Origin of the sequence: Marinobacter sp. AC-23, from assembly GCF_001858325.1 — a bacterium.
GTDB lineage: Bacteria > Pseudomonadota > Gammaproteobacteria > Pseudomonadales > Oleiphilaceae > Marinobacter.
Genome location: NZ_MBPP01000067.1, coordinates 1 through 184,224, shown reverse-complemented (window position 1 = coordinate 184,224; position 184,224 = coordinate 1). Strand labels below are relative to the sequence as shown.

General features: G+C 54.4%; 154 protein-coding genes, 2 tRNA genes and 30 pseudogenes. 54 read left to right on the top strand and 132 right to left on the bottom strand.

Features of this window, described 5'->3' with window-relative positions; all coding sequences use genetic code 11:
* The first annotated feature begins 59 nt into the window (after positions 1–59).
* Positions 60–1,499 carry a sodium:solute symporter gene (locus BCA33_RS17585; protein ID WP_071267873.1) on the top strand — a complete coding sequence of 480 codons (1,440 nt, stop codon included), beginning with the start codon at positions 60–62 and terminating at the stop codon, positions 1,497–1,499.
* Between the two features lie 238 nt (positions 1,500–1,737).
* Here the strand turns inward: BCA33_RS17585 and BCA33_RS17580 are convergent, their stop codons facing one another.
* On the bottom strand, positions 1,738–2,508 hold the full coding sequence (locus BCA33_RS17580) for a ferredoxin--NADP reductase (protein ID WP_071267871.1): 771 nt from the start codon (positions 2,506–2,508) through the stop codon (positions 1,738–1,740).
* Positions 2,509–2,646: 138 nt separating this feature from the next.
* Here BCA33_RS17580 and BCA33_RS17575 point away from each other — a divergent pair.
* Positions 2,647–3,530, top strand: a pseudogene (locus BCA33_RS17575) (LysR substrate-binding domain-containing protein).
* A 12-nt stretch (positions 3,531–3,542) separates the two neighbouring features.
* Here the strand turns inward: BCA33_RS17575 and BCA33_RS17570 are convergent.
* Entirely contained in the window at positions 3,543–4,148 is a 606-nt protein-coding gene (locus BCA33_RS17570) for a tRNA-(ms[2]io[6]A)-hydroxylase (RefSeq protein ID WP_071267901.1), read from the bottom strand.
* Positions 4,149–4,361: 213 nt separating this feature from the next.
* Between BCA33_RS17570 and BCA33_RS17565 the strand changes: the two genes are divergently transcribed.
* Complete coding sequence (locus BCA33_RS17565) at positions 4,362–6,956, top strand: bifunctional aconitate hydratase 2/2-methylisocitrate dehydratase (protein WP_071267899.1); 2,595 nt, start codon at positions 4,362–4,364, stop codon at positions 6,954–6,956.
* Between the two features lie 58 nt (positions 6,957–7,014).
* On the opposite strand, the gene BCA33_RS17560 is transcribed toward BCA33_RS17565, so the two are convergent.
* From BCA33_RS17560 to BCA33_RS17485, 18 genes and pseudogenes are all read right to left on the bottom strand, one after another.
* Positions 7,015–8,025, bottom strand: a complete 1,011-nt coding sequence (locus tag BCA33_RS17560) for a zinc-dependent alcohol dehydrogenase family protein (RefSeq protein WP_254774561.1) — start codon at positions 8,023–8,025, stop codon at positions 7,015–7,017.
* A gap of 23 nt (positions 8,026–8,048) precedes the next feature.
* Positions 8,049–8,713: pseudogene (locus tag BCA33_RS17555) on the bottom strand (sulfite exporter TauE/SafE family protein).
* Between the two features lie 77 nt (positions 8,714–8,790).
* Positions 8,791–10,052: pseudogene (locus tag BCA33_RS17550) on the bottom strand (TRAP transporter permease).
* 74 nt (positions 10,053–10,126) lie between these two features.
* Positions 10,127–10,489 (bottom strand): annotated as a pseudogene (locus tag BCA33_RS22925) (TRAP transporter large permease subunit); the annotation flags it as partial.
* 5 nt (positions 10,490–10,494) lie between these two features.
* The gene (locus tag BCA33_RS22300) at positions 10,495–10,965 is read right to left on the bottom strand and encodes a hypothetical protein (protein ID WP_254774559.1); all 471 of its coding nucleotides are present in this window, start codon (positions 10,963–10,965) and stop codon (positions 10,495–10,497) included.
* Positions 10,965–11,971: pseudogene (locus BCA33_RS17545) on the bottom strand (TAXI family TRAP transporter solute-binding subunit). Before BCA33_RS17545 ends, BCA33_RS22300 begins: the two are co-directional and overlap by 1 nt.
* A gap of 165 nt (positions 11,972–12,136) precedes the next feature.
* Positions 12,137–13,629, bottom strand: a pseudogene (gene putP / locus BCA33_RS17540) (sodium/proline symporter PutP).
* Between the two features lie 303 nt (positions 13,630–13,932).
* A complete protein-coding gene (locus BCA33_RS17535; protein ID WP_071267869.1) occupies positions 13,933–14,712 on the bottom strand; it encodes an AraC family transcriptional regulator in 780 nt (259 codons plus the stop codon).
* Positions 14,713–14,750: 38 nt separating this feature from the next.
* Positions 14,751–15,386, bottom strand: coding sequence for a dTMP kinase (gene tmk / locus BCA33_RS17530; RefSeq protein ID WP_071267867.1), 636 nt, complete (start codon positions 15,384–15,386; stop codon positions 14,751–14,753).
* Entirely contained in the window at positions 15,383–16,432 is a 1,050-nt protein-coding gene (gene mltG / locus BCA33_RS17525; protein WP_071267865.1) for an endolytic transglycosylase MltG, read from the bottom strand. The genes tmk and mltG overlap by 4 nt, the downstream gene beginning before the upstream one ends.
* 5 nt (positions 16,433–16,437) lie before the next feature.
* A complete protein-coding gene (locus BCA33_RS17520) occupies positions 16,438–17,268 on the bottom strand; it encodes an aminotransferase class IV (protein ID WP_071267863.1) in 831 nt (276 codons plus the stop codon).
* 6 nt (positions 17,269–17,274) lie between these two features.
* Positions 17,275–18,522, bottom strand: a complete 1,248-nt coding sequence (fabF, locus tag BCA33_RS17515) for a beta-ketoacyl-ACP synthase II (RefSeq protein WP_071267897.1) — start codon at positions 18,520–18,522, stop codon at positions 17,275–17,277.
* A 138-nt stretch (positions 18,523–18,660) separates the two neighbouring features.
* On the bottom strand, positions 18,661–18,894 hold the full coding sequence (gene acpP / locus BCA33_RS17510; RefSeq protein ID WP_012136033.1) for an acyl carrier protein: 234 nt from the start codon (positions 18,892–18,894) through the stop codon (positions 18,661–18,663).
* Positions 18,895–19,028: 134 nt separating this feature from the next.
* On the bottom strand, positions 19,029–19,772 hold the full coding sequence (fabG, locus tag BCA33_RS17505) for a 3-oxoacyl-ACP reductase FabG (protein ID WP_071267861.1): 744 nt from the start codon (positions 19,770–19,772) through the stop codon (positions 19,029–19,031).
* 16 nt (positions 19,773–19,788) lie between these two features.
* Positions 19,789–20,727, bottom strand: coding sequence for an ACP S-malonyltransferase (fabD, locus tag BCA33_RS17500; RefSeq protein ID WP_071267859.1), 939 nt, complete (start codon positions 20,725–20,727; stop codon positions 19,789–19,791).
* 111 nt (positions 20,728–20,838) lie between these two features.
* Entirely contained in the window at positions 20,839–21,840 is a 1,002-nt protein-coding gene (plsX, locus tag BCA33_RS17495) for a phosphate acyltransferase PlsX (RefSeq protein WP_071267857.1), read from the bottom strand.
* 43 nt (positions 21,841–21,883) lie between these two features.
* On the bottom strand, positions 21,884–22,063 hold the full coding sequence (gene rpmF / locus BCA33_RS17490) for a 50S ribosomal protein L32 (RefSeq protein ID WP_071267855.1): 180 nt from the start codon (positions 22,061–22,063) through the stop codon (positions 21,884–21,886).
* A gap of 104 nt (positions 22,064–22,167) precedes the next feature.
* Positions 22,168–22,722: a YceD family protein gene (locus BCA33_RS17485; RefSeq protein ID WP_071267853.1), complete on the bottom strand. Its 555-nt coding sequence runs from the start codon at positions 22,720–22,722 to the stop codon at positions 22,168–22,170.
* A 136-nt stretch (positions 22,723–22,858) separates the two neighbouring features.
* On the opposite strand from BCA33_RS17485, the gene BCA33_RS17480 reads away from it, so the two are divergent.
* The gene (locus tag BCA33_RS17480; protein ID WP_071267851.1) at positions 22,859–23,455 is read left to right on the top strand and encodes a nucleoside triphosphate pyrophosphatase; all 597 of its coding nucleotides are present in this window, start codon (positions 22,859–22,861) and stop codon (positions 23,453–23,455) included.
* A 20-nt stretch (positions 23,456–23,475) separates the two neighbouring features.
* Here the strand turns inward: BCA33_RS17480 and BCA33_RS17475 are convergent, their stop codons facing one another.
* From BCA33_RS17475 to rluC, 3 genes and pseudogenes are all read right to left on the bottom strand, one after another.
* A complete protein-coding gene (locus tag BCA33_RS17475; protein ID WP_071267849.1) occupies positions 23,476–24,501 on the bottom strand; it encodes a S49 family peptidase in 1,026 nt (341 codons plus the stop codon).
* A gap of 38 nt (positions 24,502–24,539) precedes the next feature.
* Positions 24,540–25,187: an HAD family hydrolase gene (locus tag BCA33_RS17470; RefSeq protein ID WP_071267847.1), complete on the bottom strand. Its 648-nt coding sequence runs from the start codon at positions 25,185–25,187 to the stop codon at positions 24,540–24,542.
* Positions 25,187–26,250: pseudogene (gene rluC / locus BCA33_RS17465) on the bottom strand (23S rRNA pseudouridine(955/2504/2580) synthase RluC). The gene BCA33_RS17470 and the pseudogene rluC overlap by 1 nt, the downstream one beginning before the upstream one ends.
* A gap of 613 nt (positions 26,251–26,863) precedes the next feature.
* Here rluC and rne point away from each other — a divergent pair.
* From rne to BCA33_RS17455, 3 genes are all read left to right on the top strand, one after another.
* Complete coding sequence (rne, locus tag BCA33_RS17460) at positions 26,864–29,413, top strand: ribonuclease E (RefSeq protein ID WP_139173047.1); 2,550 nt, start codon at positions 26,864–26,866, stop codon at positions 29,411–29,413.
* 367 nt (positions 29,414–29,780) lie between these two features.
* Entirely contained in the window at positions 29,781–30,026 is a 246-nt protein-coding gene (locus BCA33_RS20325; protein WP_139173046.1) for a hypothetical protein, read from the top strand.
* A 3-nt stretch (positions 30,027–30,029) separates the two neighbouring features.
* Positions 30,030–30,572, top strand: coding sequence for a YecA family protein (locus BCA33_RS17455; protein WP_071267845.1), 543 nt, complete (start codon positions 30,030–30,032; stop codon positions 30,570–30,572).
* Here BCA33_RS17455 and BCA33_RS17450 read toward each other — a convergent pair.
* Positions 30,569–31,447 (bottom strand): PHP domain-containing protein, encoded by an 879-nt coding sequence (locus BCA33_RS17450; RefSeq protein WP_071267895.1) that lies wholly within the window; start codon positions 31,445–31,447, stop codon positions 30,569–30,571. The two genes, BCA33_RS17455 and BCA33_RS17450, sit on opposite strands and share 4 nt — an antisense overlap.
* A gap of 139 nt (positions 31,448–31,586) precedes the next feature.
* Between BCA33_RS17450 and BCA33_RS17445 the strand changes: the two genes are divergently transcribed.
* From BCA33_RS17445 to BCA33_RS17435, 3 genes are all read left to right on the top strand, one after another.
* The gene (locus BCA33_RS17445; RefSeq protein ID WP_071267843.1) at positions 31,587–31,886 is read left to right on the top strand and encodes a YciI family protein; all 300 of its coding nucleotides are present in this window, start codon (positions 31,587–31,589) and stop codon (positions 31,884–31,886) included.
* 124 nt (positions 31,887–32,010) lie between these two features.
* On the top strand, positions 32,011–32,682 hold the full coding sequence (locus BCA33_RS17440; protein WP_071267841.1) for a TIGR04211 family SH3 domain-containing protein: 672 nt from the start codon (positions 32,011–32,013) through the stop codon (positions 32,680–32,682).
* A gap of 5 nt (positions 32,683–32,687) precedes the next feature.
* Positions 32,688–32,978: a PilZ domain-containing protein gene (locus BCA33_RS17435; protein WP_071267839.1), complete on the top strand. Its 291-nt coding sequence runs from the start codon at positions 32,688–32,690 to the stop codon at positions 32,976–32,978.
* 15 nt (positions 32,979–32,993) lie between these two features.
* On the opposite strand, the pseudogene rraA reads toward BCA33_RS17435, so the two are convergent.
* Positions 32,994–33,471, bottom strand: a pseudogene (rraA, locus tag BCA33_RS17430) (ribonuclease E activity regulator RraA).
* A gap of 32 nt (positions 33,472–33,503) precedes the next feature.
* The gene (gene ppsA, locus BCA33_RS17425; RefSeq protein ID WP_071267837.1) at positions 33,504–35,876 is read right to left on the bottom strand and encodes a phosphoenolpyruvate synthase; all 2,373 of its coding nucleotides are present in this window, start codon (positions 35,874–35,876) and stop codon (positions 33,504–33,506) included.
* A 151-nt stretch (positions 35,877–36,027) separates the two neighbouring features.
* Between ppsA and BCA33_RS17420 the strand changes: the two genes are divergently transcribed.
* Positions 36,028–36,843 (top strand): pyruvate, water dikinase regulatory protein, encoded by an 816-nt coding sequence (locus BCA33_RS17420; protein WP_071267835.1) that lies wholly within the window; start codon positions 36,028–36,030, stop codon positions 36,841–36,843.
* A 54-nt stretch (positions 36,844–36,897) separates the two neighbouring features.
* Here the strand turns inward: BCA33_RS17420 and BCA33_RS17415 are convergent.
* Positions 36,898–39,821, bottom strand: a pseudogene (locus BCA33_RS17415) (insulinase family protein).
* 306 nt (positions 39,822–40,127) lie between these two features.
* Here BCA33_RS17415 and BCA33_RS22285 point away from each other — a divergent pair.
* The 3 genes from BCA33_RS22285 (at position 40,128) to BCA33_RS17400 (ending at position 42,994) form a co-directional block, all read left to right on the top strand.
* The gene (locus BCA33_RS22285; RefSeq protein ID WP_254774554.1) at positions 40,128–40,382 is read left to right on the top strand and encodes a hypothetical protein; all 255 of its coding nucleotides are present in this window, start codon (positions 40,128–40,130) and stop codon (positions 40,380–40,382) included.
* Between the two features lie 113 nt (positions 40,383–40,495).
* Entirely contained in the window at positions 40,496–41,740 is a 1,245-nt protein-coding gene (locus BCA33_RS17405) for an MORN repeat-containing protein (protein ID WP_254774553.1), read from the top strand.
* A 156-nt stretch (positions 41,741–41,896) separates the two neighbouring features.
* The gene (locus tag BCA33_RS17400; protein ID WP_071267833.1) at positions 41,897–42,994 is read left to right on the top strand and encodes a response regulator; all 1,098 of its coding nucleotides are present in this window, start codon (positions 41,897–41,899) and stop codon (positions 42,992–42,994) included.
* Here the strand turns inward: BCA33_RS17400 and BCA33_RS19995 are convergent.
* Entirely contained in the window at positions 42,954–43,559 is a 606-nt protein-coding gene (locus BCA33_RS19995) for a nucleotidyltransferase family protein (RefSeq protein WP_292272905.1), read from the bottom strand. The two genes, BCA33_RS17400 and BCA33_RS19995, sit on opposite strands and share 41 nt — an antisense overlap.
* Before the next feature lie 180 nt (positions 43,560–43,739).
* On the opposite strand from BCA33_RS19995, the gene BCA33_RS17390 reads away from it, so the two are divergent.
* Positions 43,740–44,591: a 6-carboxytetrahydropterin synthase gene (locus BCA33_RS17390; RefSeq protein ID WP_071267829.1), complete on the top strand. Its 852-nt coding sequence runs from the start codon at positions 43,740–43,742 to the stop codon at positions 44,589–44,591.
* Between the two features lie 73 nt (positions 44,592–44,664).
* On the opposite strand, the gene BCA33_RS17385 is transcribed toward BCA33_RS17390, so the two are convergent.
* From BCA33_RS17385 to gltX, 3 genes and pseudogenes are all read right to left on the bottom strand, one after another.
* Positions 44,665–44,740, bottom strand: a tRNA-Glu gene (locus tag BCA33_RS17385).
* Positions 44,741–44,747: 7 nt separating this feature from the next.
* Positions 44,748–44,823, bottom strand: a tRNA-Ala gene (locus BCA33_RS17380).
* A gap of 111 nt (positions 44,824–44,934) precedes the next feature.
* Positions 44,935–46,418 (bottom strand): annotated as a pseudogene (gene gltX, locus BCA33_RS17375) (glutamate--tRNA ligase).
* 159 nt (positions 46,419–46,577) lie between these two features.
* On the opposite strand from gltX, the pseudogene BCA33_RS17370 reads away from it, so the two are divergent.
* Positions 46,578–47,533: pseudogene (locus BCA33_RS17370) on the top strand (zinc ABC transporter substrate-binding protein).
* Here BCA33_RS17370 and BCA33_RS17365 read toward each other — a convergent pair.
* A complete protein-coding gene (locus BCA33_RS17365; RefSeq protein WP_071267827.1) occupies positions 47,510–48,424 on the bottom strand; it encodes an AEC family transporter in 915 nt (304 codons plus the stop codon). The pseudogene BCA33_RS17370 and the gene BCA33_RS17365 overlap by 24 nt on opposite strands.
* 233 nt (positions 48,425–48,657) lie before the next feature.
* On the opposite strand from BCA33_RS17365, the gene BCA33_RS17360 reads away from it, so the two are divergent.
* Entirely contained in the window at positions 48,658–49,884 is a 1,227-nt protein-coding gene (locus BCA33_RS17360; protein ID WP_083394810.1) for a PLP-dependent aspartate aminotransferase family protein, read from the top strand.
* On the opposite strand, the gene BCA33_RS17355 is transcribed toward BCA33_RS17360, so the two are convergent.
* Positions 49,879–50,244 carry a DUF488 domain-containing protein gene (locus BCA33_RS17355; RefSeq protein ID WP_368087266.1) on the bottom strand — a complete coding sequence of 122 codons (366 nt, stop codon included), beginning with the start codon at positions 50,242–50,244 and terminating at the stop codon, positions 49,879–49,881. The genes BCA33_RS17360 and BCA33_RS17355 overlap by 6 nt on opposite strands.
* A 38-nt stretch (positions 50,245–50,282) precedes the next feature.
* Positions 50,283–51,425, bottom strand: a complete 1,143-nt coding sequence (locus BCA33_RS17350; RefSeq protein WP_071267889.1) for an L-lactate dehydrogenase — start codon at positions 51,423–51,425, stop codon at positions 50,283–50,285.
* Positions 51,426–51,816: 391 nt separating this feature from the next.
* Between BCA33_RS17350 and BCA33_RS17345 the strand changes: the two genes are divergently transcribed.
* Positions 51,817–52,218: a PA2779 family protein gene (locus BCA33_RS17345; RefSeq protein WP_071267825.1), complete on the top strand. Its 402-nt coding sequence runs from the start codon at positions 51,817–51,819 to the stop codon at positions 52,216–52,218.
* Positions 52,219–52,381: 163 nt separating this feature from the next.
* Entirely contained in the window at positions 52,382–53,131 is a 750-nt protein-coding gene (locus BCA33_RS17340; RefSeq protein WP_254774552.1) for a PA2778 family cysteine peptidase, read from the top strand.
* On the opposite strand, the gene BCA33_RS17335 is transcribed toward BCA33_RS17340, so the two are convergent.
* The 5 genes from BCA33_RS17335 to BCA33_RS19985 all read right to left on the bottom strand — a co-directional run bounded on the left by BCA33_RS17335 (position 53,128) and on the right by BCA33_RS19985 (position 57,119).
* Entirely contained in the window at positions 53,128–53,673 is a 546-nt protein-coding gene (locus tag BCA33_RS17335) for a DUF5610 domain-containing protein (protein ID WP_071267823.1), read from the bottom strand. The genes BCA33_RS17340 and BCA33_RS17335 overlap by 4 nt on opposite strands.
* Positions 53,674–53,779: 106 nt before the next feature.
* Entirely contained in the window at positions 53,780–54,124 is a 345-nt protein-coding gene (locus tag BCA33_RS17330; RefSeq protein ID WP_071267821.1) for a YdbL family protein, read from the bottom strand.
* Between the two features lie 44 nt (positions 54,125–54,168).
* On the bottom strand, positions 54,169–54,384 hold the full coding sequence (locus BCA33_RS17325) for a YnbE family lipoprotein (protein ID WP_071267819.1): 216 nt from the start codon (positions 54,382–54,384) through the stop codon (positions 54,169–54,171).
* Positions 54,385–54,408: 24 nt separating this feature from the next.
* Positions 54,409–56,136: a YdbH domain-containing protein gene (locus tag BCA33_RS19990; RefSeq protein WP_083394809.1), complete on the bottom strand. Its 1,728-nt coding sequence runs from the start codon at positions 56,134–56,136 to the stop codon at positions 54,409–54,411.
* Positions 56,133–57,119 (bottom strand): hypothetical protein, encoded by a 987-nt coding sequence (locus BCA33_RS19985; protein ID WP_083394808.1) that lies wholly within the window; start codon positions 57,117–57,119, stop codon positions 56,133–56,135. Before BCA33_RS19985 ends, BCA33_RS19990 begins: the two co-directional genes overlap by 4 nt.
* 172 nt (positions 57,120–57,291) lie before the next feature.
* Between BCA33_RS19985 and BCA33_RS17315 the strand changes: the two genes are divergently transcribed.
* The 4 genes and pseudogenes from BCA33_RS17315 (at position 57,292) to BCA33_RS20320 (ending at position 58,632) form a co-directional block, all read left to right on the top strand.
* Entirely contained in the window at positions 57,292–57,783 is a 492-nt protein-coding gene (locus BCA33_RS17315; protein ID WP_139173045.1) for an AraC family transcriptional regulator ligand-binding domain-containing protein, read from the top strand.
* A 57-nt stretch (positions 57,784–57,840) separates the two neighbouring features.
* Positions 57,841–57,921 (top strand): annotated as a pseudogene (locus BCA33_RS22280) (hypothetical protein); the annotation flags it as partial.
* A 25-nt stretch (positions 57,922–57,946) separates the two neighbouring features.
* Positions 57,947–58,375, top strand: coding sequence for a 2,4'-dihydroxyacetophenone dioxygenase family protein (locus tag BCA33_RS17310; RefSeq protein WP_071267815.1), 429 nt, complete (start codon positions 57,947–57,949; stop codon positions 58,373–58,375).
* Between the two features lie 59 nt (positions 58,376–58,434).
* Positions 58,435–58,632 carry a hypothetical protein gene (locus BCA33_RS20320; protein ID WP_139173044.1) on the top strand — a complete coding sequence of 66 codons (198 nt, stop codon included), beginning with the start codon at positions 58,435–58,437 and terminating at the stop codon, positions 58,630–58,632.
* Here the strand turns inward: BCA33_RS20320 and BCA33_RS17305 are convergent.
* The 3 genes from BCA33_RS17305 to BCA33_RS17295 form a co-directional block, all read right to left on the bottom strand.
* Entirely contained in the window at positions 58,622–58,915 is a 294-nt protein-coding gene (locus BCA33_RS17305; RefSeq protein WP_071267813.1) for a PRC-barrel domain-containing protein, read from the bottom strand. The genes BCA33_RS20320 and BCA33_RS17305 overlap by 11 nt on opposite strands.
* A 166-nt stretch (positions 58,916–59,081) precedes the next feature.
* Complete coding sequence (locus BCA33_RS17300; protein WP_071267811.1) at positions 59,082–60,425, bottom strand: sigma-54 dependent transcriptional regulator; 1,344 nt, start codon at positions 60,423–60,425, stop codon at positions 59,082–59,084.
* A 543-nt stretch (positions 60,426–60,968) separates the two neighbouring features.
* Complete coding sequence (locus BCA33_RS17295; protein WP_071267809.1) at positions 60,969–61,487, bottom strand: hypothetical protein; 519 nt, start codon at positions 61,485–61,487, stop codon at positions 60,969–60,971.
* Positions 61,488–61,678: 191 nt separating this feature from the next.
* Here BCA33_RS17295 and BCA33_RS17290 point away from each other — a divergent pair, with 191 nt between their 5' ends.
* Entirely contained in the window at positions 61,679–62,083 is a 405-nt protein-coding gene (locus tag BCA33_RS17290) for a PRC-barrel domain-containing protein (protein ID WP_071267807.1), read from the top strand.
* 163 nt (positions 62,084–62,246) lie between these two features.
* Positions 62,247–62,915, top strand: a complete 669-nt coding sequence (locus BCA33_RS17285) for an SDR family NAD(P)-dependent oxidoreductase (RefSeq protein WP_071267805.1) — start codon at positions 62,247–62,249, stop codon at positions 62,913–62,915.
* On the opposite strand, the gene BCA33_RS17280 is transcribed toward BCA33_RS17285, so the two are convergent.
* The 4 genes from BCA33_RS17280 to BCA33_RS17270 form a co-directional block, all read right to left on the bottom strand.
* Positions 62,848–63,900: a sodium-dependent transporter gene (locus BCA33_RS17280; RefSeq protein ID WP_368087265.1), complete on the bottom strand. Its 1,053-nt coding sequence runs from the start codon at positions 63,898–63,900 to the stop codon at positions 62,848–62,850. The genes BCA33_RS17285 and BCA33_RS17280 overlap by 68 nt on opposite strands.
* On the bottom strand, positions 63,879–64,229 hold the full coding sequence (locus BCA33_RS22920; protein ID WP_368087264.1) for a hypothetical protein: 351 nt from the start codon (positions 64,227–64,229) through the stop codon (positions 63,879–63,881). The genes BCA33_RS17280 and BCA33_RS22920 overlap by 22 nt, the downstream gene beginning before the upstream one ends.
* 96 nt (positions 64,230–64,325) lie before the next feature.
* Positions 64,326–65,507 (bottom strand): amino acid aminotransferase, encoded by a 1,182-nt coding sequence (locus BCA33_RS17275; protein ID WP_071267803.1) that lies wholly within the window; start codon positions 65,505–65,507, stop codon positions 64,326–64,328.
* Complete coding sequence (locus BCA33_RS17270) at positions 65,500–69,021, bottom strand: indolepyruvate ferredoxin oxidoreductase family protein (RefSeq protein ID WP_071267801.1); 3,522 nt, start codon at positions 69,019–69,021, stop codon at positions 65,500–65,502. The genes BCA33_RS17275 and BCA33_RS17270 overlap by 8 nt, the downstream gene beginning before the upstream one ends.
* 157 nt (positions 69,022–69,178) lie before the next feature.
* Here BCA33_RS17270 and BCA33_RS22275 point away from each other — a divergent pair, with 157 nt between their 5' ends.
* Together BCA33_RS22275 and BCA33_RS22270 are read left to right on the top strand one after the other, a co-directional pair.
* On the top strand, positions 69,179–69,421 hold the full coding sequence (locus BCA33_RS22275; protein ID WP_254774548.1) for an Lrp/AsnC family transcriptional regulator: 243 nt from the start codon (positions 69,179–69,181) through the stop codon (positions 69,419–69,421).
* Positions 69,331–69,657 carry an Lrp/AsnC family transcriptional regulator gene (locus tag BCA33_RS22270; protein WP_368087267.1) on the top strand — a complete coding sequence of 109 codons (327 nt, stop codon included), beginning with the start codon at positions 69,331–69,333 and terminating at the stop codon, positions 69,655–69,657. The genes BCA33_RS22275 and BCA33_RS22270 overlap by 91 nt, the downstream gene beginning before the upstream one ends.
* A gap of 56 nt (positions 69,658–69,713) precedes the next feature.
* Here BCA33_RS22270 and BCA33_RS17260 read toward each other — a convergent pair whose 3' ends face one another.
* The 4 genes from BCA33_RS17260 to BCA33_RS22260 all read right to left on the bottom strand — a co-directional run bounded on the left by BCA33_RS17260 (position 69,714) and on the right by BCA33_RS22260 (position 71,919).
* Complete coding sequence (locus BCA33_RS17260; RefSeq protein WP_254774546.1) at positions 69,714–70,874, bottom strand: MFS transporter; 1,161 nt, start codon at positions 70,872–70,874, stop codon at positions 69,714–69,716.
* A gap of 120 nt (positions 70,875–70,994) precedes the next feature.
* A complete protein-coding gene (locus tag BCA33_RS22585) occupies positions 70,995–71,126 on the bottom strand; it encodes a hypothetical protein (RefSeq protein WP_302848231.1) in 132 nt (43 codons plus the stop codon).
* A 26-nt stretch (positions 71,127–71,152) separates the two neighbouring features.
* The gene (locus BCA33_RS22265) at positions 71,153–71,428 is read right to left on the bottom strand and encodes a hypothetical protein (protein WP_254774545.1); all 276 of its coding nucleotides are present in this window, start codon (positions 71,426–71,428) and stop codon (positions 71,153–71,155) included.
* Positions 71,425–71,919: a DMT family transporter gene (locus BCA33_RS22260; RefSeq protein ID WP_254774544.1), complete on the bottom strand. Its 495-nt coding sequence runs from the start codon at positions 71,917–71,919 to the stop codon at positions 71,425–71,427. The genes BCA33_RS22265 and BCA33_RS22260 overlap by 4 nt, the downstream gene beginning before the upstream one ends.
* A gap of 114 nt (positions 71,920–72,033) precedes the next feature.
* Here BCA33_RS22260 and BCA33_RS22255 point away from each other — a divergent pair, with 114 nt between their 5' ends.
* Positions 72,034–72,321 (top strand): LysR family transcriptional regulator, encoded by a 288-nt coding sequence (locus tag BCA33_RS22255; RefSeq protein ID WP_254774543.1) that lies wholly within the window; start codon positions 72,034–72,036, stop codon positions 72,319–72,321.
* Positions 72,258–72,896 carry a LysR substrate-binding domain-containing protein gene (locus tag BCA33_RS17250; protein WP_254774542.1) on the top strand — a complete coding sequence of 213 codons (639 nt, stop codon included), beginning with the start codon at positions 72,258–72,260 and terminating at the stop codon, positions 72,894–72,896. Before BCA33_RS22255 ends, BCA33_RS17250 begins: the two co-directional genes overlap by 64 nt.
* Positions 72,897–72,979: 83 nt before the next feature.
* On the opposite strand, the gene BCA33_RS17245 is transcribed toward BCA33_RS17250, so the two are convergent.
* The 14 genes and pseudogenes from BCA33_RS17245 to ndhC form a co-directional block, all read right to left on the bottom strand.
* A complete protein-coding gene (locus tag BCA33_RS17245) occupies positions 72,980–73,531 on the bottom strand; it encodes a hemerythrin domain-containing protein (RefSeq protein WP_071267797.1) in 552 nt (183 codons plus the stop codon).
* A gap of 99 nt (positions 73,532–73,630) precedes the next feature.
* Positions 73,631–75,081 (bottom strand): annotated as a pseudogene (nuoN, locus tag BCA33_RS17240) (NADH-quinone oxidoreductase subunit NuoN).
* Positions 75,081–76,618 (bottom strand): annotated as a pseudogene (nuoM, locus tag BCA33_RS17235) (NADH-quinone oxidoreductase subunit M). Before nuoM ends, nuoN begins: the two co-directional pseudogenes overlap by 1 nt.
* 37 nt (positions 76,619–76,655) lie before the next feature.
* Positions 76,656–78,521, bottom strand: a pseudogene (gene nuoL / locus BCA33_RS17230) (NADH-quinone oxidoreductase subunit L).
* A 29-nt stretch (positions 78,522–78,550) separates the two neighbouring features.
* Positions 78,551–78,858 (bottom strand): annotated as a pseudogene (gene nuoK, locus BCA33_RS17225) (NADH-quinone oxidoreductase subunit NuoK).
* The gene (gene nuoJ, locus BCA33_RS17220; RefSeq protein WP_071267795.1) at positions 78,855–79,379 is read right to left on the bottom strand and encodes an NADH-quinone oxidoreductase subunit J; all 525 of its coding nucleotides are present in this window, start codon (positions 79,377–79,379) and stop codon (positions 78,855–78,857) included. The pseudogene nuoK and the gene nuoJ overlap by 4 nt, the downstream one beginning before the upstream one ends.
* 50 nt (positions 79,380–79,429) lie before the next feature.
* Complete coding sequence (gene nuoI, locus BCA33_RS17215) at positions 79,430–79,969, bottom strand: NADH-quinone oxidoreductase subunit NuoI (protein ID WP_071267793.1); 540 nt, start codon at positions 79,967–79,969, stop codon at positions 79,430–79,432.
* Between the two features lie 37 nt (positions 79,970–80,006).
* Positions 80,007–81,014, bottom strand: a complete 1,008-nt coding sequence (nuoH, locus tag BCA33_RS17210; RefSeq protein ID WP_071267791.1) for an NADH-quinone oxidoreductase subunit NuoH — start codon at positions 81,012–81,014, stop codon at positions 80,007–80,009.
* Positions 81,011–83,802 (bottom strand): annotated as a pseudogene (gene nuoG, locus BCA33_RS17205) (NADH-quinone oxidoreductase subunit NuoG). Before nuoG ends, nuoH begins: the two are co-directional and overlap by 4 nt.
* Positions 83,802–85,153, bottom strand: a pseudogene (gene nuoF / locus BCA33_RS17200) (NADH-quinone oxidoreductase subunit NuoF). The pseudogenes nuoG and nuoF overlap by 1 nt, the downstream one beginning before the upstream one ends.
* Complete coding sequence (gene nuoE, locus BCA33_RS17195) at positions 85,150–85,677, bottom strand: NADH-quinone oxidoreductase subunit NuoE (protein WP_071267887.1); 528 nt, start codon at positions 85,675–85,677, stop codon at positions 85,150–85,152. The pseudogene nuoF and the gene nuoE overlap by 4 nt, the downstream one beginning before the upstream one ends.
* 17 nt (positions 85,678–85,694) lie before the next feature.
* A pseudogene (gene nuoC / locus BCA33_RS17190) lies at positions 85,695–87,411 on the bottom strand (NADH-quinone oxidoreductase subunit C/D).
* A 68-nt stretch (positions 87,412–87,479) separates the two neighbouring features.
* Positions 87,480–88,160, bottom strand: coding sequence for an NADH-quinone oxidoreductase subunit B family protein (locus BCA33_RS17185; protein ID WP_071267789.1), 681 nt, complete (start codon positions 88,158–88,160; stop codon positions 87,480–87,482).
* Between the two features lie 46 nt (positions 88,161–88,206).
* Positions 88,207–88,596: an NADH-quinone oxidoreductase subunit A gene (gene ndhC, locus BCA33_RS17180; RefSeq protein WP_071267787.1), complete on the bottom strand. Its 390-nt coding sequence runs from the start codon at positions 88,594–88,596 to the stop codon at positions 88,207–88,209.
* 330 nt (positions 88,597–88,926) lie between these two features.
* Between ndhC and cfa the strand changes: the two are divergent.
* From cfa to BCA33_RS17160, 4 genes and pseudogenes are all read left to right on the top strand, one after another.
* A pseudogene (gene cfa / locus BCA33_RS17175) lies at positions 88,927–90,005 on the top strand (cyclopropane fatty acyl phospholipid synthase).
* A gap of 160 nt (positions 90,006–90,165) precedes the next feature.
* On the top strand, positions 90,166–91,062 hold the full coding sequence (locus BCA33_RS17170) for an alpha/beta hydrolase (RefSeq protein WP_071267785.1): 897 nt from the start codon (positions 90,166–90,168) through the stop codon (positions 91,060–91,062).
* A gap of 27 nt (positions 91,063–91,089) precedes the next feature.
* Entirely contained in the window at positions 91,090–92,022 is a 933-nt protein-coding gene (locus tag BCA33_RS17165) for a 5'-nucleotidase (RefSeq protein WP_071267783.1), read from the top strand.
* A 223-nt stretch (positions 92,023–92,245) separates the two neighbouring features.
* Positions 92,246–94,294, top strand: coding sequence for a TonB-dependent receptor (locus BCA33_RS17160; RefSeq protein ID WP_071267781.1), 2,049 nt, complete (start codon positions 92,246–92,248; stop codon positions 94,292–94,294).
* A gap of 35 nt (positions 94,295–94,329) precedes the next feature.
* Here BCA33_RS17160 and BCA33_RS17155 read toward each other — a convergent pair whose 3' ends face one another.
* On the bottom strand, positions 94,330–95,226 hold the full coding sequence (locus BCA33_RS17155; protein WP_071267779.1) for a DMT family transporter: 897 nt from the start codon (positions 95,224–95,226) through the stop codon (positions 94,330–94,332).
* A 299-nt stretch (positions 95,227–95,525) separates the two neighbouring features.
* Between BCA33_RS17155 and dusA the strand changes: the two genes are divergently transcribed.
* From dusA to BCA33_RS17130, 5 genes are all read left to right on the top strand, one after another.
* The gene (gene dusA / locus BCA33_RS17150; protein ID WP_083394805.1) at positions 95,526–96,596 is read left to right on the top strand and encodes a tRNA dihydrouridine(20/20a) synthase DusA; all 1,071 of its coding nucleotides are present in this window, start codon (positions 95,526–95,528) and stop codon (positions 96,594–96,596) included.
* Between the two features lie 140 nt (positions 96,597–96,736).
* Complete coding sequence (tal, locus tag BCA33_RS17145) at positions 96,737–97,705, top strand: transaldolase (RefSeq protein ID WP_071267777.1); 969 nt, start codon at positions 96,737–96,739, stop codon at positions 97,703–97,705.
* A gap of 32 nt (positions 97,706–97,737) precedes the next feature.
* The gene (locus BCA33_RS17140; protein ID WP_071267775.1) at positions 97,738–98,187 is read left to right on the top strand and encodes a TerB family tellurite resistance protein; all 450 of its coding nucleotides are present in this window, start codon (positions 97,738–97,740) and stop codon (positions 98,185–98,187) included.
* A gap of 24 nt (positions 98,188–98,211) precedes the next feature.
* Positions 98,212–99,339 (top strand): 3-deoxy-7-phosphoheptulonate synthase, encoded by a 1,128-nt coding sequence (locus BCA33_RS17135; RefSeq protein ID WP_071267773.1) that lies wholly within the window; start codon positions 98,212–98,214, stop codon positions 99,337–99,339.
* The gene (locus BCA33_RS17130; RefSeq protein ID WP_071267771.1) at positions 99,336–100,130 is read left to right on the top strand and encodes a glycerophosphodiester phosphodiesterase; all 795 of its coding nucleotides are present in this window, start codon (positions 99,336–99,338) and stop codon (positions 100,128–100,130) included. Before BCA33_RS17135 ends, BCA33_RS17130 begins: the two co-directional genes overlap by 4 nt.
* A 13-nt stretch (positions 100,131–100,143) precedes the next feature.
* Here BCA33_RS17130 and sthA read toward each other — a convergent pair whose 3' ends face one another.
* From sthA to BCA33_RS17080, 10 genes are all read right to left on the bottom strand, one after another.
* Complete coding sequence (gene sthA, locus BCA33_RS17125) at positions 100,144–101,535, bottom strand: Si-specific NAD(P)(+) transhydrogenase (RefSeq protein ID WP_071267769.1); 1,392 nt, start codon at positions 101,533–101,535, stop codon at positions 100,144–100,146.
* Positions 101,536–101,600: 65 nt separating this feature from the next.
* Positions 101,601–101,852 carry a (Na+)-NQR maturation NqrM gene (gene nqrM / locus BCA33_RS17120; RefSeq protein ID WP_071267767.1) on the bottom strand — a complete coding sequence of 84 codons (252 nt, stop codon included), beginning with the start codon at positions 101,850–101,852 and terminating at the stop codon, positions 101,601–101,603.
* A 12-nt stretch (positions 101,853–101,864) separates the two neighbouring features.
* Positions 101,865–102,917 carry an FAD:protein FMN transferase gene (locus BCA33_RS17115; protein WP_071267765.1) on the bottom strand — a complete coding sequence of 351 codons (1,053 nt, stop codon included), beginning with the start codon at positions 102,915–102,917 and terminating at the stop codon, positions 101,865–101,867.
* A 9-nt stretch (positions 102,918–102,926) separates the two neighbouring features.
* Complete coding sequence (gene nqrF / locus BCA33_RS17110; protein ID WP_071267763.1) at positions 102,927–104,153, bottom strand: NADH:ubiquinone reductase (Na(+)-transporting) subunit F; 1,227 nt, start codon at positions 104,151–104,153, stop codon at positions 102,927–102,929.
* A 37-nt stretch (positions 104,154–104,190) separates the two neighbouring features.
* Positions 104,191–104,799, bottom strand: a complete 609-nt coding sequence (gene nqrE, locus BCA33_RS17105) for an NADH:ubiquinone reductase (Na(+)-transporting) subunit E (protein WP_071267883.1) — start codon at positions 104,797–104,799, stop codon at positions 104,191–104,193.
* 2 nt (positions 104,800–104,801) lie between these two features.
* On the bottom strand, positions 104,802–105,467 hold the full coding sequence (locus tag BCA33_RS17100) for an NADH:ubiquinone reductase (Na(+)-transporting) subunit D (RefSeq protein ID WP_071267761.1): 666 nt from the start codon (positions 105,465–105,467) through the stop codon (positions 104,802–104,804).
* Positions 105,468–105,469: 2 nt separating this feature from the next.
* A complete protein-coding gene (locus BCA33_RS17095; RefSeq protein WP_071267759.1) occupies positions 105,470–106,276 on the bottom strand; it encodes a Na(+)-translocating NADH-quinone reductase subunit C in 807 nt (268 codons plus the stop codon).
* A complete protein-coding gene (locus BCA33_RS17090; protein WP_071267757.1) occupies positions 106,269–107,477 on the bottom strand; it encodes an NADH:ubiquinone reductase (Na(+)-transporting) subunit B in 1,209 nt (402 codons plus the stop codon). Before BCA33_RS17090 ends, BCA33_RS17095 begins: the two co-directional genes overlap by 8 nt.
* A 4-nt stretch (positions 107,478–107,481) precedes the next feature.
* Positions 107,482–108,828: a Na(+)-translocating NADH-quinone reductase subunit A gene (locus BCA33_RS17085; protein WP_071267755.1), complete on the bottom strand. Its 1,347-nt coding sequence runs from the start codon at positions 108,826–108,828 to the stop codon at positions 107,482–107,484.
* Between the two features lie 264 nt (positions 108,829–109,092).
* A complete protein-coding gene (locus BCA33_RS17080; protein ID WP_254774541.1) occupies positions 109,093–110,607 on the bottom strand; it encodes a glyceraldehyde-3-phosphate dehydrogenase in 1,515 nt (504 codons plus the stop codon).
* A gap of 141 nt (positions 110,608–110,748) precedes the next feature.
* Between BCA33_RS17080 and mfd the strand changes: the two are divergent.
* Together mfd and BCA33_RS17070 are read left to right on the top strand one after the other, a co-directional pair.
* Positions 110,749–114,277: pseudogene (mfd, locus tag BCA33_RS17075) on the top strand (transcription-repair coupling factor).
* Positions 114,278–114,306: 29 nt separating this feature from the next.
* Positions 114,307–115,056 (top strand): CsiV family protein, encoded by a 750-nt coding sequence (locus tag BCA33_RS17070; protein ID WP_071267751.1) that lies wholly within the window; start codon positions 114,307–114,309, stop codon positions 115,054–115,056.
* Here BCA33_RS17070 and BCA33_RS17065 read toward each other — a convergent pair.
* From BCA33_RS17065 to BCA33_RS17045, 5 genes are all read right to left on the bottom strand, one after another.
* Entirely contained in the window at positions 115,031–115,813 is a 783-nt protein-coding gene (locus BCA33_RS17065; RefSeq protein WP_071267749.1) for an S-methyl-5'-thioinosine phosphorylase, read from the bottom strand. The two genes, BCA33_RS17070 and BCA33_RS17065, sit on opposite strands and share 26 nt — an antisense overlap.
* Positions 115,813–117,084, bottom strand: a complete 1,272-nt coding sequence (locus BCA33_RS17060; protein WP_071267747.1) for a mechanosensitive ion channel family protein — start codon at positions 117,082–117,084, stop codon at positions 115,813–115,815. The genes BCA33_RS17065 and BCA33_RS17060 overlap by 1 nt, the downstream gene beginning before the upstream one ends.
* Before the next feature lie 33 nt (positions 117,085–117,117).
* Positions 117,118–117,582 (bottom strand): L,D-transpeptidase, encoded by a 465-nt coding sequence (locus BCA33_RS17055; RefSeq protein WP_302848232.1) that lies wholly within the window; start codon positions 117,580–117,582, stop codon positions 117,118–117,120.
* A gap of 91 nt (positions 117,583–117,673) precedes the next feature.
* Positions 117,674–118,351, bottom strand: coding sequence for a TetR/AcrR family transcriptional regulator (locus BCA33_RS17050; RefSeq protein ID WP_071267743.1), 678 nt, complete (start codon positions 118,349–118,351; stop codon positions 117,674–117,676).
* Between the two features lie 60 nt (positions 118,352–118,411).
* Positions 118,412–119,287, bottom strand: coding sequence for a hypothetical protein (locus tag BCA33_RS17045; RefSeq protein ID WP_071267741.1), 876 nt, complete (start codon positions 119,285–119,287; stop codon positions 118,412–118,414).
* A gap of 191 nt (positions 119,288–119,478) precedes the next feature.
* On the opposite strand from BCA33_RS17045, the gene BCA33_RS17040 reads away from it, so the two are divergent.
* Entirely contained in the window at positions 119,479–120,099 is a 621-nt protein-coding gene (locus BCA33_RS17040) for a riboflavin synthase (protein WP_071267739.1), read from the top strand.
* A 13-nt stretch (positions 120,100–120,112) separates the two neighbouring features.
* Here BCA33_RS17040 and BCA33_RS17035 read toward each other — a convergent pair whose 3' ends face one another.
* The 4 genes from BCA33_RS17035 to BCA33_RS17020 all read right to left on the bottom strand — a co-directional run bounded on the left by BCA33_RS17035 (position 120,113) and on the right by BCA33_RS17020 (position 128,205).
* Positions 120,113–121,255 (bottom strand): class I SAM-dependent methyltransferase, encoded by a 1,143-nt coding sequence (locus BCA33_RS17035; RefSeq protein ID WP_071267737.1) that lies wholly within the window; start codon positions 121,253–121,255, stop codon positions 120,113–120,115.
* Between the two features lie 177 nt (positions 121,256–121,432).
* A complete protein-coding gene (locus BCA33_RS17030; protein WP_254774540.1) occupies positions 121,433–122,521 on the bottom strand; it encodes a class I SAM-dependent methyltransferase in 1,089 nt (362 codons plus the stop codon).
* Positions 122,522–122,551: 30 nt separating this feature from the next.
* Complete coding sequence (gene can / locus BCA33_RS17025) at positions 122,552–123,232, bottom strand: carbonate dehydratase (RefSeq protein ID WP_071267735.1); 681 nt, start codon at positions 123,230–123,232, stop codon at positions 122,552–122,554.
* A gap of 101 nt (positions 123,233–123,333) precedes the next feature.
* Positions 123,334–128,205, bottom strand: coding sequence for an NAD-glutamate dehydrogenase (locus BCA33_RS17020; RefSeq protein WP_071267733.1), 4,872 nt, complete (start codon positions 128,203–128,205; stop codon positions 123,334–123,336).
* 130 nt (positions 128,206–128,335) lie between these two features.
* Here BCA33_RS17020 and BCA33_RS17015 point away from each other — a divergent pair, with 130 nt between their 5' ends.
* The 8 genes from BCA33_RS17015 to BCA33_RS16990 all read left to right on the top strand — a co-directional run bounded on the left by BCA33_RS17015 (position 128,336) and on the right by BCA33_RS16990 (position 135,214).
* Positions 128,336–129,298: a MoxR family ATPase gene (locus BCA33_RS17015; RefSeq protein ID WP_071267731.1), complete on the top strand. Its 963-nt coding sequence runs from the start codon at positions 128,336–128,338 to the stop codon at positions 129,296–129,298.
* An 8-nt stretch (positions 129,299–129,306) separates the two neighbouring features.
* Positions 129,307–130,239, top strand: coding sequence for a DUF58 domain-containing protein (locus BCA33_RS17010; RefSeq protein WP_071267729.1), 933 nt, complete (start codon positions 129,307–129,309; stop codon positions 130,237–130,239).
* Positions 130,236–130,448, top strand: coding sequence for a DUF4381 domain-containing protein (locus tag BCA33_RS22250; protein WP_139173042.1), 213 nt, complete (start codon positions 130,236–130,238; stop codon positions 130,446–130,448). Before BCA33_RS17010 ends, BCA33_RS22250 begins: the two co-directional genes overlap by 4 nt.
* Positions 130,421–130,705, top strand: coding sequence for a DUF4381 domain-containing protein (locus tag BCA33_RS22245; protein WP_139173048.1), 285 nt, complete (start codon positions 130,421–130,423; stop codon positions 130,703–130,705). The genes BCA33_RS22250 and BCA33_RS22245 overlap by 28 nt, the downstream gene beginning before the upstream one ends.
* Positions 130,699–131,727 carry a VWA domain-containing protein gene (locus BCA33_RS17000; RefSeq protein WP_071267727.1) on the top strand — a complete coding sequence of 343 codons (1,029 nt, stop codon included), beginning with the start codon at positions 130,699–130,701 and terminating at the stop codon, positions 131,725–131,727. The genes BCA33_RS22245 and BCA33_RS17000 overlap by 7 nt, the downstream gene beginning before the upstream one ends.
* Positions 131,720–133,426, top strand: coding sequence for a VWA domain-containing protein (locus tag BCA33_RS16995; protein ID WP_368087263.1), 1,707 nt, complete (start codon positions 131,720–131,722; stop codon positions 133,424–133,426). Before BCA33_RS17000 ends, BCA33_RS16995 begins: the two co-directional genes overlap by 8 nt.
* Positions 133,427–133,544: 118 nt before the next feature.
* The gene (locus BCA33_RS22240; RefSeq protein WP_254774538.1) at positions 133,545–133,943 is read left to right on the top strand and encodes a BatD family protein; all 399 of its coding nucleotides are present in this window, start codon (positions 133,545–133,547) and stop codon (positions 133,941–133,943) included.
* Positions 133,940–135,214 carry a BatD family protein gene (locus BCA33_RS16990; protein WP_254774537.1) on the top strand — a complete coding sequence of 425 codons (1,275 nt, stop codon included), beginning with the start codon at positions 133,940–133,942 and terminating at the stop codon, positions 135,212–135,214. Before BCA33_RS22240 ends, BCA33_RS16990 begins: the two co-directional genes overlap by 4 nt.
* Before the next feature lie 147 nt (positions 135,215–135,361).
* On the opposite strand, the gene ccmI is transcribed toward BCA33_RS16990, so the two are convergent.
* The 9 genes from ccmI to ccmA form a co-directional block, all read right to left on the bottom strand.
* Positions 135,362–136,645 carry a c-type cytochrome biogenesis protein CcmI gene (gene ccmI, locus BCA33_RS16985; RefSeq protein ID WP_071267725.1) on the bottom strand — a complete coding sequence of 428 codons (1,284 nt, stop codon included), beginning with the start codon at positions 136,643–136,645 and terminating at the stop codon, positions 135,362–135,364.
* Positions 136,646–136,723: 78 nt separating this feature from the next.
* A complete protein-coding gene (locus BCA33_RS16980; RefSeq protein WP_071267723.1) occupies positions 136,724–137,203 on the bottom strand; it encodes a cytochrome c-type biogenesis protein in 480 nt (159 codons plus the stop codon).
* Complete coding sequence (locus BCA33_RS16975; protein ID WP_071267721.1) at positions 137,203–137,739, bottom strand: DsbE family thiol:disulfide interchange protein; 537 nt, start codon at positions 137,737–137,739, stop codon at positions 137,203–137,205. The genes BCA33_RS16980 and BCA33_RS16975 overlap by 1 nt, the downstream gene beginning before the upstream one ends.
* A complete protein-coding gene (locus tag BCA33_RS16970) occupies positions 137,736–139,748 on the bottom strand; it encodes a heme lyase CcmF/NrfE family subunit (RefSeq protein WP_071267719.1) in 2,013 nt (670 codons plus the stop codon). Before BCA33_RS16970 ends, BCA33_RS16975 begins: the two co-directional genes overlap by 4 nt.
* 39 nt (positions 139,749–139,787) lie before the next feature.
* Positions 139,788–140,261, bottom strand: a complete 474-nt coding sequence (gene ccmE, locus BCA33_RS16965) for a cytochrome c maturation protein CcmE (protein WP_071267717.1) — start codon at positions 140,259–140,261, stop codon at positions 139,788–139,790.
* 15 nt (positions 140,262–140,276) lie between these two features.
* Positions 140,277–140,513 (bottom strand): heme exporter protein CcmD, encoded by a 237-nt coding sequence (gene ccmD / locus BCA33_RS16960; RefSeq protein WP_071267715.1) that lies wholly within the window; start codon positions 140,511–140,513, stop codon positions 140,277–140,279.
* Between the two features lie 3 nt (positions 140,514–140,516).
* Positions 140,517–141,260 (bottom strand): heme ABC transporter permease CcmC, encoded by a 744-nt coding sequence (gene ccmC / locus BCA33_RS16955; protein ID WP_071267713.1) that lies wholly within the window; start codon positions 141,258–141,260, stop codon positions 140,517–140,519.
* A gap of 24 nt (positions 141,261–141,284) precedes the next feature.
* Positions 141,285–142,010, bottom strand: a complete 726-nt coding sequence (gene ccmB / locus BCA33_RS16950; RefSeq protein ID WP_071267711.1) for a heme exporter protein CcmB — start codon at positions 142,008–142,010, stop codon at positions 141,285–141,287.
* Positions 142,000–142,641 carry a cytochrome c biogenesis heme-transporting ATPase CcmA gene (gene ccmA, locus BCA33_RS16945; RefSeq protein WP_071267879.1) on the bottom strand — a complete coding sequence of 214 codons (642 nt, stop codon included), beginning with the start codon at positions 142,639–142,641 and terminating at the stop codon, positions 142,000–142,002. The genes ccmB and ccmA overlap by 11 nt, the downstream gene beginning before the upstream one ends.
* 145 nt (positions 142,642–142,786) lie before the next feature.
* Between ccmA and BCA33_RS16940 the strand changes: the two genes are divergently transcribed.
* Together BCA33_RS16940 and BCA33_RS16935 are read left to right on the top strand one after the other, a co-directional pair.
* Entirely contained in the window at positions 142,787–144,145 is a 1,359-nt protein-coding gene (locus tag BCA33_RS16940; protein WP_083394804.1) for a flagellar hook-length control protein FliK, read from the top strand.
* Positions 144,142–144,447, top strand: a complete 306-nt coding sequence (locus tag BCA33_RS16935) for an EscU/YscU/HrcU family type III secretion system export apparatus switch protein (protein WP_071267709.1) — start codon at positions 144,142–144,144, stop codon at positions 144,445–144,447. The genes BCA33_RS16940 and BCA33_RS16935 overlap by 4 nt, the downstream gene beginning before the upstream one ends.
* Positions 144,448–144,464: 17 nt before the next feature.
* Here the strand turns inward: BCA33_RS16935 and BCA33_RS16930 are convergent, their stop codons facing one another.
* The 14 genes and pseudogenes from BCA33_RS16930 to flhA all read right to left on the bottom strand — a co-directional run bounded on the left by BCA33_RS16930 (position 144,465) and on the right by flhA (position 158,680).
* Entirely contained in the window at positions 144,465–144,857 is a 393-nt protein-coding gene (locus BCA33_RS16930) for a DUF2802 domain-containing protein (RefSeq protein WP_071267707.1), read from the bottom strand.
* Positions 144,858–144,925: 68 nt separating this feature from the next.
* The gene (locus BCA33_RS16925; RefSeq protein ID WP_071267705.1) at positions 144,926–145,414 is read right to left on the bottom strand and encodes a chemotaxis protein CheW; all 489 of its coding nucleotides are present in this window, start codon (positions 145,412–145,414) and stop codon (positions 144,926–144,928) included.
* Between the two features lie 134 nt (positions 145,415–145,548).
* Positions 145,549–146,331 (bottom strand): chemotaxis protein CheW, encoded by a 783-nt coding sequence (locus BCA33_RS16920; RefSeq protein WP_071267703.1) that lies wholly within the window; start codon positions 146,329–146,331, stop codon positions 145,549–145,551.
* The gene (locus BCA33_RS16915) at positions 146,324–147,121 is read right to left on the bottom strand and encodes a ParA family protein (protein ID WP_071267701.1); all 798 of its coding nucleotides are present in this window, start codon (positions 147,119–147,121) and stop codon (positions 146,324–146,326) included. Before BCA33_RS16915 ends, BCA33_RS16920 begins: the two co-directional genes overlap by 8 nt.
* Positions 147,122–147,302: 181 nt before the next feature.
* The gene (gene motD / locus BCA33_RS16910; protein WP_071267697.1) at positions 147,303–148,085 is read right to left on the bottom strand and encodes a flagellar motor protein MotD; all 783 of its coding nucleotides are present in this window, start codon (positions 148,083–148,085) and stop codon (positions 147,303–147,305) included.
* 18 nt (positions 148,086–148,103) lie between these two features.
* Entirely contained in the window at positions 148,104–148,844 is a 741-nt protein-coding gene (locus BCA33_RS16905; protein ID WP_071267695.1) for a flagellar motor protein, read from the bottom strand.
* On the bottom strand, positions 148,844–149,989 hold the full coding sequence (locus BCA33_RS16900) for a chemotaxis response regulator protein-glutamate methylesterase (RefSeq protein WP_071267694.1): 1,146 nt from the start codon (positions 149,987–149,989) through the stop codon (positions 148,844–148,846). The genes BCA33_RS16905 and BCA33_RS16900 overlap by 1 nt, the downstream gene beginning before the upstream one ends.
* 12 nt (positions 149,990–150,001) lie before the next feature.
* A pseudogene (locus tag BCA33_RS16895) lies at positions 150,002–152,096 on the bottom strand (chemotaxis protein CheA).
* Between the two features lie 17 nt (positions 152,097–152,113).
* On the bottom strand, positions 152,114–152,899 hold the full coding sequence (locus tag BCA33_RS16890; protein ID WP_071267692.1) for a protein phosphatase CheZ: 786 nt from the start codon (positions 152,897–152,899) through the stop codon (positions 152,114–152,116).
* Positions 152,900–152,919: 20 nt separating this feature from the next.
* Positions 152,920–153,303, bottom strand: a complete 384-nt coding sequence (cheY, locus tag BCA33_RS16885; protein ID WP_008173086.1) for a chemotaxis response regulator CheY — start codon at positions 153,301–153,303, stop codon at positions 152,920–152,922.
* Positions 153,304–153,463: 160 nt separating this feature from the next.
* Positions 153,464–154,207 (bottom strand): RNA polymerase sigma factor FliA, encoded by a 744-nt coding sequence (locus tag BCA33_RS16880; protein ID WP_071267689.1) that lies wholly within the window; start codon positions 154,205–154,207, stop codon positions 153,464–153,466.
* 29 nt (positions 154,208–154,236) lie between these two features.
* A pseudogene (locus BCA33_RS16875) lies at positions 154,237–155,048 on the bottom strand (MinD/ParA family protein).
* Positions 155,049–155,120: 72 nt separating this feature from the next.
* Positions 155,121–156,439: pseudogene (gene flhF, locus BCA33_RS16870) on the bottom strand (flagellar biosynthesis protein FlhF).
* Between the two features lie 60 nt (positions 156,440–156,499).
* Positions 156,500–158,680: a flagellar biosynthesis protein FlhA gene (gene flhA / locus BCA33_RS16865; protein ID WP_071267687.1), complete on the bottom strand. Its 2,181-nt coding sequence runs from the start codon at positions 158,678–158,680 to the stop codon at positions 156,500–156,502.
* 233 nt (positions 158,681–158,913) lie between these two features.
* Between flhA and upp the strand changes: the two genes are divergently transcribed.
* A complete protein-coding gene (upp, locus tag BCA33_RS16860; protein WP_071267685.1) occupies positions 158,914–159,552 on the top strand; it encodes a uracil phosphoribosyltransferase in 639 nt (212 codons plus the stop codon).
* 2 nt (positions 159,553–159,554) lie between these two features.
* The gene (locus BCA33_RS16855; RefSeq protein ID WP_071267682.1) at positions 159,555–160,811 is read left to right on the top strand and encodes a uracil-xanthine permease family protein; all 1,257 of its coding nucleotides are present in this window, start codon (positions 159,555–159,557) and stop codon (positions 160,809–160,811) included.
* Between the two features lie 234 nt (positions 160,812–161,045).
* Here BCA33_RS16855 and flhB read toward each other — a convergent pair whose 3' ends face one another.
* The 23 genes and pseudogenes from flhB to BCA33_RS16740 all read right to left on the bottom strand — a co-directional run bounded on the left by flhB (position 161,046) and on the right by BCA33_RS16740 (position 182,998).
* A complete protein-coding gene (flhB, locus tag BCA33_RS16850) occupies positions 161,046–162,182 on the bottom strand; it encodes a flagellar biosynthesis protein FlhB (protein ID WP_071267681.1) in 1,137 nt (378 codons plus the stop codon).
* A 22-nt stretch (positions 162,183–162,204) separates the two neighbouring features.
* Positions 162,205–162,990, bottom strand: a complete 786-nt coding sequence (gene fliR / locus BCA33_RS16845; RefSeq protein WP_071267680.1) for a flagellar biosynthetic protein FliR — start codon at positions 162,988–162,990, stop codon at positions 162,205–162,207.
* Between the two features lie 3 nt (positions 162,991–162,993).
* Positions 162,994–163,263: a flagellar biosynthesis protein FliQ gene (gene fliQ, locus BCA33_RS16840; protein WP_071267679.1), complete on the bottom strand. Its 270-nt coding sequence runs from the start codon at positions 163,261–163,263 to the stop codon at positions 162,994–162,996.
* Between the two features lie 27 nt (positions 163,264–163,290).
* On the bottom strand, positions 163,291–164,055 hold the full coding sequence (gene fliP, locus BCA33_RS16835) for a flagellar type III secretion system pore protein FliP (RefSeq protein WP_071267677.1): 765 nt from the start codon (positions 164,053–164,055) through the stop codon (positions 163,291–163,293).
* Positions 164,056–164,063: 8 nt separating this feature from the next.
* Positions 164,064–164,519, bottom strand: coding sequence for a flagellar biosynthetic protein FliO (fliO, locus tag BCA33_RS16830; RefSeq protein ID WP_071267673.1), 456 nt, complete (start codon positions 164,517–164,519; stop codon positions 164,064–164,066).
* Position 164,520: 1 nt separating this feature from the next.
* Positions 164,521–165,032 (bottom strand): annotated as a pseudogene (gene fliN, locus BCA33_RS22235) (flagellar motor switch protein FliN).
* Positions 165,025–166,022 (bottom strand): annotated as a pseudogene (gene fliM, locus BCA33_RS16820) (flagellar motor switch protein FliM). Before fliM ends, fliN begins: the two co-directional pseudogenes overlap by 8 nt.
* A 77-nt stretch (positions 166,023–166,099) precedes the next feature.
* Entirely contained in the window at positions 166,100–166,609 is a 510-nt protein-coding gene (locus BCA33_RS16815; RefSeq protein WP_071267669.1) for a flagellar basal body-associated FliL family protein, read from the bottom strand.
* A 172-nt stretch (positions 166,610–166,781) separates the two neighbouring features.
* Complete coding sequence (locus tag BCA33_RS16810) at positions 166,782–167,837, bottom strand: flagellar hook-length control protein FliK (protein ID WP_071267667.1); 1,056 nt, start codon at positions 167,835–167,837, stop codon at positions 166,782–166,784.
* 124 nt (positions 167,838–167,961) lie between these two features.
* Entirely contained in the window at positions 167,962–168,318 is a 357-nt protein-coding gene (locus BCA33_RS16805) for an Hpt domain-containing protein (RefSeq protein WP_071267664.1), read from the bottom strand.
* A 33-nt stretch (positions 168,319–168,351) separates the two neighbouring features.
* On the bottom strand, positions 168,352–170,079 hold the full coding sequence (locus tag BCA33_RS16800; RefSeq protein ID WP_071267662.1) for a fused response regulator/phosphatase: 1,728 nt from the start codon (positions 170,077–170,079) through the stop codon (positions 168,352–168,354).
* Between the two features lie 24 nt (positions 170,080–170,103).
* Positions 170,104–170,409, bottom strand: coding sequence for an STAS domain-containing protein (locus BCA33_RS16795; protein WP_071267661.1), 306 nt, complete (start codon positions 170,407–170,409; stop codon positions 170,104–170,106).
* Positions 170,410–170,533: 124 nt separating this feature from the next.
* Positions 170,534–170,977, bottom strand: a complete 444-nt coding sequence (gene fliJ, locus BCA33_RS16790; RefSeq protein WP_071267659.1) for a flagellar export protein FliJ — start codon at positions 170,975–170,977, stop codon at positions 170,534–170,536.
* A gap of 65 nt (positions 170,978–171,042) precedes the next feature.
* A pseudogene (fliI, locus tag BCA33_RS16785) lies at positions 171,043–172,374 on the bottom strand (flagellar protein export ATPase FliI); the annotation flags it as partial.
* Between the two features lie 99 nt (positions 172,375–172,473).
* On the bottom strand, positions 172,474–173,247 hold the full coding sequence (locus BCA33_RS16780) for a flagellar assembly protein FliH (RefSeq protein WP_254774535.1): 774 nt from the start codon (positions 173,245–173,247) through the stop codon (positions 172,474–172,476).
* Complete coding sequence (fliG, locus tag BCA33_RS16775) at positions 173,247–174,290, bottom strand: flagellar motor switch protein FliG (protein ID WP_071267875.1); 1,044 nt, start codon at positions 174,288–174,290, stop codon at positions 173,247–173,249. Before fliG ends, BCA33_RS16780 begins: the two co-directional genes overlap by 1 nt.
* Positions 174,283–175,988 (bottom strand): annotated as a pseudogene (fliF, locus tag BCA33_RS16770) (flagellar basal-body MS-ring/collar protein FliF). Before fliF ends, fliG begins: the two are co-directional and overlap by 8 nt.
* 15 nt (positions 175,989–176,003) lie before the next feature.
* On the bottom strand, positions 176,004–176,372 hold the full coding sequence (gene fliE, locus BCA33_RS16765; RefSeq protein ID WP_071267658.1) for a flagellar hook-basal body complex protein FliE: 369 nt from the start codon (positions 176,370–176,372) through the stop codon (positions 176,004–176,006).
* Positions 176,373–176,720: 348 nt separating this feature from the next.
* Positions 176,721–178,205: a sigma-54 dependent transcriptional regulator gene (locus BCA33_RS16760; RefSeq protein WP_071267657.1), complete on the bottom strand. Its 1,485-nt coding sequence runs from the start codon at positions 178,203–178,205 to the stop codon at positions 176,721–176,723.
* Between the two features lie 12 nt (positions 178,206–178,217).
* Positions 178,218–179,455: pseudogene (locus tag BCA33_RS16755) on the bottom strand (PAS domain-containing sensor histidine kinase).
* A gap of 220 nt (positions 179,456–179,675) precedes the next feature.
* Entirely contained in the window at positions 179,676–181,127 is a 1,452-nt protein-coding gene (locus tag BCA33_RS16750; RefSeq protein ID WP_071267656.1) for a sigma-54 dependent transcriptional regulator, read from the bottom strand.
* Between the two features lie 69 nt (positions 181,128–181,196).
* Positions 181,197–181,550 (bottom strand): SOS cell division inhibitor, encoded by a 354-nt coding sequence (locus tag BCA33_RS16745; RefSeq protein WP_071267652.1) that lies wholly within the window; start codon positions 181,548–181,550, stop codon positions 181,197–181,199.
* 89 nt (positions 181,551–181,639) lie between these two features.
* Entirely contained in the window at positions 181,640–182,998 is a 1,359-nt protein-coding gene (locus BCA33_RS16740; RefSeq protein WP_071267650.1) for a DUF1329 domain-containing protein, read from the bottom strand.
* A gap of 254 nt (positions 182,999–183,252) precedes the next feature.
* Between BCA33_RS16740 and BCA33_RS16735 the strand changes: the two genes are divergently transcribed.
* Positions 183,253–183,513: a hypothetical protein gene (locus BCA33_RS16735; RefSeq protein ID WP_071267648.1), complete on the top strand. Its 261-nt coding sequence runs from the start codon at positions 183,253–183,255 to the stop codon at positions 183,511–183,513.
* An 8-nt stretch (positions 183,514–183,521) separates the two neighbouring features.
* On the opposite strand, the gene BCA33_RS16730 is transcribed toward BCA33_RS16735, so the two are convergent.
* Positions 183,522–184,013, bottom strand: coding sequence for a cell division inhibitor SulA (locus tag BCA33_RS16730; RefSeq protein WP_071267646.1), 492 nt, complete (start codon positions 184,011–184,013; stop codon positions 183,522–183,524).
* 43 nt (positions 184,014–184,056) lie between these two features.
* Positions 184,057–184,209: pseudogene (locus BCA33_RS19980) on the bottom strand (S24 family peptidase); the annotation flags it as partial.
* Positions 184,210–184,224 lie beyond the last annotated feature (15 nt).

The following is a 184,224-nucleotide window of genomic DNA, read 5'->3' as shown; positions in this document are numbered from 1 at the left end:
GTCGYGATACGCCACTTTGGCGATTTCGCTACCGCCTGCCACGGCAAGGAAGATTACCGATGTTAACCTCCTCTACCGCCCTTGTGTGGCTGGTTTTGTTCGCAGCTCTGTTCGCCATACCCGGCCTGATTTACGCCCGCCACAAGCAAGACAAGCTGGACGATTTTCTGGTGGCTCGTAACAGCCAGAACAGCTCCGCCACCCTGTTAACGTTGCTGGCCACCACCATGGGCACCTGGATTCTGTTCGGCCCGGCACAAGCGGCTACTTGGGGCGGTATTGGTGCGGTTACCGGCTACGCTCTGGGCGCACTGGCGCCGCGGCTCATAATGATTCCCCTGGGCCATCGCATTCGCACACTGATGCCCGAAGGCCATACCCTGACCGAGTTTGTTCTAGGCCGCTATGGCCGGGTGATGTACGGTTTCGTGCTGGTGATCATGATTTTCTATCTGTTTATCAGTCTGACGGCGGGCCTGACTGCCATCGCCAAAATGGTGTCACTGCTGGCGCCGATTCCCCTGTGGCTAACCGCCACCATCGTGATGTCGGCCACCCTGCTGTACACCCTTTACGGCGGGCTGCGGGTCACCATTTTTACCGACCGGGTACAGATGCTGGTGATTTTGCCATTTCTGGCACTGCTGATTGGTTTTGGCTGGCAAGCCACTGGCGGCCTGACCCCTGCGCTGCAGGGCCTGCAGGAAAAAGCGCCACACCTGCTGAATCCGTTGGATGTTAACGGCCTGAAATCCGGCCTGACTTTCTTTATTGCAGTGGTACTGACCGGCCTGTTTTACCAGGGCACTTGGCAGCGCATCTTCGCCGCTCGCGATAACAAGGTCATTCGCAACGGTTTTATCATCAGTGGCCTGCTGAGCTTCCCCATCATTTTCATCATGGGCCTGTTCGGGCTGGCGTTTGTGGGGCTTGGCTTGCCAGGCGATGGTTCGGTGGCGCTGTTCAGTGTGCTATTGGCAGATGTGCCACTGTGGTTTGCCATCGGCCTGCTGCCGTTCGGTCTGGCGCTAATTATGAGCAGCGCCGACTCCACCATCAGTGGGTTATCAAGCATCATGGTGGTGGATTTGCGCCGGCTGCTACCAAAGCTGAGCAATCATAGCCTGCTGTCACTGTCGCGCTGGCTGATTGTGTTGCTGTCGGTGCCGGTGCTGTTCGTTGCCGCCCAAGGTTACAGCGTGCTTTATCTGTTCCTACTGGCCGATCTACTCTGCTGCGCCGCTGCTTTCCCGGTGTTTTTTGGCTTCTACAACGCCCGCTACCAAAGCTATAACGCCGCACTCAGCACCTTTGCCGGGCTGGTTGCCGGGCTGATGGTGTTCCCGGCACCGGGCGCACCCACTACCTACCTGCTGGAATCCTTCCTGTTGGCATCGCTGGTGCCCATTGCGGTGTCTTTGCTACTGCTACTTCTACCCAAAGGAAAGCTCTTTGATTTTTCCATACTGGCGCAGCGGGTGCGGAATTTGGAGGGGTAAAAGGTCAGGCAAAATGGCCGAATTTCAGCTTCGAATCAGTTGCAAGGAAAACCACGCCCAAGGTGTACGACAAGCCGCCCACAAGCAACCACAGTAGGCCCATCAACAAATAGAGACATGTAGGTGCCAGCGATGAGCAGGAATATTGCAGAATGGTCGATAACCCGAAACCTTAGCTTCGGGTTTCCGGTCTCAGAAAATTCGGGGCACCCCAACGACGCGCCCGCAAATCCCCGAGCTACTTCTCGACAAAGGCCCGCTCGATCACATAATGCCCCATATCGCCACCCCTGGCCTCTTTGAAGCCCATGCCGTCAAGGATAGAGCAGGTGTCCTTAAGCATGCTCGGGCTGCCACAGATCATGAATCGATCATCTTCAGGATTTAAGTCGGGCAAGCCAAAATCACCGGTTATCTTGCCGCTCTGCATGGCGCGGGTAAGCCTGCCCTCATTACGGAAAGGCTCACGTGTGACCGTGGGGTAGTATTCAAGCTTGCCTTTAACCATCTCACCAAAAAACTCGTTTTCAGGCAGCGCCTCAATCTCGTGCTGGTAAGCAAGTTCTGAGGCATACCTTACGCCGTGAGTCAGGATAACCTTATCAAAGGCATCGTATACCTCCGGATCCTTGATAATGCTCATAAACGGTGCCAGACCGGTACCGGTGCTGATCAGCCACAGGTTCTTGCCGGGCAGAAGGTTGTCCAAAATGAGAGTTCCGGTAGGCTTGCGACTCACCAGAATCTCATCGCCCACCTGTATTTTCTGCAACCGAGAAGTAAGAGGGCCGTTCTGTACCTTGATAGAAAAAAACTCCAGCTCCTCTTCGTAATTTGCACTGGCAATGCTGTAGGCACGCATTAAAGGCTTGCCCTCAGTTTCTAGGCCGATCATCACGAAATGGCCATTCTTGAACCGAAACCCTGGATCACGGCTAGTTTTGAAACTAAACAAAGTATCGTTCCAGTGGTGTACGCTGGTGACGGTTTCTTTTATCAAGTTACTCATGTAAACCTCTTACCTGTCCGATTCGGCGGCGAACGTTTAAAATATGAATTGCGTAGAGTCTACCGCACCACTAACCTATCGATGAAATGGGATATTCCCATAACCTTATTCGAATACGTCGATTTAGAGCGTTTTGTTATGAAGTACAGTTTCAGGCAACTCGAAGTCTTTCTAGCCGCCGCACGCTTCCAAAACATTACTCGCGCTGCAGAATCGCTGGCTATGTCTCAGTCTGCTGCAAGCAGCGCTCTCAAGGAACTGGAAAACCAATTCGACATTCAATTATTCGACCGTGTTGGCAAGCGCCTGCAACTGAATGAACTTGGTCGGCTTTATCGCCCAAAAGTAGAAGCCGTACTCGCCCAAGCAACAGAGCTGGAGCGGGCTTTTAGCAAACACTCTGAAGTAGGCGCTCTAAAAGTTGGAGCCACCTTAACTATAGGTAACTATCTAGCTGTTGGCGTGATGGCCCAATACATGAATACCCCTACCCAGCCTCGAGTGTCACTGGAAGTGGCCAACACCAGCACCATCGCACGCAGAGTCAAAGATTTCGAACTCGATATCGGCCTCATTGAAGGCGAACTGCAATCTTCGGAGCTGGATGTCTTGCCCTGGCGCGGCGATCAGCTGGTTATCTTCTGCTCACCTGCACACCCGTTGGCAGCCAAGAAAAAACTGTCAGACGCAGATCTTCGGAACGCCACCTGGATCATGAGGGAAGAGGGCTCCGGCACCAGGCAAAGCTTTGATCGGGGCATGCAAGGCCTACTCCCGGATTTGAACGTGTTGCTGGAACTGGAACATACGGAAGCGATCAAGCGGGCGGTAGAAACGGGCTTGGGCATCGGGTGCCTGTCAGAAGTGGCGCTCGCCGACGCTTCAACCGTGGCAGCCTGATTCGCCTTGAGCCCCCCGAACATCGAAATTTCGAGCGACAGTTCTATTTTATTTTGCACAAACAAAAATATCGAAGCGCAGGAATAGACGCTTGGATAGGTCTGTGCCGCGCCCTTACCTGAGCCGGGCGCGCTCTATTCAACTGGCCCACTGTGAAACCGGAACTCACTATCCGGCTCCAGAATCAGCTGCTTTTCAATAGCTATGAACTCAGCAACCCTCTCATCCACAGCCCCCCCGTTGGCCTGCTCAGCCAGAGCAAGATAGTCACGGTAATGGCGGGCCTCAGACTTCAGCAAGCTACTGTAGAAGTCCGCTAACTCCTCATCCAGAAACGGGACCAGGGCGGCAAACCGTTCGCATGAACGGGCTTCAATAATGGCGCCCACTACCATCACATCCACCAAGCGGCCCGGATCATCCGTGCGCACGTTCTTGCGCAAGCCTGCCGCGTAGCGCGCGGGAGTCAGGTGGCAATAGGACACCCCTCGCTTATTGATAATGGCCAACACTTGCTCGAAGTGACGCAGCTCTTCCCTTGCCAGCCGAGACATTTTGTTTAGCAGGTTTGTATTTTCTACATAACGATACATCAGGCTAAGCGCCGTTGATGCTGCTTTTTTCTCACAATGGGCGTGGTCAATAAGCATCAAATCCTGGTTGGCCAGCGCGTTATCAATCCACTGTTGCGGCGTAGCGCAAGGCAGAAATTCGTGGATCTCTTGCAGGGCCTGAGCCATGGAGTCGGTTTTGTGGGGCATGATAAGCAACAACGTCAATTCAATGGGCCGACGATTATAACGCACTATCAGGTGCCTCCGACCACTGTCCAACTTAACTTTATAAGTGCTTTCCTATAGAATGCAGCGCCAACTTACCGTCTTTCCGCCATAAATCTCCCGCCAGGCGTGTTGCCAAGGTGCGGGACATACCAACTGATGAGGGTTCAAATCGTGTTAGAAGCTTATCGTGAACACGTTGCAGAACGTGCGGCTCTGGATATTCCCCCCAAGCCGCTGAATGCTGAACAAACGGCTGCTCTGGTTGAGCTGCTGAAAAACCCGCCCGCAGGCGAAGAAAACACTCTGGTTGAATTACTGGAAAACCGCATTCCACCGGGCGTGGATGAAGCCGCCTACGTGAAAGCGGCCTTCCTCACCGCGATCGTTAAAGACGAAGCAACGTCTCCGCTGCTGGACAAGCCCAAAGCAGTACAGCTGCTGGGCATGATGCAGGGCGGCTACAACATTGAAACTCTGGTGGATTTGCTCGACCACAGCGACCTGGCAGAACTGGCCGGTGAGCAGCTCAAGCGCACCCTGCTTATGTTTGACGCCTTCAACGATGTGAAGGACAAAATGGACGCTGGCAACGCCATCGCCAAGTCTGTTGTTGAATCCTGGGCCAATGGCGAGTGGTTCACCAACAAGAACAAGGTGCCCGAGAGCACCAAGATGGTTGTTTTCAAAGTAACCGGCGAAACCAACACCGACGACCTGTCCCCTGCTCCCGATGCCTGGTCCCGTCCAGACATCCCGCTGCACGCCCGCGCTGCCTATAAAATGGAACGCGACGGCCTGAAGCCAGAAGAGCAAGGCGTAACTGGCCCAATGAGCCAGATTGACGAAATTAAAGCCAAGGGTCTGCCCGTGGTCTTTGTAGGCGACGTTGTAGGTACGGGCTCTTCACGTAAGTCTGCCACCAACTCGGTACTGTGGTTCTTCGGTGACGATATTCCTGGTGTGCCGAACAAGCGTGCCGGCGGCGTGTGTATCGGTAACAAGGTTGCCCCCATCTTCTTCAACACCATGGAAGATGCTGGTGCCCTGGTATTCGAAGCACCCGTAGACGACCTGAACATGGGCGACGTGATTGAAATCCGCCCATACGATGGCAAAATCCTGAACGAAGCTGGAGAAACCATCTCCGAGTTCGGGTTTAAGTCTGAAGTTATTCTGGACGAAGTTCAGGCTGGCGGTCGTATTCCGCTAATCATCGGCCGTGGCCTGACCGCTAAGGCACGTGTCGCACTGGGTCTGGGCGCAACCGATTTGTTCCGCCTGCCGAACGACCCGGAAGCTGGCACCAAGGGCTTCACCTTGGGCCAGAAAATGGTTGGTAAGGCTTGTGGTCTGGAAGAAGGCCAAGGCGTTCGCCCTGGCACCTACTGCGAGCCACACATGACGACTGTGGGCTCCCAGGACACCACCGGCCCGATGACTCGTGACGAGCTGAAAGACCTGGCTTGCTTGGGCTTCCAGGCTGATCTGGTTATGCAGTCTTTCTGCCACACTGCAGCGTATCCGAAGCCGGTTGACGTTGAAATGCAGCACACCATGCCAGATTTCATCAAGACCCGTGGCGGTGTTTCCCTGCGCCCTGGTGACGGCATCATCCACTCCTGGCTGAACCGTATGCTGCTGCCAGATACTGTTGGCACCGGTGGCGACTCCCACACCCGTTTCCCAATGGGTATCTCGTTCCCAGCTGGCTCTGGCCTGGTAGCGTTTGCTGCCGCCACTGGCGTTATGCCATTGGACATGCCTGAATCTGTGTTGGTTCGTTTCAAAGGCGAAATGCAGCCAGGCATCACCTTGCGCGATCTGGTACACGCCATTCCGCTGTACGGCATCAAGCAAGGTATGCTGACCGTTGAGAAGAAGGGCAAGATTAACGAATTCTCCGGCCGTATTCTGGAGATCGAAGGTCTTGAGCACCTGACCGCTGAGCAAGCATTCGAGCTTTCTGACGCTTCTGCCGAGCGCTCTGCCGCGGGTTGTACTATTAACCTGTCTGAAGAGTCGGTAGCCGAGTACCTGCGTTCGAACATCACCATGTTGCGCTGGATGATTGCCGAAGGTTATGGCGATCCGCGCACGCTGGAACGTCGCGCCAAGCAAATGGAAGAGTGGATTGCCAATCCGAAGCTGATGCGGGCTGATAAAGACGCTGAGTATTCGCATGTTGTCGAGATCGATCTGGCCGACATCAAAGAGCCTATCGTGTGCTGCCCGAACGATCCAGACGACGCTCGGACCCTGTCCGAAGTGGCTGGTGACAAGGTGGACGAAGTATTCATTGGCTCCTGCATGACCAACATCGGCCACTTCCGCGCTGCTGGCAAACTGCTTGAGGCGAACAAAGAGCCGCTGAAAACCCGGCTCTGGATGTCTCCGCCAACCAAGATGGACCAGGCGCAGTTGATGGAAGAAGGTTACTTCAACATCTATGGCACAGCCGGTGTGCGCACTGAAATGCCAGGCTGTTCACTGTGCATGGGCAACCAGGCACGGGTCGCCGCCAAGAGCACGGTGTTGTCTACCTCTACCCGTAACTTCCCGAACCGTCTGGGCGACGGCGCCAACGTGTACCTGACCTCTGCGGAACTGGCATCGGTAGGCGCGATTCTGGGTAAACTGCCCTCTACCGAGGAGTACATGGAGTACGCCAAGGACCTGAACAGCATGTCGAAGGAGATTTACAAGTACCTGAACTTCGACCAAATGGAGAACTACACCACGAAGGCGGCTGAAGCGAACATCGCTTAAGCACTAACCTTTAAGGTTTAGCTCCACGAAAAACGCCAGCCGGAAGGCTGGCGTTTTTTTATGACCGTAAATCACCCCTATCGTTGCAACAGGATTTTACCAACGGCGAGACCGGATTCGAGGCGGCGGTGAGCTCGGCAATCCGGGCAAAGGTGAAACGTTCATGATCCAGTAATGGCCGGATCGCTCCCTGCTCCAGCATCTCGCTCATTGCGGATATCAGGCGTGGCTGATCATCCATACCGATACCGTGGAGCAGCGGAATTGAGCGGAAAATCACATGAAGCGTCAGACCTTTGGCATGCATCAAACTAAGATCATGAGTAGAACGGGTATTGATGGAGCAAAGTCGCCCTGAAATGACTGTTGCCTCAATGGCTCGATCCACATTTTCACTTCCTACCGTATCAAACACCAGGCTAAAGCCTTTTCCGCCGGTTAGCCTCTGCTTGTATGCATCAACCGATTCTTCACGGTAAAAAACAATATCATCCGCCCCAAGTTTCCTTGCCAACTCTGCTTTTTCGCGCGTAGATACCGTGGTGGCCACGCGCGCACCCAGATACTTTGCTATCTGAATAGCGACATGTCCCACCCCTCCCGTGCCGGCATGAATCAGAACATGCTCACCGGCCTGAATTTCTGCCCGCTCTACGAGAGCCGACCAGGCCGTTAGAAACACCAGAGGTAGTGCCGCGCACTCTACCAGCGGCAACGTCATAGACGATGTGCGTTTAGCCAGCAACCGAGCATCTGCAACCATGAAGTCTGCAAGAGCCCCCTGCCAGCCTTTAGTGCCGCCGGCGCACCCGAACACCTCATCGCCCACTGAAAAAGAGGTCACTCCCGGGCCAACCTTATCTACTATTCCCGCCACATCACCATTCAAGATCGCCGGCATGTCAGGGCCGGCCTTCACAAGCCCCGAGCGGATCTTGGTCTCAATGGGGTTAACACTGGAAGCAACTACTTTGATTCGAACCTGACCAGCAGCTGGCTCCGGTGTCTTTACCTCCCTCTCCACGAAGACCTCAGGGCCTCCATACGCTTCGATAACCATGGCTTTCATTGCAGCTCCTCCCGAGTTTCTGATCAGTAGGCAATAAGCCGTATCAGTATAGCGCCCGCCATCACGAGGGTAGTCCACTTTACCCATTGTGCGCCCGTCTCGCTCAGATTCACTTTGACGGCGACGAACGCGCCCATAATATTACCAGCGGCGAGGATCAGGCCCATGCTCCAGCGAACTTGCCCGTTAACGGCAAAAATCAGTAGCGCAGGCAGGGTGTACAACAAAATGATCGATACTTTGAACACATTTACCTGGCGCAAATCGATACGCAGCATCCGGTACAAAACCACCAGAAACAGCGCACCTACACCAACCTGAATAAATCCACCGTATACACCGATCAGAAACAGAGCGACATAAATAACCGGGCCAAGCCGATCTGGAGTTAACGGGTTAGTATCCAACTTAGGCTGGGGCAGAAGCATGAATACCGACGCTCCGATCATGGCAACAACCAGCACCCCCTCGAATACCCAGTCCGCAACCCTGGTGGCTATCCAGCGCCCAGTAGTGCCCCGAAAACAGCCGGCACCGCCAAGTGCAGGGTCACCCTAAAGTTGCCGTGCCCCAAGCGTCTGAAGCCTGCTACAGCAGTAGTACTCTGCAGCACTATTGCCACTCGGTTCGTACCGTTTGCAACCTGGGGCGGCAGCCCAAGAAACATCAAAAGAGGCAGGGTCAACATTGAGCCGCCCGCGGAAAGCACATTAATGAACCCGGCAAGGCCGCCCAGCGCAAGCAAGGCTAAGACTTCCATCACAGTCATGTATCGCCCGCAACCTTCTCTTCCCTGCCCGGTGCACCGGGGCTTATATTACGCCCACAACGACTGCTCCACACCAAAACACAGAGGAAAATCACCAGTCCGGCCCCATCTACGAGTATTTGGCCATGGGGCCAAAGCATCAATGCACCAATTGGAAACATCAACAGCCGTACCAAGAGATTAAGCTTGTGTTCAAGATAGCCTTCAAGGCCTGCAATGATTGCGTAAAGACCAAACAGAGCAAAACAGAATACCCGGATCATTTCAGTGAAGTCGCCAGTAATCAGAGGCGAATACGCAAATAGAAGCGGTACGATATACAGGCCCTTGGCAAGCTTCCAGGCGGTAAAACCGGTGCGCATCTGTGGCGTTCCCGCAATGGCGGCAGCAGCAAAGGCAGTCAAGCACACCGGTGGCGTCACGTTTGAATCCTGGGATAACCAGAAGATAACCATGTGCGCAGCCACCAACAGCATCGATAGGGCTGCTGGCGACAACGCTTGCTCTAAAAGCTGGCTGCTAAAGGTATCCGGCACCAGAGAAAGTAACTGCTGAGCAGTTGCCGCATCCATGGGCGCATCAAGCAACGACAGCTTATCGGGCGCCGCCAGCATGAAAATGGCCTTGGCCTGCTCTGGCAAGTTGCCATTCACCATCAACTCCACCAATTGGCTCTGAGCAATCAGGTTATAAATTGCAGGCGCTGAAAGCGTGGCAAGCACTATGTAAGCTGCCGTTACGGGCAAACCCATCCCCAGAATCAGAGAGGCCAGAGCGACCAATAGAATCGTGATCAGCAGACTTCCTCCCGCCCAGTCGGTAATCATCAGGGAGAACGTATTGCCGATACCTGTAGTGATACCACCATCACAATCAGGCCAACCGTAATCAGCAAAATCGCGGTGGTCGTTATGTTTCGTGTGCCCATAACCAGTGCGTCAAGAATGTCCCGAAATCCCATAGGATGCTTCGAAAGCCAAGACGCCACAACAACCGACAAAATGGCGATCCCAGCGGCATAGGTAGGCGTAAATCCATGCACAAGCGCTGCGACAAGAACAATCAGAGGCAACAAAAAGTGCCAACCTCCTTTGAGGACGTCCTTAAGTGAAGGCGCCGCATCGTCTTCCAGTTTAACGGCGTGGCTGCGCTTGGCCTCGATACGCACAAACATGGCCACCGAAATAAAATAAAGGAGCGCCGGCAAAGCGGCAACGCCAATGATGGTGAGGTATGAAACTTGAGTATAGGAGGCCATGATAAACGCCCCTGCCCCATCACTGGCGGCATCAATTGGCCACCCGTGGAGGCGGCCGCTTCAACGCCAGCTGCAAAACGTGCCGGAAAGCCCGCCTTTCGCATCAGAGGGATGGTGATAACACCGGTAGACACCGTATTTGCAACGCTGGAGCCTGAGACCGACCCCATAAGGCCGGAGGCGAACACCGCGACAAACCCTGGGCCACCCACAAACCTGCCGGCGGCACAACGGGCCAGTTCGATAATAAAGTCCCCTGCCCCGGACTTTACCAGGAAGGCCCCGAACAGAATAAACATGAACACGTAAGTCCAGGATATCCGGGCAATAGACCCGAGCATGCCCTGGCCACCGATATAAGAGCGATAAAGAACCGTCTCCCAGGACAGGCCCGGGAAATTAAACAGGCCATCTACATACTGGCCCCACCAGGCCACATACGTCAGTGCAACGACACACAGAACGGGAATAAACCAACCAACTGTTCGGCGAGCAACTCCAGCACAAGCACCACCGAAACAATGGAGACAACCCAGTCACCGGTGTCAAAATTAAACCCCCGCTGATACAGATCATCTTCAAAGATAATCAGGTAAAACGCACAGCCTAGCGCGGTTAGCCCCAACATCACATCAACACCCAGAACCATCCGCTGCCCTCCTATCGAGCGAGCCTTGAACATGGGTGTGGTAAGCGTACAAAGAAGACCAAAAAGGCCGAAGTGCAAGGCGGAACTCCACAGCTCCGACAATGTAGAGACGGTATTAAAATAGAGGTGCACGAGCGCTGTGCCGATAGCGAGCCAGAAAATCACCGGCCCAAGCAACCGGTGACTCAATCGTTCGCTTGCCTCACTGACACTCTCGTCGCGAACTGCAATGGCCGGCTCGCTATCTGTATTGTCAGCCACCATTATTGCGCAATCAGTCGCTCAGGAATCTTTAGCCCCTGCTCCTGATAAAACCGCACGGCCCCGGGGTGGAGCGGCAAAGGTAAGCCGGCAATCGCTTTTTCAAGCGCCATCGCTTTGGTTGCCGGGTGAATGTTGTTCAAAAACGGCAAGTTGTTATAGATGGTTTTCGTTATTTCATAAACATCATTCTCGGGAACATCCGCACGGACGGCGAGGATATTAGGCTGTGCAATCGTATTGATATCCTCATCCTGCTTCGGGTACGTGCCCGCAGGAATGGTATATGGTGTCCACAGCTCAAAGTCACTATTAACCTGTGCAACCTGCTCCGGCGTGAAGTTCAGGGTGGTAATTTCACTCCCCATGTTGGCATAGGCCTGGTTACCGCAGCGGCGGGCACACCGGCGGGTATGTTCATACCATCAATATTGCCATTTTGCAGGGCGTCTGCACTGGGACCGTAGCCCAGATAGGCAAGATTTATCTTTTCCAGATCAATGCCGACTTTGCCAAGAATAAAACGGCCAGAACCTTCGGTGCCTGAATTCCTGGCGCCAATGGAGAAGCTCTCGCCATAAAGGTTGGTCATATCCTCGATAGTGCCGGTTTTCGTAACGTCTTTGGTCACAACAAAGTGCTCTACATTTTGCCAAAGCATGGAAACCGAACGCAGGTTTTTATAAGCCTTGGGAACCGGTCCTGTGCCATTCCAGGCGTAGGCACCATAAAGCCCCTGAAGAATACCGAACTGGATCTGGTCTTCGTCCATAAGCTTCAGGTTTTCACCAGAGCCAGCCGAACTGATCGCAGAAACTGATATGTTAGTTGTAGGCTCAAGCTTGACCTTGATAAGAGTTGAAATAGCGACACCGACGGGATAATAGGTTCCCCCGGTTGTTGCCGTACCCATCACATAATTCCCTTCCGCCTGAACGCCTGTCGAGAGAGAAACCACGGCAGCGGCCAACAGCCCCGACGCGCACTTGAGGATTCTATCCGTACTCATAAAGCGGCTCCTTGTTATCTTTATTTTGGCTCACACTTGAAAGTGTAACTTTATAAAGGTAGCTGCACTGCATGAGATCTACCAGCTAAGCACCAAACTTTGGCTACAAAAAAAGGGCTCCCGCAGGAGCCCCTTTCTTACCTCAAGCGTCTTTCGCGCTATCGGTTATTCTTGAGTAGCTGCCTGATATTCATTTGCATCGGAAGTGGCAAGACTCACCACCACGATAGCAATGAAGGAAGCCACAAAGCCTGGCATGATTTTATAGACGCCAGGGCCACCCATGAACTCACTGTTCCAGCCCAAGGATACCCAGATCATAGCGGTACCGGCACCAGCAATCAGACCCGCGAGTGCACCAGCGCCATTCGTGCGCGGCCACATGAGTGCGAGAATGATCAGCGGACCAAACGCAGAGCCAAAGCCAGCCCAGGCGTTACCGACCAGACTTAGAACATTTGAGGTGGGGTCAGAGGCGATAACCGCTGCAACAAGACCAACAAGCACTACGCATACACGGCCAACATTTACACACTCCCGGTCACCTGCTTCTTTGCGCAGGAACAAGCGGTAAAAATCCTCTGTCAGGGAAGACGACGCCACCAGAAGCTGGCTGGAAATGGTGCTCATTACCGCGGCCAGCAAGGCTGCATACAGGAAGCCTGTGATCAGCGGATGGAACAGCAAGTCTGCGAGAATAATAAAGATAGTTTCGGGATCGTCAATTTGAATGCCATTACGCACTGCGTAGGCACGGCCGAAAATACCCAGACCAATCGCACCAATCAGAGAGATAGCCATCCAGGACATGCCGATGTTACGAGCAGTCGGAACTTCTTTCACTGAACGGATTGCCATGAAGCGAACGATGATGTGCGGCTGACCAAAGTAACCCAAGCCCCAGGTCACTGCTGAGAGCCATCCCACGAGCGTAAGCCCTTCTGTCCAGGAGAGCAGAGTGGGATCCACCTCATTCAGCGTAGCTGTCGCCTGGGCGAAACCGCCACCGCCTTCACCAAACAGCACAACAGCCGGCATAAGAACCAACGCCACCATCATGATGCAACCTTGAACAAAGTCGGTCATGCTCACAGCCAAGAACCCGCCAACCACTGTGTAGGCAAGTACCACACCCAGTGTTATGACGATACCCACGCCGTAGTCACCCATGCCACCGAGGTTGAAAATTCCGGCGAATGCACTTTCAAACAGCTTGCCGCCTGCTACCAGACCTGACGCTGTATAAACCGAGAAGAACACAACAATGACGATTGCTGATACGGTTCGCAGTGGCAATGCCTGAGTAGGAAAACGATTGGCCAAAAAGGCTGGAATAGTCAGGCGTTGCCGTAAGAAACTGTTTGAGCACGCAGCCTGGGAGCAACAATAACCCAGTTAATGAACGCACCTACAAACAGACCAATGCCGATCCACGCTGAAGCAAGACCTGACACATACATCGCCCCTGGGAGACCCAGAAGCAACCATCCGCTCATGTCGGAGGCGCCAGCAGACAAAGCCGCTACCTTGGGACTTAGCCCCCTACCGCCAAGCATGTAATCCTCGGATGAAGAGGTGGATGTGCGCATGGCAAAAATGCCGATGCCTATCATCACCGCAAAATAAGCAAATAGACTGATCCAAACACCAATAGCCATGGGACTCCTCCGGTTTAATGAGTCGGATTATAACCGATCTCAAAGCACAGACCTGACACGAGTGCCAGCTTACTGTGTCGTTCTTCTTGTTAACTCGAATTCCTTCCGAACTTGAGCAAGGTCACGTATCGCACATTCGACCTTAACTATAGTTAAGTATCCACAATTTGCGACCGAAACTGTCACCAAGTTGGCAGGTTGGGTTTTAACATGATCAGACTAGTATCACTACGTATATCCGGCTTACAAAATCCTACGATTCTTTTGCAGAATTCTACGGGAGTAGGTTGATATCAGGCCAAATCAAGCAACATTATCATTAACTTGCAGCCTAGCGGGGGTTGTTCCCTTATATTTACGCAATGAATTGGTCAGCGCACTCTGAGACGAAAAGCCAACTCGATAACTGATTTCCGATACGGACAGGGACGTCGAGGCCAACAAGGTGATGGCCTGATTGAGACGAGTCTGCAAAAGAAACTGATGCGGGGTCGTCCCAACCACCTCACGAAATACTTCATGGAAGCGACTGACGCTCAGGCAGGCTTCACTGGCTAACTCCTGCACCGTCACCTTCCGATGCAGGTTAGCTCGGATATAGCGGTGCATGGCTTCCGGGCTTAGGCTATGTCGGTTAGGCGCAGCAACCTTGCTGTCAACAATTCGATCCGCCATACAATACAAAATACTGGCTGCGAGATGGCCATGCATTGCACGATTATCGGGCGACCGATCAAATTCGCCAGCGGCAAACTGAACCAACCCCTGCAAGCGGCTATCCATTTGGACCGTACGGGTTTTTTCGAACACTCGTACCATACGCTCATAGTCAGCGTGGGCAGGGCTAGTGATTGCAGGGGTTGAAGGATCAACATTGATGACTAAAACGTGATTCTGATGATCACCACAGTAATCGTGCCGAGCATCCGTGGGCACGAGACAAGCTTTCCACGTATCCAGGTGAGAACCAGTTCCGTCTACGCTCAAATCTGCTTCGCCATGAACACCCACCACTATCTGATGATGCTCATGGCGATGCTGGTGAGATGCGGTTGGTAGCTTAAGCAATCGGGCATCCAGCATAGACGCAACCGGAACCTTTGAGTGAGAATATTAATCGATTAAAGCAGATCTGACCGGAACTTGCACATAAGTTCGCTGACTCTGGCGCTTACCTGCTCCAACGATGCGGCCGCGTTCACAATATTGTAACGAGCAGGCTCGGCTTGCGCGCGAGCCAGATACGTGTCGCGAATGCGTTGAAAAAAAGACACAGTCTCCTGTTCAAACCGGTCTAATTGCCCACGCTGTCTTGCCCGGGACATGCCGGTTTCAACCGGCGCATCCAGCAAAACCACGTGATCTGGGCGCATTTCACCCTGAACCAGGTTTTCCAACAACGCAATCCGCTCACTTGGAACCCCACGCCCTCCCCCCTGGTAGGCAAAGGTCGCATCGGTAAAGCGATCACACAGCACCCACTGCCCTTTTTCAAGAGCGGGGAAAATATAGGTATGCAGATGTTGCGCCCGGGCGGCAAACATCAGGAGCAGTTCAGTGAGTTCGTTTACCGGCTCATCCCGCGGTGCCAAAAGCACCTCACGAATTGCCTCAGCCATGGGGGTGCCGCCAGGCTCACGGGTAACAATACAATCGACACCAAGATGTTTCAGGGCTTCAGCAGCATTGGCGATTTGGGTGGACTTACCCACCCCTTCGGTGCCTTCAAAGGTAATAAACCGGCCACGAACCGTCATTCTTTATCGTCCTTAACCGCTGGCGACGACCGGTAGTCCGATCGACGATTCAACTGAAACGCGCGAACCGCCTTCTGGTGCTCCGCCAGTGTATCGGAAAACTTATGAGTGCCGTCACCGCGCGCCACAAAGTACAGGGCGCTTCCAGAATCCGGGTGCAGCGAAGCATGGATGGCCTCACGGCCAGGCAAAGCGATGGGCGTAGGTGGCAATCCGTTGATGCGGTAAGTGTTATACGGCGTGTGGGTACGAAGATCCCGGGTGCCTATACGGCCCTTATACTTGTCTCCCATACCGTAAATTACGGTAGGGTCCGTCTGTAACCGCATGCCTTTTTGCAGGCGCCGAACAAACACACCGGCTACCTGACCCCGCTCATGGGGGGCGCCAGTTTCCCGCTCTACAATAGATGCCATAATCAACGCCTCATAGGCGCTATCATAGGGTAGACCTTCTTCCCTGCCTTCCCACTCCTCGGCAAGAACATTTTCCATGCGTTGGAACGAGCGCTGAAGCAGGTCAAGATCCGATTCGCTGCTGGTAAAAAGATAAGTATCTGGAAAGAAACGTCCTTCCGGATGCTCGCCTGCAGCACCAACCGCCTCCATGATTTGCGCATCCGACCACTGGGCGGTGAGCTTCTCGAGACGCTCTGTAGACGCGAGCGCAGCGCGCATGTCACTGAAAGCCCAGCCTTCAATAAACTGAACAGACCAGTGCTTTGTGTCGCCCTCAACCATCTTTTCAAGCATGACTTCAGCGGTCATACCGTCGGTGAACTCATATTCGCCGGCTTTAATTTTGGCCTGATCAGGGTACAAACGGCCATAAATCCGCACCCACAGGCTCTTCTCAACCAGTCCACGAGTCTCTAGTTGTCTGGCGACACCACTGAATGCAGTCCCGGAAGACACATCAAAAAGCACCGGTTCGGTCATGAAAACCGGCTTTGACAGCGAGCCCAGCCCCTGCCAAACCCACAAACCTGTACCCGCACCAACCAGTACGGCAGCACAAATAACCGCAACCAATAGTTTTTTGAACAAACGAATTATTCCAGTAGCTCGAGAGGATTGAAGATTGTCGCAAGTCCGTCACCCACAGGCAAATCCTGGCCAGCCAGACAACGCACGGGAACAACACCCATAACACTATTCAGAAGATAAACCCCCAGGCATTGCGAGCCCATTACATCCCCGATATCTAAAGATCGCTCAACCACCACCTCGCCCCGGGATCTGAGCTTTTCCAGCACCCACTGGCGCATTATGCCAGTGACAGCCAGGCTCTTGGCCGGCGGTGTTACCCATCCTTCAAGCTCTTTGATGAGGATATTTGTGCGGGTTCCCTCAACCAGGTTGCCGCCAGCGTCTGACATAAGAACTTCAAACAAATCACCGTGAATCTCTCTGGAGGCCATAACCTGCTCCAGCCGGTTGAGAGATTTAATGCCCGCAAGTAAGGGGTTCACCGTGAGTGGCACTCGTGAAAAGTCTGCGGCCACACCAGAGCCCGCCGGAGCTATAGGCATAGAGCTGGAAGATACTAGCAGGTTTGGCCGAACCCCCATCCCTGGCTGGTAGCCGCGACCACCCTCTCCACGAGTAAGTGTCAGCTTGAGCACCCAGCCGCCTTCAGCTTGCTGATTCGTATATCGGCCAGCGTAACGAGTAACCGCTGCGGTGCAGGCTTTGCGAAGGTCGGTAAGGGCAATGGGAATCCCCAACCTGCCAGCATCACGCACCATTCGATCCAGATGCCGAGACAAAAGCACACCACGGTCGCCATGCATTCTTATGGTTTCGAACAGGCCATCACCATAAGCCGCGCCCCGATCACCGGGTGGAAAGCCGCGTTCGTCGGCCCAGTACAGGTTAAACATGAAGTTTCAGCCTTCGTAACGGCGCACAATCAATGTGCCGTTGGTACCACCAAAGCCGAACGAATTAGACAAGGCGACGCGAACATCGCTTTTGCGACTCGTATGGGGGACAAGATCCAAATCGCAGCCTTCATCAGGGTTATCAAGATTAATAGTGGGCGGCAGCACGCCGTCCCTTATGGCAAGCAGCGAAAAAATCGCTTCAACTGCGCCCGCAGCACCCAACAAGTGCCCGGTCATCGACTTGGTACTGCTCATGGCCAACTTGTTCGCGTGATCACCAAAGACTCGCTTAACGGCCGCAATTTCTGCCACATCGCCAACCTGTGTTGAGGTTCCATGGGCGTTGATATAATCAACCTCTTCGGGCTCCAGCCCGGCATCACGCAGCGCATTTATCATCGCGCGCGCTGCGCCTTCGCCATTTTCAGGTGGCGCAGTAATATGGTGAGCATCATCACTCATCCCAAAGCCGACCAGCTCACCATAGATGGTTGCACCGCGCTTTTTGGCATGCTCCAGCTCTTCGAGCACCACCACCCCGGCACCGTCACTGAGTACAAAGCCATCCCTGTCTTTATCCCAGGGGCGGCTGGCTTTTTCTGGCTCATCGTTGCGGGTGGACAGAGCCCGGGCCGAGGAAAACGCTGCAATACCTGTGCGCGTTGTGGCCATTTCGGATCCGCCGGCCAGCATGACGTCTGCATCGCCGTATGCAATGGTACGCGCCGCGTACCCAATATTATGGGTCCCTGTGGTGCAGGCTGTGACTATCGCAATATTTGGCCCCTGATAACCAAACCGAATAGCAGCATTGCCGGAAATCATGTTTATCACCGACGCTGGAACAAAAAACGGTGATACTTTGCGCGGGCCGGATTTCTCCATTATCAACACGTTTTTTTCGATGTACTCCAGACCACCAATGCCGGACCCGATGGCGATACCGGCACGTTCGCGGTCCAGTTCGCTGTATTCCCCAAGGCCACTGTGATCTACCGCTTGTTGAGCAGCGATCAAGCCATAATGAATAAACGCATCCAGTTTTCTAGCTTCTTTGGAAGAAAGGTAGGGCTCCAGATCAAGGTCTTTAATCGCACCACCAATTCGGGCGCTGTAATCGGTGGCATCGAAGCGGTCGATCATACCAATTCCGCTACGGCCGGCGAGTATGCCCTCCCAGGAAGACGCCACGTCGTTTCCCAGTGGAGACAACATTCCCATACCCGTGATAACAACCCGTCGTTTACCCATAACCCTGCTCACCTGATCTTTTTCATCTGTCGGTTTCTTGAATAAACCCTGAGTAGGGGCCATTCACAGGCAATAAAAAAGCCGTCCCTCACTGAATGACAAGGACGGCTTTTGCCTGGCTAACTTAACTGCAGAGTATCAGGTATGCGCGACGATGTAGTCGATCGCGTCCTGAACACTGGCCAGTTTTTCGGCTTCTTCATCTGGAATTTCAGTTTCAAATTCCTCTTCCAGCGCCATGACCAGCTCAACGGTGTCCAGTGAGTCAGCGCCAAGATCCTCTACAAAAGAAGATGAGTTCTGAACCTCGGACTCTTTAACGCCCAACTGTTCACAAACGATCTTCTTAACGCGCTCTTCAACTGTACTCATAATGTCCTCACTTTGTGTATCAACCAAGCAACTCAAGTGCTGCCAGTTAGTGTAAACCCTACCTGCAAACAAGCAGGGATTCGGTTAAACATGTTGTGCGACAAGGGGTTGCGCACGAGCTCCGAAACCGGAGCTTATCCCATGTACATTCCGCCATTCACGTGGATGGTTTCTCCAGTCACGTAACCAGCAACATCCGATGCCAAAAAAGCAACCAAGGCTGCGACTTCTTCCGGCTGCCCCAGACGACCCGCGGGTATAATTTCCAGCATAGCCTCGCGTTGCTTGTCGTCCAGTTTTTTTGTCATATCTGTGTCGATAAATCCGGGCGCAACGCAGTTCGCTGTGATGCCACGATTCGACATTTCCTTCGCCAGACTACGGGTAAAACCCTCTACACCCGCCTTTGCAGCGCAGTAATTAGCCTGCCCGGCGTTACCCATGCTGGCAACCACGGAGCTTACGTTTATAACGCGCCCCCAACGTGCCTTCGCCATACCTCGTAAAACAGCTTTACTGGTACGGTACACGCTTGAGAGGTTGGTTTCGAGCACCGACGCCCAGTCGTCGTCTTTTAATCGCATTAGCAGATTATCACGGGTTATTCCCGCGTTATTAACTAAAATCAAAGGCGCACCGGATTTTTCGGCTATCTCTTTCAAGCCAGCATCAATGCTTTCCGGATCGGCAACGTTCATCACAATGCCGTAGCCCTTCACGCCTGCAGCCTGAAGGGTGTCCGTAATGGTCGCTGCCCCCTCTGCACTGGTGGCCGTACCCACAACCTCAGCACCTTGTTTAGCAAGGGCTAAGGCGATCGCTTTTCCAATTCCCCGGGTAGCACCGGTTATCAGTGCTGTTTTGCCTTCCAGAGACATGCACAACTCCCTTTCTTCAAGACGATTCAAATGCCGCAAGCGCTGCGCTTAGCGCTTGCGGATCTTCAAGCCCATGAACGGCCAACCCCCGATCAATACGCTTGGCTAATCCGGCGAGTACCTTGCCAGTACCGCACTCCAGAGCAACATTCACATCGCTCTTAACCAGAGTACGCACCGAATCCGCCCACAACACAGGCGAATATAGCTGTTTGAGTAGATTAGACTTCAGTGTAGCCGAATCTGACTCAGCTGCAGCGTTAACATTCTGTATAACCGGGATAAGTGCATCGCTAAAACGAACCTCATCCAATGCCTGGGCCAGCTCTTCAGCAGCGCCTCGCATCAACGCACAATGGGATGGGACACTGACCGGGAGCGGCATAGCTTTGCGCGCACCCTTTGCCTTACAAACTTCAATAGCACGATCAACAGCGGCAACCGACCCTGCAATAACTACCTGACCTGGTGCATTGAAATTCACGGCAGCCACCACATCGCCGTTGGCAGCCTCTTCACAGGCTGCGACAACGTCGGCGTCTTCCAAACCAAGAATAGCTGCCATTTTGCCTTCACCAGCAGGAACGGCTTCTTGCATCAATTCGCCGCGCAGGCGCACCAATTTGACGGCCTCTACAAAATCAAGGCTTTCAGCGGCCACTAATGCGCTGTACTCGCCCAAGCTGTGGCCTGCCAGGAAGTCGGGCTTCGATCCTCCAGATACAAACCACTGCCGCCAGAGCGCGATACTTGCGGTTAACATTGCCGGCTGGGTGACCGCCGTCCGATTAAGCTCTTCTACCGGGCCCTTCTGGCAAAGGTGCCAAAGGTCATAGCCAAGCACATTGGAAGCTTCCGCAAAGGTTTTGTTGATCATGGGCCAAGACTCGGCAGCAACGGAAAGCATGCCAACCGATTGGGAACCCTGTCCGGGAAATATAAAGGCTGATTTCATAAGCGGGATCTTATCGTCATTGGAGGTTTCAGGAGATTAGCCAATAGTACAAGCTCGACGGATTTTGCGCGAGTTAGCTGTAAAACCGGAACCTACTTTAGTCGCAGATGCTCAAAGCATAAGATCGTCAAGACGTTCGTTGATACGCTGAGGCACTTCCAGTTCAACCTCACGAACTGCCTGACGAATGGCAGAAAGCATGGCGCGCTCATTGGCATTGCCGTGGCTTTTTATAACCACACCCTGAAGACCAAGAAGACTGGCACCATTGTGACGGGAGGGGTCCATCAGACGAAGAAGTCGCCCGACAATAGGGCGAGCAAGAAAACCCACAAAACGACCATAAAAACTGCGAGTAAATGCCTGCTCCAGAAGCTCAATCAGCAACCCGGCCACGCCTTCGCCGGTTTTCAGCGCAATATTGCCCACAAAACCATCACACACCACCACATCTGCAACATCGCGGAACAGGTCACTGCCTTCGACGTATCCAATGTAGTTAATCGAATCGCACTGGGCGAGCATGTGGGAGGCTAAACGAACCTGCTCGTTGCCTTTTATCTCTTCTTCGCCCACATTCAACAAAGCAACCCTCGGCTCACCTTGACTACAGATTGCAGAGGCCATGAGCGAACCCATCAGAGCATACTGATAAAGATTCTCAGCACTGGAATCTACGTTGGCACCCAAATCCAGAACATGGCACCGGCCGCGGAGGGAGGGTATAAGCTTGGCAATTGCGGGACGCTCTATGCCCGGATACATCCGGATAATGGAGCGGCCAAATGCCATCAACGCGCCGGTGTTACCCGCACTCACGCACCCCTGAGCTTCGCCGTCACGAACCAGCGCCAGGGCGATGGCCATGGAGGAGTTTTTTTTGTGGCGCAGTGCATGAGAGGGGCGCTCATTCATGCGGACGACATCTGCAGCCTCCTCAATGCGGATTCGCGGATGCCCGTCACACAAAAAAGCCTCAAGCTCACTCCGGATTCCCACCAGAATGAAGCTCAAGGCTTTGTTTTCACGCACCGCTTCCAGAGCCGCGGCAGCTACTACTGCCGGGCCCCGATCGCCACTCATGGCGTCAATCGCTATGGTGACCGGCTTCATCGTTCGCCCACTCGATTTGAGTTGGTGCAGCTATGCAACGAAATTACTCGTCGCTAGCTTCGATTACCTGCTTACCACGATAGAATCCGTCCGGAGACACGTGGTGACGACGATGAACTTCACCAGTCGTTGAATCAGTGCTCAGAGCTGCAGGGCTCAAAGCATCGTGGGCACGGCGCATGCCACGCTTGGAACGGGTCTTGCGGTTCTTCTGTACAGCCATGGTTCTACTCCTGACCTGTTAACGTAAACTTTGCTTGAATATGGTTACGAGTAACGTGTGTTCGTTTGATTACGCCGGCTTCCATGAGGACGCCCACGCCCGAATTAATGCTTTGTACTTTTGAGTCCCGCCAGCACACTGAACGGGTTATCGCCTGGCTTCTTTTCCGGTTTTGCAGAAGACCCGTCTGGCTCGTAGGCTTTCAGATCTTCGTTAGCCGGGCACTCGTCCCGATCGTGAAGTGGGTACGGAGCCAAAACCAACAGCAACTCGTCCTCCGCCATCGACCAGAGATTCGCACTGAAATCATCAGTCAGAAACGGCTCAAGGTCTTTTGGCAACCCTTGTGCCTGCTCGTCGCTGGTCACCAGCCCCAGTATAAACTGAGAAACCAACACAGACCTCATGGACCCCATGCAACGTTGACACTCCAGGTCTACCGGAGCCTTCAACTCGCCAGAGACGATGCGACGGCGCTGGCCGTCCTTATAAAAGGACAGCTTTACGTGACAGACGGCTCCATCATCAAACCCCAAAACAGCCTCGCGGAAACGAGACAATGCACTGAGAGGAATTTCTCCCTCCAGCACACTGTTGTGCTCCGCCAACTTGTAGGGGTCGACTATTTTCGGTAATTCGGCACTAGACGCATTTGACATAGGCGCGCAATTCTAGGGGCGAAGCTTGCTGCTGTCAAAGACTTCGTCGGGTTTTGGCCGGGGGTTCCGGTTTCAGTAGGTGTATTCTACGATACCGGCACAAAAAATGGCGAGAATTCTCAAAGGATCAGAACTTATGCCCCAACAACACCTGCTACTGGCATCATCATCCCCATACCGCCGAGAGCTTCTAGCAAGGCTTGGGGTGCCCTTCTCCTGGGCCAGCCCAAACATAGATGAATCGCCTTTCCCGGGAGAAGCCCCGAATGATCTGGCCGTGCGCTTAGCGGAAGCCAAAGCCCGGGCCCTGGCAGCCACGCACCCCGGCCACTGGATTATTGGGTCGGATCAGGTAGCAGCTTTACCCGACGGCACCCTGCTGAGCAAACCCGGAACCTACTCAAAAGCCTACCAGCAACTTGAACGAAGCAGCGGCCAGAGCGTTAACTTCCTGACCGGGCTTGCCCTTCTGGAAACCAATTCCGGAAAACTGCAAACCTGCTGTGAGCATTTCTCTGTTCACTTCCGGAACCTGACTGCCCGGGAAATCGATGCATACCTCCACAAAGAGCAGCCCTACGACTGCGCTGGCAGTTTCAAAATGGAAGGCCTGGGCATAACCCTGTTCCGGGAACTGCAAGGCCGAGACCCCAACAGCCTCATTGGCCTGCCCTTAATTGCCCTTAACACCATGCTGACAACCTGGGGCAGAAACCCACTTCTAGAACCTTAGCATTGCCTGCAGCCACACTATTACCGCAGCTCGAGGCGCGACTCAACCAGTTGACTGGCTACGCCCTGACCAAAAGACAGACCGAGTTGGTCAACGAAGTCGAGCAGCGGGCCTTTACGCCGACTGTAATCAACCAAATCTTCCTGACCGATGATCTGCCTGGCAACATGAGAAGTACTACCAAGGCCGTCAATAAGCCCCAACTCCAGAGCCTGCTCTCCACTCCAGACCAGCCCACTAAACAGGCGCTCATCATCCGCCAGGCGATCACCACGCCCTTTCTTTACCGCCTCTATAAACTGACGATGGGTGTTTTCAAGCACACTTTGCCAAAACGCCACCTCTTGCTCCTGCTGGGGAGAGAACGGATCCAGGAAGGCCTTGTTATCTCCCGCCGTGTATAGACGGCGTTCGACGCCCAGCTTATCCATAACGCCGGTAAACCCAAACCCCCCAGCAACAACTCCGATCGACCCCACAAGGCTGGCACGATTTGCATAGATCTCATCCGCCGCAGCGGCAATATAGTAGGCACCGGAGGCGCCAATATCCGAGATCACCGCATACACTTTCTTTTCCGGGTACTCCTCTCTTAGCCGAGTGATTTCATCGTAGATATAACCAGACTGCACTGGGCTCCCGCCTGGGCTGTTAATGCGCAAAATCACCGCCACGGCGTTCTCTTCCTCAAACGCCGAGCGTATGGACCCGGCGATGTTATCCGCACTGGCAAGCTCATCAGCGGCGATTGGCCCATTTATCTCCACCAAGGCCGTGTGCTTGCCAGTCGCGGCCTCCAAACTGTCACCAAACGGCGACCAAACAATAACCAGCAAAGCAAACAGATAAACAAACGTGAGGAGCTTGAAGAAAATCCCCCAACGCCGACTGCGGCGCTGCTCGGACTGTAGAGACATCACCAATTTTTCTATCAACTTCCAGTCTCGGCCTGTCTCCGGCGGAACTTTCGGCTGATTGCGCCCTGAGCGAGGCTCAGCAGGCTTGTCACCCCACTCTGGAGTCTTATCGGAATCCCAGTCACTCATGTACTTATCCTGTTAAAAATGAAAACACCTAAACCTGCTTACAACCCAAGCACACTGCGAAGATCCGTTACAGAGTCAACGATGGCGTGGGGAGCATACCCTCCAAGCACATCTCGCTTGTGGACCCCCCACTCAACACCAATAGAGGGCATACCTATACGCTGGGCCATTTCCAGATCATAACGGGTATCGCCGATCATAACGGCCTCTGAAGGCTCAAGTCCGTAAAAAAGCAGGATCTCTTCAAGCATGCGCGGATCCGGCTTGGATCGAGTTTCGTCGGCACAACGAGTAATATCAAAATGCGCCCCAAGGCCACTGGAAACCAGCGCTGGCTCAAGGCCTTTACGACTTTTACCGGTTGCCACAGAGCACCCACGACCAGATCTCTGGAGATCCAGTACAACATCTGCCATGCCCTCAAAAAGATTCTGCGGTGTGGTCACTTTACGAAAGAAATAATTAGCGTAACCCTCTCGTATGGTCGTCATTTCCTCATGACTGATACCGGGATACAGCCTTCCCAAGGCCTCAACCATACCCAAACCAATAATGTCGCGGTAGGCATCCCTCTCAAGCGCCGGGTACCCAAGATCTGTAGCAGCCTGGTGCAGGCTGTCTGCAATATGGTCTACGGAATCCACCAGAGTTCCATCCCAGTCAAAAATAACAACTTTAACGTCCATTAATTTACTCCTGCTGCACGCACTTCAAGCCTGTTCAGCACGTGGCTAAATACATCGTCATAAGGGGCCTCAAACCTAACCGATTCCCCGGTAACTGGCAGGGCAAGCTCGAGAGCCCGAGCGTGCAGCATTAAGCGCTGACCGCCAACAGCTCGAAAGGCTTTGAGGCTCACATCATCCATATACTTGTCATCCCCAGCTATCGGGTGACCGGCAAAAACACTGTGCACGCGAATCTGATGGGTTCGGCCAGTAACCGGAGAAGCCTCTACCAAACTGTAGCCTTTATAACGCGCAAGACAGCGAAACATTGTGAGGGAGGGCTTGCCAGCCTCATCCACCCGAACCCTGCGCTCTCCGTTAGGCATTTCATAGCGCAGCAAAGGTTCATCCACGCGCCCAAGCTTGCCCGGCCAATCACCCGTCACCAACGCATGGTACTGTTTACGAATGCGCCTTTGCCGGAGCTCATCCTGCAAATAACGAAGTGAGGACCGCTTCTTGGCAATCATCACCAACCCGGATGTATCTCTGTCCAATCGGTGCACCAACTCAAGAAACCGAGCCTCTGGGCGCGCGGAACGCAACACTTCAATCAACCCAAAACTCAGACCGCTACCCCCGTGCACGGCAATGCCCGACGGCTTGTTCACAACCAGCATCTGGTCATTCTCAAACACAACGGCGGCCTCCACCACACCCTGAACACGGCTACCAGGGGCGGCTTGCGGCGCTTTTTCCTTACGGATAACGGGCGGAATGCGCACCAGATCACCTGTTACCAAGCGTGTATCTGGCTTCACCCTACCCTTATTAATCCGCACTTCGCCCTTGCGCACAATGCGATAAATGATGCTTCTGGCACACCTCGAAGCTGGGCCAGCAGAAAATTATCCAGCCTTTGCCCATGGTTATCTTCGTCAACCGTAACCCACACAACCTCTTGCTGCACTGCCCCCCGGCCTGAATCAGCCTGCTTGGCACCTACCCCACGTGCCGGATGAGGCGCCGGTTTTTTAACCCGTGCTTTAGCGGGCTTTCCGGTAGCAGTTTTGCGGGACATAAGGTTCCTTTAATTAGGTGGTATAACTGGCGATACGAGCAGGATTGAACGGTTTCCTGAATACTGTTATATTCCGGCGTGATCTGTCGTTTGTCTACGGCCTGACCAACTCTAGTCAGAAGCCGGAGCGGCAGAAGAGTATACCGACACTATTCAAGAGTTTGAACGCCGAGCGCCTAATCACTATTAGGCACGGCGTAAGAAATGCTTCCGGAGTGTCAGAGCAGACCCGTAAAAAGCAACGGCGAGCTGACACCGGGAAAACTATAACCGTGCGGAAAACCGCCGGGCGATATCGCGAAGAATCACTGCCACGCAAGGCCGGGCCGTCCAGCTTACGAATACGACGTGAGACCCAGGCACTTGTGTGAACTTGAAAACGGATTATATGCGCCAACAGACACGAACCCTACAAGACACCTCCTTGCCAGCAGGCAGGCGGGACGTCGGCGGTGGTCTCAGATCAACAGGATCATACCCCGGGAGGGAGTGATTCGTCTGTCCGCCGCTCAGCCTCTGATATAACAGGGCCAGCGGCACGCATACCCTGCTTCGCAGATGCGACGCCCTTCGGTTTTCTGTCAATATTAAACGACAGGAATACCCACTTTCCATGAAAAGAATGCTCATAAATGCAACTCACCCAGAAGAGTTGCGCGTCGCCCTGGTTGACGGCCAGCGCCTGTTTGACCTAGATATCGAATCCAGCTCCCGCGAGCAGAAAAAAGCTAACATCTACAAAGGGCGTATTACCCGGGTAGAGCCAAGCTTGGAAGCTGCATTTGTTGATTTTGGCGCGGATCGCCACGGGTTTCTTCCTCTAAAGGAAATCTCCAGAGACTACTTCAAAAAGTCACCAGGCCAGATCGAAGGCAAGGTTGCCATCAAGGAAGTTGTTTCCGAAGGTCAGGAAGTTATTGTTCAAGTAGACAAGGAAGAGCGTGGCAACAAAGGCGCAGCCTTAACAACGTTTGTTTCCCTTGCTGGCCGCTATCTTGTCTTGATGCCCAACAACCCCCGCGCTGGTGGTATCTCACGCCGCATAGAAGGCGAAGAGCGGGCACAATTGAAAGAAGCCATGAACAGCGTACTGGTGCCCAAGTCCATGGGCATTATTGTGCGCACTGCCGGCATTGGCCGCACCTCTGAAGAGCTTCAGTGGGATCTCGACTACCTGGTGCAATTTTGGGAAGCCATTACCCAGGCCGCAGGCGAACGCAAAGCCCCCTTCCTTATTCACCAGGAAAGCAACGTCATTATTCGCGCTGTTCGCGACTACCTGCGGCAGGATATTGGTGAAGTACTGATCGATTCGGAGAGCGTTTACGAGGACGTACTTAACTTCGTTCGTGCCGTAATGCCAACCTTTGAAAACAAGATCAAGCTGTACAAGGACGAAATCCCCCTGTTCAGCCGTTACCAGATTGAAGGCCAGATCGAGACAGCATTTCAGCGTGAAGTAAAGCTCCCCTCTGGCGGCTCCATTGTTATAGACCCTACCGAGGCGCTGGTGTCCATCGACATCAACTCATCCCGCGCCACAAAGGGACAAGATATTGAAGAAACCGCCTTCCAGACCAATCTGGAAGCGGCTGAAGAAATTGCGCGCCAACTTCGCTTGCGAGACATGGGCGGCCTGATTGTGATCGATTTCATCGACATGACACCGGCCAGGCATCAGCGCGAAGTAGAGCAAAAGATGCGCGAAGCGCTCGAAATCGACCGGGCACGGGTTCAGGTAGGCAAGATCTCACGATTTGGCCTGCTGGAAATGTCTCGCCAACGCCTACGTCCATCCCTGGGCGAAACCCGCAGCGAAGTCTGCCCACGCTGTGAAGGCCAAGGAACCATTCGTGGTATCGAATCCTTGGCGCTGAGCATCATGCGCTTAATCTACGAAGAGTCATCGAAGGAAAAGACCGGCGAAGTTCGGGCGATTGTGCCGGTATCTGTAGCCACGTTCCTGCTCAACGAAAAACGTAAGCAGCTGGCCGATATTGAAGCTCGCCAGGAAGTCAGTGTTGTGGTTGTACCCGTTCCCCATATGGAAACACCACACTTCGAAATCCTGCGCATGCGCGATGACGAAACCACGCCCGAGCACGTATCAAGCCACCAGGTAGCGCAGGAATACAGTGAGCGCGAAGAGGAAGTGCTTGAAGTGCCGACGGCAGAAAAGCCGGTTCGCGAGCAGGCGGCTGTAAAAGCCGTGCGCACAAGTGCACCAACGCCAAGCCCTAAAGCCGCAGAAACTCAGCAAACGGAAGAGCAGGACGACAGCTTACTCCGCCGGATTGGACGCAAGATTTCTTGTTTCTTCAGCGGCGAGGAAGATCAGCCAACGGAAACTCACGACAAATCAAAGGCAACGGCCAACCGCGAAGATCAGCGGAACCAGGCACGCCAAGATCGCCGAAAATCCCGCGTGGCACGGGATGACCAAAACACCGGTAACACGAACAACCGCGGCGGTAGCGAGCGCCGTCAAAGCAATAACCAGCAGAACCGAAACGACGACAGCCGTTCACGGGGCCGCAATCGCAACGATGATCAAAACCGGCCCAACCAGAACCGCCAGTCAGCGGCCAAAACCTCTGCCAGTGAAGGTTCTGAGAACAAGGCTGCAGACAGCCGCGGCGATAGTCGCCGGGAAAATCGCAAAGATGGTCAGGGTCGTGGCCAAGGCCGTAACCGGCCACAGCGCGAAACCAAGAACAACGGCGATCAAAAGGACACGGTCCAGCAGGATGCCCCTCAAAAGGCAACCACTGACAAGCCTGGCACCGACGACAGTCGTCGCAAGCCGCGCCGCCCTCGCAGCCGGGATGGTTCATCGTCTGAGGCTCCAGCCTCTACGCCGGCCGCTCGCAAGAGTGCCCGCAACGAGAAGCACCAAAAGGACACCCAGCCGGAAGCTGGTAACGGCAACACTGACGTAAAAGCAACGGCTGCAGCAACCAAGAATGTAGACCAAGCTGCGCCGAAAGCACCGACAACTCAGCAAGGCGAACAGAAACAACCGGAGCAGAAAACAACCTCCGAAACCAAGGCTGCCCCAAAACCGGACACAGCTCCTGCTGCCACCTCGGCAGTGACAGAGCCTTCCGAAGCGGCGGATAAAAAGCCTCAGCTCCGAAGGAAAAGGAACCTGCAGCATCGGTAGAAAAGCAGCATCAGCTCCGGAAAAGAAAGACGCCTCCGCCGATAAGCAGCAAGAGCCATCCGCGGAGAAATTGCCAACAGCTGAAAAGACGCTTCTGCAGATAAACTGCCAGAAACGGGTAAGCAACCCTCAGCCGACAAAGCGAGGATACTTCAGAGGCAAAGCCGCAAGAGCGTAAAGCTCCCCAGGTCAAAAATCCGATGCCCAGGCCAAGGATGAGACAACTACCAAAGTAGAAGCGCCAGCAGCCCAGCCAGCACCTGAAGCGCCGGTAGAGACCGAGAAGAAGCCCTCAGCCACACAGGATGAGAAACCAGCTGCTACCCCAGAGGCAACGTCTGCGGAAGACGAGAGTAAGGCCGCCCCTGTGAAAAAGCAGAGAGCGACGCCTGCCAGAAGCAGAAGCAAAGCCCCGGCGGCGGAAAAGCCTGCAGAAGAAGCGCCGGCCCCAAAGCCCGAAGCTGAACAGGATAACCCAGCGCCCAAAGCTGCAGATGCACCGACCAGTGCGCCAAGCGTTCCGGTAACACCCGGGCGTGCCTACAACGACCCCCGCGAAGTGCGCAAACGTCAGCGGGCGGCCGAAGCAGCTAAAAAGTCTGAGGATAATTAAAGCATGCTATCCAACTCCGACATCGAAGCGCTGGAAGACATACTGTTCGCCGAACCTTGGGGTGACGAAGCCCTGGACTTTTTTGGCTTCCATGGCGTTGTCTGCGCCAGCGTTGTCGGGCCGGCCACACTGAGTGTGGAAGCCATCTTCAACCTGGTAACAGGTACTGAGGATACACCCGGCGGTGGCATTCCGGACATCTTCCGCCAGTGCGTTACGCGCCTGGCGGGAGGCATGACTCAGGCCCTTGATATGGGCCAGGACCTGGAGCTACCCGAGCCGGAAGACGGCGATCCGATGAACGCGCTGGAAAACTGGTGCGCGGGCTTTGTAGACACGTTCATGGAGCATGAAGATGAGTGGCTGGATGCTGCAAGCGAGGAAGACACCGCTGACTTAATGGTGCCCATGTTGACGCTCTCGGGCCTGTTCGACGACGAAGACTTTCAAAACGTTCGCAACAGTGAAAAGCTGTCGAGCCAGATGGCTGACGCTATCCCAGACTCCCTGACAGATCTGTACCTGCTGTTCCACGCACCGGCCTAAGCCGGTGCACTAACACTAGGTACTTGCTTGAAATGATGCCAGACCGGCTCCAGCCCGTCTGGCATTTTTGCAATCCGGCCAAGCTCACACCAAGGTGCGCCGGGAAAGTGAAAATCACTCCCCTGGGAAGCGAGCAGCTTCTCCCGCATACATAGCTCGGTCAGAAACCCCAGATCTCCACTGGACTGCCCGGATGTAGATACCTCAATGGCACGACCGCCGGCCCTGCGAAAATCCGCAGTGAGCTCCCGAAGCTTTGTTGCCGTAAGCTGATATTTTCTGGGGTGGGCCAACACGGCCAGCCCGCCCGCAGAATTGATCCACTGAACCACCTCTTCAAGCTCCGGCCAAAAGGCCTTTACATCGCCCACCTTCCCGGCACCCAGATAACGTTTGAATGCCTGGGCTGCATTCTTCACGGTACCCTCCTCAATCATCACTCGTGCAAAGTGCGGCCGTCCGGGTACATCGCCCCCAGCCTCAGTGGTCGCACGCTCAAGCAAGTCTGGAATGGCAAGCTTACTTAAACGATCAGTGATCATAGCTGCCCTTGCCCAGCGGTTTCGGTTCTGTTGCTCCAGCGCAGCACGAAAATCACCGTCGTTGATATCAAAGTCCAAACCAACAATATGTATGGTGCGGCTTCGCCACAAACAAGAAAGCTCAATACCCGGAATCAACACGACACCGTTAGCCTTTGCAGCGATTTGCGCTTCCGCCAGGCCGTTCACGGTGTCGTGATCTGTAAGGGCGAGGTGCGTGACCTTTTTGTCTGCCGCACGATTCAAAAGCTCCGTGGGCGTAAGCGCCCCGTCAGACGTGGTGCTATGACAGTGCAGATCAATGCACAAAACAGGCTCTTGCGGTATAGTCACAAAAATTCCCAACTGGAGTGAATGGCGGCGTGAACAGCGATACGAGCCAAGGCCCGCTACACTGAACCCAAGACACAGTGTACCAGCCAATGAACTCCATGCATTATTTTACAAAGCACACCACGACACCGGAGCCCCTATGTATTACGCCATTATCAGTGAAGATGTCGATAACAGTCTGTCTTTGCGCCAAACAGCAAAGGCTGCTCACATTGAACGTTTGCAAACCTTGAAGGCAGAAGGCCGGCTTCTGCTGGCAGGCCCCCATCCGATTATCGATACGCCCGACCCGGGCGATGCCGGCTTTTCTGGCAGCCTTGTGGTGGCAGAGTTCGACTCCCTGGTCGAGGCTCAAGCTTGGGCAGACAACGACCCCTATGTGGATGCGGGCGTTTATCGTAAAGTGGTCGTTAAACCGTTTAAAGTCGTTCTACCCTGAAACAACCAATAGACTTCCATGAGCTTATTGTAATGACAGAGCGCTTGAACGACTGCATATCTGTGACAAAATTGCGGTTTTGATAACAACGTGTTTTTAATCGAATCTTTTGGGAACCTTGCCAGTGACGCTTTTTCGCCTTGCCATCAGTGCGCTTTTTATATTGTCCTCTATCGCAGCGGCTCAGGCGAAAACCGTCTGGGTTGATGATCAACTCTACCTTCCTGTCCGCTCAGGTGCAGGCTCCCAGTATCGAATCATCGAGAATGCTGTTCCCAGCGGAACAGCCATGGAAGTGATCGAAACCTCAGACTCCGGTTATACCCGTGTACGCACGCCAAAGGGCAACGACGGATGGGTTTCAAGCCAGTACCTCAGTGACACACCTATTGCGGCAGACAGGCTAAAAACTGTAAGCAGACAGCTTGAACAAGCGAAAACCGAGCTGTCTTCACTCAAAGATCAGCTTAATGATGTCTCCAGCGAGCGAGACACCCTCAGCAATGCAGAATCATCACTCTCAACCCGCTCCGAGGAGCTGCAGCAAGAACTCAGGCGCATCAAGAACATTGCTTCAAACTCAATTAATCTGGAGCGACGAAATGGTGAACTACTGGAAGAGAACCAGAAGCTGCGCAATGACCTGGAAGTGCTAACAGCTGAAAACGAACGACTGGAAGCCGGCAAGGAATCTGATTTCATGCTGGTAGGAGCTGGTCTCGTACTTGGCGGAGTCTTTCTTGCACTGATTATTCCGATGCTCAAACCCACAAGAAAAACCGATAACTGGGCGTAAACCTTATGAAGGACTATTCGGAAAAACGCGATTTTCATCGCATGCAGGTTGAATCGGAAATCGAGATCACTGACAGCAAAGGCGACACCTTCGCAGGTACTTGCAGGGATCTCAGTGCCACGGGCATGCAGCTGTTTGTAAGCAAGCCTGTAGCCGTTGGGGAGGAACTGACCACGATACTACATCCAAGTAGTGATCAGTTCCCTCCGCTGGAGACTATCTGTGAGGTCATCCGGTGTGAACCGGAGGGCGACGGCTTTCTGCTGGGAGCCAATATCAGCGAAGTCACCCGCTAGCCTTCTGCCCTGGCTTTAAACCAAGGGCTTTTCTGACACAACAATTCCGTTGTTGTCGGCATATACGTAGTGGCCTGGCTGGAAGGTTACGCCGTGAAACGTCACGGGTACATCCAGATCACCCAGGCCGCGCTTCTCACTTTTCCGGGGATACGTAGCTAAAGCCTGTACCCAAGATCTGTCTTGCCAATCTCGTCAACATCCCGCACACAACCATAAATAATTAGTCCGGCCCAGCCGTTACTGGCAGCCTTCTCCGCCAGCATATCGCCAAGCAGTGCGTGACGCATTGAACCGCCACCGTCTACAACCATGACTCGACCTTGCCGGGCAAGCCCACCTGCTCTTTAACAACAGAATTGTCTTCAAAGCACTTTACGGTAACGATTTCGCCACCGAAGGCCTTAATTCCGCCATAGTTATTAAAGCCGGGTGCAACGACGCTCACTTCTGGAAATTCGTCACACAGGTCTGGGGTAATAATTGTTGCCACGTTACCTTTCTCCTTTACGCGCAGGATTGGTTTCAGTCGATTTTCTCATCCGCCAGGAAGATCCAGGTATCCAGCACCGAATCCGGGTTCAGGGATACCGAATCAATTCCCTGATCCATCAACCATTTTGCAAGATCCGGGTGATCAGACGGGCCCTGACCGCAGATACCTATGTACTTACCGGCCTTTCTACACGCCTGAATGGCGTTGGAGAGAAGCGCCTTAACAGCGTCGTTACGCTCATCAAACAGATGCGCGATAATGCCCGAATCACGATCCAGGCCGAGCGTCAGCTGAGTTAAATCGTTGGAGCCAATTGAGAAGCCATCGAAATGCTCAAGGAACTGGTCTGCAAGTATGGCGTTGGCTGGCAGCTCGCACATCATGATCAAGCGCAGGCCATTTTCACCACGCTTCAGGCCATTCTCCGCCAGCAGACTAACCACCTGCTCCGCCTCGCCCACGGTACGCACGAACGGAACCATAACTTCTACGTTGGTGAAGCCCATTTCATTGCGTACTCGTTTGAGCGCACGGCACTCCAGCTCAAAGCAGTCGCGAAACGTTTCCGAGATATAGCGCGAGGCGCCACGGAAACCAAGCATTGGGTTTTCTTCGTCTGGCTCATACAAAGTGCCGCCAATCAGGTTGGCGTACTCATTGGACTTAAAGTCGGACAAACGCACAATCACCTTCTTGGGTGAGAACGCTGCTGCCAGGGTAGAAATCCCCTCTACCAGTTTGTCGACATAGAAGTCCACTGGAGAGCTATAACCGGAAATGCGCTTTTCCACGGTCTGCTTGATATCTCCGGGCAGGCCGTCAAAGTTGAGAAGCGCCTTCGGGTGTACACCGATCATACGGTTAATAATGAACTCAAGGCGAGCCAGGCCCACCCCTTCGTTGGGCAGCGACTGAAAATCAAAGGCTCGATCCGGGTTACCCACGTTCATCATGATCTTGAACGGAATAGCAGGCATGGAATCTACGGTATTTTCACGCAGCTCAAAGTCCAAGGCGCCTTCATAAATCAGGCCGGTGTCACCTTCAGCACAGGATACAGTCACCTCTTGGCCGTCTCTCAACTGTTCAGTGGCATCGCCACAACCTACAACAGCGGGAATACCTAATTCGCGGGCAATGATAGCTGCGTGGCAGGTACGACCACCGCGATCCGTAATAATCGCAGAAGCGCGCTTCATGACCGGTTCCCAATCCGGGTCTGTCATGTCGGTAACCAGCACATCGCCGGCCTGCACGCGATCCATTTCCTTTATGCTGGTAATGATCTTGACCGGACCTGCACCAATCTTGTGGCCAATGCTGCGCCCTTCCACCAGCACTGTGCCGGTTTCATTCAGCAGATAGCGCTCCATCACATTGGCAGACGCCCGGCTTTTAACCGTTTCCGGGCGCGCCTGAACGATATAAATTTTGCCGTCATCGCCGTCTTTGGCCCACTCGATGTCCATGGGGCGCTGATAGTGCTTCTCAATGATCATGGCCTGCCTGGCCAACTCTTCGACTTCGGCATCTGTAATACAGAACCGGCCGCGCTCTTCCGGGTTCACTTTAACGGTTTCCACCAGCTGCCCGCTGGCTGGATCGGGGTGATAGATCATTTTGATGGCTTTGCTGCCGAGGTTGCGGCGCAACACGGCTGGCCTACCTGCATCAAGAGTAGGCTTGTGGACGTAAAACTCGTCCGGGTTAACTGCGCCCTGAACCACTGTTTCACCAAGGCCATAAGAGCCGGTAATAAACACAACGTCCCGGAAGCCTGATTCCGTATCCAGCGTAAACATAACACCACTGGAGGCTGTTTCACTGCGCACCATTTTCTGGATGCCGGCTGACAAGGCCACAAGCTTGTGATCAAAACCATGATGAACACGATAGGAAATAGCACGATCGTTAAACAGTGAGGCGAACACTTCCTTTACAGATGTGCGGACCTGTTCAAGGCCAACCACGTTCAGAAAGGTTTCTTGCTGCCCGGCAAAGGAGGCATCGGGCAAGTCTTCCGCCGTAGCAGACGAACGCACGGCAACGGCCATCTTGTCGTTGCCATTCAATATCGCGTTATAGGCTTCTTTGAGCGCGCTTTCCAATGCATCTGGAAAGGGCGTGTCAATAACCCATTGGCGGATCTTCGCACCAACACGTGCCAGTTCGTTCACGTCGTTAATATCGAGCTTATCGAGGACGTTGTCGATCTTGTCTTTCAGGCCATCTTTGGCCAGAAACTCACGGTATGCATGCGAGGTTGTGGCGAAACCTCCGGGAACAGTCACACCGGCATTGGCGAGATTACTGATCATTTCACCGAGGGAAGCGTTTTTGCCACCTACCCGGTCAACATCGGTCATTCCTAGGTGATCAAACCAGATTATGTAATCTTCCAAAGCGTGTCTCCCTCGAATCTGTATAACAAAGAATAAAACCGGGCCAGCGGTATCAAGCGTAAAAAGCGGATAACAACCACTGCGGAGTCTCTAACTTGGCGTGTATGATACTGTAACCTTCGGATTTTACCTAGGGAGCCGGAACAACACCATGAAACGTACAGCCTTCTTTATTTCCGATGGCACCGGCCTGACCGCCGAGGCTCTCGGCCATAGCCTATTGGCCCAATTCGAAAAAATTGAATTTGAGCGCATAACCGTACCCTATATCGACGACGTTGAAAAAGCCCGGGACATGGTTAAACGCATAAACACAGCCACAGAAATCGATGGCGCCCGACCGCTGATCTTCGACACCATTGTAGACAGCGCTATCCGTGACATTATCTCAGATGCGCAAGGTTTTATGGTGGACATATTCGGGACTTTCCTGAGCCCACTGGAAACCGAGTTGCAGTCGTCCTCATCCTACTCCGTTGGCAAATCCCACGCGATCAACAACGAAGGCGTCTATGAGCGCCGTATTCACGCTGTGAACTTCGCACTGGACAACGATGATGGAGCCCGCACACGGCATTATGATGAGGCGGATCTGATTCTTGTAGGCGCATCGCGCAGCGGCAAAACCCCCACCTGTTTGTATCTCGCGCTGCAGTATGGTGTCAAAGCCGCCAACTACCCAATTACTGAAGAGGATCTGTCAGACCAACAGTTGCCCAAGGCACTGCGACCCCACAAGGAAAAGATCTTCGGCCTGACGATTGAACCTGAGAGACTGGCCACCATTCGCAATGAGCGGCGCCCTAATTCTCGTTACTCGTCCATCAAGCAGTGCATGCTCGAAATTGAAGAAATTGAACTGATTTACCGAAGGGAGCGCATTCCGTTTCTGAACACCACATCCTATTCTGTGGAAGAAATCTCGACGCGCATCATGGTGACCACGGGCTTGAAGCGGAATCGCTAAAGGCTCATTGCAGAAGTAAGTAGGCAGACCGCGACCGGCCTGCCTACTGTTTACTTACAGTTCCTGAATGCTCAAGCCAAGCCCTTCAACCAAACTGCGGTTTTCAGGGCCTGTTACCACGGCCGTGCTTGCCTTTTCCGGCACCAGCCAAGTGGTTGCAACCCGCTTGAGATCCTCAAGGGTTACCGATAATACTCGCTCTCTAAAGCGTGCCCGCTGCTCTGGGCTGCGCCCGAACAGTTTATTGTGGAAGGCATGGCGTGCAGCACCCGCTGGGGAACGCGGACGATCCAACTGCCCAATCACCCCAAGAATAGACTCTTCCAGTTCCTGATATTCATGGTCAGTTTCCTGAAGCCATAGCAACGCGTTGTCGAAGTCCTCAAGGGTTTCCGCCAACCGTGGGTCGCGATAGGAGAAAAAGCGGAAGTTACCATTCACGCTATCTTGAGCCGCGCCGCCACCGTATGCGCCCCCTTTTTCACGAATGGCTCTGTGCAGATAGCCGTTACGCAGGAAGCCGCCCAGCACGGTTAGCGCAGCCGCATCCGGATGATCAATTGGCACCGTACTGTATGCGCGAGCGCAGAAGTTAACCTGGGTAGAGGTTAGCCAGGCTTCGCGAGTCTCAAAGCTAACGGGCTCCATGCTCCAGCGCGACGATTCAACGCCTTCTTCATCCTGCCAGCAGGATTTAAGGTCGTCGATCAGAGCCGGAAGGTGCTCTTCCTCGCCAATGACCAGGAACTCCCGCGCCTGCTTGCGAATTCGGCTGTGCAGCTTGGCAAGGCTCTGGCAAAACGCATCAAGCGCAGCCGGATCCTTCAAGGACTGATCCAATTCTTTGGTGCCCCGAATACCTGCCAGGCCTCCAAGACGGAACGCCAACCAGGAGCCAGTACTTAGGCCTTGTGCTGCGGCACCCATGGCCAGCGCGTGACCACTGCCTGTGACCGCCTGTTCACGACGAGCACGAATCTGGGCAATGATTTCCCGAATGCGATCTGTCTCATCAAAGCGGGCGCTGGTATATACGTCCCGAAGCAGCTTAGTCAGTGCCATTCGATTGCGAGCCAACGCCTTACCGCTGAAAATCATATAACCCGACAGAGCCTGAACGTCATCAATACGGCCTTTGGCGGTGAAGGAGGCACCAATACCTCCAGATTCGGCTGAAATTCTATCCTGCATCTGCAGGTAGTCCAGATCGCCACAACCAACTTCCGAAATCAGGGCACTGTAATACGGCAGCAACAGCAACTCTTCTTCGGTCAGATCCGGCAGAGGAAGTACCACCTGCTCGTAAATCAGGCCGTTGGTGCCCCGCGCAAAAACAGTTGCAGAAATTTCACCATCAAACCGACCCTCGGGTTCCGGCATTTGCAGCGGCACATCGGTGAGATCCACTTTCGGCAAAATGGAGTCGTCATCCTTGCGCATCTGGCGCTCTTCCAGCGCTTGCGCGCGCTCAACGATCTGGGTGACTTCTTCGCTGGAAAGCTCTGCCTTGCGCTTGGCGAGAGCTTCACGGATCGCTTGCTGGCGACGTGCATCCAGCTGGTCATCCGGGCGCAGCGTGAGCGTTACCCTATGCGGGTTATTCAGCAGCTTGTTGCGAATAAGCCCGGGAATGTACTGGGGATCACGAATTTTTTCCCGCAAGGTTGCAAGCACAGGCTCCAAATCAAGCAACTCAACGGGATCGCCCCCGTGAACCATGGGCGAAATCGCGCTCATAATTAGCTGCAGACCATAGGGGAAGCTGTCCCCGGCAATTTCACGCTGGTGCAATTCCAGCTGATGAAGAATGGCTTCCAAGCGCTCCTCGCTGACGCCATCATCAACAACTTTCTGAAGCGTGCTTTCGAGTAGGCCTTCCAGATCTTTTTGCTTCTCGGGCTCACTGCCTTCAATGCCACAGACAAACGTCATTTCCCGGTTGGAATCTTCCAGCCCGCACATAGGAGAAGGCGCAAGACCAATATCCGTTGTTTCCAGCGCTCGCATCAGTGGGGAGCGCTGTTTTCCAGCAATACAGCAGACAACAACTGCCCTTCCAGGTTTTCCTGCAGATCAAAGCTGTGACCCAGCAACCAGCCCACAACAATGTGAGTTTTGTTATCCGTGTCTTCACCTTCACTTACGCCGTAGCCCTGTTCCACACGAACCGGTGCGTACATGCGCTTCTCATCGCGCACTGGCAATTCGATATCCAGTTTGTCGAAACGCTTGAGCGCAAGCTCTTCAAACCGTTCGTGGTGCTCATGGGCCGGAATGTTGCCATAGGTGGCAAAAATCGCATTGCTCGGGTGGTAATGATGCCGATAAAAACGGATCAGGTCGTCGTAACTCAAATCAACGATATGATCCGGTTCCCCGCCGCTGTTGTAATGGTAAGTAGTGGTCGGGAACAGGTGGCTACTCAGGTTCTGCCAAAGTTGTGAGGTGGGCGCGCTCATGGCACCTTTCATCTCGTTATACACAACACCCCGGTACACTAGGTCTGTGCTTGGGTCATCTGGCTTCTCAAATTCCAGCCGGTGACCTTCCTGGGCGAAGTCCAGGGGATCCAACTTGGAGAAAAACACCGAGTCCATATAAACCGACAAAAGATTGTCAAAATCTTTGCGGTTCATGCTCGCGAACGGATAAGCCGTCCAATCGCTGCTGGTGAACGCGTTCATAAACGTATTGAGCGAGCGGCGAATCATCATGAAAAACGGATCGCGAACCGGGTAGCGTTCACTGCCGCACAGCGCCGTGTGCTCAAGCACATGAGCAACGCCGGTCGAATCCATCGGAAAGGTTCTCAGCGCCACAAAAAATACGTTTTCGTCGTTATCCGCCGCAAGATGGAGGTGGCGGGCACCGGTTTTTTTGTGGCGATACTCTTCAACATCAAGATTGAGCGTATCTATCCGGTGACTGCGAAGCTTCTCAAAAGCCGGATGGGTTGCGTTATCGATCACTGCAGCCATTCAAACTATCCTGTCGTTAAACAATTGGAGAATGACAGGGTAACACGTAGTATCAATTATCATGTACGCGTCCCACAGAGATAAGGCAGCACCCAGACCCATGAACACACCCTCAGGCCTCAAAACCGCCGCGCAGGCTCCCGAAGTGGCCGCCTATTGGGCAGAACGTCGACAATATCTTGAGCGCATCCAAAAATCTCCGGAGGTCAGACAGCGCTTCTGGCGCGAGGTTTTCATCTATCTGGCACGCCGCCTGCTCTGGTCGTTTGGCTTCTTCCCCGTCTTTATGGTTTTCTGGGTACCTTCGTGCTCGCAAGCTTCAACCCGGTTGTTATGGCGTCGGATTTAATCCCTCTGCTGCAAGATTTCGTGAGCGCCAACCCCGAAGTTCAGGCTACAACACTCAGCACTCTGGCTATTGCGTGGGCCTCTGTTGGCTTTTTCTTTCTGATCTTTGATTTTGTTCTCACCCCGTTCCGGTCGCCCTACGAATACGAGGCCGATGTTTACATGCGGGCATGGGAGCAACTCAACCATGATCAACTTCCGGCCAAAGTGTGATTTAGCCAGCATTCTCGTCAAGTTCAGACACTTTCTGTTACATATCCTGGCATTCGCTGGTTAAGATGAAACGGCTACCGAATTTGTAGAATGCTGGATTAAGAGGTTCCGCCATGGTCGATTTCAGACCACTTCTATTTTTGAATGCTCTGGCTCTTATGCTTTTGGTTACGGCTGGCTTTGCGTCGGTTCGTGATGAGTTACCCACTGAAGAAACTACTCAGCAAACTGTGCAAAACAGCCAATCGCCAAAGGCGGTCCGCAAACCAGCGGCGGAGCTCCCACCACCAGCCATTGCCGAGGCTCCGATCGCTGATCCCGCGCCTGCAGTTGAGACTGTAGCCGAGACCGCGATCAAACCTGAAGCTGAACCGGAACAACCAGCAGTTAGCATTGAGCCTTTCCGCATGCCCCAGTTCCCGGAAGAACCCCTTCAAGTTGCTTCAGCTGAGCCCCTAGCCGCCATGGGCGACTACACGGCGGTTGCACAAAAACCCGCTCCCGAGGAGGCTCAGGCCCCAACCCCAACCCCAACTACCGGCGCTCTTATTCTGCGCTCGAACGTAGTGGGAGATCATGTTGACATAAATGGCAAAGCTTATGGCCAAACTCGCCTCGATCTTGAGCTGGCCCCCGGGAAATATGACATTACGATAAGTAAGGCTGGCTTCAAACCCTGGCAACAAACTGTCGCATTAGGTGCCGGCAATGAGCTTACGCTGGTAGGCAAACTGGAAGCCTACACCACCGTCAACTACCAGAACGGCTCTTGGGTAGGTGGTGTAAAAACCGGTGACGGAACCTATGAAGACAGCGACGGCCTAAGATACGAAGGTCATTTTATAGACGGCGCCTTTCACGGCGCAGGGGCAGCGTGGTACCCCGATGGCAGCCGTTATGAAGGCGACTGGGAGGACGGCAAGCGCACCGGCGAAGGCGTGTGGCGCGAAGCAGACGGCTCTAATTATACCGGCCAGTTTAAGGAAAATGCGTTTCATGGCCAGGGTACGCTCACGCTTACCAATGGTGATATCCTGACCGGACAATGGTCACAGGGGCGGCTGAACGGCCATGGGTCCCAGGCCACCGCCGAGGGCATGCTATACGTAGGAAACTTCCGCAACAGCGACTTCCACGGACGCGGCACTCTCACCTACCCCGATGGCCGCCATTATGAAGGCGACTTTTCCAATGGCACCTTCCATGGCAGCGGCTCGGAAGTTTTTGCCAACGGCAAGAAATACGAAGGCGAATACATCGAAGGCAAGTTCCACGGAAATGGTTTACTAAGCAACCCGAATGGCAGCTCTATCGAGGCAACTTTCCGCCACGGTGAACCCTATGGCAGGTACGCCTGACCACAGCGGCCGGTGAGTTGTTCACCGCCCGTACGTCAGAGCCCGGCGTGTGTTATCGGGACAAAAGCTACAGGGCAACACAGTGCCCGAAATTGGAAGGCTGGTAACTCTAGCCCGATATCCAACGCGATTGAAGTAACAGCTTGAGGTAGTGAGATGGCGATCAAAAATGCTCTTTTGGTAGACGACTCCAAGGTGGCCAGGTTTGCACTAAGCAAATTGCTGGAACACCGTGACATGCAGGTGAACATGGCCTGCTCTGCCGAAGAGGCTCTGGACTTTCTCAGTAGCAATGAGCATCCGGATGTCATTTTTATGGATCATCTGATGCCTGGAATGAACGGCGTGGAAGCCACCAAGGCTATCAAGAGCAACCCGAACACCGCTGGCATACCGATCATTATGTGTACCTCTCAAAAGTCGTCTTCGTTCACAAAAGAAGCGAGAAATTTTGGGGTCTACAACATTCTGACCAAACCAACACAACCTGACGGGCTAGGCTTGGTGCTCGAGCAGTTGGCAATCGACGTAACCGAGGGGGCGTTACCCACCGCACCCCTGATTGATTCAGAGCCCGAAGTGGACAACTACTTCACAGGGATCCCAGAAGACGCGTCGCTGGACATGTCACCACGCCAAACGGAAGACGAGCCAGTGCTCAATGGCAGCAGCTCATCTGGCACCGTGCCCCTCACAAGCGACCTGATCGAGCAAATTTCCCGCTCTGCTGTCAAAACTCACGTCAATAACCGCCTTCACGAACTACTTAGCTCTTTGTTTGATGAGCAGTTCGATCACCTGAAGCGGGCCCTGGATGAATCCCGCAGCAAGCAAGAAAGCATGATTGAAGAGCGCCTGAATGCCATGAGCTCAATGGTAGAGCAGCGCACCCAAAATCTGCGTGATGAAGTAGCAGCCGAGGTAAACCTCAATCTGGGCCGGGAACTTGCGGATCTCAAAAAGGAGCTCTCGCGAAACTCTGGCTTCACCGGCAACCACATGGCTGAGCTGAAAGACCACATAACCAGCGTTCAGACCATCGATACTGAGTTCTGGCAGACACTGCAATCTGAAGCCATACAGCAAGCCCACGAAATCTCCCGCGAGACAGCTGAAGACATTGCGCAGCGCACGATTGACTTATTTGTGGCGCAGCAGCGCTCCGCATCCTCCAGAATTTACACCGTAGGGCTAGCCGTTAGTCTTGGCGTGTTTAGTCTGGGAATTGCCTGGCTTGCAGGCCTATTCGGCTAAGCGCCTCGCGAATCCTTGCCCAATCTTCTGGCGTGTCTATGTCTTCATGGACACCCGGAATATTCAGCCGGGTAGCCTTAGCTTTAGCCAGCACGCTGCCAGCCCCCCTATCTCCCTCCAGTGCCAGTACCTCAGGCCATAGCCACCTAGGCAAATAAGCGGGAACACCCGGGCGCCGCCCATAATCCGCCGCAGCCGGTAACCCAGGGAAGCATCTCGCTGCCTCGCCAAAAGCCCTGAGGGCCTCTTTGTCAAGCAGTGGTTGATCTGCAACCAACACAAACACACCCTTTGCTCGCGGCCCTACGCTGCGAATACCCGCCGCCAATGAGGTGGCCACCCCCTCATTCCAATCAGCTACGGGCACCCACCGAGAAGGCTGCATACGACAGCGAAAGCGAACCAACGGATACCATGCACCGCACACAACGCGTACATCCCGGCTGAGCAACCTGCCCTGGCCAATCGCACAATCCAGCAGCGTACGCTTGCGCCCATCGCCTTCACTCAGAGCAAGCAGCGCCTTGGGGCGCCCAAAACGCCGGGAAGCACCAGCTGCGAGAATAAGTGCCGGAAATTCCTGATCGATGTCATGGCGAGAGGCAGTTATGATGTCGCTCCTGATTAACAGATGAAAATGAAAACAGTGGCAAAAATCGACTCAGACCAAAAGCCTGATCGGCCACTCATTGGGGATTTTTGCTAGAATCCTCACATCATTCAACCATACCTGCCCGGAAATTTGATGAACCACCTGTTTGTAGACAACCTCACCGTTATTGATTTCGCTTATCTAGACGCCACCCGTGGGCTGGTAGGCGAGAGCTGGATTGCCGACGTTGTACTAGGAGGTGAGCTTGATGACCAGGGCATGGTATTCGATTTCAGCAATGTGAAGCGCACTATAAAGCGCATTATCGACGAGCGTGTGGATCACCGATTGGTGATCCCCCGAGGCTATGAAGGCCTCTCTTGGGATCAGGACACACCCGACATTTTCACTTGGGCCCTTACCGACGGCAGCCACATTGTGCATCGTTCACCGGATGAAGCCATCGTATGGCTCTGCGCAGAACGAGTTGATAAAGCTGAAGTGGCTGCATTGCTTGAGCGTGAGTTGATGGCCGTGCTACCAGCGAACGTAACCTCCGTGGCGATCAATCTTCGGGAGGACGCCATTGAAGGCGCTTACTATCACTATGTTCATGGCTTGAAAAAGCACTTGGGAAATTGCCAGCGCATAGCCCACGGCCACCGCTCACCTATTCGCGTTGACCGCAATGGAAAACGCGATGAAGAGCTGGAACACTCTTGGGCCAAGCTATGGCAAGACATCTATGTGGGCTCTGAGGAAGATGTCGTACGCCGCCATGTTGAAGAAGACGGCGTGGCTTACATAACCTTTGAATATGAAGCCAACCAGGGCGAGTTTGCCCTGACCCTGCCTGAAAAGCGCGTTTACATGATGAACACAGATACCACAGTCGAGTTCATTGCCGCACACATTGCTGATCAGCTAAAAGCAGATTTCCCATCAGACACTATTCTGGTGAAAGCCTACGAAGGCGTTGGCAAAGGCGCCATAGCCTCACGTTAATACAGGCACAAAAAAACCGCCCGAAGGCGGTTTTTTTGATGGCTATCCGGTGGACTAAACCGTCAAGCCGTATTGGCGTCCCCTAGGGGGTTCGAACCCCTGTTGCCGCCGTGAAAGGGCGGAGTCCTAGGCCACTAGACGAAGGGGACTAGAAATTGGTGGAGCCAGACGGGATCGAACCGTCGACCTCAACACTGCCAGTGTTGCGCTCTCCCAGCTGAGCTATGGCCCCCAACGGATGCGTATACTAAGGATCCGCCCTACGGGCGTCAACCTTTAGCCCCACTTTTTTTCAGTTTTCTGAACTTCCCTGCCCATACCGTTCATTTCTTCACCAAAATGCCTACGAAGCACCCAGCGCTGCGTACTCTTTTTCCACCTTCTTGGTTTCTTTCTTGGAAAAACCACCCAGCAATTCCAAAGCTTTACGCAAACGGGCACGGGTCATGTCCGGGCCCAGCATGTCCATCGAATCCATAACAGACCAGGAATTTGGAGTGCCTGCAATGGCAACAAACACAGAAAACATGAAGTCACCCATTTTCAAATCCATGGCTTTGGCCAGGAATTTGATATCGGCAAAGATAGTGTCCTTGCTCCAATGGCGCTGCGCTTCCAACTTCCACAAGGTGAACTGGAGTACCCGCTTGATCTGACTTTCCTCCAGTTTATGGTGAGCAAAGTCTTCCGACTTCAGGTCCAGCATGCCAGAGAACATAAACCCGGCCATGGGCGCCACATCAGAGAACACTTCTGCCCTGCCCTTGATATGCGGCACCAAAGCTTTAAGCGCGTCGTCATTGAACCACCACTGGCGCATGCGCTCGACAAACTGATCTTCTGTTAGTTCGTCGCGCAACCACTGGCCGTTGAGCCAACGCAGTTTCTCCACATCGAAAACCGGACCACCGAGGGACACTCGTTGAATGTCGAAGTTTGCGATCATTTCATCCAGAGTGAACTTTTCGCGCTCATCCGGCATGGACCAGCCCATGCGTCCCAGGTAGTTGGTAACGGCTTCTGGCAAAAAGCCCATACGCTCGTAAAAGTTAATGCTGGTGGGGTTTTTGCGTTTGGACAGTTTGCTCTTATCCGGGTTACGCAGCAGCGGAAGATGGCAAAGCACTGGCATTTCCCAGCCAAAATACTCATACAAAAGTTTGTGCTTGGGAGCAGAGTTAATCCACTCCTCACCACGCAGCACGTGGGTGATTTCCATCAAATGGTCGTCAACCACGTTAGCCAGGTGGTAAGTCGGCATGCCATCGGATTTCAACAGAATCTGACAATCCACCTGTGCCCAATCGATTTCAATGGTGCCCCGGAGCATGTCATCTATTTCGCAGGTGCCTCATCGGGTACTTTCATGCGAATGACGTAGGATTCACCGGCATCCAGGCGGCGCTTGACCTCTTCTTGAGAGATTTCAAGATTCCCTTTAATACCAGGGTTCAGGCCTTGTGCCTTGCGCTCCTCACGAATGGTATCCAGCTCTTCTGGGGTGCGGAAACAATAAAATGCATGGCCAGCCGTAACCAGGTCTTCCGCGTACTGGGCGTACGAATGTTTGCGTTCAGATTGGCGATACGGCCCATGAGGCCCGCCTACATCGGGGCCTTCATCCCAGTTCAGGCCAAGCCAGCGTAATGCACTGAGGATATCCTGTTCGGATTCCGCCGTGCTGCGTGCTTGATCCGTATCTTCTATACGCAGAATGAATTGTCCGCCATGCTGCCGAGCAAAACACAGGTTGAACAGGGCCACGTAAGCGGTACCAACGTGTGGATCACCGGTGGGTGATGGGGCAATTCGGGTACGTACAGTCATGAAACCTTCCTGAAGATCGGTGGCCGTTTGATAAGCCAAGCATTATACCGGCCCCGGCAATATTTCGCATGACCACCAAGGGTATCATTGCACTGATCCTTTGCGGCACTTGAAATTTTGTAGCCTCACCATCAATATTGTTATATTATAACATTCCAAATGAATCAGACTCCCGCCACCATGCGCTTCGCCAAAACAGTAACCTCTTTAGCCCTGAGCGCCAGCGCGCTTCTCTATTGCAATAGCGCTCTTGCAGAGCCCCACATACTGACCTCCATAAAGCCACTGGAGCTTTTAGTGCGCGCTATAGCTACAGACGACATGCACACAAGCACCTTGGTACCAGCAGGTTCGAGCCCTCACAATTACTCCATGACACCCTCGAAGCGCCGGGCACTGGAAAACGCAGATATTATTTTCTGGGTAGGCCCGGAAATGGAAACCTTCTTAAGCCGCCTGCTAACCGGCAGCGAATTTGGTGATCGTTCAATCACACTTATGGGGCCTGGCTCCGACGCTGGACACGTGGACGCTGCCGACCTACCACGCGACCATGAAGGCGAAAGCCATGAGCATGGCCACGGGGGCGATGAAGATCCGCACATCTGGGTAGATCCGCAAATGGCACTTACCATGCAGAAGCCATCCGCGATGCCCTGGCGCAACTGGAAGGAGCAAACAAACTGGCCCTGGATAACAACCTGGAAACATTCCGGGCATCCATTGCAGCCAAAGAAGAGCAGATCCGTACGCAGCTGAAACCCCTACAGAATGCCAGCCTGTTTGCGTACCACAGTGCTTTCACCCGGTTTGCGGGGCATTACAATTTGAACGTTGAGGGCGTACTGACACTCAACCCGGAGCTGTCGCCGGGAGCCCGGCACATTGCCGGTGTTCAAAACAAGTTGCGCAGTGCAGATCATCCCTGCCTGCTCACTGAGCCACAATTCAATCGGCAATGGTGGCACTCCATAACCGAAGGGCTGGACGTGACATTCAGTACCTGGGACCCGCTGGCCACAGATATTGATGCAACCGCGAACGGTTACACAGCTTTCCAACAAAGCATCGCCGATGCTGTATTCAAATGTTTACCAGAGAATACTGAGCATTAATGGAATGGACACGATGGCCAGAAGCGTCTGGCCACTGATTATGCCCGCCATTAGCGGCGCATCGCCGCCTAGTTGCCGAGCTAGGATATAAGCCGAGGTTGCCGTTGGAAGCGTGGCTAGAAGCACCGCAACCTGCACTAATGTGCCCTCAAGGCCCAGTAGAAGAGCAAGGCCTGCAGCCATCAATGGAAACAACACCAACTTCAATACGGAAGACACCACAAACGGCACCGACCCGCCTCGCAGGGCCTTAAGCTGAAGCCCTGCACCCACCGTCATCAGCCCCATGGGCAGGGCCAGATTACTCAGGGGCTCAAGTGTGCCAGCAAGAAGCGGGTGAAAACCAATCTCGAAAAAGCTCCAGATAACACCAAGAACCGATCCGATTATCAGCGGGTTTGATGCGATAGCGCGCAATACGGGCGCAAGCCGAACCGAGCCCTGAGTTGCCACCAGCGAGAACATTACAATACACAGCAGGTTCAGCAGTGGCACCATGATGGCAACCGCAACGGCGGTGAGTGACAGCCCGTCATCACCCAGCAGCATTCCCCCTGCAGCAAGGCCCACGTAGGAATTAAACCGAATAGCACCTTGGTATACCGAAGAAAACACCGGCCCCTGCCAGCGCCAGAAAAACTGCGCAGCAACCAACACCAGAGTCATCACCAGCAGCATGGAGCCAATAAGCAAGAGGGTATCGCCATAGGCTGAAGCTGGCAGCCGGGCCTGTCCCAGCTTATAAACCAACATGGCGGGGAATAGAACGTAGTAGGTAAAGCGCTCCGCCTGAGGCCAGAACTCAATCGACGGGAATGCCCAGCGCCTGAATAGGTGCCCTAGTACAATCAGCGCAAAAATAGGCACAAGCGCCTGAACCATAACCGGCATACCGAATACTCCAGCCTCAGCAACTCATAATGAATGTCTATCCCAAACGATAAACCGAGAAGTCCCGGAGCATAACAGATGGCCAATAACCCGTCCCGGGGCAGCTGTTCGTGCAAAGCCATATGCCCACAGTCATCTCCGCTAGTGGTCAGCACGCGCCATGCCTGCCAGAATAATTCCCACTGTGCCGCCACACTTTATTTAAATTCTATCGCCAGCTTCAGGGAGCACCCATGCAATCCGATTCCGAGACACAACCAACGCCGGAACCCAACATTAAATCAGAGCCCACCCAAGAACAGGGCAAGGCAACCCAAATCATTCATAACCGCCGTCACAAGGATAATTTTGGCAGCCCTTACTCGCCGGTTTACAACACCACTACGTACCGCTTCCCGGATACAGCCTCCCTGCAAGAGGTCATCGAAGGCCGTGCGCCAGGTAATTTATATACACGCTGGGGGACTAATCCGTCCATTCAGGAATTAGAACAGGGGCTGGCAGGCCTTGAGGGTGCAGAAGATGGACTTGCCTTTGCCTCAGGCATGGCGGCCATCTCGGCATCCTTATTTGCCCATGGCCGTAATGGTATTGTTTGCGTTGGTGATCTTTACGGCGGTACACAGGAGCTACTGACCAAGCACCTGGAACCCCTGGGCATTCCCGTTACCTTCCTACTTCGGCATGAACCCGCCCAGCTTGCCAGCGCCCTGAACAAACCCGGCATGCTGGTATACTGCGAATCGCCGGCCAACCCGACTTTGAGCATACTGAACATTCGGGCGCTCGCACAGCAATCCCATGCCAAAGGCGCCCTTCTCGCAGTGGACAACACCTTTGCCTCACCCGTGAACCAACGGCCGTTATCGCTAGGTGCGGATCTGAGTCTCCATAGCGCCAGCAAATTCCTTGGTGGGCACAGCGACATCACTGCCGGCGCAGTCATGGCCTCTGCAGAGCGCATTAAACCCATCGCCTTGTGGCGGAAAAACCTCGGCCAGATTCTGGCTCCGGAAACCGCTGCCTTGCTTTCGCGTAGCTTGAGAACCTTGCCTGTGCGGGTAAGGCAGCACAACGAGAATGCCCTGGCCGTTGCCCGTGCGATGGAAAGCCACCCGGCGATCAAACGAGTACTCTACCCGGGGCTGCCTGAGTTTCCCGGCCACAGCTTAGCCGCGCAGCAAATGGATGGGTTCGGGGGCGTGTTGACCATAGAGATCAAGGGGGGGCGGGAACAGGCCATCAAAGTCGCGGACAGCCTGCAGGTCTTCCTGCTAGCCACCAGTTTGGGTGGGGTAGAAAGCCTGGTTTCTCAGCCGTGCGCTACAAGCCACCACGGCATCAGCCGCGAGGAGCGGGAACGTCGTGGCATAACCGACAGTATGCTGCGCCTGTCTGTTGGGCTGGAAGATGCAAAAGACCTGATAGCAGATCTTCAACAGGCACTTAGCCAGCTATAAGTCACCGTTATTCAGAAAGTCGCGAAGGGCCACAGCGTTGTTGTGCTCTGTGTCCTTGGCGGCGAACACCAACGTGATGCGTTTGTGCTCTTTTACAATTGACTGCAGTTTTTTCAGGTCGTCTGCAGCCTCTGCGTTCTTCAACTCTTTCAAGTACCGCTGCCGAAACTCTTCCCATTTCTCAGGGTCATGATCAAACCACTTTCGCAGCTCAGTAGACGGCGACAGCCCTTTCAGCCAAGCCTCAAGTTCTGCATCCTCCTTGGCAACACCACGGGGCCATATTCGATCGACCAGAATACGTGGGCCATCAGAACGCGCGGCGTCTTCGTAAGCTCTTTTGATTCGAATTTCCATCATCAAACCTCCGTTTTACCCGTCAGAAACACCGACACCGGTTAGACAAGATCATCCGGATTTAACTGTTCTACCGAAGTTTTACCCAGCAGTGCAAGGGTCAGCTCCACCTCATAGCGGAAGTTTTCCAGCATACGGGAAACACCCATTTCGCCCCCGGCTGCCAACGCATAGGCCCATGCACGGCCCACCAGACAGGCGTTCGCACCAAGACAAAGCGCCCGCACAACATCTTGGCCAGACCGCACTCCACCGTCGAACAGAATCTCGGTTTTTCCGGACACGGCTTCTACGATGGCTGGCAACGCCGAGATGGTTGAGGGTGCGCCATCGAGCTGCCTGCCTCCATGGTTAGAAACAACAATGCCATCCGCTCCCACGTCCACCGCAGAACGGGCGTCGTCGGGATCCATAATCCCCTTGATAACAAGCTTGCCTGGCCAGTGCTGCCGCACCCATTCCAGATCTTTCCAGGTAACAGACGCATCAAATTGTTGATCCACCCAGGCTTTAAAATCCTCAGGATTACGGCCCGAAGGTACGGCATCGGAGAGATTGCCGAAGGTAAGAGGCTTGCCTTTGATGGCAACATCCCAAAGCCAAAGGGGGTGCGAAAGCAGATCAGACAGCTTTTGGACTTTGCCCCACGCAGAAAGGCCGCCATTCATACCGTTACGCACATCCCGGTAGCGCACGCCAAGCTTGGGAAGGTCCACGGTAAACACCAGCGTGGTGTATCCGGCTTTGTGTGCGCGATCGAGCAGCGCTTCGGAATAGCCTCTGTCTTTCAGAACGTAAAGCTGAAACCAATTAGCCGAGCGGGTCGCCGCAGCAACTTCCTCCAGCGAACAGATCGATACCGTGCTCAGGCAAAACGGTACACCGCCCCTCTGCGCTGCCCGAGCCACCTGAACTTCTCCCCGCCGTGCGAGCATGCCGGCCAAACCCACAGGCGCAAGTACTAACGGCTGTGCAACATCTTGACCCAGTATTCGCGTGGTTACTGAAGCGCTGGAAACGTCCCGCATTACCCGCTGGCGAAAGTGCAGACGCTGGAAATCCTCCGTGTTCTCTCTAAGAGTCTGTTCCGAAAAAGCGCCGCCATCAAAGTAGTCGAACATCATCTGGGGCAAGCGAGCTTGGGCAAGCTTGCGGTTATCCGTTGTATTTGCGGGTGTAATCATGGCGCTGTGCATTCTCCGTTTTTGCTAGCAATTCCAGATCTACAAAGAGGAACCAGATTTATGGACTCAATCATCGTACAACTCTACCGCTATAACCCGGAAACAGACAACGCTCCCTATGTGCAGGACGTGGAAGTGGATTCCAGTTAACGTATGGTTCTGGATCTTATGGAGCATGTGATAACTCGAGACACTGCACCGCCTATTGCCCTAAAGGTCTTAACCCCATGAAGCAAATTGGCCGGATCAAAGCTATGCTTGTCCGACACCAAATCTAAACTGGGGGTTAATGCATAGTAATCTGATTTTGTCGGCAAATGGCGCGCAAGTGTTTACACTTCTTTGCTGACTGATCCAAAAACACAAACAGATCCCTAACAGGAGCAGCCCAATGCAAGCAATCCGATCCTACACCCAGTCCGTTTCAGCAATCATGGCGTTGGTAATGGTATTGAGTTCCATGTGGGCAATTCCTGCCTCTGCCAACATTGTCGGCACCGGCGAACTCCTGACTGAACAGCGCGCAGATGTAGACCGCGAGGCTCTGATGGGCATGCTCGAGCGCGAAGATGTAAAAAGCACGCTGGCGAGCATGGGCGTTGGCGAACAGGAAGTGCGAGACAGAATTCAAAGCCTCACCCCTTCTGAGCTTGCAGACTTCCAACAGCAGCTTGCCGAAGCGCCTACTGGTGAAGGTGTGGTAGGTATAATTGTATTGTTCCTGTTGGTTTTCATCATTACAGACATGCTGTGCGCAACGGATATCTTCCCGTTTATCAACTGCATCCGCTAACCGGCATTGCCGTGCACGCTTTCCGGCTGAACCCGGCCCGGCTCATTTTGGTGGCGCTCCTGGGAGTGATGCTCTCAGGCTGCGCCAGCCAACCAAAATGGCCAGACACCTTTGACGCGGTAACGCTCACCGACGTGCCATTTCACCCCCAAGAGCGCTATCAGTGTGCCCTGCTTCACTTGCGATGATGCTCAACGCACAGGATGTGGCGGCTACGCCTGATGAATTGGTGAGCAAGGTATACCTGCCGGAGCGAAAAGGTGCCTTGCAGGTCGAGATGGTGGCGGCAGCTCGCCAATACGGAATGCTGGTATATCCGCTAGCGCCGGAACTGGAAGCTGTGCTTCAGGAAGTTCGGGCCGGGCATCCGGTTCTGGTTCTACAAAACCTGCGCTTTGGTTGGTGGCCGCAATGGCACTTTGCCGTGGTGACTGGTTATGACAGCAAAAAAGAAGTGCTGATACTGCATTCGGGCACAGAAGAGAATTACCGCCTACCAGTCAGAGCATTTATGGCGACCTGGAAGCGCTCGGAACAGTGGGCCCGGGTAATCCTGCCACCAGGTCAGCTTCCAGCAACGGCCGAACCGCTCACTTTTTTGATGGCGGCCCACGATTTGGAAACAACCCAACAGACAAGAGCCGCGAAATCTGCGTACAAAGCAGCCGCGGAAGCTTGGCCAGATCAGCCCGCAGCCATGCTTGGCCTGGGAAACCTGGCTTATCAGCAAGGCCATTGGTCAGAAGCGGAAGAATATTATCGCGCCATGACCAAAAGATTTCCTGACATAAGCGCCGGCTGGAACAATCTGGCCGAGGCTTTATCCAAACAGGGCAAAGACGAGGAGTCTTTTGCAATGCTGAACAAAGCCCAGGAAGCAAAGAAACGCTCACAAAAGCAGGGCTCTGATTAACCGGTCTCGGTGGGGCTGTCCACTTCCGGCTCTTTACCTAAAAACAGTTTCTCAAGATTCAGCAGGCCGTCCTGGATAAGATTGAAGCCTTCATCAATCTCCGCACCAAGCGTCTCATTCATCATGTCCAGAGCCACGATTTGATCCCGAGCTTCCGCATAACCTTTCTCAATGCCCGCTCGGGCCTGAGACATTAAATCCGCCAGCTTCTCCACATCGGCACCAGCGTCTGCCTCCGCTTGCAGGCGGTTCTGAACGAACCCGAGAATCACGCTGGCAACATCAGAGGCGGTTGGTGGCTGGGCTTGAGCGGCGTATTTATCGGCCCCGGATACGGCTTTATTCTGGCCGCCCATGGCTTCTTGCAACCGCTGCTCTATGCGAGCGCGCATAACATTAATAGCGTCTGCTGGCGTACGGATAGAAGCCTGCTTATCGGTACCCACCCCTGGGGTTACCCGACCAGCGGGCGTGGCCTGAGACAAACCTGCATTCATTCGACCGGTCACATCCGGCCCACGACCAATAATTGGCGCTACCATAGCCTTTACCTCCTGCAAGGAACTATATGTAACGGTTATCGGCAGGTGCCAACTTGGCCTTAAGACCGATTGGTTATAAAGCGCTCAAGCCTTGGTCGGTTTATCCTTATTTTTTTATCCAGTGCTCATCCACTTGGATGTACTGTCCAGAAGGCGTTTTCTCGACCGCTTTTTGCCCAGCTACGGTCTCCACTTTGGTTACCGCAATGCCGTGTTTTTCAGCGATTTTTTTGTAAGCTTCACGCCGGGCGTCGTTGATTGCACTCGCAATCTCCTTTGCCTTCTGGTCAGAGCCTACAGGGGCGAGATAGCCGGTTGTCGTTTCGCCCACAAGGCCTTGGCTTTTTGCAGATTCGAGGGCGTTTTTCGCTGCATCCAAACTCATGGCCATTGCCGGAAAAGCCAGGCAAGTGGCTAAAATCAGAGCGCTGAATCGGGCAAATAATGTCATGGTTAACTCCCTAATAATTCGTTTTGTACAAAACACCAAGGCAATCAGAACAGGCCCTTTTCGCTAAACAGCTCGTCCACGTCTTTATCGACCTTCACGTAAATTTCATGCTTAATTTTTACGTTCAAGTTCACGGTAATCGGCTCCTTAGGCGCAGCCACCTGAACGGTCGGGGTACAAGCTATCAATAAGCTACCCATAATCAAGCCCGCTAACAGTGCGGACGCACGCTGGGGAAACCTCGAACCAAATTGCGTCATATCGGTGTACTCCTTTGTTACCCTCTACTCTAACAGGTCGCCTGAATCGCGCTCACGCTTCTGCAGTAATTTTTTGACTCTTTCCGCCACGGCGTCACTCACTCTGCCGCTTAACTGCAGGCTGGTAAGCAACGCAGGAATGTTCTCTTCCAGATTGATATTCAGTACCACCGGCCGGCCGTTGCCAACTTCCGGACTGTTGCCTTCAAGGTGAAGTTTTAACAGCAGGGTACCGTCTTCATCATAGTCGATACCGCTATCCAGCACAGAGTACCGGAAATCTTCCAGCGCTTGGGCCACCAGCTTCATGGCCTCGCTCTGACTGGCCAGCGCCTTCAACCGCTCAGCCGTCAGCTGTATCCGGCCGCCAGGTTTTAGCGCATCAATACGGCCCTGTTTTACCCGTATCCCAGTGGCGGGGTTAAACAACACGGGTACAGTGCCACTAAGGATTCCTGTGCCTGCTAACCCTTCCGTCGGGTATAACTGCAGAAGGCGCGCGAGGCTAAGCTGCGCGAGCTCAACAGGAATCGTCACCGGTGCCTGCGACAGATCCCAGCTTCCTGGCTGAACTTTTATGTCTCCGTTCAAAGCCCCCGAACTCGCCTGTTCCAGAGTTAGCTGCCCAGTAGCAAGCTGTGCCAGAGGTGCTTTGTAGTGTCCGGCCAAGAGCACAGGCCCAATTGGCAACCCGGGGTTCACTTCCGCTACTGTCAGCTCTGGTGTTGTCACACTTATAAGATCGTCTTTAATAAAAAACTCTACCAAACCATTCAGCCGGCTCCAGGCTGTGCGATCGTATGTGCCGCTCCAATCAGCAAACACCAGCTTTCCCGCTAATCGCACCTCCCCATTTTGCGGCTGTTCATAAGTGGCATTAGCACTGACGGTGCCGCCTGCTACCGTATGCTCTGGCGGCCAAATCGAGAAGATATCGGATAAAGCCTCGGCTTCCTGCTCGCCGCTCACCCGCATCTTACCCTCAAGCGTAAAAGGCCCGCCGTATGGAGCACCTACATCAAGATTTACGGTTGTTCCGGTTTTCGCTTTCAGCAACCCCACAACCCCCGTGCCAGCCAGATCGCTATTCACTCTGCCGTTGAACTGCCAGGATTGCGGAAGTAGCAGAGGGTGCCTAACCTGCTTTGCATTCAGGCCAATGGGGCCGTCGAGGCTTAGGTTATTGAGCTTGCCCTGCTCCCACCGGTAACCCGCTTTCAGTTCGGTGTTGGCAAGATCGATGTGAAAATTTTTGACCTGCATTTCCTTCGCCGTTGCCGCCGCTCCGGAAAGTGGCTTAAGCGTGTCAACTTCGAGAACCGAAGACGCACCGAGCCTCAAGGCCGCAGCGGTGGTATCCAGCCTGCCAGACAACGCCACTCGCACCTTGGGGTTGGTCAATAACCAGCCAGCCACTTCCAACTCTGGCAAGGCAGCGTTTAGCTGGGTTGTGCCCAACTGAACTGCCCACGGGGCTCTGGTGGTTACCGCGAGATGCGAGTTCATGGAAACATTTGCGCCTCCACGTGTGCGCAACACGATATTCAGCGGCAAAAAGGCTCGCTCCATGCCGGCTTCTGCAGGTGGGGGATTTTGGCCGTCTGGTGCCATTGCATTACTCGGGCGAACCGACAGGTTCAGTGAGTCTGGCCGCATCAGTTCGGGTATCTTGTTGATCCACGCCGCCGGATGACTCAGGGCCAGATCCGCCTGCAAGGTTTCTGGCTGCCATTGGCCTTGTTCAGCCGTCAACGCCACCTCCAGGTTACCGCTGATCTTTCCCAGCCGGGCGCCGGCCAGGGTTGCGGCAATCTCGCCTGGATCTTCACATTCCCCGACACCTGCGCCAGGAATTTTCGGCTTACGGGGCCCTGCAACGACCAGCTGGCAGCCACCGACCCGGCCTCTGGCTGCTCTGGCCAATGCTCAGTGGGCGTACTTTGCCAAGCTTGCAGCCAGGCCAGCAACCAATCTGTTTGCGGCAAATCCGGCACGGAAACAGAACCCTGCCAAGACACCACCCCCTGTGCATTGGTGTTGCTGTAACTCGACTCTGCCGTTAAGTAACGCGTGCCATCAATAGTCAGTTCTGAAGAAAAGTTCAGGTCTGCATCCCAGGCGCCATCAAGCGTGGCTAGAACACCTACCTGATGCCCTTCATGATCAAGCTGCACATTGGCTTTAATGGGAAAGCGTGAGTTTGCGGCGGCAAGCGACGGAGAAGTGCCACCCGCCGTGGGTAACGAACTGGTAATCGAAAAACTGCCTGCCAGAGGACAACTGCCTGTTTCACAAGGTACAGTTACTTCAAATTGCTGAACAGCTACCTCCGAAGGTAGCCAAGCCGGCAGCTCTGGCGGCCAGGGCGCAGGTTGTCGCGGCTCCGCTGTGCTCTGCTCTTCGGGCTTTGTCTGCCAGTTGAGCTCCAGGTGCTCGGCCTTCAGCGCCGTCAACTGTGGCAGCCACCCTTGCCCAAACTTTGGCCAGCGCCAATCCAGCGACACACTCCGGCCGTGCAGCTCCACCTCTCTCGCCGGCAAGGACTGGGTAAGTGTTAAGTCACGTAGCGTTGCACCACTGAAAGACAGGTCCAGGCCCTGCCATTCCAGCGTTTCAACACCGTTCTGCTGCAGCAGGTCGTTCCAGGCGTAGCGGACTGCCACCAGGCTCACAATTAAAATGAACACCCAAACGGCGAACAATCCCCAGCCAAGCGGTTTCCAGGCAATGCGCATTGAGGGCTGTCTCCCGACCCTTTACCGGTTTAAAGATGCAGCCGACCCAAGATAGTCACTGCACCCGAAAAGGGTACAGTAACTGCTTACTTTCGCCGAAGCTATTTCACCTGAATATCGTCGCCTATTTCGTCATTCCTGGAAGCCGGAGCACAATAGACGGGAAGACACAGTGCCCAGGAACAACCGTGGTACGCCACCAATAATGGCAAATACAATACCCAAACTGCCCAAGATGAAGGCCTGCGGGCAAGGCTCCCTTGATGAGGTAGCGATCCGTCATCTCGCCGCTCTGTTTGACGAGTATTGCCTGCAAACCGGACTGAATTCCTCAGCCATGCTGAAAGCCGCAAGGCTGCCAACGGATACTCTGGCGAACCCCGAAAGCCTGATTCCGTACTTGCGTTTTCTCAACCTGTTAGAACACTGCGCCGAAAAATCCGGAAACCCATTGTTTGGCCTTGAGTATGGGCTGTACCAGGGTGTTGCCATTTTCGGCCCCATTCTCTATCTGATTCAGAACGCACGCACGGTTGGGGAGTCACTGCAGGAACTGGCGTACTACTACCACCTGTATTCCAGCGGTGCCTATGTCGGGTTTGAACGACAGGGAGACCTGCTTATTCCAGCTATAACCAGGGCAATCAGGATGGGGCGCCTCTGAGACACATTTCCGAACTGGCCATGGGTGTCGCGCGCCGGTTGCAGCACCCGAAAATCCATGGCCCAGCGCTACCTGACAGATTCTGATGTCAGCCTGACCCAACTCGCAGACCTTCTGGGTTACTCCGAGCTGAGCGCCTTCTCTCGGGCATTTCAGCGCTGGTTTGGCCAAAGCCCACGAGCCTGGAAACAGGCCCAGGGAGGCCAGAAACATTTGCGGCGTCGTATCCCGCGAACATTCCCGAGAGGCCATACTTTTGCTGGACGAAGACCTTCCATGGGTAAGCCTGCCCGATGGCTCAAAGCTGCAGGTACTCCAGGTGGATCTGAACCAGAACCTCTGGGTCGTGCGAAACCGCTTCAAGCCGGGTTTCGGCATAGATACCCACTACCACACCGGTCCGGTCTTTGCAGTCACCATGTCTGGCGAATGGTTCTATCAGGAGTACCCAGACAAAATCAACAAGGCGGGCTCCTATCTGTACGAACCCGCCCAATCCCTGCATACCTTGACCGTTTCTGATGACGCCACAGAAGATGCCGTGGTGTGGTTTGCTATTTTCGGGAGCAACGTCATCGTTTTCGGTGAGTAATTCGGAGCAAAACATGCGCGACATTAAAACTGCATTCGTTACCGGTGCTGGCGCCCGTATTGGAATGGGTCGGACATGCCCGCAAACAAAAAGAGCGCCCACCCATAACCCGGCAGTCTTACCGACTTATGGGTGGTCCCAATGAGTTTTCGACAGAAAAATGCGAGAAATTGCTAGGCTACAAACCGGTGTGCAGTTTTGAGCAGGCCATGCAAGAGCTGGCGGATGAGTTCGGGGCCGCTACCCTTACCCGTTAGTATCTTCGGGGCGTCTGGCGCACATTCTTAGCACTTTACAGCTGATATTCAGCTCAATATCCGCTGTAACATTTACCAATTTGAACTGGCTCCAGGGAACAGCTATCCATGCGTCCAACGCACCGAACTCATCGGCACCCAACGTCAACTTCACGTATTCAATACGACCGCTGCTGGGGTTAAGAACGATATCGTGTATGTGCCCAAGAACCTCGCCTTCGCGATTCTTAACGGAATTATTGAGCAACCGGCTTAATTCAACACTGGCAAGTCTGTGCGGCATAACACACCCGCGCTTGTTTGTGACGCCCTTTCAGCACCAACGGTTCTATGAACCTCAGTGATGCAGATTATAAGCCAACGTTTGACTGCCTATAACAAACAGGCAGTGAGCTCAAATATCGAGCCGAGAAAAGTGTATTGATTACGCAATGTGGAGGTGACCAGCCTTATGCTTTGTATTCTTTAAGGCGGTTGTAGAGTGTTTTCAAGCTGATTCCAAGCTCTTTTGCAGCAACCGTTTTGTTGCCGTTATGGTGCAGCAGTGTCGCCAGAATTATATTCCGCTCGACATCATCAAGTGTCTGGCCAGCTGTTAATCGGAGATCATCCGAAGCTGTCGGCTGTTCAGCCATAAAATTGTGAGGTAAATCGTCCACGGAGATTTCGCTACCCGCCAACAAAAAAGCCCGTATCACAACGTTCCGCAACTCACGTACATTGCCGGGCCAACGGTAGATGCGGAATACATCCAATACTTCGTCAGAAAACTCCTTTTTGATACCTGTGACTTCGCACTGCTCGCAAAGGAATGCCTGGGCCAAGTCCACAACGTCTTCTCCACGCTCACGCAAAGAAGGAATCTCCAATGAAAACTGAGCGGTCCGATAATATAGGTCCTGGCGAAGTTGCCCTTCCTGTATGGCCTCCTTCAGATCTCTGTTGCTTGAAGCAATAACGCGTACATCGCATGATTGCATTTTCTCCGCGCCCACTGGCTGAAATGATCGCGATTCCAACACACGCAAGAGCTTCACCTGCAATTCGAGCCTCATCTCTGTTAATTCATCAAGAAACAGAGTGCCCCCCTCAGCTTGTGCAAAAAGCCCGTTATGGGCACCGCTAGCGCCAGTAAAAGCACCTTTTGCGTGCCCAAACAACTCGCTTTCGGCCAAATCGGCCGCGATTGCGCCACAGTTAACCGCAACATAAGGGCAATGATTTCGTTGAGAAAGCGCGTGAATAGTGCGAGCAACCAGATCTTTACCCGTACCACTCTCGCCGCTTAAGAAAACAGAAATATCTGCAGGCGCGACTTTTCGAAGGGTTTTGTACAAATGCTCCATCGGCGGGGACTCTCCTATCAAAAGCCCGCGTCCGCTTTGATGTACAGTTCTGGTGCTGGCACTGCCGCTCTCGCAACTCATCTCCTGCTTGTATAGTTCCAACGCCGCCGCCAGCCTGTTCAGGTGACCTGGGTACTCGAAAAAATCCCGAGCCCCAATCCTCATACCTTCTGCGGCCTGAACATAGGAAGGAGAACTGCTCATGAGAAATATCTGGGTTACATCGGCGATATTGGAATGAGCCAAAAACGTAAAGAGCTTGGCCCGGCTACTCAAATCATTCCCATCCAGGTTGATCAGCAACACTTCGGGCCGCGCCCTGAGAATGATATCTCGCGCTTGCTCGGTGCCACTAACCGAGGTCACAGAAAATTCATGGCATTTAAAAATCTCACTAATCTGCGTGAGAATTTTGGGATCATTATCAACCAGCAATGCATGAGGCACAGATTTTCCTTAATCCTGCAGCCTGTCCAAAGAATGCACCAGGCCGGCGGTTGTACACTTCACCAGTTGTAAGTTGAGTACACCCACGTTTATCTCTTCCCATACCTACGATAACAATATAGTCGATATTAACGAGATCGCACCACATAAAAGCCGGTAAAAACCACCATATTTTCAGCGCTTAAACACTGCAACCTGTTGTTATTTTCGCTAACAACAGCGTTAACTCATAACAGCGGTTGGCACAGACACCGCTTAGGTATAGCTAGCCTGCCGGACATTTATCAGCGGGAAGAGTTTTCCGGCGTTATGAAAGAACGCTACGGGAAGAGCAAAGAAGAGGCTGAACAGGAGTTCGACAAATTGCGTGACAGCGATAGCTGATTGCATGCCTGATAGCTGGGTCGCAATGCGACCCAGCGACTCCATCGTGTAAACGCCGCACCAATGTGATAAATCGTTACTTTTTGTAAAAATTACCCTGCACTATGTAAGCCTTACACAGCCATCTGTATCAAAGCAAACATCTGCTGTCTGCTGTGTTCACAGAATTTGTGTGCTGCTGCCAATGGTTGTTTTCACCAGTTCCTGCTGCTCCCGGGTAACGCAATGCGCCACAACGCCCCAGAGGCCTGTATCCGTGGCCATACGTGTTTTTTCTATTAATAGGTCATGATCCGGTCTCAGAGATACTGTGCCAGCGAGAAGAACGGCAACTATAGGATACAAGAGGCCCAAGGCGACAAAGGTCATCACGGAGCTCGACCGAACCACTGCCAGGCCGATGGCACCCAGTAACGCCGCGATTGTCAGCCCGACCACCAAGCCTATCAACCCCAACACCACAAACTTACTAAACAGCGCCTGGGCAATTCCGTGCGCTTCGGGTTCAATTTTACGCGCGATATTCGGGTCATTTGGCCGCACAACCCGGATTTGCTCAAGGGGTATCCCTGCGAGTTTCAGCGATTCAGCCACACGGCATGCGGCCACCTGGTTATCGAACTCTGCACTGATTTTATGGAAATACTGCTCCTCCAACACGGCATCACGTTCAAACATGGGGACACCTCCGTAAACGCTCTGTTCGTGAGTAATACGAAGTAACCAGCAAGATACGTACCGCGTGCAGCGACACTCCACTTCGATAGCAAACTGCAACCTGTATTTTTGTGGCACAAGGATTGCTCAAATCTACTAACGTCGACCCATAAAAGCAGTTGACGAAACAGACGGCAGTTAGGAGATGAGTTATGAAAAGCTATATAGCGTTAATTGCAGGTCTCACGTTGGCAGGAGCTTCTGTGGTGTATGCAGCTGATGACGGCAAGATGAAGTCTGACAGCAAAGCAACCACCACCGAGCAGCACAGCCCACAAAGCAAACTGAGTTCTATGAGCCCGGATGACCTTGAGGGCATGGACATTTACAACGACTCAAAAGAAGAAATCGGAGATATTGACGAAATCGTTAAAGATAAGTCCGGGCAGCACATGGCCGTCATCGGCCTCAAAGACAGCATGAAGGAGGTGGCCGTGCCACTGGATACACTTTCAATGTCCAGTGACGGCGAAACACTCACTACCGACATGAGCCAAAAGGAATTGCTGGCGCTGCCAGATTACGACCCCATGGATATGGAAAGCGTAGATGAGTAAGTGAATGTCTTCGCACGCCAGTAGGTCTGTGTTACCTCGCGCCGCCAGCGTTTCGGTATTTGGACGGCGCGGATTACCGACACAAAACACAGAATATTAGCGGATGCGCAGGCCTTATTATCTCTCCGAGCAAAGCCAGGCTATTCCGGGCCAGGAGGGCAAAATGGACTCGTCATTCGATTACAATAACGGCCTCTGCAAGAGGGCAGGAAAACTGCAGAGCTACGCTGTTCTTATAACCGGCGCAGACAGCGGTCTTGGTCGCGCGATCGCCGTTGCTTACGCAAGAGAAGGCGCAAATATCGCATTTACGTATATGAAGGAATACACAGACGCGGCAGTGACTGCGGACCTGATCCGGGGCACCGGAGCTTCAGTGTTCGCCTTACAAATGGATAAGGCCGGGCACCATGCCTGTGAGAATGTCATACGCCAAGTCGTTGAAACCTTCGGCCACATAGACATTTTCATAAACAATGCCGCGCACCCGCAAACCTACCGTGAATTGGAAGAGCTTGCAGACGACGAGCTGGAAGATACCTTAAAAACCAACATTGCCGGTACCATCGAGTTCTGCTGCGCTGTATTAAAGCATCTTCCTCCAGGCGGCAGCATTATCAACACCACGTCTATTGATGTCGTCAAACCAAGTAATGGCCTCCCGCCGTATGCTGCGACCAATGCCGCGCTTGCCAACCTCACTGCGGCGCTGGCAAAAGACGCTATTGGCAGAGGCGTTAAAGTGAAGATAAAACCTGCAGACTTCAGGCCAAATTATAAAGAAACACAATCGCGATCCCTGCCGGTGTCACGTACTTCAGTATCACCATGAAGGCTTTAAAGGCACTGCCTTGCAGACCGATATCCTCTGCCAACCCTTCGCGTCGGATAGCCCAACCTGCAAACAGCGCAATCGCAAGCCCTCCAAGAGGCATCATAACGTTAGAAACCAGAAAATCGAGCAGATCGAATACTGTTTTGCCTTCAAAAAAGCCGATGAAACCCAACGGGTGAACATCGCTCCATAGGTTGAAGGACAGCACTGTGCCTATACCAATTACCCAAACAGCAAAACCGCCGCCCACGGCACTTTTAACCCGGCTTGCGCCCTTGTGTTCTTCGAGCCATTCAACAACCGGCTCCAGCATGGAAATGGCCGACGTAATGGCAGCCACCAGCAGCAGCGCAAAGAAGATGGCGCCAAACACAATGCCGCCGCCCATTTGCCCGAACGCCAGTGGCAAGGTGACAAATATAAGACCTGGCCCCGCGCCCGCTTCAAGGCCGTTGGCAAAAACCAGCGGGAAAATAGCAAGCCCTGCAAGCAAAGCCACACTGGTATCCAGTACCGCGATGGTCATGGCAGTTTTGGCAATATTAATGTTTTTAGGCAGGTAGGAGCCATAGGCCATCAGTACACCGATACCAATACTAAGCGTAAAGGCTGCATGGCCAAGGGCAACCAACACACCTTCCGTTGTCAGGCGGCTAAAATCTGGCGAGAACATAAAATTGACAGCACGGCCAAAGCTGCCGCTGCTCATGGCATAAAACACCATCACGATGAGCAGTAAGAAAAGCAAAGGCATTAACATGTTGACGGCTTTTTCCAGGCCAGAACGAATGCCGCGGCCTACTATAAACACAACAATGCCCATAAAGACTGTGTGCCAGAACAACAGCTCCCACGGGTTTGCCAACAGGTCGTTGAACTGACTGCCTACGGCTTCTGCATCCGCGCCAACAAACGTCCCGATCGCCGCTTTACCAATATAAACCAGCGCCCAGCCGCCAATCACTGCATAGAAGGAAAGCACGAGAAAGGAGCAACCACGCCGTTCCAGCCAATTATACGCCAGCCTTTGGATGTGCCCTCCGTTTTTGTGAGGGTGCGCATAGTCGCAACCGGGCTTTGCCCGCCCCGGCGGCCAATCATGATTTCTGCAATCAGAACCGGCACGCCAATCAGAAAAATACAGGCGAGGTAAACCAGTACAAAAGCGCCACCACCGTTCTCACCGGTGATATAGGGGAACTTCCAGATATTGCCAAGCCCAACGGCTGAGCCGGCAGCAGCAAGAACAAAGGCCATTTTAGAGGTCCAGAGGTTGCTGGCCTGCTGATGGGGATGAACCGTCTCACTCATTGTGTTCTCCGAATAGTTGTTTTTGTCGGATCGTCATAATGCAAAGCCTCTGGGAACGAGGCTCTGATTCGCTATCGTGTTCGGAAATATGGGTCGCTACATTACGCTGCGTATCGCGCTCGCGACTCTTGGCAACACCTGATCATTCAGGCCGGCCACATTAACCCGGCTGCTTTCCAGCATGTAAATGCCATGCTCGTCTCGCAGTCGGCGAACCTGTTCCGGTGTTATTCCCAGAAACGAGAACATGCCCCGTTGCCGGGCAATAAAGCCAAAGTCACCCACCGGAGCCAATGCATCCGCAAAGGCGTGTCGCAGGCCCAGAATGCGCTCACACATGCCGCCCAGTTCTCTTTGCCATCCTGCGCGCAATGCATCGTCAGCCAGAATGGTCTCGACGATGGCGGCCCCGTGGGCCGGGGGCATGGAGTAATGGGAGCGCACAACGTTCAACAGTTGGCTGGTTGCCGCCGTATTAATGCCACTTGTGGCCGAGATCAGCATCAGGGCACCTGTGCGTTCCCGATATAGGCCGAAGTTCTTGGAACAGGAAGCGGCAACCACCATCTCGGGCACCTGGCCCGCCAAATACCGCAGGCCGGCGGCGTCTTCCTCAAGGCCTTCACCCAACCCCTGGTAGGCCATATCCACAAAGGGCAACAACCCCTTACGTTGGATCAGTTCGGTAACCGACTGCCACTGATCAAACGTCAGGTCAGCACCAGATGGGTTATGGCAGCAGCCGTGGAGCAGAACCACATCCCCTGCTCTGGCACCTTCCAGTGTCGCGAGCATGGCGGGGAAATCTACCGTTAATGTCTCGCAATTGAGATAGGGATATTCGCGAATGTTCAGGCCGGCGCCACCTAATAGCGGCATGTGGTTGGCCCAGGTAGGCGTACTGACCCAAACTGTGGTGCCTGGCTGGCACAGCCGCAAAAACTCAGCAGCCATACGCAATGCACCGCAACCGCCCGGCGTCTGGATCACCGAGGTTCGGCCATCGTGAACCAGGTTATTACTGTCGCCCAGAATGAGGCGCGCCATGGACTCATTGAAGCCTGCGGCCCCGGCGGGCCCTACATAACTCTTGGTGGTTTCACCTTCAAGCAGACGCCGTTCGGCTTCATGCACCGCGGCCATGATGGGTGTATGACCGGCGTCGTCCTTATAGACCCCAACCCCCAGATCAACCTTGTCTGGCCGATTATCGTCGCGGAACGCCTGCATCAGGTGAAGGATCGGATCCTGAGGTAACTGTTTCAGCGCCTCAAACATGATCTGCCTCCTTATCGTCTACCTGACTGGTCCGGATAAGTGTCGGGCTGCCAGTATCCAGAGCCTTGATCAGCTGTGTCTGTTTTTCCTGAATCGCCTCTGCCGCCTGCTCGCGCACTGGGCCATAGCCCCGCACCTCACTGGCCAATTCTGCCAGTTGCAGGAAGGTGTCGTAATTGCTGGCATCCAGCTCACTGACAATCCGCTCCACCAGCTGCTCGTAGTTTTTCAACTGAGCTCGATCCATTTTCCGGTCAGCGGAATAGCTGAACGGATCTATGGCTGTGCCGCGCAGCACGCGGAACTTCGCCAACAGTTTGAATGCACGGAACATCCAGGGGCCAAACTGACGTTTCTTGGGCCGGCCCTGGGCATCGGTACCACGATTCATGATGGGCGGGGCCAGATGGAAGTGAACCTTGAAGTCACCCTCGAAGGTGTCGTTCACCTCCTTCATAAAGTCGGTTTCTGCGAACAGCCGGGCCACCTCGTATTCATCCTTGAAGGCCATGAACCGGTACAACTGCTGAGCCACGGCGCGAGTCAGCAATTGGTTGGTCTCACCCAGTTTTTCCTCTGCTCCACGCACCTGCTTTACCAGAGTGGTATAGCGAGCTGCCCAGCGGCGGTTCTGGTAGTTCACCAGATGTGTGTGGCGACTGTTGATCAGCTCGTCCAGGCTCATCTCCGGCTTCACTTCCTTTACCTGCGCCTCGCCGGTGTTTAGCAGGTCGGTGATAACCTTCACATCTGTCGCCGCAACGCGACCCCAGCCAAAGGCTTCCTTATTGCGCTCAACCGCAACGCCATTCAGCTCAATGGCTTTCATCAGCGCAGCCTGCGACAACGGCAACAACCCTCGCTGCCAGGCAAAGCCCAGCATCATCACGTTGGAAAACACCGTGTCGCCCAACAGCTTCTCGGCGATGCCATTGGCATCCATTCGTGCAAAGTTGTTGTCGCCAACTGCGTGACGGATCAAATCAAGTCGCTTTTCTGACTGCATGTCCGCGTCACGGAAAAGCACATAATCCCCGGTGGGCAATTCTGCCTCGTTGGCGACCACACGGGTGTAATCTGGCCGCAGAACGCTCAATGCTTTCTGGGACGACGCAACCACCAAATCACAGGCGATTACCGCATCAGCCTGGCCGTTGCTGATACGAACCTGGTGCAGTTTGTCAGGAGACGGCGCCATGCGTACATAGCTGAGCACCGTGCCGCCCTTTTGGGCAAAACCGGTAAAATCCAGAACGGACGTACCCTTGGCCTCAAGATGTGCTGCCATGGTAATGAGCTGACCTACGGTTACAACGCCTGTGCCACCGACGCCGCCTACCAACACATCGTAGGAGCCCGCCAGTTCCGGCAGCACCGGCTCCGGGATATCCGTGAGTTTGCCAGTAAGCACAGAACCCGTGTCCATGCCGCGGGATTTGCGCAGTTGACCGCCCTCGATGGTCACAAAACTCGGGCAAAACCCGTTAACGCATGAGTAATCCTTGTTGCAGGAGGACTGGTCAATCTTGCGCTTGCGGCCCAGCTCGGTCTGGCGGGGCACGACAGAAAGGCAGTTCGACTGCACGGAGCAGTCGCCACACCCCTCACACACGTGGTGGTTGATGAACGCCCGCTTAGCGGGATCCGGGTACAGATTACGCTTGCGCCGGCGGCGCTTCTCAGCGGCACAGGTCTGGTCGTATATCAAAATGGTGCAGCCGGGAATGTCACGCAGCTCTCTTTGAACGCTATCCAGTTCTGTGCGGTCGTGGAAGGTTACGTCGCTTGGGAACAGTTGCTTATGGCCGTCGTACTTTTCCGGCTCATCGCTGAGCACCACAACCCGGCGCACACCCTCCGCAGCGACCTGCTGGGCAATCATGGGCACGGTAATCTGGCCATCCACAGGCTGACCGCCGGTCATCGCTACCGCATCATTGAAAAGGATTTTGTAAGTAATGTTAATGCCGGCAGCAACCGCCTGGCGAATCGCCATGGAGCCAGAATGGAAATACGTGCCCTCCCCCAGGTTCTGGAATATATGGGGGTTGCCGGTGTAACGGCTCTTGCCGATCCAGTTGACCCCTTCACCACCCATCTGGATCAGGGATTCGGTGTTACGGCCCATCCAGGAGGCCATAAAGTGGCAACCGATTCCGGCCAGCGCCTTGCTGCCTTCCGGCACTTTGGTGGAGGTATTGTGAGGACAGCCTGAACAGAAATACGGCAGGCGCTTTACGCCACCCGGATCCTGAGCGTTGCTCATACTGTTGATGGCCATCAGGCGTTCGTTGTAATCCTCGCCGAAAAAGTGGCCAAGGCGGGCGGCCAGAAAACCGGCGACCAATTTGGGGCTCAACTCGCCGACATAGGGAATCAAAGGCCGGCCCAGCTCGTCCTGTTTGCCGGTAATCAGAACCTCGCCGGGGCGGTCGGGCTCGGACATGGCCTCTTTGATCTGGCTCTCGATAATGCCCCGCTTTTCCTCGATAACCAGTACTTCTTCCTTGCTATGAACAAAGTTGAGCATGCCCCGGCGCTCAATCGGCCACACCAGGCCCACTTTGTAGATATCCAGTCCCATCTCACGGGCCCGGTTTTCATCAATGCCCAGTAGATCAAGCGCTTCCAGAAGATCCAGATGGCCTTTTCCGGTGGTGACAATGCCAAAACGCGCCTCGGCATGATTGAACAGGCAACGATCAATGGGGTTGGCCCGGGCAAACGCCTGTACCGCCGCCAGCTTGTGTTCGATGCGGGTTTCCAGCTGAGGCCCCGGCAAATCCGGCCAACGATAATGCAGGCCAGTTTCCGGCGGAGTAAAATCATCCGGGGTTACAAACTCCGGCAGCGGCGGCAACTCAACCGAGGCAGCACTTTCTACGGTTTCAGACACCGCTTTGAAACCCACCCAGCAACCGCTGTAACGGGATAAGGCAATGCCCCAGAGGCCAAACTCCAGATACTCAGCAATATTGGCCGGGTTAATCGTGGGCATGAAAAAACTCATGAACGCCACATCAGACTGGTGCGGCATGGAGGAAGACACACAGCCGTGGTCATCACCGGCAATAACCAGCACGCCGCCGTGCGGTGAACTGCCATAAGTCGTGCCGTGTTTCAGAGCATCTCCGGCGCGGTCAACGCCTGGCCCCTTGCCGTACCAGATCCCGAATACGCCATCCACCTGGCGATCGTCATCGGTTTCTACCTGCTGGGTGCCCAACATAATGGTCGCTGCGAGGTCTTCGTTAATAGCCGGCACAAAATCGATGCGGTTTTCATCCAGATGCTTTTGGGCCTGCCACAGGGCTTGGTCGTATGCTCCCAAAGGCGAGCCACGGTAGCCACTAACCATACCTGCGGTCTTCAGCCCCAGTTTTCGATCCAGAGCGGCTTGCATCAACGGGATTCGAACCAAAGCCTGGGTTCCGGTAAGAAAAACCCTGCCAGAGTCACGCAGGTAGCGATCTTCAAGCTTGTAATTATCCAGCTGAGAGATGTCGGTGGACATGGCGCCCTCCTTTTTGTCGATTTTATGACCAAAATTCTAGAGGGAAGTTCGCAAAAGGTGCTTGCTTATTGGGAGGTATTTTTTGCTTCTTGCACAATATTATTTGATAAATGACAATACATTCGAAGATTCTTTTATAAAAAATAGGTGTTACTAAATGAAACAGGTAGGGCTGGATAAACTCGACCAGCGTATCCTTGCGATACTGCAACAAGATGGGCGAATCAGTAACCAGCAACTGGCAGAGCAAATTGGGTTATCGCCGGCAGCCTGCTGGCGGCGCGTAAGAACCTTGAGGAGACTGGCGTCATCACGGGTTACAGCGCACAGCTGGCGCCCGAGCGCATCGGCCAGGCGCTGTGTGTACTGGTCAACCTGTCGCTTCAGCGCCACACCATAGACAGCACTGCGGAGATTGAGCAGAAAGTAAGCAGTTATCCAGAAGTGCTTCAGTGTTTTGCAGTTACCGGTAATGCGGATTTTGTGTTGCGTGTCATCGTGCCAGACATGGCCAGCTACGACCGATTCCTGAATGATAAAATATTCACCCTACAGGGCATCGCGCAGGTTAACTCCAACTTCGCACTGCGGGAAATCAAGAACACCCAAACAATACCAGTAGGAAGTGCTGCGTAGCCCGGCACTCAGCCAGAACCTTCAGGCGTAGACTAAGACACTGCTAGGCCCGGAAGTTATGGGTTGGAGAGAGCTATGGGTCGGTTCTGAAGCCACACCAGTAAAACGGCAATCAAGGCTACAACTACGCCCGAAAGCCCAAACGACACACCAAAGCCACTCATACCAAGTACCGCGCCGAACAGCAGCGGTGCCACAAAGTGAACCGCCCGGTTAGCCATCAGGCGCATCCCCAGCGCACCAGATCTCTGCTCCCGCGCGACACTCTCTGCCAGAACGACCATCGACAGGGGCTGCGTAAGACCTCCGCCAAGCCCCACAAAAATGGACAGGAGTGCGATGAAGGGCGCATTGGTCGCAAGGCCCATGCAGGCCAAACCTGCAGATATGGTACAAAGTGCCAAGGTTGTTGCTTTCCCGCGCCCTCCCACCGCGAGGATAATCCGTGGAATAAACGGCCGTATCACCATAGAAACGCCCGCCCTCAGGCTGACAAGCACCCCGATCATCACAGCACTCATTTCCAGACTATCGAGATAAACGGGCAAGTAACTGCCGTAAACGCCAAGTGCAAACATACCTGCGACAGTAATGGCGATTGACACCTGAACGCCGGTGTTGTGGCGCATCAATGCCGCTTGGGCACGAAAGCCCGTCTGCTTGCCGGTAACCGACATGCCTAGCGTTGCCTCTCCCGTTAGCGCAAGGCCTGACAGCCCTCCCAGCAAAGCAATACCGGCCATCACCAGAAACAGATTGTCAACGCCACCGGCCCAATGAATCCATCCCCCTGCCAGCAAAGGGCCAACTACCTGCCCACCAGACAGCCAAGTGGAGTACCAGCCAAAATAGCTTTCCAACTTAGGGCCAGTTGCCAACGACGAGATAATTGTTTGGGCCGACAGCACCATCTGAAGGTGCGCCAACCCGACCAATAGCTGGCCGCCAATAAGGCCGTAGTAGCCGGGCAGAAACTGCATCAGTAGCAGGCCACCGGTCATTACAAGCGCACCGACCACCAGTGTCACCCGGCCTCCATGGCGAGCCACCACGCCGCCCAGAGGAATGGCCAACAAAAAGGGAAGCAAATACTGGGAGCTAAGAATGACACCCAGCATAAGAGGAGAAGCACCGAGCTCCAGGCCGTATACCGGCACAGTCACCAGCAACATCGAATAAACAACAAAGCAGAATGTGAGCGAGACACAAACCGCCACGAAGTTCTGGCCGGCTTCATTGGCCGGCCGTCCAGGAGTGTTTTTGAGCGTTGGTCTTTTAATACATCACCGGGCAAACGTAGAGAGGAACCCACCAACCCGCAGTCTATTACGTTTAAATCAACATTTCAGGCCGTCATCGCGGCGCTTCATGGTTGCCACAACGGAGCCTGCAACCACCAGAAAAGCTGCAAGTGGTAAGCGCCAGTCCGGAGCCGCTACCCCGGCAATCACCAAAAAAGTAGCAGCCAACACAGGCACACCATAGGCGAGGCTGCCTACCAGCGCCGCCGGACCGTTACGAAGTGCCAGATCCCAGGCACCATAGCCAACCCATAAGGCCCAACACCAAGGGCAATACCCGCAATAAGAGCGAGGCTTGACGGCAAACCGATAGCACCACCAGAAAGAACATCAGCGATAGCCGCTCCCACAGCCGCCAACAGAAAAAGCCCGGGCATTAGCGGCGCAATCGCAACAGGCGCGGCCTGGCAAATCCATGAATATAACGCCCAGCAGCAACCTGCCATCAACGCCAGCGCATATCCGATCATGTATTGCGACCCCCCTCGCTCCCGGTTCCCGGAGAAAGTAATACCGCTGCGCCAGAAAACGCTATGAGTGCCCCAAACAGAACCGGAAGTGGAATCCTGCGATGAAATAACCACTGACTCATTACAATGAACATGACGGGCCAAGTGTAGGTGAGCAACGCGGCCTCTGCGGTAGGCGCCATACCCACTCCGGTCAGATAACCTCCGACCGCACCGAGTATCAGAGCTGGTACCAGGCCGTAAATCGCCAACTTCCATTTCAAAGAAAGCGGCGCCTGCCCCACCTGGCTGCCTCGGGTATGGCGCTTGCGAAGGCTCGTTGGCAGCGCCGCTATGGCGCCACTGAGCAACGCAATAGCCGTCAGCTGAAAAGGCGGTACAGAACTTGCCAAGTCCACCAACAGAGGTGCACCAGCCCAGAGCACAACGGCAAAAAGGGCGGCAATAATACTGATATAAAGTGGGCGGGAAGCGTTTGCGATTATATGCACCGTCGTAACTCCTTTTGCTGTGGGTGGATTGGATTCGACAGTGACAGGCTATACAATAACAACCAATCACAAAATCAATGCTTTTTGATATATCACATCACAGGAATTGATAGATTGAGACAGCGAATACTGGATTTGAACATGCTCTTGACCCTGGTGACCATTGCAGACACAGGCACCATGACGGCGGCGGCAGAAAGACTGTCCTATACCCAGTCCACGGTGAGCATGCAATTAAACCGCTTAGAGGCAGCGCTTGGTGTTCCGCTTCACGAGCGGGATGGGCGGCGGATAAGATTTACAGCAGAAGGTCAAAAATTGGTGGCTACGCCAGAAAGATGCTGGAACTCAACAGCGAAGCCGTTGACGACGTTCAGCAACGCCAGGTTTCCGGGGATCTAAACCTTGGCATACCCGAAGATTATGCCTTCCTGCTTACCTCAGCACTATCTCACTTCAACCGGCAGTTTCCTGCCGTGCAGTTGCAGGTTACATGCCGATCAAGCGTCGAATTGGTAAAGCAGGTGCAGGCAGGAAACATGGATTTGGCGGTGGTAACACGCCAGGCACGCTCCCCAGGCGGCGAAGTCATCCGGCGAGAGCCTCTGCTGTGGGCCGTCGGTGCCAATGCCCAGCCATCTCTGACCGACCCGATCCCCTTGGCGTTCTATTCACCAGGAGCAGATGTATTCCGGGACGTTGCCGAACAGGCCTTAACAAACGCAGGGCGGGATTGGCGAATGGCCTATTCCAGCCAGTCCATGACCGGCCTTATGCCGGTCGTTGCTGCAGGGCTGGCGGTGGCCGTTATCACACGAAACATGCTTACCCCACAGTTGCGAGTGCTGGACGAGCGCAACGGCATGCCCGCACTGCAGTCCGTGGAGATTGCACTGCATCGACCCGCCGGCAGGCCAACGGAGCCTGCGAAGCAATTGGCAGAACTGATTCGGAGCCATCTGTCGACTGCAGATTGAACCTACCAACGCACGATCCAAACCACTTCAAGCTTAACGACCAAGTTGTAGCAGTCACGGGTGCGGGTATGGGCCGCGCCTGATCAGGCAAACGGTGACGGCGCCTCTTTGAACTCCGCATACAGCTGCGGATAGTCCTCCCTGAGTCGCGAAAGGTTTGCTTGTGTGCCTTCTGGTAGCATTTGGAGCAGACGCTTCTGCTCGTTTTCGCTCAGGTGCTTGCGGAAGAACGGAAACAGCTTCTCACGCTCCGCACGCAGGTAAGCAAAATGGGCATCGAGATAGGCTTTGAAGTCGTCGGCGAAACGCTCCATGGGAACAACCGCGTCCATCAGTATCATATCGAGATTGTCGGAAAGCATTTTTAATCGCTTATTCAAGGCTTGGTAATCCTCGGACAGTTGACTGCTCACCGCATCGGCTTCGGCCCCCTCACCTAGTAGGTGCTCACTGTGCAGGCGCTCCAAGGGCGCGATAAAGCCCGTCATGTAATCGAGAATATAATCCACAACCTCCCGTATCAGATGAAAATCCGGGCGCTCGCCCTGCGTCAGGGCTTTGTGCCTGAGCGAGAGTACGTGTAGCAACCGCGCCATATTGGCGTGATCGCGACGCAATTGGTTAAGGGTCGCCATGCTATAGCCTCCTTTGCTGGTAGGTCGTATTATAGTTATATCTCCGAACTTCATCATATTGAATCGTTCGTTGTAGAAATACCAGAGCCTGCAACATACTCAACTACCTTTCAGTCCCACGCTCCCACTAAGGGTTTGGGCGAGCTCAATCATTGGCGCAGGATACAGTCCCAAAAGTATTACCAGCCTGCCAGCGCCAGTACAAAGAGTCCACCGGCTCGCGTGCCCCAATCATCGGATGCGTCGCGGCGCCGCATTCCAGGCTGAGCCAGAAACAGTGTGATCGTAACTCTCAAGTAGTAGTAAAGCCCAATGGCGCTGCCAACAATGATACCGCCGACCAACCACCAGCGTTGAGCTTCAACCCCCAAGGCAATGAGATAAAACTTGCCGATAAAGCCAACGGTTGCAGGAATGCCCGCCAGCGACAGCATGGCCACGGTAAGCACGGCGGTCAGATAAGGACGCCGCCAGAATAGGCCGCGATAATAGTGCAACCCCGCAGCGTCTTCGCCGCCGGCGGTGCTCGATATCAGGATAACCACGCCAAACGCTGCCAAAGTGCTCAACACGTAGGTGATCAGGTAGACCCCTCCCGTTTCCGCCGCCAAGCCGTCCGCAACCACCAGTACGATCAGCAAATAGCCGAAATGAGCAACCGACGAATAGCCGAGAATACGCTTGAGGTTAGATTGAGTCAGCGCCAACAGATTGCCAACCAACATGCTGGCCAGTGCCAGCCCGGTCAGCACCCCGCGCAGCCACTCACCTTGCAGAACTGGCATCGACAGCATCAAGCGCAGCAGCAGCATGAATACCGCCACCTTACTGGCTGTGGCCAGAAAAGTCGTCGCCGGCCCCGGGCCGCCCTCGTAGACGTCCGGGGTCCATAGATGAAAGGGCACCACCGAAAGTTTGAAGCCCAGCCCCACCAGCATCAAGCCGATACCCGCCAAGCCCCAGGCACCCGTGTCCTGACTCAAGCTGCCCATCAAGACATCGAGTCGTAAATCACCGGTCTGAGCATAAAGTAGCGCCATGCCGAACAGCAAAAAGGCGCTAGCCACAGCAGAAAGAATCAGGTACTTAATACCCGCTTCCAGGGAACGTTGTTCATGGAAGGCGTAAGCCAGCATTCCGTAAAGCGGCATAGATAGCAGCTCCAGGCCGATAAACAGGCTGGCCAAATGACTACTCGCTGCAAGCACCAGCCCCCCTGTCGCCGCGCAAAGCAGCAGAATATAAAACTCTTCTCGGGCACCGTGGAAAGATTCGAGATAGGCATGGGACAGAATCGCGCAAGCCAGGGTCGAGGCCAGGATCAAGATCCCGGCCAATAGGGCCAAACCGTCCAAGTCGAGCAGTGGCGTATGCACGGGAATCACCCGCCAGGCAAATGCTTGTGCGATCAGGGCCAGCCCCAGGCCCAATACGGTAACGGCAACCGTCACAGCGTGTTCTCGGCGCCAGGCGATGCCTAGCATCACTGCCACCGCCGTCGCGGCCACTAGAATCATTGGCAGGTAAGCAAGAGCTGCAGCAATGGGCATCAGCGGGCCTCCTGCGTTAGCGTAATGACGGTGTCGGAGGGCTCGAACAGCCGTTGCACCTCACTCATTGCGGCTTCGGTGGTATCAAGCAGTGGCTGGGGGTAAACGCCAAGCCATATAAGCAGGGCAACGATGCTCAGCATCATGGCAAACTCTCGAATATCAAGCCCCTTCAACGGGGTCTTGATACTTGGCGGGCCATAGTGCACCCGCTGCATCAGAATCAGTGAATAGATCGCGGCCAACACCAGACCAAAGCTGGCGATCACCACCACCCAGGGTGCCGTGGGAAAGGTGCCGAACAGCACCATGAACTCACCGACAAAGTTGGCTGTGACCGGTATGCCCAGCGAGGCGGCGATAAAAAACAGCCAGAACCCGGGCAGGCTGCCCAACCGATTCCACAGACCGCCCATTTTTCCAAGCTCCCGGGTATGCAGCGCTCGTAAAGCTGCCCGCTGAGGATAAACAACCCAGCCGCGGAAAAGGCGTGGGCCAGCATCAATACCACCACTCCCTGCAGGGCCAGCGCAGAGCCAGAATAAATGCCGATCAGCACGAACCCCATGTGGGCGATACTGGTATAGGCGATAAAGCGCTTAACGTTCTGCTGCCCGCAGGCCAGCACCGCACCGTAGTAAATACCTAAAAGGCCAAGGCCCATGGCGATGGGCGCGAACGCCTGGGATGCCTCTGGAAACAGTGGCAAGGCGAAACGCATCATGCCGTACGCAGCGGTCTTGAGAAGAATGCCCGCCAGGTCTACGCTACCGGCGGTAGGTGCCTGAGCATGGGCATCTGGCAACCAGCCATGCAGCGGCACCACCGGGAGCTTGACCGCAAAAGCTATAAAGAAACCCAGCATCAACCACCGGGAAAGCGTCGGCGACAGCGTGGTCTCGAGCAGCACCTGATAACTGAATGAATACTCGCCGGTGCTGGCGTGGTGGGCGAACACCAGCCCCAGGATGGAGACCAGCATCAGCAGCCCGCTGGCCTGGGTATAAATGAAGAACTTTGTCGCCGCGCCGATACGGGTTTGGCCTTTAGAGCCACTATGGCCCCACAGCGCAATCAGGAAGTACATCGGCACCAGCATCAGCTCCCAAAAGAAAAAGAACAGGAACAGATCTATGGCCAGAAACACCCCGGTAACCCCAGCGAGAATCCACAGCAGGTTGAGGTGGAAGAAGCCAATTCTTCGTACGATTTCGTTCCATGAACACAACACCGCCAGAACACCGAGAAAAGCAGTCAGGGCGATCAACACCAGCGACAAGCCATCCAGAGCCAGGTGAAAGCTGATGCCAAAACGCTGAATCCAGGCCACTTGATACTCCAGCGCCCACTGGGTTGCCGTGCCATCCAGCGCCGGTAACTGAAAGTCGAGCCGAGCCCATAGCCACAGCGAGATCAACAGCTCGATCAGCATGGTGACAAGCGCGATGGAACGCGTTGGCCTGTCGCCAAGCCGCTCCATCTGCCAGCACAAGAGCCCCCCAAGGAAAGGGATCACAATTAGCCACACCAATATCATAAGCGTTGCATCTCCTTATGTGCGTATCCCGCGCCCCCTAAAGCACCAGCGCCAGGCTTAGCAGTATCAACGTGGCCCCGATCACCATGGTGGCAGCATAGCCGCGCAGCTTGCCGGTCTGGGTTCGGGACAGCCCAAAGTGCACGGCGCGCAAGATCTGAGCAATCAATCGGAAGAAAGCATCAAACACATCGCCTCGCATCACACGCACCACGCCGCGATAGGGCCGTACCAGCAGCCAGTCAAAAACAATGTCAAAGCCCCAGCTAGATGCCACCAGGTTCGCAGCCCGGCACCGACCCCCTGCTGCGTGACGCGCGCAAGCCAATCGCGTTTGAATAAGAACAGCCAGGCTCCCACGCCAAGGCCAATCAATGCTGTGGCAGAAGCGATCAGCTCAAGCACAGTATGTCCCGCTTCCACGCCCGCGCCGGGGCCAGCAGGAAGAACTGCACTAAGGGGCGGCGTAATCCACGCGCCGAGCATCGTTGAGAGCAACGCCAGGATGATCAGCGGCAAGCCGTGGGCCAGCCCTCTCCCGGCTTTGGCCGTGCGGGCGCCGTCACTTTTCATCTCGCCATGGAAGGTGCCAATGATCAATCGCAGGGTATAGAGAGACGTTAGGAAAGCGCCAACCAAACCAGCAAGCAGCAGCCCCTGGCGGTCTGCTGCCAGTGCTTGCCAGAGAATCTCATCCTTGCTGTAGAAACCCGCCGTAACCAACGGCAAGGCCACCAAAGCCGCGCCACCCACAATAAAGCCCAGATAAGCCAGAGGCAGCGTGCGCCACAGCCCACCCAAGCGGCGCATGTCCTGCTCGTGATGACAACTGACAATAACCGCGCCGGCAGACAGAAAGAGCAACGCCTTGAAGAACGCGTGGATCATCAAGTGGAAGATTGCTGCGTCATAGGCGCCAACGCCCAGCGCCAGAAACATATAGCCGATCTGGCTCATGGTGGAATACGCCAGCACGCGTTTTATATCGGTTTGAGCCAAGGCCGCGAAGCCCGCCATCAGCAGCGTCAGGGCACCAATCAAACCCGTCAGGTAAAGCGCCGTGGGGGCCAATTCAAATATGCCCGTGCATACGCGCGATCAAATACACCCCGGCGGTGACCATGGTCGCCGCGTGAATCAGCGCCGACACCGGCGTGGGACCAGCCATCGCGTCGGCAAGCCAGGTGTGTAACGGCAACTGAGCCGACTTGCCCACCGCTCCGCCGAGTAGCAACAAGGCCGCAAGCTCTACCGTCGAGTCACCGGCGCGCCACATCTGCGGTGCCAGAGAAAGGATCTCGGCAATGTCCAGGGTGCCCAGCTTGGCGAACAACAAAAACATGCCGATGGCCAGAAACACATCGCCAATACGAGTAATAATGAAGGCCTTGAACCCCGCCCAGCCATTGGCGCTGTCTTGATAGTAGTAGCCGATCAGCAGGTAACTGCACATGCCGACCCCCTCCCAGCCCAAAAACAGCAGCAGCAGATTGTCGCCCAGAACCAGAAGCACCATGCTGAACACAAACAGATTCATGTAGGTGTAAAAGCGCGTGATACCGTCATCACCGCGCATATACCAGGCGGCGAACAGGTGTATCAAAAAACCCACACCGGTAATAATGCCGAGCATGGTCAGCGACAGCCCATCCAGCGCCAATCCGATGCTGGGCTGAAAATCGCCCACGGATATCCAGGTCCACAGGGTCACGATTTGAGGCTGGCTGGTGCTGGCAGTGCTGTCGACAAAACCCAGCGCCAATAACGCCGTGGCCATGGCGGCCAACCCAACACTGCCTACCCCTACCAAGGTGCTGGCGCGGTAGCCAAGCGTGCCTCGAGAAAACGCCAAAATCAGCGTTCCTGCCAAAGGCAGCAGGAAGGTTAACGGCAGCAGCTGCATCGTCGAAAAAAGTGGCGTTATCATGTCCATTATCCGCGCATCCTGCTGACCGCATCGATATCCAGAGACTTGAAGCGTCGGTGCAGCTGAATCAACAGCGCCAGGCCAACGCTGGCCTCGGCCGCTGCCAGAGTGATCACCAACAAAAACATGACCTGGCCTTCTGGTTGCTGCCAGCCCGCGCCGGCGACAATAAAGGCGAGTCCAGCGGCGTTGAGCATAATCTCAAGGCTCATCAGCACGAAGATCATGTTGCGCCTGAACATCAGCCGGCTAGCCCCAACGCAAACAGGATAGACGCCAGCACCAGACCATGCTCCATGGGCACGCCGTTCATGATGCCTCCTTGCCAGCTTCTGGCCCGTGCTGACGCTGGCGCCCTACATGAGAGGCCGTAACCAGTGCGGCCAGAAGCAGCAAAGCGCTCAGTTCCACCACCAGCAACCAGGGGCCGAACAAAATTGTGCCAACCTGCTTGGCGCTCAGTACATCCCCCTGCACTAGCATGCCGGCATCACCGCGCCACAGCGTACTGATCAGTGTCAGCAATAAGATGCCAGCAAGTAACGATGGGCCCAGCCAGGTGCGCGGCTGCAGCCAGATGCGCTCTTGGGCGACTGCCGCCTGGCCCAGATTGAGCATCATCACCACGAATACGAACAGCACCATGATTGCCCCGGCGTAGACAATAATTTCGAGCGCCCCCGCGAAGGGCGCGCCCAGGGCAAAGAACACCATGGCCACCGCCAGCAGCGACACCACCAGGTACAACACCCCATGCACCGGGTTGGGATTGCAGATAACTCCCAAGGTCGCCAACACTGCGACCAGACCGCTCAGGTAAAATGCAAATTCCATGTGCCCTCCTTTACTTCCCGTTCCAGCAAAGTGACGCCGGCAATTCGGCGTCAGGGAAGCAGCGTGGTGACATTGACCGGCTCTTCTTCAACTTCTCCCTTGCCCTTGTCCTTACCGGCGATGGCCAGGCCCGCCACTTTGTAGAAATTGTAATTATGGTCTTTGCCGGGGCCGTTAATTAGAAGATCTTCCTTTTCGTAGACCAGCTCCTGGCGGTTGTATTCGGCCATTTCGAAGTCCGGAGTCAGTTGAATTGCAGAGGTCGGACAGGCCTCTTCGCACATGCCACAGAAGATGCAGCGCGAGAAATTGATGCGAAAGAATTCCGGATACCAGCGGCCGTCCTCTCTTTCACCCTTCTGCAACGCGATACAATCCACCGGACAGGCCACGGCGCAAAGATTGCAGGCCACGCAACGCTCCTCGCCGTCTGGATCCCGAGTCAGCACAATCCGGCCGCGGTAACGCGGCGACAGATAAACCTCTTCTTCAGGGTAGTTAACAGTTTCGCGCTTGCGAAAGCCGTGCATAAACACTATGCCCAGGGTGCGCAATTGCGACCAGGTGCCTTTTAAAAGCCCTTTGTACATAGCAGTTGCTCCTTTTTAACAATCGCATCAAATGCTTTCAGCCCGGTGCAGCAAGCAGTATCACCGCGCCGGTCGCCAACAGGTTAATCAGCGTCAGCGGCAGACACACCACCCAGCCAAAGGTCATCACCCGGTCGTAACGCGGCCGAGGCAACGAGGCTCGCACCAGAATAAAAAGCATTAAAAAAACACTGGTTTTGAGCACAAACCAAACAATGGGAGGTAGCAGGGGCCCATGCCAGCCACCAAAGAATAGCGTTACCACCAGCGCCGAGATCAGTAGCATGCCGACGTATTCGCCAATGAAAAACATGCCGAACTTCATAGCGGAGTATTCAATGTGATAGCCGTCTGCCAACTCTTGCTCCGCCTCTGGTTGATCGAAAGGGTGACGGTGCACCACCGCAAAGCCGGCGATGAGAAAATTACAGAAGCCCAGAAACTGGGGAACGATGAACCAAAGCCCTTGCTGGGCATCAACGATCTCGCGCAGATTGAAAGAGCCGGCCATGGCCACAACGCCCATCAGGGACAAGCCCATGAACACCTCATAGGAGATGGTTTGAGCCGAAGAGCGCATAGCGCCGATCAGCGCGTATTTGTTGGCGCTGGCCCAACCGCCCAACAGTACCGAATAGACATTGATGCCACCCATGGCAAGGAAGAACAGCAGGCCGATATTCCAATTCGCCACGCCCCAACCTGGCGTAATAGGGATAATCATGAACGACAGCAGCAGCGAGGCCATGGCAATCGCCGGAGCCAGAACAAAGATCGTCTTATCGGCAAAGGGTGGTATCCAGTCTTCCTTGAAGAAGATCTTGATCATGTCAGCAACCAACTGCAGGGAGCCGAAAGGACCAACCCGGTTAGGGCCGTAGCGGTCCTGCCACCAGCCCAACAAACGCCGTTCCACCACGGTGAGAATCGCGCCCACCAGCACCGCTGCCAGTAAAATGACCAGCGCCTGCAGCATGGCCACGCCGATATCCATCACCGCCGGGGTCAACCATTCGGGGCGCAGGTTGGCTAACGTCCAGCTCATAAGGGCGCCTCCTCATGGCTCGATGCGGCACCGGGTGCGGGTGCGTTGATACGCGCCCATTCGCCGCTGCGGAACTCGCTGGAAAGCCCCGCCGGCAGGCTCACCACACCACTTGGCAAGCGCTGGTCGCAGCGCAGCGGTAAGGTCAGGCTCGCAGTATCTGTGGCCAGGGTCAGCAACGCGCCTTGCTCCAGCCCCAGCTGCGCTGCATCGTCGCTGGACAAACCAATACTCGGCGCTTCACTTGGCACACTTGCCCGTTCTTCAATGGGCGTAGCGCGGGCAGAGGTTTCCTCGCCGCCAAACAGCCGCGGCAACACCAATAGTTGCCAACCATTTGAGCGTGGTTTAAAGGCCGCAGGAACATCGCGGCTGTAATCGTAGGCGCCAGAGCGTGGCATAACCAAGCGTACACCGGGATCGCCGGCACGCAGATGTCCACCCACTTCGTCGGTAAATTTGTTCCAGGCTTGGTGCGAATTCCAGCCCGGCGCCCAGGCGAAGGGTACTTCCATGCGAGCCGGGTCGAAGCCGCTGTAGCCCTCCATTGAAAAGTTGAACGGCGTATCCGGATCTTGGGGCGTGCGCGGCTCACTCACCGAAATATTGGCACGCAGAGACGTCCGTCCGCTGTAGCGGTGCGGTGCTCGGGCCAACTTTGTCCCTTCTACCCGATAATCGGCTCCCGGGGCTGCAGCAACCATGTCTGCCAGTGCCGGGTAATCCCGCACGCAGGCCTCAGTAGCCTCGTCCAGGGTAATGGTACTGTCCTCATGCCGGAACACGCTCGCGCGCAGGGCGTGCAGCCAGCGCCAGCTTTCGTGAATACGGCACTCCGGGCGCAGATAGCGTGGATCGAAAACCTGGAAAAAGCGCTGGGCCCGGCCCTCCAGGCTTATTACGGTGCCATCCGCCTCGGCGAAGCTGGCCGCCGGCAACCCCAACGATGCTTGTTGCCAGGTACGGGTACGTTGATGATCCAGCACCATCAGCGTGGCCTCTGTATCCATTGCCGCTTTAACGCGCGCCTCCGGCAGCCGGGCGTACAGGTCATTTTCCAACACCACCACTGCGTCTGCGCGGCTTTCAGCTAATTCATCCAGGCCCCACTCCAGTGAGTGTCCTCCCAACATTGCAAGGCCGGTACTGTTAACTTCCCCTCGTATCAGCATAAACCCGGCGCGCTTGGTGCGTCGCGACAGCGCCCGGGCAATGTTGCCCGCCGCATCAAGCACGTGGGTAGATTCCAGTGAGCCACCACTGATCACCAGCGGCCTGTTTGCCGCCATCAACTGACCGGCTACCGCGTGTGCTGCCGCGGCAAGAGTTGCATCAAGATCTGGTACTGCCGGGGCATTCCCATCGATAGCGTGGGCAATGGCAAAGCCCAGACGAGCAACATCGGCAGGCGCCAGCCGCCAACTCCCGGCGCTGATCCCATCAAGCTCGGTGGCGCTGGGATAGACGATGTACAATGGGTGCCGGCTGTCTTGGGCCAGAGTCTTGACGGCTTCGGCATTCCACGTTGGAATACCTCGCCCCTGCGCCAAGTCATCACGCCGCGCCAGTGCCGCCTGACGTACCGCAAGCGCCAAGCGCGCGGCGCTGTGCATCAGGTCTTCACCCAGCACCAGCACCGCATCGTGCGCTTCCACCTCACGCAGTGTGGGAACTGGCAGGCCGCAAGAGCCTTCCAGCTCTGCCATGCGCTTAAGGCAGGCCAGTTCTTGCGCCGCTATGCCGCAGGAGAAATTCTCCCGGCCGACCAGCTCTATGAGCTGATGATTACTTTCCAGGCTGGCCCGGGGCGAGCCGATGCCGATGACTCGTCGAGCGCTACGCAACATATCGGCGCCGCGATCCAGCGCCGGATCCACGTCCAAAATGGCGGGGTTATCCGCTTGCTCGTTGCACCGCTCCTTCCATCCGTCGCTCCGCCATTCGGGGTGGCGGGGCCGGTCGGTACGATTGACGTATCCATAGCCAAAACGTCCGCGATCACACAGGAAGTAGCGGTTAAGTTCGCCGTTGTAGCGATTTTCTATACGGCGAATCTCACCGTAGCGTTCCCCCGGGCTGATATTGCAGCCCACCGCGCACTGATGACAAACGCTGGGCGCGAATTGCATATCCCACTTGCGAACGTACCGTTCCGAGTGGGTTTGGTCCGTGAACACTCCGGTAGGACAAACCTCCGTCAAGTTGCCGGAAAACGGGCTTTCCAGAACGCCCTCCTGATGACGCCCGAAATACAAGTTGTTGTTCATGCCGAAGACGCCAAGGTCCGTGCCACCGGCGTAGTCGTTATAGAAGCGCACGCAACGATAGCAGTTGATGCAACGGTTCATCTCGTGGGCGATGAAAGGCCCCAGGTATTGATTGCGGTGGGTGCGTTTGTTAAAGCGATAGCGGCGCCGATCGTGGCCGGTCATCACGGTAACGTCCTGAAGATGGCAATGGCCGCCCTCTTCGCAGACCGGGCAGTCGTGAGGATGATAGGTCATCAGCCACTCCACCACGCCCGCTCGAAACGCTCTGGCTTCCTCATCATCGATGGAAATCCAGCTGTCGTCCGTGGACGGCGTCATACAAGACATCACCAGCTTGCCCCGGGTGTCGTCCTTGTCTTTATACTGTTTGACTGCACATTGGCGGCAGGCGCCAATACTGCCCAGGCGGGATGCCAGCAGAAGTACGGAATATCAAGCCCCAGAGACAGACAGGCATGCAGTAGGTTGTCCGCCCCCTCGACCTGATAGGCCTTGCCGTCCACATGAATCGTAGCCATCAGCTCACCTCGTCCGGCGCCAGATGCGCAACACCTGCCTCAAACTCTGCCCGAAAATGCCGGATCGCCGACTCCAGAGGCATTGCCGCCCCAGGGGCATGGGCGCAGAAGGTCAGGCCTGGCCCCAGGTCTTGCGCATGCTGTGCAAGAATATCGATATCGCCCGGCTTGCCCTCGCCTCGCTCCAGCGCCTGCAGCAGTTTCACCGTCCAGGGCAGACCGTCGCGACAAGGCGTACACCAGCCACAAGACTCGCGGGCGAAGAACTGCTCCAGATTGCGCAGCAGGGATACAATGCTTTGACGCTCACTGACCACCGCTATCAGGCCAGTGCCCAAACGGCTACCGTATTGCCCAATGGTATCGAAATCCATAGGTACATCGAGATGTTCCGGCAGCAAGAAACCCGTGCTTCCGCCCCCGGGTAGCCAGGCTTTGAGCGTATGGCCGTCGCGCATACCGCCAGCACGATCGAGAATCTCCCGACCGCTGGTACCGATGGGCAGTTCCCAGAGCCCCGGGCGTTCCACAAGCCCGGACACGCCGTAAAGTTTGGTGCCGCCATCCTCACTGAGCCTCCGGAAAGTCCTTGATACCAATCTGCACCGTGCAGCATTACGCCCGGCGCGTTGCACAGGGTTTCGACATTATTAACCACTGTAGGCTTGCCCCAGGCGCCAGACTGGCCAGGAAACGGCGGCTTGGCCCTGGGGTTGGCGCGCTTGCCTTCCAGAGAATTAATCAACGCGGTTTCTTCCCCGCAGATGTAGCGCCCCGCGCCTGTGTGCAGCGCAAGATCAAAGTCGAAGCCGCTACCGGCAATGTCGCGCCCCAACAGGCCTGCCTCCCGCGCCTCTTCGATGGCCAGGGCCAGGGAGCGCGCCGCCTCAACGTACTCGCCGCGCAGAAAAATATAGCCATAGCAGGATCGATTGGCGAAGCCGGCGATGATCATGCCTTCAATCAGCAGGTGCGGTTGCTGCTCCAACAACAGGCGATCCTTGAATGTGCCCGGTTCCATCTCGTCGGCATTGCAGATGAGGTAGCCACGGGGCAGATGGTCTCCCACCTGGGTCAGACTCCACTTGAGCCCGGCAGAAAAGCCGCCACCACCTCGGCCACGCACATTGGCCTCTTTCATGGTGCCTATCACGTCGCCTGGCGTGAACGTCTCAAGGGTGCGAATGGCCGCTTGATAGCCCTCTTTTTCACGATATTCTCCAAGTCCGACACGTGCGCCATCCTCGCGCAAACGCCACGTTAGCGGGTGAGTATCCGCGCGGCGCTCACTGGCACTCTGGCGCAATTGACAGTGATAGCGCAGCCGTGAATCCCAAGGTATCGCCGTCATGGATAGGCCTCCAGAAGTTCACCCAGATCGCCCCCCGCGACGGGACCGAAGGTATCGTTGTCGATCATCATGGCAGGGCCGCGATCACAGGCTCCCAGACAACACACGGGCAGTAAGGTAAAACGCCCATCTTCGGTTGTCTGACCAAAGTGAATGCCAAGCCGCTCACTCAGGGTCTCGCACAATTCCTCATAGCCGGTGAGAAAACAGGAACTGCTGTCGCAAAGCAGAATCACATGGCGCCCCACCGGCTGACGAAAGATCAGGCTGTAGAAGGTCGCCACACCCTCCACTTCTCCCGCGCCGACGCCCAGCGCCTCGGCGATAGCGACAATCGCGCCATCCGGCACCCAACCGTGGCGGCGCTGCACGATTTTCAGCGCCTCAATACAGGCCGCCTGAGGCTGCTCATAATGATCTCGCTCAGTGAGCATGGCGCGCCGATCCTCCTGGTGAAGCTCAAAGCCATCACCATCGGTGGCGATGCGACTGGCTCTGCCAGCGCCTGATCGAACTTTCGACATATCTGTGTTGGCCATAGTCAGCGATCCACGTCAGCCATAACAAAATCAATACTGCCCAGGTGCGCAATCAAATCCGGCACAAAGCCACCGCGCATCAGCTCGGGAATCTGTTGCAAGTGCGGAAAGCTCGGCGTGCGAATGCGCGTACGGTAGCTCATGGTGCTGCCGTCACTGGTCAGGTAATAACTGTTGATGCCCTTGGTTGCCTCAATCATCTGCAGCGACTCATTGCCGGGCAATACCGGCCCCCAGGACACCTGCAAAAAGTGAGTGATCAGAGTTTCGATATGCTCGAGCATGCGTTCTCGGGGCGGAGGCGTAGTCAGCGGGTGATCCGCCTTGTAGTCCCCTGCCGGCATGTTATTAATGCATTGCTGGAGAATTCTCAGGCTCTGGCGCATCTCATCAATGCGCAGCTGGCCCCGATCGAAGGCGTCGCCGTTTTGAGCCAACGGTATCTCGAAGTCGAAGTTCTCATACCCGGAATAGGGGCGCTGCTTGCGCAGGTCGAAATCGCATCCAGTGGCGCGTAAATTTGGCCCGGTAACACCCCACGCCAGGGCGTTGGCGGTATCGAAGGCGGCAATGTGCTTGGTGCGATCGCGAACCAAAGAGTTTTCCATCATCACCCGTTCGTACTCCCTGAGCCGGGCGGGCATCCAGTCTACGAAGCGCTGCATGAGTGTGTCCCAACCCTTAGGCAAATCCTGCATCAAGCCACCGATACGGAACCATGCCGGGTGCATGCGAAAGCCGGTGATCGCCTCGATCACGTCGTAGCCCTTCTGGCGGTCAGTAAAAGTATAGAAGACCGGCGACATAGCGCCTAAATCCTGAAGATAGGTGCCCAGAAACAGCAAATGGCTGGTAATGCGAAAAAGCTCACACATCATCACCCGAACCGTTTGAATACGCCCCGTGACCTCTATGCCGGCCAGCTTCTCTACGGCCAGAACATAAGGCAGGTTATTCATCACGCCACCTACGTAATCAATTCGGTCGGTGTAAGGTATGAAGCTGTGCCATGACTGGCGCTCGGCCATCTTTTCCGCGCCGCGATGGTGATAGCCGATATCCGGCACGCAGTCGACAATCTCTTCGCCATCGAGCTGCAGCACGATACGAAAAGCACCGTGAGCGGAGGGGTGATTCGGCCCCAGATTGAGGAACATGAAGTCGGCGTCAGCGCTTTGGCGCTGCATGCCCCAGTCTTCAGGCTTGAACTGCAGCGCTTCTTGCTCCCTGTGTTGGCCTTCTACTGTTAGGGTATAAGGATCGAATTCCGTGGCTCTGGCATGATGGTCTTTGCGCAGCGGGTGGCCCTGCCAAGTCGACGGCATCAGAATGCGAAACAGGTTGGGATGCCCCTCAAAGCGAATGCCGAACATGTCCCAGGCTTCCCGCTCGTACCAGTTGGCGTTACGGTAAACAGAAATCACCGTGGGCAACGACAAATCACGTTCAGAGAGCGCCACCTTAAGCATGATGTCGCGATTCCCCGAAACGGACAGCAGGTGATAGAACACCGTGAAATCTGCCTCCGGCAGGCCATGGCGATGGCTACGCAGGCGCTCGTCAATGGCCGACAAATCAAACAGCATCTCGAAGGCTCGGGTAGCTGGCGTAACACAGTTAGCACATCAACTAACGCGCCGCGGCTTACCCAGAGTACGGGCATGCCCGTTAAGTGGCTTGCTCACACAGTATCCGATCGCCAAAGCGCTCTTGCAGCATCGCCACAAGAGGGCAACCACGTTGATCAGAATTGGTTGTAGCGCTGGTATCGGGGTTAACGCCGCGCATCAGATGCTGTCCGGTGTGCGCAACTCCGTTACCTGAATTCGTCGGTCGCGGTGCTTCTCACGCTGGGAAGGCATTTCGGCGCGGTACACGCCTTGGTCACCCACCACCCAGGACAGCGGTCGGCGCTCTTCCTGAATCGAGTCCTGCAGAAGCTGCAACCCTTGCAAAAAAGCCTCAGGGCGTGGTGGACAGCCAGGCACGTAGACATCTACAGGCAAGAACTTGTCAACGCCCTGCACCACCGAGTAGATGTCATACATGCCACCGGAATTGGCGCAAGAGCCCATGGAAATCACCCATTTGGGCTCGAGCATCTGGTCGTAGAGCTGCTGAATAACCGGCGCCATTTTCACAAAACAGGTGCCAGCAATGACCATGAAGTCTGCCTGGCGAGGCGAGGCGCGAATAACTTCGGCGCCAAAACGGGCAATATCGTGGGGAGAGGTAAAGGCCGTGGTCATTTCTACATAGCAGCAAGACAGCCCAAAGTTATAGGGCCACAGAGAGTTTTTACGCCCCCAATTAACTGTGGAGTTAAGCACCTCCTCGAGCTTGCCGGTGAACACGCTACGGTGCACCTGCTGTTGCATCGGGTCTTCGACGCGCTGACGCTCACCTAAAGGATAGCGATCGTTTTCTGCCGCTAATGCATCTTCGACCCGAGTCAGAGTATATGTCATGACGTGGCTCCAAGCTGAAAACCAATGAGGGTTGCCTGTGGCTAGTTCATTTCACTTTTGGAGCCCAGTCCAGGGCACCCACACGACGGTCATAAACTAGCCCGGCAAGCAGAATGATGATGAACACCGCCGCACCCCAAAAACCGCCCCAACCTACCTCGCGCACTGACACGGCCCAGGAAAACAGAAACATGGCTTCGATATCGAAGATCACGAAAAGCATTGCAACCAGATAGAACTGAATGGAAAAACGTTGGCGGGCGCTACCCGTGCCAATAATGCCGCTTTCAAATGGCAATCCCTTGCTGTGGCCCTTGCTGCGACCGCCGAGTAGCGCGGATACGCCTATCATGAAAGCGCACAAGGCTATGACGGCTACAACAAAAAGCCCAATGGCCCAATACTCAGCAATCAACGCTGTCGCATCCTGTTGCATAGCTATCCTGAAAATAACTTCTGCGCATGCCGCTTGATGGAACTCGCCAATATCGACAGCCGGCTCGATCGATACGTGCAGTACCCGACTAGATTAAACGTAGGAGATACTTAAAATTTTGTCAAAGCGCCTCCGCAATGGTAATCCTCCCACAAAAATAGTGGATAGCCGCAGTACTTCGAACCGCAAGTTGACTAAACGATCCCTTTAGTCCAGAACATAAGGTAAGTCCGTTGCCGCGGAGTAATCATTATGACTGAAAACCATAGCATTCAAGCCACACCAGCCCCCGATGCGCCCAGTTCAGAGCTTCATCGCGCTATCTCGGATATGCTGGCGACTGCCGACATACAAATCGGTGGCAAGCGGCCCTGGGATATCCAGCTCAATGCCCCGGGGGTGATTGAGCGTGCCGTTAGCCAAGGCAATCTTGGTTTCGGAGAAGCCTATATGGACGGAGACTGGGACGCTGACCGGTTGGATGAATTCTTCTACCGGCTGCTGAGTTGTCAGCTGGAACAACACTTCAAACCCCGCAAGCAACTGCTCTATTATCTCAGCGCCACCCTGCGCAACCTGCAGCAGGGCAAGCGGGTGTGGAAGGTTGCTCAGGTTCACTACGATCTGGGCAATGAATTCTATCAAGCTATGCTCGATTCACGCATGACCTACAGCTGTGGCTACTGGAAGAATGCCGATAACCTGGCTGCCGCCCAGGAAGCAAAACTGGATCTGGTCTGCCGTAAACTCGGCCTGCAACCGGGTATGCGAGTGCTTGATATTGGCTGTGGCTGGGGCAGCTTTATGGGTTACGCGGCGGAGCATTATGGCGTCGAATGCGTAGGCTTTACCGTCTCTCAGGCCCAGGCCGACTGGGCTCGATCGCATTACGCTGGTCTGCCCATAGAAGTGAAACTGCAGGACTACCGGGAGGTAGAAGGCAAGTTTGACCGCATCTCCAGTATCGGCATGTTTGAACATGTTGGCCGCAAGAATCATCGGGAATTCATGCGTGTAGCTGCCAACGCTCTCGCTGAAGACGGGCTGCTTCTGCTCCACAGCATTGGCAAAAACAAGTCCCGGACCGTTACAGACCCCTGGACCGCAAAATATATTTTCCCTATGGGGATTTACCCTCTATTCGCCAGATCGCCGATGCTTCTGAAGGTCTGTTTATAGCCGAAGATGTGGAAAACTTTGGCGCCGACTACGACAAGACACTGATGGCCTGGCACGCCAATTTCGAGGCGGCCTGGCCAACCTTTCGGAATAGCTTGGGCGACCGTTTCTATCGGATGTGGCGGTATTATCTGCTGTCCTGCGCCGGCGCGTTCCGTGCACGGGATCTGCAGCTGTATCAATGGGTGCTCTCCAAAAAAGGTGTACCTGGCGGCTATGTGCGGCCTTAGGTAGGTACCATGTTCAAGAAAATCCATAATGAACACGCCAACGAATGAAGTGGCATTGATAGCTATTGAATGAAAATTCACTAGCATGATTTGCCAATAGCCCTCGCACTTCAGCATTATTGCGCCCACGTCCCAAATAATTCTTCCATGAGAAGCAGTAATGAACCCGCCAAACACGCAGAGCATTACCACCGAAGCCGGCCACAACCTGACGGCGCGGCTGTTTTTAACCGACAATGCCGAGGTGCGTGGCATCTGCATACTTGCCCCTGCAACGGGCGTGGCTCAGTACTTATACGACGACTTTGCCCGCTGGCTTAATGCACAGGGTTTTCATGCTCTGACATTTGATTATGAAGGTATGGGGCTATCGGTAAATGGCCACGTGAAAGACAGCAAGAGCGACATACTAAGCTGGGCAAAATATGATTGCCCAGCTGTTCTGAGCTTCGTTAAAGAGAATTTTAACGACCTGAAGCTTATTTGGATCGGCCACAGCGTGGGCGGCCACATGATTGGTTTTATGGGGCACAACCCGGACATTGACCAAGTGATTACCGTTGGCTGCGGCACAGGAACCTGGTGGTATAACGCTGCACCAACCAGGCGTATCGCATGGTTTCTCTGGTATTTTCTTGTGCCCGCCGTTGTGCCGGCAATGGGGTATTTCCCCGGTGATCGCCTGAAACTCATGTGCAATATGCCGAAGGGTGTCATCATGCAGTGGCGGCGCTGGTGCCTGAAAAAGGAGTACGCCGTAGGCTACGAAGGAGACTGGTTGCGCGAGCGTTTTGCCAGTGTACGCACACCGATTACCGCCATTGAATTTTCTGATGACGACATGATGTCACCTACCAATGTAAGGATGCTGCACGAGTTTTATACCAGCGCCTCCCAGCAACACATTCGCGTAACCCCCGCAGAGATCAACCAAAAGCGTATCGGCCATATCGGCTGGCATCGTAAGCGTTACGAAATGCTGTGGGATAAAATATTCGCGCCGCTGCTGCCCGCCAACGAGAATGAGAACGAGGACCAGACAAAGGTTGAATCCTGACGTTTACCAGAAAGGAACCCGTTGCCGATGCCCTACCCTATAGAAGACAAGCTCGTTATTGCGGTTGCCTCCAGCGCCCTGTTTGATCTGTCCAAGTCTGACCGTGTATTCCGGGAGCAGGGTGAAAAGACGTATAGGCAATATCAGGAAGCTCATCTGGATGAACCCTTGCGTAAGGGCGTTGCCTTTCCGTTCGTAAAACGTTTTTTGAGCGTGAACCAGAAATTTCCAGAGCAGTGCCCGGTGGAAGTGGTGTTGCTGTCACGAAATTCGGTAATCACCGGCAAGCGAGTATTTCACTCTATTCATCATCACGGCCTGGATATATCCCGGGCGGCGTTTTTGGAGGGCAAGTCACCCTACCCTTACATTCCAGCATTCAATGCCTCGTTGTTTCTGTCTGCCAATGCCAGCGACGTGTCACAGGCGATAGACTACGGCTACGCGGCTGGTACGGTGCTGCCGAGCAAGGTAGTTGATGATGAGGGTGATACGGAGTTGCGCATTGCGTTCGATTTTGACGGCGTAATTGCGGATGATGCCTCGGAGCGGGTATACAAAGCTGGCTCTTTGGAAGATTTTCAGGAGCACGAGACGTCCCGCTCTCAAATCCCTCACAGCCCTGGCCCGCTTGCCGATTTGTTCCGTAAGCTTTCACACCTGCAAAAATTGGAAGATCAGGCTCTGACGGACGATCCAGATTGTCAGCGAGTATTGCGAACCGCCATTGTCACCGCCCGCAATGCCCCGTCCCATGAGCGGGTGATTACAACGCTGGAGCATTGGGGCGTCGACGCCAATGAGGTTTTCTTCCTGGGAGGGATGAAGAAAGACCGCATCCTGAACGTGCTCAAGCCCCACATGTTCTTTGATGACCAACGCTCACACCTGGAATCCGACGCAGGGGATATTCCTATGGTTCATATACCGTTTGGAGTGGCGAATCTGGGAGTTGGCTGAGGCTAGCCCTTTGGAAGAAGGCCTTGACCCAGCTGCACAAATGGGGCCTCTTGTGTCCTATGCCCAGCGTATAGTACCTAGATTGAAAACGAGCACTGTTTGGGCCAATGAACAAGCAATCCCTTGAATCGTATCTAGAAACCAAAAACCGGGGGCTTGGAGTTAATAGCCAGACGTTTCAACTAACACCGGTTTTAATGCCACCCGTCCCAAGACGAGACCTATGAACAACCAAAAATCTACATCTCTCTTTTTGAGCGGACTCATAACCCTCCCATTCACCACAACGGCTCATGGGCAATCTGCTGCCGACATAGTGGTGACGTCTCCGGTGATGGAGCGCGCCTTATATGAAACACCGGCTGCCATATCGATTGTTCAGCAAAACGCGATTCATAAAGGCCAGCCTAAGCTAAAGCTGGATGAGACCCTGAGCCAGGTTCCAGGCATTTTTCTTCAGAATCAGGAGAACTACGCCCAAGGCGAGCGCATAGCTATTCGTGGTTTCGGCGCACGAGCCCCTTTTGGCGTTCGTGGCGTTACGGTCATAGTTGATGGCATTCCTTACACGCTGCCAGATGGCCAGGCTCAGCTAGACGCGATCGACCTGGACAGCGCCGAGCGTATCGAAGTTATCCGGGGGCCTGCTTCGGTTCTGTATGGAAACGCAGCGGGTGGCGTTATCAGCGTAACCACCGCCGACGGGCGTCGTCAGCCTGATGAAACATCGGTACGCCTCACTGGCGGAAGCGATAGCTTTGGCAAGGTCTCAGTGAAAAACAGCGAAACCAACGGCCCTTGGTCACACAGCGTAAGCGCTTCTGCACTCAACTACGAAGGCTATCGCGACAATGCCAAGGTCGAAAAATATCTCCTCAATTCCAAGCTGCGCCGAGAGCTGGGCAACGATCGCTCACTGACCGCCATCATAAATCTGCTGCAGAACCCACGCTCGGAAGACCCGGGGGCGCTTACCGCTGAACAGGTGGAAGCCGACAGATCCCAGGCTGGGCGTTTCACAGAAGAGTACGGCACAGGGCAAACCGTCGATCAACAAGTATTGGGCCTGCAATACCAGGATCTTTCCGCGGGGCCGGGCGAGTTTCAGGTCAAAACATTCTATATGCGCAGGAACTTCGAACAGCAGCTGCCCTACCCTGGTGACAGCCGCATTGATTACGACCGGGACTATTTTGGAGCAAGAGCCGATTACCGGCAGTCGCTTGAGCTCTCAGGGCTTCCATTTCGCTACGTCGCAGGCATAGAAGCTCGTGAGCAGCGGGATGACCGTATCCGCCGAGAAATGAGCTTCAGTGGCACTCTGCAAGGGCTGACCGCAGACGAACTGCAAACGGCCTTCGCGTTGGGCGCGTTTGCACAAGGCGACCTAAGCCTTAGCGATCAAATTACCTTGTCCGTTGGCGGTCGTTTCGACCGGATTCGCCTCAAAGTTGATGATGATTTTGCCGCTGATGGAAACCAAAGCGGCAGCCGTACCTTCCGGGAGTGGAGTGGTTCTGCAGGCTTGAGCTATCGTTATCTGGAATCTCACCAGGCCTACGCCAATATCAGCACTGCGTTCGAAACACCCACATTCTCGGAGTTTGCTAACCCGTCGGGCGTGGGCGGGTTTAATCCGGAAACCGAACCACAAAAATCTCTCAATCATGAATTGGGACTTCGCGGCACCCTCAACAACGGCATTGACTATGACCTCACGCTGTTCTGGGTCGATGTTCGTGATGAACTGGTTCCCTATGAGTTGGCGGGGTCCGATGACCGGACGTTCTATCGCAATGCCGGGGATACAACACGCAAGGGCTTTGAGGCAGCGGCCGGCTGGCTTTTTTCACCAAGTTGGCGCGCAGAAACTGCGCTCACCCTCGCCAACTACACATTTGAGACATACCGTTCGGGAGGCGACGTTTACGATGGCAATCGGTTACCCGGCCTGCCAGAGCAAACCTGGTCTAACCGCCTCACGTGGCAGGGCTTAGGTGGCATGTTTGCCACATTGGAGACCCGTTATATCGGCGACATGGTCGCCGATGATGCCAATGAAGTGGAGGTCGACGATTACTGGTTAGTAAACCTGCGCGGCGGAAACACCCTATACGCAGGTGGAAATCTTCTGCTGAAAGGTTTTGCGGGCGTTCGCAACCTGGGTGACAAGGATTACTTCGCCAATGTTCGCATTAACGCCAGCAATGATCGGTACTTTGAGCCGGCATCCGGGCGCACTTGGTACGCTGGGCTCGAGTTTGTTTTCTGAAAACTTGGATACAGAGACCCGACCAAGGATAAAACTCAGGCAGCTTCCACTTCAGGCTGTGTTGTCGCAGCCCCGTGTGAGCCTCGCTGCGACAACACAGCCTGTATCACACCCGAGACGATAATCAACGCACTCCCGGACAACTGCAAAGTATTCAGGCTTTGATCAAACAGAACCCACCCCAGAGCGACGACTGTAATAGGCTCCAGATAAGCCAGGGTGCCAAAGGTCGCTGCCGGAAGCGCCTTCAGCGCAACCACGGCAAGCATGATCGCCAGGAACCCCGGAACGACACCTGCCACAACCAGCCAGCCCAACTGCCCAGCGCCGATGCTATCACCTTGCTGTAGCATAAAAGGCAGTACGCACAGGGCTCCAGCGAGCATTTGATAGCCGCTACGAGTCAGCACATGAACCCGTTCGTGTATTAACCGATTAGTCAGAATAAAAGCGGCGTAACACAACATGGCAAGCAGTGCGTAAAACAGACCGATCGATTCTTCCTTTCGCCCTGAGAGGTTAAAGTTGAACTCCATTATCATCGCAAAGCCAAACAATGCCACGCTTATCAAGGCTGCGCTTAGCCCCGACAACCTCTCACCCATAAAAAAGTGTGCAACCGTGGACGCTGTTACAGGGGCCAGATACAACAGCATTACAGCGTTCGCCATGCTGGTGTAATTCAAAGCAATGACATAAAAGACCACAAAGCATGCGAGGAACGCGCCTGTCACCAAAACCTTAATGCCTGGCCAGGTAAATACTTTATCTTTCTGGCCTGTAAGCAAAAGGAAGAAACCCATTAAAACGGCGCCAATAAACAGGCGATAGAACGTAACCGTTTCGGCGCTGACATTGGCGTAAACAGCAACTGCGCCAATTGTGCCCATGAAAACGGCAGAAAGTACTGCCGCCAGTATGTGTGAGTTCATTCGCTCAGGATTCCTTTACAGACTGGAGAGATATGAGTATTTAGCAGGGAAGTTCAAACATCACGGGCTGCAGGTTATCCTCAACAGAGGGCCGAAGGTAATAAGTGTTATCCCAAGTGAGCCCTGCCAGGGGTCAGGGGTTCGACTATTGCTTGCGGTGCATAACGCCCCCGATAAACCAACGAATCCGATTTCCTGTTAGAATCTACCTTGCATACAATCCGTTCGAGCGAAGCCTTTAGGCCACAAGCCTGCCTTCGAGTTATGGCCACACACAATCGGTCAGAATTGAGCATTTAATGATCAAAAACGCTTCTTCAGAAAATGCCGGAAAACTCTCCGGGACCCTTGAAAAAACTGGGCTAGAGCCATCTCGCCGCTTCTGCGTGGCGCCAATGATGGACTGGACTACCCCACACTATCGCTACCTCGCCCGCCTGTTGAGCCGGCATACCCTGCTATATACCGAGATGGTCACTACAGGGGCGCTGATTCACGGAGATACGGAGCGATTTTTGCACCACAATCCTGCCGAGTATCCGCTGGCCCTCCAGCTGGGCGGCAGTAATGCCAGCGAGCTAGCCCATTGTGCGCGGCTGGCTGAGCAGTTTGGCTTCAGTGAAGTAAACCTGAACGTAGGCTGCCCCAGTGATCGGGTGCAGAACAACATGATAGGCGCCTGCCTGATGGGGCATCCAGATAAGGTGGCTGAAGGCGTTCGCGCGATGATTGCTGCCACAAACCTACCCGTTACGGTTAAGCACCGCATTGGTATTAATGGCCGGGAGTCTTGGGACGATCTGTGCGAGTTTGTGGACAAGGTAAGCGCGGCCGGTTGCCGGACGTTTATTGTGCATGCCCGCATCGCCGTTTTGGAGGGGTTAAGCCCCAAAGAAAATCGGGATGTTCCGCCGTTAAAGTACGATTGGGTGTACCGACTCAAACAAAAATATCCGCACCTTGAGATCATTATCAACGGCGGCATAAAAACGTTTTCGGAGTGCCATGAACACTTACAGCACACGGATGGCGTGATGCTGGGCCGCGAGGCCTATCACAACCCCTGGCTTCTCGCTGGCGCGGACCCAGAGTTCTTTGGTCAGGAAGCACCCATTGCCTCCCGCCATGATGCACTCAAGGCCATGTACCCGTTTATCCAGAGCGAGCTGGAGCGCGGAGTGTTCCTTGCTCACATCTCCAGGCACTTACTTGGGCTGTTCCACGGCATGCCCGGTGGCCGTCAGTTTCGCCGCTATATCAGTGAAAATGCACACAAATCCGGGGCTGGTTTGGAGGTCGTTCAGACGGCACTTGAGAAGGTTCGGGAACCAGAGCAGCCGGCACTAATCGGCACAGCCGCCAGCGCCTGACCACAAGGTTAACGCTCTATTGCCAAAACCTTACGATTTGCTGTCTTGTTCCTGCCCTTGCAGCCCGTTATTGTAGAAGCATAACCCACATCCGGGATGTGGATGTGCTGATAAAAATATCAATCGGGACGACCATACGAATGACCAACAAGCTCGAGCAACTGAAAGCCATGACCACGGTAGTGGCAGATACCGGCGATATCGATGCCATCGCCCAGTGGCGCCCCCAAGATGCCACCACTAACCCGTCACTGTTGCTCAAAGCAGCCGCCTCCGATGCCTATCGGCCAATGCTTGAAAGAGCCGTCGCCATGGCGCGCAAACAGGGTGGTTCGGATGCTGAGCAGCTAACCCTGGCAACCGATATGCTGGCTGTTCTGGCGGGCCAGAAAATACTCAACCTGGTACCGGGTGTGGTTTCTACCGAAGTGGATGCGCGCTTGTCATTTGATACCGAGGCTACGCTCAGGCGGGCACGTCGACTGATAGAACTCTACGACCAGCAGGGCGTGGACACCAGCCGGGTTCTGATCAAGATTGCGTCTACCTGGGAAGGTATTCGTGCCGCAGAGGTACTTGAGCAGGAAGGTATTCACTGCAACCTCACGCTTCTATTTTCATTTGTACAGGCGGCGGCTTGTGCCCAGGCGGGCGCATTCCTGATCTCGCCGTTTGTAGGGCGTATTCTGGACTGGCACCTAGCTAACAGTGGCCGCGAGTGCTTTCCTGCCGCAGAAGACCCCGGCGTGCTGTCCGTCGCCCGTATCTACAACTACTACAAGGCTCATGGTTACAGCACGGTGGTTATGGGTGCGAGTTTTCGCAATATCGGGGAAATCGAAATGCTGGCAGGTTGTGACCGGCTCACCATCAGCCCCGCCTTACTGCAGGAATTAAAGGACGATAGTGGAAGCTTGGAGCAACAGCTCTCGCCGGCCGGCGCGACGTCTTCGGACGGCTTCGGGACCCTGGATGAAAAGCTGTTTCGCTGGGAGTCCAACGAAGATGCCATGGCCACCGAAAAACTGGCTGACGGCATACGTCGTTTTACCAACGACCAGATAGAACTGGAGAGCCAGGTTCGGCAATTGGCCAGCAAAGCGGCTTGATTTTCAACGCACCACAGTGACCGTGTCAGATTATGATTGAAAGCCTTAAAAAACTGTTTAGTGCACCGGAAACGGAGCATCATAAACCCGACGCCCGCCAGCTTGCGATCGCTGCAACTGCTCTGATGGTTCAGCTTTCGCAGGTGGATAGTGATGAAGATGAGCGCGAACTGCAAGCCATAGTAGACTGCGCAGTGAACGCCCACCAGGTAACTCGTGAAGAAGCAAAAGAGATTCTTAACAGTGCGTTGGATAAGGCAGCGGATGCAACGTCCCTTTATGAGTTTACCGAGCAAATAAACGAATCCCTGGACCAAGAAGGCAAACAGGCGCTACTGGAAAGCATTTGGCTCGTTGCTCTTGCGGACAACCGCATCGATAAGTACGAAGAACACCTTATTCGCCGTATCGCCGATTTGCTGCATCTTAATCACCGGGAATTCATGCAGGCGCGGCATAGAGCAGAGAGCGCACGTTCTTAGCCTGCACATAGCAAAGGAGACAGCATGTTAGCCATTCTTCACCCCAATACTCCGCTGGACAGCGAAGCCTATCGCCAGACAATGCATTACCTGGAAAACCTTCCAGGTGTGACAGTGCGGGTACACGAGATTCAGGGTGTTAGCCAGCGGTTGACTGAGATATACCTGCTGGGCGACACCAAGCCGCTCGACATGGGGGACATCGAGGCCTTGCCTGCTGTCGAACGTGCCATCCGAATATCCGACGACTATCGTATTCTGGGGCGCCACCGAGATGATAACCGGCAAACGGGTTTCAGCTATAACGGTGTCGACTTCAACCAATCCAACCTCAATATTTTTGCTGGGCTTTGCGCTGTTGATGTGCCTGAACATGTTGAAATGATGCTGAAGGCTCTGGAAGAAAACGGCCAGGTTTGCACTCGCATGGGCGCTTACAAGCCGCGCACCAATCCCTATTCGTTTCAGGGGCATGGCAAGGGCTGCTTGCCCTGGGTGTTTGAGAAGGCCGGCAAACACGGCATTAAAGTGGTTGCCATGGAAATTACCCATGAAAGCCATATTGAAGAAATCGACAGATGCCTGGAAAAACTCGGGAGACCAACGGGCGTTATGCTTCAGGTAGGCACCCGAAATACACAGAACTTTGAACTTCTAAAGGCTATCGGGCGTCAAAGCACCTACCCGGTTCTGCTCAAGCGCGGGTTTGGCATTACGTTGAACGAATCCTTGAATGCGGCGGAATATCTGGCCAGCGAAGGTAACGCGAACGTTATTTTTTGCCTTCGCGGTATGAAAACCGAAGCAGGTCAGCCCCACCGTAACATGGTGGACTTTGCCCACGTACCGGCAGTTAAGCGGCTCACACGCATGCCTGTGTGCATCGACCCGTCTCACTCAGTAGGTACCCGTGAGAAGTCGCCAGATGGCATTCTGGATGTAATGCATGCCACCGCACAAGGCGTGATCGCGGGCGCTAACATGGTGCTGGTGGACTTCCACCCCAAGCCTGAGAAAGCCCTTGTAGACGGGCCCCAGGCGCTGCTGATGACCGAATTACCAGCCTACCTGGAAGATATACATCTGTGCCACGACACCTGGAACAAACGCCAGGCCATTTACCAACGTTTAAAAGGTGAAGCACCCGAATGATCGTCTACGGACACCGCGGCGCTAAAGGGGAAGCCCCAGAAAACACCCTGCCCGGATTCAGGCACGCCTACCGACAGGGTGTTCGGCACTTTGAGCTGGATTTGGTGCTGTCTAAAGATGGCAAGCCCGTTCTGGTACACGATCTGACCACAGACCGCACAACCGGTCATAAAGGCAGCGTGGGCCAGTATTCGGCGGCTGAGCTTAGCCAAATGGACGCTCGTCGCAATACCAGCCCATGGCCCGAAAAAACAGGCATCCCAGAGCTGGAACAGCTACTGGATCAGTTTGGTGATGTGGAGCATTTCCAGCTTGAGGTAAAAAAGGATACCCGCGCCAGGTTGAATGTTCTGGGCAACCGGTTAACGGAAATAATCCAAAGCCGAAACCTGTTCCAAACGGTAGCAATCACGTCTGCAGATACCTGGTTTCTGAAAGAAATGCGCCGAAGAAATAAGCGCATTCGCACAGGATTGGTATCAGAGCGACGATTCCCGAGACCGCTGGGGCTAGCAACCCGCCTGGGCTGCAAGTACCTGTGTATCAACTGGAAAATATGTTCGCCAGAAATTGTGGAGGCTGCTCATCGAAAGGATATGCATGTGTCGTGCTGGACCGTTAATCGTATTCAAGACATGCTTCGGCTTGAGGCTATCGGCGTAGACAGCATCATCACAGACTACCCCACTAGTACGCAGATGTTCTTCGACAACCGCGCACGCTCGACAATATCGCTGCCTGATCGCCAGGAGTGCATGACGGCGGGTAACGAGGCGCTACCCGCCAGCTGAGCGCCTTAACCAGTTAGAAGATCCGGTTAAGGCCATTCAACGCAGCTACGCGATAAGCTTCTGCCATGGTCGGGTAGTTAAAGGTTGTGTTGATAAAGTAGTTCAGCGAGTTAGCCTCACCTTTTTGGTTCATGATGGCCTGACCGATGTGGACGATCTCAGCGGCCTGGTCTCCGAAACAGTGGATGCCCAGTATCTGCCGGGTCTCGCGGTGGAACAGGATTTTCAGCATACCCACAGGCTCACCAGTAATCTGCGCCCTGGCCAGATCTTTGAAAAATGCCTGCCCAACTTCATAGGGCACTTTAGCGGCGGTTAACTCCCGCTCGGTTTGCCCTACGGAACTGATCTCCGGAATTGTGTAAATGCCTGTTGGAACATCTGATACAAACCGGAAGTAATCATCATTAACAATGTCTGAAGACGCAGAGCGCCCCTGATCATAAGCGGCACTCGCCAGGCTCGGCCACCCGATTACATCACCTGCGGCGTATATGTTTTCTACCCCGGTGCGATAATGCTCATCAATAGATAACTGGCCGCGACCGTTGGGCGTAAGACCAATATTCTCAAGCCCTAAGTTGTCGGTGTTGCCACTGCGGCCATTACACCAAAGAAATGCATCCGCACGGATTTTCTTGCCTGACTGCAACGAGAGAACAACACCATGTTCGTCTCCGTCTACCGACTCGTACTGCTCATTGTGCCGCACCAACACGCCGTTGTTACGCAGGTGATAGCTCAGCGCATCCGAGATTTCATCGTCGAGGAACGACAGCAAGCGACTGCCCGGGTTGATCAGATCAACCTTCACGCCGAGACCCGCAAATATAGATGCGTATTCTGAGCCGATCACGCCAGCACCATAAATAATCAGTGTACGCGGTGTGTGGGACAGGTTGAGTATGGTGTCGGAGTTATAGACCCGGTGATGACGGAAATCCACATCCGGTGGCAGATAAGGGCGTGAACCGGTGGCGACAACGGCCTGCTTGAAGTGCAGTGTTTCGACGGATTTGTTGCCACGGATTTCAAGCCGGTTCGCATCCAGAAAAGATGCGCGCCCCCTGAGCAGATCCACGCGGTTACGAGAGTAGAACTGGGTTCTTTGTTTTACCTGTTTACCAATCACTTTCTGAGCACTTTGCAGCACTCGGGGGAATGAGAACCAACGGGGCTCTCCAATATCCCGGAACATTTGATTGGTGTTGAAGGTAATGATCTGTTTGACCGAGTGACGCAAAGCCTTGGAAGGAATCGTACCCCAGTGGGTGCAGTTGCCTCCCACTGTGGGCTTATCTTCAACGATCGCAACACGCTTGCCATGCTTCGTCGCATTCATTGCCGCACCTTCACCTGAAGGTCCGGCACCGATAACGACGACGTCGTAATGATGTTCTGCCATGCGCGCAGTGACTCCTTATCTACGTCGTGAAAAAGTATTTATGATTATTCTGAAAATGCCAACGTTTACCGCTTACGACCAGAGGTGGTCGCATCATAGGCCAACTCCTCAGACGTTACCGTCGCAGAAGCCACACGCTGGTTTTCCTCGTCACACTTCTGGGTGTTACCGCCACAAATATCACAGGAAGAGCTGATGCCCAGTGCACCTATACCGCCGCAGGTGCCACTGATTGGCTTGCCACCAAAAATAACGCCGACAGACATACCGGCTACCAGCAAAACCACAATTGCTAATACCAAAAAAAAGGTACCCATGTTGCCCACCTCCTACTGAGTAATGTAGGACGAAAATGCCGGAGTTTGATGAGTCTCAAACCCGTTTTCCGTCCGGACAATGAAATAGGCCGCTATGTTCTCTCGCGTGGCCAACTCAGCCGCTCGCTCATAGCCCATAACGGTAAAACCGGTCGCCAATGCGTCAGCACTCATGCTGTCGTCGGTGATCACAGTTACCGACGCCAAATTATGCGTTATCGGTTTGCCAGTCTCTGGGTCTATTGTATGTGAGAAACGGCGCCCTTCCGATTCGTAATAGTTCCGATAGTCACCGGACGTTGCCATGGCTCGGGAAGGTAACGTAATGATGCGGCTTACCTTTTGCTCACCGCCTTCTGCTGGCTGCTCTATGGCTAGCCTCCACACACCGCCATTCGGCTTTTTCCCTTGAGTGCGCACTTCGCCACCTATTTCCACCAGGTAAGCTTTTACGCCCTCACTATCGAGATACCGTGCGACCACATCCACACCATAACCTTTTGCTATGGCCGAAAGATCAATGTACTGGGTCTTGGACGCTTTTACTGCAGGTGGGTTCGTCTGTAGCGACAGGTTTTTAAAACCCGTTGACGCTAAAGCACGAGCAAGATCTTCATCTGAAGGAACATGTTCCGGCCGTGCATCTGGGCCAAAGCCCCAAAGATTGACCACCGGCCCAATGGTTACATCGAAAGCACCGTCAGTCAGCCGTGAAATTTCATCCGATCTGGCCAGTACTTCAAAAAGGGATTCCGAAACCGGAGTCCAGTCCGACTGATCCTTAAGGCGGTTCAGCTTTGACAACTCGGAATCTTCTCTCCAGGTCGACATGGATGCATCAACCTCTTCAAGAGCGTCGTCTATGCCTTGTGCCAGCGCTTCAAGCCTTTGCCGATCCTCGGGCAAAACCACGCTAATGTGGTAGCTGGTTCCAAAAACAGGCCCTGAGATTTCCCAGACTTCCTCATCCGGCTGAAACGAGCAACCCGCCAGGGCCGCCAGTGCCAGCATCATAACGACACTGGCAGCAGCCACCCGGGCGGGTTGTAAGATACAGGATGTCATCTGAAAGGTTTAACCTCCGAAGTCATCCAGCATAATATTTTCGTCTTCAACACCCATATCTTTCAGCATCTTGATAACAGACGCGTTCATAATAGGGGGGCCGCACATATAGTACTCGCAGTCTTCAGGAGCGGGGTGATCCTTCAGATATTTATCGTAGAGTACGTTATGGATAAAGCCCGTAGGGCCTTCCCAGTTGTCTTCAGGCTGTGCATCAGACAAGGCAACATGCCACTCGAAGTTCTCGTTCTCATTGGCCAACATGTCGAAGTCTTCCACGTAAAACATCTCGCGGACACTTCGGGCACCGTACCAGAAGGTGATTTTGCGCTTCGAGTTCAGTCGCTTGAGCTGATCAAAGATATGAGAGCGCATAGGCGCCATGCCGGCACCGCCGCCGATGAACACCATTTCCGCTTCGGTCTTCTTGGCGAAGAACTCACCGAATGGCCCCATAACCGTGACCTTGTCACCCGGCTTCAGGCTGAACGTATAACTGGACATGATGCCCGGAAGGTGGTCCGTGCCCGGAGGCGGCGTAGCAATACGGATGTTGAACTTTAGAACGCCCTTCTCTTCCGGATAGTTCGCCATGGAGTATGCGCGGATGGTCTCTTCCTTGTTGATCGCCTTGAAGCGCCAGATATCAAGTTTGTCCCAGTCACCATGGAACTCTTCCTCAATATCAAAGTCCTTGAAGTTGATTTCGTAAGGGGCGCACTCAAGTTGAACATAACCGCCAGCGCGGAAGTCCACTTCCTCGCCTTCTGGCAATTTCAGCACCAACTCCTTAATAAAGGTGGCTACGTTGTGGTTGGAGACAACTTCACACTCCCACTTTTTAACGCCGAAGAATTCTTCGGGCACCTCAATTTGCATGTCCTGCTTAACCGGAACCTGGCACGACAAGCGCCAGCCTTCCTTCTCTTCACGATTGGTAAAGTGAGTTTTTTCCGTGGCAAGCATCGCGCCGCCGCCATCAAGCACTTTACACTTGCACTGCGCGCAGGTACCACCGCCGCCACAGGCTGACGACAGGAAAATGCCACTGCCAGCCAGAGTGCTCAGAAGCTTGCCACCGGCTTCCGTTTTCACGGTGTGTTCCGGATCGTCATTGATTTCGATAGTCACATCACCGGTGCTTACCAGTTTGGATCTCGCCGCGAGGATGATCGCCACAAGCGCCAGAACGATAACGGTGAACATGACCACGCCAAGTGTTATTTCTGTATACATGGTCTCGCCTTTTCGTTAAACCGAATCACCGGATGAATTACAGGGAAATCCCTGAGAACGACATAAAGCCAAGGGACATCAAACCAACCGTAATGAAGGTGATACCCAGGCCACGCAGCCCTTCTGGAACATCGCTGTACTTCAGTTTTTCACGGATACCGGCCAAGGCAATAATAGCCAGAGCCCAGCCCACACCAGCACCAAAGCCATAAACCACACTTTCACCGAACGTATAGTCCCGCTCCACCATGAACAGCGCAGCGCCCAGGATCGCGCAGTTCACTGTAATCAGTGGCAGGAACACCCCCAGTGCGGCGTATAGTGCCGGGATGTATTTGTCCAGAATCATTTCCATAATCTGCACAATGGCTGCGATAACGCCAATATAGGTAATCAAGCCAAGGAAACTCAGATCCACCTCAGGCAAACCCGCCCAAGCCAGCGCACCTTCACGAAGGATGTTGTTGTAGATCAGGTTGTTAACCGGCACTGTCAACGTCAGAACCACAACAACCGCTATGCCAAGACCTGTGGCCGCTTCAATCTTCTTGGAAATAGCGAGAAACGTACACATTCCCAGGAAGAACGCGAGCGCCATGTTCTCAATGAAAATCGCCTTGAGAAGCAGACTGATATAATGCTCGATCATCAGAAGGCCTCCTTATGGGTGTGACGGGACAACTTGTAGTCCGGCTCTTCTACCTGCTCAGGCATCCAGGTACGCAGACCCCAAATTGCAAGGCCAATAATGAAAAAAGCACTCGGCGGCAACAGCAGCAGGCCATTAGTGATATACCAGCCACCTTCGTTTACCGGAGACAGCAGGGTGACACCGAACAATGAGCCGGCACCCAGAAGCTCGCGGAAAAAGGCCACAAACAACAACATGACCGAGTAGCCCAGGCCATTGCCAATGCCGTCCAGGAAGCTCAGCCAGGGGCCGTTTTTCATGGCAAAGCCTTCGGCGCGCCCCATAACAATGCAGTTGGTGATGATCAGACCAACGAATACAGACAGTTGTTTACTGATCTCGTAGGCATACGCTTTGAGTATCTGATCAACCACGATGACCAGAGAAGCGATAATAGTCATCTGTACGATGATCCGGATACTTGCCGGGATCTGAGTACGAACCAGCGACACAGCCAAGTTGGAAAACGCGGTAACAGCGATAACCGACAGGCTCATAACGATGGTGACGTTCATGCTCGTGGTTACAGCAAGCGCTGAACAGATACCTAGAATCTGCAGCCCGATCGGGTTATTACTGAATATCGGTTCGAAAAGAACCTGTTTGGCAGTTATTTCGGCCATGATCAGACCTCCTCCCCTTCGCGAAGTTTCTTGAGGAACGGTGCGTAACCCCGATCACCCATCCAGTAATTAACCAGGTTCTGTACGCCACGGCTGGTCAATGTCGCACCGGAGAGCGCATCGACCTTATGCTGTTTGTCGGCGGCATTGGAGTCTACCCCACCCTTCATCAGGCGAATCTGAGGCTCGGATTTATCCTCATCGTAAAGCTCCTTGCCAACCCACTGAGACTTCCACCGCGGATTATCCACTTCACCGCCAAGGCCAGGTGTTTCTGCGTGAGCATAGAAACCCAAACCTTCGATGGTGTTCAGGTCACCTTCCAGGGACATAAAGCCATACAGAGTAGACCACAAGCCATAGCCGTGAATGGGCAGCACCACACGATTGAGATTCCCATTTTCGCTCAGAGTATAAACTTTGGCGACATTAGGACGATGCTTGATGCCAGCCTTATCTTCAGAGGTCGGAATCATGGTAGACATCATAGGGTCTGACGCTGATTTATACATGTCGTACTTCATGGGGTCTTTTACACCCACGGAAGACGGCTCCACGTAGTCACCAGTATCCAGATCTACCAGACGCACTTCAAATTGCGAAAATATTTTTTCGATTTCCTCGGCACCGGCTCCCTCGGGCAACATTCCTGATGCAGACAGAATGTTAGTTTTGATATCCAGGTTCTGGTTCTTGATCTGCGCCGGGCGGAGCACCACCGCTGCAGTGGAAACCACAATGGAGAAAACAATACTCAGTACCAGAGCAACCAGCAGCGTTCTGGAGACAGTTTCTTTACCCTTAGCCACGAGCGAGCCTCCGTTTAACGTTTGCTTGAACCACGTAGTGATCCATCAGCGGTGCAAAAAGGTTAGCGAACAGAATCGCAAGCATAATGCCCTCCGGGAATGCGGGGTTAACAACCCGAATCAAGATGGTCATTACACCTACCAGAATGCCGAAACACCAGCGGCCCGTGTTGGTCATTGCCGCGGAAACCGGATCGGTAGCCATAAACATCATACCAAAGGCAAAGCCACCCATAACAAGATGCCAATGCGCGGGCACCGAAAACATCACGTTGGTCTCGGAGCCGACAATATTGAACATGAGAGAGGTAGCAATCATACCTAGCAGCACGCCACCCACTATCCGGTAGCTGGCAATACGCATCCCCACAAGAACCAGGCCGCCAATAAGCACGGCCAGCGTGGAGGTTTCGCCCATAGAGCCCTGAATGGAGCCCATGAATGCGTTCATCCAGCCAACACCCTCGTTCAGCGCGTCAAGGCCGCCGCTTGCCGCCATGCTCAGCGCCGTTGCACCACTAAAGCCATCAACAGCAGTCCAAACAGCATCACCAGAGATTTGTGCCGGGTAAGCAAAGTACAGAAATGCACGCCCGGTCAGTGCTGGGTTCAGGAAGTTTTTGCCGGTACCGCCAAAGACTTCTTTACCAATCACCACACCAAATGTGATACCCAGAGCCACCTGCCAAAGAGGAATGGTTGGCGGGCAGATTAGCGCAAACAGGATAGACGTTACGAAGAAGCCTTCGTTCACCTCGTGACGACGCACGGTCGCGAACATAACCTCCCAGAAACCGCCCACTACGAAGGTAACGGCGTAAACAGGAATGAAGTAAGCCATCCCGTATACGAAGTTGTCCCAGATGCCAGCGCCGGCACCTGTGACCGCAAGAGCCTGAATAAACGCTGTGCGCAAACCACCATCTGCAATCAATGCATCCGGGTTGGTGGCAAGGAAACTATTAGCTTGAAAGCCAATGTTCCACATACCAAAGAACATCGCCGGAAAGACACACAACCAGACCGAAATCATGATGCGTTTGAGATCAACGCCATCACGCACGTGCGAGGTTGTAGAGGTTACCGAACTTGGTGTGTAGAACATGGTATCGGCGGCTTCGTACAGCGCATACCAGCGCTCGTACTTACCACCTTGTTCGAAGTGGTGCTCGATTCCATCGAGAAACTGTCTGATAGCCATCGTGTTAGCCCTCGATCTCGATTCGGGTCAAATTCTCGCGGAGAATCGGACCGTATTCATATTTACCCGGGCACACGAAGGTGCACAGCGCCAGATCTTCTTCGTCTAATTCCAAAGCGCCGAGCTTCTGGGCCATTTCGGTATCCCCCACAATCAACGCACGCAACAATTGAGTTGGCAGGATATCCAGGGGCATCACCTTCTCGTAGGAGCCCACAGGCACCATCGCGCGCTCGCTGCCGTTGGTTGTGGTCGTGAAGTTGAACAATTTGTTGCCGGTCAGTTTGGACAAATAGATGTTGAGAACGGAAAACTTGTTAGCGCCTGGTGATAACCAACCCAGGAAGTGCCGCTTATTGCCTTCTTCCAGCACCGACACCTGGTTAGCAAAGCGACCAAGGTAGGCACAGGGGCCTTCACCACGGCGACCACCGAATACAGAGCCGGAAATCACGCGAACGTCGCAATCTGTCGTCACTTCGCCATCGAGAAGTTCGGGGAGACTGGCGCCCAGACGGGTACGAATCAGGCGAGGCTTCAGGGCTTTGGGGCCACCAAGCGCAACAATGCGGCTGACGCTCAGTTCGCCGGTAACAAACAGCTGCCCGATATCGATGACATCTTGGTAGTTAACCGTCCAGACACTCTTGGAGGCGGAAACCGGATCAAGGTGATGAATATGCGTTCCGACGTTTCCGGCGGGGTGTATGCCATCAAACTGCTGAACGTCAATATTGTCAGCCTTGGGAACGGCCACATTAGAGCCCGGACGACCGGTTACGAACACCTTGCCAGAGGTAAGGCGACCCAGAATGGTCAGGCCATTTTCAAAGGCCGTCGCATTCTCAGCAATCACAACGGTAGGATCAGCTGCCAGCGGGTTGGTGTCCATAACGGACACAAATATAGAGTGCGGAGCCGTGTCGATTGCCGGCACTTTGCTATAGGGACGGGTTTTGAAAGCCGTCCACAAACCGGACTCAACCAGATTATCGACCACCTGCTGACGTTCCAGACCAGCAAGGTCCGCAGCGTTGAAGCGGGCAAAGGTCTCAGCTTCGTCACCATCAATCTCGATGACAACTGACTGGAATACCCGACGCTCACCGCGATTGACTTCTTTCACCACGCCAGCGGCAGGCGATGTATAACGAACACCCTCGGTCTTCTTGTCCGTGAACAGCAGCGTACCGCGCTTAACACGATCTCCTTCTTTAACAGCCATCGTCGGCTTCATGCCGATGTAGTCGAAACCAATCAACGCCACGTGGCGAACTGGCTTACCGTCTGTAATGGTCTGTTCGGGAGCGCCGCTGATGGGAAGATCCAGGCCTTTTTTGATCTTAATCATTAGCCTCATCCAATCATCAGAAACTAGTCTATGGATTAGTATTGCCCGGCCCCAGCGGCCCAGAATTACGTTGAGAAACGGGGAGCCAGACATACCCAAAATCGCGCCAATTATAGAGTCTAAGGCAAGCTATTTCCACCTGAAACGAGAACGGGTTTGTACCGGAACGTAATCCCGTAGTGACCAGCCGCCGTTAATAAAAAACCCGGCGACATTCGACGCCGGGCCTGTGGAGCCATTACCCTCAACTTTGACGCACTGTCTTCAGTCGCGCGTACGGGCGGGAAAAATGGGGTAAGTAATACCAGCCATCTGACTAACGACCCGAATTACCTGGGCACTGTAACCAAACTCGTTGTCGTACCACACATAGAGAATCAACCGCTTGCCCGCAGCAATCGTGGCTTGAGCGTCTACAATGCCGGCATGACGTGAGCCAACAAAGTCTGTGGAAACGACCTCCGGGGAGTTCACAAAGTCGATCTGTTTCTGCAGTTCTGAGTGCAGCGCCATCTCGCGCAGGTAGTTGTTTACACCTTCAACATCCACCTCTTTCTTAAGATTGAGGTTGAGAATGGCCATAGAAACGTTCGGCGTTGGCACCCGAATAGCGTTACCTGTCAGCTTGCCTGTGAGCTCCGGCAGAGCTTTGGAGACGGCTTTTGCCGCGCCTGTCTCGGTAATTACCATGTTCAGGGGAGCACTGCGGCCACGGCGACCACCTTTGTGGTAATTATCGATAAGGTTCTGGTCGTTGGTGTAAGAATGCACCGTTTCAACGTGACCGTCTTCAATACCGTACTCGTCGTAAATCGCTTTTAGTACCGGCGTGATTGCGTTGGTTGTACAGGAGGCCGCAGACAGGATTTTATCTTCGTCGGTAATCCAATCGTTGTTGATGCCGTAAACAACGTTCTTGATGTCGCCTTTTCCTGGTGCCGTCAGCATAACCCGGCTAACGCCTTTGGACTTGAGGTGCAGGCCCAAGCCTTCTTCGTCACGCCAAATACCGGTATTGTCTATCACGATGGCGTTTTTGATGCCGTACTGGGTGTAATCCACCTTGTCCGGACCGTCTGAATAAATAACCTTGATGAAATTGCCATTGGCAATTAGCGCCGATTCGTTTTCGTCAACACGAATGGTGCCATCGAAAGGGCCGTGCACTGAATCGCGGCGCAACAGGCTGGCACGCTTTTGCAAATCGTTGTCTGCGCCACCTTTGCGCACCACAATAGCTCGCAGGCGAAGGTTGTTACCACCGCCAGCCTTTTCAATCAGAATACGAGCAAGCAAGCGGCCGATACGCCCAAAGCCGTACAGCACCACATCTTTGGTGCCATTACTGGCATCTTCCTCAGACTGCGAAAGATATTGACCAATCACCGGGCCGATTTCTTTTTTGAGGAACTCAGCCAGATCATCGCCTTGTTCCTTAAACTTTACCGCCAGCTTACCGATATCGATGTGCGCGCGCCCAAGCTCCATTTGATCCATAGCCTGCAGGATTGGCAGGGTATCGCGTACGGACAGCTCACTGTCTTCTACCTGGCGTACAAACTTGTGGGCGCGGATAATACCGATAACCGACTGGTTAATAATGGAGCGACCGTATACGGAGGTAACAACGTTGTTTTTCCGGTAAAGACGGCCAATCAGCGGAATCATGGCCTCCGCAGTGGATTCTCGATCCATCCAGTTGGACAGGCACTGGTTCATCTGTTCGTGGCTCACGGTAGGGACCCCTGTTTCGCACGTGGAATAATTTAGGTGGGGCATTATCCAACTTAAACCGCCTAACGGCAAATACGAACTGGCACGGACATCGTAGGTTAACCGCCATGACACCGTCATCTGCCGGCGTTAGAATAGCCGCCTTATTGGCTCCCCCACACCCACAGCAGGAGAACACAACTGCCCATGAATCAAGGTGCCCCCACTTCCGCTTCACTGCAAACACTGATTGCGCCGGCATTTCCTGCAAAATCAGCAGATCATCGCACCTGGGGGCAGTTACATGGCAGCAGTGACGCCCTGGCCATTTGTGAGAGTGCGCGGGCGCATAAAGGGTTAACCCTGGTAATAACCCGCAGCACGGCTGAGGCGATCCGCCTGGAGCAATCCATGCGATTTTTCCTCGGTTTGCCGCCAGAGGAGGATGGCGCCACCGTTACAAAGGACGGCCTGGAGCTACTGTCACTGCCAGACTGGGAAACCCTGCCATACGATTTGTTCTCTCCACACCAGGATATTACCTCGCGGCGCATTCGCACACTTCACCGACTGCCAGGTATTCAGCATGGGGTTATCGTGGTGCCGGCCCGGACCCTGATGCACCGATTACCCCCGGTCAGTTACCTGCAGGGCAATACTCTCCTGCTGGAAACCGGGCAGTCTCTGGATATGGACAACTGGCGCTTGCAGCTGACAACCGCAGGCTACCGACACGCTGAAAACGTTTACGAGCACGGCGAATACGCCGTTCGCGGCTCCATTCTCGATATATTCCCCATGGGGTCGAACCTGCCCTACCGAATTGATTTGTTCGATGACGAAGTAGAAACTCTTCGCACCTTCGACCCGGAAACCCAGCGCTCCATCGATCGGATTGAGCGCATCGAGCTTCTTCCTGCCTATGAATTCCCATGGCACAAAGAGGCTCGCTCCGGTTTTCGTAACCGCTGGTTCGAGCAGTTTCCAAACGCCAACAAAGACGCTCCCATATACCAGGACGTTAGCCACGGCATTACGCCTCCGGGCATAGAATATTATCAGCCGCTGTTCTTTGAAGAGACGGCCACTCTTTTCGACTATCTACCTGAGACCACTCACGTTTTCACTGCTCAGGGTCTGAACGAGGCAGTCAGCCACTTTGATGCTGAAACCCGAAATCGTTACGAAGACCGGCGCCATGACCTTCACCGCCCCATACTTCCACCAGCCAGTTTGTTTTTGCAGCAGGATGAACTGTTTGGCCATCTAAAAGCCTTTCCCCGGGTAACCACAACACCGGAAAAAGCAGAAGGCAGTAGCGCCGTAAACTGCACCAGCGAAGCGCTCCCTGACATTGCCATGAACGCTCGGGCCGCCGACCTGCAGGCCACCTGAAGCGCTTCATAAAGACCTTTGCTGGGCGGGTACTGATTTGTGCAGAATCTTCAGGCCGCCGAGAGGCCCTTATTGATAACCTGGGCGAACACCAACTAAGGTTGCAGGGTTTCGAAAACTGGCAGGACTTTCTGGCTAATGAGAGCGCTACGCTGGGCATCACCATCGCCTCCATGGAGCAGGGTCTGGTTCTGCCTGAGCACAATGTTGCACTGATCACAGAAACAGCTCTTTTCGGCGAACGCGTGTTGCAGCGCCGCCGGCGTGAAAAACCCACAGAGATTAACGACGATGGCTATCGCGACCTGTCTGAGCTACGAACCGGCGCCCCCGTTGTACACATAGATCATGGTGTTGGCCGCTACCTTGGCCTAGAAACGATTACGGTTGAAGCAGAAGCCAGTGAGTTTCTGATGCTTGAATACGCCGGCGGCTCTAAATTGTATGTGCCCGTATCCAGCCTGCATCTGATTTCCCGCTATGCTGGCGCAGATGCAGAGCATGCACCGCTGCATAAGCTGGGCACAGAACGATGGAGCACAGCCAAACAAAAAGCTCTGGAGAAGATCCGCGATACCGCAGCGGAGCTTCTGGATGTTTATGCGCGCCGAGAAGCCCGTAAAGGTTTCGCATTTGAAGACCCCAAGGAAGCCTACCGGGCGTTTGCAGCTGGATTTCCGTTTGAAGAAACGCCGGATCAGCAGATTGCGATCGAAGCGGTTTTCGAAGACATGACCAACGAGAAACCCATGGACAGGCTGGTTTGTGGCGATGTTGGCTTTGGTAAAACCGAAGTTGCCATGCGTGCCGCATTCCTGGCCACATGGTCTGGAAAGCAGGTGGCGGTATTGGTACCCACAACACTGCTGGCCCAGCAACACTACGAATCGTTCAGGGATCGTTTCTCGGAAACACCGGTCAACATTGAGTTATTAAGCCGTTTTCGCAGCACAAGCCAGACCAACAAAGCCTTGGAGGCCATTGAAAGCGGGAAGGCCGATATTGTTATAGGAACCCACAAGCTGCTGCAGGGCGACATTCGGTTTAAAAACCTGGGTTTGGTGATCATTGATGAAGAGCACAGGTTTGGCGTGGGGCAAAAGGAAAAGCTGAAGGCGCTACGGGCCGAAGTGGACATGCTAAATCTCACCGCGACGCCCATCCCCAGAACCCTCAACATGGCCATGGGACACCTCAGGGATCTGTCTATCATTGCCACGCCCCCTGCCCGACGGCTCTCTGTAAAAACCTTTGTGCGCCAGCGGGACGACGCCATGGTGAAAGAGGCCGTTTTACGTGAGGTCCTGCGTGGCGGCCAGGTTTACGTTCTGCACAACGACGTAGCAAGCATCGAGAAAACGGCCGAGGATCTGCGGCGCCTGGTTCCAGAAGCGCGAGTGGGAGTGGCCCATGGTCAGATGCGAGAGCGTCAGCTCGAGCAGATCATGTCGGATTTCTACCATAAGCGCTTCAACGTGCTGGTTTGCACCACCATCATCGAAACCGGTATCGACATCCCCAGCGCCAACACGATTATTATCGAACGCGCAGACAAATTCGGCTTGGCCCAGCTACACCAACTCCGAGGTCGGGTCGGCCGCTCTCACCACCAAGCCTATGCTTACCTACTAACACCGCCTCCCAAAGCCATCTCGGCAGATGCAAAAAAACGGCTGGAAGCGATTGCAGAGGCCCAGGATCTTGGCGCCGGCTTTATGCTAGCACCCACGACATGGAGATTCGTGGCGCTGGCGAATTGCTGGGCGATGAACAAAGCGGCCAAATCGAGAGCATTGGTTTTACTTTGTATATGCAGTTGCTGGACGAAGCGGTAAAAGCCATTCGCGAGGGCCGTACACCCAACGCAGAACTGCCCTTGAGCCATGGTACGGAAATGAACCTGCGCATACCCGCGCTGATCCCGGAAGATTACCTGCCAGACGTGCACAACCGCTTAATGCTTTACAAGCGCATTGCCAGTGTCAGCGACCGAAATGCATTAAAAGAGCTTCAGGTTGAGATGATTGATCGCTTCGGATTATTACCAGAACCGGTAAAAAACCTGGCACGACAAACCGAACTTCGGCTTCAGGCCGAAGCCCTGGGCATAGTGAAAGTAGACGCTGGCAAGGAGTGGGCACGTCTTGAATTCGGCAATTCCACACCCGTCGACCCGCTGGTGCTGGTTAAAAAAATGCAATCTGCACCGAACACATATCGCCTTGAGGGCGCCAACAGTTTCCGTTTTCGGCTGAAGGACACCTCAACCAGTGGTAAACTCGACGGCATTTCCGAAATGCTGGGCGAACTTTTACCCGCCCAAGGCGCAGCCACGGCCTAAAAGGGCCTGAATAAAACTGGAGCAAACTCTTGCAGACTGATGGTAATCGCTTGTGTCGGCTATTGGCACACACACTACTGACCGCCCTTCTAGCGGCCACCTCAATGGTGAGCCATGCGCAGCAAACATCCGATGACCTTTACCGGGCCGAGTTCGTGATTTTGGAGCGAATCGTCGACCCTGGCGCAGTGACCGAACGCATGGTCAACCGCAAAGTTGAGCCTCCTGTAGATACAGGTAAAGCCCTTTATCGTGTTGGCCGGGGTGGCTCAGTAAGCTCGTCCCTTAAACTTGTAAACCGCAACCAGCTTCACCTTGGCAATGCAGCCAACCGGCTAGAAAATAGCGGTAAATACAAAGTGCTTATGGCTGCAGGCTGGTACGAAGCTTTCCCACCGAACTACAAAGGTGAACCACTGCGCATTGAGATTGGCGAATGGTTGGAACAGGCAGGCCAGAGAGAGATCGAAGGGAATATCACGATCGACAGGCAGCGGTACCTGCATGTTGCCGTTCACCTGAACCATTGGCAGGAAAGTAAGGTTGCGGCTTCCGCTATCACCGAACGCGACTCTGCTATAACAGGGAGCGACTCGGCTGAGGCCGTAGGCACCAGCGCCACAACAAGCGCTGAACTGAACCTTCAGCCTGAAGTACCGCTGGAACTGCAGACCTGGATTCGAGAGACCCGCAGGATGCGGAGCGAGGAAATCCACTTTCTGGATTCCCCCACCATCGGGGTTCTGGTGTTCTTCAGGAAGGTTGAGCCAAAGCAGTAAGCACACCAAGATCGGCCATCGACGTTTCGAGAATCTGTCTGACACCAGACATGCCCTGCTCGATGGCCGCTTCAATTTCTGCCATGGTAATAATGTGGTCTGACTTCCCTGCCGCCCAGTTAACTACCAACCCCAAGCACACGTACCTCATACCCAGCTCGGCCGCCAAAGCGGCTTCTGGCATGCCGGTCATCCCTACCAAATCACACCCATCCCGCTCCATGCGACGTATTTCGGCTGCTGTTTCAAGCCTTGGACCCTGAGTCGCACCATAGACTCCAAACCCGGCAAACGGCACATCATGGGCCGTTGCAGCTTGCATCAGAATGCTGCGGGCACCCTGGTCGTAAGGCCAGGTAAAGTCGATATGGGTTACCTGCTCCAGATCGCCCTCAAAGAACGTGCCTGCCCTACCCCAGGTGTAATCAATGATTTGCTCAGGGATAACCACACAGGCGGGCCCCATATCCCGATGTATCCCACCCACAGCGTTCACGCCAATCACCGTACGTACGCCGGCATCATAAAGCGCTTTTATATTCGCTCTGTAGTTCACTTGGTGGGGGGGAATCCTGTGGGGATTACCGTGCCGGGACAGGAACACAACAGACTGCCCATCAAAGCTCCCCTCGACCAGCTCTGACGAAGGCGAGCCCCAAGGTGTTTCAACGGTTCGCGCGCCCGTAATATCAAGGCCCGACAAAGTGGTCAGGCCGGTGCCACCAATAATACCAACCACACTGCTGGTTTCAGACATCAATCTCCATCTCCCGCATCCATGGATTGCTCACCTACGTCGCCCGCCTGAGTGTCATGACGGCGGCTACGATCACGCCGGGCTGCACGCTTGTTCCCTTGGGGGGCCCGCATTTCAGCGCGACTCTCTTCGCATTCGACCTGCTCGTCGCGATCGCTCTCATACTCGGAGTCCTGACTGCCTTCATTGATATGTATGGTTTGTGTCGGGAAGGCTACTTGCCCACCATGCCCCTCGATAACGTCACTGATTTTCAGCAGCACATCCTGCTTTACTTCATGATACCTAACCCATTGGGTTGTCTTGGTGAAGGCATAAACCATGATGTCCAGCGACGAGTGGCTAAACGCCAAGAAATTCACAATCAGCGTTTGCTTGTTCTCAATATCCTCATGTTTCTCAAGCATTGACCGTATGTCTGCAACAATGGTCTGCATTTGAGTGACGTCTGCATAGCGGATACCGATAGTCTCTGAAATGCGCCGGTTCGTCATTCGCGAGGGATTTTCTACCGCGATGGTTGTAAACGCCGCATTCGGAACATAAAGAGGGCGCTTATCAAATGTTCGAATAGTGGTCAGACGCCAACCAATTTGCTCCACCGTGCCCTCAATATTGCGATCCGGCGAACGCACCCAATCACCCACTTTAAACGGTCTGTCCAAGTGGATGATAAAACCGCCAAAAAAGTTGGCCAGCAAATCTTTCGCTGCAAAGCCCACCGCTATACCACCAACGCCACCGAAAGCCATCACTCCGGAAATGCTATAACCCAACGATTGCATGCTGATCAAAATCGCCGTAATAATCACCACTGCCCGGGACACCTTACTCACCGCATTAATGGTGGTGTAGTCCATGGGCTTTTGCATTTTTACGGGAGAAACAAGAATACCCTCAATCGCCTTGATTACCCTCAGCAATGCCCAAACAACAATAAATATAAAGCCAACCTGTAACACGGTTCCATTGGCCTCAAATATCACTGCTGAGGAATAATGGTGGGCCACTTCGGCCGCCCAATACACACCCTGCAACCAGACAAAAGCCACTACAGGCGTTCTGATAGCGTGAAGTGCTGCGTCATCCCAGACGTTATCGGTATTGGCGAACTTGCGCTCCAACGCGCCAATGACATGGCCGGCAATGTACGCAACGGTGGCAGTTCCGAACACCAAGGCAAACACCACGATGCCCACACGCCATGCTTCCGAGAGCACACCGAAACTCTTGATCCAACCGTTCAGGGTGGACATCATTTCTCCGATCATGGAATTCCTCGAATCAGTCTAATCAATCTGGTTTTAGCGGATCGTAACCGGCATACCCGGCCAGGCAAGGTCGAACAGCTCAATCACGTCATCATTGCGCATACGAATACATCCATGGGACAACGCCAGCCCCATGGGCTCCGTATTGGGCGTACCGTGTATGTATATAAATCTGCGAAAGGTATCAACACCAGCACCACGATTTTTCCCGGGCTCCTGCCCACAAAGCCATAATATGCGGCTCAGGACCCAGTCTCGATCAGGGTATCTGGCAGCCAGCTGGGGGCTATATATCTCGCCAGTGGAACGGCGAGCTCGGAAAACAGTATTGGCAGGGAGCCCGGCACCTATCATGGCGCGTATATAGTGCGCCCCCGCTGGGGTGCACCCGCTACCATGTTGCTCGCCCACGCCATTGAGCGCTGTAGAAACGGGGTAGCTTGCGACGATGCCACCATTGCTGTCTAGCAGAGCAAGGGTTTGATCATTTAGGCTAATGTCAATTGCGCAGGCGGTGCGGTTGCAATGCTTCAAAACGGTTTGAGCTCCCCCGAGTGATAAGGGAGAAGCCTAACCGAGACGGTACAGGTCAGGCAACCGGGATCTTGAAGTCAGCAGGGGGAACCAGAACGGTGTCATGGGCTTGCATCCCGGCGGCCAGGAATGGCACAAGACGCGCCGCAATTTCCTGAACCGTGGTTTCCACGCCCAGTTTATTGCGCAGAATATCCCGCAGAGCATCGCTACTGGACATGGTAAACGCAGTTGCCCCTAGCATAAACTGGATACGCCAGTAACGATCTACAGCTGAGAGCTCAGGTGTTGCCTCTTTAAGCAAACCCATAAAGCGGCCGAAAGGCTGACTGTATTCCTGCTCCAGAAATTTGCGCAAATGCCCTTGGGATTGAGTATACGCAAGCCCAAGAAGCCGCATGAAAATCGAAATACCCCTTTCATTCCGCTGCGGCATGCGAATGGCGCTTGCCGTAAGCGCCCAAAGCGTCTGGTTCAGCGTGGGTGGATTACCTTTACAGCTGGCCTCAAGCTCATCAAACGCGTTTCCAAGTGTTGCTGAAAACGGTGTCAAAAAGCGTCCAAAAACAGCATGAATCAGCGCATTTTTGGAGCCAAAGTGGTAATTAACAGCTGCCAGGTTTACCCGGGCCTTGCTGGTGATCATGCGCAAAGAAGTTTCTGAAAAACCCCGTTCAGCAAACAGCTCTTCTGCCGCATCAAGAATTCGGTCAACAGTATCAGACTGGGCCATGTTGTTTTCGGTGCCTCTAGCAAACGTCTGTTTGAAACATACGTTTGACGCACATTTATGTCAAGCCCTCTCCTCCGGCGCTAAGGCCACAGCCTGCCAACCTTGGTCGATGGCCGTCTGATTTCCCTCAAAGAAGGCAGCCTGAACCCGACCATACGCTTTTTCCGCCTCAAGAAGATAGATTAGATAGAGTCTTACATGCTCGCGGCGGGACAGCGCCCGAGGCAGAGCCTTTTGTTCCGATAAGCCCAAAAGCCTGCTGAACCGTGTATTTTTCAGAGCGGGATTAAAGTCTGCCATGCGCTCACATTGCCAGATTAACCCCTCTTTACTCTCAAGGTGCTCTGCATGTTTTCGCGCGTCTCGCATCATACGTTGTCGCTTGATTAACAAATCCAGATAGGACGGTGCCGAGGTATAAATGCCACGAACAACGGGAGTGCCCAACAATAAAATAATAACAAAGGCGCCGAACCCGCCCCCAGCAAGCCAGGCAGGCACAAAACCTGTAAGCCCACTTAGAAATACTGTTGCCGCAACCAGGACGCTGAACAACCACAGATCCCGACTACGGCGGGCGGCCGCAACACTGAAGTTATCTGGCCATTCATTCATGGCCAACAGATCAAAATCCATCAGCAATACACGGTCGCATTGGCGCAACATCAACCTTAATTTGCGCTGACGAGACTCAGCCCGCACCGGCCCTGCTTCTTCGCGATTTTCACCTTGCTCTTGATCAGGCGGGTCGCTCTGCGCCAATGGGGCTTCGGCTAAGCCATCTTGCTGAGCTGCATCCGCCAACGCCGGGGAGGCATTCTGAGCCACAGCTCCTGCAGGCTCACCAGGCACAGGATCAGCCGCTCGCCCTGGCCGTAATACTGCGTCCGGTGCTATTTGTGTTAGTGCCTCTGCGGCGGACGGGTTCTGAGTCATAACAATTCACCCAAGGCGTTAACGAACATCTGTTGTTTGAACATCTCCTAACAGTGTATCGACAACGCCAGATATTTCTTGAATCCGACCTCTTAAAACAGGCTCGTAGCCCAGCTAGGCTTGGCAACAGCAATCTCGCTCGTTATGCTTTCTGGCGTTTGTTGCCCACCGCTCTCTAATGAGGTCTGTTTATGTTCACAGGTATTGTCCAGGGTATTGCTACTGTTGAAGAGGTTACTGCTGCAACCGGGTTGAGTACCTTTGCAATCCGGTTACCGGATAGCCGCGCGGAGGGCATCAACATAGGGGCATCGGTTGCGATCAACGGCACCTGTCTGACCGTTACTCGCCAAGCTGGCGCTACCCTATTTTTTGACGCTATGCAGGAAACTCTGAGCCTGACAACACTTGGTAGTTTGAAGCCGGGAGACACCATCAATTTTGAGCGGGCAGCGCGCATTGGAGATGAAATTGGCGGCCATCTTCTATCTGGGCACATACACACCACCGCAAGCGTTGTTGAGATTTTGCGGCCAGAAAACAACGTGACTATTTGGTTGGAAGTCCCCGATCAGTGGGCCCGCTATATCTTTCCCAAAGGCTATATCGCAATCAATGGCGCCAGCCTGACCATAGGTGAGGTGGTAGGCAATCGCTTCAATATTCACCTGATTCCCGAAACTCTGCGGGCCACAACCTTTCGCGCAATAAATGAGGGGGCGCGGGTCAATATTGAAATCGACAGCCAAACACAGACCATCGTGGACACCCTGGCACGCCTGGGTTATGACCGCCCGGCACCAGCGTTATAAGCAGGCTTGGCAATCACCCTTGCCAAGCTTCGAAAACAACGAACTTAGGGCTAGCATCTACCTGACGGACTTGCGAAAAAAAGCGTCGCAAGCTCCGGTGGTACCCAAGGTGTCGGTTCCCCACCATCAACAAGCGACCCGTTGCAGTCAGGTTTCGGGACGCTTGTTCAAAAAGCCTCAGGGCAATATGATCCCCCACCACCCCACCTTCATGAAATGGCGGATTTAACAGAATTCTCTCAAACGGCTTGTGGTGGCCAACAATTCCATCCGCATGCTTAAACAAAGCCTTGGCGCCAGGAAAAGCAGCTTCCACATTACGGCGCGCGCTCAGAACGGCCTGACTGGAAACATCACTAAAGGTGATCTCGATATCTGGTTTTTCAGTCAACGCACTCAGCCCCAGAACACCATTGCCACAAGCAAGGTCCAGAACACGCCCGCCTGGCTCACATAGCTTCAGTGCAGGGTTGAGATGGGGCAGCATCAGCCGTGTGCCAATATCCAGTTTTTCCCGGGCAAACACCGCCGGCATAGCGGCAACGCGAGCGCCTCCGTGTTCCATCTCGTAGCCTTTCCAAGTGCCTGGCCAGCTATCCAGCGTGGCTTGGCCGGCGCCACATATGACCATCCGGGCTTTTTTTACCGCCCTGCTTACGCTTTGCACTTCTACCGCTCCGGCAAAAATATCCACACTGCGATCTGGCAAGTGCTTGATCATTCCCGCGGCCAGTATGGTTCCACCTGGTTTGAGTGCGCCATTGGCCCAGCGCAGCAGCCAAGCCAGATAGTCCGATTCGCGGGGAATTTTCATCAGAATCAGATCGTAGGTGCCTACAGGAGGCTGCAGCCAGCTGTATACCTGCGATGGTGCCTCACTGCCGGGGTTCTGGCTCGCATTGAGCGCCAGCGCAGTATTTAGCTGGGCACTGTCTGCGACGACATCCGGAGCAATCGAGGCTAACGCCAACGTTAACGCACCATACTGGTCGTCAATGACTAAAACCCGGGAAGCTGGCGCCACCTCTATGCGGTTATAAGATTCCTGCAAGAGCAGTTCGTCGGCGGCGCTCCAGGCGCGAAGGCTAGGATCATTTGTGCCGGAGCGACTCAGAACCAGGCTACCACCGGGAAAATCCAGCACAGCGATTGTCATATTAGGCATCCGGAAGGAGATTTGTTTAAAAGATGCCATTTTAGGCTGATTACTCTAGAAAATAACCTTAACGTTGGCTTGTTCACATTTAAGGAGCCTCTCCTTAAGCGCTTTCATGGTTAGCTCCATTTATTCAGGAAGCCAACCTTTTGCCCCTCACCCCAGGGGCTTTTTTTGTTATAGCCCCCGAAACGCACGATAAACCGTAAAGCGCCCGTCTTCGCGCAGACGCTCCACGCGCCCAATGTAGCGTTTGATGAGCGATTCATAAGGCAGGAAGCTGTTCGCCACCAAACGCAGTTCGCCACCTGGCTGCAAATGACGTTTTACGTCTTGTAGAAATTGCTCTGTCATGGAGGTATCGGTTTTTACACCGGTATGAAAGGGGGGGTTGCTAATAATACCGGGCCAAAGATCATCAATGCTTGCAAGGCCGTCAGAGGCAACAATCGCACCCGTCGCGCCATTACGCCGGTATGTCTCCTTTGCGCATATAACCGCTTGCGACTGGACATCTACACCGTCAACACTGGCAACAGGTGCTTTGCTCTCGGCTTGCCAAGCCTGAAGCCAGGCCCCTATAACACCTGCCCCACAGGCGAAATCCAGCAGCCGGTCAGCTCGAACCGGCTGCTCTTCCAAGGTCTCCAGTAACATGCGCGTACCATTATCCAGGCCATCCTGGCTGAAAATCCCCGGCAGCCCGGCAACCTCAACAGACACTCCCGCACTCTCAGCCGTGCCCCAGGTTAACCATTCCTGAACCCGATACCCGGGGGCCGGTTCAATGGTTTGTGCACACCACACTTGGCAGTGGCGCGCACTGTCTTCCTTGTATGCCTGAGGGGCAACCGCTTTCAATTGCTTGATTGCGCCGGCAATGCCTTCTTTTTTCTCACCTACCAGTATTAGCTGCGCATTATGAGATGCCAGCGAACGGGCAAGTGCCAGGCGCATCTCCAGCTCGGCACGGGCCTTTGGCAAAAACACAACAATGCTGTCGCAGCTGCCTTCTGTCAGCGCTGGATCATCGTAGCCAAAACACGTCTGCCAACCCTCATGCCGTGCAAGGGAACGGAAAACGCCGGCGTGCTCGCTCATAGCAAGGCCGGTAAAAGGAAGCTCTGACAACAGGTCCGCGGATGCGACTCCCAATAAAGCCAAGCGGCCGGACAACAGGTGCTGGTTTTTAAGCAGCGCCTGATGTGAATTGGGTATACCGGAGCCAGATATGCTCTGCATGGGTTGGCCAGATAAAATCTGCATGGATTGAATAGCGCCGTTTTGCGTTGATAACTAGATTTTTTTCTGCCGCCCGGAGCGCACTGGGCGCAATATCAGCTCATCAAGACTGTTCTGCTTAACCCGCTCCCACTCATCGGCACCGGAGACCCATACCCCCATATCTCGCAATAAACCGTCAGCCACATCGTATACAAAGCCATGAACGTTCAGCCGCTGACCTCGCTTCCAGGCTTCTTGAACAATGGTGTTTTGACATACATGCCCCACCTGCTCGATCACGTTCAACTCACACAAACGGTCAACCTGATCAAGCTCACTGCCACTGGCGTCCAGAATATCCTGGTGACGATCACGCACATCTTGTACATGCCTAAGCCAATTGCTGATCAGACCAAAACCTTCATTGTGCAGAGCAGCCTTAACGCCACCGCAGCCGTAATGACCAACCACAAGAATGTGCTTAACCTTCAAAACGTCTACGGCAAACTGCAGCACAGACAGGCAATTGAAATCTGTGTGTACAACCACGTTGGCGACGTTCCGATGCACGAACAGCTCACCGGGCATCAAATCTACAATCTGATTGGCAGGCACGCGGCTATCAGCACAGCCAATCCACAGGTATTCCGGCGCTTGCTGGTTAGACAGGCGATGAAAAAACTCAGGATCCTCGGCTTTAATACCATCGGCCCAAGCACGATTTTTTTCTAGTAGATGATCAAGCTGCCCCATTAACAGACTCCCATATAATGATTCCCGATCACAATTGAACGGGAATCATGGCTTCAGCGCAATACTCAGTTTGTCTGGATCAAGTCATAAGACCTGTCCGATTAGCTATCTCCATGGGGCTGATGCAGCGTGCTTTGCGCTAAATCCAACAATTCACGCAGTGCCACAGAGAACATTGCGTATTCAGGCTCCCCCACACCTTTGAGCTCAACCAGCATGGATTTCCAACGGTGGATCATGTGCTCATGCCGTTGCATCCAGTTTTCAACGCACGCTGGCACGTCCTCTGGCTTTTCCGCCAAATTCAGCACCCCAGTGGTCAATGCACGTTGCTGCCAGCCCAAATCCTCGCGGAAACTTTCCCGAGCCAACGCCTGCCAGTGTGATGCAGGGGTTAGGCTGGCAATAGTAGCGCCAAACCAGTTGAGATCAAGAAGGTCGCCCAGTTCGTAATAGAGATTAGCAACCGTCTTTAGTGGCATACCGGTCGCCCTTTGAGCTTCAATAATGCCGAGCGACGAGTACAGGTACCCGGTGCCAGCCAATACCGACGCCAGCTCTGCAGGCAACCCAGCTTTTTCCAGGGCTTTGTTGCGCTCTTCCCAGTCCGCCCGTGCCTGCCCCCCTAAATAATCTGGAAGGCCAGACGTTATGGCCCAGACACTGTCTGCAAAACGCTCCATGTGTCCTTCAATGCTCAGCTCGGCTCTACGATTACGCAGCAGCCATTGCACGGATCTGCGCATCAAGCGCATCAGATCCCCCATTAGCTTCATCTGCAATTGCGCTGGAACATGGAAATCCAGATCTTCGATCTTGTCCCACCAGTTGTCTATCCGGAATACATCTCTGGTTATCAGCCAAGCCAAGGCTATGGTTGCCGCATCGGCACCGGTAGACTGGCTCAAACGCTCCACAAAGGTAATACCCATGTGGTTGACCATGTCATTGGCGATCTGCGTAGCAATAATCTCCCGCCGCAACTGGTGCTCCCCAAGCTCTTTTGAGAACTTCTGGGTTAGGTCGCGAGGGAACACCTTGTACATTTCCCGGGCAAGTATCGGAATGTCCGGTAAACTGCTGTCTATCAGAGTCTGCTTCAGATCCCCTTTTACATAGGCAATCATGACCGCGAGTTCTGGCCGGGTAAGCCCCTGCTTATTCAACTTGCGCTCATTTAGCGCTTCATCGTCCGGAAGAAATTCCAACGCCCGATTCAGCTTGCCTTCACTTTCCAGGGTATTCATCAGCCGACGGTATTCCTCAAGGCGCGTCGCTGCATCCTCGTTGGCAATACTGATAGCCTGGGTCTGCCGATAGTTGTTCTTAAGAACAAGGGCAGACACATCGCTGGTCATGTCTTCCAACATAACGTTGCGCTGCTTCGCGGTGAGATCTCCCATGGCAACGCTGCGATTGAGCAGGATTTTCATGTTAACTTCGTGATCCGAGCAGTCGACACCCCCGGAGTTATCGATAAAGTCCGTATTAAGGCGACCACCTTTCAGGGCGAAGTCGATGCGGCCAAGTTGGGTCATGCCCAGGTTGCCACCCTCACCAACAATTTTACAACGCAGCTCTGCGCCGTTGATACGCAGACCGTCGTTGGCTTTGTCGCCCACATCACTATGGGATTCGCCACCGCCTTTGATGTATGTGCCTATACCACCAATCCAGAGCAAATCGACCTGAGCTTTCAGGATGTGGGAAATCAGCATATTAGGGGGCACACGGTCAGAATTGATGCCTAACAGTTTTTTGATTTCCGGGCTTATGGGTATGGATTTAGCGCTTCGGTTGAACACGCCGCCGCCTTTGGAAATCAACTTCTCGTTGTAGTCTGTCCACGCTGAGCGTGGCATTTCAAACAGCCTCTTGCGCTCCTTGTAGCTCTTGGCTGCGTCCGGCGAGGGATCCACAAAAATATGGATGTGGTTAAATGCTGCCACCAATCGGGTTTTCTCAGAGCTCAACAAGCCGTTGCCGAATACGTCCCCGCCCATGTCGCCAATGCCGATGGTGGTGAATTCATCGACCGCCGGGTTAATACCCACTTCACGAAAATGCCGTTCAACCGACACCCAGGCGCCCGAAGCTGTAATGCCCATCTTTTTGTGGTCGTAGCCGTTGCTGCCACCAGAGGCAAAAGCGTCACCCATCCAGAAACCGTATTCCGCCGCCAGGCCATTGGCGATATCGGAGAATGTCGCCGTGCCTTTATCCGCAGCCACCACCAGATAGTGGTCGTCCGAATCATGACGAACCACGCGCTCGGGAGGCTGAATGCCCGAATCCACCAGGTTGTCAGTAATGTCCAGAAGGCCCCGGATAAACGTTTTGTAGGCTGCTACGCCTTCCGCCTGGAAGGCTTCACGATCAGAGGAATCTGGCAGGCGTTTAGCAACAAAACCGCCCTTCGCGCCAACAGGAACAATCACGGCGTTTTTCACTTGCTGGGCTTTCACCAGACCCAACACCTCAGTTCGATAGTCCTCAAAGCGATCAGACCAGCGCAAGCCACCTCGAGCAACCTTGCCACCGCGCAAGTGAACGCCTTCCACCCGGGGCGAGTATACGAATATCTCGTACACAGGCAGCGGCAGCGGCATATCCGGAATCCCGGAAGGATCAAACTTCACACTGATATAAGATTTAGGCCCACCGGCCTCGTCAAGCTGATAGTAGTTCGTGCGTAACGTGGCTTGCATGAGCTCCAGATAGAGGCGCAAAACACGATCTTCACTGAGGTTTGCCACCTCTTCCAGCCCGGCATTGAACTCGATCTCGAGCTTTTGTTGTGCAGCCTGGCACTTGCCCTCACTCTGAAAACGATCCGGGTTGAAGCGGACCTCAAAGTACTCCAGCAGGATTCGGGTGAGCTCGACATGATTCACCAGCGTGTTGGAGATAAAGGTTTGGCTGTTGGAGAAGCGAATCTGGCGCATGTAACGGGCATAGGTGCGCAACAGGGCGATTTCGCGCCAGCTCATGTACGAGGTAATGAGCATGCGGTTAAACGCGTCGTTTTCCGCCTCGCCGTACCAAACCCGGTGGAACAGCTCCTCAAATATTGGCCGGACACGATGAATATCAATTACCATTCCACCATGGGCGTACAACGTAAAATCATGAATCCAAACAGTTTTATTGTTTCGATCGGTTACTTCAAACGGGTGCTCTCCCAGCACCCGGAAGCCCAGGTTGTCGAAAATAGGCATAACGTCTGACAGGGGTAGAGGCTGATCCGGGTAGAACAATTTGAAGTGCAGAGTGCTTTCATCTTCCTCAAGCGCCCGGTAGAAGCTCATATTCAGGTCGTTGTCGGCGGCTGAGGCAGAGATGTGCTCCAGATCAATAGCGGCACGGCGGGGCGAGAACGCCTCCGAATAGCTTGCCGGAAAGCCGCCAGCCCAACGCCGGTATAGCTCGTTACCCTGCTCTTCGCCGCAAGCCTCAGTCAGCGCCACTGAAAGACCATCGCGCCAGGACTGAGCCATCTCGATGACCTTTTCCCTGATCTCGGCAATCGGCAGCGTACGGTTTTCTACCTGCGGCACACGGATAGTGAACTGAACCCGGGCCAATACGGACTCCGAGAAGTGTGTAACAAACTCAATGTCTTCGGCCTCAAGGCTTTCCATGAGCACCTTTTCAACCTTCAGACGAAGCTCGGTGTTATAAATATCCCGCGGGAAAAAAGCAAGGCAGGTAACAAACTGGCCGTAAACATCTTCGCGCATGAACAGTTCAATGCGGCGGCGTTCCTGTATATACAGAATGTTTTTTGCCACCTTCAACAACTCGGCTTCTTCTATCTGGAACAGCTCATCTCGAGGGTACAGCGTGAGAATTTGCTCCAGCTCCTTGCCGGCATAATCTTCACGCAGAAACCCAGAGCGCTTTATCACATTCTGAAACTTGCGCCTAAGTAGTGGAATCTCATCTGGCCGCTCGTTGTATGCACGGGCGGTATAAAGACCCAGGAAACGGCGCTCGCCAACCACTTCGCCCTTTTTATTGAATTTTTTGACAGCGATATAATCCGGATACGCCGGGCGGTGGACTCTCGAGCGCTGGGCCGATTTGGCAAAAATCAAAACATCGTCGGCACGGGTCATCTCGTTGCGAGTGCGCTGAGGCAACTCATCAAGCCGAACCCGGTCGGGTCGCTCGTTGTTTACCCGCAATATACCCAGCTCAGAATTCTCTACTCGGCAAGCGGTCATGCCCGTTTTATCTTTAACGAAGTCGTACTCATCGTAGCCAAGGAAGGTAAAGTGATCGCGCACCAGCCAGTTGAGGAACGCCTTTGCCTCTTCCTTTTGCGCACTGTCGGCACCCACAGTGTTGGCATCCAGCTCATTAACGATTTCGTTTACTTTTTCGGTAACCAGTGGGAAGTCAGCAACAGCAATTCGCACTTCATGCAATACTGTTTGCAAGGTCTGCTCAAGCCCTCTCAAATCTTCAGGGTCGCTATGCTTGTCTATTTCCAGAACGATAAACGCTTCATAGGAGGACTGCGGCTGGCCTTTTTTAGTTGGCAGCAGCTTTTTCAGCTTTCCAGCTTTATCACGCTCCACATGCAATATGGAATGCTGAATAGAGTGGGTTCCGATTTCTTGCTGATTAACCGCTATACGCAGTGAGTCAATCAGGAATGGAATGTTCGGGTGCAGGATAAATACAACCGTGTGGGTAGATTGCCAGCCGTCACTCTCCAACTCCGGATTGAATACCGACACTGACGCTTCTTCAGCGCTGCGCTTTTGTAGAAATTGCCAGGCTGCGAGTGCGGCGCCGTAGGTATCGGAAAGCCGCCGTCTTACCAATTCTTCTAGCGGAATATGTGCGTAGTGCTGTTTTACAAATTCGCTGATTTTTCCGGCTTCGGCTTTAGCAATTTTTTTGGAGAACTCATCAGCCAACCGCTCAAAAAACTGATCTTTGCTAGCCACTGTCAGCGCATTCATGGGCAACCTCAGATAGTGTGAAATAAACGTAATCGGGATATCGTGAGATAAGCATAGTCAAACCCTTGATTTTTGCCGACTAGACACCAAAACTGCGGCAACTACTTACGCACGAGAGCCATAATTTCCAATGTCGCTACAGCATACGTTCGGTGAATTACGATCACAGTTAGCCAAAAGGATTATCGGGCAGGAAAAACTGGTTGATCGCCTCCTCATTGCATTGCTTGCCGATGGACACCTTCTGGTAGAGGGTGCACCAGGGCTGGCAAAAACCACCGCGATAAAGGCCCTGGCCGACCATATCACCGGGGACTTCCATCGCATTCAGTTCACCCCGGATCTTTTGCCGTCAGACGTTACCGGCAGTGAAATCTATCGCGCTGAAACTGGACTATTTGAGTTCCAGCGCGGACCAATATTCCACAACCTGGTACTGGCAGACGAGATCAACCGAGCACCCGCAAAGGTGCAGTCTGCCTTACTTGAGGCCATGGGTGAGCGCCAGGTCAGCGTCGGCATGCGCACCTTCCCGCTTGACCGCCTGTTCATGGTGATGGCGACCCAGAACCCTATTGAGCAAGAGGGCACCTACCCACTGCCTGAAGCCCAACTGGACCGCTTCCTCATGCACGTGGTGATCGGTTACCCATCGGCACAGGCCGAGCAAGAGATTTTGCATTTGGCCAGGCGCGACTACCGCCAGGGCCAGCCAGACGCCAACATTCGCCTGACTGCTGACCAGGTTTTCGAAGCCCGGGCTGAGACGGCCGACATCTTTATGGCCGAATCGGTCGAGCAGTATCTACTGGCTCTGGTATTGGCAACACGAGACCCAGGCGCCTTGGATCCCGAACTGGGGCGCTGGACGGCGTTTGGTGCCAGCCCGCGGGGCACGATTGCACTCGACCGCTGCGCCCGCGCCATTGCCTGGCTAGATGGCAGAGACTATGTAACCCCGGACGATGTTCGCGCGGTAGCCTTCGATGTACTCCGGCACCGGATTCTGCTGACTTTTGAAGCCGAGGCTGAAGGCATAACCGCCGACACAGTGATACAGCGCCTGATTGACCGTGTGCCGGTGAGCGCCTGAGGCCGCACATGAATTCACCCGATAGCAATGCAACAACCCGCATCGGCCTGCAGGCACTCATTCGTCTACAGGCTGATGCCAGGGCACTGAAACTCCCATCGGCCCGCCCGGCACGGGCGCGGCAGGCCGGGCTCCAGCGCTCTGCGCAACGTGGGCGTGGAATGGCGTTTTCCGAGGTGCGGCTGTACCAACCGGGAGATGACATCCGCAGCATTGACTGGCGTGTAACAGCCCGGCGCCAAGCACCGCACACCAAGCTCTACGAAGAAGAGCGAGAGCGCCCAGTGCTGTTGTTATGCGACCTTGGCCCTACCCTGTTCTTTGCCAGCACCGGCGCGTTCAAACAAGTACGTTGCGCCCAACTTGCCGCCATTCTTGCCTGGCTGGCTTTGTCGGCAGGGGATCAAGTAGGCGGCATCGTCTTCAACGGGAACACCTTGACCGTACAACGGCCGGCCAGGCGCAAAAAATCTGTACTGCGACTGCTGGACACATTGGCCAGCCAGCAACGTACATCGGTGGACAACTCAGCCACAGAAACCACCCTTGATACAGCGCTTTCTGAAGCCCGGCGCGTTGCCCATACCGGCAGCCGGATCTTTATAATCAGCGACTTCATCAACATCTCGGAGAACACGCCTTCCTTGCTCGGTGCGCTGGCTCGGCACAATAGCGTCAGCGCATTGCGGGTTGTGGATCCGCTGGAGCAGGCACTGCCGCAAAGCGGTCGCTTCGCCGTTGCCGGAGCAGAGGGCCCTGTGTGGTTTGATGCCTCAAATCGCAGTTTTCAACAAGCCTGGCACAAAAAAATCACGCGCCATGAAGCTACGCTTGAAGAGTGCTTCCGTTTGTCTGGCGTTGGGGCAACAAGCATTTCAACTCAAGAGGCACCGGCTATAAGCCTCAGATCCATACTCGGGCCTGGAGGGCGAATCGGATGATGCCCGACGACCCGTTAAGTCAGCTTCGGGATATTCACCTGCCTCAAACCGGGGGCTTCTGGCCACCCGCCCCAGGCTGGTGGGTTCTTGCTTTTGTCCTCCTTGTTGCCGTGGCTATCTTGGTGTGGGCTGTTCGTCGTCGCCACCGCCGGAATCGCTGGCTTAGGTTGCAAAGGCCGAACTGGCTAGCCTGGAACGCAGTGCCGTAAAAGAGCCCCAGTGGTTTACGCAACTCAACGCGCTACTTAAACGAGTAGCGCGGGAGCGTTACCCGGATGAAAACCCCGAAGCCCAATCTGGTGAACAGTGGACTGCTTGCCTCCTGCGTCACCTGCCTGACAGTCGCATGGTGCAACAACCGATTGTGAATGCCTTGGTAAACAGCGCCTGGCAACCGCAGCCAACGGCGGAACCTGCACAGGCCATCAAGTTCGCCCATACGTGGCTGGAAGCACAGAAATGTTGAGCCTCGCCTACCCCTGGGTACTGCTGCTAATTCTGGCCCCCTTGCTTTTGCATTGGAAAAAGCCGGCTGCACACACCGTGGATGCTCCAGTTTTCCCGGTTGGACATTGGCTCTCGGATTTGCCCGGCGTCACTCGTCAGGGCAATGGTGTGCCGCGCTGGCAATCTCTGGTGCTACTACTGGCTTGGACATTACTGATGTTGGCACTGGCGCGACCGCAGCATGTGGGTGAGCAGGTTCAAATGCCCGTTTCCGGGCGCGACCTTATGCTGGTGGTGGATATTTCACCCAGCATGGAAGAGCAGGACATGGTCATTCAGGGCCGCAGCATTAATCGTTTGCAAGCTGTTAAAAGAGTACTGAACCAATTCATTGCCCGCCGGGAGGGCGACAGGCTGGGCCTGATACTGTTCGGCACAGAACCCTACGTTCAAGCACCCCTGACATTTGATCTCGCAACCCTTGAGACGCTATTGCAGGAATCAGGCATCGGCATGGCTGGGCGAGCAACCGCCATCGGCGATGCAGTCGGCCTGGCGACCAAGCGCTTAAGGGATCGGCCCCAGCAACAACGGGTCGTGGTGCTGCTTACAGATGGCGCCAACACCGCCGGGGAAGTCACGCCTGACAAAGCGACAGAAATAGCTGCGGCTGCCGGCGTTCGCCTGTACACCATAGGCATTGGCGCTGAATCCATGGTCCAACGCGGTCTGCTCGGCTCCCGCCGGGTGAACCCCTCCAGAGACCTGGATGAAAATTTGCTTACCCGAATGGCGCAGCAGACTGGCGGCGAGTATTTCCGCGCTCGCAGCCTACCGGAGCTCGAGCTGATTTACGAAACCATCAACCAGCTCGAGCCCATTGAACTGGATGGCAAATTCTACCGACCGGTGACAGATCTGTTTTTCTGGCCTGCGGGCATAGCGGCAGCACTGTGGCTAAGCCTCTTTCTCTTCAGGCGCAGCAAAGGCAAGCTCGCTACAACTCGCGAACAGTCTGGCGGGAGCGTGAACCATGGCTGACTTCCATTTCCTGCGCCCGTTCTGGCTCTTGTTATTATTAATGGTGCCAGTACTTTACCTGGCACTGAAGCGAAAAAGCTCCGGCGACAGTGGCTGGTCCAGCCTGATCCCTGAGCAGTTTTTGTCTCCGGTCATCCGGCGATACGGTGGCACTACGCAAAAACGAGGATCGCGGCTTCTCCCGGCAATCAGCGCGGTTGTCATCCTGGCCGTAGCACTTGCCGGGCCAGCCTGGCGCGAGGCGCCCACGCCCCTGAAAAAGCCCGGAGACAGCCTGGTGATCGTGCTTGACCTGTCATTGTCCATGCTGGCAACAGATCTGGAGCCCAATCGCCTTACCCGAGCAAAGCGCAAAATTCGCGACATTCTAACCGTGCGCGAAGGCAGCCTCACCGGGCTGGTGGTGTATTCCGGGGACGCTCACGTGGTAGCGCCTCTAACCGACGACAGCAACACACTTACAGGAATGCTCAACGTACTAGACCCGGTCATTATGCCGGCTCAGGGTAACCGTGCCGATTTAGCGGTTGCCAAAGCCCGTGCGCTGCTTGAACAAGGCGCTCCGGGCAAGGGCCGCATTCTATTGATTACAGATGGTGTGTCAGATCGCTACTTTGGGCCTATTAACGATGCGCTAGCGGGTACCAATCTTACCTTGAGCACGTTGGCGGTCGGCACCCGTGATGGCGGCCCGATCCCCCTTGCCCGGCGTGGTTTTATTCGGGACAACGGCAATATTGTGATTGTACGCACCGACCCGGACCAGCTCGCAGAGCTTGCCCAAGAAAATGGCGGTAGAAGCGATGAGCTGACACTGAATGACACCGACATAACCACCTTGAACCTGAGCCCCGTGGAATCAGACGAGTGGCAAGACACAGACACCGGGTTAACCATAAACCGCTGGAAGGACGACGGTTACTGGCTATTATGGCTGGCCCTGCCACTGCTCCTGCTGGGCTGGCGCCGAGGCGCCTTTACTGCCATGGCACTGATTTTAATGCCAGCAATACCCCAGCCAGCTGCCGCCATGGATTGGGACAGCCTTTGGCAGCGGGAGGATCAAAGAGCAGCCGAGTTGATTCATAACGACGCCGGTGCCGCGGCCAGTCTACTTGAGTCACCCGAGTGGCGAGGCTCCGCCCTTTACAAGGCCGAGCGCTATGACGAAGCCGTCAAAGCCTTCTCAAGTGCTCGTACACCCCTCGCGGATTACAATCGCGGCAACGCTCTCGCCCGCGCAGGTAAATTGAAAGACGCCCTTAAAGCCTACGACAGTGCTCTGAAACACAATCCTGATATGGAAGATGCGCAGGTAAACCGGAAATTGGTGGAAGACTTACTCAAGCAACAGGAAAAAGAGTCCAGCCCGGACCAAGGTGACGGCGATCAGAGCTCTTCGGATTCAAACGGAGATGAGAACCAACAGCAGGGGGACAGTTCCGATTCGTCTGATCAAAACCAGAGCTCCGACAGCTCTCAAAACTCACAGGCGACCAAGGCTCTGATGGAGAACCCGGCCAGCCCCAGGATAGCTCACAAGGGCAGGAGCAGGGGCAAGGCAGGGCTCAAGAAGAGCCTGGCGGGGAGCAACCCGAGGATTCCCAAGAAAGCGGCGAAGCCAATGCACAGGCCGCCGGCGCCCAACCTGGCAGCGAAGACGTCCAGGCACCCACCCCGGTATCCGAAACACCTCTGACCCAGAGCCAGGAACAATCACTGCGCCGGATTCCCGATAACCCAGGCGGTCTCCTGCAGCGAAAATTCCTGCAACAATATCAGGAACGCCAGACACCATCCGATGAGGGCGACACACCATGGTAAAACGGCTGATCATTCCGACAATTCAGCTAGCGGTTTTGGCAGCCTTGATGCTTCTCTGGTCGCCAACCTACGCTGGCGACCTCACTGCAGAGCCAGACAGAACTCAGCTATACCAAGGTGAAGTACTGACACTCACCGTTAAGGGCACCACGAAGATCGATATCAATCTAACCAATCTTTTTGATTTTGATCTCTCAAGCCTGCCCTCACCAGACATTGAAAAGGTGGCGCCAGACTTTGATATATTGGCCCGCAACCAGCGTTACAGCATTCGTACCGTAAACGGCGACATGGTGGGAGAAATAACCTGGACCTACCAATTGGCGCCAAAATCAACCGGGGAGCTCACCATTCCCGCTCTTACTTTCCAGGCTCTGTATCCAGCCCAGTGACCGTAGAGGTAGTGAGTGGCAACCCTCCCGATCAGGCGAGCGATAACCGAGACAGTTTCATTGAGCTGACCACCGACAAAGCAGACGTTTATGTTCAGGAGCAACTCATTCTGACGGTGCAGCTATTCTTCCGGGGCAGCCTTATCCGCGGCGAGCTGTCTGACCCTCAACACCCCAACGCCCGGATAGAACCCTTGGGAAAACAAAAAGAATTTTCCCGTTTTCGTGATGGCGAGCGGTACCGGGTGGTGGAGCGGCGTTATGCATTGTTCCCACAAAAGCCTGGCCCTTTAAACCTGCCCGCCATTCGTTTTGAAGGCCAGGCCCGGGAGGCCGATGGGTCGCTTAAGTTCCTGCGGGATAGCGCCCAACTGTTTGAGGTACAGGTGAACGAAGTACCAGCAGAGTTCAGCGGCACAACCTGGCTACCGGCGACCAGCCTTACCCTGGCCGAGGCGGACATGCCGCCAACACTTAACCTGAACACTGGCGACAACCTCACACGCACCCTAAGCTTGCAGGCCACTGGCCTGCCTTCCGAGGCTCTGCCGCCGTTGCCAGAATCTGTGCCCGACGGGCTTCGCAGCTACCCGGAAAATCCTCAGCGCGACACCAGTGTCGGCCCGGACGGCATCACCTCAACCCTTACACAAACCAGGGCGCTGGTTCCGGTGAAAGCGGGACAGCTCACGCTCCCGGCAATTCGTATTCCTTGGTGGGACACTGAGTCCGACAGCGAAAAAGTTGCTGTTATCCCTGCACAAACCCTGAACATAACCGGTGCAGATACCGACAAGAGCGAAGATAACGCAGCTGTGCCTATTGCAAGCTCAGCCGATAACCAAAGCACACCACCAGAGCCTGGCAGCGAGGTCAGTGCCGCCAACAGTGGAGATATATCCGACAACAGTAAATTCTGGCAATGGATCAGCCTGGCATTGGCTGGCATCTGGGTGTTGACCATGCTGGCCTGGTGGCTAACACGCAGCATGTCACGCCAACCGCAGGGTAATACCGGCTCACCGGGAGCCCAAGATGAGGGGGCGACATTCGAAAGGCTGTTTAATGCTGCCAAAGAAGGCCATGCTTCAGCACCGGGGTTATTCGTAACCTGGGCCAATGTACGCTTACCTGGCCACGATTTCCGCTCCGCCGGAGACGTGTTCCGTGTATATCCAGAGGCAGATCTGCAAACGCAACTTGGCAAACTGCAGGCGCACCTTTTCAGCCAGAGGATGCCAACGGCGATAGCTGGGATGGCAATGCTTTAACCCAGGCACTCAAACAAGCTCGGCAAAGGATGGCGAAGGTGTCTTCAGAGACAGGCTTACCACCTCTTTACCCCGGCAATCTGTCAGTGTCGGGATAGAGAGGTGGCGTAGAGGGTAGAATGCAGAATGCAGAATGCAGAATGCCAATTAGTCGATCAGCTGCTGGTCAATAACCAGTACCACTGGCGACCCCTGATCTTCGGAAACCTCAATAGGTGAATCCGTACTGCCCTGCCAGTCGCCCGCCTGAGCGTTGATATTGCCTGAACGTGTCAGGCGGGCCGTTACAACCACTTTTTCTGCACCCGATATAACCGCTTGCGGCGCCATCGCATGGCTGTCGTCCAAGCGGACCTCAATGGGCAGAGCGCTCGCCGTTAGCCTGACAACGGCCAGGGGCGGGCCACTTTGGGTGTTGGCCGCACGGGCAAAGAGAAACAGCGTGGTGTCGTCAGGGATGTCTTGCTTGAATGCTTCATCGAGAGTCACCCGAACGGTTACGCCGACACCCCCTGCGCTATCATCCGGTGCTGAAAATGCAGGGGTTTCTGCAGGCGGCTGCTCCCCAAGACGTGTGTAAGCCTCTTTTATACCCCCTTGAATAGAGGCCAGCTGCGGGTGGTCTGGCGCTACCGTTTGGACGCGCTCCCAGTAGCGGATCGCCTCACGATAGTTGCCTCGGCTGAACGCATGAATTCCAAGCAGCCCCAGCGAGTTAACTTCATCAGGGTTCAGTGCCCTAGCCTCTTCAATTGCCGACGTTACCTCTTCAGTCATAGCGCCCTGACTGCCGAAAAACTGTGCTTGAGCCGACAGGCCCAAAGCGACAGCGCGGGATCCATCATCGGAGCTCACATTATCTGCCAGCTTTCGGAACGCCCAGGCTGCATCGTCATACCGCTCCAAACGCATATACGTTTGGCCTAACATGGCCCAGCCATCAGGGTTATCCGGGCTGGCCTCAAGCCGAGCACGTAATTGCAGTGTCAGTTCACTCATTTGTGTTGCGCGGGCGTCATCCGAGCTGCCCAGCTCTTGCATGGCTACAAAGGACTCAACGCTGTCCATCGCCCCCCATTCTTCATAGAGCAAAACCGTAGCCGCAGGAATCAGTAGTATTGAGAACAGAGCAACCGCTACAGCTGACTTGCGGCCAGGCACCGCTTTGGAAGGGGCCTCGTTATCCGGCACATCGTCGAGCATGGCACCGGCAAGTTCCTCGCGGAGTTGCCGGTACGCTTCTTTATCGATGATGCCTGCCTGATGCTCTTTTTCCAGCTCTGCCATCCGGCTGCGATAGGCCAGCAGGTTCTGGTTTCTGAGATCCGTTTGCTGCCGGGCGCCCCTGCGATGGAACATCACAGGGTAAAGCACAAACCCCAAGGCAAAAATAATCAATACCGTTGCGGCAATCCAAAAAACTTGAGTCATGGAGATTTCGTCACAGGTTCAAAAATGAATAAAGCAGTGCGTGCTGCTGCGAAGCCAGGTGCGTACTCTGCGTGCAGATCAGCCATTGCCGCTCTGGTTACGTTCCGCAAGCATCTTATCAACCCGGGCCTGCTCGTCTTTGCTCAGTGCCGGCGCTGCGATGCCGGCTTTGCGTGAGCGAGCAACAACACCGGCGACCACAAGAAGCCCCACCAAAACAGCAATCGCAGGTGTTGCCCAGAGCATGAACGTGCGGCTGTCCAGATCGGGTTTGTATTTCACAAATTCACCAAAGCGGCCTACCAGTGAATCCACGATTTCTTCATTGCTGGCACCATCCAGCATCATCTGATAGACAGCATTTCTCATATCTTTGGAAATAGGGGAATTTGAATCCGCAATGTTCTGGTTCTGACATTTTGGACAACGCAGTTCTGCAATCAGATTCTGATAACGCTGCTCTTCGCTACGGCTATCAAAACCGTATACCGCAGACACATCCGCGAAGGTCATAGCGGATGCGGTGATCGCCAAAAACAAACACACAATACGGAGCATCAACCGTCCTCCCTCGCGTCATTAATGACCGGCAACAAAACCTGTTCCCACACCCGGCCATTAACCACACCCACATGGCGGTACCGCACCACACCGGAGGCATCAATCACAAACGTTTCCGGCGCGCCATAAACCCCCAGATCAAAACCCAACGTACCTTTGGGGTCGTAGATAATTGTGCGGTATGGGTCGCCCAGCCTGTCCAGCCAAACTAACGCGTCGTCACGGTTGTCCTTGTAGTTCAGCCCGATAATCGCAACCTTCTTTTCCCGGGCCAGCCACATGAGGTCTTCATGCTCATCCCGGCAAGCAGGGCACCAGGTGCCCCAAACATTCAGAAGCGTAATGTTTCCCCGGAATAGGCTTTCATTCAGAGTGCTTTCGGGATTTTTCAGATCTTTGAGGCTGAAGGCCGGAACCTGCTTACCTACCAGTGCCGAATCCAGTTTTGTGGGATCTTTACCGATGCCAGCAAACAGAACAGCGCCCACGATGATGGCCACCAGCAAAGGCAAGAACAACAGAAACCGCTTCATGACACAGCTCCGGCTGTGCCCGGTGCATCCGTTTGCGCCGGTGGCAGCTCTGTTGACGCGCCAGAGCGCTCAGCAACCCGTTCACGGACTCGGTAACGACGGTCCGATATGGCCAAGAAGCCACCGGCAGCCATAAACAGGGCCCCCAGCCAGAGCCAACGAATGAGCGGCTTGTATTGAAGTCGGATAGCCCAGGCGTTATCTGAAATACGTTCACCCACGGCTACAAAGATGTCTCGGAACAGGCCACCGTCAATATCCGCTTCGGTCATAACACTCATTCCAACCGCATACTGACGCTTTTCCGGGTGCAGTTCAGCAACACGTTCGCCGTCACGCATGACATTGAAACTGCCGTATTGAGCGGTAAAGTTCTTCCCCTGCCGCTCGCCGATACCCACAAAGACAAACTGATAGTCGCCCACTTCCGCAATATCGCCAGGCACCATGCGCACATCACGCTCAATGCCATAGTTCGATACAACCGTTGCGCCAGCTATGGTTAAGGCAATACCAAGATGCCCAAGGATCATGCCATAGTAACTGCGGGATTGGCGCTTTAGGCCGTGGATGCGACCCTTTCTGGACGACGACTTGTCCCACAAATCCCAGAAAGTCGCGGTGGTTATCCAAACCGCTGAAAAGACCCCGAGGAACGCCCAAGGCTTGAAACCACCATAAACAACCATTACCGCTGTACTTATCAGTACGCTGATCGCCAGTGGCCACAACAATTTACGTGCAAGCCAGCCGGCATCGGTTTTCTTCCAGCGGGAAAAGGTACCCACACCAAGTAGCAGAGCAGCCGCCACCGCAAGCGGGCTAAAGGTGAGGTTGAAGAACGGCTCGCCAATAGAGATTTTCCCCAAATCGAAGAAATCAAGAACCAGCGGATACAGGGTACCAACCGCTACCAGCAACGTTGCAGAAACCAGTAACACGTTGTTCAGCAACAGGAATATTTCCCGGGACAGTGAGCCGTAACGAGAGCGCACATGAACAACCGGCGCTCTGAATGCGTAGAGCGTAAGGCTTGCGATAATAGTGAATGCCAACAAGGCCAGCAGAAAGGTGCCGCGCTCTGGATCCGATGCAAAGGCGTGAACCGAGGTGAGCACTCCAGAGCGCACCAGGAAAGTACCCAGCAGGCTCAGCGAAAAGGTGACAATCGCCAGCAGCACCGTCCAGCTTTTGAAGACACCCCGCTTTTCCGTTACTGCCAACGAGTGCATCAGGGCCGTACCAGATAGCCACGGCAACAGGGACGCATTCTCGACGGGATCCCAGAACCACCAGCCGCCCCAGCCAAGCTCGTAATATGCCCACCAGCTTCCGAGGGCTATGCCTACAGACAGAAAAGCCCAGGCGACAGTTGTCCAAGGTCGTGACCACCTTGCCCATGCGGCATCCAAGCGGCCATTAATCAATGCAGCAATGGCAAACGCAAACGCCACCGCAAAACCCACGTACCCCATGTAAAGCATAGGTGGGTGAACAATCAGTCCGAAATCCTGCAAAAGCGGGTTTAAATCCGCACCGTCAGCCGGCACGTTTGGAAGCAGGCGGTCAAAGGGGTTCGACGTAACCACAATAAAGAGCATGAAGCCAACGCTGACCATGCCGAGAACCGACAATACCTGGGAGATCATCACCGAAGGCAGCCGACGGCTGAAAATGGCCACAGCCATCGTCCACCCGGTCAGCATCAGTATCCAGAGCAGAAGCGAACCTTCATGGCCGCCCCACACGGCACTGAACTTGTAATACCAGGGCAGCATGCTGTTACTGTTGTTGGCCACGTAAGCTACAGAAAAATCGTCCGTTAAAAACGCGTGGGTCAGCACGGCAAACGCCAGCCCTACAAATACAAACATGCCCGTGGTCAACGGCCTTGCAAACGCCTGGAGATTGTCCCGACCTGTGAGTGAGCCCACAAGGGGTACAACCGAAAGAAGCACTGCCAGCAACAGCGCGAGTATCAGTGCAAGCTGTCCGAGTTCGGGATACATCAAAGCTCTCCAGGTATCAGGCTATTAATCGTGATGTGTTTAATAGGTCGCCGGTGCGGCATTAACAGCCGCCGGCTTACTACCGGCCTTCGACGCTTTTTCCAGAGCATCGGCAACTTCCGGGGGCATGTAGTTTTCATCGTGCTTGGCCAGAACCTGATCTGCGACAAAGCGGCCTTCGTTGTTGAGCCTGCCCATGGCAACAATACCCTGCCCTTCTGCAAACAGATCCGGCAGGATACCAACATATTCAACAGGCACTGAGGCGCTATAGTCCGTTACCATGAACGCCACTTTCAGGCTGTCTGGATCCCGCACAACCGAGCCTTCCTCTACCATTCCACCGGCGCGAATCCGCACATCAACCGGGGCCTCACCGGCAGAAATCTGGCTTGGATCGTAAAACAGATTGATGTTCTGGCGCAGAGCGTAGGTTGTTAACGCCACAGCAACAGAGAGACCTACCAGAAGAAACAGTACAATGGTCAGCCGTTTTTTACGGATCGGATGCATTTACATACCTGTTAGTCAGTCTTGGGAAACATTTACGCGCGCAAAGGACGCTGCAGGAGCCGGAGCGGCCACCTTACTCTTGTCGGCCTCAAACTCATAACCACGACGACAGGCGTCCATAGCGGTTTTCCTGGCGCGCAGTGACCAGTACATCATCGCCGCCAGCAACACAAAAAAGACGGCGTAACAGGCCCAGACATAAGGCCCGTGACCTTCCATCGTTAAAAACGCCGAAAAGGAATCAAACGCCATGGTTCACACCCGTCCTTTCATTACGAATTCTTTTACCCAGCGAGTGCGTTGCTCCCGGGACAAAATCTCTGTCTGCATGCGCACGCAGGCGAGCCAGCCAAAAACCAGGTACAAACCCAGCACTGACAATAACAGCGGCACCCACATTTCAGCCGGCATAGAGGGCTTCTCTGTGAGTTTGAACGTCGCGGGCTGATGCAGTGTATTCCACCACTCCACCGAGTATTTGATAATGGGGATATTCACTACCCCTACCAGCACGAGCACTGCAACCGCGCGGGCGGCAGATTTTTCATCGTTAATGGCGCGATCCAGCGCAATGACACCACCATACAGAAACAGCAATATCAGCATGGAGGTAAGCCGGGCATCCCAGATCCACCAAGTACCCCAAGTCGGCTTACCCCAAACCGCGCCAGTAAAAAGTGCCAAAAACGTGAGCACAAGCCCAACCGGCGCCACGGCCTTAACAAACACGTCGGCGAGTTTCATGCGCCACACCAGTGTCACAATGGCAGCCGAAGCCATCATTATGTATACAGACTGAGCCAAAAAGGCCGCCGGAACGTGAATATAAATGATCCGGTAACTGTTGCCCTGCAGGTAATCCTTGGGAGCAAACGCCAAGCCCCAGACAGCTCCGGCCAAAAGCAGCATTATACCGCCCACTAATAGCCAGGGCATGAACCGGGTGGATATCCCGAAAAACCACTTGGGAGAGCCCAGTTTGTGAAAAATTTGCCACATCAGATGGTCACCGTCCTACCATTATTATCCGTTCGACAAGCTAATTCTTAACGCTGCGGCCGCTGCAAACGGCGCCAACGTCAGCGCTAGCATCAGGAAAGCCCCCATTAATGCCAGGTAGGCTCCTACTGGCGCGCCCTCAGCCGCAGCTGCCACCGTGCCGGTGCCGAAAATCAGCACCGGAATGTACAGTGGAATGATCAGCAGGGACAAGAGCACACCTGCCGATCGCAGGCCAAGGGTGAGCGCGGCGCCAATTGCACCAATCAAACTCAGTACCGGCGTACCAATCAGCAACGTTAGACACAAAATAGCGATAGAGTTCCCGTCTAGATGCACCATTACACCAAGAACCGGTGTAAGCACCACCAAGGGCAAACCCGTTAGCATCCAGTGCGCCACGGTTTTTGCCAAAATCAGCAGAAACAGGGGCTGCGGCTGGAGTACAAGCTGCTCCAGGGTGCCGTCGTCAAAATCATGGCGAAATAGGTGATCCAGCGACAGCAGCACGGAAAGCAGCGCTGCTACCCAAAGTATACCGGCGCCAGCTTCGCTCAAAAACGAAACCTCTGGGCTGACGCCAAGGGGAAACAGAGTAACAACCATAATGAAAAACAGCAGCGGGTTAAGCAGATCCTGGCGCTGGCGGAATGCTACTTTCATATCCCGCGCAAAAACGCCTTTCATTGCCGCCAACGCACCCACACTGCTGCTGGCAAGCCGAACCGCCGGGCGGGCTTCAGCGTTCATCAGATACCCCTCCCGCGCCAAGAATCAGTTTATGCATACCCGGCAGTGCCAGGTCGTGGTGAGTCGTAACCAGCACGGCACCACCTTCAGCGGCCCGCTGCTGTAAAAGTGACTCGAGGGCCGCTATACCATCCGCATCAATAGCGGTAAACACTTCATCGAGCAGCCACAAGGGTTCATCGGCAATCAATAGGCGGGCCAGCGAGACTCTGCGTTGCTGGCCAGCTGACAGATTACGACAGGGTACATCTTCAAACCCCGTTAAGCCTGTACCTTGCAAAGCTTGACGAAAAACCGCGTCAGGCACGGACCGTCGGCCTGCCATCAGGGCCCGGAGGTTTTCCATAGGGGTAAGCAGGGGCTTGATACCCGGTCGGTGCCCGATGTAGAGCATGTTTCGAAGAAACGCTTCCCGCTGATTTGCTACCGGAGACCCGCACCATTTCAGCTCGCCGGTCCACGCATCGTTCAGACCAGCCAGCATTCTCAGCAGCGTCGTTTTGCCGGAGCCGTTTGGCCCCTCGACACGGGTTACTGTACCGGGCAGTATGGAAAAGGATAACTCACGGAATAGTATCCGCTTGTCCCGCTCACACTGCAGATTAACAGCCTGTAGTAACGGCTCGGGCATCAAGGGTAACGGCTCGGACATCAGGGCCCCGTAATCAGGACGATGCGCAATCGCATCGGGTGTATTCACGACAATAGTTGCCGGCGCGGCGTATTATAGCGAAAGCGTCTACAGATTACTCTTGTCTGGTATCAAGTCAGCAGCGATGAAACTACCCAGCGGCCAACAGTCTCCTACCCCACCGGTACCGGCCACCTCCAAGCCGGCACAAACCCACGAGGCGTCGCAACCTGCCCGTGAGACCGCAGCCTTGTCCGCTCAACAGCAGCTGAATCAACTTAAGCTCGCCAATCGGGAGACCATACTGGCCCGGGTCGCAGAAGTCATCAACCGCCAAGGCAGCGGGAATGCTGAGGTGTTATTGGATGTGCGCGGTAAACCTCTGCAGGTGAGCGCAGCCATTGGCGCCACGGAATTATCACCCGGCGATTGGGTAAAAGTAATGCGGGCCGGTAACGAACTGCAGCTAATGGGTAAACTGGCCGCCACGCCAGAAGCCGCCATTTCCCGGGCACTAGCCCAGCGCATGCCTTGGCAGCAAAGCCTGGATGGCGGCTTGGCAAAGCTGATGACGGCACTCAACCGAGGCGTAATGCCAGAATTGGCCCCTGGCCAGCTCCCTGCAAGCCGAAGCCCGCAACCCTTGCCAGAGGCAGCCCGGCAAGCCCTTGAAAAGCTGTTTGCAAGGCTGCCCGCCAGTAACTCATTGGCCCCCGGTGCCGGCACGCAAAGCAATACTGTGCAACAAATCCGGCAATGGGTAGCCGAGAGCGGGCTGTTTGCAGAATCCCGTCTAACTCAGGCACCGTCGCCTGCCTTGCCCGACCTAAAGCTCGCCATTGGGCGAATGATTACCGCCCTGCTGGCCGAGCAAGGAGGCGACGCAGAAATCTTGTTCAACAGGCTTACACCACTGGCAACCCCCGGCCTGGTTCAGGCACCGCTGCAATTTCCGCTGGCAATGGCACCACCGCTATCTGCCGGCAGCCCCGAGCCCACATCCGTGGGCCAGACCTTGCGCATGTTAGCGGGCATGTTGAACCGGATTACCGTTAACCAGCTACACAGCCAGATACTGACGGCCAGAGGCGGTGGCGAAGCGCCTGCCCCGGTGTCCACCATGCTCATGGACTTACCTTGGGTGACACCCCAGAACGAGCCCAGGGTGGCGCAGCTACGCCTAGAGCAATACAAAGAGGAATCTGCATCCAAAGGCGGTGGCGAAAAACGGGCGGCCATTAGCGAATGGCGCCTGAACCTTGCCATAGATCTGGAACTGGCAGGTGCGCTGAATTTTGAAGTCTCCCTGCGCCAGCACGACGTAAGCGCACGGGTATGGGCAGAAAAGCAGGACACGCTAAAACAGGTGAATGAAGAACTGCCGCTTCTAAGACGTAGCCTTGTGGAATTAGGGCTGGACGTTACCGATCTTGAATGCCGACGAGGCAGCCCCTCGTACCCGGCAACCAAGCTGGAACACAGACTGGTGGATACCCGAGCATGACAGAGCAGAGCGAAACACATACATCCAGCGCTGCCGTCGCACTGAAATACGACGGCGACAAAGCCCCGACCATAACGGCTACCGGTACTTACGAACTGGCAGATGAAATTATCAGAATCGCCAGAGAGCACAACGTGCCCCTGTACGAAAACGCAGAGCTGGCGGGCATTCTCGCGCGCTTGTCCTTAAATGACGAAATACCCGAAAACCTCTATCGGGTTATTGCTGAAATTCTTGCGTTTGCTTTCCATATACGCGGCCGAACGCCCGAAGACGCCGGTAGCCATTCCGATGACACCTGATCAACAGTCGAGCCATGTCAGGCTGCTTGACGTTTTTTCAGCGCTGACACCAGCTCAGCCTCGGGGCGGGATATTCCACACGTATTCATAAGATCGTCTATATCGGCACCAAGATCGACCAGCCGCGAGGCTTCATCGTAGGAGATACGTAAAGGATCGTTCTGGCGCATTTCATCCATGGTAGAGCGCAGTTCGTGCAGTTGCCGTTCGCAGGCCACAAGGCGTTGGCCTACCCCCATGCTGCCGCTGGCAGTAGCATGCAGCTCCCGGCCGAGGATATCGCAGCGTTCCTTGAGCGTGGCTTTCAGTTGCCTGTTCTGGCGCCCAAGCATAAGGCCCTGCGCAAACACCAGCGACAGTGCTACGGCGGTCAACGCCCAGGGAATATAAGAAGGAATGTCAGTAAACATGATGAACGTCTCCGGTTAATTGGCCACGGAAGGCGTCCATCATCAGGCTTGGCCGGTATGGCTCCGGTTTACAGCCCTGCGATTTCAGCCCATTCGTGGTCTGTCAGCATTTTGTCGAACTCGACCAATATGATCAGTTCACCATCCTTGTTACACACACCCTGGATAAACTTGGCACTTTCCTCGTTACCCACATTAGGTGCAGTCTCAATTTCACTGGCTTTCAGGTATACAACCTCGGCCACGGAATCCACCAGAATACCCATTACCTGGTCTGCCGATTCCATCACCACTATCCGGGTGGCGTCTGTAATGTCTGCATCCATCAACCCGAAACGGCGACGGGTGTCGATAACTGTCACCACATTGCCCCGCAGGTTAATAATGCCAAGCACGTAATCCGGTGCGCCCGGCACAGGCGCAATTTCCGTGTATCTCAGTACTTCCTGGATCTGCATAACGTTCAAACCGTAGGTCTCGTTATCCAGCCGGAACGTCACATACTGTAGAACCTGATCGTCCTGGACCTGATTTTGCTGTCCGCTCGGGGATGCCATAGCCTGTATCTCCTATTCGGCTGCCCGGCGGGCAACCTGATCGTCAAAAAAACATCGTCAGTGCCCAATACTATAATCAAGGGCACAAACCGTGCCAGCACAGCACGGTTTCATTCGGTAACCGGGCCTGCCGGTCAGTTCAGATCAAGATGACGCTCCCGCTCGGCGCGTACCAACAAGTCCGCCATCGTGCGCACATCAACCAGAGCACACATCTGTTCAATGACAGTTCCAGCCAGCCAAGGTCGCTTACTACGGGCGGTGCGCCAACGCACATCGTCTGGGCTCAGGGTGAATGACTGTGCTACGTCGTCGCAGGCCAGCCCCCACTCGCTGTTATCCAGCCGAATGACAAACCTATAGTTGTCCCGGGCATTGGCCGGCACTCTTCCAGCCATGATCCACTCTGCCGTATCCACCACTCTCAGATTCTGATGAGTAGCCGGGCGAATGCCCATATACCAGCGAGGGCTACCGGGAATGGGCCGAATGTCCTCCTCTATTCGATGAATAGCACCCAGCAACACCAGAGGAACGGCTAACTGCAGGCCGGCTACGGTGAAAATCAAACATTCAAACGGCCGCTCAGACCACTCAGGGCGCAATGCGGGTGTTTCCGGCATTGCGTCTACTGTGGGTCCTGGCGCGGAAGCTACAATCTCGTGGGCTTGCAAGGTTTGTGTCGGCGCTTCCACCAGGGACGCGGGCTTAGGCCTCGCCACTGGTTGGCGCACTAGCGCTGGTTTCGGTTTTGGCTCTGGCTCTGGCTCTGGCTCTGGTCTTGCTTCGGGAACCGGCTCCGGCTCGCGGATGTCTTCGCGCAAAGCCGTGTCCGTTGCCGAGTGCAGCAATTCGTCCAGATAACTGGCAATGGCGCTCGCTGGATCCGCCAGCCTTGTCAATTTTTCGTCAGCCATGCTGACGCTCCTTCAACGCACCCGTGCGTTCGAGCAAATGCTCAAGCAAGTGCCGGTATGCCCGAACGCCGTGGGTTTGGGCATCAAGTTTTGATGGAATTACCCCCGCCTGGCTAGCGTCTCGGAACTTTGTATCCACAGGCACGGCAAACTTCCACAGATCGTCCTGGTAGGTTTTACGCAACTGATTCAAGCTTTTTACCGAAGCCTGTGTGCGACGATCAAACATGGTAGGAACGATGGTATAAGGTAACTGATTCTTCTGGGAACGCATGATCATCTGTAGCGTATGCAGCATACGCTCAAGGCCTTTAATGGCCAGAAACTCGGTTTGTACCGGAATAACCAGGTGCTGCGCAGCCGCCAGCGCGTTCACCATTAACACCCCCAGCGACGGTGTGTTGTCGAGGATTACGTAGTCGAAATCGTCCCACAATTGGGTAAGTGCCCGGGAAACGATGAGCCCCATGCCTTCAACGCCAACCATTCGGCGCTCCAACGTAGCCAGGGCGGTGCTCGCCGGCAGCAGAGCCAGCCCGGGGCAATTGGTTTCTGTAATTAGCTGGGCGGGCAAGCCATCAGGCACCTTGCCCTGATGTTGAAAAAGGTCAAACACACTGTGCGCGAGCGTATCCGGGTCGTATCCAAACCAGCTGGTGAGAGAGCCATGGGGATCAAGATCCACAACAAGAACACGTTGGCCACGCTCTGCCAACAAGCCACCCAAAGCGACCACTGAGGTGGTTTTGCCCACTCCACCTTTTTGATTGGCTACTGCCCAAATTCGCACGTGCTCACTCCGGAAAATAGATTAATTCGACCAAAAACCCAATTACACACCGGTTTATCGGCCAGACTCTGCGCAACTTGAACACAAACGGGGCTCCAAACCGGCAGCCAGTTGCCGCCCGATGAAGTATTGGTGGAGTAATACAGAAATCGTGCCAGACATTACAAAGTTGCTAAACGCCTTAGCGCATAACTCCCCGGATACTGGCGTCGCGGGAGATCAAAAGCACCACACGTCGATTGCGGCGGCGCCCTTCTTCTGTGTCGTTGCGGGCCAAGGGCTGGTGCTGCCCGTACCCAACCGCTGCCATACGCTCGGGCTCAATGCCATCCATACCCAACATGCGTACAACTGCAGCCGCTCGCGCTGCTGACAACTCCCAGTTTGAGGGAAAGCGAGAGGTACCAATAGGCTGATTATCGGTGAAACCTTCGACCTTTATAGCGTTATCCCGATTCTTGAGAACTCTTGCGATTTTTTCGATCACATCAAAGGCATCGTAATGTGGTTCGGCGTCGCCACTGCCGAAAAGCAGGCTGTCTGGCAGGTTGAGCGCCAGCCACTGGTCATTGGTTTCCAGTGTCACAACACCACGGTTGATCAGGTCATCAAACTCCATCGACAGCTGATCTGCCATGGTACGCAGCGCCTCTGTACGCTCCTGGGTCTCTTGTTCCGGGTTCCTGGGGGCCTCCGCTACCGCCGAGGGAATAATGTCTTGGGAGGGGCCAACCTCAGGGCGCGGAGGCTGGTCTCCCACTTCGATAGGCTGAAAAGATCGCTGGGGAGCATTAAAAACACCGGTAAGTGTTTCTGAGAGCACTTTGTATTTGCCCTCATTTACCGACGAAACCGAGTACATCACCACAAAAAAAGCGAACAGCAAGGTTATGAAATCCGCATAGGAGATCAGCCAGCGCTCTTTGTTATGTATATCGTCCTGGGGTGGCCTGCGACGCCGCATAAGAAGAACCGGGTGTGCTTACTGCAGGAAGCCCCGCAGCCGCAACTCAATGGATTTAGGGTTCTCACCCTCCGCAATGGCAATAAGGCCATCGATCATCATATCTTCGTATCTTGAGCGTTCTTTAACCAAACCGCGTAGCTTGTTTGCGACGGGGAAAAACAGCAAGTTCGCCAGCGCTACGCCATATATAGTTGCCACGAAGGCCGTGGCTATGCCGTTGCCAAGTGACTGAGGGTCTTCAAGATTTGTCATTACCTGAATCAGCCCCATAACGGCCCCGATAATACCAATCGTTGGTGAGTAGCCGCCCATGGCCTCAAACACCCGGGCAGATTCCAGGTTGCGCTCCTCGCGACAGTCCAGATCAATCTCCATAATGCTACGGATGGTCTCAGGTTCCGCCCCATCCACCAGCAGCTGCAGACCTTTGCGGGCAAAGTTCTCCGGCTCTCTTTCAGCCAGCCCCTCAAGCCCAAGTAGCCCCTGTTTTCTAGCTTTTACACTCCAGTCGATGACCTTGCCAATACCATCTTCAATACTTATAAATGGTGGAAGGAACACCCATCGAAACTGGGCAGAGGCCCGCTTTAGGACTGGCCAGGAAGTTTGGAGAATGGTTGCAGCCAACGTGCCGCCAATGACTATAATCGCCGCAGGGCCATTGAAGAGCGAGCTAACTGCACCGCCCTCAAGCAGATTGCCACCAAGTATGGCCGCGAACGCCAGAATCACACCAAGTAGACTGAGAACATCCATCAGCAAACACCCTCAATCAGGCGTGGGCCAATGTCGTCCAGCGAGAGAACCTCGTCACTAAGGCCGGCTTTCGCAACCGCCATGGGCATGCCGTATATCACCGACGACTTTTCATCCTGAGACCAGATTGGCGATCCACTTTGTTTCATCATCCGGCAGCCTTCCCGGCCATCGGAACCCATGCCAGTAAGAATCACGCCAAGGGTTTTACCAGGATATGCGCGAGCAAGAGAGCCAAAGGTAACGTCCACACAAGGTCGATAATTCAGCCGTTCATCGCCGGGAAGTATACGCACCCGGGGTTGACCGCTGCGGTTTTCAATCATCATTTGCTTGCCACCTGGGGCAAGCAATGCCAGCCCTGGGCGAAGGATGTCGCCCTCCTCTGCCTGTCGTACTTCTATTTGGCAAAGTTTGTTAAGTCGTTCCGCAAAGGCTGGGGTAAAACTTGCAGGCATGTGCTGAACCAACACAATCGGCGAGGGAAAGCTTGCTGGCAAGGCAGTCAGCACTCGCTGAAGTGCCACTGGCCCGCCAGTCGAGGTGCCAATACCCACAACGGCATAATGCCGTGCCGGGCCTTTTCGAGAGGCCCGCCTGGACGTTTCTTCCTGTGGTGGCTGGATAGCCTGACGGCCGGACATTAATGGACGACCCGCCACAGAAGGCTTAGCGGGAACCGTGCGCGCCGGCGGCGAAGCGGGCCTCGAAGACGGTGATAAAGAAGGCTGCGCCCGACTTGCCGGCCGGCTGCGTGCGACATCAAGCACACGGTCTATCAGGATTTTCTGAAGTTGGCCGCCATCCCGGGCGATATCTTCGAAGTTTTTAGGCAGGAAATCCACTGCCCCTGCCTCAAGGGCGTCCAGAGTTACTCTGGCACCTTCATAGGTGAGTGACGAAAACATCAGCACCGGCACGGGGTGTTTCTTCATGATTTCGCGCACGGCCGAAATACCGTCCATAACCGGCATTTCGTAATCCATGGTTATAACGTCCGGCCGCAAAGATTCCGCCAGCTCAACGCCTTCCCTGCCATTAGCAGCCACGCCCACCACACGGATCTGCCCAGACGAGGTCAATATTTCCGTTAGCCGTTTGCGGAAGAATCCCGAGTCATCAACGACCAGGACAGACACTGTCATCCCTTTCTCCTGTCAGCTGTAATGTTGCAGCAAGCTAGGAACATCGATAATAAGTGCGATGCGTCCGTCGCCGGTAATCGTTGCCCCGGCCATGCCCGGTGTTCCTTGCAGCCCTCGACCAAGCGGCTTAATAACCACCTCTTCCTGACCCACCAGTTGATCCACTACAAAGCCAACCTGGCGAGTACCCATAGCAACAATCACAACATGTCCGCTTTTCGTGCTATCTACACCGGCAGAACCTTTTACCAACCAGCGCTTTATATGGAAAAGCGGGAACACCTTGTCCCGCACAACAATACACTCCCGGCCATCTACAACGTTGGTTCGGGTCAAATCCAAGTGGAAAATTTCAACCACGTTCACCAGCGGCAGAGCAAAAGACTGGTCACCAAGCACAATCATCAGCGTTGGCATAATCGCCAGGGTCAAGGGCACCTTGATGATAATGCGAGAACCTTTACCCAATGCCGAAACGATACTGAGCTGGCCGTTGAGCTGGTTAATTTTGGTTTTCACCACATCCATGCCCACGCCACGACCGGAGACGTCGGAAATCTGTTCTTTGGTGGAGAAACCAGCGGCAAAAATCAGGTTAAAACACTCTGTTTCAGTCAAGCGATCGGCAGTGTCCTGATCATATATTCCTTTTTCCACGGCTTTGCGGCGCAATACTTCAGGATCCATGCCAGCGCATCGTCATCGATGGACAAAAGGATGTGATCCCCTTCCTGCTCTGCTGAAAGAGTGACCGTGCCCTGCCGGGGCTTGCCTGCTTTTTCACGCACATCTGGCGCTTCAATGCCATGATCCACGGAGTTGCGAACCAAATGCACGAGCGGATCTGAGAGGGCCTCGACAAGATTTTTGTCGAGATCTGTGTCCTCTCCATGCATCACCAGATTCACTTCTTTTTGCATACCCCGGGCAAGGTCGCGGACAACACGCGGGAAGCGGCCGAACACTTTCTTGATCGGCTGCATGCGAGTTTGCATAACCGCGGCTTGCAGATCGGTGGTCACCACATCCAAATTGGAAACCGCCTTTTGCATATGCTCGTCTTCGCTATCAGATCCCAAGCGCTGGAGCCGGTTTCTTACCAGCACCAGTTCACCCACCATGTTCATGATGTCGTCCAGGCGCTTGGTATCCACGCGCACGCTGGTTTCTGCAACCGGGGTTGAGTCTCTGGCAGGTGCCTTGGCCACCGGGGCTGCCGGTTTTGCTTCAGCTTTTTTCTCAGGCGCAGCCTGCGCCGGCTTTGCTTGTGCCTGCACAGGAGGTGCGGGCCTGCTGACGGAACCTTCAACGGTTGGGCTTCCGCCCTTGCCATGAAGCTCGTCCAACAGCTTTTCGAATTCGTCGTCGGTAATCAGTTCGTCAACACCGCCTGCCGCCGGGTTCGCGGCACCCTTGGCTCCGGCACTTTCCTCTACGGCAGCTTGTTCGGCAAATTTACCCTTACCGTGCAGCTCATCAAGCAGAGCTTCAAACTCATCGTCAGTGATTTCGTCACCGGAGCCACTGCCCTCTCCCTCATTATTGCTGGCAGGCGGTTCAACCACTGGCTCTTGCTTGCGCCGGAAACAGGTGCATCCCCGTGCAGAGCATCCAGTAACTGTTCAAATTCGTCGTCGGTAATATCGCCACCGCCTTGCCCACTTCCAGCGAGTTCAGGCGTTTGGGCCGGTTTAACACTCGCTTGCCCGGCAGCCGCCTGAGGCAGCGCGAAGGCATCCAACGCGGCAATCAGTTCGCCGGGCGCAGCCGTAAGCTCTTCGCCATTACGCACCTGGTCAAACATCGCATTCACGTGGTCCAGGGTTTCCAGAACAACGTCCATCAGCTCCGAATCCACCGCACGCTTGTGATTGCGCAATATGTCGAACACGTTCTCGGCGGAGTGACAGCAGTTAACCAAGGCATCCAACTGCAGGAAGCCTGCACCACCTTTTACCGTATGGAATCCACGAAATATGGCGTTGAGTAGATTGCTATCGTCAGGATGCCGCTCAAGATCAACAAGCTGTTCGGATAGTTTCTCAAGAATCTCACCGGCCTCTACAAGGAAGTCCTGAAGGATCTCATCATCGGCATCAAACGCCATGGGTTAACCTCTTATATTCAGAAACCGAGACTGGACAACAAGTCGTCTACGTCGTTTTGTCCCGAGACTACATCTTCACGCTCTTCAGCCTTCATCTGAGGCCCCACACCCTGTTCGGCTGAGACGTCATGGTTTTCAATCTGATGTACTGTGCCGGTAAGCTGATCAACATGGCTGGCCATGACCACCAAGCTAAGCATCTGCTCTTCCACTTCTTTTACCAACGCCGTCACACGTTGAATCACCTGACCTGTCAGGTCTTGGAAATCCTGCGCCAAAAGAATCTCTGAGAGGCTGTTATAAATGGTATCCGCATCCTTGGTAACACTCAGAAAAAAAGCATCAATGCGCCCGTACAGGTCGCGGAATTCTGCCGGCTGCATTTCACGACGGCGCAAACGCTGCCACTCTTCTCTCAACGAAGCGGCTTCATCGCGCACTGTGTGGGCGACTGGCATGCTTTCTTCAACCAAGTCCATGGTGCGATTGGCAGCCTGGCCTGTCATCTGAACAACGTACGCCAGCCTGTCTGAAGCGTCTGTCATCAATGACAGAACTTCCTTCTGCTCTTGGCTGCGCGGATCAATCTGGAAGTTACGGATTGCTTCATGCAGTGAACGTGTCAGTCGACCAACTTCACGGTAAAGGCTTTGATCCCTGACCTCACTCAATTCGTTGATCAGGTTCATGGCGCCAGCGTAATCCCCGGCTTCAACGCACTGGGTGAGCTCTGCCGCCTGGCGCCGGAGCTTTTCGGTCACTTCTGGCTCAAGACCCCGGTGGACCTTTTTGTTATCGCTCATACGACCCATCCGATTTCTGGCTACTGAATTCGTTCAAAAATCTTCTCGATTTTTTCCTTGAGCACGGCCGCGGTGAAGGGCTTTACCACGTAACCGTTCACGCCAGCCTGGGCTGCGGCCACAATCTGATCGCGTTTAGCCTCGGCGGTCACCATCAATACCGGAAGGGTTTTCAGGTTCTCATCAGCACGCACTGCCTTGAGCAGGTCGAAGCCGGACATTCCTGGCATATTCCAATCTGTTACCAGGAAGTCATACTTGCCGCTTTTAAGCATCGGCAACGCGGTATTGCCGTCATCCGCTTCATCGGTGTTGGTGAAGCCCAGATCACGGAGCAGATTTTTGATAATCCGCCGCATTGTAGAGAAGTCATCCACAATGAGTATTTTCATGTTCTTGTCCAAAGGGACCTCCAGTTAGTAAGACCCGGAATTCGTTTGACCTTTGCGCTCAACGTGTAGCAGGCCGCTGGTTTAACACTTATTGTCTGATCTTAATCACGCTTGTAAAGCATCGGTTACCAAACGCTACACTCCAGCACGATTCTTATCCCTTATGCCCAGGCTAGTTGTGCTCCTCAAGGCGCCACTCTGCAAGCCTGCCCCTCAGCCGTAACGCTGCCTGGCTATGTATCTGACTGACTCTGCTTTCACTGACACCCAGCACTGCACCAATTTCCTTAAGGTTCAGCTCTTCCTGGTAGTACAAGCTCAGCACCAGCTTTTCACGCTCTGGTAACTGCTCTATAGCGGCTGCCAAACTGCTTCGAAAGGCATCAGAAGACAGGCCGTCCAGCGGATTATCGCTGGTCTCTGTTTCTTCTATCGGCAGGTCTCCGGATTCATTGAGCTCGTCAAGGCTAAAAAGTCGTCCGCTGTTCGTATCCGACAAGATTGCATGGTATTCAGAAAGCTCCATATCGAGCTCTTCTGCCACCTCCAGATCTTGGGCTTCACGGCCCTCCCGATCCTCAACAGCCTTGATAGCGCGGGCAACCCGACGTGCGTTACGGTGAACGGAACGCGGCACCCAATCGCCTTTTCGGATCTCATCCACCATGGCACCACGAATGCGTATGCCAGCATAGGTTTCAAAGGTTGCGCCCTTGGTTGAACTATAGCGTTGGGCAGCTTCCAGCAATCCGATCATGCCAGCTTGCATAAGATCATCAAGCTGCACCGAAGCCGGCAACCGCGCCAAAAGGTGAAGTGCAATTTTCTTGACCAGGGGCGCGTGCGCCTCTATGAGTTCTGAGGGGCTTTTCACGCCTGCCTGGTGGTAGATTCCCAGATTTTTCGCCAATGTCATGCATCCGGTTTTGTTTGACGGGATCCGTTTCAGACTTCGACGAGCCGCTCCACAAAAAACTCCAAGTGTCCGCGGGGAGAGGTAGGCAACGGCCAGCTTTCCACTTTGTCAGCCAGTGCCTTGATCGCAAGCGAGGCTTTGGCCCGGGGATAAGCATCCAGTACCGCCCTCTGGCGCTGAACCGCTTTCTTCACGGCTTCGTCGTAAGGCACCATGCCCACGTATTGTAGTGCCACATCCAGGAAGCGTTCAGTAACCCGGGTCAGTTTTTCAAATAGATGGCGCCCTTCTTGCTCACTACCCACCTGATTGGCAAGAATGCGGAAGCGGTTGGTGCCGTAATCGCGATTCATCAATTTTATGAGGGCGTACGCGTCGGTAATAGATGTGGGCTCGTCGCAAACCACCAGCAGCAGCTCCTGAGAGGCCCGCAGAAAACTTACAACTGACTCTGAAATACCCGCTGCGGTATCCACAATAAGCACATCGATTTGATCACCCAACTCACTAAATGCGTTGATCAGGCCCGCGTGCTCCATGGCGCTGAGCTGAGTCATGCGCTGGGTTCCGGAAGAAGCCGGAACAATTTTGATACCGCCCGGCCCGCTCACCAGAACGTCCCTGAGGTCGCATGTGCCCGCCAGGACATCCTGAAGGTTTTGTTGGCAGTGACACCAAGCAGCACATCAAGATTGCCAAGACCAAGGTCTGCATCAAGCAACACAACGCGACGACCTTTCTGGGCCAGGGCAATGCCAAGATTGACCGAAATGTTACTCTTGCCGACCCCGCCTTTGCCGCCGGAAACTGCTATCACCTGTACCGGATGTGCTTTGCTCATACTGTTTGTTATCTCTCGCCACGTTTAGCCGGATTTCATTCACAGCCGGGAACAGCTCAGATATTCAGAGCCTCAGGCCATTTCGCGCGGGCGTTCCGTGCCAGATACTTTTTCTGAAGCCGCCTGTTGTTGAAGCGTTTTCAGGCGTTCGACCGCCAACCGCACAAGAGGAACAGCCTCCGCATGGTGCAGATCTCCAGGAATTTTCTGCCCATCCGTGTAATAAGCCACCGGCAACCCGGTTTCCATCACAAAACCCAGAGATTCGCCCAGGGTGAGGGCTTCGTCAATTTTTGTCATCACGCAGCCCGTAAGATTTGCCATCTTATAGCAATGCCAGACGGATTTCATAATACGCGGCTGGCTGGTTGCAGAAACCACCAAGTGCGTACGCACGTTATGGTGGCTGCGGGCCAGTTCCGACAGCTGCTCTTGGTAGCCTTTATCAGAGCTGGTCAGCCCCGCTGTATCAACGAGCACCAGGTGACGATCCGACAGCTCATCAAGAATATCATCCAGCGTATTGCTTTCGTCCACTACCCGAACCGGCACGTTCAGAATGCGGCCAAACACGAAAAGCTGCTCATGGGCGGCAACCCGGTAACGGTCTGTAGTGACCAACGCCAAAGAATCGGCGCCGTACTTCAACACATAGCGGGCAGCCAGCTTGCCAATGGTGGTGGTCTTGCCGGAACCCGTGGGGCCGACCAGCGCGTATACGCCACCTTCGTCGAGCCATTCCCGGCGCGATGTGCGCACACCGGTGGCTAGCATCTTAAGGGATTGCTTCCAGCCATCGTCCAGCTTTCCGCCTTTGTGTCTACGGGAAAGCGATCCCGCTAAATCTGGCCCCAAACCAAATTCCTGCAACCGCTCTGCCAACCGTTGCTGAACTGCGCTCACACCGGTTTTTTCCGGTGCGCTTCGCTGACCACCCATGAGATCCCGCAATGAGCTGATTTCTGCACGCATGCGTGCCAGCTCATCCGAATAGTCTGTATGGCTGCTAACGCCGGAGGAGGCCTGCTCATCGAAACCGTCACTTACCGCGTCGTGCAAACCTGCATATGACGCTTTGGAATAACCTTGATTGCGCTCTGAACGGCTTTCGCGCACTTCGCGAATACGGGAACGAGAACGGCCCAGCTCGTCTTCCAGCCGACGGTGACGATCTGCCTGCATTTCAGCAAGGTGGGCACTGTTGGTGGCTTCGCTGGCCTGCTCTCCAAGACTCTGGCGCGCCATGTTTTCGTCGTAATCCAACGCACAGACGATCTCAACGCCACCGTCTACCCGGCGATTAGAAAGGATGACAGCATCAGGCCCATCTGCTCACTGACTTGCTTCAGTGCTTCGGCCATGCTCTTGGCAAAAAAACGTTTTACTTTCATGATATTGCATCCTCCACCGGCAACGCTGTACTCGCGCTGTCCGTTCTTTCACCCGCAGGCCTATTGGCCTACAGACGCCACGATCGTAATTTGCTTGTTATCTGGTATTTCCTGGTAGGAGAGCACGTGCAGCCGCTCCACACCGAAACTGGCAAACTTCGCGAGCACCGGCCTCAAGGGGCCAGATACCAGCAGGATAGCGGGCTTGCCAAGTACCTCTTGGCGCTGAACACTGTCCTGCAAAGAGCGCTGCAGTTTTTCCACCATATTTGGCTCAAGAACCATACCTATATCTTCCTGGCCGCCAGATTGTTGACTCTGCTGAACAGACTTTAGCAATAACTGTTCCAGATCTGGGTCCAGGGTAATAACGGGTATCTCCTGATCATTGCCGCAGATGCTTTGAATAATCATTCTACGCAGCGCCTGGCGCGCCACCGTGGTCAGTAATTTTGGATCCTGGCTCTTGGGGTGCACGTTCACCATGGCCTCGGCAATGGAGCGCATATCCCGAATCGGCACCTCTTCTCTCAGCAGGTTTTGCAGCACCTTCAGCAGAAGGCTGATAGACACAGTAGTTGGCACCAACTCTTCTGCGAGCTTGGGCGAGGCCTTTTCCAGTTGATCCAGCCATTTCTGCACTTCTTCGTGGCCCAACAGTTCGTGAGCGTGTTTTTGCAATACTTGGTTCAGGTGCGTGGCAACAACTGTGCTGGCATCCACGACGGTATAGCCAAGAGTCTGGGCCTGATCTTTCTTCTCAGGCTCAATCCAGCTCGCATCCAGCCCAAAGGCCGGGTCTTTGCCCTCTATACCTTCTATCTTTCCAAACACTTGCCCTGGGTCGATTGCCAACTCCCGATCAGGGTGAATATCCGCCTCCGCGATGGTTACGCCCATCAATGTAATGCGGTACACATTTGGCATCAGATCCAGGTTGTCGCGAATGTGCACGGAAGGCATCAAAAAGCCCATGTCTTGCGACAGCTTTTTACGCACACCTTTTATACGGCTTAACAGCTGCCCACCTTGGGACTTATCAACCAGAGGTATCAAACGGTAGCCGACCTCTAGACCGACAATGTCCACCGTTGCCACGTCGTCCCAACCCAACTCCCGGGTTTCACCTGGCGCAGGCAACTGGCGGCCCGGATCGCCACCGGTATCGCCGGTCAGCGGCGCATCCCGGCCACCAGAGCCTGCAAGCGCACCGGCGCCGCCGCGGCTGGGGAACATGCCCCCCTCTTCCACAGTCTGCCGATCTTTATTCCAGATGAACCAAGCGCCTGCGCCTGCGAGCCCACCAAGCCCGAGAAATGCCACATGGGGCATACCTGGAATCAGACCCAGCAAAATCAAAATACCGGCGGCAATCGCAAGCGCCTTGGGGGCATTGAACATTTGCTGCAGAATCTGCCCACCCATATCCTGGCTGGAGGTCACCCGGGTGACCATGATCGCAGCAGAAGTGGAAAGCAGCAGTGATGGAATCTGAGCCACCAGGCCATCGCCTATGGTGAGCAGTGCATAGCGTTCTACAGCGAGCGAGAAATCAAGGCCATGCTGGAGCATACCAATGGCAATACCGCCAATAATGTTGATGGCAAGAATCAGTAAGCCTGCAACCGCATCGCCCTTCACAAACTTGGAGGCACCGTCCATGGAGCCGTAAAAATCCGCCTCCTGTGCTATTTCCTCACGCCGATGTTTGGCTTCGTCCTGATTAACCAGGCCCGCGTTCAAGTCAGCATCAATAGCCATTTGCTTACCCGGCATGGCATCCAGGGTAAAGCGCGCACTAACCTCTGAAACCCGGCCCGCGCCTTTGGTTACAACGAGAAAGTTGATGATCATCAAAATGGCGAATACCACGAGCCCAACCGCGTAGTTACCGCCGATAAGCACCGCGCCGAAAGACTCGATAACCTTACCTGCGGCATCACCGCCTTCATGGCCTTCCAACAAAACAATCCGGGTAGAGGCCACGTTCAGTGCCAGGCGCAACAAGGTTGCAACCAGCAATACCGTTGGAAAGGAAGCAAACTCCATGGGCCGTAGTGCGTAAACGCACACCAGCAGGATGACAATTGAGAGCGTGATGTTGAACGTGAAGAAGACGTCCAGCAAAAAAGCTGGCACAGGCAGTATCATCATGCCCAGCAGACCCATCAACATAACGGGCACGCCAAGATTGCCCTGCGTCAGGGATTTGACGTTATGAAGGACTAAAGCTTTGTCCATGCCGCAAGCATCTCCGGTTCACTGTTTCTGAAGGCGTTCTCAGGGTCGAAATTCTGACGTTCAAGCGTCTTTTACAGTGATACCGCAAGATCCATACCACTGTGTTCGAATTTTCGTTCCTGCGTTGGCTTTGCCTGCCTGACTCGCCTTCTAAGATGCGGTATCCTTGCGCCACTTAAGCGCAACATTGAACCCGAAAATCCACAACTCCAGACCCACAAGCAGGTGAGCCCATGCCAGTCCACGAGGTAAGACACCCCCTGATCAGACACAAACTCGGCCTGATGCGCCGCGCAGAGATCAGTACCAAGAATTTTCGTGAGCTGGCACAGGAAGTCGGCGCGCTGCTGACTTATGAAGCCACCAAGGATTTTAGCCTGCAGGAGAAAACCATCGAAGGCTGGGCAGGCCCGGTGAACGTTGAACAAATTCAAGGCAAAAAAATAACGATTGTTCCTATTCTACGAGCCGGTCTCGGCATGCTGGACGGTGTTCTGAGCCTGATTCCGGTTGCCCGGGTCAGTGTGGTGGGCCAGATCCGGAATGAAGAAACCCTCCAAGCCGATACCTATCTGGAAAAACTGGTAGGCGAGCTGGATGAGCGCATGGCGTTGATTGTGGATCCGATGGTTGCCACAGGTGGCTCAATGATTTCCACTATTGATGTACTCAAGAAAGCCGGAAGCACCGAAATTCGTGCGCTGGTGCTGGTGGCTGCTCCAGAAGGCATAAAAAACGTTTTGGACAAGCACCCGGATGTGTCTATCTATACCGCCTCAGTGGATCAATGCCTGAACGAGAAAGGCTACATACTGCCCGGGCTTGGTGACGCTGGTGACAAAATCTTCGGCACCAAGCAAAAGGACAGTTGATCATGGAAGACCAGACCAAGGATCCTGTTTGGAAACAGGCGATTGCGGGCTCACAGATGCTTCTCGTAGCGTTTGGTGCGCTGGTTCTTATGCCGCTGATCACCGGCCTGGACCCCAACGTTGCGCTGTTCACCGCCGGCCTGGGCACGCTGATCTTTCATATTGTGACCGGTGGCCAGATCCCTATTTTCCTGGCCTCATCCTTCGCATTTATCGCACCGGTTATCGCTTCCAAGGGCAAGTTCGGTCTTGAGGAAACCCTGGGCGGCCTGATGGCTGCGGGTATCCTTTATATCCTCCTTAGCGGTGCAATACGGCTACGTGGCACCGGCTTTGTTACTCGCCTGTTGCCACCGGTGGTTATAGGGCCGGTCATTATGGTGATCGGCCTGGGGCTGGCGCCCGTTGCGGTACACATGGCTTCTGGCCGCACCGGTGATGGTGCTATCCAGCTGATACCTCAGGATACCGCTTTGTGGATTGCCATGATCTCGCTGTCTGTGACCATCATTGCCTCGGTCTGGTCCAAGGGTATCTTCCGCCTTATCCCGATCATGTTTGGTGTGATTGTGGGTTATGTTCTGTCTGCTTTCGCAGGGGTGGTTGATACCACGCCTATTCAGCAGGCGCCCTGGCTTGCGATCCCCAACTTTGTGGCACCAGAGTTCAGTTGGGGTGCCATTCTGTTCATGATTCCGGTTGCCATTGCGCCGGCTATTGAGCACATCGGCGATATTCTGGCGATTGGTAACGTTACCCGCAAAAACTACCTGGAAAAGCCGGGCCTACATCGCACCCTTCTGGGCGATGGCCTGGCCACCAGCGCTGCCGCATTACTGGGCGGTCCGCCGAACACCACCTACTCGGAAGTAACCGGTGCGGTAATGCTGACCCGTAATTTTAACCCGAAAGTCATGTGGTGGGCGGCCTGCACTGCGATCGTGCTGGCCTTTGTAGGCAAGTTTGGTGCGGTTCTGCAGACCATTCCGGTACCGGTGATGGGCGGCATTCTCTGCCTGCTGTTCGGCTCCATTGCAGTTGTCGGCATGAGCACGCTGATCCGCCATCAGGTGGATCTTTCTCAGGCGCGGAATCTGGTAATCGTCGGCGTGACACTGGTGTTCGGTATAGGTGGCATGGTGCTCGGCCACCTGGAGGGTATCGCCCTATGTGCGGTTGCTGCCATCATCCTGAACCTGATACTTCCGGGTAGCCGCGAAGCCTGGGGCAAAGCAATTTACGAACACAAAGAAAACTGACCCCTCTGGCTTGTAGCCTGTTGGTTCAGGTGCTTGCCTGCGGGTGCTAGCGATATCGCGAGGTTCAACGAGCGGTAGTGGCGGGGCTGTTCAGGACTGTCGGTGGCCAAGGACGGTCACCGTCAAGCGCCCAAGGATGGGCTCGCAGCGTGTCCTGAACAGCACCGCCACTACCGCTCTCCCCCCAAAGTCACCAGTCCTGAAACCCCCAAATCAGCAGGCCAGGAACCCAAGTCAGATATCCCGCCGCAAGTCAGAAGGAATCGGCAAATCGGGCATGCCAGGCTTGGGGCCACGCCCCTTGCGGAACTGCCGGAGCTGGAACACATAAGCCAGAACCTGAGCGATGGCCATGTAGAGGCCATCAGGGATTTCGTCGCCTATGTCACTGTTGTGGTACACAGCACGAGTTAACGGCGGCGTGCGCAGGAGCTCGACTTTGTGTTCCCGGGCGATTTCCATGATTTTGAAGGCGATTTCATCGGCGCCTTTGGCGACAACCATGGGTGCACCCATGGAATCAGGATCATACTTCAGCGCTACCGCATAGTGGGTCGGGTTGGTGATGACAACGTCGGCCGTGGGCACGTCTTGCATCATGCGGCGTTGAGACATTTCACGCTGGAGTTGGCGAATTTTGCCTTTAACCTCGGGCTTGCCTTCGCTGTCTTTGTACTCGTCTTTCACCTCCTGCTTGGTCATTCGCAGCTTTTTCTGGTGATCAAAAATCTGGAACGGCACGTCAATCATGGCAATGATAATCGTGGCGCAGGCCAGCAGGAAAAAGCTCCAGCCTAGTGTCCATAGCACATGCTCCATCGCCGGCACTGCCGACTCATTGGCGATGGATAGCAAATCTTCCGTACGAAGGTTCAGTATCAGGATCGCCAAGGCCATAACCAAGCCCACTTTAGCGATGGCCTTGACCAGCTCGATCAAGGAACGCGCGGAGAACATGCGGCCCAGGCCTTTGATGGGATCCATGCGGTTAAGCTTGGGCGCAATAGCTTTGCCGCTGAACAGCAAGCCACCAATGCCGATGGAGCCCGCGATGGCAGCGATAAGCAGGAGGGTAAGAATGGGCGCCAAGGCCCACGCGGCTTCTTTGGCAGAGGCAATCAGTTGAACACTCATATGCCTGGTATCAAATATGGCAGAGCGCTCAAGCGTGAAGGCATCGCGCATGATGGCCTCCATGGAGGCCCCCAGTTGCGCGCCAAACATTAACAGCCCTCCAGCGCCGGCGATCAGCACAGCCATGGTGGCCAACTCTTTTGATCGCGCAGTCTGGCCGTCCTCCTTGGCTTTTTCGAGCCGTTTGGGCGTGGCCTCTTCGGTTTTCTCCTGACTGTTGTCGTTTTCTTCTGCCATGTTCTGACTCTTGGCCTATCAGCTAGGGTTGCCCTTGAAGGCCCCGCATAAACTCAAACGTTTGCCGGGTGTATTCCTGGAAGTGCGGCAGGAAATTGGCGTGCAGCACCCATATAGCAAACAATCCAAAAATCAGGCCAATCGGAAAGCCCAAGGCAAAGATGTTCATCTGGGGCGCGGCGCGGGTCATTACACCAAAGGATATACTGACGATGAGTACGGCGGTCACCGCCGGCAACGCCAACAACATGGCGGAGGTAAACATCCAGCTTACTCTGTGGGCGAGTTCCCAAACACCTACCTGGCCCAGGCCTTCCATGCCAATAGGCATGGTTCGAAAGCTTTCAATAAACACTTCAAAAGCCACAAGATGGCCGTTCATGGCCAGGAACAACAGGGTGACGGTAATGGTGTAAATCTGGGCCAGTACAGGTACGTTAACACCATTGGCAGGATCGACCATCGAGGCGAAACCCAAGCCCATTTGCATGGCGATCATCTGACCCGCAACGACGAACAACTGCCAGAGCGCCGTCAATGCAAACCCCATACCTACACCGATCAGTATCTGTTGCAGGGTGATCACCACCGCGTCGGCACTCAAGGCTTCAACCTGGGGCACTTCCGGAATCATGGGCACGATCAGGATCGTCATTAACAGCGCAAGCCCCAGGCGCACCCGAGCGGGCACCAGCTGGGTGCCAAAAATGGGGATAACCATCAAAAAGCTGGCCAGACGGAACAGGGGCCAAAGATGCTGCCCCACCCATTGGCCGAGCATATCTGCACTGAGTTCCGCAGGGATCATGGATTAGCCAATCAGGTAAGGAATACTGGAGATAAGTCGGTGCGCATGATCTAAAAGCTTGGTCAACAGCCATGGCCCCAAGACAATGATCACGATGAGTGTGACCAGCAGGCGTGGCAGAAAGCTCAGGGTTTGCTCGTTAATCTGGGTCGCCGCCTGAAAGGTGCTAACCACCAAGCCAATCACCAGGCCTGGCCCAATGATCACAGAGGCAAAGAGGACGATCATCCACAGTGCTTCCCGGATGATGTCGATAACGGTTTCCGGAGTCATCGCGCTCTCCTGTGTGTCATAACCGGCCTATATCCCATAACTGGCTGCCAGCGTACCCATGATAAGGGCCCAACCGTCTACCAGTACAAACAGCATGATTTTGAATGGTAGCGAGATAATAATGGGGGACAGCATCATCATACCCATAGCCATCAGTACACTGGCCACAACCATGTCGAGAATCAGAAACGGGATAAACAGTATAAACCCTATCTGGAACGCCGTTTTAAGCTCGCTGGTTACAAAGGCGGGCATCAGTATCCAGAAAGAGACATCCTGTGCTGTATCGTACTGAACATCCGCAATGCGCATGAACAGCGCCAGGTCATCTTCCCGGGTCTGCCCTAACATGAATGTCTTGAAGGGCTCACTGGCAAGCTGAACGGCTTCCAGAGACGTAACTTCCTCTTGCAAGTATGGCTGCAGGCCTACTTGGTTTGCTTCTTCGAGTACCGGCTTCATGATAAAAATACTGAGAAACAAGGCCAGGCCGAGCAATATCTGGTTTGAAGGCGTGGCCTGCAGGCCCAGTGCCTGGCGCAGAATCGCGAACACCACGATGATCCGTGTGAAAGAGGTCATCATCATCAACATGGCCGGCAGGAAGGTCAGCGCCGTCATCAACGCCAAAATCTGCAGGGTTACGGTGTATTCCTCAACACCCTCGCCCTCACCGGGCTGAACCGTAAACGCCGGAATACCAGGCAGGTCTGCGAACGCCAAAGGCGCCCAGAATAGCCCTGTGAGCACGACAAAGAGCGGAATGAGTCGTTTGAGTGTTGCCAACATCATGGGGCTAATCATTCCTTACTCGGAGCCGTCCAGGATTTACCAATCATGCTTTGCAAGCGTTTAGCAAAATCTCCGGAATTCGGGTTGCCGGCGTCCACAACAGGCTCTTCAAAAACCTGCAACGTCCGTATCGCTGAGGGAGTAATACCCAGAAGGATCTGCTGTCCGCCCACTTCAATCAACGCGATGCGCTCCCTGGCGCCAATGGCCATCACGGAGACAACCTTGATGGCATTATTGTTCATGCCTGTCATGCCATTCATTCTGCGGATGATCCAGGCACAGCCATAAATGATTGCAATAACAGCAAGCAGGCCGGCACCAAGGCTAAGCAAAGTACCCATGGTATCCGGCGCATTGCCAACAGTTTTAGCCGCAGCATTTTGTGGGGCTTTGGCTGTTTCTTCTGCGATAACTGGTGCTGCCCACAGGAGCAGTGACGCAACCGCCGTTTTTACCCACATATTATTTCTGCAGCCGCTTGATGCGTTCGCCTGGGCTGATCACATCGGTCAGGCGAATACCGAACTTTTCGTTAACCATAACCACCTCACCGTGGGCAATGAGTGTACCGTTAACCAGCACATCCAGTGGCTCGCCGGCAAGCCGATCCAATTCGATTACTGACCCCTGGTTCAGCTGCAGAAGGTTCCGAATAGGTATCTGGGTGTTCCCCACCTCCATGGAAATGCTCACTGGAATATCCAGGATCACATCCAGATCCGGTGGTGGCCCGCTGCCTGAGTCGTCATGGAACCTTCATCAAATTCTTCCATGGGCGCTGCACGCACACTACTATTAGCGTCAGCATTGGCATTGCCGCCGGTCTCTCCGGCTTCTTCCATAGCCTGAGCCCATTCATCACCCGGGGGCTCTTCTGAACCTTCGCCGCCGGACTCTTCCATGGCAGCTTCCCACTCGGCAGCCAATTTTTCGTCCTCGCTCAGCTCCTGACCATCTTTCTTGTCGTCAGCCATTAGGTCCTACCTTCAGTTGTTTTTTTACCTTGGGGCGTGTCGCCCGCTCATGAATTCTCAACGCCAGCTTTCCGTCCCGAGTTCCCATGGTGGCTTTATAGATAGGAACACCATTGGCCGTTACTGTCAGGTAATCGGGCACTTCTACCGGGATGATATCGCCAGCTTTCAGCTTGGCAATTTCTCTCAAAGAAATCCGGCGCCGGCAAACCGTGGTATTTATCGGGACATCCACTTCTTTTATATCTTCTTGCAGTGCACCCACCCAGCGCTCATCAATATCGTCAATGTCACTTTGCACGCCGGCATCCAGCACGTCCCGTATCGGTTCGATCATGGAATAGGGCAAGGCAAAGTGGAGCTCACCGCCACCGCCATCAAGCTCTATGTGGAAGGTACTGACCACCACCACTTCGCTGGGGCTGACAATGTTCGCCATGGCCGGGTTTACCTCGGAGCTGAGGTAGTCGAAATCCACTTTTATGACTGCCTGCCAGGCTTCTTGCATGTCATTAAAAACCTGGTTCAGCACCATCTGCACAATGCGATTTTCCGTTGGCGTGAACTCCCTGCCTCAATCTTGGCATGGCGCCCTTCACCACCGAAAAAGTTATCAACCAACTTGAACACCAGTTTGGCATCCAGAACAAACAGGGATGTACCCCGCAATGGGCGAACCTTGCAGAGGTTCAGACTGGTGGGCACATACAGAGTGTGTATGTATTCGCCAAACTTCATGATCTGAACACCGCCGGTGGAGACATCCGCATTGCGGCGCAGCAGGTTGAACAAGCTGATGCGGGTATAACGAGCAAAGCGTTCGTTGATCATTTCCAGCGTGGGCATCCGGCCCCGCACAATGCGATCCTGGCTGGCAAGATCGTAAGACTTTACGCCAGCTTCATCGCTTTCTTCATAGGTATCAATGTCACCATCATCCACGCCATGAAGGAGCGCATCAATTTCATCCTGTGACAGTAAATCCTGCATATATCGTCCTGCTGCTGAAAAGCATTGCCCATGCTTGGGCTCTATTACACTTTCTACTACATTCTCTACCGCACTCTTTATTGAACGACAAAGTTCCTGAACAGCACCCGGTTCACTGCGGGTTCACCTTCCTGCTCCAGCACCTGGTTAACTGTGGTCAACATATTTTCAACCAGGCCTTGTCGCCCTTCCGGCGTCTGTAACGCCGTATAGCTGCTATTACCAAGCACCATCACCAACTGGCTGCGTATCAAAGGCATGTGTAATTTTGCTGCAGCCAATGCCTGAGCATCTGTGGCCCCGAGAGCCACGTAGGCCTGGGCATATCGCTGACGCCCTTCACCCTGCACCGTCGTTACCAGTGCTTTTCCAATATCCAGATACACGCTGGGCACAAAGGGCTCTTCTGCTATCTCATCTTCCGCGGTGGCATCGTCTCCCATACCGGGCAGCCCACCGCCAAGAAACCATAGGGTGCCTGCAATCGACAGCGCAATCGCCAGCATCACCACAACTGTCAGTAGGATGATGAGCTTCAGTTTACCTTTTTTGGCCGGTGCTGTTTCAGCTGCACTGTTTTCTGCCATAGTATTTTTCGCCAGAAATCCGTCGATGAAGGTACTTTTCCATGACTTTTACAAATTGACTGCAAAGGACGGGCCAGAAGACCCACTCCTCCACTCAGATCCGCAGTTTAGCGTTGCATGGAGGGATGGGCAAAACGGATTGGCGAGCAGTGCTCAGTTAGGGCAACGCGGCTCAGGCAAACACATCGACGGCGCCATTCCAGCTTAGGTCAAGACTGCCAGCCTGCACCTCATCTTCACCACCAGCTGAGAGCACAGTGTCTGAGCCAGAAGATGTGCCGTCTCCCTCTCCTGTACTCTGTTCTCCCGCCGAGTTCTGAGAGTTGCTAGAGACGTCAAACTGAGCCAGCGAGAGGCCCTGCTCACTCAGCATGTCCCGAAGCCGATGCGAGTGCAGTTCCAACTGATCCCTTACAACCGGGTTAGCAGCGTGGACGGTGATATTGGCCTGATCATTTTGAACCCGAACACGAACCTCCATCGGTCCCATATCAGGCGGAGTGAGGTGAATTTCAGCAACCGACAGGTTTTTGGCAGTAAGCCAGCTGAGTTTCCCCATCAGCTTATCACCCCACTCTGCGTGATTTACCGGAACATCAATTGATGTGGCGTAACTCCGCAGGGGCACTTGTGCTTCTGTCGCCAGTTTGCCGGCAGTGTTAGTGCCTTGCTGAGCAACAAGCTCCATAACAGATTCGAACCGGGTTCCTGTTAGCAGCGCGGAAGGGTCAATTGCGCCGGCTTTTTTCCCGGTTGCCGGCATCAAAGCATCCGCTAGCGGCAGGCCAGCCGTAAGCCCACCAGAAACAGCCTGCCCTGGTTTGCCCCCGACAAGCCCTGCAAATAGTTCGGCGCCCTGCCCTACTGCTGACTTGTTGACAGCCAAACCAGTAGCCCCCGCCTGCCCTGTTGCGGGCAAGAGCAACGCCTGCAACTCTGCAAAGGTCAGAGGAGTGGTTACGGCTTCCATGTCAGGCGCTATTTCTGCGCTCTTTCCGTCAGCCTCGTTACCAATCGTGGCGCTTTCGTCTTTTGTCGTTGCCTTATCACTCCTGCCCGATTCACCGGGCTTTCTGGCTGGCTCAGCCTGATTTGCTGACTGCGCACGAGACACCGAGTCGTAACGGTTTTCACCGGCACTGCTATCAAGACCGGAACCGGCTTTTGACGCACCGGCATCGTTCTGCATCCCTGGCGCGGGAGTCTGGGGAAGAACCATCTGAGTCATGGCAACCTCTTGCCGCTTTTGATCCGTAGGTGCCTGATTCAGTCCGTTTCAAGGCGGACTGCCAGGCGTTTTATCAAACAGCTGCAAAAGCAATGCCAGCCAAAGGCTCTTGTTGCCTAAAAGCCTATCCGGCGCCTCCCGCCATCAACGTGTGAAGGGCTCCCGTCACTCGCTGAAACTCCGCCTCTATGGCGACCAGCACAGGCGGTGCATCACTCAGTCGTTCCTCCTGTCCAGCTTTCTCCGCTTTCCGGCACAATGCGCCAAGGCGCGGAGCACCAATGTTGATGCAACTGCCCTTAAAGCTATGGGCAGTCTTGGCGAAGGTGTCGGCATTTCCATCTTTCATCGCCGCCTTCAGGCTTTCTATGCGCTCTTTCGAATCCTTAAGATAGGTTTGAATGAGCATCTCAAACTCATCCTCCATTACGTCCTGAAGCTCTGCCAGAGCTTCTTCATCAAGGTGTGGTTTATCAACCATGACCAACTCCCTGGTGTCTGTTTAAAGTGTCTGTTAAAGGTACCAATCATAAACAATTTCCACCCGGTTCCCTTGCTCGTGAAACCTGATGGATTCTGTCAGCCGCTTTAGCAAAGCCAGGCCCCGCCCCCCATACCGGGGACCGCTCTGCGCCATCTCTGTGGATTGCAGTACCGGATGACTCTGGAAATCGAACCCTCGACCACTGTCTTCACACACAACACTCAGCCGCCCGCCCCAGTGCATAGGCTCATGATGAAAGTTGAACCGGATATAATGATTACTCACCGTACCCAGGCGCGACGTACGCTCGGAGTAGTAGCGATTAAAACCCTCCGAGGTGTATTTCCACTCTGAAGGCAGCTCAAGCACACCGTGCTCCAGCGCGTTATTGTATAGCTCGGAGAGCAGTGTATAGATTTCTCCACTTTTACGCCGCAGCCCCGGCACTTCCATGCAAATATGAAGCAACAACGGCAATGGGTTGAACTCTTCCAGTGTGCGCCCTTGGACCTCATACACACATTTCCACTGCGTAGGTCCCGCCAAAGTGGATGGCGCAGTATTATCCGGCAGCACCGTAAGGCCTGCCTCATCAACCATTTCCAAGCAGAACAGCGTAAGATCGTCTCCGAACTTCTGGTGCCCGGTAAACCTCTGTATCCCAGCCATAAGCGCATCAAATGGATGCCCTTCAGCGCCTGCACTTTCAACAGCCAAGCGCACACCTTGCTCACCAAAGAGCTGACCTTCGCCGTTTGCGCACTCGAGAACGCCATCGGTCATTAATAGCAACCGGTCGCCAGGCAGAGACCTGACGATCTCCATTTCAGCACTGAACTGTTCTGCACTCAGAATACCCAGAGGCAAGTGCAAGGACGGCAAAATAAAACGTTCTGAAGACGAACGGATCAGCCACGTATCAGGCAGGCCACCATTCCAGACGTTCAGCTGATTAAGCCCAAAATCCGCCTCAACCATGACTGCGCAACAAAACATATCTTTCGGCAGTATCCGCACGAGCTTTTGATTAATTTCCCGCAGGATGTCAGAACCATTAAAGCCTTTGCTGGCCATGCCATAAAAGGTTTCAGCAATGGGCATAGCACCAATGGCGGCCGGCAGCCCGTGGCCTGTAAAATCGCCTGCAAACACAAGCATTCCCCCTGCGGGGCGGGGCGACGCAAAGAGCACATCGCCACTGAAAACGGATAAAGGTGATGCGTGATAGCGAATGTTAGCGGCGTTTAGGCACCCAGTGTGCGCGACGTTGTCAAAAACCCGCCTTGCCACATGCTGCTCTTCCAGCAGTTGCCGGTTACGCGCAAGCATCAGGTCTCTCTGATCTGAAAGAGCCTGGTGCATCAAACGCATCCGGTTAAAGGCATTAATTTTGGCTTTGATCATCACCCGGTTATAGGGCTTGCTGAGAAACCCGTCCCCGCCTGCCTCAAGGCACTTGGCCAACGCCTCAACTTCCGTCAAAGAGGTAATGAAAATCAACGGCACCAAGCGCTCAGCCGCAAGCTCTTTGATCTGGCGGGCGGCTTCCATTCCATCCATACCGGGCATCAGCACATCCAGTAAAACAATGTCCGGGCCTTTTGAGCGAAAAAGCGCCACAGCTTCCTCGCCATTGGCGGCATCAAGCACGTCATGGCCAAGGCGCTTGAGCAGGGTTTTCAGTATCAGGCGGTCACTGTCGTTATCATCAGCAATGAGGATATTCAGGGGGCCACTTTCTGCTGCAGACTCATCCATGGAAGGCTCCAGCGGCCTGAGCAATCACCGGATGGTGAACAACTGCTCGAAGTTGGAAATGGTTAAAATCTTGCGAACGTCGTTGTTGCAGTTCTCAATGGCGATGTTGGCATTGTCACCCCCGGCATAGTCCCTCAACAGGAGCAACATGCCTAGCGCTGAGCTGTCGAGATAGGTCGCATCCGATAAGTCCACAATGTAGCCATCGACATCTTTACCGCCATGTTCGTAGGCATCACGAAAGGCCTGATGGGTACTGAAGTCAAAGCGCCCGTCTATACTGATAATCAAGATTTGACCGTCGTGACTGCTGCGGGTATGAATCGGCATCCGCAAAACCTCCGGTGATTTTCACTGAAACATCTGGCCCCACGACTTACGGCAGCCTGTATTTATATAAGGATAGCCCAGCGTAGCCAGTTTGCATGGAGTGAGGATTGATTCAGCGTTTACATCAACGGCGGCGACGGGCAAAGGCACGGCCCGCAGCTTCATCGGACAGCTTCTGTTCCTGCAGATCCTGCACCCTGGACTCTTGCTGGCGACAGGTCGCGATGTATTTCTCCATACCTCGCCGTCGCTCCCAAGCCTGCTGCCATTCATGCCGGCGGGCTTCAAAAACCGCTTGGGCCTGAGTCAGTTGCTTTTGTTGCTGCAGGATTACCTGATCAAGCTGGCCAATAAATGCCTGCCACGCCTGCAAGCGGCTAACCTGCACCACGCCGTGCTGGCTGTTGCGGATCTGATCCCGATACTCCTGCTGATAGCGATTCAGGTTGTTTACCTGTTCGCTGTGTTGCTCCACCAACTCACGGGCCTTGCCCATGTGCTCCAACGCTTCTTTTTCCTTGCGTTCTTCCAGAGCAAGCACGACGGCCAGGCGCTGAGAGCGCAACATCAATCACCACCCCGGTTGGCATTGGCAGCCACAGGATCGGGAACGGCAGATTTCCGGCGATCGGGTGAGCGACGCTCCGGAACTACCGACAACAACCCCTCAACACTCTCGGGCAACGAAGCACGTTCGTTCAGGTCCTGCTGCAGGAACTGGCGCATATTGCCGATATGAGTAATGGCAAAGTCGGTTTCCGGATCGGAACCTTTCACGTAAGCGCCAACGCTGATCAGGTCCCGCGCTTGCTGATAGCGGGAATAAACCTGCTTGAAACGCTGGGCTCGGGCAAAGTGCTCAGTTTCTGTCACTTGCGGCATTACCCGGCTAATGGAGGCTTCTACGTCGATGGCCGGATAATGCCCTTCTTCCGCGAGCCGGCGCGAAAGCACAATGTGGCCGTCCAGTATTGCCCTCGCCGCATCCGCAATGGGGTCCTGTTGGTCGTCACCTTCGGTAAGCACGGTATAAAACGCAGTAATAGAACCGCCCCCAGGCAAACCATTACCCGTGCGCTCTACCAACTGTGGAAGTTTGGCGAACACGGAAGGGGGATAACCTTTGGTGGCTGGGGGCTCACCAACCGCCAGCGCAATTTCACGTTGGGCCTGGGCGTATCGGGTCAGCGAATCCATCAGTAAAAGCACCCGCTTGCCTTTGTCGCGATAATATTCGGCAATCCGAGTGGTGAGCATGGCCGCTCGCAAGCGCATCAGTGGCGAGTCATCAGCCGGCGAGGCCACCACAACCGATCTGGCCAGTCCCTCTTCACCCAGAATGTCTTCAATAAATTCCTTAACTTCCCTGCCCCGCTCGCCAATCAGCCCAACCACGGTAATGTCGGCATCGGTAAATCGCGTCATCATGCCCAGCAGCATACTTTTACCAACGCCACTGCCGGCAAAAAGTCCCAGGCGCTGCCCTTGGCCAACGGTCAACAAGGCGTTTATGGCCCGGATGCCACATCCATAGACTGCCGCACGGGGGCTCGATTAAGAGGTTGATGATTTCGCCGGTAAGGGGAACCCGGGCTTCGGCCTGAAGTGGCCCTTTTCCATCAAGAGGCTCACCACTGCCATCCACCACGCGGCCCAGCATAAGGGCCCCACCGGAACCCGGCTGGCCGCAGACAGCGGAACCACCCTGGCACCTGGCTTCAGACCCTCAATGGCGGTCAGCGGCATAAGGTACACCTTGTCATCTTCGAACCCGACAACCTCAGCTTCAACCGTGCCTGAACCCTCGCCCTTGATCACACAGCGATCGCCCACAACCATAGGGCAACCCACGCACTCCAGCGTTAGCCCAACCATTCTGGTCAGGCGGCCTGAAAGCTCGGGTTCTAAATCTGCACGCAACTGCGCCTGGTATCGGCTCAGGCGATCAGCCAGGGAGGATGTCATCAGGCTTATCCTCGGTGGGAGTATCTTTGGTAAGGTCTTCGCTCGGGGTTTTCTCCGGCGTGCTCAGCACGTCCCGCTGAAAGTCTGTCAGGTCGCCCATCAGGCACTCAGGTCTTCGGACTCGCCGATTTCGCTGTCGTCTGTCTGTTGCTCCAGCATGCGCTGAACGGCGCGCTGGAAGCGCTTTTCAACGGTAAAGTCGACAAGGCTGTTGCGGGTCTCAACCCGGCAGCCGCCTGGCAGTACTTTGTCATCTTCCACAACAGAAGCTGCAGCCTCAAAGCGCTCAGCAACTTCGCGAACTGCGCTGTAGTCGTCCGGGTGAACATACACACGAATATTTTCAGCCGTTGAAGGCAGCGCCTCAACGGCCCGGCGCACCACCTGCCGTATCTGAGACGAGTCAATCGTCAGCTCGCGATAAACAACGGCCCGGGCAAGTACCATTGTTAGATTAAGCAGCGAGGTTTCAAGTTCATCCTGGTGCCGGCTAATCGGCAAAACCAGCTCGCCCAACATTTGTTCAAGGCGCTCAATGCTTGCGGTGACTTCTGTGCGGGTCTCGTCGTAACCTTCGCTGTGTCCGCGCTCTTTGCCCTCAGCGAGCCCAGCCTCCACCCCTTCTTTGTGGCCCTGCTCGTAACCTTCTGCGAGGCCTTCCTGTATACCCTGCTCCCGGCCTTCGCTCAAACCGTCTTCCCGCGCAGCTTCGCGAATTTCGGCAATATCGCCAGCTGTCAGAGGTTTGACACTGCGCTCTTCCTCACGGGCAACTTCATTGCCTCGGGCATCCAGCAACGGAAGTTCCCAGCGCTCGTATGCGGTTAGCTGTTCTTTGGGAATACGGTTGAGGTCTTTGGAGGAGTCTTTCATCACATCATTTCTTCGCCGGCACCGCCAAGCGTGATTTCTCCCGCTTCAGCCATGCGGCGGGCAATGGTAATAATGTCTTTCTGGGCTGACTCCACTTCGCTGACCCGCACCGGGCCCTTGGCTTCCAGATCGTCTTGCAGCAGTTCAGAGGCACGCTTGGACATGTTCTTAAAGATTTTTTCCTGCACCCCGTCATCAGCGCCCTTCAGCGCGACGACCAAAACTTCAGAAGACACCTCACGCAGCAGCGCCTGGATACCCTTATCATCAATATCCTTGAGGTTATCAAATACAAACATAAGGTCTTCAATGGTGGTGGCAAGATCCGGATCCATGTCCTTGATGGAATCCAGTAAACTGCCCTCAATACTGCGGTCCATAAAGTTCATAATGTCTGCAGCGCGTTTTATTCCACCAATGCGACTGGTTTGGGCCGCTGAGCCACCGGAGAACTGCTTTTCCAGTATGTCATTGAGCTCTTGCAGGGCTTGGGGCTGAATGCTTTCCAGCGAAGCAACCCGCATCATTACATCAAGGCGCACTTTCTCATCCAGCGTTGCGAGAATTTCGGCAGCCTGATCAGGGTCCAGATAAGAAATAACAATGGCCTGGATCTGCGGGTGCTCATAACGAATGATATCGCCAACGGCTCTTGGCTCCATCCATTTGAGCGTATCCAGGCCGGTGGTGTTGCCACCAATGAGAATGCGATCAATCAGGCTCGCGGCCTTATCGTCACCCAAAGCCTGGGTGAGCATGGCACGGATATAATCATCATTACCCACGCCCAGGCCCGTCTGGCCACCTACAGCATCTACAAACTGACTCAACACAAAGGACACATCGTCCTTACTGACGTCTCGCATTTGAGCCATGGCAACACCCACCCGCTGAACCTCTTTCGGGCCCATATGCTTGAGCACTTCGGCTGCATCTGCCTCGCCCAAAGACATCAGCAAAATGGCAGCCTGCTCTACCCGCGGAATTTTCCGCTGAGGCGTTTGAGGCGCATCATTTCCCGGCAGTCTGGATTGATCAGTCATCAACATTCACCCACTGGCGCATCACCTGAGAAACCCTCGCTGGGTCTTCAGCAATCAGGCCTTTAAGAGCATTCAACTGCCTATCATAACCGTCTGTAGCGCCCGGCAAAAGCAAGTCGTCCTGAGAGGACATGGCCTGGCGCAGGGCATCGTTGCCTTCGGCACCATCAAAGCCACCGTAACCATCCGAATCGGATTCGTCACCACGCTCACGCCGCCCACCACCAGACAAGCTTTTCAACGTCGGACGCAGCAATCCAAGCACAAGTACAAGGATAACCAGGCCAGCCAGCACTTGCTTCATTAAATCCCAGAACCAAGGCTGCTCCCAGAACCCCGGAGTTTCAAATTCAAATGTTTCTTCCGGGGCAAACGCAGTATTCATCACGGTAACGCTGTCACCACGGGAGGCTGAGTAACCTACTGCATCCCGCACCAGCATGCTCAAGCGCTGCAATTCCGGCTCGGGCCAGGCTTCATAAGTCACCGCACCGGTATCCGGATTAATCACCTTCATATCGTCTACAGCAAGCGCAACGGTTATCCGCCTCACGCGCCCCAACTCCTGGCGGGTGTAGCTTACCGTGCGATCCATTTCATAGTTGCGAGTGGATTCCTTACGCACATTAACCGGTTGTGCAGGCACTGCTCCCTCAACACCGCCCGTCGTTGCGCTTGCCTGTTCCGGCACGGTGGCATTGGCTGGAGCTGGTTGGATAACGCCCCAGGAATGCCACCATTAAACCCCGCAACACGCTGTTCTGTAAGGTCACGCTCACTGCGCACCGCTTGTTGTTCCGGGTTGAACAATTCCTCAGCCTGCTCCACGGATGAGAAATCCAGATCCGCAGACACCTCTGCCCGGTACCGACCTTCGCCCACAATCGGCGCAACCAGGGAAGCAACACGGCGAGTCATGCGTTCTTCAAGCCGCGAGGTGTACTCGTACTGATCCTGCATACGCTCGCCATCGCCACGGCTTTCTTTACCGGTCAACAGGTTGCCATTCTGATCAACAACCGTGACGTGATCCTTATTCATCATCGGAATGCTGCCAGCCACCAGATTCACAATCGCGGCGATCTGTTCCTGTTCCGGCCGGCGGCCTGCAAATGCTTCGAGAAATACCGAGGCTGTGGGGTCACGGGCATCCCGCACAAAAACGGAACGCTCAGGAATCGCCAGATGTACCCTGGCACCGCGAACACCACGCATGCTGCTTATAGTGCGCGCCAGTTCGCCTTCAAGGCCGCGGCGGTAGCTAACGGTTTCCATGAACTGCGACGTACCCAAGCCACGATCCTGATCAAGCAGCTCGTAACCCATGGTTTTTTGGTCTGTTACGCCCTCGGCAGCCAATTTAAGACGGGCGTTGTAAACCTGATCAGACGGCACCAGCAGGGCACCGGTGCGGGTATCCATCTTGTAATCGATGCCGTTGCTCTCGAGAATCGTGGTTACGTCTTGCGGATTGTATGCCGACAAGTCGCCCACCACCGGCTGGTAATTGGGCTCCTGCGCCCAGAGCACAACCGCAACGCCCAATGCAACGCTGGCTGCAAGGGCCACCATGAGGCCAATCTGACGTAAAAGGTGCAGCCGGTTAAATCCCAGAAACAGGTCGCTATTGCTCTCGGAGCCATTGCCTCCCTGGGCGGCTGGCATGTTTGAGTTAGTTTCTGCGGGAACGCTGGCCATGTCTGTGCTCCGTTATCAGATTGGCATATTCATGATGTCTTCGTAAGCCCTTACCACGCGGTTACGCACCTGGGTTAAAGCTTCGAAGGACACAGTAGATTTCTGGGCAGCAATCATCACGCGGGTAATATCTACATTTGGATCGCCCATATTGTAGGCCGTCTGCAGTTCGCCGGCATTTTTCTGAACCTCATTCACGCTATTGACCGCTTTGCCCAGCATATCCCCGAAGCTTGTTGTCTCTTGGGTCTGGTCAACCTGGCGCGGCCCGTCAATGCGTCCACGCACCGACTGGTCTTGTTCAACCCGTTGGTTCTGATTCATTTGCGAACGCAGTGAACGAATATCGGACAGAACACTGTTGATGTCGGCACGCTGAACCATAACTTTCTCCTGTCACCACCCCGGCTGGGGCAATCATGCTGATCTATCTGTATGGGTTACAACCAAGCAATGGCCAGGCCACAATTATTTTATCTTTATTTTCCATGCAGTTAGAAACAAAAATAGACGATGAACATTCATTGACGACAGAGTTTTGACAGGCTGTAGTTACCCACAATACCTGTGGATAAGATTGTTAACACAGCAGGGACAGCTACCCTACAACACCATGGAATGGGGCCTGCAGGGAACTGGTGTGAAATTGATCAAGATGCATGCCATCTGGATGCACAGCCAAAAAAAAAGCACCCAGAGGGTGCCGTAAGGAAGGGGTATTACAAAAGGTGTTTAGGCCATGGCCAGCTCGGCATCCAGATCAATTCCGGCTTCGCGCATTTGCGCCAGCTTGTATCTGAGCGTTCTAGGGCTTATGCCCAATTGCTCCGCTGCCTTGTTACGGCGCCCGCGCTCACTCTTGAGTGCCTGAATAATAATCCGGAATTCCTGCTGGCGCAGATCATTTTCGAGCGATCCAGCTTCCACCGTTAGCGGGTCTGGGTAGCTTACTTCTGCAACCCCGGAATTAAGGGCCGAAGCAGCTGACTGTTCAGGGTTGTGGGAGTACGTCTCTTTAATCGGCTCCGACGCCGGGGGCAGAACTGCCATCGCGCCAGCAGCCCCATGGCCATCAAAACGGCCTGTGGCGCCAAGAACAAGACACAGATCCTCGGCGTGGATAACATTACCCTGATGCAGCACCAGCGATCTCTGAATGGCGTTATCCAGCTCTCGCACGTTGCCGGGCCAACCGTGCTGCATGAGCGCATTGCGGGCATCGGTAGCAAAACTGACACCTGTCAGTTTCATTTTACGACAGTGCTTTTTCAGCAACGACGTTGCCATCGGCAAGATATCCAGCGGGCGCTCTCGCAGGGGTTGCCAATGCATGGGGAATACGCTCAGCCGGTAGTATAAATCTTCACGGAACCGCCCTTCCCGTACGAAATCAGCCAGATCCCGGTTGGTTGTGGCAATCACACGAACATCCAGCGTGATGGTCTTACGCCCACCTACCCGCTCCACTTCCCGCTCCTGCAGGACACGAAGCAATTTGGATTGCAGTGCCGGATCCATTTCTGACACTTCATCCAACAGAATCGTGCCGCCGTTTGCCTGCTCAAACTTGCCTGGAGCGGATGCAACCGCTCCGGTAAAAGCACCTTTCTCGTGTCCGAACAGAATGGCTTCGAGCATGTTTTCAGGAATAGCCGCGCAGTTAATTGCTACAAACGGCCCATCCGCCCGGGGAGACTGCTGGTGAATATACCTGGCCAATACCTCTTTGCCTGTGCCGCTTTCCCCGGAAATCATCACAGTCGAATCACTGCCAGCCACTTTAGCTGCCAGCTGAAAAATACGCTTACTCGCCGGGTCCTCAGCCACCGGCTCATCGCCGGATTTCTGCCGGCTGCCGCCCACTACTTTGGTAACTGCGTCAACAAGCACTTTGGGCTCGAACGGCTTAACTAAATAATCCACCGCACCGGATTGCATGGCAGACACTGCGTGGCTGATCTGGCCATACGCGGTAATCAGCATCATGGGCAAGCCCGGGTACAACCGTTGCACCTCGCCCAGCAACTCATGGCCGGAAAGCCCGGGCATGTTTACATCGCTGACCACCATATCGACCGGCGCCTCTGCCAGCTGCATCAGCGCTTCATGAGCATTCGCGGCCTCGCGTACGCGGAACTTCGCCAGCTCCAAAGTAGTTATCAGCGCCTCGCGCAGGTCGCGGTCATCTTCAACAATCAGAATCTGGGCCTTGGCCATGGTTGCCTCCGGTCAGCCTATGTTACGCAATAACGGCAGACGCAGAGTTGCGACAGCGCCACCCTGCTCCGGCGATTCGATAAAAAACTGCCCCTGGTGAGCCTTTACAACAGCCTGCACAACCGCCAGGCCAAGCCCCGTGCCGTGGGACTTAGTGGTGTAGAAAGCCTCAGCCAACCGCTTTGCCTCCACTTTGCCAAACCCCGGACCGTTATCCATAACCCGAATCAGCAATTCATCCGACTCTAACGTAGCCTGAACAGCCACGGCAGTCGCACCGGCCTCAAGGCTGTTATTCACCAGATTGGTACAAGCTCCCACCAACGCATCCCGGTTACACATCAACCGACAGTCCGCTGGCACATCATTCTTTAACATCACATCCGAACCGGCTTCAGGCTTGAGCCTTCCAGAGCGGCTTCCAAAGCCGAAACCAACGTTACGGCAGACAACTCCTCCGCCAAGCGGGTTTCGCCCCGTGCAAAAATCAACATATCCCGCACCTGCTGTTCCAAATGCGTAAGACGTGACATCAGTCGAGAGGCGCAGCGCTGGCGCATCTCTTCATCCAGATCGTCCTGGGTTAAATGGCCTCCATAGAGAATCGCCGCGGACAACGGCGTGCGGATCTGGTGCGCGAGAGACGCGACCATTTTACCCATGGCTGAAAGCCTCTGAGCGTGGGCCAGTTGTGATTGCAGGTGACGGGTTTCTGTAAGATCTGTGAGCAGAATCAACTGCCCGGGCTGGTTGTCCATCGTACGAATCTCAATGCTCACCCGGCGCCCATCTTTCAGAGACACTTCATGACCATCATCCTGGCGTGGCGAGAAACAACGACGGATCACATCTACCCAGCGCTCACCATCCAACGGTTCACCCAGCAACGCGATAGCTGCAGGGTTACTCTGAGACACCGAACCTTGGCTATCCAGAACCACCACGCCAGCCGGCAAAGCTTTCAAAAGAGTAGAAAGCCGGTCAGCCAACTGCTCCTTCTCCTCCAGCTCTTGCTGACGTTGCAGCGACTCGTGGCTCAGCTCTCCAGACAACTGATTTACCCGCGACTCCAGCGTGCGATAGGAATCGGTAATCTGTCGCGACATCTGGTTGAACATCTCCAGCGCCGAATCCACCGCCTCATCATCCTGCTGCGGAAACAACGCCCTAACCTTATCGTTAGCATCCGCCGCCGCATTGGCCTGTGCCTCATGCTCCGCCGACTGAATGACAAATTGTGCCTGACTCATAACCTGACTCCCGATTAACCCTTCACACTGGGCCACACCCTTCGGATGATTCGTTTACAAGTCACTAAGCCAGCGCCGTGCCAACTAATATTTATTCATATATTTCAATGACTAAAATAACTTAAAGAAAGGTAAGCGACGGTTTTACGTCGCCCTGAACGCGAAAAACGCCAAAGGCTACAAACCTTTGACGTCTTGCTGGCATTAAAAAAGAACCTGCTCAGGATTGCTCAGGCTCTTCCTCCCGAAGCCCATACTTCCGAACCTTCTCAACAAGCGTAGTCCGCCGAATTCGCAGTTTCTCCGCCGCCCGGGCAACCACCCCGCCAGCCTCATCCAAAGCTTGCTGAATTAGCTGCTTTTCAAGGTTCGACAAATAATCCTTGAGATCAATACCATTCACCGGCAACAAAGCCGGAGCATCCAGCCCCACCAAACCCGGAATACCAGAAGGCATACCCGAATCTTCAACCGGCCGGTTCTCATCAAAATCGTCCACATACCGGAATTTCTTCGGCAACTCCTGCACTCCAATCACCGAGTAAGGGTGCATAATCGAGAGCCGCTCTACCAAGTTCGCCAGCTCGCGCACATTACCTGGCCAGTCGTGCCGGCACAGGCTCATGATCGCCGCCGAATTCATCCGCAAAGAGCCTCGTTTTTCCTTCTCCATACGGGAAATCAGTTCGTTAATCAGTAGCGGAATATCTTCCACCCGATCCCGCAGAGAAGGAACCTCAATGGGAAAGACATTCAGTCGGTAATACAGATCTTCCCGGAACTCACCCGACTCAATCATATCTTCAAGGTGCTTATGAGTCGCTGCGATAACACGGACATTCGCAGAAACTGTCCGATTGCTGCCCACCCGCTCAAACGTTCGCTCCTGCAATACCCGTAAAATTTTCACCTGCATACTGAGAGGCATGTCGCCGATTTCATCCAGAAACAGGGTGCCTCCCTCAGCCAACTCAAAACGCCCAACCCGGGCCGTAATGGCACCGGTAAACGCGCCTTTTTCATGGCCGAAAAGCTCACTTTCTAACAGCTCCGCCGGTATGGCGCCACAGTTCACGGGCACGAACGGCTTGTCCCGCCGCGATGAGTGGTAGTGAAGGTTCCGCGCAACCACTTCTTTACCCGTACCAGAGGGGCCGGTGATCAACACGCTTACATCTTTGTCTGCCACCTGCTCCATCAACTGGCGTACATGCTGAACCTTACGGCTGGTACCAACCAGGCTACGGAACAGCTGCAGACTACGTTGTTGACCCCGCTCTTTAGAGCGGCGGAACTGGTCTACGTATATTTGAGCACGATAAAGCGAATCGACAAATTTGGTGTAATTCAGTGGCCATTCCAAACGAGCAATGATGCGCGCGGCATCCTGCTCCGCCAAGCCTTTGAGCGGGGGGTCGCCCAGCATAAGAAAAGGAACACCCTGAACCGCCTTACACACCGCCTCGATAGTGCTGACGATACCCGCGTCTTCGCCGTTTACGACGACAACAGAAATGTCTGCCAGGCTTTCAATATCACCAGATTCAATGAGTGCCTGGGCTTCCTCACCCGTAATAACCTGTTCTTCGCCAATGAATTCCAGGATCGTCGCCATGTCCCGGCGCTTCGACTCACCCTCACTCAGCACCAGCACCTTGTTATTTTTAGACATTCACAAGAATCTCTTTGGGATTTGGGCGGTATTTAAGACTGTAAAGCCGAAGGAGTCAATTTTATGACGCTACTTAGGGCGGGGAGTGGAAATATTTTGGTATGCCTTTGCCGCACTATGGTTACGATTTACCCCTTTCAACGCCAGCTCCGCTTCCGCTTTAGCCCGGGTAGCTGACTCGCCAGCCGCGTCCGTAAACTGACGCAATTCTTCGAGCCGCGTTCGCACCAGCTCCGCGTCGAGCTGCCCAGCCTCTAGCGCTAGCATTAAAGGCTCTAATGCAGGTTTTATCTTTTCGTTGAGACTCACCAGTGCGTCCCAGTTTTGCTCCGCCAAAGCGCGACCAAGATCCGCGAGAAGCTGATCGACACCATCCAGATGGACTTGAAGCTCAGGGGGGAGACTGTTTTGCCGGTCAGCCATCACGTTTTCTCCTTGCAAAAAGGGATAAGGACGTACGACCTAAACAGGTCACCAGCGAACGCCAGCGACCTGTCGTTAGTGCGCAGGAATCAGCGGCGAGCAGCCCGCCTCGCAGAGGAAGCTGAAAATTCGTTGCCCCGGAATCCTGGATCAAAATCGTAGGCTGGGTAGTTATTATCCAAGCCATCAATGTAGTAACGCTTCGCCTTGAGGTCGTAAGTCATCTCCATGGTAGTCCAGAACACAGGCTCTTGGTAATAGCTAATGTTATGGGCCTCAGAAACCCGCCATAGGTTACCGGCGTTGTCATACTCTTCTGACATCAGGATCTGCCAGCTGTCTTCATCCACATAGAATACACGGCGGTCGTAGATATGCTTGATACCTGTGCGGCGGGTTGCCTCAACCACCCACACCCGGTGTAGCTCATAGCGTGTCAGCTCCTGATTAATGTGTCCGGCACGGATAACATCACCCGGTTGAACCGACGGCTCGTGCAGCTTATAAGCATTATAAGGAACAAACAGCTCACGCTTACCCTTCAGTTCCCAGTCGTACTGGTTCGGAGCGCCGTTATACATATCCTTCTGATCTACCGAGCGCAGGGAGGAGGAGTTTGGCAGGTCCGTCTCATAGGCAAGGTTCGGCGATCGCCTCAAGCGCCGAGAACCCGAATCATAGCGCCATGCCAGGCGAGGCGAGCGCACCTGGTCAAGGGTTTCATGCACAAGCGTTATGGTGCCAGCCAGAGTAGAAGGTGAGATCGTATCGGTTTTCAGGTAGAAAATTTTGTTGTCGATATCAGCAAGCTCTGTGTCTTTCTTGCTGTATGCAAAGTAATAATCGTACTGGTTGACCACCGGGTTGAAGGAGCCATCCACCTGCGGGGTGGCTGATGCGCTGCGGAACGACACCTCTTCACCGCGATAACGCAGAATGTGGTTCCACATAACCTCAAGGCCGCTTTTGGGGATGGGGAACGGGCTGGTCATAATGGTATTACGTACGCCGTTGCCGTTCTCCAGAACTTCTGCGCTCAGGGCATTTTCATAGTATTTATCATACACATGTTCGGGAAACGCAGCGGTTCGGCGAGTCTGGTAAACCGGCATAAAAAAATTCGGGCCGTACTGGCTCAACATCTGGATCGAGCCCGCTGAGAGCTTATCTTCATACAGGTGCATATTGTTTGCGGTGATCACAAACATAGCTTCGTCTTCAGGAAACGGATCTTTTTCAATCTGGCCCTTGCGCCAGTTGGCTGGCCCTTCAAGCAACCCTCCGGTCCACTTCGGAATACTGCCAGAAGCATTGGCTCCGCGCTCGGCACCCACCGGCGTCAGATCTTTCTTTAACCGTTCAGCTTCCGCTATCGATACGCCTGACAGCACCTGCCCGGAAGCCCCGAACAAAAGTACTGCTACACATGCGACAAATTGGCTCCGCATTCCCTACTCCTCCAGACAATCTATAAACCCATAAGCGTGGCTGATTCTCGCTAATTTCAAACGCCCGTTTCAAGTGATTGTTTGTGTTTTATTGTCACGCGAGTACAAGACAGAAGGAGTAAAGAAATCTGCGCGCAAAAATGATAAGATGGTGGATTAATTCAGGCGGGCACTCACTGATTTCGCAAAAGTGGTTTTTGTCTAGATGCTGCTTGTTGCACCAGAGCGCTCAGCGGGTATAAAAGGTTAATGAAATGTCACCATCGTTTTTCGAAATTGTACAATTGAGCAACGGCGATTATGCCTTGCGACGCATTGACGACGACAGTGCGCCACTGGTCAAGATTTCGTTTTCTACTGAGGCTCGCGAAATGATGGATGACCGGGAGTTGTCAGTGGCAAAGGCAATGATTGCCGCCGGAATAGAAGCAGCCGGAAGTGTCACACACGATATTGACTGGGACGATGACGAGCTGGACGTTCCAGACGCACAGCCCGCTTACACGCTTCACTAAAATGGCGCTCAGCGCTGCCTAAGCACTACGCCGTGGCTATTACCCTCAGCCGCCGCTTTTTGTAGCGAATCAAGGGCCGTCCTGCCCAGTTTACCCGTCCACATAACCACTGCGTGACAGGTGCCTGCGCTCAAGGCGATCTCTGCAAGCTGACGGGCCGGGTATTCTGCAGTAGAACGCAAAACCAAAAGCTCTCCGGTAACAATGCCGTGCATTTTCTGCCATTTGCTAACCAACGTTTGGGGCGGATCTATCCACGCCAGCCAACGCTTTTCCTGATTGAGCTGAGTTAACATAGGCAACAGCAACTGAAAGTTTTCTACCTGACCTTCCGGCAGGATGATTTCAGTAACATTACCCATCGGAGTGGGGCTTACAACGTTCGGCTTATTCTTGGCTCGAATAACGGTGCGCTGCTTCCGGGCTGTGTACTCTGGCACTGGGCAAGCCAAATTACTTTGTTGCCACGCCATGTTTTGATTGAAGCTAAGTTGTTCCATAAATCACCCGTTTTTCAATGCGTCTGTGGTTATACCAGCCCGATCAGTGCAGATCGGAACGTCGGATAACACCCACACCCAGTCCTTCAATGAATAATTCTTGCTCTTTCAAGTCGACCTCGATCGGCGCGAACTCTTCATTTTCGGCGATCAGATAAACCTTTGAGCCTTCCTTTTTGAAACGCTTCACTGTGACTCATCCCACCACCCT

Bases quoted from the DNA above. Each gene is read 5' to 3' on its own strand.
- BCA33_RS17585 (WP_071267873.1), top strand. From the start codon at position 60: ATGTTAACCTCCTCTACCGCCCTTGTGTGGCTGGTTTTGTTCGCAGCT.
- BCA33_RS17580 (WP_071267871.1), bottom strand. From the start codon at position 2,508: ATGAGTAACTTGATAAAAGAAACCGTCACCAGCGTACACCACTGGAAC.
- BCA33_RS17570 (WP_071267901.1), bottom strand. From the start codon at position 4,148: ATGGCTCAGGCCCTGCAAGAGATCCACGAATTTCTGCCTTGCGCTACG.
- BCA33_RS17560 (WP_254774561.1), bottom strand. From the start codon at position 8,025: ATGAAAGCCATGGTTATCGAAGCGTATGGAGGCCCTGAGGTCTTCGTG.
- BCA33_RS22300 (WP_254774559.1), bottom strand. From the start codon at position 10,965: ATGGTGGCTGACAATACAGATAGCGAGCCGGCCATTGCAGTTCGCGAC.
- BCA33_RS17535 (WP_071267869.1), bottom strand. From the start codon at position 14,712: ATGCTGGATGCCCGATTGCTTAAGCTACCAACCGCATCTCACCAGCAT.
- tmk (WP_071267867.1), bottom strand. From the start codon at position 15,386: ATGACGGTTCGTGGCCGGTTTATTACCTTTGAAGGCACCGAAGGGGTG.
- BCA33_RS17520 (WP_071267863.1), bottom strand. From the start codon at position 17,268: ATGTTTAACCTGTACTGGGCCGACGAACGCGGCTTTCCACCCGGTGAT.
- fabF (WP_071267897.1), bottom strand. From the start codon at position 18,522: ATGGGTAAACGACGGGTTGTTATCACGGGTATGGGAATGTTGTCTCCA.
- acpP (WP_012136033.1), bottom strand. From the start codon at position 18,894: ATGAGTACAGTTGAAGAGCGCGTTAAGAAGATCGTTTGTGAACAGTTG.
- fabG (WP_071267861.1), bottom strand. From the start codon at position 19,772: ATGTCTCTGGAAGGCAAAACAGCACTGATAACCGGTGCTACCCGGGGA.
- fabD (WP_071267859.1), bottom strand. From the start codon at position 20,727: ATGAAATCAGCCTTTATATTTCCCGGACAGGGTTCCCAATCGGTTGGC.
- plsX (WP_071267857.1), bottom strand. From the start codon at position 21,840: ATGAAGCCGGTCACCATAGCGATTGACGCCATGAGTGGCGATCGGGGC.
- rpmF (WP_071267855.1), bottom strand. From the start codon at position 22,063: ATGGCTGTACAGAAGAACCGCAAGACCCGTTCCAAGCGTGGCATGCGC.
- BCA33_RS17485 (WP_071267853.1), bottom strand. From the start codon at position 22,722: ATGTCAAATGCGTCTAGTGCCGAATTACCGAAAATAGTCGACCCCTAC.
- BCA33_RS17480 (WP_071267851.1), top strand. From the start codon at position 22,859: ATGCCCCAACAACACCTGCTACTGGCATCATCATCCCCATACCGCCGA.
- BCA33_RS17475 (WP_071267849.1), bottom strand. From the start codon at position 24,501: ATGAGTGACTGGGATTCCGATAAGACTCCAGAGTGGGGTGACAAGCCT.
- BCA33_RS17470 (WP_071267847.1), bottom strand. From the start codon at position 25,187: ATGGACGTTAAAGTTGTTATTTTTGACTGGGATGGAACTCTGGTGGAT.
- rne (WP_139173047.1), top strand. From the start codon at position 26,864: ATGAAAAGAATGCTCATAAATGCAACTCACCCAGAAGAGTTGCGCGTC.
- BCA33_RS17455 (WP_071267845.1), top strand. From the start codon at position 30,030: ATGCTATCCAACTCCGACATCGAAGCGCTGGAAGACATACTGTTCGCC.
- BCA33_RS17445 (WP_071267843.1), top strand. From the start codon at position 31,587: ATGTATTACGCCATTATCAGTGAAGATGTCGATAACAGTCTGTCTTTG.
- BCA33_RS17435 (WP_071267839.1), top strand. From the start codon at position 32,688: ATGAAGGACTATTCGGAAAAACGCGATTTTCATCGCATGCAGGTTGAA.
- BCA33_RS17420 (WP_071267835.1), top strand. From the start codon at position 36,028: ATGAAACGTACAGCCTTCTTTATTTCCGATGGCACCGGCCTGACCGCC.
- BCA33_RS17405 (WP_254774553.1), top strand. From the start codon at position 40,496: ATGGTCGATTTCAGACCACTTCTATTTTTGAATGCTCTGGCTCTTATG.
- BCA33_RS17400 (WP_071267833.1), top strand. From the start codon at position 41,897: ATGGCGATCAAAAATGCTCTTTTGGTAGACGACTCCAAGGTGGCCAGG.
- BCA33_RS17390 (WP_071267829.1), top strand. From the start codon at position 43,740: ATGAACCACCTGTTTGTAGACAACCTCACCGTTATTGATTTCGCTTAT.
- BCA33_RS17365 (WP_071267827.1), bottom strand. From the start codon at position 48,424: ATGCCGGTTATGGTTCAGGCGCTTGTGCCTATTTTTGCGCTGATTGTA.
- BCA33_RS17360 (WP_083394810.1), top strand. From the start codon at position 48,658: ATGCAATCCGATTCCGAGACACAACCAACGCCGGAACCCAACATTAAA.
- BCA33_RS17355 (WP_368087266.1), bottom strand. From the start codon at position 50,244: ATGATGGAAATTCGAATCAAAAGAGCTTACGAAGACGCCGCGCGTTCT.
- BCA33_RS17350 (WP_071267889.1), bottom strand. From the start codon at position 51,425: ATGATTACACCCGCAAATACAACGGATAACCGCAAGCTTGCCCAAGCT.
- BCA33_RS17345 (WP_071267825.1), top strand. From the start codon at position 51,817: ATGCAAGCAATCCGATCCTACACCCAGTCCGTTTCAGCAATCATGGCG.
- BCA33_RS17335 (WP_071267823.1), bottom strand. From the start codon at position 53,673: ATGGTAGCGCCAATTATTGGTCGTGGGCCGGATGTGACCGGTCGAATG.
- BCA33_RS17330 (WP_071267821.1), bottom strand. From the start codon at position 54,124: ATGACATTATTTGCCCGATTCAGCGCTCTGATTTTAGCCACTTGCCTG.
- BCA33_RS17325 (WP_071267819.1), bottom strand. From the start codon at position 54,384: ATGACGCAATTTGGTTCGAGGTTTCCCCAGCGTGCGTCCGCACTGTTA.
- BCA33_RS19985 (WP_083394808.1), bottom strand. From the start codon at position 57,119: ATGCGCATTGCCTGGAAACCGCTTGGCTGGGGATTGTTCGCCGTTTGG.
- BCA33_RS17305 (WP_071267813.1), bottom strand. From the start codon at position 58,915: ATGCCGCACAGACTTGCCAGTGTTGAATTAAGCCGGTTGCTCAATAAT.
- BCA33_RS17295 (WP_071267809.1), bottom strand. From the start codon at position 61,487: ATGTTTGAACGTGATGCCGTGTTGGAGGAGCAGTATTTCCATAAAATC.
- BCA33_RS17290 (WP_071267807.1), top strand. From the start codon at position 61,679: ATGAAAAGCTATATAGCGTTAATTGCAGGTCTCACGTTGGCAGGAGCT.
- BCA33_RS17285 (WP_071267805.1), top strand. From the start codon at position 62,247: ATGGACTCGTCATTCGATTACAATAACGGCCTCTGCAAGAGGGCAGGA.
- BCA33_RS22920 (WP_368087264.1), bottom strand. From the start codon at position 64,229: ATGAGTGAGACGGTTCATCCCCATCAGCAGGCCAGCAACCTCTGGACC.
- BCA33_RS17275 (WP_071267803.1), bottom strand. From the start codon at position 65,507: ATGTTTGAGGCGCTGAAACAGTTACCTCAGGATCCGATCCTTCACCTG.
- BCA33_RS17270 (WP_071267801.1), bottom strand. From the start codon at position 69,021: ATGTCCACCGACATCTCTCAGCTGGATAATTACAAGCTTGAAGATCGC.
- BCA33_RS22275 (WP_254774548.1), top strand. From the start codon at position 69,179: ATGAAACAGGTAGGGCTGGATAAACTCGACCAGCGTATCCTTGCGATA.
- BCA33_RS22265 (WP_254774545.1), bottom strand. From the start codon at position 71,428: ATGATCGGATATGCGCTGGCGTTGATGGCAGGTTGCTGCTGGGCGTTA.
- BCA33_RS17250 (WP_254774542.1), top strand. From the start codon at position 72,258: ATGCTGGAACTCAACAGCGAAGCCGTTGACGACGTTCAGCAACGCCAG.
- BCA33_RS17245 (WP_071267797.1), bottom strand. From the start codon at position 73,531: ATGGCGACCCTTAACCAATTGCGTCGCGATCACGCCAATATGGCGCGG.
- nuoJ (WP_071267795.1), bottom strand. From the start codon at position 79,379: ATGGAATTTGCATTTTACCTGAGCGGTCTGGTCGCAGTGTTGGCGACC.
- nuoI (WP_071267793.1), bottom strand. From the start codon at position 79,969: ATGTACAAAGGGCTTTTAAAAGGCACCTGGTCGCAATTGCGCACCCTG.
- nuoH (WP_071267791.1), bottom strand. From the start codon at position 81,014: ATGAGCTGGACGTTAGCCAACCTGCGCCCCGAATGGTTGACCCCGGCG.
- nuoE (WP_071267887.1), bottom strand. From the start codon at position 85,677: ATGTCGAAAGTTCGATCAGGCGCTGGCAGAGCCAGTCGCATCGCCACC.
- BCA33_RS17185 (WP_071267789.1), bottom strand. From the start codon at position 88,160: ATGACATATACTCTGACTCGGGTCGAAGATGCATTAGCGGCAGAAAAC.
- ndhC (WP_071267787.1), bottom strand. From the start codon at position 88,596: ATGCAACAGGATGCGACAGCGTTGATTGCTGAGTATTGGGCCATTGGG.
- BCA33_RS17170 (WP_071267785.1), top strand. From the start codon at position 90,166: ATGAACCCGCCAAACACGCAGAGCATTACCACCGAAGCCGGCCACAAC.
- BCA33_RS17165 (WP_071267783.1), top strand. From the start codon at position 91,090: ATGCCCTACCCTATAGAAGACAAGCTCGTTATTGCGGTTGCCTCCAGC.
- BCA33_RS17160 (WP_071267781.1), top strand. From the start codon at position 92,246: ATGAACAACCAAAAATCTACATCTCTCTTTTTGAGCGGACTCATAACC.
- BCA33_RS17155 (WP_071267779.1), bottom strand. From the start codon at position 95,226: ATGAACTCACACATACTGGCGGCAGTACTTTCTGCCGTTTTCATGGGC.
- dusA (WP_083394805.1), top strand. From the start codon at position 95,526: ATGATCAAAAACGCTTCTTCAGAAAATGCCGGAAAACTCTCCGGGACC.
- tal (WP_071267777.1), top strand. From the start codon at position 96,737: ATGACCAACAAGCTCGAGCAACTGAAAGCCATGACCACGGTAGTGGCA.
- BCA33_RS17140 (WP_071267775.1), top strand. From the start codon at position 97,738: ATGATTGAAAGCCTTAAAAAACTGTTTAGTGCACCGGAAACGGAGCAT.
- BCA33_RS17135 (WP_071267773.1), top strand. From the start codon at position 98,212: ATGTTAGCCATTCTTCACCCCAATACTCCGCTGGACAGCGAAGCCTAT.
- BCA33_RS17130 (WP_071267771.1), top strand. From the start codon at position 99,336: ATGATCGTCTACGGACACCGCGGCGCTAAAGGGGAAGCCCCAGAAAAC.
- sthA (WP_071267769.1), bottom strand. From the start codon at position 101,535: ATGGCAGAACATCATTACGACGTCGTCGTTATCGGTGCCGGACCTTCA.
- nqrM (WP_071267767.1), bottom strand. From the start codon at position 101,852: ATGGGTACCTTTTTTTTGGTATTAGCAATTGTGGTTTTGCTGGTAGCC.
- BCA33_RS17115 (WP_071267765.1), bottom strand. From the start codon at position 102,917: ATGACATCCTGTATCTTACAACCCGCCCGGGTGGCTGCTGCCAGTGTC.
- nqrF (WP_071267763.1), bottom strand. From the start codon at position 104,153: ATGTATACAGAAATAACACTTGGCGTGGTCATGTTCACCGTTATCGTT.
- BCA33_RS17100 (WP_071267761.1), bottom strand. From the start codon at position 105,467: ATGGCCGAAATAACTGCCAAACAGGTTCTTTTCGAACCGATATTCAGT.
- BCA33_RS17090 (WP_071267757.1), bottom strand. From the start codon at position 107,477: ATGGCTATCAGACAGTTTCTCGATGGAATCGAGCACCACTTCGAACAA.
- BCA33_RS17085 (WP_071267755.1), bottom strand. From the start codon at position 108,828: ATGATTAAGATCAAAAAAGGCCTGGATCTTCCCATCAGCGGCGCTCCC.
- BCA33_RS17080 (WP_254774541.1), bottom strand. From the start codon at position 110,607: ATGCCCCACCTAAATTATTCCACGTGCGAAACAGGGGTCCCTACCGTG.
- BCA33_RS17065 (WP_071267749.1), bottom strand. From the start codon at position 115,813: ATGTCTGAAACCAGCAGTGTGGTTGGTATTATTGGTGGCACCGGCCTG.
- BCA33_RS17060 (WP_071267747.1), bottom strand. From the start codon at position 117,084: ATGATCGGAGAAATGATGTCCACCCTGAACGGTTGGATCAAGAGTTTC.
- BCA33_RS17050 (WP_071267743.1), bottom strand. From the start codon at position 118,351: ATGGCCCAGTCTGATACTGTTGACCGAATTCTTGATGCGGCAGAAGAG.
- BCA33_RS17045 (WP_071267741.1), bottom strand. From the start codon at position 119,287: ATGACTCAGAACCCGTCCGCCGCAGAGGCACTAACACAAATAGCACCG.
- BCA33_RS17040 (WP_071267739.1), top strand. From the start codon at position 119,479: ATGTTCACAGGTATTGTCCAGGGTATTGCTACTGTTGAAGAGGTTACT.
- BCA33_RS17035 (WP_071267737.1), bottom strand. From the start codon at position 121,255: ATGACAATCGCTGTGCTGGATTTTCCCGGTGGTAGCCTGGTTCTGAGT.
- BCA33_RS17030 (WP_254774540.1), bottom strand. From the start codon at position 122,521: ATGCAGATTTTATCTGGCCAACCCATGCAGAGCATATCTGGCTCCGGT.
- can (WP_071267735.1), bottom strand. From the start codon at position 123,232: ATGGGGCAGCTTGATCATCTACTAGAAAAAAATCGTGCTTGGGCCGAT.
- BCA33_RS17020 (WP_071267733.1), bottom strand. From the start codon at position 128,205: ATGAATGCGCTGACAGTGGCTAGCAAAGATCAGTTTTTTGAGCGGTTG.
- BCA33_RS17015 (WP_071267731.1), top strand. From the start codon at position 128,336: ATGTCGCTACAGCATACGTTCGGTGAATTACGATCACAGTTAGCCAAA.
- BCA33_RS17010 (WP_071267729.1), top strand. From the start codon at position 129,307: ATGAATTCACCCGATAGCAATGCAACAACCCGCATCGGCCTGCAGGCA.
- BCA33_RS22250 (WP_139173042.1), top strand. From the start codon at position 130,236: ATGATGCCCGACGACCCGTTAAGTCAGCTTCGGGATATTCACCTGCCT.
- BCA33_RS17000 (WP_071267727.1), top strand. From the start codon at position 130,699: ATGTTGAGCCTCGCCTACCCCTGGGTACTGCTGCTAATTCTGGCCCCC.
- BCA33_RS16995 (WP_368087263.1), top strand. From the start codon at position 131,720: ATGGCTGACTTCCATTTCCTGCGCCCGTTCTGGCTCTTGTTATTATTA.
- BCA33_RS22240 (WP_254774538.1), top strand. From the start codon at position 133,545: ATGGTAAAACGGCTGATCATTCCGACAATTCAGCTAGCGGTTTTGGCA.
- ccmI (WP_071267725.1), bottom strand. From the start codon at position 136,645: ATGACTCAAGTTTTTTGGATTGCCGCAACGGTATTGATTATTTTTGCC.
- BCA33_RS16980 (WP_071267723.1), bottom strand. From the start codon at position 137,203: ATGCTCCGTATTGTGTGTTTGTTTTTGGCGATCACCGCATCCGCTATG.
- BCA33_RS16975 (WP_071267721.1), bottom strand. From the start codon at position 137,739: ATGAAGCGGTTTCTGTTGTTCTTGCCTTTGCTGGTGGCCATCATCGTG.
- BCA33_RS16970 (WP_071267719.1), bottom strand. From the start codon at position 139,748: ATGTATCCCGAACTCGGACAGCTTGCACTGATACTCGCGCTGTTGCTG.
- ccmE (WP_071267717.1), bottom strand. From the start codon at position 140,261: ATGCATCCGATCCGTAAAAAACGGCTGACCATTGTACTGTTTCTTCTG.
- ccmD (WP_071267715.1), bottom strand. From the start codon at position 140,513: ATGGCGTTTGATTCCTTTTCGGCGTTTTTAACGATGGAAGGTCACGGG.
- ccmC (WP_071267713.1), bottom strand. From the start codon at position 141,260: ATGTGGCAAATTTTTCACAAACTGGGCTCTCCCAAGTGGTTTTTCGGG.
- ccmB (WP_071267711.1), bottom strand. From the start codon at position 142,010: ATGAACGCTGAAGCCCGCCCGGCGGTTCGGCTTGCCAGCAGCAGTGTG.
- ccmA (WP_071267879.1), bottom strand. From the start codon at position 142,641: ATGCCCGAGCCGTTACTACAGGCTGTTAATCTGCAGTGTGAGCGGGAC.
- BCA33_RS16940 (WP_083394804.1), top strand. From the start codon at position 142,787: ATGAAACTACCCAGCGGCCAACAGTCTCCTACCCCACCGGTACCGGCC.
- BCA33_RS16935 (WP_071267709.1), top strand. From the start codon at position 144,142: ATGACAGAGCAGAGCGAAACACATACATCCAGCGCTGCCGTCGCACTG.
- BCA33_RS16930 (WP_071267707.1), bottom strand. From the start codon at position 144,857: ATGTTTACTGACATTCCTTCTTATATTCCCTGGGCGTTGACCGCCGTA.
- BCA33_RS16925 (WP_071267705.1), bottom strand. From the start codon at position 145,414: ATGGCATCCCCGAGCGGACAGCAAAATCAGGTCCAGGACGATCAGGTT.
- BCA33_RS16920 (WP_071267703.1), bottom strand. From the start codon at position 146,331: ATGGCTGACGAAAAATTGACAAGGCTGGCGGATCCAGCGAGCGCCATT.
- motD (WP_071267697.1), bottom strand. From the start codon at position 148,085: ATGCGGCGTCGCAGGCCACCCCAGGACGATATACATAACAAAGAGCGC.
- BCA33_RS16905 (WP_071267695.1), bottom strand. From the start codon at position 148,844: ATGGATGTTCTCAGTCTACTTGGTGTGATTCTGGCGTTCGCGGCCATA.
- BCA33_RS16900 (WP_071267694.1), bottom strand. From the start codon at position 149,989: ATGACAGTGTCTGTCCTGGTCGTTGATGACTCGGGATTCTTCCGCAAA.
- BCA33_RS16890 (WP_071267692.1), bottom strand. From the start codon at position 152,899: ATGAGCGATAACAAAAAGGTCCACCGGGGTCTTGAGCCAGAAGTGACC.
- BCA33_RS16880 (WP_071267689.1), bottom strand. From the start codon at position 154,207: ATGACATTGGCGAAAAATCTGGGAATCTACCACCAGGCAGGCGTGAAA.
- flhA (WP_071267687.1), bottom strand. From the start codon at position 158,680: ATGGACAAAGCTTTAGTCCTTCATAACGTCAAATCCCTGACGCAGGGC.
- upp (WP_071267685.1), top strand. From the start codon at position 158,914: ATGCCAGTCCACGAGGTAAGACACCCCCTGATCAGACACAAACTCGGC.
- BCA33_RS16855 (WP_071267682.1), top strand. From the start codon at position 159,555: ATGGAAGACCAGACCAAGGATCCTGTTTGGAAACAGGCGATTGCGGGC.
- flhB (WP_071267681.1), bottom strand. From the start codon at position 162,182: ATGGCAGAAGAAAACGACAACAGTCAGGAGAAAACCGAAGAGGCCACG.
- fliR (WP_071267680.1), bottom strand. From the start codon at position 162,990: ATGATCCCTGCGGAACTCAGTGCAGATATGCTCGGCCAATGGGTGGGG.
- fliQ (WP_071267679.1), bottom strand. From the start codon at position 163,263: ATGACTCCGGAAACCGTTATCGACATCATCCGGGAAGCACTGTGGATG.
- fliP (WP_071267677.1), bottom strand. From the start codon at position 164,055: ATGATGTTGGCAACACTCAAACGACTCATTCCGCTCTTTGTCGTGCTC.
- fliO (WP_071267673.1), bottom strand. From the start codon at position 164,519: ATGTGGGTAAAAACGGCGGTTGCGTCACTGCTCCTGTGGGCAGCACCA.
- BCA33_RS16815 (WP_071267669.1), bottom strand. From the start codon at position 166,609: ATGGCAGAAAACAGTGCAGCTGAAACAGCACCGGCCAAAAAAGGTAAA.
- BCA33_RS16810 (WP_071267667.1), bottom strand. From the start codon at position 167,837: ATGACTCAGATGGTTCTTCCCCAGACTCCCGCGCCAGGGATGCAGAAC.
- BCA33_RS16805 (WP_071267664.1), bottom strand. From the start codon at position 168,318: ATGGTTGATAAACCACACCTTGATGAAGAAGCTCTGGCAGAGCTTCAG.
- BCA33_RS16800 (WP_071267662.1), bottom strand. From the start codon at position 170,079: ATGGATGAGTCTGCAGCAGAAAGTGGCCCCCTGAATATCCTCATTGCT.
- BCA33_RS16795 (WP_071267661.1), bottom strand. From the start codon at position 170,409: ATGCCGATTCATACCCGCAGCAGTCACGACGGTCAAATCTTGATTATC.
- fliJ (WP_071267659.1), bottom strand. From the start codon at position 170,977: ATGTTGCGCTCTCAGCGCCTGGCCGTCGTGCTTGCTCTGGAAGAACGC.
- BCA33_RS16780 (WP_254774535.1), bottom strand. From the start codon at position 173,247: ATGAAAGACTCCTCCAAAGACCTCAACCGTATTCCCAAAGAACAGCTA.
- fliG (WP_071267875.1), bottom strand. From the start codon at position 174,290: ATGACTGATCAATCCAGACTGCCGGGAAATGATGCGCCTCAAACGCCT.
- fliE (WP_071267658.1), bottom strand. From the start codon at position 176,372: ATGGTTCAGCGTGCCGACATCAACAGTGTTCTGTCCGATATTCGTTCA.
- BCA33_RS16760 (WP_071267657.1), bottom strand. From the start codon at position 178,205: ATGGCCAAGGCCCAGATTCTGATTGTTGAAGATGACCGCGACCTGCGC.
- BCA33_RS16750 (WP_071267656.1), bottom strand. From the start codon at position 181,127: ATGTCTAAAAATAACAAGGTGCTGGTGCTGAGTGAGGGTGAGTCGAAG.
- BCA33_RS16745 (WP_071267652.1), bottom strand. From the start codon at position 181,550: ATGGCTGACCGGCAAAACAGTCTCCCCCCTGAGCTTCAAGTCCATCTG.
- BCA33_RS16740 (WP_071267650.1), bottom strand. From the start codon at position 182,998: ATGCGGAGCCAATTTGTCGCATGTGTAGCAGTACTTTTGTTCGGGGCT.
- BCA33_RS16735 (WP_071267648.1), top strand. From the start codon at position 183,253: ATGTCACCATCGTTTTTCGAAATTGTACAATTGAGCAACGGCGATTAT.
- BCA33_RS16730 (WP_071267646.1), bottom strand. From the start codon at position 184,013: ATGGAACAACTTAGCTTCAATCAAAACATGGCGTGGCAACAAAGTAAT.